The sequence below is a fragment of the Chryseobacterium ureilyticum genome (assembly GCF_900156735.1).
Taxonomy (GTDB): Bacteria; Bacteroidota; Bacteroidia; order Flavobacteriales; family Weeksellaceae; genus Chryseobacterium; species Chryseobacterium ureilyticum.
The window spans coordinates 57,672-243,553 of sequence record NZ_FTOL01000008.1 but is presented as its reverse complement, the minus strand read 5'-3'; the positions used below and the strand labels follow the sequence as shown (position 1 = coordinate 243,553).

183 protein-coding genes and 2 tRNA genes (1 of these 185 only partly in view) are annotated in these 185,882 nt (G+C 36.7%); 72 read left to right on the top strand and 113 right to left on the bottom strand.

The features are described 5' to 3' along the window. On the top strand, window positions 1-228 hold a 228-nt coding region (locus BW983_RS24185), incomplete at its 5' end, for an XRE family transcriptional regulator (protein ID WP_167370013.1). 52 nt (window positions 229-280) lie between these two features. Here BW983_RS24185 and BW983_RS19560 read toward each other — a convergent pair. The 20 genes from BW983_RS19560 to BW983_RS19470 all read right to left on the bottom strand — a co-directional run bounded on the left by BW983_RS19560 (window position 281) and on the right by BW983_RS19470 (window position 23,066). Beyond that, the gene (locus tag BW983_RS19560) at window positions 281-709 is read right to left on the bottom strand and encodes a DUF5958 family protein (protein ID WP_076553479.1); all 429 of its coding nucleotides are present in this window, start codon (window positions 707-709) and stop codon (window positions 281-283) included. 4 nt (window positions 710-713) lie between these two features. Continuing rightward, a complete protein-coding gene (locus BW983_RS19555) occupies window positions 714-4,193 on the bottom strand; it encodes a DUF6443 domain-containing protein (protein WP_084184591.1) in 3,480 nt (1,159 codons plus the stop codon). 3 nt (window positions 4,194-4,196) lie between these two features. Beyond that, window positions 4,197-7,586, bottom strand: a complete 3,390-nt coding sequence (locus BW983_RS19550; protein ID WP_076553477.1) for a hypothetical protein — start codon at window positions 7,584-7,586, stop codon at window positions 4,197-4,199. Window positions 7,587-7,588: 2 nt separating this feature from the next. Continuing rightward, complete coding sequence (locus tag BW983_RS24400; protein ID WP_228409044.1) at window positions 7,589-7,840, bottom strand: T9SS type A sorting domain-containing protein; 252 nt, start codon at window positions 7,838-7,840, stop codon at window positions 7,589-7,591. Continuing rightward, on the bottom strand, window positions 7,764-8,786 hold the full coding sequence (locus tag BW983_RS19545) for a hypothetical protein (protein ID WP_228409043.1): 1,023 nt from the start codon (window positions 8,784-8,786) through the stop codon (window positions 7,764-7,766). Before BW983_RS19545 ends, BW983_RS24400 begins: the two co-directional genes overlap by 77 nt. A gap of 473 nt (window positions 8,787-9,259) precedes the next feature. Next, complete coding sequence (hisIE, locus tag BW983_RS19540) at window positions 9,260-9,847, bottom strand: bifunctional phosphoribosyl-AMP cyclohydrolase/phosphoribosyl-ATP diphosphatase HisIE (RefSeq protein WP_076553476.1); 588 nt, start codon at window positions 9,845-9,847, stop codon at window positions 9,260-9,262. Continuing rightward, window positions 9,844-10,596 carry an imidazole glycerol phosphate synthase subunit HisF gene (gene hisF / locus BW983_RS19535; protein ID WP_076553475.1) on the bottom strand — a complete coding sequence of 251 codons (753 nt, stop codon included), beginning with the start codon at window positions 10,594-10,596 and terminating at the stop codon, window positions 9,844-9,846. Before hisF ends, hisIE begins: the two co-directional genes overlap by 4 nt. Continuing rightward, window positions 10,589-11,311 carry a 1-(5-phosphoribosyl)-5-[(5-phosphoribosylamino)methylideneamino]imidazole-4-carboxamide isomerase gene (gene hisA / locus BW983_RS19530; RefSeq protein WP_076553474.1) on the bottom strand — a complete coding sequence of 241 codons (723 nt, stop codon included), beginning with the start codon at window positions 11,309-11,311 and terminating at the stop codon, window positions 10,589-10,591. The genes hisF and hisA overlap by 8 nt, the downstream gene beginning before the upstream one ends. Next, complete coding sequence (gene hisH, locus BW983_RS19525; protein ID WP_076553473.1) at window positions 11,308-11,892, bottom strand: imidazole glycerol phosphate synthase subunit HisH; 585 nt, start codon at window positions 11,890-11,892, stop codon at window positions 11,308-11,310. Before hisH ends, hisA begins: the two co-directional genes overlap by 4 nt. A 44-nt stretch (window positions 11,893-11,936) precedes the next feature. After that, window positions 11,937-13,031 carry a bifunctional histidinol-phosphatase/imidazoleglycerol-phosphate dehydratase HisB gene (gene hisB, locus BW983_RS19520; protein ID WP_076553472.1) on the bottom strand — a complete coding sequence of 365 codons (1,095 nt, stop codon included), beginning with the start codon at window positions 13,029-13,031 and terminating at the stop codon, window positions 11,937-11,939. Then, entirely contained in the window at window positions 13,028-14,077 is a 1,050-nt protein-coding gene (gene hisC, locus BW983_RS19515) for a histidinol-phosphate transaminase (protein ID WP_228409042.1), read from the bottom strand. The genes hisB and hisC overlap by 4 nt, the downstream gene beginning before the upstream one ends. Before the next feature lie 33 nt (window positions 14,078-14,110). Beyond that, window positions 14,111-15,388, bottom strand: coding sequence for a histidinol dehydrogenase (gene hisD / locus BW983_RS19510; RefSeq protein WP_076553471.1), 1,278 nt, complete (start codon window positions 15,386-15,388; stop codon window positions 14,111-14,113). A gap of 15 nt (window positions 15,389-15,403) precedes the next feature. Beyond that, entirely contained in the window at window positions 15,404-16,261 is an 858-nt protein-coding gene (gene hisG / locus BW983_RS19505) for an ATP phosphoribosyltransferase (protein WP_076553470.1), read from the bottom strand. A gap of 248 nt (window positions 16,262-16,509) precedes the next feature. Continuing rightward, entirely contained in the window at window positions 16,510-17,607 is a 1,098-nt protein-coding gene (locus tag BW983_RS19500) for a glycosyltransferase family 4 protein (RefSeq protein WP_076553469.1), read from the bottom strand. Next, the gene (locus tag BW983_RS19495; RefSeq protein ID WP_076553468.1) at window positions 17,604-18,380 is read right to left on the bottom strand and encodes a polysaccharide deacetylase family protein; all 777 of its coding nucleotides are present in this window, start codon (window positions 18,378-18,380) and stop codon (window positions 17,604-17,606) included. The genes BW983_RS19500 and BW983_RS19495 overlap by 4 nt, the downstream gene beginning before the upstream one ends. A gap of 1 nt (window position 18,381) precedes the next feature. Next, a complete protein-coding gene (locus BW983_RS19490; RefSeq protein ID WP_076553467.1) occupies window positions 18,382-19,311 on the bottom strand; it encodes a glycosyltransferase family 2 protein in 930 nt (309 codons plus the stop codon). 5 nt (window positions 19,312-19,316) lie between these two features. Beyond that, entirely contained in the window at window positions 19,317-20,486 is a 1,170-nt protein-coding gene (locus BW983_RS19485) for a glycosyltransferase family 87 protein (protein WP_076553466.1), read from the bottom strand. A 29-nt stretch (window positions 20,487-20,515) separates the two neighbouring features. Then, window positions 20,516-21,328 (bottom strand): 2,3,4,5-tetrahydropyridine-2,6-dicarboxylate N-succinyltransferase, encoded by an 813-nt coding sequence (locus BW983_RS19480; protein WP_076553465.1) that lies wholly within the window; start codon window positions 21,326-21,328, stop codon window positions 20,516-20,518. 83 nt (window positions 21,329-21,411) lie between these two features. Beyond that, on the bottom strand, window positions 21,412-22,023 hold the full coding sequence (locus BW983_RS19475; protein WP_076553464.1) for a methyltransferase family protein: 612 nt from the start codon (window positions 22,021-22,023) through the stop codon (window positions 21,412-21,414). Window positions 22,024-22,217: 194 nt separating this feature from the next. After that, window positions 22,218-23,066, bottom strand: coding sequence for an AraC family transcriptional regulator (locus tag BW983_RS19470; RefSeq protein WP_076553500.1), 849 nt, complete (start codon window positions 23,064-23,066; stop codon window positions 22,218-22,220). Window positions 23,067-23,154: 88 nt separating this feature from the next. Here BW983_RS19470 and BW983_RS19465 point away from each other — a divergent pair, with 88 nt between their 5' ends. Next, window positions 23,155-24,345: an MFS transporter gene (locus tag BW983_RS19465; RefSeq protein ID WP_076553463.1), complete on the top strand. Its 1,191-nt coding sequence runs from the start codon at window positions 23,155-23,157 to the stop codon at window positions 24,343-24,345. A gap of 208 nt (window positions 24,346-24,553) precedes the next feature. Here BW983_RS19465 and BW983_RS19460 read toward each other — a convergent pair whose 3' ends face one another. The 3 genes from BW983_RS19460 to BW983_RS19450 all read right to left on the bottom strand — a co-directional run bounded on the left by BW983_RS19460 (window position 24,554) and on the right by BW983_RS19450 (window position 25,995). After that, window positions 24,554-24,955 carry a DUF2255 family protein gene (locus tag BW983_RS19460; RefSeq protein ID WP_076553462.1) on the bottom strand — a complete coding sequence of 134 codons (402 nt, stop codon included), beginning with the start codon at window positions 24,953-24,955 and terminating at the stop codon, window positions 24,554-24,556. Between the two features lie 107 nt (window positions 24,956-25,062). Beyond that, window positions 25,063-25,389 carry a LytR/AlgR family response regulator transcription factor gene (locus BW983_RS19455; protein WP_076553461.1) on the bottom strand — a complete coding sequence of 109 codons (327 nt, stop codon included), beginning with the start codon at window positions 25,387-25,389 and terminating at the stop codon, window positions 25,063-25,065. A 33-nt stretch (window positions 25,390-25,422) separates the two neighbouring features. Beyond that, window positions 25,423-25,995, bottom strand: coding sequence for a C40 family peptidase (locus BW983_RS19450; RefSeq protein WP_139329320.1), 573 nt, complete (start codon window positions 25,993-25,995; stop codon window positions 25,423-25,425). Window positions 25,996-26,147: 152 nt separating this feature from the next. Here BW983_RS19450 and BW983_RS19445 point away from each other — a divergent pair, with 152 nt between their 5' ends. Further along, the gene (locus tag BW983_RS19445) at window positions 26,148-26,783 is read left to right on the top strand and encodes a hypothetical protein (protein WP_076553460.1); all 636 of its coding nucleotides are present in this window, start codon (window positions 26,148-26,150) and stop codon (window positions 26,781-26,783) included. Window positions 26,784-26,819: 36 nt separating this feature from the next. Here BW983_RS19445 and BW983_RS19440 read toward each other — a convergent pair whose 3' ends face one another. Next, entirely contained in the window at window positions 26,820-27,188 is a 369-nt protein-coding gene (locus tag BW983_RS19440) for a hypothetical protein (RefSeq protein ID WP_076553459.1), read from the bottom strand. Between the two features lie 367 nt (window positions 27,189-27,555). Between BW983_RS19440 and BW983_RS19435 the strand changes: the two genes are divergently transcribed. After that, window positions 27,556-28,239, top strand: a complete 684-nt coding sequence (locus BW983_RS19435; protein ID WP_139329319.1) for a hypothetical protein — start codon at window positions 27,556-27,558, stop codon at window positions 28,237-28,239. A 59-nt stretch (window positions 28,240-28,298) separates the two neighbouring features. Here BW983_RS19435 and BW983_RS19430 read toward each other — a convergent pair whose 3' ends face one another. The 3 genes from BW983_RS19430 to BW983_RS23895 form a co-directional block, all read right to left on the bottom strand. After that, window positions 28,299-29,177 carry a hypothetical protein gene (locus tag BW983_RS19430; RefSeq protein WP_139329318.1) on the bottom strand — a complete coding sequence of 293 codons (879 nt, stop codon included), beginning with the start codon at window positions 29,175-29,177 and terminating at the stop codon, window positions 28,299-28,301. Next, window positions 29,174-29,620 (bottom strand): hypothetical protein, encoded by a 447-nt coding sequence (locus BW983_RS19425; protein WP_076553456.1) that lies wholly within the window; start codon window positions 29,618-29,620, stop codon window positions 29,174-29,176. Before BW983_RS19425 ends, BW983_RS19430 begins: the two co-directional genes overlap by 4 nt. 395 nt (window positions 29,621-30,015) lie before the next feature. Continuing rightward, window positions 30,016-30,192, bottom strand: a complete 177-nt coding sequence (locus BW983_RS23895) for a YodC family protein (protein WP_139329317.1) — start codon at window positions 30,190-30,192, stop codon at window positions 30,016-30,018. A 145-nt stretch (window positions 30,193-30,337) separates the two neighbouring features. Between BW983_RS23895 and BW983_RS19420 the strand changes: the two genes are divergently transcribed. Then, window positions 30,338-30,414 (top strand) — tRNA-Ala (locus tag BW983_RS19420). Window positions 30,415-30,501: 87 nt separating this feature from the next. Continuing rightward, window positions 30,502-30,732: a hypothetical protein gene (locus BW983_RS19415; RefSeq protein ID WP_076553455.1), complete on the top strand. Its 231-nt coding sequence runs from the start codon at window positions 30,502-30,504 to the stop codon at window positions 30,730-30,732. 52 nt (window positions 30,733-30,784) lie between these two features. Here BW983_RS19415 and BW983_RS19410 read toward each other — a convergent pair whose 3' ends face one another. Further along, window positions 30,785-32,191: a hypothetical protein gene (locus tag BW983_RS19410; protein WP_076553454.1), complete on the bottom strand. Its 1,407-nt coding sequence runs from the start codon at window positions 32,189-32,191 to the stop codon at window positions 30,785-30,787. A 738-nt stretch (window positions 32,192-32,929) separates the two neighbouring features. Between BW983_RS19410 and BW983_RS24180 the strand changes: the two genes are divergently transcribed. Then, window positions 32,930-33,103: a hypothetical protein gene (locus tag BW983_RS24180; RefSeq protein ID WP_167370012.1), complete on the top strand. Its 174-nt coding sequence runs from the start codon at window positions 32,930-32,932 to the stop codon at window positions 33,101-33,103. A gap of 223 nt (window positions 33,104-33,326) precedes the next feature. On the opposite strand, the gene BW983_RS19405 is transcribed toward BW983_RS24180, so the two are convergent. The 6 genes from BW983_RS19405 to BW983_RS19380 form a co-directional block, all read right to left on the bottom strand. Then, window positions 33,327-33,764, bottom strand: a complete 438-nt coding sequence (locus BW983_RS19405) for a hypothetical protein (RefSeq protein ID WP_076553453.1) — start codon at window positions 33,762-33,764, stop codon at window positions 33,327-33,329. 143 nt (window positions 33,765-33,907) lie between these two features. Then, window positions 33,908-34,351: a hypothetical protein gene (locus tag BW983_RS19400; RefSeq protein ID WP_076553452.1), complete on the bottom strand. Its 444-nt coding sequence runs from the start codon at window positions 34,349-34,351 to the stop codon at window positions 33,908-33,910. 11 nt (window positions 34,352-34,362) lie between these two features. Then, on the bottom strand, window positions 34,363-36,048 hold the full coding sequence (locus tag BW983_RS19395) for a Hint domain-containing protein (protein WP_084184590.1): 1,686 nt from the start codon (window positions 36,046-36,048) through the stop codon (window positions 34,363-34,365). A gap of 4 nt (window positions 36,049-36,052) precedes the next feature. Then, window positions 36,053-36,859 (bottom strand): hypothetical protein, encoded by an 807-nt coding sequence (locus BW983_RS19390; protein ID WP_076553451.1) that lies wholly within the window; start codon window positions 36,857-36,859, stop codon window positions 36,053-36,055. Between the two features lie 4 nt (window positions 36,860-36,863). Beyond that, window positions 36,864-38,984: a type VI secretion system Vgr family protein gene (locus BW983_RS19385; RefSeq protein WP_084184589.1), complete on the bottom strand. Its 2,121-nt coding sequence runs from the start codon at window positions 38,982-38,984 to the stop codon at window positions 36,864-36,866. Window positions 38,985-39,408: 424 nt separating this feature from the next. Then, window positions 39,409-39,482, bottom strand: a tRNA-Ala gene (locus BW983_RS19380). A gap of 156 nt (window positions 39,483-39,638) precedes the next feature. Here BW983_RS19380 and BW983_RS19375 point away from each other — a divergent pair. Next, window positions 39,639-40,229, top strand: coding sequence for a hypothetical protein (locus BW983_RS19375; RefSeq protein WP_076553450.1), 591 nt, complete (start codon window positions 39,639-39,641; stop codon window positions 40,227-40,229). 17 nt (window positions 40,230-40,246) lie between these two features. Here the strand turns inward: BW983_RS19375 and BW983_RS19370 are convergent, their stop codons facing one another. The 3 genes from BW983_RS19370 to BW983_RS19360 all read right to left on the bottom strand — a co-directional run bounded on the left by BW983_RS19370 (window position 40,247) and on the right by BW983_RS19360 (window position 42,792). Further along, the gene (locus tag BW983_RS19370; RefSeq protein ID WP_228409041.1) at window positions 40,247-41,614 is read right to left on the bottom strand and encodes a serine hydrolase domain-containing protein; all 1,368 of its coding nucleotides are present in this window, start codon (window positions 41,612-41,614) and stop codon (window positions 40,247-40,249) included. Then, on the bottom strand, window positions 41,614-42,312 hold the full coding sequence (locus tag BW983_RS19365; RefSeq protein WP_076553449.1) for a Z-ring associated ZapG family protein: 699 nt from the start codon (window positions 42,310-42,312) through the stop codon (window positions 41,614-41,616). Before BW983_RS19365 ends, BW983_RS19370 begins: the two co-directional genes overlap by 1 nt. A gap of 66 nt (window positions 42,313-42,378) precedes the next feature. Beyond that, window positions 42,379-42,792, bottom strand: a complete 414-nt coding sequence (locus BW983_RS19360) for a S41 family peptidase (RefSeq protein WP_076553448.1) — start codon at window positions 42,790-42,792, stop codon at window positions 42,379-42,381. A 393-nt stretch (window positions 42,793-43,185) separates the two neighbouring features. Between BW983_RS19360 and BW983_RS19355 the strand changes: the two genes are divergently transcribed. The 6 genes from BW983_RS19355 to BW983_RS19330 all read left to right on the top strand — a co-directional run bounded on the left by BW983_RS19355 (window position 43,186) and on the right by BW983_RS19330 (window position 49,465). Then, window positions 43,186-44,031 carry an RteC domain-containing protein gene (locus BW983_RS19355; protein ID WP_072997319.1) on the top strand — a complete coding sequence of 282 codons (846 nt, stop codon included), beginning with the start codon at window positions 43,186-43,188 and terminating at the stop codon, window positions 44,029-44,031. Between the two features lie 260 nt (window positions 44,032-44,291). Continuing rightward, entirely contained in the window at window positions 44,292-44,645 is a 354-nt protein-coding gene (locus BW983_RS19350; RefSeq protein WP_072997318.1) for a helix-turn-helix domain-containing protein, read from the top strand. Window positions 44,646-44,656: 11 nt separating this feature from the next. Further along, the gene (locus tag BW983_RS19345) at window positions 44,657-44,950 is read left to right on the top strand and encodes a helix-turn-helix domain-containing protein (RefSeq protein WP_072997317.1); all 294 of its coding nucleotides are present in this window, start codon (window positions 44,657-44,659) and stop codon (window positions 44,948-44,950) included. Between the two features lie 99 nt (window positions 44,951-45,049). Next, complete coding sequence (locus BW983_RS19340) at window positions 45,050-46,501, top strand: DUF3945 domain-containing protein (RefSeq protein ID WP_072997316.1); 1,452 nt, start codon at window positions 45,050-45,052, stop codon at window positions 46,499-46,501. Between the two features lie 2 nt (window positions 46,502-46,503). After that, on the top strand, window positions 46,504-48,597 hold the full coding sequence (locus BW983_RS19335; RefSeq protein ID WP_072997315.1) for a type IA DNA topoisomerase: 2,094 nt from the start codon (window positions 46,504-46,506) through the stop codon (window positions 48,595-48,597). Further along, a complete protein-coding gene (locus tag BW983_RS19330; protein ID WP_072997314.1) occupies window positions 48,587-49,465 on the top strand; it encodes an ORF6N domain-containing protein in 879 nt (292 codons plus the stop codon). Before BW983_RS19335 ends, BW983_RS19330 begins: the two co-directional genes overlap by 11 nt. Before the next feature lie 31 nt (window positions 49,466-49,496). On the opposite strand, the gene BW983_RS19325 is transcribed toward BW983_RS19330, so the two are convergent. Next, window positions 49,497-49,673 (bottom strand): histone H1, encoded by a 177-nt coding sequence (locus BW983_RS19325; RefSeq protein ID WP_072997313.1) that lies wholly within the window; start codon window positions 49,671-49,673, stop codon window positions 49,497-49,499. Between the two features lie 173 nt (window positions 49,674-49,846). Between BW983_RS19325 and BW983_RS19320 the strand changes: the two genes are divergently transcribed. Both BW983_RS19320 and BW983_RS19315 read left to right on the top strand, forming a co-directional pair. After that, window positions 49,847-50,284: a DUF1896 domain-containing protein gene (locus BW983_RS19320; RefSeq protein WP_072997312.1), complete on the top strand. Its 438-nt coding sequence runs from the start codon at window positions 49,847-49,849 to the stop codon at window positions 50,282-50,284. Next, complete coding sequence (locus BW983_RS19315) at window positions 50,271-55,715, top strand: helicase-related protein (protein ID WP_072997311.1); 5,445 nt, start codon at window positions 50,271-50,273, stop codon at window positions 55,713-55,715. Before BW983_RS19320 ends, BW983_RS19315 begins: the two co-directional genes overlap by 14 nt. A 38-nt stretch (window positions 55,716-55,753) precedes the next feature. On the opposite strand, the gene BW983_RS19310 is transcribed toward BW983_RS19315, so the two are convergent. From BW983_RS19310 to mobA, 17 genes are all read right to left on the bottom strand, one after another. After that, window positions 55,754-56,158, bottom strand: a complete 405-nt coding sequence (locus tag BW983_RS19310) for a VOC family protein (RefSeq protein WP_072997310.1) — start codon at window positions 56,156-56,158, stop codon at window positions 55,754-55,756. Window positions 56,159-56,217: 59 nt separating this feature from the next. Continuing rightward, window positions 56,218-56,946, bottom strand: a complete 729-nt coding sequence (locus tag BW983_RS19305) for a helix-turn-helix transcriptional regulator (protein ID WP_072997309.1) — start codon at window positions 56,944-56,946, stop codon at window positions 56,218-56,220. A gap of 158 nt (window positions 56,947-57,104) precedes the next feature. After that, window positions 57,105-57,929: an RteC domain-containing protein gene (locus BW983_RS19300; protein WP_072997308.1), complete on the bottom strand. Its 825-nt coding sequence runs from the start codon at window positions 57,927-57,929 to the stop codon at window positions 57,105-57,107. A gap of 63 nt (window positions 57,930-57,992) precedes the next feature. After that, window positions 57,993-59,009, bottom strand: a complete 1,017-nt coding sequence (locus tag BW983_RS19295) for a BamA/TamA family outer membrane protein (protein WP_072997307.1) — start codon at window positions 59,007-59,009, stop codon at window positions 57,993-57,995. A 37-nt stretch (window positions 59,010-59,046) separates the two neighbouring features. Next, window positions 59,047-59,211 carry a hypothetical protein gene (locus BW983_RS24175; protein WP_167370011.1) on the bottom strand — a complete coding sequence of 55 codons (165 nt, stop codon included), beginning with the start codon at window positions 59,209-59,211 and terminating at the stop codon, window positions 59,047-59,049. A 93-nt stretch (window positions 59,212-59,304) separates the two neighbouring features. Next, window positions 59,305-60,462 carry an acyloxyacyl hydrolase gene (locus BW983_RS19285; protein ID WP_221405655.1) on the bottom strand — a complete coding sequence of 386 codons (1,158 nt, stop codon included), beginning with the start codon at window positions 60,460-60,462 and terminating at the stop codon, window positions 59,305-59,307. Window positions 60,463-60,497: 35 nt separating this feature from the next. Next, complete coding sequence (locus BW983_RS19280) at window positions 60,498-61,256, bottom strand: LytR/AlgR family response regulator transcription factor (protein ID WP_072997304.1); 759 nt, start codon at window positions 61,254-61,256, stop codon at window positions 60,498-60,500. Continuing rightward, entirely contained in the window at window positions 61,253-62,122 is an 870-nt protein-coding gene (locus BW983_RS19275; protein ID WP_167370010.1) for a sensor histidine kinase, read from the bottom strand. Before BW983_RS19275 ends, BW983_RS19280 begins: the two co-directional genes overlap by 4 nt. Before the next feature lie 223 nt (window positions 62,123-62,345). Further along, window positions 62,346-62,756, bottom strand: coding sequence for a DUF2147 domain-containing protein (locus tag BW983_RS19270; RefSeq protein ID WP_072997302.1), 411 nt, complete (start codon window positions 62,754-62,756; stop codon window positions 62,346-62,348). Window positions 62,757-62,778: 22 nt separating this feature from the next. Beyond that, on the bottom strand, window positions 62,779-63,288 hold the full coding sequence (locus BW983_RS19265) for a hypothetical protein (protein ID WP_072997301.1): 510 nt from the start codon (window positions 63,286-63,288) through the stop codon (window positions 62,779-62,781). Between the two features lie 43 nt (window positions 63,289-63,331). Beyond that, on the bottom strand, window positions 63,332-67,795 hold the full coding sequence (locus BW983_RS19260; protein WP_072997300.1) for an efflux RND transporter permease subunit: 4,464 nt from the start codon (window positions 67,793-67,795) through the stop codon (window positions 63,332-63,334). Between the two features lie 14 nt (window positions 67,796-67,809). Beyond that, the gene (locus BW983_RS19255) at window positions 67,810-68,898 is read right to left on the bottom strand and encodes an efflux RND transporter periplasmic adaptor subunit (protein ID WP_072997299.1); all 1,089 of its coding nucleotides are present in this window, start codon (window positions 68,896-68,898) and stop codon (window positions 67,810-67,812) included. A gap of 322 nt (window positions 68,899-69,220) precedes the next feature. Next, a complete protein-coding gene (locus BW983_RS19250; RefSeq protein ID WP_072997298.1) occupies window positions 69,221-69,832 on the bottom strand; it encodes a GNAT family N-acetyltransferase in 612 nt (203 codons plus the stop codon). 248 nt (window positions 69,833-70,080) lie between these two features. Beyond that, window positions 70,081-72,078 carry a conjugal transfer protein MobC gene (gene mobC, locus BW983_RS19245; protein ID WP_072997297.1) on the bottom strand — a complete coding sequence of 666 codons (1,998 nt, stop codon included), beginning with the start codon at window positions 72,076-72,078 and terminating at the stop codon, window positions 70,081-70,083. A gap of 148 nt (window positions 72,079-72,226) precedes the next feature. Then, a complete protein-coding gene (locus BW983_RS19240; RefSeq protein ID WP_072997296.1) occupies window positions 72,227-73,285 on the bottom strand; it encodes a 3-oxoacyl-ACP synthase III family protein in 1,059 nt (352 codons plus the stop codon). A gap of 278 nt (window positions 73,286-73,563) precedes the next feature. Next, complete coding sequence (gene mobB, locus BW983_RS19235; protein WP_072997295.1) at window positions 73,564-74,850, bottom strand: conjugal transfer protein MobB; 1,287 nt, start codon at window positions 74,848-74,850, stop codon at window positions 73,564-73,566. Continuing rightward, window positions 74,822-75,289 (bottom strand): conjugal transfer protein MobA, encoded by a 468-nt coding sequence (gene mobA / locus BW983_RS19230; RefSeq protein WP_072997294.1) that lies wholly within the window; start codon window positions 75,287-75,289, stop codon window positions 74,822-74,824. Before mobA ends, mobB begins: the two co-directional genes overlap by 29 nt. A gap of 699 nt (window positions 75,290-75,988) precedes the next feature. Here mobA and BW983_RS19220 point away from each other — a divergent pair. From BW983_RS19220 to BW983_RS19170, 11 genes are all read left to right on the top strand, one after another. Then, the gene (locus tag BW983_RS19220) at window positions 75,989-76,756 is read left to right on the top strand and encodes a ParA family protein (protein WP_055133997.1); all 768 of its coding nucleotides are present in this window, start codon (window positions 75,989-75,991) and stop codon (window positions 76,754-76,756) included. Window positions 76,757-76,769: 13 nt separating this feature from the next. Beyond that, window positions 76,770-77,174 (top strand): DUF3408 domain-containing protein, encoded by a 405-nt coding sequence (locus BW983_RS19215; protein WP_055133998.1) that lies wholly within the window; start codon window positions 76,770-76,772, stop codon window positions 77,172-77,174. Then, entirely contained in the window at window positions 77,174-77,479 is a 306-nt protein-coding gene (locus BW983_RS19210; protein WP_055133999.1) for a DUF3408 domain-containing protein, read from the top strand. The genes BW983_RS19215 and BW983_RS19210 overlap by 1 nt, the downstream gene beginning before the upstream one ends. A 12-nt stretch (window positions 77,480-77,491) precedes the next feature. Beyond that, window positions 77,492-78,127 (top strand): hypothetical protein, encoded by a 636-nt coding sequence (locus tag BW983_RS19205; protein WP_055134000.1) that lies wholly within the window; start codon window positions 77,492-77,494, stop codon window positions 78,125-78,127. Between the two features lie 30 nt (window positions 78,128-78,157). After that, window positions 78,158-79,510 carry a hypothetical protein gene (locus tag BW983_RS23745; protein WP_055134001.1) on the top strand — a complete coding sequence of 451 codons (1,353 nt, stop codon included), beginning with the start codon at window positions 78,158-78,160 and terminating at the stop codon, window positions 79,508-79,510. A 370-nt stretch (window positions 79,511-79,880) separates the two neighbouring features. Beyond that, the gene (locus BW983_RS19195; RefSeq protein ID WP_228409040.1) at window positions 79,881-81,023 is read left to right on the top strand and encodes an AAA family ATPase; all 1,143 of its coding nucleotides are present in this window, start codon (window positions 79,881-79,883) and stop codon (window positions 81,021-81,023) included. A 3-nt stretch (window positions 81,024-81,026) separates the two neighbouring features. After that, on the top strand, window positions 81,027-83,507 hold the full coding sequence (locus tag BW983_RS19190; RefSeq protein ID WP_076553446.1) for a S8 family peptidase: 2,481 nt from the start codon (window positions 81,027-81,029) through the stop codon (window positions 83,505-83,507). Between the two features lie 27 nt (window positions 83,508-83,534). Continuing rightward, window positions 83,535-83,780 carry a DUF2188 domain-containing protein gene (locus BW983_RS19185; protein ID WP_076553445.1) on the top strand — a complete coding sequence of 82 codons (246 nt, stop codon included), beginning with the start codon at window positions 83,535-83,537 and terminating at the stop codon, window positions 83,778-83,780. Window positions 83,781-84,095: 315 nt separating this feature from the next. Next, window positions 84,096-84,797, top strand: coding sequence for a multiubiquitin domain-containing protein (locus BW983_RS19180; RefSeq protein WP_055134005.1), 702 nt, complete (start codon window positions 84,096-84,098; stop codon window positions 84,795-84,797). After that, complete coding sequence (locus BW983_RS19175) at window positions 84,772-85,950, top strand: ThiF family adenylyltransferase (protein ID WP_055134006.1); 1,179 nt, start codon at window positions 84,772-84,774, stop codon at window positions 85,948-85,950. The genes BW983_RS19180 and BW983_RS19175 overlap by 26 nt, the downstream gene beginning before the upstream one ends. Next, a complete protein-coding gene (locus BW983_RS19170) occupies window positions 85,937-86,353 on the top strand; it encodes a ubiquitination-like system serine protease family protein (protein WP_228409039.1) in 417 nt (138 codons plus the stop codon). The genes BW983_RS19175 and BW983_RS19170 overlap by 14 nt, the downstream gene beginning before the upstream one ends. Window positions 86,354-86,439: 86 nt before the next feature. Here the strand turns inward: BW983_RS19170 and BW983_RS19165 are convergent, their stop codons facing one another. Beyond that, window positions 86,440-87,576 carry a DUF3800 domain-containing protein gene (locus tag BW983_RS19165; protein ID WP_055134008.1) on the bottom strand — a complete coding sequence of 379 codons (1,137 nt, stop codon included), beginning with the start codon at window positions 87,574-87,576 and terminating at the stop codon, window positions 86,440-86,442. A gap of 182 nt (window positions 87,577-87,758) precedes the next feature. Here BW983_RS19165 and BW983_RS19160 point away from each other — a divergent pair, with 182 nt between their 5' ends. From BW983_RS19160 to BW983_RS19105, 12 genes are read left to right on the top strand one after another with little or no spacing between them, the layout of a single operon-like run. Continuing rightward, window positions 87,759-88,064, top strand: a complete 306-nt coding sequence (locus BW983_RS19160; protein ID WP_026706465.1) for a DUF4134 domain-containing protein — start codon at window positions 87,759-87,761, stop codon at window positions 88,062-88,064. A gap of 11 nt (window positions 88,065-88,075) precedes the next feature. Further along, window positions 88,076-88,408, top strand: coding sequence for a DUF4133 domain-containing protein (locus BW983_RS19155; protein WP_055134009.1), 333 nt, complete (start codon window positions 88,076-88,078; stop codon window positions 88,406-88,408). Beyond that, complete coding sequence (locus BW983_RS19150; protein WP_076553443.1) at window positions 88,405-90,909, top strand: TraG family conjugative transposon ATPase; 2,505 nt, start codon at window positions 88,405-88,407, stop codon at window positions 90,907-90,909. Before BW983_RS19155 ends, BW983_RS19150 begins: the two co-directional genes overlap by 4 nt. A 27-nt stretch (window positions 90,910-90,936) precedes the next feature. Continuing rightward, on the top strand, window positions 90,937-91,569 hold the full coding sequence (locus BW983_RS19145) for a DUF4141 domain-containing protein (protein ID WP_076553442.1): 633 nt from the start codon (window positions 90,937-90,939) through the stop codon (window positions 91,567-91,569). A 2-nt stretch (window positions 91,570-91,571) separates the two neighbouring features. Then, a complete protein-coding gene (gene traJ / locus BW983_RS19140) occupies window positions 91,572-92,567 on the top strand; it encodes a conjugative transposon protein TraJ (protein ID WP_076553441.1) in 996 nt (331 codons plus the stop codon). 20 nt (window positions 92,568-92,587) lie between these two features. Beyond that, a complete protein-coding gene (gene traK / locus BW983_RS19135; RefSeq protein WP_076553440.1) occupies window positions 92,588-93,211 on the top strand; it encodes a conjugative transposon protein TraK in 624 nt (207 codons plus the stop codon). A gap of 11 nt (window positions 93,212-93,222) precedes the next feature. After that, complete coding sequence (locus BW983_RS19130; protein ID WP_076553439.1) at window positions 93,223-93,651, top strand: hypothetical protein; 429 nt, start codon at window positions 93,223-93,225, stop codon at window positions 93,649-93,651. Between the two features lie 13 nt (window positions 93,652-93,664). After that, a complete protein-coding gene (locus tag BW983_RS19125) occupies window positions 93,665-93,952 on the top strand; it encodes a nitrogen regulatory IIA protein (protein WP_076553495.1) in 288 nt (95 codons plus the stop codon). Then, window positions 93,939-95,285 carry a conjugative transposon protein TraM gene (gene traM / locus BW983_RS19120; protein ID WP_076553438.1) on the top strand — a complete coding sequence of 449 codons (1,347 nt, stop codon included), beginning with the start codon at window positions 93,939-93,941 and terminating at the stop codon, window positions 95,283-95,285. Before BW983_RS19125 ends, traM begins: the two co-directional genes overlap by 14 nt. 24 nt (window positions 95,286-95,309) lie before the next feature. After that, window positions 95,310-96,203, top strand: coding sequence for a conjugative transposon protein TraN (gene traN / locus BW983_RS19115; protein WP_076553437.1), 894 nt, complete (start codon window positions 95,310-95,312; stop codon window positions 96,201-96,203). A 20-nt stretch (window positions 96,204-96,223) separates the two neighbouring features. Further along, entirely contained in the window at window positions 96,224-96,784 is a 561-nt protein-coding gene (locus BW983_RS19110; RefSeq protein WP_076553436.1) for a conjugal transfer protein TraO, read from the top strand. A 12-nt stretch (window positions 96,785-96,796) separates the two neighbouring features. Then, window positions 96,797-97,246, top strand: coding sequence for a DUF3872 domain-containing protein (locus BW983_RS19105; protein WP_076553435.1), 450 nt, complete (start codon window positions 96,797-96,799; stop codon window positions 97,244-97,246). A 105-nt stretch (window positions 97,247-97,351) separates the two neighbouring features. Here the strand turns inward: BW983_RS19105 and BW983_RS19100 are convergent, their stop codons facing one another. From BW983_RS19100 to BW983_RS19085, 4 genes are all read right to left on the bottom strand, one after another. After that, entirely contained in the window at window positions 97,352-97,723 is a 372-nt protein-coding gene (locus BW983_RS19100; protein ID WP_055133645.1) for a DUF1801 domain-containing protein, read from the bottom strand. A gap of 5 nt (window positions 97,724-97,728) precedes the next feature. After that, a complete protein-coding gene (locus tag BW983_RS19095) occupies window positions 97,729-98,187 on the bottom strand; it encodes a GyrI-like domain-containing protein (RefSeq protein ID WP_055133646.1) in 459 nt (152 codons plus the stop codon). A 64-nt stretch (window positions 98,188-98,251) separates the two neighbouring features. Next, a complete protein-coding gene (locus BW983_RS19090) occupies window positions 98,252-98,962 on the bottom strand; it encodes a helix-turn-helix transcriptional regulator (RefSeq protein WP_055133782.1) in 711 nt (236 codons plus the stop codon). Between the two features lie 135 nt (window positions 98,963-99,097). After that, window positions 99,098-99,541: a GNAT family N-acetyltransferase gene (locus BW983_RS19085; RefSeq protein ID WP_055133647.1), complete on the bottom strand. Its 444-nt coding sequence runs from the start codon at window positions 99,539-99,541 to the stop codon at window positions 99,098-99,100. Window positions 99,542-99,701: 160 nt separating this feature from the next. Between BW983_RS19085 and BW983_RS19080 the strand changes: the two genes are divergently transcribed. Beyond that, on the top strand, window positions 99,702-100,013 hold the full coding sequence (locus BW983_RS19080; protein ID WP_034727230.1) for a helix-turn-helix domain-containing protein: 312 nt from the start codon (window positions 99,702-99,704) through the stop codon (window positions 100,011-100,013). Next, on the top strand, window positions 99,994-100,299 hold the full coding sequence (locus BW983_RS19075; RefSeq protein ID WP_034727231.1) for a helix-turn-helix domain-containing protein: 306 nt from the start codon (window positions 99,994-99,996) through the stop codon (window positions 100,297-100,299). Before BW983_RS19080 ends, BW983_RS19075 begins: the two co-directional genes overlap by 20 nt. Here BW983_RS19075 and BW983_RS19070 read toward each other — a convergent pair. Further along, complete coding sequence (locus BW983_RS19070; protein WP_034727234.1) at window positions 100,283-101,020, bottom strand: YoaK family protein; 738 nt, start codon at window positions 101,018-101,020, stop codon at window positions 100,283-100,285. The two genes, BW983_RS19075 and BW983_RS19070, sit on opposite strands and share 17 nt — an antisense overlap. A gap of 307 nt (window positions 101,021-101,327) precedes the next feature. Between BW983_RS19070 and BW983_RS19065 the strand changes: the two genes are divergently transcribed. Together BW983_RS19065 and nhaA are read left to right on the top strand one after the other, a co-directional pair. Next, complete coding sequence (locus BW983_RS19065) at window positions 101,328-101,789, top strand: response regulator (RefSeq protein ID WP_034727237.1); 462 nt, start codon at window positions 101,328-101,330, stop codon at window positions 101,787-101,789. Window positions 101,790-101,947: 158 nt separating this feature from the next. Next, window positions 101,948-103,135 (top strand): Na+/H+ antiporter NhaA, encoded by a 1,188-nt coding sequence (gene nhaA / locus BW983_RS19060; RefSeq protein ID WP_034727241.1) that lies wholly within the window; start codon window positions 101,948-101,950, stop codon window positions 103,133-103,135. 2 nt (window positions 103,136-103,137) lie between these two features. On the opposite strand, the gene arsB is transcribed toward nhaA, so the two are convergent. The 36 genes from arsB to amaB form a co-directional block, all read right to left on the bottom strand. After that, window positions 103,138-104,178: an ACR3 family arsenite efflux transporter gene (gene arsB, locus BW983_RS19055; protein ID WP_034727244.1), complete on the bottom strand. Its 1,041-nt coding sequence runs from the start codon at window positions 104,176-104,178 to the stop codon at window positions 103,138-103,140. Window positions 104,179-104,180: 2 nt separating this feature from the next. Further along, the gene (gene gcvH, locus BW983_RS19050; RefSeq protein ID WP_034727246.1) at window positions 104,181-104,558 is read right to left on the bottom strand and encodes a glycine cleavage system protein GcvH; all 378 of its coding nucleotides are present in this window, start codon (window positions 104,556-104,558) and stop codon (window positions 104,181-104,183) included. A gap of 16 nt (window positions 104,559-104,574) precedes the next feature. Next, window positions 104,575-105,348, bottom strand: coding sequence for a metallophosphoesterase family protein (locus BW983_RS19045; protein WP_034727251.1), 774 nt, complete (start codon window positions 105,346-105,348; stop codon window positions 104,575-104,577). 43 nt (window positions 105,349-105,391) lie between these two features. Beyond that, window positions 105,392-106,519 (bottom strand): chromate efflux transporter, encoded by a 1,128-nt coding sequence (chrA, locus tag BW983_RS19040; RefSeq protein WP_034727253.1) that lies wholly within the window; start codon window positions 106,517-106,519, stop codon window positions 105,392-105,394. After that, window positions 106,509-106,940 carry a DoxX family protein gene (locus BW983_RS19035; RefSeq protein ID WP_034727255.1) on the bottom strand — a complete coding sequence of 144 codons (432 nt, stop codon included), beginning with the start codon at window positions 106,938-106,940 and terminating at the stop codon, window positions 106,509-106,511. Before BW983_RS19035 ends, chrA begins: the two co-directional genes overlap by 11 nt. A 12-nt stretch (window positions 106,941-106,952) precedes the next feature. Next, window positions 106,953-107,426 (bottom strand): DUF6428 family protein, encoded by a 474-nt coding sequence (locus BW983_RS19030; RefSeq protein WP_034727258.1) that lies wholly within the window; start codon window positions 107,424-107,426, stop codon window positions 106,953-106,955. A 65-nt stretch (window positions 107,427-107,491) separates the two neighbouring features. Beyond that, window positions 107,492-107,821: an ArsR/SmtB family transcription factor gene (locus BW983_RS19025; protein WP_002978307.1), complete on the bottom strand. Its 330-nt coding sequence runs from the start codon at window positions 107,819-107,821 to the stop codon at window positions 107,492-107,494. Window positions 107,822-107,932: 111 nt separating this feature from the next. Further along, a complete protein-coding gene (locus BW983_RS19020) occupies window positions 107,933-109,468 on the bottom strand; it encodes a SulP family inorganic anion transporter (protein WP_034727262.1) in 1,536 nt (511 codons plus the stop codon). 470 nt (window positions 109,469-109,938) lie between these two features. Continuing rightward, window positions 109,939-110,745: a PRTRC system ThiF family protein gene (locus tag BW983_RS19015; protein WP_055133648.1), complete on the bottom strand. Its 807-nt coding sequence runs from the start codon at window positions 110,743-110,745 to the stop codon at window positions 109,939-109,941. Further along, the gene (locus BW983_RS19010) at window positions 110,745-111,464 is read right to left on the bottom strand and encodes a PRTRC system protein B (RefSeq protein ID WP_055133649.1); all 720 of its coding nucleotides are present in this window, start codon (window positions 111,462-111,464) and stop codon (window positions 110,745-110,747) included. Before BW983_RS19010 ends, BW983_RS19015 begins: the two co-directional genes overlap by 1 nt. Then, on the bottom strand, window positions 111,461-112,624 hold the full coding sequence (locus BW983_RS19005; RefSeq protein ID WP_076553434.1) for a hypothetical protein: 1,164 nt from the start codon (window positions 112,622-112,624) through the stop codon (window positions 111,461-111,463). Before BW983_RS19005 ends, BW983_RS19010 begins: the two co-directional genes overlap by 4 nt. A gap of 17 nt (window positions 112,625-112,641) precedes the next feature. Then, on the bottom strand, window positions 112,642-112,860 hold the full coding sequence (locus BW983_RS19000) for a PRTRC system protein C (protein ID WP_037438461.1): 219 nt from the start codon (window positions 112,858-112,860) through the stop codon (window positions 112,642-112,644). A 27-nt stretch (window positions 112,861-112,887) separates the two neighbouring features. Next, window positions 112,888-113,487, bottom strand: a complete 600-nt coding sequence (locus BW983_RS18995; protein WP_055133651.1) for a PRTRC system protein E — start codon at window positions 113,485-113,487, stop codon at window positions 112,888-112,890. A gap of 12 nt (window positions 113,488-113,499) precedes the next feature. Beyond that, entirely contained in the window at window positions 113,500-113,694 is a 195-nt protein-coding gene (locus BW983_RS18990; RefSeq protein WP_055133652.1) for a hypothetical protein, read from the bottom strand. Then, window positions 113,691-114,167, bottom strand: coding sequence for a DUF1281 family ferredoxin-like fold protein (locus BW983_RS18985; protein ID WP_055133653.1), 477 nt, complete (start codon window positions 114,165-114,167; stop codon window positions 113,691-113,693). Before BW983_RS18985 ends, BW983_RS18990 begins: the two co-directional genes overlap by 4 nt. Before the next feature lie 52 nt (window positions 114,168-114,219). Continuing rightward, window positions 114,220-115,293: a DUF932 domain-containing protein gene (locus BW983_RS18980; RefSeq protein WP_055133654.1), complete on the bottom strand. Its 1,074-nt coding sequence runs from the start codon at window positions 115,291-115,293 to the stop codon at window positions 114,220-114,222. A 43-nt stretch (window positions 115,294-115,336) separates the two neighbouring features. After that, window positions 115,337-115,714: a single-stranded DNA-binding protein gene (locus tag BW983_RS18975; RefSeq protein ID WP_055133655.1), complete on the bottom strand. Its 378-nt coding sequence runs from the start codon at window positions 115,712-115,714 to the stop codon at window positions 115,337-115,339. Between the two features lie 663 nt (window positions 115,715-116,377). Beyond that, window positions 116,378-116,698 carry a hypothetical protein gene (locus tag BW983_RS18970; RefSeq protein ID WP_055133656.1) on the bottom strand — a complete coding sequence of 107 codons (321 nt, stop codon included), beginning with the start codon at window positions 116,696-116,698 and terminating at the stop codon, window positions 116,378-116,380. Window positions 116,699-116,798: 100 nt separating this feature from the next. Beyond that, window positions 116,799-118,043, bottom strand: a complete 1,245-nt coding sequence (locus BW983_RS18965) for a site-specific integrase (protein WP_055133657.1) — start codon at window positions 118,041-118,043, stop codon at window positions 116,799-116,801. Window positions 118,044-118,304: 261 nt separating this feature from the next. Continuing rightward, entirely contained in the window at window positions 118,305-118,856 is a 552-nt protein-coding gene (locus BW983_RS18960) for a S41 family peptidase (RefSeq protein WP_076553433.1), read from the bottom strand. 13 nt (window positions 118,857-118,869) lie between these two features. After that, window positions 118,870-120,330, bottom strand: coding sequence for a serine hydrolase domain-containing protein (locus BW983_RS18955; protein WP_076553432.1), 1,461 nt, complete (start codon window positions 120,328-120,330; stop codon window positions 118,870-118,872). A gap of 54 nt (window positions 120,331-120,384) precedes the next feature. Further along, window positions 120,385-121,443, bottom strand: coding sequence for a serine hydrolase domain-containing protein (locus tag BW983_RS18950; RefSeq protein WP_076553431.1), 1,059 nt, complete (start codon window positions 121,441-121,443; stop codon window positions 120,385-120,387). A gap of 140 nt (window positions 121,444-121,583) precedes the next feature. Then, window positions 121,584-122,339 (bottom strand): helix-turn-helix domain-containing protein, encoded by a 756-nt coding sequence (locus BW983_RS18945; RefSeq protein WP_228409038.1) that lies wholly within the window; start codon window positions 122,337-122,339, stop codon window positions 121,584-121,586. Between the two features lie 682 nt (window positions 122,340-123,021). Beyond that, a complete protein-coding gene (locus tag BW983_RS24625; protein ID WP_449391809.1) occupies window positions 123,022-123,174 on the bottom strand; it encodes a bacteriocin-like protein in 153 nt (50 codons plus the stop codon). Window positions 123,175-123,285: 111 nt separating this feature from the next. Continuing rightward, on the bottom strand, window positions 123,286-123,438 hold the full coding sequence (locus BW983_RS24620; RefSeq protein WP_449391807.1) for a bacteriocin-like protein: 153 nt from the start codon (window positions 123,436-123,438) through the stop codon (window positions 123,286-123,288). A 156-nt stretch (window positions 123,439-123,594) separates the two neighbouring features. Continuing rightward, window positions 123,595-124,092, bottom strand: a complete 498-nt coding sequence (locus BW983_RS18935; RefSeq protein ID WP_228409037.1) for a GNAT family N-acetyltransferase — start codon at window positions 124,090-124,092, stop codon at window positions 123,595-123,597. 32 nt (window positions 124,093-124,124) lie between these two features. Continuing rightward, the gene (locus BW983_RS18930) at window positions 124,125-124,604 is read right to left on the bottom strand and encodes a MarR family winged helix-turn-helix transcriptional regulator (RefSeq protein WP_076553428.1); all 480 of its coding nucleotides are present in this window, start codon (window positions 124,602-124,604) and stop codon (window positions 124,125-124,127) included. A gap of 2 nt (window positions 124,605-124,606) precedes the next feature. Beyond that, on the bottom strand, window positions 124,607-125,095 hold the full coding sequence (locus BW983_RS18925; RefSeq protein WP_076553427.1) for a GNAT family N-acetyltransferase: 489 nt from the start codon (window positions 125,093-125,095) through the stop codon (window positions 124,607-124,609). Between the two features lie 176 nt (window positions 125,096-125,271). Continuing rightward, window positions 125,272-126,687, bottom strand: a complete 1,416-nt coding sequence (locus BW983_RS18920; RefSeq protein WP_076553426.1) for an efflux transporter outer membrane subunit — start codon at window positions 126,685-126,687, stop codon at window positions 125,272-125,274. A gap of 85 nt (window positions 126,688-126,772) precedes the next feature. After that, complete coding sequence (locus BW983_RS18915) at window positions 126,773-129,919, bottom strand: efflux RND transporter permease subunit (RefSeq protein ID WP_076553425.1); 3,147 nt, start codon at window positions 129,917-129,919, stop codon at window positions 126,773-126,775. Then, a complete protein-coding gene (locus BW983_RS18910; protein ID WP_076553424.1) occupies window positions 129,919-131,106 on the bottom strand; it encodes an efflux RND transporter periplasmic adaptor subunit in 1,188 nt (395 codons plus the stop codon). The genes BW983_RS18915 and BW983_RS18910 overlap by 1 nt, the downstream gene beginning before the upstream one ends. A gap of 1 nt (window position 131,107) precedes the next feature. After that, window positions 131,108-131,563: a P-loop NTPase family protein gene (locus tag BW983_RS18905; RefSeq protein ID WP_076553423.1), complete on the bottom strand. Its 456-nt coding sequence runs from the start codon at window positions 131,561-131,563 to the stop codon at window positions 131,108-131,110. 116 nt (window positions 131,564-131,679) lie between these two features. Beyond that, on the bottom strand, window positions 131,680-132,192 hold the full coding sequence (locus tag BW983_RS18900) for a GNAT family N-acetyltransferase (RefSeq protein WP_076553493.1): 513 nt from the start codon (window positions 132,190-132,192) through the stop codon (window positions 131,680-131,682). Between the two features lie 271 nt (window positions 132,193-132,463). Then, the gene (locus BW983_RS18895) at window positions 132,464-132,691 is read right to left on the bottom strand and encodes a DUF2007 domain-containing protein (RefSeq protein ID WP_065394573.1); all 228 of its coding nucleotides are present in this window, start codon (window positions 132,689-132,691) and stop codon (window positions 132,464-132,466) included. A gap of 61 nt (window positions 132,692-132,752) precedes the next feature. Continuing rightward, window positions 132,753-134,078 carry an L-lysine 6-transaminase gene (gene lat, locus BW983_RS18890; protein WP_076553422.1) on the bottom strand — a complete coding sequence of 442 codons (1,326 nt, stop codon included), beginning with the start codon at window positions 134,076-134,078 and terminating at the stop codon, window positions 132,753-132,755. Window positions 134,079-134,189: 111 nt separating this feature from the next. Continuing rightward, window positions 134,190-135,740 (bottom strand): L-piperidine-6-carboxylate dehydrogenase, encoded by a 1,551-nt coding sequence (gene amaB, locus BW983_RS18885; RefSeq protein WP_076553421.1) that lies wholly within the window; start codon window positions 135,738-135,740, stop codon window positions 134,190-134,192. 135 nt (window positions 135,741-135,875) lie between these two features. Between amaB and BW983_RS24170 the strand changes: the two genes are divergently transcribed. Then, complete coding sequence (locus tag BW983_RS24170; RefSeq protein ID WP_068943159.1) at window positions 135,876-136,025, top strand: histidine kinase; 150 nt, start codon at window positions 135,876-135,878, stop codon at window positions 136,023-136,025. Between the two features lie 190 nt (window positions 136,026-136,215). Here the strand turns inward: BW983_RS24170 and BW983_RS18875 are convergent, their stop codons facing one another. The 7 genes from BW983_RS18875 to BW983_RS18845 form a co-directional block, all read right to left on the bottom strand. Continuing rightward, window positions 136,216-136,404: a type II toxin-antitoxin system antitoxin gene (locus BW983_RS18875; RefSeq protein ID WP_076553492.1), complete on the bottom strand. Its 189-nt coding sequence runs from the start codon at window positions 136,402-136,404 to the stop codon at window positions 136,216-136,218. Window positions 136,405-136,488: 84 nt separating this feature from the next. After that, window positions 136,489-137,355, bottom strand: coding sequence for an SPFH domain-containing protein (locus BW983_RS18870; RefSeq protein WP_076553420.1), 867 nt, complete (start codon window positions 137,353-137,355; stop codon window positions 136,489-136,491). Window positions 137,356-137,787: 432 nt separating this feature from the next. Continuing rightward, complete coding sequence (gene ccsA, locus BW983_RS18865) at window positions 137,788-141,063, bottom strand: cytochrome c biogenesis protein CcsA (protein ID WP_076553419.1); 3,276 nt, start codon at window positions 141,061-141,063, stop codon at window positions 137,788-137,790. 535 nt (window positions 141,064-141,598) lie between these two features. Next, window positions 141,599-142,177 carry a Crp/Fnr family transcriptional regulator gene (locus tag BW983_RS18860; RefSeq protein ID WP_076553418.1) on the bottom strand — a complete coding sequence of 193 codons (579 nt, stop codon included), beginning with the start codon at window positions 142,175-142,177 and terminating at the stop codon, window positions 141,599-141,601. Between the two features lie 69 nt (window positions 142,178-142,246). Next, on the bottom strand, window positions 142,247-142,891 hold the full coding sequence (locus BW983_RS18855) for a cysteine hydrolase family protein (RefSeq protein ID WP_084184588.1): 645 nt from the start codon (window positions 142,889-142,891) through the stop codon (window positions 142,247-142,249). 115 nt (window positions 142,892-143,006) lie between these two features. Beyond that, window positions 143,007-143,507: a hypothetical protein gene (locus tag BW983_RS18850; protein WP_076553417.1), complete on the bottom strand. Its 501-nt coding sequence runs from the start codon at window positions 143,505-143,507 to the stop codon at window positions 143,007-143,009. A gap of 24 nt (window positions 143,508-143,531) precedes the next feature. Beyond that, window positions 143,532-145,220 carry a DUF8202 domain-containing protein gene (locus BW983_RS18845; RefSeq protein WP_139329316.1) on the bottom strand — a complete coding sequence of 563 codons (1,689 nt, stop codon included), beginning with the start codon at window positions 145,218-145,220 and terminating at the stop codon, window positions 143,532-143,534. A gap of 620 nt (window positions 145,221-145,840) precedes the next feature. On the opposite strand from BW983_RS18845, the gene BW983_RS18840 reads away from it, so the two are divergent. The 5 genes from BW983_RS18840 (at window position 145,841) to BW983_RS18820 (ending at window position 151,819) form a co-directional block, all read left to right on the top strand. Next, a complete protein-coding gene (locus BW983_RS18840) occupies window positions 145,841-148,429 on the top strand; it encodes an FtsK/SpoIIIE family DNA translocase (protein WP_076553415.1) in 2,589 nt (862 codons plus the stop codon). 96 nt (window positions 148,430-148,525) lie between these two features. Next, a complete protein-coding gene (locus BW983_RS18835) occupies window positions 148,526-148,987 on the top strand; it encodes a hypothetical protein (RefSeq protein WP_076553414.1) in 462 nt (153 codons plus the stop codon). Between the two features lie 28 nt (window positions 148,988-149,015). Beyond that, window positions 149,016-149,498: a hypothetical protein gene (locus BW983_RS18830; RefSeq protein WP_076553413.1), complete on the top strand. Its 483-nt coding sequence runs from the start codon at window positions 149,016-149,018 to the stop codon at window positions 149,496-149,498. Window positions 149,499-149,605: 107 nt separating this feature from the next. Beyond that, window positions 149,606-150,253, top strand: a complete 648-nt coding sequence (locus BW983_RS18825; protein WP_076553412.1) for an outer membrane lipoprotein periplasmic chaperone LolA1 — start codon at window positions 149,606-149,608, stop codon at window positions 150,251-150,253. 108 nt (window positions 150,254-150,361) lie between these two features. Next, window positions 150,362-151,819: an LptF/LptG family permease gene (locus BW983_RS18820; protein ID WP_076553411.1), complete on the top strand. Its 1,458-nt coding sequence runs from the start codon at window positions 150,362-150,364 to the stop codon at window positions 151,817-151,819. A 63-nt stretch (window positions 151,820-151,882) separates the two neighbouring features. Here BW983_RS18820 and BW983_RS18815 read toward each other — a convergent pair whose 3' ends face one another. The 3 genes from BW983_RS18815 to pyrH all read right to left on the bottom strand — a co-directional run bounded on the left by BW983_RS18815 (window position 151,883) and on the right by pyrH (window position 154,537). Continuing rightward, on the bottom strand, window positions 151,883-152,944 hold the full coding sequence (locus tag BW983_RS18815; RefSeq protein WP_076553410.1) for a 3-oxoacyl-ACP synthase III family protein: 1,062 nt from the start codon (window positions 152,942-152,944) through the stop codon (window positions 151,883-151,885). A 193-nt stretch (window positions 152,945-153,137) separates the two neighbouring features. Continuing rightward, window positions 153,138-153,692 carry a ribosome recycling factor gene (gene frr, locus BW983_RS18810; protein WP_076553409.1) on the bottom strand — a complete coding sequence of 185 codons (555 nt, stop codon included), beginning with the start codon at window positions 153,690-153,692 and terminating at the stop codon, window positions 153,138-153,140. A gap of 137 nt (window positions 153,693-153,829) precedes the next feature. Beyond that, window positions 153,830-154,537: a UMP kinase gene (gene pyrH / locus BW983_RS18805; RefSeq protein WP_068943145.1), complete on the bottom strand. Its 708-nt coding sequence runs from the start codon at window positions 154,535-154,537 to the stop codon at window positions 153,830-153,832. A 167-nt stretch (window positions 154,538-154,704) separates the two neighbouring features. Between pyrH and porQ the strand changes: the two genes are divergently transcribed. The 5 genes from porQ to BW983_RS18780 all read left to right on the top strand — a co-directional run bounded on the left by porQ (window position 154,705) and on the right by BW983_RS18780 (window position 157,782). Continuing rightward, window positions 154,705-155,697 (top strand): type IX secretion system protein PorQ, encoded by a 993-nt coding sequence (gene porQ / locus BW983_RS18800; protein ID WP_076553408.1) that lies wholly within the window; start codon window positions 154,705-154,707, stop codon window positions 155,695-155,697. 73 nt (window positions 155,698-155,770) lie between these two features. Beyond that, window positions 155,771-156,445 (top strand): (d)CMP kinase, encoded by a 675-nt coding sequence (gene cmk / locus BW983_RS18795; protein ID WP_076553407.1) that lies wholly within the window; start codon window positions 155,771-155,773, stop codon window positions 156,443-156,445. Window positions 156,446-156,541: 96 nt separating this feature from the next. Next, window positions 156,542-156,895, top strand: a complete 354-nt coding sequence (locus BW983_RS18790) for a YtxH domain-containing protein (protein WP_076553406.1) — start codon at window positions 156,542-156,544, stop codon at window positions 156,893-156,895. Between the two features lie 76 nt (window positions 156,896-156,971). Beyond that, window positions 156,972-157,292 carry a phage holin family protein gene (locus BW983_RS18785; protein WP_065394594.1) on the top strand — a complete coding sequence of 107 codons (321 nt, stop codon included), beginning with the start codon at window positions 156,972-156,974 and terminating at the stop codon, window positions 157,290-157,292. Beyond that, the gene (locus BW983_RS18780) at window positions 157,285-157,782 is read left to right on the top strand and encodes a phosphoribosyl-ATP pyrophosphatase (RefSeq protein WP_076553405.1); all 498 of its coding nucleotides are present in this window, start codon (window positions 157,285-157,287) and stop codon (window positions 157,780-157,782) included. Before BW983_RS18785 ends, BW983_RS18780 begins: the two co-directional genes overlap by 8 nt. A 72-nt stretch (window positions 157,783-157,854) precedes the next feature. On the opposite strand, the gene BW983_RS18775 is transcribed toward BW983_RS18780, so the two are convergent. Continuing rightward, window positions 157,855-158,580 (bottom strand): TrmH family RNA methyltransferase, encoded by a 726-nt coding sequence (locus BW983_RS18775; RefSeq protein ID WP_076553404.1) that lies wholly within the window; start codon window positions 158,578-158,580, stop codon window positions 157,855-157,857. Between BW983_RS18775 and tamL the strand changes: the two genes are divergently transcribed. Next, the gene (tamL, locus tag BW983_RS18770) at window positions 158,566-161,166 is read left to right on the top strand and encodes a translocation and assembly module lipoprotein TamL (RefSeq protein ID WP_076553403.1); all 2,601 of its coding nucleotides are present in this window, start codon (window positions 158,566-158,568) and stop codon (window positions 161,164-161,166) included. The two genes, BW983_RS18775 and tamL, sit on opposite strands and share 15 nt — an antisense overlap. Here the strand turns inward: tamL and BW983_RS18765 are convergent. After that, window positions 161,163-161,780: a SanA/YdcF family protein gene (locus BW983_RS18765; RefSeq protein ID WP_076553402.1), complete on the bottom strand. Its 618-nt coding sequence runs from the start codon at window positions 161,778-161,780 to the stop codon at window positions 161,163-161,165. The two genes, tamL and BW983_RS18765, sit on opposite strands and share 4 nt — an antisense overlap. Next, a complete protein-coding gene (locus BW983_RS18760) occupies window positions 161,777-162,901 on the bottom strand; it encodes a flavin reductase family protein (protein ID WP_076553401.1) in 1,125 nt (374 codons plus the stop codon). Before BW983_RS18760 ends, BW983_RS18765 begins: the two co-directional genes overlap by 4 nt. A gap of 32 nt (window positions 162,902-162,933) precedes the next feature. Between BW983_RS18760 and BW983_RS18755 the strand changes: the two genes are divergently transcribed. The 12 genes from BW983_RS18755 to BW983_RS18695 all read left to right on the top strand — a co-directional run bounded on the left by BW983_RS18755 (window position 162,934) and on the right by BW983_RS18695 (window position 176,042). Then, a complete protein-coding gene (locus BW983_RS18755; protein ID WP_076553400.1) occupies window positions 162,934-163,491 on the top strand; it encodes a TlpA family protein disulfide reductase in 558 nt (185 codons plus the stop codon). Between the two features lie 24 nt (window positions 163,492-163,515). After that, window positions 163,516-164,487 (top strand): iron ABC transporter permease, encoded by a 972-nt coding sequence (locus BW983_RS18750; protein WP_076553399.1) that lies wholly within the window; start codon window positions 163,516-163,518, stop codon window positions 164,485-164,487. 402 nt (window positions 164,488-164,889) lie between these two features. After that, window positions 164,890-165,813, top strand: coding sequence for an ABC transporter ATP-binding protein (locus tag BW983_RS18740; protein WP_076553397.1), 924 nt, complete (start codon window positions 164,890-164,892; stop codon window positions 165,811-165,813). Window positions 165,814-165,978: 165 nt separating this feature from the next. Then, entirely contained in the window at window positions 165,979-166,431 is a 453-nt protein-coding gene (locus BW983_RS18735; protein WP_076553490.1) for a MarR family winged helix-turn-helix transcriptional regulator, read from the top strand. 45 nt (window positions 166,432-166,476) lie between these two features. Further along, window positions 166,477-168,870 (top strand): 3-hydroxyacyl-CoA dehydrogenase/enoyl-CoA hydratase family protein, encoded by a 2,394-nt coding sequence (locus BW983_RS18730; RefSeq protein WP_076553396.1) that lies wholly within the window; start codon window positions 166,477-166,479, stop codon window positions 168,868-168,870. Between the two features lie 47 nt (window positions 168,871-168,917). Further along, window positions 168,918-169,382, top strand: coding sequence for an IS200/IS605 family transposase (tnpA, locus tag BW983_RS18725; RefSeq protein ID WP_076553395.1), 465 nt, complete (start codon window positions 168,918-168,920; stop codon window positions 169,380-169,382). 105 nt (window positions 169,383-169,487) lie between these two features. After that, window positions 169,488-170,666 (top strand): thiolase family protein, encoded by a 1,179-nt coding sequence (locus tag BW983_RS18720; RefSeq protein WP_076553394.1) that lies wholly within the window; start codon window positions 169,488-169,490, stop codon window positions 170,664-170,666. 35 nt (window positions 170,667-170,701) lie between these two features. Further along, window positions 170,702-171,058: a four helix bundle protein gene (locus BW983_RS18715; RefSeq protein ID WP_076553393.1), complete on the top strand. Its 357-nt coding sequence runs from the start codon at window positions 170,702-170,704 to the stop codon at window positions 171,056-171,058. Window positions 171,059-171,108: 50 nt separating this feature from the next. Beyond that, on the top strand, window positions 171,109-172,884 hold the full coding sequence (locus tag BW983_RS18710) for an acyl-CoA dehydrogenase family protein (RefSeq protein WP_076553392.1): 1,776 nt from the start codon (window positions 171,109-171,111) through the stop codon (window positions 172,882-172,884). A 234-nt stretch (window positions 172,885-173,118) separates the two neighbouring features. Beyond that, window positions 173,119-173,454 (top strand): YegP family protein, encoded by a 336-nt coding sequence (locus tag BW983_RS18705; protein ID WP_076553391.1) that lies wholly within the window; start codon window positions 173,119-173,121, stop codon window positions 173,452-173,454. 79 nt (window positions 173,455-173,533) lie between these two features. Then, the gene (locus BW983_RS18700; RefSeq protein WP_065394609.1) at window positions 173,534-173,980 is read left to right on the top strand and encodes a phosphohydrolase; all 447 of its coding nucleotides are present in this window, start codon (window positions 173,534-173,536) and stop codon (window positions 173,978-173,980) included. 10 nt (window positions 173,981-173,990) lie between these two features. Next, window positions 173,991-176,042: a M48 family metalloprotease gene (locus tag BW983_RS18695; RefSeq protein WP_076553390.1), complete on the top strand. Its 2,052-nt coding sequence runs from the start codon at window positions 173,991-173,993 to the stop codon at window positions 176,040-176,042. Here BW983_RS18695 and BW983_RS18690 read toward each other — a convergent pair. Together BW983_RS18690 and BW983_RS18685 are read right to left on the bottom strand one after the other, a co-directional pair. After that, entirely contained in the window at window positions 176,039-176,755 is a 717-nt protein-coding gene (locus tag BW983_RS18690) for a DUF2490 domain-containing protein (RefSeq protein WP_076553389.1), read from the bottom strand. The genes BW983_RS18695 and BW983_RS18690 overlap by 4 nt on opposite strands. A gap of 82 nt (window positions 176,756-176,837) precedes the next feature. Further along, window positions 176,838-178,649 carry a TonB-dependent receptor plug domain-containing protein gene (locus tag BW983_RS18685; RefSeq protein ID WP_076553388.1) on the bottom strand — a complete coding sequence of 604 codons (1,812 nt, stop codon included), beginning with the start codon at window positions 178,647-178,649 and terminating at the stop codon, window positions 176,838-176,840. A gap of 632 nt (window positions 178,650-179,281) precedes the next feature. On the opposite strand from BW983_RS18685, the gene uvrA reads away from it, so the two are divergent. The 3 genes from uvrA (at window position 179,282) to BW983_RS18670 (ending at window position 183,678) form a co-directional block, all read left to right on the top strand. Beyond that, window positions 179,282-182,074 carry an excinuclease ABC subunit UvrA gene (uvrA, locus tag BW983_RS18680; protein ID WP_076553489.1) on the top strand — a complete coding sequence of 931 codons (2,793 nt, stop codon included), beginning with the start codon at window positions 179,282-179,284 and terminating at the stop codon, window positions 182,072-182,074. A gap of 189 nt (window positions 182,075-182,263) precedes the next feature. Continuing rightward, window positions 182,264-183,037 carry an alpha/beta hydrolase family protein gene (locus BW983_RS18675; RefSeq protein WP_076553488.1) on the top strand — a complete coding sequence of 258 codons (774 nt, stop codon included), beginning with the start codon at window positions 182,264-182,266 and terminating at the stop codon, window positions 183,035-183,037. A gap of 404 nt (window positions 183,038-183,441) precedes the next feature. Continuing rightward, window positions 183,442-183,678, top strand: coding sequence for a hypothetical protein (locus BW983_RS18670; RefSeq protein WP_076553387.1), 237 nt, complete (start codon window positions 183,442-183,444; stop codon window positions 183,676-183,678). On the opposite strand, the gene BW983_RS18665 is transcribed toward BW983_RS18670, so the two are convergent. Continuing rightward, window positions 183,662-184,495 (bottom strand): helix-turn-helix domain-containing protein, encoded by an 834-nt coding sequence (locus tag BW983_RS18665; protein ID WP_076553386.1) that lies wholly within the window; start codon window positions 184,493-184,495, stop codon window positions 183,662-183,664. The genes BW983_RS18670 and BW983_RS18665 overlap by 17 nt on opposite strands. Window positions 184,496-184,579: 84 nt before the next feature. Here BW983_RS18665 and BW983_RS18660 point away from each other — a divergent pair, with 84 nt between their 5' ends. Together BW983_RS18660 and BW983_RS18655 are read left to right on the top strand one after the other, a co-directional pair. Continuing rightward, window positions 184,580-185,536 carry an alpha/beta hydrolase gene (locus BW983_RS18660; RefSeq protein WP_185116875.1) on the top strand — a complete coding sequence of 319 codons (957 nt, stop codon included), beginning with the start codon at window positions 184,580-184,582 and terminating at the stop codon, window positions 185,534-185,536. Beyond that, window positions 185,533-185,882, top strand: the 5' portion of a protein-coding gene (locus BW983_RS18655; RefSeq protein ID WP_076553385.1) for an NAD(P)H-dependent oxidoreductase. It continues 253 nt past the right edge of the window; 350 of the gene's 603 nt are visible here — the first part of the coding sequence; the start codon lies at window positions 185,533-185,535; its stop codon lies off the right edge, out of view. The genes BW983_RS18660 and BW983_RS18655 overlap by 4 nt, the downstream gene beginning before the upstream one ends.

The window sequence follows — 185,882 nt, the reverse complement described above, 5'->3', positions numbered from 1 at the left end:
GCAAAGCCGACAATGGAAGTAAGATGCTCTATTGAGGTAACCTCACAATTGGTAGAAACCCAAGAAGCGTCTCTGGATTATCTCGTAGGATCTACGGATATTCTACTGGATAAAAATATTATCTCTAAAATCCTCGATATCCAAAAACTAAAAGAGAACGATAGACAACACGTCTTCGCTCTCCTGGATGCATTTCTCAAACAAACTAAGCTGCAAAGCATTTTATAAAACAACAAAGCCACTCAAAAGAGTGGCTTTGGTATTTTTAGTTCAGATTAAATTAACTGTACAAACTATAAATTTTATTCTCAATATCTGGATTGGTTAAATCCCAATACCACCATTTATTTGGATGATTTTTTTCTATTTCAAATCGTCTTTGGTAGGCAATTTTATAAAGTTCAAGAAGTAATCTGAAGCTTTTAAATTTTTCATTTTCTGGTAATTGGATAATTTTTTTAAGATTATTATTATCAACTCCTTTTTTAAGTAGGGTACATGGTGTAAAAGTCGGTTTTAATCCGCTTCCTCCAATAGCTTTTTCTATATCTTCATTCAATGGCTTAGATTGCATTATAACAAACAAAAAGTCATTCATAAAACTATTTTGTTCAGAGGTATTCATTTCTATAAATAAGCTTACTAAAGGTTCATGAGTAATAATTCCCTGCCCATATTTATTAAGCATTATTTCTTGTTCAATTTTCATGATTTTATCGAGGGTTAATTGTTATATGTGGCTTGGATTTATTTACAGAGCCAGTAAAAATATCGATATTTCTTGGGGTATTATCTATCGTAGATTTTGCTCCTGGTATGGAATTCTTAATCTTAGACCAATTTCTACTATTTAAACCACCTTCTATCACATAATCCCAGTCAGAATAAGCACCAGCTGTACCATTTGCTCTACTACCAACTACAGTAATAGGTTTATTAATTCTTGTAGCTGCATTTTCAATTCTTAATGTTTCTCCTGCAGTTAATACCGAAGTTTCAGCAACTTTTTCAACAGTTTTTGCTCCTCTAAAAAACTTAGCTGCTATTAATTCTGGAGCAACAGCTAATGGCGCTTCCTGCATTGCTGTTAACATAGTAGAAGCTAATTGTGAGGCAGGATTAGCAAAAGCTCCCTCTGCAGTATTTAATGATGGTGTTTCTCTTATATAAGAACCGTCATTAGGAGTTCCAAAAGCTGCAACACTCATTGCTGATGCAGAATCTCCCGCTTGGATTAACGGATCTAAATTATTCATTACTCCCATTCCTCCTAACAAAGAATTATTAGTATAAGAGCGATCAGAATTTAATGCAGTTGTAGAACCATCCTGAGTTGTATATGTCCCAGATTTTCCAAGATAGGTTTCATTAGCTCCGGCTGTAGCCTGACTTGTAGCATCATTATTCCAATAAATCTGATTCGTCTCTCTGTTATGCACCCAGTCTGTTCCTTGTCTTCCATCCGGATCGATAAATCTAATAGGATTATTAAAAGCATAAGCATAAGTAGACCATCGCCTCGAGGTTTCACTTAAAGGATCTACCACGCCCCATCTTCCTAAATCCGCCATATACATCCTCGCGCCATAATCATACATTCCCGTCTCCTGCAGCTCCTTTCCATTGTACTTATAATTATAAGCACGACTTCCAGCTAAATTATTATACCCTTCATGCTTCAATCCAAAAGGATAATAATTATTTTCTTCTAGAACTTCTACTCCACTTCCATTATGGAAATAACTCAAACGGATACTTCCTAGATGATCTGTATAATTGTAAATATACTTATTTTTAACAAAATCAAAATACCCTTCTGAAGTAGGAACAAACTGTAACCTTGGTAAAGGTGGAGCACAATCAAAACAAATTATCCCAGAACCATCCAAGACATACTGAAATCCATTCAGATATTCAGTAACAGATTGTTTAAGGCTGGTATTTCCCATCCAGTCTCTCTGATAATATGAATATCCTTTTTTAAGTTTGGTTCCATCTGCACTGTATAAATAAGAACTGATACTCCCAAAAGGGCTTTTATTTCCATTCTTTGTTACAGAGAAAGGGAGATTCAGAAAATTATATTTAATTATATCAATTCCTTTATCTAAATGATTTATCATATTCCCATTGACATCATAACCAATTATATTACCACCCCCAGGATATCCTGAATAGTTCTGTTTAGCATCTGTTATGGTCAAAAGTTTGTTTCCATCATATGTATAATGCAACTCATCAATATGCTCAGCCAATCCAGAGGATATATTTCTACCATTTCGGGATAGTAAGGTAATATTTCCGTTCAGGTCGTATTCAAGATATTCACCATATAAATTGCTTTGAGGTACCGTTGCAAAAGGTTCTGAATAATGTCCAAACATCAATTTATTATGTGGATAATAGCTATAAGAATATCTTTTCAATATATTATCATTCGATGTTTTCCACTCAATCTCTGATATATTACCATTATATTGAGCAGGAGCATATCCTGTATTAATGGGATTATTATAACGCATAGCATATCCAAATAACTTTCCATTCAGATTAGCGGGGTCATTGATCTGCGTCATCCACCCTCTGATATTATACTGATAATTAATGGTCTGTAATGGTGATCCAAAACTGATTCCACCTACTTTTTTAGTAGTAAGCTGTGAGAGTTCATTATAATCATTCTGAGCAAGAATTTCTTCAGGATTGGAATCTATCTTGTGTTTATGCACCAAGAGCCTGTTCTGATGATCATAAGTAAAAGTCTCGGTGATCACTTTTTCAGTATCCGTAGTCAGCCTTTTGTGTTTTGTAACAACAATTTGAGGAACTGCTGCAAAATCAAGCTTGGATTCTGTTCGGGTATATCCTCCCAAGTGATTGATAGAATGGGTTCCGATGACTCTACCTTTCAAATCATAATAAGTATAATTCTTTGTCCAACTGTCATCCTCAATATTTTTAACAAAGCTCATGACAGGAAGACCTTTGGTACTTCTTCCCTCTGGTGATGGAGAACCTGTGAGAATTGGTTCCACTGGAAGAGAGGGATTAAAATCATAGTTGGGATAAGTATCATAATAATTGATACTTAAAATGGTTTCAATATCAACAAAATATCCATTACTATATTGAATCTGCATCCCGTTTTTAGTAAATCCTGAACCACTTCTTCCCTCTACGATGATAAGGTTTTCTGCCTGAGACTGCATACTTGTTCTGCTTCCTCCTCCAATAATCCCAGTATAAGCAACTCTTCCCAATGATTCATATTTAGTAATCAGCCATTTATTCTTCTCTCGCATATTAGCATCTTGAGTCATGATAAGTCTATCGGCTTTGTCATACACCATAAATTCCCAGCCTTTGCCCGGAAGCTTCTTTTCTACAAGTCTCCCTCTGCCATCATAACGATATTGGTAGGCTAATGCCTCCTGATCATCCCATTGCCAATGAACCTTCTTGGATAGCATAGGTGGAATTATCCATGCTAACTGGTCATATTCGTTATATACATAATAAGTATCTGCATTTTCTGTCCCGCTTAAAACTTTTCTTATAACAAGAACTTGCCCCTTTCCATTTTTGAATTCAATGGTTTTGTTGCCGTCTTCATCGGTAATGATGTTTTTATACAATTGTCCTGCTCCATACATTCCACCATATTCAATGGTTGATTTTGTAGCTCCATTTTCCCAGGTGGTAGTGGTGAACATTTTTATAACTTCTCCATCAATATTGGCATCATAGTCAAATTTAACAGGTTTTCCTGTCCAGTCATTTCCTACCTGAATCTGTTGCTGGATTCTGTCCAAAGGAGACTTCTCCAATGCTTTTTCAGAATAGATTTTCTCTCCACCATAGATAGAAGAAGCATTCCCCAGAGGTGAGGTATAAATTCCGCCTGACTGCGTTCCTGATTGAGGAATGGGAAGAAAATCTTTTACCTGTCTTCCAAACGGGTCGTATTCGATATGAGTCACAACATCTTTTCCTTGTGGAGAAGCTTTTACACCAATGACCTGCTTAGGTCTGCCGAGTCCGTCAAAATATTGAATCGTTTCAGAGGTTTTTGTAGCCCCACTTCCATTATAATCCAGATACATTTTTGTTTGAATATAGTTTTCTGTGTTGGATACCTGTGCTTTTACAGTCCCCAACATCAGAAATGCTATGGGAATTATGAGTTTTTTCATCGGTTATTGGTTTTTATAGTTGTACTTCATTTCCTTAAGCACTTTTCCATCCACATCCACTACTTTCTCAAGCCTGTTTGCGGAATCATAAAGATATAATTCTCTTATTCCTGATGGTGGGGTGATACTTCTTACACCTATCAGAGGATCATAGGTATAAGTTGTAACCTGATTACGGGACAGCCCGCTTCTGAATGTATTAAAAGCATTCAATAAATCCGTTTCATCATTATTTTTACCCGCCGAAGCATCAAGATTAGAAGCATTTACAAGAGCATTAATGAGTGATTGGGAAACATCTGAATATCTGATATTATCTATTTTGGCAATTGGATATGTACTATTATATCCCCAGATAATCACTGTAGAAATACCGTCTTTGGTAGTATACTGTTGAAGATTACCTTTATCATCATATTTGTCATAAGTGATTTCTGTTTTGGCAACATTTTGTAAATCAGTAGATACTATCGAAGTGGGTAATAATAGGACTTGGTCAGCATACTTTGTCTCTACTTTTGAAGTTATTTTCCCAGGAATATCATTGACATTTCTTCTTTCTGTTGTAGACGTTTCTAATGGAATTCCAACCATATTAGCATTGATTAACCTTTGATTTCCTTTTTCATGAGCGTACTGGTATCCGTTTTCTGTAATACTATTATCCAAATGGGTTACCTTTTTGGAAGTTTGCTGATAGTGAAGATTACTGTCATATGCATTTTCAGTAATTGTAGATTTCATTGGTTGATTATTTACATAGTCTGTAGTAGTAACACTTTTTAGGTATTTCTGGTATGAAATATTATTGTACTCGACAATGTCTAGGTTTTCTAAGGCTAAGGAATGTACAATCTGTTTTCCTAAAGGCTGCTGATAGCAAGGATTAGCAAAAGGTACTTCTTCATTATCTGCACCAAATGCTACACATTTCCAATTAGAAACGTTCATGAAATGTCGATGATCTGATTTACATTTCCAATAGAAACCATTATCTGGTCTTACAATATCTTCGCTGGTACAAGTATATACAGGATTTTTCGGATGATTAGGGCTGTAATTTTTTCGTACATAATATGATTTATTATCCGTTACATTCTTCTTTTCCCATAAATAATCATTTATCTTAAGTGTATTCCCTTGATTATCAAAAAATTTCTCAGTCTTCAGATATCCATTATTCCATCCAAAGTTTGTCCATGGTGCAGATCCGACATGCTCGGAACCAAAAATTTGATTTCCCCAATAATCTCTTTTCACTGTAAATTCTTTTTCAACCCCTCCTTTTTCAAAGTTATCACCCCCAAAGCTGGTTGTTACATATTTATAATAAACATTACTTCTTCCACTATTGAATAAAGGGTAAATACTTGATGACGTAATGATAGCCTCACGTAATGGAGGCATTAATCCTGTAGTACAAGGAGGCTCCCATTTTCTAAAATCTCTATAGAATGGTGTTAATCCTTTATCTCCTGAAGATTGATTTAGATTATTCTTGGGTCCATAATAATATCTTCTTATAGACTGTTGATTCCCATCAAAATCAATCATTTTGGCAACACGGTTCCCACCTACCACAATATTTTTTTGAACTTCCGTAGGAATCTGATTAACATATTTCAAAGATACACTACCATTGGTACATTGCCAGTTTGCAGACATCTTAAACTGATAGGTATGCCCAGCTTCAGCAAAAAAACTATAATAATTGGGATTTCCTCTTGAAAAATAAACACCAGTAAAGCTTCCAATGCCTGTTGTATTTCCATTAGAACCTGATGAAACCATACTAACAAGTCTATTGGTAGTAAGGTCTCTAATACTTAAATCTATCCTATGGCGGGTCCCCATATCTGGTTCACGACGACAATCAATAGAGTTAAATGTTCCATATCCTTGTATAACTATACTCTGATCAACTGCAGGCTGAATTTCAAATGTTTTAGAAAGTTCAAAATCATCACTTGTAAGAACAAGTCCTTCACGAACATCTATAGGATTTGGATATATCATCTCACTTCCATAATAAGTATTAGGTTCATATTCTATAGATGTCCATCCTTTGGTAGGATAAATTACTTTCTTTAAAACCCCATATACTGATGTAGACGGATCAGGATTTTTATCAGCTCCAGCATAATCATTACTAAAGGCATAATTTATGTTCTTAGGAATAATGTTTGAATTTGATTTACCGTTAAAATATCCCCAATGATCCTGAGAAAAAGATAATCTTGGAGGAAAAGCATTAGGTTGTATATATTCAAAACTATAATCTTTTCCTTTACTAAATGAACTTATAGATTTTAGAAATAGCCTTTCATTAGCTGTTTTGTCAAACTTAAAAGTAAGCTGCTCTATAATATTGGAGTTATCATAATGGGTTATTATTGATTCACCCATATTAGCACTAAATTCTATCTTTTCACTAGTTCTATTACTTATTATTCTTTTGAGTCTTTTTCCATCAATACTTATATTGTTATTTATAATAGGTCCTAATGCTGGTGGGCTGGTATAGTATCTTACACGAGTCATTCCATTTTCTGCATTCTCACAATAAGCTTGTGATGGGGGATCGGAATAAGATAATAATTGTGATTTTGACATAGTATAACTTGGTCCATCATCTTCATATTCAAATATGATCTGCTCTCCATTGGTATCTTCTGTTTTTGTCAAAAACCATCCTGTTACTGCTAATGTGGTTGCACCATGTACGCCTCCACCCACTGAGCTCGTAGAAGTTTTTTCAACTGCCGTAAAATAATAAGTAGTCCCTTTAGAATCCTTCATTATAAAATAAGGATTATGCTCTACATCATATTGTATATTAATTTTTATATCATCCTTAGTTAATAATTCAATTTCACCTTTCCTATTAATTACAAACTGTCCACTAATATTCCCTGCGCTAAAGGAAAAAAGATCTGCCTCAGTATCCTTTCCCGAGTTACCTGCATCATAGAAAAATTGTGCGACCCTAGGGTCAGAAGGTCCTCCATTCAGATTTTCGGGAGCTAATAATTGACGATCCATAAAATCATCCTTATTACGAACTATCCTGTTAATAACTCCACCTGTAACCAGTGTCCAGCCTAAGCCAAATTGTCCGTCCTTTTCATCTACTTTTATTCCACCTGAAGTATAAGATAATGATAAATCTGTACTTAATCCTTTGCCTTTAAATTGTAATAAGGGAATATTGATATTAGGAGTTCCTGTGAATTCTCCCACCTCCAGATTTCCAAAATTACCCAAAGAATAAGCATTTGGAGATGGTGGAGTCATATTCGGAAGATATTTATCATCACTTAGTTTATTTCCCAATTGGGCATAAAAAACCTGAGCAGCCAATAATGAAGCTACAAGTATTATATTCTTTCTCATGGTTATTTTTTGATCAGCTTCGCATTCGCTGTTTTGTTATCATTAGTTTTTATAGTAATCAGATAAGCTCCCTGAACCAAAGTCTGGGTATTAATCTTAGTCACTCTATTCTTCGTTTTCAGGTTTTGTAATTGTCTGCCGCCCATATCATACAGCATAATTTCACCTTCTTTAAAATCAAAACCGATTTCTACATAAGCATAATCTGTAACTGGATTTGGATAGATTTTGATGTCGGTCTGTTCCTTCTTCAATTCCTACTGTTTTGTTTCCTGATCTATCTGATCTGGATTCTCCACCGATAACATAACCATTGGAAGTTAAAGCAAGGGTTCTGAGGTGATCATCTTCTTTTCCACCATAGTTTTTTTCCCATTCTACTTTGCCGTTTTTGTCCAATTTTACGATCCAGTAATCTCCTTCCCCGAAATTGCTGCTGGCTTTTGGCATCTGGCTGATTTTGGAGGTAGCAGGATCACCTGTTTTGGAGCCTGAATCCTTAACCTCGGAACTTCTTGAGTAAATTCCCAATAAAGCTCCACCATCTCTGGTAGGAATCATTTTCTCTACTTCATCCAGACCTTTTCCGCCAAGAATAATTTGTGAGATTTCTTTACCGTCTTTATCAAGCTTAATAATCAATACATCTTTAGAACCATAACCTTTTGCTGAGTTTTGGACATTTCCTGCTACCATAAAGCCCTGATCCATAGTTTGGATAACCGCTCTCGCTTCTTCATCGGAAGAGCTTCCCAAGGTTTTCTGCCATAATTCATCCCCAAATTCATTGATTCTGATCAGCCAGATATCCGATCCGCCTTTTGCTTCATCTTTTTTATCCAGTCCTTTTCCTGAATAAGAAGTTCCTGCCAAAAGGAATCCTCCATCTTGCGTCGTGACGGTTGCTGATAAATAATCGTGGTTTTGTCCTGAGAAATACTTTTCCCATGCCTGCTCACCTTGTTGGTTCAGTTTAATCAAATGGAAATCGTAGCCGTTGTTCTGCTTATTGTCTGTAGCCTGCAACTTATCACTTTGTATAGAACTTCCTGTGATAAGATATTGCTGATCGATGGTTGTCGTTACCTGGCTTAAGAAATCCTGAGTAGAGGATTTGATATCTTTTTGCCAGAGAACTTCCTGAGCAGAAGTGCTCAGAATTGTGCATACAAGAAATGCACTCGTATAAAGTTTCTTCATGTTTATATTTTAAGTATTGGAAATTAGTAGTTTAAGAAAGTATCAGGCAATATGCTGACTACAATTGCTTAACATAGAACATAATATCATCTGTTTTATGAAACAAATTCAATATTAAGTACTAATTAGATGATTTAAATTCAAAAAAAATCAATATTATTCTTTATTTGTATAGAAATATCAAAAAATGAGAGGGTATATTGTACTAAAAGATAGGCATATGATATCCAGCGGATACCAAAATCATTTTTTATTTTCATGGTGGTTGTTTAATTTTAAAAATAGATTTACTAGTTTTTGCGAAAATAACCATTTAAACACGTACAATAATCACTAATACAAATAAAAATCAATCATTTTGCAACTTTAACCCAATCTTTCATTTAATTATCTGTAAAAATATCATAACAATACGACAAAACCTGACGCATCATTTTCTTGCACAAAAAAAACCTTTGAAAAATTTCAAAGGTTCATTTATTTCTGGTTTGAAGAATCTCTTCAATATTTTGAAGTGAAAATCCTTTTGTTTTCAGTAAAATCAAAAAGTGATAGAGTAAATCTGCAGCTTCATTTTTAAAAAGTTCATCATTATTATCTTTAGCTTCAATCACGAGTTCTACCGCTTCTTCTCCTACTTTTTGTGCTATTTTATTGATCCCGCGCTGATAGAGTGAATACGTATAGGATTCCTCTATTTTGTCATTTATCCTTTGAGAAATTTTCTCTTCCAATTCGTATAAGAAACCTTTGTCACTTTTTCCACCGAAGCAGCTGAAACTTCCTGTATGACAAACAACATTCTTTGGAATAACTTTAATTAAAACCGTATCCTGATCACAGTCTATATCTATACTTTTAACCGTAAGAAAATTACCCGATTCTTCTCCTTTTGTCCATAATCTGTTTTTGGAACGACTGAAAAAAGTTACTATTTCTTCTCGTTTTGTTTTCTCAAAAGCTTCTTCGTTCATATAACCCAACATGAGAATCTGCAACGTTCTGTTATCCTGAATTATTACAGGAACAAGCCCGTTATCTTTACTAAAATTAATTTTCATCGTACATTTATTTTTTGAGTTTTTAACTGTTGTTTTAAATCCTGAACACCAATTTCATTAAAATGGAAAACACTGGCTGCCAATGCACCTGTAGCTCTTGTTTCATTAAATACTTTAATAAAATCATTTACACTTCCTGCACCTCCGGAAGCAATGACCGGAATTGTAATATTATCTGACACCAATTTTGTAATTCTTAGATCAAAACCTTTTTTAGTCCCGTCTCCATCCATTGAAGTTAAAAGAATCTCACCGGCACCCAGTGCTTCTGCTTGTTTTGCCCATTCCACCGTAGTAAGTTCTGTGGCTTCTCTTCCGCCTTTGATGTGAACGAGGTCTACTTCTCCCACTTGTTTTGTATCAATCGCAACAACGACACACTGGCTTCCAAATTCATTGGCTAAGTCTGAAATCAATTTCGGATCTTTTACTGCGGAAGAATTGATGCTTATTTTATCTGCTCCTGCTTCCAGAAGTTTTCTGACATCTTCAATAGAGCTTATTCCACCTCCTACAGTAAATGGAATGCTGAGTTCTTTGGCAATATCTCTTACCAGTTCTACAAATGTCTTTCTGTTTTCCAGTGTTGCAGTAATATCAAGGAAAACCAGTTCATCAGCACCTTCCTGTTCATATTTCTTAGCCAGTTCTATAGGATCTCCGGCATTTTTAAGACCTTCAAAGTTGATTCCCTTTACCGTACTTCCATCTTTAATATCCAAACATGGAATAATTCTTTTTTTAAGCATTTTCAATAAAATTTTGAAGTTGTTGGAGGCTTATTTTCCCCTCATAAATTGCTTTCCCGATAATAGTCCCGGAACATCCGATATCTTTCATTTTATAGACGTCTTTGATCCCTGAGATTCCTCCACTTGCAATCAGTTGAACTGAAGTTTTAAATAAAATTTCAATATATAAACCCGTTGAAGGTCCTTCCAGCATTCCGTCTTTGGCAATATCTGTACAGATTGTTGTTTGAATACCGTTTTTTTGATAATCCAAAATAAAATCAATTACATCCCGATTACTTTCTTCCAGCCAGCCCGAAGTTTTAATCTTTCTATGATCACAGTCCGATCCCAGAATAATCTTTTCTGAACCGTATCTTTTAATTACCTCATAACAAAAATGAGGGTCCTGAACCGCAATACTTCCCAACGTAATCTGCTTTGCCCCAGAACTAAAAGCCGTTTCTATATCCTCCTGAGTCTTCAGCCCGCCTCCAAAATCAATATTCAACGAAGTGGATTGAGCAATATTCTCCAATACCTTCTGATTCACAATATGTTTTGATTTTGCCCCGTCAAGATCTACCAAATGAAGAAACTGAATTCCGTGATCCTCAAATTCTTTTGCAACTTCCACAGGATCTTCATTATATATTTTCTTTGTGCTGTAATCTCCTTTTGATAAACGCACACATTTACCCTCAATAATATCAATAGCCGGAATAATTTTCATGATGATAAGTTTATAAAATTGTTTAACATCTGACTTCCTATACGCCCCGACTTTTCCGGGTGAAACTGCATGGCATAAAAATTTTCCTTCTGCAAAGAGGCACTGAACGGCAAAATATAATCACATACAGAAGTTGTAAATTCTGATAACTCACAGTAATAACTATGCACAAAATACACATCATCATCAGGCTCAATACCTGAAAACATCAAATTTTTCTTTACTGAAACAGTATTCCAACCCATATGAGGAACAAGGTCTAAAGGAGGAAATTTTTTAACGTTAATATCAAAAATCCCCAATCCTTCTGTATTTCCTTCTTCGTTTCCTTTACACATCAGCTGCATTCCAAGGCATATTCCCAGCACAGGCTGTTTTAAAGTAGGAATAAGTACATCAAGCCCTTTTTTCTTTAAAAGTTTCATTGTAGAAGAAGCTTCGCCTACACCGGGAAAGATTACTTTTTCAGCGTTTAAGATCTGCTCCGGATCATCGGTAATCATAGACTTTACATTGAGTTTGTTCAGTGCATTTTGTGCTGAGTTCACATTACCGCCGTTATATTTTATTATGGCAATCATAAATTTTAAAAGTTGTTATAAATGGTTAAGAATTACCGATTTCCTTACAAGCTTCCTTTTGTTGAAGGTAAACTATAGTTCGCATCTGATTGATTAACTGCCATTTTAACAGCTTTTGCAAATGCTTTGAAAACAGACTCTATTTTGTGGTGCTCGTTATCACCTTCTGCTTTAATATTTACATTAGACTTTGAAGAATCTGTAAAGGATTTGAAAAAGTGAAAGAACATTTCCGTCGGCATATCTCCTATTTTCTCTCTTTTAAATTCAGCATCCCAAACCAGCCATGATCTTCCTCCAAAATCAATCGCAACCTGTGACAGACAATCGTCCATCGGGAGTAAAAAACCATATCTTTCAATTCCTTTTTTCTTTCCTAATGCTTTTACAATAGCTTCTCCCAATACAATTCCCGTATCTTCAATCGTGTGGTGCTCATCAACCTTAAGATCGCCATTTACTTTGACCTTCAAATCTATGTTTCCGTGTCTTGCAATCTGGTCCAGCATGTGATCAAAAAAGTGAAGTCCTGTTGAGATTTCGGATCTTCCTTTTCCATCAAGATTTACTTCAACTTCTATTTCTGTTTCGTTGGTCCTTCTGTAGACTTTTGCTGTTCTCATTCCGGCTTTTAGAAACTGGTAAATTTCATTCCAGCTGGTTGTTACAAGATCAGCTTCTTCATTAAAATTTTTGTTTAGAAAAATAGATTTAGTTCCCAAGTTTTTAGCAAGTTGAATATCTGTATCTCGATCTCCGATTACATACGAATTTTCCAGATCATAGTTCCCATACATATACTTTCCCATCATTCCTGTTCCCGGTTTTCTGGTAGATAAATTTTCATGTTCAAAGCTTTTATCAATCAAAATATTACTAAAAATGACACCTTCATTTTCAAACGCTTTAATCATTTTTTCATGAGGTTTGATAAAATCTTCAAAAGGAAAACTATCCGTTCCCAAACCATCCTGATTGGTCACCATAACCAGTTCATAATCCAGCTCATTTGCTATTTTTGAAAGATTTCCGAAGACTCCAGGATAAAACTCTAGCTTCTCCAATGAATCTACCTGAAAATCTGTAGGTGGCTCGATAATCAAAGTTCCGTCTCTGTCTATAAACAATACTTTTTTCATAGGATGACGTTTTGTAAAAGATTAACTAATTTTTCGTTTTCCTGACGGTTTCCAATATTGATTCTGATACAACCTGAAATAGCAGGGTCTCTTCTGCTTGTTAAGATTTCCTGTTTCAACATCTGCTCATATACATTGCTCACATTTTTCATTTTGATTAAAAAGAAATTAGCATCTGTTGGAAATACCTTCTCAATGCAATCAATCGTTTTAAGCTGATCCTGAAGCCATGCTCTTTCTGCTAAGATTTTGTTTACATTTTCTTCAAGTTTGTTTTCATTAAGACTGTTAAGAATCAGTTCTTGGCTTAATACATTCACATTATAAGGTGCCTTTACCGTATTAATCAGCTTAATAATTTCCTCAGAAGCATAAGCCATTCCTACTCTTGCTCCAGCAATTCCCCAAGCTTTTGAAAAGGTTTGAAGAACAATCAGATTAGGATACTGATCCAGAAGTTCTAAACTTGATTTTTTACCTGAAAACTCGATATAAGCTTCGTCTACTACTACAATTCCATTGAAGTTCTGCAAGTAAAACTCAATATCTTCCGTACTGTTTCCCGTAGGGTTATTGGGAGAACATAAAAAGAAGACTTTGGGTGAATTTTCCTGAGTAATCTTCAGGAAATCATCCTTTACAATCTCGAAATTTTCATCTAAATTTATTTGCAACACCTTGTTTTCATTGATGGTAGCATAAAATCCGTACATCGCAAAAGAAGGATTCATCATCAGGATAGAATCTTTTTTAGGCTCACAGAATATTTTAATGATCAAATCAATCAGCTCATCGCTTCCGTTTCCTACTGCAATCTGCTTGGGAGAGACATTTTTAAGGTCTGCTAGTTTGTTTTTAAGTATTTTCTGAGTAGAATCCGGGTAACGGTTACATTCACCGAAGGGACTTTCATTGGCGTCCAGAAATGTAGGTGTATTGAATTCATTGTGATCTCTGAAACTGATGTAAGGCTGTAATTTCAGGATATTTTCTCTTACTAAACTATTGATATTAATTGTTGTATTGTTCATTGTATTGATATTCATTTTAAATAATGTTTTCTTCTCAAGTGCCTGATTTTAAGATTTCAGGCGTATTGATACTGCATTTTTGTGAGCCAGCAGCCCTTCTGCTTCTGCCATGATTTCTATTGTTTTACCTAAATTCTCTAACCCTTCTTTTGATAAATGCTGGAATGTAATTTTCTTCACAAAACTGTCCAGAGAAACTCCGCTGTAATTTTTTGCATAAGCATTGGTAGGAAGTGTGTGATTGGTTCCGCTGGCATAATCTCCGGCACTCTCACAGGAATAATTTCCAAGGAAAACGGACCCTGCATTCTGAACCATCGGAATATATTTTTCAAAATCGCTGATCGCTAAAATAAGGTGTTCCGGAGCATACAGATTACTGAATTCTAAAGCTTCCTCAAGACTATTCAACAATATAAAATTGCTATTCCCAAGTGATTTCCCTGCCATTTCATTTCTAGGTAAGTCTTTGATTTGTTGTTCAACAGAACCAATCGTCTCATTAAGTACTTTAAGACTTGTGGTAAGAAACACAACCTGGCTATCACTTCCGTGTTCTGCCTGTGAAAGAAGATCTGCTGCACAGAATTCCGGGACGGCATTTTCATCAGCTATGACAAGAACTTCACTTGGTCCTGCAGGCATATCGATAGCAACTCCATAACGTTGAGCATATTCTTTTGCTGCCACCACAAACTGATTTCCCGGACCGAAAATTTTATAAACTCTTGGAACACTTTCTGTGCCTAAAGTCATGGCTGCGATGGCTTGAGCTCCACCAGTTTTAAATAGTTTCGTAATTCCGCAAAGTTTTGCTGTATACAAAATAGCTGGATTAATATTGCCGTCTTTATCCGGTGGTGTACAAAGAACAATCTCTTTACATCCTGCCAGATTTGCAGGTACAGTCAGCATTAATACTGTCGAAAATAAAGGAGCTGTTCCCCCGGGAATATAGATTCCCACACTTTCTACTGCACGGTTTTCTCTCCAGCAAACAACACCTTTTGTTGTTTCAATTTTAGAAATATCCGAAATCTGGGAACTGTGAAATTTGGAAATATTCTCTTTCGCTTTCTGAATTGCTTTTTTCAGATCATCACTAATTTGATTTTCAGCAATTTCAATTTCTGCTTCAGTAATTCTGATACTTTGAGTATCTGCTTTATCAAACTTTTTATTGAATTCTATTAAAGCCTGATCTCCATTAGATTGAACTTCTTTAAAAATCCCGGCAATCAATGCTGAAATTTCCTGTTGTTCTAACACTGGACGTTTTACAAGATCGAACCAAGTGTCTTTTGTGGGATATCTGTATATTTTCATTCTATTATTATTTTTCTAAATAACCATTTTATCGATTGGAATGATGAGAATATCCTGAGCACCGTTTTCCTTCAGTTCATCAATAACTTCCCAGAATCGCTCCTGATCAATCACAGAATGAATACTGCTCCAGCCTTCTTCTGCCAAAGGAATGACTGTAGGGCTTTTTAACACCGGAAGTACATTCGCTACTTTTTGAATCTTGTCATTGGGAACATTCATCAGTATATATTTTGAATTCTTTGCTTTCAGAACTGCTTTAATTCTAAAAAGAAATTTGTCAAGAATAGCTGCTTTTTCAGGGAACAATTGTGAATTTTGAGCAAGAACTGCTTCTGATTTCAGCAAGGTAACCGTTTCTCTTAATCCGTTTTTAAACAAGGTGCTCCCTGAGCTTACAATATCACAGATTCCGTCTGCTAACCCTATATTGGGAGCAATTTCCACAGAACCTGAAATAACGTGAATATCGGCTTCAATACCTTTTTGATTTAAGAAATTTCTAAGTGTATTTGGGTAGGAAGTCGCAATCTTTTTCCCTTGAAAATAAGCAGGATCATCGGTCTCAATTTCTTTTGGAACAGCGATGGATACGCGGCATTTTGAAAAGCCTAGCTTCTCAACAGTCTGAATATTTTTTTGTTTTTCGATTAAGAGATTTTCGCCGACAATGGCAACATCTACCACTCCATCTTCCAGATACTGAGGAATATCTGAATTTCTAAGGTACATGATTTCCATCGGAAAGTTGTCTACGGAAACTTTCAGTTGGTCTTTTCCATTATTGACCAATATTCCGCAATCTTTGAGAAGTTGTAAAGATTCTTCGTAAAGTCGTCCGCTTTTTTGAATCGCAATTTTTAATTTACTCATTTCGTCTTTTTTGAGCCCGAGTAAATAAAAACTGATCTATTGAAAATTCTGAGGTGAATTCAGGAAACAAAAAAACCGTCTATTTACTCAGACGGTTTTTAATTATTTTTGATTTTAGCACAAACTTATATCAATCAATTCCGCCTAACAGAGATGATGATAATAATGATGTAATGCTAAAAAAATTGGTTTCATTGTATTGAATTATGATGCAAATGTAGGATTTATTTTTAAAATGCAAAGTTTTTTCAGATAATTTTTTGATAAAGATTCATCAATTCTTTGGCTATCGGTTCATCATTAAACTTCTGAACAAACTCGAAACCCTTTTCCTCACGGCGTTTTCTCTCGGATTCATTTTCCCAAAGAAATTTGATCTTAGCTCTGATATCAAGCTCATTTTTCGGGTCGATATAAACTGAATCTTTTCCTCCTGCTTCCGGCAGACAGCTTGTATTGCTGGTAATCACTACAGTTTTCGAGAAAAGTGCTTCAATAATAGGAATTCCGAAGCCTTCAAAGAAGCTTGGATACACAAAAATATCAGCCTGTTTATAGATGGCAGCCAGTTCATCCATGGAAACTCCTTCCAAAAAGAGCACTTGCTTTTCTATCTTATTTTTTTTCAGGAAACTTTCTATTTTTTGGTAATATTTGGTTTTTCTTCCTACTACCACCAAAGGAATATTTGTTCCGTTGATTGCCTTTACAACGTTCAAAAGATTCTTACGATCTTCAATGGTTCCGACATTCAGAATAAATCTTTCCGGAAGATTGAATTTCTCTTTAGTTTCCTTAATCAATTCTTGAGACTGCTCTTCTTTAAAAGCCTTGTGACAACCTTGATAAATAACTTCAATCTTAGTTTCAGGAACTTTTAAATAGTCAATAATATCTCTTTTGGTCTGTTCTGAAATAGCGATAATTTTATCTGCCATATCAGCTGCTTTTTTAAACTTCCAAAAGTGTATTTTTCTGTCAAAAAAAGAATAATACTGCGGATATCTGACAAAGATCAGATCGTGGATGGTAACGATCTTTTTAATAGGTTTTTTGTCCCATTTTAAAGGTAATTCACCGGATAAACCATGGAAAATATCTGCATTTTGCTTCTGAGCATCTTTTCCCATCTTAAACTGACGGGAGAACTTTCCTTTTGAAGTCGGAATAAATTTAACATTGGGGCGGTCAAGAATATCTTTACCACGCTCAGATTTGTTCTTATTAAGCAACAGATATTCATTCTCCGGTTCATACTCGGAAAGAATTCTTACAAGGTCTCTTGAATAATTGCCCAGTCCGGATGTATTATGGAAAAAACGTTTTGCATCAAAGGCTATCTTCATGGTTGTATCTGTTTTTGAAATTCCTGGAATGTCCCAAATACATGTCCTTTACTTTTCAGCCAGCCTACAAATGAATCAAATCTTTCCACCATATCTTTTCCTGAGTTTTTTACAGTAAAACCAGGTAATTTGAATGCTTCGTCTTTGATCTCTGCAAATTCCCAGGGATGGAAATAGATATTAAGATATTTATCCTTTTTCAGGACATCGGAAGTCAATTTTTTATAGATTGATAAGGGGAAATTATGAAAACTTAACCAGAATAAAGGGACTCTGAAATTCGGAGACACAGATGCCGGTATTTGCGTTACATTTCCTTCTTTAAAATAGGTTCTCGATACTTTTAAATTATTATATCTTCCCGGTAAAAATGTAGGATTGATGGATGAATTGTAAGAATAGCCTGCTTTTTCAACTTCTTTTTCGTTGACGGGCATCATTCTTGGCATTCTCAATCCGGTCACTTTGGTGGAAAATAATTCTTCCAGTTTTTCTCTTGATTCTTTCAGGTGTTTTTCTTCAAATTCTGAATGAAACCAAGTGTGAGAAGCCAGCTCATGCCCCTCATTTAACAGCCTTTCAATAAGGTGTTTGCTGTTTTCTGCAAAAATTACTGTTGAAAAAAAGGTAGCTTTTGCGCTATGTTTTTTAAGGATATCAAGAATTCTCTCTAATCCTGTCTGTGAAATTGAAATTTGCTTTTCAAAGGGGATTTCACCCTTATATTCTAATGGCATATCAAATTCTTCAATGTCAAAACTCAATAAAACCATTCTAAAAATTTTTGTTTTTAATAATATAATTAGGTCTGTCTTTCACCTGTTTAAATATTTTACCTAAATAGATTCCCATGATCCCTAAAATGATCAGTTGTAATCCTCCAAAGAATACAATGGTCATAATTAACGATGCCCAACCTGAGATCTCAGTTTTTGCAATAAATGAATGGATAACATACGTGCCATATCCTACTATTGAAAGTGCTGAGAATAAAAACCCCAGATAAGCCGCTAAATATAGAGGTTTCACACTGAATGCTGTAATTCCTGTAAAGGCAAAGGTAAACATCTTTTTAAGGTTATAGCTGCTTTGTCCGGACATTCTTTCTGCGGCAGTGAAATCAATTCCTATCTGTTTGAATCCCATCCAGCTTGTTAAGCCTCTCAGAAATAGGTCATCTTCATTGAATTTACGCATAACTTCAACAGCATTGGCATCCATTAATCTAAAGTCTGAGCCTCCTCCTTTTGTTAGGTTTACATCGGATAAGCTTGATAAAAGCTGATAGAAAAGGTCTGAGGTTTTTCTTTTAAAGTAAGAGATTTCTTTTGGATATGTTCTTACTGTAAATACGACATCATACCCTTCTTCCCATTTTTTTATCATTTCGGGAATAAGTTTTGGTGGATGCTGAAGATCGCCATCCATAGAGATGACAGCATTTCCTCCAGCACTATCGATTCCTGCTTTTACAGCGGGCTGATGTCCAAAATTTCTTGAGAATTCGATGAATTTTACTTCATCATAGGTATTGGAAAGTTCTTCTAATTTTTGTTGTGTATTGTCTCGGCTACCGTCATTCACAAATATGATTTCAAAGTCATAGTTACTTAATCCGTCAAAAACCTCTTTGATTTTCTGATGGATCATGGCAACGTTTCCTTCTTCGTTATAGGCGGGAATTACGATTGAAATTTTTTTCATATTTATTATTTCAGGCTGTAATTTTTTTCAAAATCTTTGGTTAAAAGCTCGTATGTTACCCTAAACCAAATTACAATGCAAGGGACTGCTTTTAAAGAATATTTGATAATATAGTTCTCTTTTACAAATTTCGGGAATAAATCCGAGGTTGAAAAACATGTGAAGATAATCACGAAAACCAACAATCCGATAATGAAAGGTGTTCTTTTCTTTTGCAGGAAAAACCAGATCAGAACTCCTACAACAGCAATGATATACGTTGGAGATTCTGAACTTGAACTGAACAATACTAAAAATAATAGTGTTGATGCCAAAATCATCAATTGGAAAGCATAATGTTTGTACTGCTTAATTCTTACATAAGGCAAGGCGAACAATGGTAATCCAAATGCTAAAAACACAAGGTTGGAAATAGAAGCATCTCCTAAAATTCTTCTTACAAAGCCCATTAATGAAATATCCTGCATGTTTCCAAGCACCTGATTTTCATTATTTTTTTCTACGATAGACTGAAACCAATCTGAGTAACACTGAATAACAAATTTCGGACTTGAATACGCCATTGGAAGCGCAAAAAATACGGCAGCAATAACGATTCCTGAAAGAATGAATTTTGTTTTGTTTTTGATAAAGAAAAACTGTGTAAGACCTACAATTCCATAGATTTTAACAAATATTCCGATTAAGATTGCCGTTACTGACTTTACTTCTTTTCTTTCATAAATATATACGGCTGATAAGAGTAAAAGCCCTGTAAGTGCCACATTAAATTGCAAACTCAATGCTGCTGTGATGTATTCCTGAAGGCACAGCAATCCAAAAATGGCTTTCTTGGAATCTGAAAAAGGGAGTTTGTAAATTCCGTAAATAAAAATAAAGGTATTGGCAACATTCCAAAGGGAAATCCCTAACCAGTCAGGCATCATGGCAAATGGAGCAATCAATGCACTGAAAAATACTCCGTAATGATTTAAATCAAAATAGAGATCTGGATAATGGATAAACAGGTTTTTCTGATCGATGGTATTAAAGAATACGTTTTTAAAGATCAGATAATTATTGATCGCGTAATCTCCTCTCAGGTATTTGGAAATAGCGGTAACAACCGATATAATAAGATAAACCCCAAATATATATTTAGGGTTTAATAGTATTTTAAGAAATTTTTCTTTCAAGATTGTGGTATTAGCTTAAAAATTTAATCTTAAACAGCTACATTATTATCTCTCAAAGCATCATTCAGAGAAGTTTTCTTATCTGTAGATTCTTTTCTCTGCCCGATAATCAATGCACATGGAACCTGGTATTCTCCAGCTGGGTAATGTTTTGTATAGCTTCCCGGAATTACCACAGAACGTGCAGGAACTCTGCCTTTAATTTCGATAGGTTCAGAACCTGTTACATCAATAATTTTTGTAGAAGCAGTTAAAACAACATTCGCCCCTAATACAGCTTCTTTTTCTACGTGAACTCCTTCTACTACGATACATCTTGAACCGATGAAACAATCGTCTTCAATGATTACCGGAGCAGCCTGTAATGGCTCCAATACTCCACCGATCCCAACACCACCACTCAGGTGAACGTTTTTACCGATCTGTGCACAGCTTCCTACTGTAGCCCAAGTATCTACCATTGTTCCAGAATCTACGTAAGCACCGATGTTTACATAAGAAGGCATCAAAATAACACCTGAAGCTACGAAAGAACCTTCTCTTGCAATAGCATGAGGGACTACTCTAACTCCTTTTTCCGCATAATTTTTCTTTAAAGGAATCTTGTCATGAAATTCAAATGGACCTACCTCAATAGTTTCCATCTTCTGGATTGGGAAATACATTACTACTGCTTTCTTCACCCATTCATTTACCTGCCATCCGTTTTCTGTAGGTTCAGCTACACGAAGTTCTCCGGAATCTAATAAAGATACTACCTCTCTAATCGCTTTCTGGCTGTCTTCATTTTGTAATAGTTCTCTATTATCCCAAATGTTTTCAATAGTTTGTTGTAACGACATGTTTCTTATTTAAATTAGTTTGAAAAATTATACCCGCCAAAGATACAAAAAAGTTCAGCAAAAAGATTTTTAAGTTTATGCTTTTAATAAAGGCTTAGCATACGTCCAACCCTCTTTTTATAAGTCAGATAGACAGAACCATGTTGCTTCAGTAAATGCTCTTCTTCAAGACGGATCTGAATCTGCATCAGAATACTTCCGATTAATGAAAAAAAGAAAGCAATAATGGTAGGAAAAGTAAGGGAAAAACCTATCAAACTAACGGTCATACCCAGAAATATAGGATTTCTTGAAAATTGAAACAACCCCGAAGTGATCAAGCTGGTTTTCATTACATTATCTATTCCTATCCGCCATGAATTCTTCATTTGAATCTGGGCTATTACCACAAAAATAAAAGCCAGCATCATAAGAGTAATTCCAATATATTTCAAAGGATTACGATCTAATATATCGATTCTGAAAGCAATGGGAACGGTAGCAGGAAACAGCAATGGCAGCATTGTATAAATAAACAAAGCTGCTAAAATTATTTTAAAATAGCTTCCAATTAATGCATAAGCGGAACCATCTCTCGGCAACACGTTTGGGTTTTTACCAATCTTTTTAGCTACTGCCAGACTCACTCCAAGAAATGAAACAGTGAAGAAAAGTATAAAATAAATAGGAATAAAGAACCTGATGAAATCTGTCATGATGTAATTGTTTTTTTGACAAATTTCAGATATTTTGAAATGCAACGTTATTGCAATGTTCTTTCTCTTTATTAGGTTTTAGCAAAAACCAACAGTAGTTGTGTTTATTTTGTAAACAGGCAAAATCCCGTTTCTATTAAATGCATCAATTAATAAATATTAAATATTGATTATAAATAACATGTATATTTTATTTAAACTTTAGATTTAATACTTCCTTTTGCTTTTTTAAATTCTGTCAGACTCATTTTATGCTGTTTTTTAAAGAACTTATTCAGGTGACTTTCATCTGAAAATCCAAATTCTGTGACAATCTCATTGATCCTCATATCACTGAAAAGAAGCCGATGTTCAATAAGTCTCATTTTATAATTCAAGATGTAATGGGTAATCGTTTCACCAGACTGATTTTTGAAATAGCTTCCAAGGTAGGTTTCAGAAAGCCCGAATTTTTGAGAAATCACAGAAACTTTTAACAAAGCCGGATCATGGATATTTCCCTGAATGTAATTGATGATTTCCAGTATTCTTTTATCAGTATTGGAAGCAATATTCTCTGTTCTCATCTTTGAAATGTTTCGTGCAGCGATGACAATCAAAGCGTTCACATAATGCAGAGTTAGCTCTTCCTGATAAAGATCCGGATGATTGATACCGTGTAAAAGTGAATTTACAATAGAATCAACTAAAACAACATCAGGCTTATTCTGCAGTATACAACCGGAAAGATAAGATGCTCCATACAATAAACATCCTATGGAATTAATGCTGTTCCATTTATAATCTTTAATATACCGTTCACTGAACTTCACAAGCAAGAGCTCTGTCTTTTCTTTAATTTCCAAAAAATGCTGATCATTCGGTGTTAATAGAATAAGACTGCCTTTACCATAAGTAGCGAGATTATCATTTATCGTAAAAGATCCTTTTCCCGAAATAACATATACGATCTGAAAAAAGGATAACTGACTACCTTTTAACGGACATTTATCCGCCTGATGATATTCAACCTTTACCAATTGATCTATATTCTCTCTTTTCATAGGGTAAAAATACTTAATTATCATTAAAATATACTGATTTTTTACATTTTTTCTGTTCAAATTTGCTACATCAAAATTTTTAGAATCAATGAAAAGATCAATCTATGTACTGGCGTTGGGTGCGTTTGGTATTATTACTACTGAATTTGGAGTTGTGGGGATTCTTCCTACCATCAGTCGCCAATTCGGGGTATCTATCGATACTGCAGGATGGCTGTTGAGTGCTTTTGCAATAACAGTGGCTGTTTCTTCACCCTTTATTACGTCATTTACCTCCAAAATAAACCGTAAGTTACTGCTGTGTCTTGTGATGAGCATATTTGTACTTTCAAATCTTATATCTGCTTTTTCTACGAACTTCACTATGCTGATGATAGCCCGTATATTGCCAGCAATATTGCATCCGCTGTTCTGGAATATTTCCATTGCCATTGCATTTAAAGAAAAAGGAGCAAAAGGAGTATCTACTGTAATGCTGGGACTAAGTATTGCTACCGTTCTCGGTATTCCAATGACGACCTATGCGGCTGATTTTTTTCATGATTGGAAAGCATCCTTTTTTCTGAGCAGCGCCATCAGTTTAATTGCATTTATGGGATTATTGTTTTTCATTCCCTCTATCCCTGCAGAAAAAGAAAAATCTGAGCAAAGCCAGCTAACCATATTGAAAAACCCTCTTTTGTGGATTAACCTGATTTCTACCATTGGGACATTGGCTGCCATGTTCTCCAGCTATACGTATCTTACTGCTTATCTTGAAGAAATTACCAGAATGGATGGCGCTCAAATCAGTATTATGCTTCTTCTTTTCGGAGGCATGGGAACTCTTGGGAATTGGCTGATGGGAATTGCCTTAAATCGAAATGTAAAACTAACAACACGACTGTTTTTACTATTATTAATTACAGTACAAATTCTAGCTTACTTACTGGGAGGAGCTTTTATTCCTATGGTCATTATTGTATCTTTTTGGGGAATGATTCATACAGGTGGTTTTTTGGTATCAAATATCAGAACTACACAAAACATTCCTCATCATGCACTGGAGTTTGTAAACAGCTTGCTTACATCATCTTTTAATATTGGAATTTCATTAGGTGCATTTCTTGGCGGAATTGTAAGTTCCTATTATGGAGTACAGCATATTCTTTCTGTAAGTGTTTTGCTCCTTATCGCTACTTTTGTTCTGAGTTTCTTTTCTTTTCCAAAAAGTATTGCAGCTAATAAAGAAAATGACGATGAAAAAGAACTTGCAGTACCTGCTTGTGGGCACATTTAATCAATACATTATATAGCAATTATATTTTAAATGAAAACAATCCATCCCATAAAGATGGATTGCTTTGTTTGGCTATTATTAATTATGTTTTGGCTAAAGCCAATGGAATGTTTGATCTTTTTTGTCAACGGGCTAAAGCCCGTTGCTATTGAATACAATATTGAAGCGTTTTCAAATAGAGATAAAAATACGATTTTATGTATTGTGATTATCCATGAAAAGAATTTGAGTCATTAGCGTTTACATCAATAACGAATTCCATTGTTTTATCGATATGCTTTTCCTCGATAATACCTATTGCATACTTACTGTTATCGCCAAAGTTATATTTTTTAAGATATGCTTTATTGATTTCATCAGTGATTTGATTTAGATCATCAGGAACCAATGCTTCTATTTTATAAATAGTACTTCCACACTGGATTTGTCCTTCTGAGTTCTCCAAAAAGGTGTTATACCAGCTCTTTTCCGCAAGTCCCCATGATCGGGCAAAAATTCTGTTTTCTACAACTACCATCCAGATGTTCAGGAAGTGTGGTCTTTGTAGTCCAGCTTTTATTCCGATGAGGTTATTTTCTTTGATATAGTCTAATGCATTATTTATATTCATTCTGATAAGTTTTAGGTAAAACTAAAACAAGAAAAACTGAATGAAAACTTTTTTATACAGATGATCAGAAATAATATGCAGATGGATATTTTGTGAATGCGGATGATCTAAAGCATCATTTTACCAAGACTTTCCAGAAGGCAATCTTTATAACTCTTAGCAACCGTTATTTTTAAATCACCACATAAAAGCTGATTATCTTCAAAGGATTGAATATTGGTCAGGTTGATAATATACGAGTTGTGAACCCGCATAAATTCTTCAGGCAGGGTTTCAATCAAATCTTTGAGTGTTTTGTAGTAAATATATCTTTTCTGATCTGTGGTATGAACTTCCACATAATTTCCAAGCCCTTTGATGAAATTGATGTCTTTAAAGAAAATTTTCACCAATTTTTTGTCTGTTTTAATAAAAGCAAATGTTCTGTTCTCCATCAGACTTTAAATCATGGGTTGGTTATTGTTTATTTATAAAACTCTTTGAGCGTGAAGATAGGCTTTATTCCAGTATTTTTCGTTTAATGAGGAAATAATAACACCTTTGGATGTAGAGGCGTGGATAAATTTCACTTCTCCATCCGGACCGATATCATGTACAATTCCTACATGAGAAACTCTACTTCCTCCTGCCGTTGCAAAGAATAATAAGTCTCCTGGTTTTACTTCCCTGATATCAATATTTTTCCCGGCACCAGCCTGATCGGAAGATCTTCTGGGAAGGTCAAGTGAATTTTCTTCAAATACTTTTACTGTAAATCCGGAACAATCGAAACCTGATGAGGTGTTTCCTCCGAATTTATAAGGTGTGCCCAGGTATTTTTCTGCATCTTTTAAAATATCATTGATTGATCTTGAAACATTTCCATCAAATCTAGAATCAAGCTTTCTGAGGTTTTCAGATTTTGTCACCGTCTTACCTCCAGTTTTTTTGTTGGATGAAACCTTTTTTGACGTTCCGCAAGACACTACAAAAGCAGATGCAATCAGTAAAACAGACAGCCGCTTTATACTTATTTTATTTTTCAACAATCCCGATCTCATATTCCTCTGATTTTTACCTTATTAACGATTGATGCACAAATATACATTTTATATTTTAATTATAATAAAACTATACTACAACTATATGATAAATATATGTTAAAATTTTGATTTACATTATTTATTGCTATATTTGACTTCAATTTTGCAATATGGCAACATATGAAAGTATAATTAAGATCAAAGGGGCTGTAGGTGACCTTGTTTTTTATAATCTGAATGGAAAAAATGTTGTTCGGAAGAAAAGCGGGTTCAATAAAACAGCTTTTAAAAAGAATCCTTCCTATGAAAAAGTAAGGCAAAACAGTTCGGAATTCGGGCATTGTTCTAAAGTGGGGAAAATTATACGAGCTAGTCTTTCCACCTATATTAAAGAAGCTGGTGATCCTCTACTCTATCAGAAATTTGCAAAACTGATGACTGAGATAAAGGATTTGGATACTATTTCTGAACGGGGAAAACGAACAGTTGAAAGTGGGTTGCGAACTGAAAGCGGAAAAAAACTTCTCAGAGAATTTCAATTTGGAGTAATTAAAAATCTGGCAAATGATATTGAAGTTCAAGATCAGAGTCTTTGGATAAAAAACGCTAATATCGCAGATAATGCTGTTCTTTCTACGGTAAAACTGGATGGGGAGGGTTATAATGCCGAATGCGTTGAAGAGGAAATCATTTTGAATCAGGAATATACTCCTTTTGAAAAACAATTTACAAACGAAGATTTTCTATTGTATTTTGCGGTATTAAAGGATAATAAAAATGAAATTACCCACATGGGGTTTGTATAAATAAAAAAGTCTGCAATTCTGCAGACTTTTCTTTTTTTATTTCTTTGTACCTTTCCAGGTGCCATATTGAGCAGGTGTGGGAAGTGAATTGGACCAGCTTCCGTTTCCTTTTTTATCTGGATTCAATTTTCCTTTGAACTCTCCTTTTGAAGGTAATCCTACTGTTCCGTTAAGATCTCCTGTATTATTTAAGGTTCCGGAAATATTATAATTTTCATTACTAACTTCGGAATGCATTGTTCCTGACACTTTACCTGTATTGTCTACCACAAAGTTCCAGACTCCTTTATCAGCACCTTCATATGTTCCTGACCATGTTCCTATATAATCATAAATAGTTTCATCATCAGAGCTGCAACCGATAAATAAAAATCCTGTTAATAAAAGTAAAAAAAGTTTCTTCATAGTTTCAGTAGTTTTATAACCAAAAATCCTGTTATCTCCTGTTACAGAGAAAGAGTTTAATAATGTATTTATTTTTTGTTCCGTGCAAATCTACTAATTTTTTAATTCAAATTATCTGAATTTTAATCAGTCGTCAATATATTTATTAAAAACAAACATATTCCGACTAAAATACAAATATTTCCCAAACAAATTCATGAATTTAAAAGCAGTCATAAAACATTAAAAGGTTTAATGTAAAATTTTCGTTATTTAATTCAATTTACAATATTAATAAACTGAATTAAGTATATTTAACACTGATATTTTCCGCTATCAACAATATTTCTTACCTTAGTGAAAAATTAATCGTATTCAAAATTTCACCATGAAAACAAAGACTTTTTTGTTATCAGCGCTTACTTTTTGTAGTTGTGTAAGCGCACAAGTGGGGATTAACACCACCACTCCTACTAAAACCTTAGATGTAAATGGCTCTGTAAGAGTAAGAGACTTATCAAACCCTGATAAAATGATTGTTGTAGCAGATACACAAGGGGAACTCTCATTAATCTCACCTTCTGAAGTTTTATCTCCAAAAGCAATATTAAACAATTCTTTATCTGCTGCCGAGCAAAGAGCTGTAATATATGAAGGTAAATGTTTCCAGCCTGGCGATAATTCTTCTTCTTGCACGGTTTCTCTGAATCATTATACTTCATGTACAAACTTCGAAACTCCTATCCATACACAAATTGTAATAGGACAGGAAATTCTTTCAGGGAATGGTAATTTCTCCGGTACATGGAGAGCTAATTATATTGATAATAAAGGATATACGAATACAACCCCTATTCTTAATCAGGTTGCACCTAGCTATCCTATCATTCATCATCCAAGCCCTAATTTAGCACGTTACCAGGGAAGTGGAGACTTTGCAGGACAATGTACCACTGATCTTGTAACTACCATTACTCCAGCCACAGGTAATGTAAAGATAGAATCTGTAAAACGCAGTATGTATTCGCACTTAGTGTATCTACTTTCAGTTGCACGATCAAGAAGTTTATAATAAAAACTTATAAAAAATAGCCATGCAATATACATGGCTATTTTTATTGAAAACTTTTTTTACTTTTTCTTACCGATATTCAAACTTACCAACCAGAATTGTTGCTCCGCTAACCCTTTCATTGGATCTGAACCATAATTGAAACTACCTCCTATGGAAATATTTACAGGCTCATTAACAATAAAAATATCAGCTCCTGCTTTGAAAAGATCTGTATAATCTTCTTTATATTCTGAAGTATTTACAGCATCTACCCTCCCTGTATAATCTAAACTCAGACGGATAAAAGGTTTACCGGACTCATTCATAAATTGGTACTGTGCTCCCAGTACATAAAGGGGTCTTATAATAAAGCCCTTCGCATCTTTATCTTTTGCATTGAAAATCCCCTGAATTTGTGTACCTCCATAAAGCGTCAACATCAATTCTCTTTTTCCTTTATTGAATCTTGTTTCAGTATTCAAATTCAGTCCTTTTTCTCCTCTTTTATACCAACTGAAAAGTACCGTTGATGCTAATGAATTTTTTGTTCCTACAGCATCATAAACATATCTTCCATCAGCATTGATATATAAAGCACTGCTTGCATTTGGTGTTAGCTTTTCTACCAACCCATACCCTACCTGAAGATTATCCTGTTTTTTCTCAGTTAAAGTATTTTTATGATATTCTAACATAATCTTTGAGATTCCTGTTTCTGAAGAGTCCCATTTATAGCCTACTCCCAGATTGATCAACCATGATGATGGTGCATTTTTAGGAAACGTAAGCATAAACTGAGCTGGTTTCTCTTTCTTTTCAGCTGTTTCCATTGATTCACTGATTAGGATATGCTTCCAAAATGCAGATTCACTTGTTTTTTTCTCTTCTGGTTCTTCCTGTGCCTGTAATGAATTGCAAAGCATCAGTACAAATATTGTAAGGGGTAACTTTTTCATTTCACATTGACTTTAGTAGGTGAAACATCACTGACTTTTCTTACAAGCTCAACGCAGTTTTTTACTTTCACACATGCTCTTACTTCTTTCCGCAACAGTTTACGGGCAGATGGATTTTGACTTTTTGCAATTTTGTTAAAGGAGGCGGTAAGATCATTATAATTCTCAGGATCACTAAAGCCATAAGTAGACATATTAATGTTATCATCAATTGTCAATGGATCTGTATCTCTATCTCCATATACCAACAGAATAGCTCTTTTTACCTGATAAGCAATGGTTGCTGTACTATTCTGATAATCGGAAACCTCAACCAGAAATTTACTCAGTTTCATATTCTTGACCTTTATGGCTGGATTGGTCTTTTCAAATTTCTTGACCGCTTTCATGAGATTATCAAATGACTGCGGATGTACTTTGATGAATTGATTTTTTCTGCTCATGATTTTTGTTTTTATGGTTAATGAAATAACAAAATTTACTCTGCGAATAAGGAAATACAATCCTGATCAATATCCAAATGAGTTGATACAACTAAAAAAGTACGAAACCATTTTAGTCGTTTATTTCCGTGACTATAATATTGATATGAAAAAGATGGGGTAATATAACAAGGTGTAAGACTATATCGTACACTCTGTATTTATCTGGTGTTGACATAATTCGGTTACTAGTTTTGGACGCCTACTCTATTCAATACGGTTTTCGGCATTCCCGATGTAGAAAAAATTGAAGTTAATTCTATCTAATAAATCTACGATTTTTTTCTATGTTGATAGGAAAGTTTTAATAATTATTTCTAAAATAAAACTGCCCCGATAACGGGACAGTTTTTATATTAATCTCTATCGTATCTTACTAAAGTATCTCTATGAAATTCACCTATTTGCAAAATTTCTTGAGAAAACCAAATACATTCTAAATATTCGGGACCTCTCATTCCGATGTCATTGATTGTCATTATGGTTCTTGCATCTGATTTTAAGTAGACCGTATCTCCTATTTTTAATTCCATTCGTATTGAGTTTAAAAGTTAATATCAAATATAGGAAAATTGAGATATATTTTATGATCAATTGTATATAAAACTACTTAAAATAAAATTTAAACAAAACATTTGCATATATCATATAAATACTTACTTTTGTACCGCTTCACACGGGGGATTGGCGCAGTTGGCTAGCGCGTTTGACTGGCAGTCAAAAGGTCACGGGTTCGAATCCCGTATTCTCCACCACTGCAAACCACGCCCCAATAAAGAGTTTGCTATATATTTCAATTCTTGTAATTGTATTAATCGTGTACCAAATAATTAATACAATATATGTTCAAAAATCAAATGCCGAACGGATGCAGTTATTCTGATCTGTTCATTTACACGAATCCGGAAAACATTTCAACTAAGAAAGTTCTTTCTGAAAAAGACATTTTAGCAAAAAAATTACCATTCAAGAAGCAATGGCTAAAGATCACCTTAACGGAACTTCTTACACCCTTCCAAAATAAAACCCCTGAATTAACAAGGGTTTGTTTTATTATTTACAAATGGGATTAGGTAATGTCAAAATCTGCCGCCTTTTTCTTTTAAATTATATATTTCTTCTTTTCTAATTCATAGGGCTGGCAAATAAATAATTCTCCCCATTATTTCCAACATTAGCTCCTGGAGGAGTTCCTGTGCTATCAATAGCTCTAAACCATGAATATATTGTAGTGGGTGTATTAACCTGTATGGGAATAACTCCCGTTAAAAAGGAATATCCAGTTCCGCTTGCTGCACTTGGAGACAACCACCCCGCTACCAGATTACTGGCTAAAAAAGAAAAAGTTGTATTAGCTAAAACAGTATTACTGCTACTCAGCGTAATACGAACCCATGAGTTGTTAGCAGCGTTGGCAGCACTTGAGCTATACAATAATTGCCCTATATAAACCAACCATCTTCCTGCAGGTAGGGTTAAACTTGATCCAATGAGCGTATTTGCAGCCACTGGTTTTACTGTAGTATTCATAGTTCCAAGTACTGTTGCTATAGTACTTGAGCTAGTGACCCATGTTGCTCTACCAGTATTATCGCTCGCTAAAACCTTATTAATTCCTTCATTTCCATCCTGAAGCTGAAATGCTGTATAGGGCGCAGTACCTACTGTGTGCAGTTTTACATTTGGTGTAGTAGTGCCTATTCCTACATTTCCTGATGATTTGACCGTTAATCTTGGAGCATAATCTGTAGCATTTCGGGTATAAAACTGCAACCCAGCATAATTATTATTGATATCTCTGTCTATTCCTCTTATCGCAGCCCCTGATGGCGAGGTTGCGGTAAGACCTGGAATAAAATCTAATGTAGCAAACTGTGTTGCCCATTGTTGATCATTATACATCGTAATATTCCGGATTTCTGGGTTTCCACAAGGAATCCCACAATTCCTTGCCCCTGCCGCAATAACATCTATTGATGCCTCATTTGTCACTGGAAGAACATTCAACGTTACTGCAGGAGTAGATGTACCAATTCCTATCCGATGATTTGCTGCATCTGCTGATAGTGTAGTTCCATCTACCGAAAAAGCATTTACCGAAGTTCCTGTAAATGCTAAGGTATTAGTACCTTGAGTTACAACTCTGTTTCCTGTTAGAGCTCCATCAGCTGTATAAATATTATTAGTTACAGAACTTGTATTAGAGGGATTATGAAGTTTTACCCAAACAGACCCATTATAATAATAGTAACCTACTGTATCTATATTTACAGCTGCTCCACCTTGTGTACCTGTTGCAATATTGTTAACATACACCAGAGTAGAAACGGCAGTTCCAGTCATCACCTGAGCTCTTTGCCTATCTATTCTGGGAACCAATAATCCATCAGGAGAAGTAGAATTCCCAGTAGCATTCTTGGCAACAACATCTAAAGTTGTTTGTGGTGTGGGTGTATTGATCCCTATTTGTCCATAAACAATATAACCGGCTGATAAAAAAATTGCAGAACAACAAATTTTAAAAGGTTTCATAATATATATTTTAAATGATTTTCATTAAAGCAGAAATCTTTACTAGTTATATAGTAAAGTATCATAAAAGGGAGGGTACAATCATTTAAAAGTTATTAAAACAGATATATAAATTATTTCATTGGTAAGTGATATGTAAAATAATTTATTGGAAACCCTTTATTCATGACACTTACAAACAAAAACACCTCTCAAAAAGATAGGCATGCACAGACTTATTAGTTCATAAATAAACCACAAACGAGACGAAAATAAAAAAAACTTCATAAAAAAATGAAGTTTTGATTGTGTGATTAAGTATAGATAAATGATGTGGTGTTGTAGGTTGTATTTATTCAAACTAGTATTAACACAAACAATACACATACCATTATCATTACTTTTTAATGAAAAGTTGATTTTTGTGGTATCTTTTTAATAAAAATATTCTGAAACACAAACAAGTATATAAATAATCCTTTTGAAAATTATGATCTGTTGTAGCAATAAAAAACGCCTGTAGGACGTTCTTCTGTAAAATCAGTAGATACTTGAATAATTCAAGTATCCAAATATAAAGAAGGACTTATACCCCAGAACACGTTAAAGTGGTAAAATCAGCAATCAATAGGTTTAAATTAAACATTGAAAAACTGGAATTAGAATTTTGACTACTGTTTTTCTTAGGGCTTGATATAAAGTGTTAAGACAACCTGTATAATTATTTGGTTTTGTCAAAAAAAATCACTAAATTGAATTATGAAAAAAAGTAATATTCAGGACAATATAACACATGCGGGCAAAGTTAACGAACGTACTAAAGCCCTAGAAATACTTGAAAAAGCAAAGAAAGTACAAGGTAAAATAACATTCCTTAGACAAGGTGTAGGTAGAAATTTCAAACCGAAAAATGAGGAAGAGTTGAAGGATTAAAATTTATTTCCCCTGTATCTTTAAGCCGTGGAAATAATATAGGTAAACACGCAAATGTTGCTGTAAAAGCTTTAAGTGGTTTTCATAAAGCACAATACCTTTGCTGTAGTTTAGATTATAACGAATTGAAAAATAATAGTTTTCATTATCCTCAATATCAAAATTATAAACTTTTTCGTAATAAGATAAAAAAATTAGACTGTCTGTTATGACAGTCTAATTTTTATAATATTTTTTCTTTTTCTACAGGAGTGTTGGACTTTATTAAATTACCTGTTTCATCATAAAAATTATAACGTTCAAACTGACAATCTTCTAATTTATATTTTTCTCCATTAAGTATAGAAAAATATTTTCCATCCTTAATTTCCCCTATATTTAGATCAAGTATTACTATCCCTTTTTCAATCTGCTGCCTCCATCCAATTAAATCTTTTGAATAGGATAACCCATAAAAGTGCTTGTTATCTGGGGTAATTATAATAAAATTCTCACTTAAAACACCTCCTTTTTTGGGGATTAAAGGTGAATTGGCAGATGCAATTATATTAACAAAATTATCTTTTGTAATTTTTCCATTACCACTTTGAATATAAATGTATCTGTACTCTCTAAGATCAAATTCTTCTTTTCCTGGAAGAATCATATTTTCTATTTTCATAATAATTAAGGTGTTCTATAATTTTATAATTCTTGAGTAAATAAAAAAGCTGCTTGTTCTCAAAGCAGCCTAAAAGTATTATTAATATATTTTTATTATTTCGAACAATTTTATAAATCCGGTAAAGATTTCACGGATTCAATTTATTCATTAATAGGAATCGCCATATCTTCCATATTATTCTTTAAAATAGTACTGATATAATTTCCTTTTTTTCTTGGGATGGAAGCTGTTGCAAAAGTTCTTGGAGCTTTATATACTTCCCCTTTATAATCAGGGCTTGTAAGAACTGGCATCATATAATAAGCATTATCCTGATCTTCAGTATCCATAACCCATTTGCCTCCTAAATGTTTTCTAAATGTTTCTCCAATATAAATGGTAAGAAGGTCTAACATTTTAGGGTCTTCCTTTAAATTGTTGATAGATGAATAATTATTGATAATCCATTTCTCTAATTCATCTAGTGATTTGATACTATAATCTAAATTAATGTTATTCTCTTTTGCAAAGTCTTCTGTAAAGGAGTCCATTTTTTCTCCAATGAAAAAAATCCACTCCTGAAAGTTTTCTTGTGTATATGACATAAACTATAAAATTATTTAATATGAGTAACTTTGATTCCTGCTGCTTTTAGTTCGTCTATTAATGGCTGGCTTGCTCCTCCTTCAATTCTCCATTCAATATCCCATCCATCTTTTACGAGCTGTTTATCTCTTAATATTTCGTATTTAATATCATCAGTTCTGGAAAAATAATTTCCTGATTTTACTTCAACCCCCATTTTAGCATCTACATCTGCAATATCTAACCGTCGATTAACTTCTTCTCCATCAATTTTCACTTTAACAGTTTGCTCTCGAGATCCCCAACCTATTTCATTATGATAACTATCTGCTGCTGCGTTCCCTTTGTTAGCATTTTGCATATTAGCATCATAAGTTTTATCCCATCTATCTTTACTCCATTCTCCACCTCGTTCTTGATAGTCCTCCCACGCTTGAGCTCTATGTTCAGGACTTCCAGCTTCCGGTTTATACCCATTATGCACCAGAATTCCATCCTCGGTAACATAATAGTTCTCATTATCCTCAATATCAAAATTATAAACTTTTTCGTAATGAGGCAAGACTTCTATGCTGATAACAGTTGTATAATCTCCACCTTTTAAATGTAATAGATCTCCAGCTTTAAGGCTTCCGGCTTCTATCCATTCATCATTACAGAAAAACCTATGTTCAGGAGTCACGCGTACGAATTCTCCAGTGGGTAGCTCCAAAGAAAGCATTTGCTGGGTAAACCTTTCGTGCTTTGTAAAGATAGGTTTATATTCCTGCTGTTTGGTAGTTTCGTTATACGTTAAGACAAGGTCACCTTCATAAAGATCTTCAATGTTCTGCATTCCATTTGGTGTGTGAACTTTTGTTCCTGCAGGAAAACAAACCAATGTGGCTCCTTTTGCTGCAAAAATACCTAATACAAGACTTACGCCACTGTCTTTTAACTTTTCAAGAACATCTTTATCACTGCTCCAGATATTGTATTGTTCATAATAAGCCCCTCCAATTCCCAGTCCACGCATGGTTTTACAGAACAATGATGCATTTTTAAACCCTTTAAAAGTAAACTGCTCTATTAATTCTTTTCGTGCCGTATTGGCAAACTGACGGGTAAATTCACGGCCAAAAGTAACGGCAGTCTGTCGTGCACCGGTTACTCCCGCAGCGGTAGTCGCTCCTGCAGCACCACCCACCATGCCTACTGCTCCACGACCGGCAAGAAATCCAAAAGCAAAATTGGCAACATGCCCCAGATTGGTAAGGGCGGCACTTCCCCACGCTTCCCAAACTGTTTCTTTGGCTGTAATAGTTCCGCCTTCTGCAGGGCAAACCATAATAGAAGAAAGGGTAAGTGTTTTATGGTCCTGTATAGAGAACTTTTGAGAAGTATTGGTCCAGATTCTCTGGGAAGCTGCAGCTTTACATTTTATAAGCCCAATAGCTACTGCAGCCAAAATGGCGGCAGCAATAATGGCAGCAACCAGCCAACCAGGTCCTGGAATCATAGCACATATCCCTACAGCAATTCCAGCCACGGCACCTGCCATAAAAGCTACACTGCCAAGACATACAAAGTTATTTCCTTTTAAGGTATCCAGCTCTGTAGCAGCTTTATCTCCGCTGAAGGTTACAAAATCCTGACTGGTTACCTTCATTTGCTTCGGAGCTACTCCTTTGTCACAAACCAGGTAATGTTTTTCGGTAAGGTACTGTTCTTCTTCCATAATGTTACAATTCTAAATGAGTATCCATATAACAGTGATAATAGAAAAACTCCCCCAGTTTCTCGGTAATGGTAAAATCTGATTTTAACAATATCCGGTCATCATACAGGTATTTTCCTTTTACTTGATATTCGGGATGCATAAAATTGTCTTTTGCAAATTCCCGTAGCCTTCGGATCATTTTTTCATCACGGATCATCTTTCCTTCTGCATTCCATTCATTAAATCCCTGTTCTGTTTCTCTCTCCGATACAGAAAGGTTAATAGGAATAACAACTCCGGCTCCGAACCGGTCCATATCTTCTCTTTTAAGGTAGCTTTTAGATCCTTCCAGCATCGGCTCCTTTCCGAAAATATAGAAGAACTGGTAGATAAAATGGATGTAGCGTATGCTTTTTATTTCCATTTCTTCATTGGTCAGTTCATATTCTTTAGCACGAATTATCTCATAAGCTTCAATGGGATGAGCGTTGGTAAGCCATTCTTTTACGCCTTTCCATTTTTCACGGATCATATCCCCGTTATAGATTTTGGCAATCTCTCCTTTTTTATTGATCCCTAATTCCAGCGTATTGTAAATGCTGCAAACTTTATTGGTCATTTCAGTAATCTGAACAATTAAAGGATCTTCATACATTTCTAATTCATAATCTGTTTCCGTGATTTCAAAAATGTGATAGTCTTCATCGGGATCTTTTCCTTTATAAATTACAGAGGTTTTAATGTTAATCTTATAATTGCTGTCTAGACTGTGTACTTTAGTTCTTCCTGTAATAGCAGTGTTATACATATATTCTTTTCCAATCTCCATTCTCCTACTTATTAATATTTACTTTTTTACTGTTAATCTGCACATCATCACCTCCTGTTATCCCCACATTTTTACCTCCTATTTTGGTACTGTCTTTTCCTGAAAGATCCAGACTTTCTTTTGCATCTACTTTAATTTCTTTTCCATTGATGGTAATTTTCCCTTCTTTATCGATAATTACAGTACTTGCTCCTACCACAATTTTAAATTCAGTATTCGCTGTAAGGGAAACTTTTCCGTTTTTATCCATTTGAAGAACAGAAGCATCTCCTACATTAATCATATTGGTATTTCCTGCTCTTACTGTATTATCATTCCCTACATTTACTTCTTTGTTCTTATTGGCGTTAGTGGTTGCATTTCCAGCTCCGTCAAAGAACATGCTTGCGCCCCCTTGATCTTTAAGATTCATAGAGCCTGCTCCATTGTCATATTTAAGTTCTGCGCCGCTTCTTCCACTAAAACTCATGATATTATTTCCTGTTCCACCACCGGAACCAATACCACCATGGTACATTCCGCCCATCACAAAAGGTCTGTCAGGATGAAGATGAACAAAATTGACAATCACCTGATCTCCAACCTCGGGAACAGACATAAATCCTCTGTTTTTGCCTACTTTTTCACTACTTCCAGCATCGGGAGACATTACACGGATAAATTCTGTAGTATCCTGCCCACCTTGCCAGTCAAGCTGAACCTGCACTCGTCCCTGATTTTCCGGATCTGTATTGGAAATTACTTTTCCGAATTGAGGTTCTGCCACCGGAATCACAAACTCAGGTCTTGGAATAAATCCTGTATCGGACGCAATTGCATGAAAAGAGCCATCATAATATCCTCTGGCATCTACTTCATGAGTTACCTCTATCAGCATGAGTTTAGTGAAATATTCGGTCTCATTAGTATCTGTTTTCCGCATTTCTATATCAGCAATACAACCCGGATAAAGAAATGGAACTGTTGTATTCCCTGATGTAATGAAAACTTGTGATGCGTTACTTCCTGCCGTTCCTTTTTGGGAAGCATCAATATCCATGAATGATGATGCTTTGATAGGTGCTATTCTTAATGATGGGGTTTGAAAAGTTTTTTCTGAAATTTCATAAGCACGTTTGGCTATATCAGAGGTATGATTAATCTTTGGGCTTCCGCCTTTAAATTTTTCATTTTTACTACTATTGTACCCATAAAATGAGGGGCTAACGTGTTGTGCCTTCATTTTGATTTTAACATCAGTAAGGTTACTTCCATAAGTTAACATTATCGGTTTCTCCTGTGGTGGTAGTTGTCCAAAATGCAAAACTTCTCCATCGTAAAAGAATTGTTCACCATAGGCTTCAGCCATTCTGGCAAGATAATTATAGTGCGTTTCTTCATATTGGCAACTGTAGGAAACATTTCCGTGTCTTGCATCAACTCTGAAATCAAATTTACCTTGTCCTAATCCTTCTTTAATGACTTCTGAAGCAATACTGTTTAAGCTCATAGGCTGCCCTCCACCAAAACTCTGAATATGGGGAGCAGCATCTAATAAAACCGTTGGACTACACCCCGAAAGTACAAGATTTCCAAGACTTCCTTTTTCCTGACTGAAACCCACTTCAGTAATTACTCCTACAAAGTTTCGTTCAGGACCTTCTTCCACATCTTTATATTTAAAAACAACGGTAATTCTTTTACCCAAGAAATTCTGTATCGTTTCAAGATTATGGTTTTCTGCCTTTCCTAAAGTATCATGAGCTAGTACAAGATCAAATTCATGGTGTTTCGTTGCACTTTGTTTGAGCTTAAAATGTTTAAAATACTTTATTGGGGTACCTTCAACATGAATATCCAGCTTCACAACACGATTGATTCCAGCAATAGCATTTGACGGAATCGTTTCTGCTTTATAAATTTTTGAAGTAGGTTGCTTTGACCAAACTTTTTCTTTGACAATAGCAGATTCATTGGGCAATAATGGCTGATTGAGGATTTGTTTACCTGTATTCGTTATATTTTTAACCTGTGAAGTAGCATTTTGAACATCCGGAATGTTCACTTTTTCTTTAATCGTATTTACAAAATCTGGTTTATCTGAATGTATTCCCGTTTTGGGAAGTTTTTTATCATCTTTAAACATGACATAATTTTTTCAGTTGTGTAATAATATGGTATTGGTTGAGACCAGCTGGCTCAAGTAACAGACAATAGTTTACCGGTCTCATTGGCAATACTAATAATTAACTGTTATGAGCAAGACACTATTAAATTTCTCTAAGAAAGAAATTATGCATTAAGTACAAGAATGTACTTCTTCAGAAGTTGTGTTCTGTTTTTTTTCATAAGTTTTTTTAGTGATTTGGTATTTGCAATATATATCGTTTAGAATTCACGACAAAATGAAATAGACATTATTTTAAAAAGTGTCGTAGTTCTACGACTCTAAGTTTAAAAATAAAACAAACAACTACTTATCAATCACTTATACAGCCGAAAATCATTATAATGATAGAATAAATAAAAAGACTTGTAATACAGTATTACAAGTCTTTTTATTTTTTAAGTGGAGAATACGGGATTCGAACCCGTGACCTTTTGACTGCCAGTCAAACGCGCTAGCCAACTGCGCCAATCCCCCGTGTGAAGCGGTACAAAAGTAAGTATTTATATGATATATTTACATCTTTAATGAAAAACTCAGCTTTAAAATGGTTATAATATAAAATGTGCTTAATGTTATTTCAAAGGTTTCTATTTATATTTATTATGCAATTTTTTCTTAGATTTAAAGATTATGAGAGTATATTTATTATTACTTGGCTTTTTTGGGATGGTTTCATGTGATTCACAGAAAAATGACCTTCTATCCATACCGTTTGGTCAGCCAGTTACAGAACTTATTCACACCAATAAACTACAAGAAACTCAGGATGTAAATTATGGGGTATATTCCTATCAAACTGATCAATTGGATAAATTCAGAATAGGTAATATAAACTTGAAAACTTATGCTTATCCAAATAGTGCAGCAGCAGATTATAACAATCTTCAAATGTATGTGGACAATCGTAAATCTCAAAGGTATCTTGGCTTCCGGTATACCACAGTAAAACAGGATGAGATAACAGCATTACTTGAACAGCTTAAAAAGCAATATCCTGAATTTGAACGCAGAAAAGATTCTCCGGGAGATGCTTACTTCTGGGATCTTAAATCATTAAATGCCTGGTTATTCTACTACCCTAGCTTTTCCAGAGATAAAAATGATAAGAACTTTTTACATTCCAATTTTCTATTTGTAAAGAAAGGCACTCGTGTAGAGAATTCAAAAGATACTTCTGTTTTTACAATCTGGCAACTGATGGAACTTCAATACCCTAAATAAAAGGTCATAATATTGTATTATTTCTTTCGTAATTCCACTACCCCAGCCTTACTTATTTTAATAGCAGAATATTTTCCATTGGCGTCTTTAATAAATTCCACGGTTCTGTTATCATCATCCGACCTGAAAAATTTGTTGTCTGATTCCGGAAATAATTCAATATCCATGTCATTATAATAAAGCTTTCCATTGTTTTCAAAAATTTTAATATCTCCATAATTTCCTGTAAAGGACTTGTAAAGTGAAATATTGTTTTTAAAAATCTTATGATGATACGGAAGTTCTACTTCTTTACCAAAGCATATTGCAGCCAATCCATAAGCAATCATATAAGACGGTGACTGATTATTAGAAAGAACAGTAATTGACAAATTATCATCTACATATCGATTAAAAGAAGTCATTGCGCCAAAGAAACCTCCATCATGTGCAATCAATGTATGTCCCTGATTGTAAAAAGGATTAACCAAAAAACCATAGCCAAAATTCTGGTCATTATAAGATGTGAACATCAATTGCTTCATCTTTTCACTTAAAATGGCTGTACCATATAATGCTTTATCCCATTTCAAAAGGTCATTAACTGTTGAGTAAATTCCATCATGTCCAATATTGAACGACCAGTTAATATATGGATTTTTAGTATAATCTTTTCCATTTTTGGTATATCTGTCAGCCATATTCGCGACTAATTCATCATTGGTCATTACTCCAGTTTCATTCATTTTTAGTGGAGTAAAAATATTTTCTTTTAAGTACTCGGAATAGCTTTTGCCGCTTACTTTTTCTATAATCCGAGCCAGTAAATAATAACCAATATTACTATATGCCGTCTGTTTTCCAGGTGTAAATAAGAATTCTTTTTGAATAATATGCTTCAATACCTGATCCTGAGTTAAAGCAACCTGATTCAGATATAGTTCATCAAAATCCATCTGAAGTCCAGACATATGGGAAAGCAGCATGTGAAGAGTGATCTGATCACCTTTTGGAAAGCCCGGAAAATATTTATTTAATTGATCGTCAACAGACAAAAGGTTATGCTCTGCCAATTGGAGAATTGCTAATGCGGTAAACTGCTTGCTTACAGAAGCCAGACTATATTTTGCATTGGTGGTTGTTTTTATTTTCCATTCATAATTTGCATAGCCATAAGCCTCTCTCAAAAGCACTGAATCTTTTCTGGCAATCAGAACCGTACCACTGAATCCATTCACGTCAGTCTGAGCTTTCATATATTGAGATAGTTTATCCGAAAGGCTGATTCTGCTCTTTGTTAAGTTGCGGTCCCCTGCAATCACTTTAGCTTGTGAAAGACTTTTGATAGGGAGCAAGCTAACTCCTAAAAAAAATAGTAATCCTAAACTTTTCATACTTTTAATCATTAAGACATTTTTAAATTAGAGAATTTATCCTGCAAAATTTTCACAAATCTCTCTCCAACTACCTGGTATTTTGCTCTTGATTCTAATTGTTTTTTTAAGTTAAGCATATCTCCGGGATCAACTGCATAGTGAAGTCTATCGTGAATTTCAAGAGCTAGCGAATTTCCATCAATATCAAAAGTGATAATATACGTTTGAGGTAAATATTCTTCTGATGATTTTGCATAAACTCCTAACTGTGACTTCAAGATCCCTCCATATTGAAGACTGGCTGTTTCAATTCTGAAATTATCAAATACTATATTTTCATCTAACTCGCCAATAGTATTGGTACTGAAAAAGTGTAAATTGTTACCACTTAAAACCCAAAAACAATGTGTTTCGATTCGTTTCAGCTTTATGCCTATTGCAGATAAGGCTATATTCTTTATCCCATCAGTTATAATTTCCTGTACTTTATTGGCTGTGGATTGGGGAACAGACGCAGAAGTAAAAGCATCGATGGGTTTACCATTCATCCATTGGGTTAATTTTGAAAAATCCTGAGCTAAAAGTTCCTCTTTGTATTGGTTATATTTAGTTCTTTCAGCATCTAAATCAATTTCTGATTTCGCTGTTTTGTGTTTCTTATTCATGAAAATCATAAAGGCTACACCTGCAATGATTACTACGACTGGAATTAAAAATAATGGATTCATTCTATTATGGTTTAAGTTTTAATATCTAATTATATAGTTGCTGGAATTATTTTTTAGTTTATAATTTCAGGAATTTGATTTTAATTTTTGAATGAGATTTTCTATTTCAGATGAGGTTAATTCTGTTTTTGTCCCTGTTGCTAGTATATTTTTCAATAGTTTTATATGAGCAACTTTTAAAGCATCTTTGGCTTTTACTTCCTGATCTGGAATTACACCAACATGGTTCCAGTTTTTTTGATTGACCAATGAGCTTACTTTTCCGGAAGGAACAAGGAGTAAATATTGATTTTGAACTATAAAATGATCTACGGGATTAGCGGCTCCGCCTGTTTTTTCACCTATCACTTCAGCCACTTTATGCTGTTGTAAAAAGTAAGCAAGTGCTTCTGATGCAGAAAAACTGTCTTTGCTGGTAAGAATATATACTTTTTTGTGAAGATATTTTGCCCCGGAAACCTCAGACTGTGTGCTGTTCATTATAGTTTTATCTTCATGTCTGACATAGGTGGTATAAAGGTCTTTTTTTTATTAAAAAAGATTAATAAGGCTAAAAGTTGTTTATAAAGAGTAGTTTACAAGATTTGAAAACCGTATCGGTAACGATTTAGTCATGGTGCTTGTTGCACTCACTTTCACTTGATTACCTTGTAAATCATTAGTGCAAATTTAATAAAATAAGGGTAAAGTAACACTAAATACTTTGCCCTTTTTTATCTTTTCACAGCTACTAAAGTACATCCGTTAATGAAAATCTTTCCCAATATGGGGGAATCTGTGGAAAAAGTTTCAATATTATTTTCAAATTTTGCCATACCGACAATAGATATAGCTCCGAAACAAATAGTGTCAAACACTTAAAAAGTCTATGCTATGGAAATTACGTTGAGCAAAATATTATTGCAAATTCGGCATCAGGAAGACAAAGTATCTTCTCAAATGATGCGAACATCGGAAGAGGCTTATGAAATGACCATATTCCTAAGAGAAATGCTGTGTTCTGTAAAATCTTCAGTCTTACAAACTGGATTTAAGGATGAACAACAGGAGGTTGACTTTTTCAAGAATATCAAACCAGAGATATTAGGAAAGCTCATTTATTATAACAAGGTATTCCGTATTGAAACGACCTGCCCTGTCAGCAACGGCAAAATGTATTATGCCTATTTTGAAAATGAATTAAAAAATCTCAAATCCGAATACAAGGATAGTATCTGTAATACGGATTTTTACAAGTATTACCGTGCAGGGAGAACAGACCGTGACCATACTTATTTCAGGCTCGGACAAATCAACTACCACGATGGGTTAAATAGCGGTGTCTTTGAAATTGACCTTAATTTCTCAACGTATTATGACAATCGGGTTGCCCATATTATTGCAAATGAATTACTGTATAATTATCTACTTACTAAAATCAATCCCGAAGAAAATCCCGAAATGGTTTTGATAAGTGGAGATGCCAACATGGATATTTCTTGGACGAACTCGCAAAACGCACTTATTGAGCTTATATACGCTATCTATGCCTCAAATTCTGTTAGCTACGGAAAAATCGGTATCAAAAAATTAGCCTTGATATTTCAGGTTTTATTCCAAACACCGCTAAACGATATACATCACGCTTTCCACAGAATGAAAACCCGAAGCGGTTCCCGAACTGCATTTTTAGACCAGCTCAAAAACTCATTGGAAGAATATATGGATAAAGACCTTTAGTTTATGATCGTCTTATTTTCAAAGCAGTACATTACCGTGTACTGCTTTTTTGTTTGTATCATTTGCCAATATACACCAATTGGCGAACGGTGGTTGAATCCGTTGACGAAACATTTAAAATCCCTTAAAACCCTTATCTGATAAGTTTTTTTTTCAATTGTAAAAATTTTCAAAAAATGCCCAAACCAATTGGCGAAGGTTGGCGGACAAACACTGCCACCTTTGGCAATTTTGCATAGTGAACTTTAAAAAGCTATGCAATGAAAATCATAACTATAGAAGAAGAAGCGTGGAAAAATCTAAATAGCCGTATCAACGCTATTGCTGATTATCTGAAAAGATTGGAAGACACAAGCTATGACGATCTGTGGCTCAATAACCACGAGGTATGCCAATATCTGCACATCAGCGAAAAGACTTTGTGGCGTATGCGTAATAAAAGCGAGATAGCGTATTCAAAAATCTATGGACAATATTTCTATACCATCGGAGCAATTAAGGATATGCTCAATGCCAATGCCATACAGAGTAGTGACGAGTATGTACAACAACTTATGGAAAAGGGCAAAAGCTATATCGAAAAAGGTAGAAAAATAAAATCCGACAAACTTTAAAACTTATCCTTATGAATATTGATAGAATGGAATTTTTGTCGTGGATGGAACGTATAATGGACAGGTTCGATATGCTGAGCGACAATATAGACGACTTGCAAAAGAAACGAAACAGCATTGATGGCGAAGAATTGCTGGATAATCAAGACTTACTGCAAATGCTGAAAATAAGCAACCGCTCTCTACAACGGTATCGCTCCATTGGAAAGCTACCCTATTACACAATAAGCGGAAAGCTGTATTACAAGCTGTCCGATGTGCATCAGTTCATCAGGGAGAGCTTTAACCCTCCTGCGAACAAATAGAAAGCCAATGAGCGACAAATACTGCCTTTGAGTGCCACATCGGGCAAGTCAGTGAACGCTTCCTTTACTTTCGGCGATGAACTTTAAATTTTTATGATTATGAGCGAAGAAATAACAAACAAGCAGGAAATGCCCGAACAGTTATCGGACATATTGTTAGTGCTGGATAAAGAAAAAATGAAAATCCAAGCCGTAAAGAGCATTGACGAAAACGGAAAAATGGAAACCGTAGACCCCACGAAAAAGAATCAAAATCAATTTATGCGTGTGGATAAGCATGGCGATTTCTTCTCTAATTTCTTCTCTAACTTTTTCAGTCAACTGAAAAATCCAACCAACTTTTCATTTTTTAAAGTTGCTGAACCCGAAGCTATTGAAAAGGCAAAGGAAATGCAGAAGCAGGTTGACAAGCCCACTCCGGAGGGCGAAAAGATGATGAAAGAACACGAAGTAAAAACCGACATACAAGAGAATAATAAACAAGAAAATAAAAATGATATGGCAACAGCACAAACAACACCGGAAACAAGCGAATACCGCTACAAGCCGGAGCAGATCGATTGGGATACAATGAAAAATATCGGATTGAGTAAGGAATATCTTGAAAAAAGAAACCTGCTCGATCCTTTGCTAAGAGGTTATAAAACCAACGAACTTGTGCCAATAGGCATCAATCTCGGCGGTTCCATCCTCCGCACAGATGCCCGCCTGTCTTTACAGCAAGGCGAAGACGGAAATGCTATCGTGGCAATACACGGTATCAAAAAAGAACCTAATCTGCATTTTGAGTTCTTCGGACACAAGTTTACAGATGAGGATAAGAAAAACCTGCTCGAAACAGGTAACATGGGGCGTGTGGTTAATCTAATCAATTCTAAAACAGGCGAACTAATGCCGTCTATTATCAGTATTGACAGGCTTACCAATGATGTAATTGCCCTGCGAACAGATTTCATTAAAATTCCCGATGAAATTAAGGGGGTAAAACTGAACGATGAGCAAAAGCAAACCTTAATGGAGGGCAAACCGCTCAAATTGGAGGGGATGATTTCCACAAAAGGAACGGAGTTCTCGGCAACCGTACAGTACAATGCTGATAAACGCTATACTGAATTTTTGTTTGACCGTAGTAACTCCAACGGACAAAAGCAAAATAACCAACAAAACAATCAGCAAAGCCAACCACAGGAAGCCCCAAAAACATTTCGGGGTAAGGAACTGACCGATGAGCAGTATAAGGATTTCAAAGCGGGTCAAACCGTGTATATGGCAGGTCTGGTCGATAAGAAAGGGCAAACGTATAACGGTTACATCACGTTCAACAAAGACACCGGAAAAACTGGCTTTGAGTTTCCAAATCAATATAAAGAAAGAATGCAACCTACCGAAGCCCACAAAACGCAAACTGCCGTCAATTCGCAGGGTAAAACCAACGAAGCGACCAAAAACATCAAAGAGCCTTTGAAGTCCGGGCAACAAAGACCTAAAAATGAAAAACAGCAGGAGCAACAAAACAAGCCTGCAAAATCAAGAGGTAGAAAAGTTAGTTAGTTATGAAAACAGTTATAGCAGAAAAACCAAGCGTAGCAAAAGAAATAGCCAGCCTGTTGGGAGCATCCGAAAAAAAGGACGGCTACCTTATAGGGAATGGCTATTTTGTTACGTGGGCATTCGGACATTTGGTCGGATTGGGAATGCCCGAAGATTACGGAATTTCGGGGTTTGATCAGGCATCATTGCCGATACTCCCCAATCCGTTTATTTTGACTGTCCGAAAAGTCAAAAAGAACAAAGGCTATACAGCCGATACAGGAGCATTGAAACAACTAAAAGTTATCGAACAACTTTTTCAACGTAGTGATAGCATTGTCGTTGCGACCGATGCAGGGCGTGAGGGCGAACTTATTTTTAGATACATTTATGAACACCTGAAATGCCGTAAACCCTTTGAACGGCTGTGGATAAGCTCGCTTACCGAAAGAGCCATCAAACAAGGCTTTGAGAAACTGAAAGACGGAAAAGAATTTGACGGATTGTATCAGGCAGCACAAGGCAGAAGCCGTGCCGATTGGTTGGTAGGTATCAATGCCACACAAGCATTGAGCATAGCCGCAGGCAACGGCATTTATTCACTCGGCAGAGTGCAGACACCTACATTGGCGTTAATTTGTAAACGCTATTTGGAAAACAAGAATTTTACGGTAAAGAAATATTGGCAAATACAGTTGTTGCACCGAAAAGAGGATATAGATTTTAAAAGCATTTCTAAAACCAAATGGGAAGACCAAAAGCTCGCAAATGATACATTGCGGTTAATCGGAAGACACGGCACTGCTACGGTTGTAGCTGTGGAAAGCAAAAACGCAACGGAGCAACCACCTTTGCTTTTTGACCTTACAGGCTTGCAAAAGGAAGCAAACAAAAAGCTGAACCTGTCTGCCGAACAAACCCTGAACATCGCTCAAAGCCTTTATGAAAAGAAATTCATCACCTACCCACGTACAGGAAGCAAATACATCCCTGAAGATATGTGGAGTGAGATTCCCAATCTCGTAAGAGCCTTGCAGGACAACGAAAATTTTAAACAAGCCATAGCCAAAATGAAATGGGGTCGTTTCAATAAACGGATTGTAAATGATCTCCGTGTTACTGACCATCATGGATTGTTGATTACTGATAAAATCCCGTCCGCACTCAACGCAGACGAAACAAAAGTCTATAACATGATTGCCTTTCGCTTGCTCGAAGCCATTTCGCAAGCCTGTGTCAAAGAGATAACCGATATAGCATTGGAAGTTTCACACTATGATTTTACGCTGAAAGGATGTAAGATCCTGGATGCAGGTTGGCGTTCCATAAAAGGCAATTTTATGGATGAAGACACCGAACCGATACAGGATTTGCCCGAACTTAAAAAGGGCGATGAACTAAAAATAAAAGAAGCCTCCGTTTTGGAGAAGAAAACCAAACCACCTGTGCTTTATACCGAAGCCGGACTTTTGTCAGCTATGGAAACCGCTGGTAAGGAAATAGAAAATGAAGAAGAACGGAAAGCCCTGCAAAATATCGGCATCGGTACGCCTGCGACAAGAGCCGCAATAATCGAAACCTTGTTTACCCGCAATTATATCCAAAGGGAAAAGAAATCTTTAATCCCGACCGAAAAAGGATTACAGGTTTATGAATTGGTCAAAGACCGTAAAATTGCAGATGTAGCGATGACTGCCGAATGGGAATTAGCATTACAGAAAATTGAAAACAACGAAGTAGATGCAAGGGTATTTCAGAGGGAGATGGAAACTTATGCCAAATCCATCACGGATGAATTGTTACAAACCTCCATTGCCAACGGGAACCTACCCCAACTTGCCTGCCCGAAATGTAAAACCCGGCAACTCATTATCCGTGACAAGATTGTCAAATGTCCTGACGAAAATTGTAGCTGGGTGCAGTTCCGCAATGTATGTGGAGTGCAAATCGGGATAGATGATATAACGAGCCTTGTCAATAAAGGCAAAACCTCGTTAATCAAAGGAATGAAAAGCAAAGCCGGAAAGAAATTCGATGCTTACATCGTGCTAAAAGAAAATGCCGAGAGTTCGTTTGAGTTTGAGAACAAGAAAAGCAATAAACGAAATGGAAAATAAACAGACTATTGTACCTAAAGAAATCAAAAATCTGATTTATACCATACGTGACAAGCAAGTGATGTTGGACAGCGATCTCGCTTCTTTATACCAAGTGGAAACAAAGAACCTCAACAAAGCCGTAAAAAGAAATATTGAGCGGTTTCCTGCTTCTTTTTGTTTTCAACTGACCGATAAGGAAGTTGAAGACTTGAGGTTCCAAATTGGAACCTCAAGTTTGAGTTACGGTGGACGGCGTTACCTGCCCTATGTTTTTACCGAACAAGGGGTTGCAATGGCTTCTGCTATACTTCGTTCTGATGTTGCTGTCAAAGTCAGTGTAGAAATTATGGAAGCATTTGTAGAAATGCGTAGAATGCTTATTAGCAATGCTTCTTTATTCCATCGTTTGGATAATATTGAATTAAAGCAATTAGAAGCCGATCAAAAATTTGAAGAAATCTTTAAGGCTTTGGAAAGTGACAAGCTCCATAGCGAAAAAGGTATCTTTTACAATGGACAGGTCTTTGATGCCTATACCTTTGTATCAGACATTATCCGAAGTGCCGATAAATCAATTATCCTGCTCGATAATTACACAGATGATACAGTGCTGACCTTGTTGGGCAAACGTAAGGATAACGTAACAGCAAAAATCTACACCAAAAATATCAGCAATCAGTTAAGGCTGGACTTACAACGATACAACAGCCAATATCCCCCGATTGAAATTGAGATTTTCTCCGATGCCCATGACCGATTTTTGATCATAGACCAGACGCAACTGTATCATATTGGAGCTTCGCTAAAAGACCTGGGCAAAAAATGGTTTGCTTTTTCCAGAATGGATATAGAAGTCGGCAGGATGCTTCAACTTCTGAACGAATAATAAACCCTCTGAAATTTCAGAGGGTTTTATTTTAGTTTTTTGATGCTTCCAACGAAACTTTTCTAAACTCTTTTAAAAGTTTCTCCAATTCAAGAGAAGCCTTACGGGCTCTTGTTCCTGCGGCTTTGTTCCCTTTTTCTGCCTGTAATTCCGCATCAGCTTTGAATGCTTCAATGCTTGCGTTGATTTTTTCGATTAGTTCATTCATTATGATAATGGATTAAAATTTATAACAAACAAAAGTACATTTTTAAGCCCTTACATCAACTACGTTTTACGACAAATCCTGCCTCTCAAAGCCAAACCCTGCCACATCTTCAAAGGCTCTTGATCTCTACTCTAATTTTAGGCTTTACGCAAAATTTCTAAACAAAAATTATTATGAGTACACAGCAAAAAGACTTGTCGTATTTCCGTTTACGACTGCAAGAGCATCTTAATTCGAGCTTTCCCGAAAAAGCCAACGATCAAAAATTTATCGACCAGCGTTCCTCGTGGGCAGCGAATGCTTATGAGGGAGCGTTCCGCTCCGGCAACGCTATCGACCAATGCAATGAGATAGCCAATTACATTCTGTTTGAAAACCTGCATTTCTCCAAATTCGATACCATTTTTCAAGTGGTCTGCAATGAGTTTGATACCCTTATGGCAGACGAGGAACTGCGACCGTTCGCCTTCAAAATGTTTCCCGTCTGTGAGCCTGTTTTTGCCAAATATAAACTGACAGATGATTTCGCTTACGGTTATGAGTTTGATGTCCTCTATACCGAACTGACGGGAACTATCGCAATATGGATAGAGGAAAATGGGCTTCAGTAAAAGGCAACACCTCCAGCACAACATCGAAGCCCTGCGGATTGCTTTTACATTAGAAAAGGAAAGACGACAAGCCACCGCAGAGGAAAGACTGCTAATGAAGCGTTACAGCGGATTTGGCGGTCTTAAATTCGTGTTGAATCCCATAGCGAATGAAATAGACATCAATCATTGGCGAAAAACCGAACATGATCTTTTTCCGATAACACAGGAACTCCATAAACTGCTCAAAGAAAATTCCGAAGACGATAAGCAATACCGTCGGTATGTAGATAGTATGAAAAGCTCGGTACTGACTGCTTTTTATACACCACCACAGGTCATAGATACGATTGCTTCGACATTGAGGAATAGCGGTCTTAATATTGATACATTCCTCGAACCCTCCGCAGGTATCGGCTCCTTTATACAATCATTTGCAGAGAACCGGGAGGCTAAAGTTACTGCTTATGAAAAGGATTTGCTCACAGGCAAAATATTAAAGCACCTTTATCCTGAAAGCACTATCCGCATTAGCGGATTTGAAGAGATACCTGAAAAAGAGCAAGGCTCGTATGCTGTAATTGCAAGCAATATCCCTTTTGGGGATACTTCGGTATTTGATCTGTCGTTTTCCCGAAGCAAAGACCCCGCAAAAGTACAGGCTGCCCGCAGCATCCACAATTATTTCTTCTTAAAAGGAAATGACATGCTTCGTGAGGGCGGTTTACAGGTGTTTATTACTTCTCAGGGTATTCTGAACAGTCCAAAGAATGAGCCAATACGCAGGGCGTTAATGGAAAACAACAATCTGGTTTCGGCTATTCGATTGCCGAATAACCTGTTTACGGATTATGCAGGTACAGAGGTTGGAAGTGATTTAATCATATTACAAAAAGATATACAAAAACAAAAAAATTCCTGGAGAGAAAATAAGTTCTGCGGCACATACATAACAGCGGAAAACTTCTCAACTAACGTATTATTGGGAGATCTCGACAGGGTGGTTCATACCGACAAAAAAATAGACACCGATCCTTACGGACAACCTGCTCTCATCTATACTCACAAAGGGGGTATTGAGGGCATAGCAAAAGACCTCAATCAAATGCTTTCCGATGATTTTGGAAAATATTTGGATTTAGGTTTATACAAAGGCAAACGGAACGATGACCCCATCACACCAATACCAATTACCCCGACAGTCGCACCTCCGGTTGCCGAACCTTTAACAGTTCAGACGGAACCACCTAAACAACGAAATATTCCACCTGCAACCGTTCAGGAAAGTCCACAGGAATTAAAGCAACTGAGCATTTTCGATTTGTTTGAGAATGCAGGGGAACCCGTAGCGGTTCTTGCTCCACCAAAGAAAACTACCCAGAGTAAAAGAAAGACAGTAAAAAGCAGGCGTGCTCCTATGGGTCGGCAAACCGACCTGTTCAGCGGTACAATGCAACAATCTTACACGCCTCCTGCTTCAAACGGTACAGTAAAGAGAAACACTCGACCGAACAACACCGGACAGGAAATAATCGGCGACTTGTTTTCACAAGTTGGCGGGAATGGCCACGCTGATAAGCCAGCCGATCCCGACATAGCAATCAACACCATCCCCGAACCTGCTCCGTACAGTGGCGAACTGCAAGCATTCCACCGAAACGACTGCCTTGTCGTGGATAATGGCTGGGTGGGTCATCTGCAAGAAGTAGAGGCAAAAGACGGTACGGCTGTTTTCCACCCCTTGCAATTGCCGCCTTTACAGAAAGCAAGAGCCGAAGCGTATATCGGGGTGCGTGATGTTTATCAACTGCTATACACCAAAGAAGCAGAACAACAGATCGAGCATAAAAAAGAAAGGGAAACTCTTAACCGTCTTTACGATGCCTTTGTGAAGCGGTACGGGAACCTTAACAATGCCGATAACATCAAGTTGATAAAAACAGATAGTGCCGGAAAGGAAATACCTTATTTGGAGCGTGTAAAAGGCGGTATTATTCATAAATCGGATATTTTCAGTCGTCCTGTAAGTTTCTCAACTGTAACCATAACAACCGACAATCCCGAAGAAGCGTTATCCGCTTCGCTGAACAAATACGGGAGCGTGGATCTGGGCTATATGTCCGAAATCAGCAATATGCCTGCTGATGCTTTGAGGGAAGCCCTGCACGGTCGTATTTATTACAATCCGCTCGAAAAGGAATATGAAATTGCTGAACGTTGGGTTGCGGGCAACGTTGTGGAGAAAGCACAAGAGGTCAGAGCCCACCTCGAAAACAATCCCGATGATGCCCAAGCCAAAGAAAGCCTTACCGTATTAGAGGAAGCAAGACCAAGACGTATCGAATTTGAGGAACTCGATTTTAATCTCGGCGAACGCTGGATACCCGCAGGCATTTATGCCCGGTTTGCATCGCACCTTTTCGATACAGAAGTCCGTATCCATTACTCCGATAGTGCCGACGATTTCTCCGTAACCTGTAAGCAAAAGAACGTACACATTTGGGATAAATATGCGGTCAAAGCCAAAAGCCGGACGTATGACGGAATTGCCCTGCTCAAACACGCCCTCATCAATACCACGCCCGATATTTCTAAAACAGTACAGGTAGATGGCAAAGATGTTAAGGTAAGGGATATGGAAGCCATACAAATGGCGAATACCAGGATTGACGAAATCCGAACTGCCTTTACCGATTGGCTTCACGCCCAAAACGATGTGTTCAAAAAAAGGCTGACCGACCAATACAACGACACCTTTAACTGTTTTGTCCGCCCGAACTACGACGGCTCACATCAGGAGTTTCCGGGATTAGACCGAAAGGGATTGGAGATTGACGACCTGTATTCGAGCCAAAAGGATGCGGTCTGGATGATAAAGCTCAACAACGGTGCTATCTGCGACCACGAAGTAGGTGCAGGAAAGACGTTGATAATGTGTACGGGAGCACAGGAAATGAAGCGTTTGGGCTTGGCACACAAACCGATGATTATCGGACTGAAAGCCAATGTACCCGAAATTGCCGAAGCCTACCGCACCGCTTATCCCCACGCCAAAATCCTCTATCCGGGCATTGATGACTTTACGCCCGAAAAACGTCTGCGGATTTTCGGTGATATTAAAAACAACGAGTGGGATTGTGTGATACTCACACACGACCAATTCGGGATGATACCGCAATCACCCGAAATACAAAAGGAAATCCTGCAAATCGAATTAGACAGCGTAGAAGAAAATCTTGATGTTTTGCGTAGTCAAGGAGATGAAGTAACCAGAGGTATGCTTGCCGGAGCGGAAAAACAAAAGGAAAACCTCGAAGTAAAGCTCAAAACGCTGCAACACGATATTGAAAACCGCAAAGATGACATTGTAGATTTCAAAATGATGGGTATAGACCATTTGTTTGTAGACGAAAGCCACCAATTCAAAAACCTGATGTTCAACACAAGGCATTCGAGGGTTGCGGGATTGGGCAATCAACAGGGAAGCCAAAAGGCACTGAACCTGCTGTTTGCTATCCGTACCATACAGGAGCGTATTGATGCGGATATGGGGGCAACTTTCCTGTCGGGAACTACCATAAGCAATTCGCTTACCGAACTGTACCTGCTCTTTAAATACCTGCGACCAAGAGCATTGGCAAAACAGGGTATTAACTCCTTTGATGCGTGGGCAGCGATTTATGCAAAGAAAACGACCGATTATGAATTTTCGGTAGCTAATAATATCGTGGCAAAAGAGCGTTTCCGATACTTTATCAAAGTACCGGAACTGGCTCAATTCTATTCCGAAATCACGGATTACCGTACTGCGGAAATGATTGGTATTGACCGCCCAGAAAAGAACGAGGTGTTTTATAACATACCGCCTACGCCAGACCAGGAGCAATTTATCGAAAAGCTGATGGAGTTTGCCAAAACAGGCAAAGGCGAATTATTGGGCAGAGAACCTTTATCTAAAAAAGAGGAAAAAGCAAAAATGCTCATCGCTACGGATTACGCCCGTAAGATGTCTTTGGATATGCGGATGGTAAGCCCTCATTACCAAGACCACCCCGACAACAAGGCTACGCATTGTGCGAATAATATCGCTAAGTATTACCACAAATTCAATGCACAGAAAGGAACGCAATTCGTGTTTTCGGATTTGGGAACATACAAACCGAACCAATGGAATATCTACTCCGAAATCAAACGCAAGTTGGCGGAAGACCACGGCATACCTGCACACGAAATCCGCTTTATACAGGAAGCGAAAAATGACAAGCAACGCAAAGAACTTATACAAGGAATGAACAGCGGTAAAATCCGTGTGTTGTTCGGTTCTACGAGTATGCTCGGTACAGGTGTCAATGCACAGAAAAGAGCCGTTGCCGTACATCATCTGGATACGCCTTGGCGACCGTCCGACCTTGCCCAAAGGGATGGTCGGGCTATCCGAAAAGGCAATGAAATAGCCAAACATTTTAACAACAATAAAGTGGATGTCATTATTTATGCAGTAGAAAAATCGTTGGACAGTTACAAGTTCAACCTGCTGTACAACAAACAGCTATTTATCGACCAGTTAAAATCCAATAATCTCGGCAAACGGACGATTGACGAGGGCAGTATGGACGAAAAATCGGGCATGAACTTCTCAGAATACGTGGCTATTCTTATGGGCAATACCGACCTGTTGGACAAAGCTAAAATAGAAAAACAGATTGCCGGACTGGAAAGCGAAAGGCAATCGTTCAACCGTTCAAAATCGAGTGCCAAATATAAATTGGAAGACTATACGGCAGAACTCGACAGAACCCAATCCCGATTTGACCGTATGAGCCTTGACTGGAATAACCTGCAAGGGCGTATTCAAAAACTGTCGGATGGTACTGTTGCTAACCTTATTAAGCTGGACGGCTTGTCGCCAAATGCGGATACAAAACAAATCGGTACAAAGCTCAATCAGCTTGCGGACAAATCCCGTACAGGGGGGGATTATGAGGAAATCGGAAGCCTCTACGGTTTTCAGCTTTTGGTAAAAACGGAAATGTCGCAAAAGGACGGTGCGGATATTCGGGTAAACCGATTTTTGATACAGGGCGAGGGAAATATCAAATATACCTACAACAACGGTATCCTTGCCAAAGATGAGAAGCTGGCATCTATGAATTTCCTTAATGCACTGGAAAAACTACCTTCCTACATTGAACAGGAACAAAAGAGAATAGCCGAAATTAAAAAGGATTTACCTGTTCTTCATGAAGTGTTGAACGGTACGTGGAGTAAAGAGAACCGATTGAACGAACTTAAAACCGAGCTGGCTTCTGTTGAGCGGAAAATACAGTTATCTATCAAGCCCAAAACACACGACGAACCCGAAGAACAAACTGAAAAACAGCAAGAAACACCAAAGGTTTCGGAAAGTATTGTGCGAACAAAAGGCATTCATTTACCAAGAGGGGTATTATAAAAGGGGCTTTTTATAAGCTCCCTTTTTCTTGGCAGACGTTATTTTACATAGTTCAGATACCAATGTACCCCAAACTTATCTATGACACACACCAGGTTGGTGTCAATCGTTGTTTGGAAAAAATCAAATGTTACATTTCCGTCAATTTTCAATTTCTCAAAAACTGATTTTTGTTCATCAGGATTATCAAAATTTACTGTCATTCCAATACCGTTTCCAAAACTGATTTCTTCCTTTTCAAAACCGTCAGAAATATAGAAATGAACGTTTTCCGCTTTAAATTCAGCGTGGGCAATTTTGTTCTTATAGGCTTCCGATACCTGATAAGGTGTTTCTGAATACCGTTGTACAAAAATTGTCTGTCCTCCAAAACAATCTTCATAGAATTTCAAGGCTTCTTCTGTTCTGCCTTTAATCGTAAAATAAGCAACTAATGTTTTCATATTCAATTATTTTTAGGCAAAGATTGTTATTAACCCTGCCATAAAATTGAACGGAGTTGCTATTTTACGCTTTGAGAGGGCAATATGCCGAATGCCTTATAATATGTTCGTGTAAAATGTGCTTGGTCTGAAAAACCACCTAAATAAGAAGAGTGTGTAAGGCTCTGTTTTTGATAAACTGCTTTTAGGGATTTGACTAATTTCGTATATAAAACAAACTCTCTAAAAGATATTCCTGTTTGCTGTTTGAAAAGATGAGAAAACCGATACATTGATAAATGGCTGTGTTCAGAAATCTGTTTGAGCGTTATGTCTTCTGTTTTTCGGATTTTATCTATTGCTTTTCTAATTCTTTTGTCTATCGCAATACCAGAAGTATAGCCAATTTCGGAAATAATTTTGTCAATTATTTTTTTGGTCAAGCTCTCGTCATTCTGCTCATCTGAAAGCCATTTTTCTAAACGTTTGGTTATATTTTTTACCTGAATAAGCGATAATTGTTTGAAGGGCTCTTTTCTGTCGGTTAGTTTTAAGCCTTGTTCAGAGAAAGGCTCGATATGGATAAAAGCAATGTAGCTGTTATCAGGATTGACAAGTTTTCGGATAGTGTTAGCCTGCATAATTACTCCCTTGCAGGAAACCTTTTGCCGCTCACACCAATAATCAATTTCATCTGAAAACGATACAGCAACGGTAATAGCGTGATGCAGATGTTCGCTGGTCTGGATGTCTTTACCGATATAAATCCCGCCAATGTCCGAAAACCCTATTTTTATGTGTTTTTTCACGATTTTTTATTGTCTTACAGACTTAGATATTGTCCTGGTTATTTACTCATTATCTTAGATGGTTTCCTTTCCGTTTCATCCTGCAAAGTTATCAAATTCAAATAAGCAAATGTTTATATCTTATGGATAAACTACATTGCGGGTATTATCAAACAAAACTACTTATCATCGTACTCATCCATTTTTCTAATCAGTGCATCACGTAAGTTGTCAAGGAATTTCGTTCGGTTTATTTTTCGGGCTTTCAGTTCCAAAAATGTATGATAAAAATCTCCTAAGTCAATATTAAATGTGCTTTCAAATGTTTTGGCAATAACCTTGATGTCGGCATTTCCATTGTCAAATATGCCGTGTGCATATAGAGCATATATCAACTCCGTTAATGCTGTTTTGCTACCTGTCCAGTTCAGTACAGGCTTTTCAGAAGTCTTATTTTGATGCGTGTTATGAAGCTGATCTTCAAGATAAACCCGTATCAGGTCATTAGCTATAATCTTCGCCGCTTTGTAATCATGAGACGTGGAAAATCTGTGGTCGGTTTCAAAATAAACAGTATCCAGACTCAATTTTATATCATATTTACCTCTGATAAAGAGCTTGTCATCAATGAAAGAATTATTAGTCCGGTAGTATTTATAAAATTCGAGATTGTTGTCAAAATACTTTTTGAGTTTTCTCAATTCTTCATTTAGATATTTTTTTATAGCCTTACTATTGTTTGGCTTTTTGGTTTCAATTTTATAAATGGCATTGTAGTAAACGAGCTTTGCCACAATTGCAGGCTTCTGATACTTGAAAAAACGGATTTCTTCATCTGTATTCTTAAAACCTCTTTTTAGAACATATTCTTTTACTTCAGACAGACAGTTTACAATGAGGTGAATAATGGTTTCTATACGTTGTATGGAATAATCGGTTTCCAACTCACATTCATGAATTGTGGTTTCCAGACTATGGAGTTTTTCATTCAAAAATTTATTCATTCAGCTTTATTTTAGTGTTTTTGGTTTAAAAGGAAAAGTCTATACAGGCGTAGCCACAGAAGATTAAAAATATTCCCCCAATGTTATGTAAAAGCCGTGGTAGCCACGGCTGAAACCATAATCCAACGATATATTTGTGCCGGATAATTTATCGACCTTAATCCTTAGCCCACCACCGACGCCTAAACTCCATTTAGAGAACAGCGGATTTTTATAGTCCTCTGTGCTATTGAGGTTTGAAAACAGTGTAAATCCGAGCAGTCCATCACGTGTGATGTCCTTTCTATATTCCGCTTCCAGATAAAACAGGGATTTCGCACGAAACCTGCTCTGCTGAAAACCACGACCCGAAGTATTGAAATCATCCCATCCAATGGATGGCAGATCAAAATAAGGAGCATTGGAATTAAATGTTGTCCAGTAATAGCTCCATAATGCGATCAGGTTCTGCCGTTCAGGAGACTTGGTCAATCTGTAATATTTTTTGGCATCCACATACAAAGAATGCCAATAACGATCACTACCCATAAATTCGGGATTCATCCTGTACGTAATATTTAAGTAGCTTCCCTTTGATGCATTTATCGAACTACCCCTCGTATCATATAGTAAATCGAAGCTGATACCGGAGGAGGTGCTGGTTGTTCCGTTCGTGGTTCCATAATTGTATCCGGAAAATTGTGTAAGTGTTGGGTCTTGGGAGTTTGTTTTAATCTTTGAATTGACATCAAGATGATATCCAACCCCTAACAACAGTCCGGGAGAAACCTGTCTGAATATTTGCTGGTAAACACGCAGATATGACCTATCGACTAATAACTTGTCATCATCAGTTTTTAGCTTTCCTAATCCGTAGGTGTATTCCGGGTATTTCAAAATCCGCATATCGCCTCGTAAAGCCCATTTGTTACGATCCAGCCAGATGTAGGAACGTACAGGGAGTCCATACCTGCCCTCAAAATCGAAATAGGGAACAAACCAGACTTCGGATAAATTCGTGTTTTTTCGGCTTCCGAGATAAAAACTTCCTGTTACCGTGGTGACCAAAGCCCTGCCACCTCCGGGAACATCTGTAGTCAATGGCAGTACGGAAAAGCTGAATGGCTTATCCGTGGTGTCACGAGGTTCCGGAGGTATGTATATTAAACATCTTTTCGATGACATCAAACAGATCCTTCTGCTTAATGGTATCCTGTTTGGCTTCAATGCCAGTAGAATCTGTGGGAGTCTGAGCATGAAGTGCCAGAGGGAGGAAACTGAGGCACAGTACTGTCCACTGCATCCCTGCTCTTATCCGCATGGGCCATTGGGGACACTCATTACTGAATGTTAAGCATTCTTTTTTATTTTTCACTACTTTCATGATTTTATGAAATTATCTATTGATGGTATAACCCACTGTCCATTCGACAAAATCAGCCTTGCCCATATGTGCTTTGATGGATACCCCGGCATTGATATTTTTATACACGTAATACCGAGCTCCAGCCCTTAGGAAAAAGGGATTTACCTCACCGTTGAACTCCTGCCTGTGCAGGTAATAGCCGATATTTCCGTTTAGCACAAGGCGTTCATCCAGGATATGTACGATATACAGGGTCGGCCCTCCCGAAAACTGGGAGCCAAAGGCTCCTGCCTTTCTGCCCGCCACTTTGCTATCGTTCCCAGAACCAGAATAATAAAAGTCCACTCCGGCTCCCAGACGCCATTTGTGGGATACGTGCCTGCTGGCATAGATCCCGATAGTCGCTTTGAGGTAGCTGTCGTCCGAGTCGGGACTGAGCTGTTTGACACCCGTCCCGAGATTGATGTGGTACAGCCATTTTTTTGGAAATGGTGCGATAGGGGCATCGTGCCTTATCATAGCTTCCGGATGTGGCTGATAGCTGACCGAAAGTGACAGTGGCACCAGATTGATACCTCGGTTAGGCAGTGCCATGGCTCCGTTTGAAAAATGGTGGAACGACACGCCGATCCCTGCCTTCCATTTTGCATGGAGGCGGTACTGTGCACGAAGGCCAAAATCGATAAAAACGTTGTTCCGGGAGCCAATTGCCAGGTTCAATGGATTGTCAACCTTGTCATAGGGTTTGAAGTTACCTGTCAGACCCAGTGCGATCCGGTAGTCAAACGACCATCTGCGGTCACTTTCCGGGGAAAAGGGAACCTGCACGAAGCCGTACACGGCGAACGGATTTCCTATAATGTCGTTGTTAAAGGTACCCGAATAGATCCCCACGCCATAGATGGGGTTATTGTAGAGTGCATTATAGGCATACCGCTTACTGTTCTGTTTCCAGCCGATCCTCAGGTTGGCTCCCTGATAGTAGGCATCCTTATAGGTCATATCCCTCAGTTCCTTTTGTTTCAGGATTCCACCGTTTTCCAGATCGAACTCAATGACCAGCGGATTACGGGCAGGAGCCTGTCGGAGGGAATCTTCCTGAGCCATGCTGAACAGTGGAAAAAAGGCAATAAAAAAAGGCAATAGGGATTCATGCCGGCATGCCGGCCAGAAAAATAGTAATCTCATTTGTATTCTTTTTTAAAACGATAGGACGGGCTGGATCAACTATCCAGCCAGGCTTTAAAGTCAGGTACACGGTCTCTGCTCACAATGACATCTTCATCAGGCTGAGGGGAAAGCACGAGCTTAAGACGGTTGCCAAAATAAATATGTATCTGCCGTATACATTTTCTTGAAACGATGAACTGACGGTTTATCCGAAAAAAGGTATAAGGGTCAACCTCTTTTTCCAGCAAGTCTAACGTGGAGGAAAGCACATGGGGCTTATTATCCAGCGTAACCAGATGCGTTAATTTATTGGAGAGCTGAAAATAGGCGACCTCATCTTTAGAGATCGTCAGTAACCTGTCTCTCCACTCTATCAGAAAATTGTTCTTAAACCTCGTTGGGTTCGCTGAAATATCTTTAAGGAGAAGTTGAAGATCGGGGATAGCAGTTACCGGATTCAACTGACGATACCTCATCAGGCTTTGCTTAATATCTTCTATCGCTACGGGTTTTAGCAAATAATCGATGCCATTTGCTTTGAATGCCTTGATCGCATATTCGTCGTAAGCCGTGGTAAAAATGACGGGCTTCTGAATATCAAATTCGGAAAAAATGTCAAAGCTGAGACCATCCGACAACTGAATGTCCATGAAATACAGATCCGGCTCATCGTTAGCGGAGAGCCATTCCAGCGTTTCCTTAACCGTGTGTAATATAGCCACGATTTCAATGTCTTCCCGAACCTTTGAAATAAGCCGTTTCAGTCGGTTGGCTGTCAACAGTTCATCCTCAATTATTATTGCTTTTATCATCGCTTAAGTTCTAAAAATGGAACCCTCACCCAAAAGAAATCATCATCGTGCTTTATCGAAACCACTTCGTTTCCGAGAAGCTGATACCTTTCTGTTATATTTTTCAAACCAATGCCTTTGCTGGCTCTTTGGGTAGTCACAGGGTTAATGTTGTTCTTTATTACGATACCGTCCTGGTCAGCAAGTATTTCTATTTTTAAAGGGCTTTGCCTGCTGATCGAATTGTGTTTGATAGCATTTTCAACCAATAACTGCATGGTTGCCGTGGCAATGCCTTTGTTCATAAGGCTGTCCGGTATATCAATTTTCACCATCAGACTTTCCTGATACCTTGCTTCGTACAGAAACAGATAAGAACGTATAAATTCCAGTTCCTCTTTCAGCGGAACTACATGGTGTTCTTTGTCTTTCAGTACGTGCCTGTAGATATTTGAAAGTTGCTGTACATATTCAACCGCCAACTGTGAATCCTCTTCTATCAGGGAAGTAAGCGTACTGAAATTATTAAAGAGAAAATGAGGATCTATCTGCATTTTCAAAAATTCCAGTTCTGCCTTAGCCACTTTTTCTTCATACTTCGCCAGCGTGACCGTCGCCGTATTCCATTGGATGAAGAACGAAGCAGCCGTAAATACCGCAGAAAAAAGTATGCACATAACTGTTCCGGTTACAAATACCTGCCGAACCGTTGTTTCATCATAGTATGCATCGGGGATCAACAGCCGTGAAAGAAACAGTACGGAACTGACGATAACCATCAATATACCGATCTGAATAAAAATCCTTTTGGTAAGTGCAGAACGCCACGGGAAATGTTTATCCAGCTTTTTGCTGACCCAAAAACTGCTTTCCATTATGGTCAACACACCGATGAAAGTCACCGCCAGATCACGGAGCACTTCGAGCACGAACTCTTTTGTGAGCGGATAATCCCACGGGTTTATCAGGAGCAGCATTCCATAGAACACTACTCCGATGATAAAGTAACCGATAAACTTAAATCCCTTTTTTTGAAATGTCATAACAGTACGAATTTAAACATTATCGTTGAGCTGACCGTGATATGCATTAGCAATTAACATTCACCTGCTATTTTCGTGTCCACGTTTGTGTCTGGTAGAACATGCCGACATAGCCCCGCACCTTTAGCTTGCCATTTTCAAGCCACATGGTACATTTATAGGTCTTTCCTTCCGATGGATCATAGATTTTGCCACCTTCCCATTTTCCGTTGTTCTGCTTAAAGTCCGTTAACATAAGCAGTCCGATAAGAGGTTTGCTACGTTTGGACTTGTCCGGGTTTTCCTGATCGGTCAATGGTTTGCCCTGTGCATCATTGGCATCTTTCAGCCATACGATCTTACCATTGAACTTGTCTCCCGACTGATAAATTTCTACAATGGCTTCACCGTCGTCTGTCAGCCATTTTCCTTTTATTTCCTGTGCATAGGTGAACGATGCTATAAGCAGCAGTGCAAAACTTAAAAATAGATTTTTCATGTTTTATTATTTTTGTTATAAATTATTTCAAGAGTTTTATTTCATTTAAACGGACGTTTCCCTTTTCCGACTTGGCAATAATCACCGCAAGATTCGGTCTTGTTGTATGGGTCTGTTTTTCGCCCACCTTTACCCCATAGGTCAGCAGGATTTCGCCGTTTTCATCTCTCTGTAAACTTACAGGGTATATTTTCGTCTCCCTGTCCGTTTCCGGAAGCACAACCGCCAATACATTTTGTTTGGAAAAATCAATAACGGTAGGCTTTCCATCATTTCCCATGTGAGCCGCCATTCCAAAAATTTCATTAAACTGTTCCTGTGTTTCAATTCTGGGATGCTCCAGTTTTGTTACTGTATTATTTACAAAATAGTTTTTAGCTAATGTGAAAGCAATGTCTGCTGTATTTAACACCGTGTCCGTTGTATTTACAGCATCTTTCAAAGCATTCTCGTTGTCCGGTTTCTTATTGTTTTGACACGCCGTAAAAGCCAGCCCTGCAAGTGTTAACAGCATTACGATTCTTTTTGTCATATTTTAAATGTTATCGTTTTTTATCGTATTAATGAGTCCGGTTCTATTGTATAGTGCCGATTGCTTTTTTCAGTGCAGCCGAAGCAATGAAAGCATCATATACTGCCTTATTGTAGCTGTTATTTGCCTGTATCAGACTGAACTGACCATCAAGTACGTCCTGATAACGTCCAACTCCCTTTCGGTAACGGGCATCTATCAGTTCCAGGCTCTTTTCTGATGCCTGTACAATATCTTTTGCAACGTTGATCCGTGACATGGCTTCTTGCAGGTCTCCCTGAGCTTTACGGTATTCCAACAGTGCCTTACTGTTAAGCTGTTCGCCTGCTATTTTCAGTTCCTGCAATGCAATAGTGGACTGCTTTGCCTTGTGATCGTTCCTGAAACCGCTGAATATAGGAATGTTGAGCTGTAGCCCCACATAGAAACTGTTCGGCCAGGTATATTGGTTCAACCTGAAATGGTCATGTTGAGCCTGAATCTGGTACTGGCTGATAAAATCCAGTGTGGGAAGCCTACGGCTTTTATCCAGATCAATCTGTTTTTTAGCCAGAGCCTGTTGTGATATATTCTGCCTGATGTCAGGTCTGCCTTCAAAAACAGGAGAGCCGTTCTGCTCTGTAAACAACAGGCTTGTAAGGGTTTCTTCAGAAATGCTTTCCTGCAACAAAACCGTACTCTCAAAAGGCAGTCCTATAAGCTCTTTCAGGTAATCCGTCGCCTGTACAATCTGATTTTCTGCCATGTAGAGGTTCGGTTTCTGATTCTGCACATTGATATACACATTCAAGGTATCCGATACAAGTGCCAGATCATTTTTATAAAGGACACGGGTATCGTGCATGGTCTGTTCTGCCCGTTCTATTGCCTTATGGACAAGTTCCCTGTTAAGGATCGCTAAGCGGATATTATAATAAGCCCTGCGTATCTCATCAGCCAGTTCCCATTTGGTCATTTCCCGCTCCGCTTCCGATAACGCTGTGTTCAGTTTGGACAACCGGATTCCTTCACGAAGCTGGGGATTAAATATCGGTAACTGTAAATCCACCAAACCGCTGAAATGATTCTTTGCCGATCCGTTTACAGGCATCATTCTTGAATTGTCAATCGTCAAATCTCCCGTTGGTGAAACACCGATACCGGGGAAAAAGAAAACGGTCGGCTTGATGTTACGTATGTAGGTGGTCGATGCGTTGATCTGCGGATAGCGGTTTGCCTCGATTTCCTTTGTCGCATACTGTGATTTCAAGGTCGAAAGTTCTCCTGCCTTGACCATTCTGTTGTTTTGAAGCCCAAGCCCGACCGCTTGCTCCACGGTCAGCCTGTACACGGAATCAGCGGGAATCGGCTGGGTCTGTGCGGACAGTTGCAGTCCACCTATCAGTAGCAGAACAGTCGCTATACCGGACTTGTTTACTTTGAGTGCCTTGCGTTGTTTTGATCGTTCCATCAAACGGGTAATACCATAATGAACGACAGGAACCAATAGCAAGGTCAGGAACATCGAACTGGTAAGCCCGCCTATAAGTACCCATGCCAGACTGCTGATCATTTCCGAAGATGCCCCTTTTGACAATGCCAGTGGTAGCATGCCAATTACCATTGCCAGCGTGGTCATCAGGATCGGTCTCAACCTTGTACGTCCGGCATCCAAAAGTGCCGCTCTGAGAGAATCTCCCTCGGCAAGTCGTTCGTTTGCCCTGTCGACCAACAAGATGGCATTCTTCGCCACAAGCCCCATCATCATGATCAATCCGAATATGGAAAAGATATTCAGTGAATTTCCAGCTAAAGCTAAAGCGACCACGGAACCTCCGACACCTACCGGAATGGAGAACAATACGACAAACGGGTATGCCCAGTTGTTATACAATGCGACCATGATCAGGTAGATCAGGCAGAGTGACATAACCAGTGCCACGGCAAGGCTTCCGAAAGCATCATCCTGCAAATCGAGGTCGCCCTCATAACGAAGCGTAACGGATGCAGGTAGCGGATTTTTAGCTACGATAGCCTTGATGTCCTCGCCGATATCTCCGGTAGGTCTGCCGGTTACCTTTGCCATCAGCATCACTGCGGACTGTTTATTTCTTCTTTCGAGCATAGATGGTGCGGTGGCTAAACGGACATCCGCAAACTGTTTGAGGTATATCATCTGACCCTGAGCGTTAACGAACGGGAAATTTTCAATATTGCTTGTGGTCGCTTTGTCCTGTTCACGCAGGGAGATACGCATATCGATCTCTGTACCGTCCTTTGTATATTTCATATCTTCGTAACCGTTCACGGCTATACGCAGTGCCGTACTGATCCCCTCTACGGTCAGACCGAGGTCACCGAGTTTTTTACGGTCTATATTTACCTGTAACGACGGTTTCTCATCCTCTACAGAGAGCTTTGGAGCAACGATACCGTCCACTTTCCTGATATCTTCCAAAAGTCGTCTTGCGGTTGCAAATACAGTATCTCTGTTCTCTCCGTGCAACAGTAGCTGTATCGGAGCGGCATTGGTTCCGAAGAGACCTACAGTGGAAACATCGACTTTCACACCCGCTTCCAGCAAGGCGATTTTTTTAAGTTCCCGTCCTATTTCTGAAATGGATTTACTTCTGTCTTTAGCTTCAACGAGCGATATGTTTATACTTGCCACGTTACCGCCACGGTTCTCCCCTGAGCCATCACTTTGATAACCGACAAGCGTAAACTGATTAGTAACTTCCGGCACTTCATTCACTCTCTGTTCAATAGATTTGACAATGCGATCCATTTCCTGGATACGTGTACCCGGAGGGGCTGTGACCATCAGCGAAAGCTCACCCTTATCCGTAGCGGGAACAAACTCGCTACCTACATGCCCTGTGAACAGCAGGCTTAGTGAAGCGATCAGGAAAGCAGCGGAAATACCGACAGTTTTCCATTTATTAACAAGTGACCATGCCAGTATCCTTTCGTAAAGATCGGTCAGCTTCGCAATCTGTTTCTCAAAGAACATCGCAAAACGGGAGAAGATAGTCTTTCCGTCCAGATGGGTAAGTTTCGCAAAACGTGACGATATCATCGGTGTCAAAGTGAAAGACACCATTAAGCTGGACAGTGTGGAAACCACGATGACTAAAGCGAATTCTTTAACAAGGCTACCTACAAGCCCCGGCACAAAAGCAAGGGGCAGGAATACCACTACGTCCACCAGTGTAATGGACATCGCAGCAAAACCAATCTCTGTACGACCGTCAAGGGATGCTTTCACTCTTTCAGATCCCATTTCCATGTGACGGTAGATATTTTCCAGCACCACAATGGAGTCGTCCACCAGAATCCCGATCACAAGAGACATAGCGAGAAGCGTCATCAGGTTCAGGGAGTAATCCATAGCGAACATCATGATGAAAGCAACCAACAGGGAGGTTGGAATAGCGATCAGTACGGTGATTGCATTTCGCAGACTGTGCAGGAACACCAGCATAACAAGTGCCACGAGCAATACCGCCAAAAAGAAATCAAAGTACACGGAATTAGCCGCTTTGAGTGTAAATTCCGATGAATCGGAAATAACAGAAAACTTAAGCCCGATGTTGCTGTGCAGGGATTCCAGTTCTGTCAGATGTTCCCGTACCAGTTTTGCGGCTTCCACGGCATTTGCCCCGGTCTGCTTGTTGACCAGCAGGGCGATGGAGTTCTTGCCGTTTACACGGTTCATGACCGTAGCCTCCTTTTGTCCTTCTGTTATATTGGCGACATCTTTTACGAATATGGTACTGCCATCCGGCTGGACACGTACGGGTTGCATACGAAGTTGCTCGAAGTCCGTTGCTTTACCTGTGGTACGCACGTCAAATTCGCCGTCTTTTGATTTTACCGCACCAATGGGTATCTCGACATTACTGCTTTGGATAGCCTGTGCAAGCTCATCCATGCCAATGCCATAGGCCCTCAGCTTTTCAAGGTCTGCGGCAACTTTAACTTCCCTTGGAGAACCACCAAGAAGCGTAACACGCCCTACATTGTTGATCTGTGAAATACCCTGTCTGATCTGCTTATCCAGCATCTCGTACAACTGTGCTTCAGGAATATTCGCAGTAGTTCCTATTCTTAGTACAGGCTCATCGTTGATACTGTAACTTTCAATAGTGGGTGATTTTACGGCAGCAGGGAGTTCAGGGAGTACTTTGTTTATCGCCCGCTGTACATCCTGAATCGCTTTTTCGGGATCAGCATCGGCAACAAACTCAATGGATACGACCGCAGAGTTTTCGGCAGAATAAGTGCTGACCCTTTTTATCTTGTTTACGCCGGATATGGCGTCTTCCAATTTTTTGGATACCGTGTTTTCTATTTCACTCGGTGCTCCTCCCGGATATACGGCTGTTACCGTAACGACGGGGGTTGCCAGTTCGGGCAATAGTTCATAGCGGAGTTTGCTATATCCCAATATACCCAGACCTGCTATGATCAGGTAAAAGACAATAAATAATATGGGGCGTTTGATCGCCAGTTCTGTTAACTTCATTTCTTTTGGGTTTATTAGTTGATATCTGCTTTGCTTTCAGTAATCTTTACCGATGTAAGGTCTATTCCTTCGGTAATATTGGACTGTCCTTTGGTCACCACGATATCACCGGGCTTCAGACCGGATATGACTTCGATATAATCTTCCAGTTCCCTGCCTTTTTGGAACGGACGGCGAACGGCTTTTTTGCCTTCACCGACCAACCAGACATAAGGGGCATTGAAATCACCTCTTACCGCCGTGCGTGGGATAACCAGTGTAGAAATTTTTTCCGATGCGTCCATATCCACATTCACCGTCATTCCGCCCATCAATGTGATGCCGTGCTGGTTGTTGTTCACCTTGGCAAGTACAGGAAATGTTTTCGCCTGATTAGCGTTGGGAATGATCGCTGAAACCACACCCTCAAAATGGTGTGTCGGATAGGCGTCTACGGTAAAACGAACTGGTTTGCCCTGTTTGATCTTGGAAATTTCCTTTTCGGGAACCTGAAAACGTACTTCAAGCTGGTTTAAAGGAATAATAACAGCGACAGGGCTTCCGGGTGACAGGTAGTCACCTACACTTGCGGATTTGGTAGCAATAACGCCACTGATCGGAGCAATGACCGTTGTACGGCTAAGTTCAGACTGGGAGATTTTCAGTTGCTTTTCTGCCATGTTCAAGGCGTGTCGGGCAGTTTCCAGTTCTACGCCTGTCGCATTGTTCTGTTTATGTAATTCGGCATACCGCTGATAGTCTACCTTTGCTTTTTCGTACTCGATCTGGTGTATCTGATGGGATGGCTGTTTCATTGGGTTTTCAAGGACAGCGATGACCTGACCTTTACTGACCTTACTACCGTTCTGGATGTTTAGTTTTACAACCTTACCATCCGTTTCCGCAACTAAATTTACCATCCCTGTGGTTTCCAGTTGTCCGGGATAAGAAAAAGAATCGTCAAACTGCTCTTCGGTAACAGCAATAGCTTCTATTGCGAACGGAACTGCTTCCTGTTCTGCACGAATCTCTTTATCCACCTTTTTTTGGTTGCTTGAAAGTTTGAACCATACCAGCCCAACGACCAGTAAAACACCGACAATTAAAAATATTTTATTACGCATGATCACTTATTTTTTTGCCAAAGGTAGCCTGGGCATTAAAGCGTATGCTTGAAAAAGAAACCGAACGGTAAATATTCACCGTTCAATTGTGTTATATCCGTTTAAGTCGTTTGCTGAGAATTTGGTTGGACACAGTTTGAAAGTCAGTAGTAGCAACTACCTATGATATAGGAATTTGGTGAGTTATTTTTTGCTTGGGAGCAAGCCGATAAAAGAAAATTAAGCATTGTTTTTTACAGGTAGTAAAAAGCCCGGTACGAAACCATGTAGCGTAGGTATATAAGCCCCTACCAATAAAAAAGCCTTGAATTTTTCAAGGCTTTTAAAATCGTTTACTGAATATATAACAGGTCAATGCGACCTCTTTTCCGTGTATCTCCATCGTGATATCCCGTTTACCCGACATAGTGAAACCCCGCCTTTCGTAAAACTGGTAGGTAGATCCGGAATCGGTATACAGGTAGATCATTTTATCTTTTTCATCCTTTTCCAATCGGTCAAGCAGGAGTGTTCCGATCCCCTTGCCCTTGATGGTAGGGTCAACAGCGAAAAAATTCAGTTCACCGTCAATTTCGTTTGTCCTTTTCAGTTCATTGAGCATCTCTACATTGGTATCGTCATATATACTGGATGCTTTCCAGTAAAAGAGATTGATAAAAAAAGAAATAGTTTTGACAAAGGCTCTGTAATAAAAGGAGGTAAAAATTTTTGGTTTACCCTTTATGTCTGCTAAGAGTACGCCCACCAATTTATTATCCATATAGGCTCCGTATGCCCGTGTTGCTTTGGTAATTTCCAAGTACCAGAAATATTTGCTGTAGATATAGAGTTCTAACTTGTTGGTTGCGTACCATGATAAGTGCATGCCTTCGACAGCAAACTTTCTTGCCATATCGAAATCCTTATCTCTGAGATTTTTTATTACTACTTCCATTTTATCTGCCTTTTTTTTCAATCAGATAGCAACCGCATATTGCTATTTTTCATACAGTTGATTCTGTTTACAAAATTATCCAATCAAAGATACCAATAGTCAAAAAAAATAATTGAATAGGGTAAATTGACTTATGAACTGTTCTATACTCATCTAAACCGGGAAATTGGTTGATGTAAAGTGTTTGGATCGTCATTCGTGTGGCAGAATTTATATTTTTTTCAATCATCTCTTAGCATAAGTCTTGGCTATTGTTGTACCAAATGTTGTAGATCAGGGTCATTCTTGATGCGTTCCATTTCACTCTCCACGATATGAACAATGTCTAATTTTATCTGACGGTAATTGTTATCAATATCCCGTTTCATATTATCTACTCCGTTTTCATCGACAAAGGATAAAATTTCGGGTATCTTCTGATACGCTTTGGTTTCGGTAGCAACCTTTTCATTATCAACCACGATTTCCGCATGAAATATTTTTTGCTCTATACGTTCGTCGAAGTTATCGGAAACAGCACCCACGAACATACCTTGTGTAAGGGTACTGATTTTTGAAGCCGGAATAAGGCTGTCTAATTGGGTTGAAATGGAAGTAGATTTATCATTACGATTAATCGTCATACTCTGCCGTTTTTGTAAAACTTTTCCGAAACGTTCTGATAAATTTTTCGCTGTTTCGCCTACGACCTGACCGCTAAAAATATTACCAACTGTGTTCTGAATTACCTTACTTTCTTTGTCGCCATAATCACGTATTAATTGACTAAAATCTTGAAAACCAAGGCATACAGATACGAAATTACTTCTCGCAGTTGCGATGAGTTGGTCAAGTCCCCTGAAATAAATTGTGGGCAATTCGTCTATGATAACCGAGCTTTTAAGCTGTCCTTTTTTATTGATTAATTTTACAATTCGGGAGTTATATAAACCCAAAGCTGCTGAGTAAATATTTTGTCTATCGGGGTTGTTTCCGACACACAAAATTTTAGGCTCTTTTGGGTTGTTGATGTCTAAAGAAAAATCGTCGCCTGTCATAACCCAATAGAGTTGTGGCGAAATCATTCTCGACAAAGGGATTTTGGCAGAAGCAATCTGACCTTGTAATTGATCTTGTGCTCCGCCTTGCCAGGCATCCATGAAGGGCGACAAATAATTTTCCAATTCGGGATAAGAGGTCAGAATGGTAAATACATCAGCGTATTTCTTATTCAGCAACTCAATAGCATGGGGAAAGGTACAGAACTTACCATTTTCGTAGATTTTAAGAAACCAGATAATGGCTGCCAACAATATAATTGGCGACTCGACGAAAAAATCCCCTTGCTTCTGTATCCACGACCTGTTAAGGTTTAGCATGATCGTATATGCCGCTTCGTAGGCATCGGATATGTCCGTCATAAAGCCGGGATTAAGCGGATTGCAACGGTGGCTCTTGCGTGGGTCGTCAAAATTTATCACATAAAATTTGGGCTGTACTTTGTACTTATCCCTGTTCTTCAATAAGTGGTTGTAGGCAATGGTAGAAAGGTCATCGAATTTGAAGTCATAGATGTACATGGAGAACCCTTTCTCAATCTGTTGCTTGATGTAGTTGTTTACGATTGCATACGATTTACCGGAACCCGGAGTTCCTAACACGATCGTTGCCCGAAAGGGATTCACAATGTTAATCCAGCCGTTGTTCCACTTGCCTTTGTAATAGAACTTCGTGGGAAGATTGACAGAATATTCGTTTTCCATCAGCTTGGTTTCCTGCTGAAAACTCTCATTTTCATTATTGAAAACGTCGTCCATCAGGTTGTTGTTGAGTAAACGGTGCATCCACACACCCGCCATCAATAAGGCAATATAACCGCCCGCCATCGTAAGGATATAAAGGAATGTTCCGGCAACTGGCGACAGCTTTAAGAGTGGCGTATTGAGAAAGAATAACACAAATCCAATACCCAACGCCACATAAATTTTAGACCATGTTATTTTTTCATTTTTTACGCCTTTTGTTCCCAGACAGCTTAAAGCCAACAATACCAAAGCGAACACTTTGGTATATAACGTATGTTCAAAAAGTCCTGCCGTCCGGTTGAAATTCCCTAATATCTTATTGATGATTTCTAATGTCCAGCCACGTTCTAAAAAGAAAGTGTAGCAAAACCAATAAAGGTGCATCAGTACCAAAAGGATACTTACTGCCCGCATAAAAGCCATTATCTTGGCTAAGCCTCTTAAATCGTCTTCTCCCTGCATTTGAAAAATTTTAAATGTTCGGGCGTGAATTTATAGGCTGTATAGCGTGTCTATAAGAATATGGCACTCAATGGCGGTGCGTGGCGGTGTTTGGCTGAATAGTACAGTTTACAATCAATCGAAATTATTATCCTGAGTTCTGTTTATTTTATGCCTTATAAACAAACGCATTGATATTCATTCCCGCACCTACCGAAGCAAACAAAACTATATCTCCTTTTTTAATAGAATGTTCAGGTAACTCTCCTCTTTTAATCATCGCAAGTAGAGAGGGAATTGTTGCTACACTGCTGTTTCCGAGCTTCTGAATAACCATAGGCATTATGTCTTTGGGAACTGCTGCATCGTATAACCTGTAAAACCGTTTAAGAATAGCTTCGTCCATTTTTTTATTAGCCTGATGAATAATGATTTTATCCAATTGGTTAATGGAAAATCCGCTGCTATCAAGGCATTCTTTCATAGCAATAGGAACACGCAAAATGGCAAATTCATAGATTTTTCTGCCGTTCATCTTGATGTATCGTATATCAGGACAACTCTCATTAGAGTACGATTTACCAAAGTGCAGATAGTCTTTTTCTTCTGAGGTAAACGAACCCGATATGTGCGATTGGATTCCCGATTCATCATTGCTGATTTCCAATATGGCAGCACCTGCTCCGTCTGCATAAATCATGCTATCCCTGTCATGGATATCTACTACTCGGGAAAGGGTTTCTGCTCCGATAATCAGGCATCGTTTAGCAATACCCGATTTAATAAAAGCATTAGCTTGTATCATTCCCTCAATCCACCCTGGGCATCCGAACACTATATCGTAAGCAACACAAAAATTGTTTTTTATCTTCAAAAGATGCTTGACCCTCGAAGCGAGGCTCGGAACCATATCGGACTGCACCGTTCCGAAACGCACATCGCCAAAATTATGGGCAAAAATGATGTAATCCAAAGTTTCAGGATCAATCCCCGAGTCCTTAATTGCGGATTTCGCAGCGAAAAAGCCCAGGTCAGAAGCTACCTGTTCTTTTGTAGCATAACGCCTTTCTTCAATGCCTGTAATTTCTTTCAGCTTATTGATAATTGTTGCGTTGTCATGTGTTAGAGCCAGTCCGTTTTCGTCAAGGAAATGATGTTTATCAAAAAACAGGTTGGTAATCGTTTGTGAAGGTACATAATTACCCGCACCAATAATTTTACTCTTCATTGTTATTTCTTCTTGTGATGCACTTCCTCATCCCTTTTTTTCCAACATTTGCAATCATTACATATTCTTGGCAAAATTAGTTTGGGCAGTAAAGTGTATCGCAGTAAAAGAAGCTGAATAGCGGATATCTGCTGTTCAATCGTAATATATCAGTTTAAACGGTTTTTTGGATATTACTCTTTTTAAATCCAATCCCCAGAGTGAGCGATAGCGGTATAAATGACCTCTTATAAAATGGAGGTCTTGGTATTATCCATATTTATATTGTGGTGTATGAGTTATTGCATTCTCCTTTTTTTTCTTTTCTTCATTCTATTAGCAAACTGTTGTTCCTCATGATCCTCGCCCTGGGCTTCAGGAATAAGCAAACCGCCAAAGGCTTCGATTAAACCGTCTTCATGTTTTTCCTTAGTATCCAGAAAGTCGAACAAATGATGCGGTTCTTCCGTGGGTAGATCCTCATCCTTTAAATGGGATATCTTTGCCTGTGGTTCATCATGTTCTTTTATTTCCGGTCTGATGTTGTTGTTCCAGTAGTCATTAAATGTATTGGCAGAAAGCTCCTTACCCAAGCGAGAACCATTCCAGACCGTTTTGGAATTGTGATCGATGAATGTAATACCGTAGATCCGTCCTACATCATTACGCCGTACCATTACCTGAATGCCCTGCTCGGCTAAGTTTTTTTTAAATTTCGATTCATCAACCGTTGTTTTTAGGGCAATGTTAATGGCGGCTTTGAGTGTCTGTTTGGTGGGATGGTCTTTCAATGCCAATTTGCATTTCGCAAAATGCAATTCCAAAGCGGGTAACCCTGCGTTTTTTCCGAACAGGGAAGCCTTGAACGGATGCCCGGCTCTTTCTCCCTTTTCATTCAACGGGATGTACAATAACCCCTGTTTCATTTTTCCCTGCAATTCGCCCTCCACTTTCTCCGTAGTAATATGGAAGAGGGATAGCAAGGCATTATACTCTCCCAAAGTTTGATATTGATAGTAATTGGGCAGGTGTCGGACAACCGAAGCGATCTGGCTTTTTACATCGCCAGCCCGATAATCCACCGGACGAAACACCTTATCATTTTGCTGATGCTCTTTGTTTGTTGCGGGTACTAAATGGTGTTGCTTTTCGAGTTCACGGCACACTTTCATTGATCGCATTTTCTCGAATTTGTCCGAAATCTTTACACCGTTTTCGTCCACGCATACCGATACGATATGGATATGGCTACGGTCAATATCTGTGTGTTTGAATACCACAAAAGGCTGTTCGCCGTACCCCATTTCACGCATATACTGTTCCGCAATTTCCCTGAACTTGTCATCGCTTACCTTATCCTTTGGGTCGGGATTGAGCGAGATATGCAGGGTATGATATTCCGTATTGCGATTTGCGATTAAGTAGGGTTCAAAAGATTGGGTCAACTGTGCTACGGTATATTCTCCGTTTGGTGTCTCAATTATCTTATGGGCAAGGAGAATTTGCCCATTTTCCTTTTCCACTTTGAGGTTATTGTATGACAATGCACCATATAAATTACTGCTTCTTCCGATTTTTGCGATCATTGTTTATGCTGTTTTTCAGATATTTTGCTTCAAATTCTTCGGTCAACTCCATAATTTTTTGGCATAAAATGACCATTTCCAATGTCTGTTTTTCTAATTTGTAAAGGAAAGCGGCAGCTTTTTTCTCCGAAAAATTGCGGTACAACAGCTTTACGATCTGGTTATAATTCACACCTATGGAGCGGAACTGACTGTGAAACGAGGTCAATCGCATATAGTAATCAACTGTTCCTTTGTCAATCTGAACCGACTTCATTTCATTTCCGAATAGTTGCGAAATGATAAATTTTGCCTTATTGGGCATTCCCGATGCTTCAAAAAGCGATAATAATTTAGCGTTTTCCTCGTCTGTCAAACGGAAAACGTGGCGGTGGGTGCTGGGATTGAGCTTTGGCTTACGACCGCCCTTATGCTGTTTCTGTTTGTTGTTCTCGTTCATCACAAATCCATTTTTAATTCATACGAAAAGCCGACTTCGGAGGTCTTTTTCTGCTCCCTGCAAGGGCAAGTTGTTTTGAGGCACTAAACTCGGTTTCGAGTGCCTCAAAACACAACTTGCCGTGTTCTGTCGAACACAAAAATCCGCCCTGCGGGACGGATTAAATGTAACAGGGAAAAGCGGCTCGATGCCGTTCCTATTACCCTCCGATTTGTCAAAAGACTTTTGCATAAATCCATTAATAAAAATCATTGTACAAAGTAAAGCCCTGTTTACGAAAGCAGTGTATTGTATAGCAGTGCCAAACACTGCCTTTGAATGCCAAACACTGCCACAGCTCAATCAGCGGTTAAATCAATCGCTTTATTTGCCGTATAATTTTAGTGCAGGTAGTAAAAAAAGTATTTCAACAAAGAAGAAAATCAGGTTTGCAAACAGGCAGTTTGGAATAAAAGCATAAGGTTTTAAAAGCATAAAACAATAAAAGTGTAAAAGCATAAAAGCGGTAAAGCAATTTACCTGTTGCAAGTTTTGCCACTTGCCAAAGAATGTACCTGACAAGGCAAAAATGAAAGCAAATACCTGTGCAGGAAATTACCCAAAAGGGAATGCAGGAATATAGGAATGAGGTAATAATCAGATAAACCAATATTCAATCCTGCAAAACAAATAAAGTGTGTAACAATAAATTTTTAAATAATGGAAACAACAAAGAAAACTTTAAAAATCAGCTTCTCCACCCAAAAGGGCGGTGTGGGAAAATCTACGATGACAACCCTGCTGGCGAGTGTGCTTCACTACCGTTTAGGTTTTAATGTGCTGGTATTGGATTGCGACTTTCCGCAATACAGCCTGAACAACATGCGTGAACGGGATAAGAGAACCATAATGCAGAACGACTACCATAAAAAAGCGGCAATGAAGCAGTTTCAAGCCATCAACAAAAAAGCGTACCCGATTATTAAATGCAAAGCTGAAACGGCTCTGGAGAAAGCTTCGGAATATAGAAGCCAGTCGGCGGTTGTACCAGATGTGATTTTCTTCGACCTGCCGGGAACAGCCAACACCAAAGGCGTTCTGACCACCTTAAAAAAAATGGACTTTATCTTTTCGCCCATTACTGCCGACCGTTTGGTAGTGGAAAGTACATTGGGCTTTACCAAAGCCTTTCTCGGACTTCCCCAAACGGACGAGGGCAATCCCGAACAAGAGATGTGGCTGTTTTGGAACCAAGTGGACGGCAGGGAAAAAACAGGTTTGTATGATGCGTATCAAAGTGTCATCAAAGAACTCAACCTGCCCATAATGGAAACAAGAATAATGGATAGCAAGCGTTTCCGAAAGGAAACAGACGACACAGGCAGTTATGTATTCCGGTCAAGTTTGCTGCCTGCCGAACCACAGTTAATGAAAGCAACCAAAATGGATTTATTTGTCGAGGAGTTTTTAAAAATCACTCATCTATAAAAAATAGTAAAGTATGGCTTCAGACAACAAAAATAACGATTTTGAAAAGCCCAATGTTGATGAGGAATATCTTATGAACATTATAAGTGGCGATGAGCCTGTTGCTACACCAAGCAATAATAAACAGCAGGATGTACCAAAGGAAACAAAGACCAGGGAAAAAGCCCGTAACAGTTCATCAAAGAAAGCGGATTATGAGGAAACCTTTTTGGTCAATCGATTTCCATCGGGGCGTAACGGAAAGGTGGTTTACATACGCCCTGAATACCACGAAAGATTGCTCCGCATCGTTCAGCTGACAAGGGAAGAAAGAACTACGCTCTACTCTTACATTGACAACATTCTTGAAAATCATTTCAGGGAGTACGGGGACGATATTACCAATTATTTCAACGAACATTTTAAACCCATTCTATAATGAAGAAAGATAAAAAGAACAGGAATGCTATTGTATCCGGCAACAGCTCCGATACAGTTAGCAATACGACTAAAACAACCTATGAAAACGCATTTATGCAAATGAATAAAATGCAGAAAAGAGGCAATAAAAGTATATACCTAAGTCCTGAACATCACGAACGTTTAACCCGCATTGTACAGATTATAGGCGATGATAAAATACCCTTGTTTGCCTATCTCAATAATATTCTTGAACATCATTTTAAAGTGTTTGAAGATATGATTACAAAGGAGTTCAACGAAAAATACAAAGGCTTATTTTAAAAACCCTACGTTATGGAAATAGTAATTGTGATATGCCTGCTGATAGTCATTGTCCTGCTTTTGCAGGATAAGATTGTCATTCATAAAAGGTCAAAGCAAGAACCTTCGCAGAAGAAAGTCAATCCGAACCTGCCCGATATTATGGGACAACCTAAACCCGTAGAACGCCTTTCAGTGCCAAACACTGCCAATGAACGCCAAATTGAGGAACCGGAGATAAACCCTGCTAATTTAGACATTGAATACGACGAAAATGAAAACGTCGGCATTCAAATCCGCAAGGAAGAGCTGGACGAAGTTTTCAGAAATATGCCTGATTTGGAGGAAGAGGAAGAAGAATGGAACAGGTACGGAATATTTGGTGGCGATAACAGTCTTGCCCAAGGGGTTACCTTTGAAGAACTAAGCTCCGTAGGTGCATTGCTCCAAAAAGAGAATTTGGAACAATCACAAAAGGAAACAGCGGTAGATATAGTTCAAAGATTACAGGGGACTGAATTATTCAGCCTGCTGGAAAATTCCATCGAGGGTGCCTCCCTAAAAATTGCCGAGCTTTTGGATAGCACACTCTCATCTGAAACGGAAGCCGGTTCTTCCACTTTGCGGAAAAATGATTTGAATGATTTTGACATTGGGGAGTTTGTATAGACTTCCCTTTGTCTTTTAAAATAAGAAAATATGGAAAATGGATTGCCAAATACTAATATAGAACCGGGCAGTTTGCTTGACCTGCGTTTGAATAAAGGCATACTACCTACACTTGATATTGCAGGTCATACATTCTATGTGGATTTACGCATGAACAAACTACGGCCAAAGGACGACTTTATATCCAAAGGCATAGACTTTACTGAAATAAAAGACTACTATGATCGTGACAGACGGGCATTTGTTATTCCTTATAATCCAACAAAACGCGAATTTCAGCAGGACGATGTTTCTAAAATGACCGAACTGCCTACTGATATTATCATAGTGCAGTTTCCCAATCAGTATGAATTGGATATAGTGGGATGGAATAGAAAGCATGGTAATAGCCTAACTGATCAGGATGTGAAACAAATGCACTTTGAAGCGCGTACCCTGCCGTGGGTAGACACCAATGTGATTGAACATATAAAACGTAATGTTGCCGAACAGCTACAACCAAAAGAAGAATATATTGTCAACCAACTAAAGGACAATCTGTATAAGATACCCACCGACACACAAAGGGTACTTCCGACATATAAAGTATTCGGAACAGAATTTATCGTCGATGTCAATCAGTTGGAACTCCGTCAAAAAGCCAATCCGAAAAATGTAATTTCTCTATCCGATATGGAAGAAAAAGCAGTACAGGGCTACAGATTTTGGTACAGCCCAAATACAAAGGGCTTGACAACATACGCCGAACCAGGAGCAAAATTAGCAGAGATACCCGACTTTGTAAAACTCGACCCAACTGGGATGTCAAAGAAACATAATATTTCCGAAGATATTATGGCGGGAATGGACGATTTCAAACTGATGGTTGATCAGGATGCGTTCGATAAAATTGCTTACAAAGGTATTATCCCAACGATAGATATTGCGGGACACACTTTTCATATTGACTTATTTAATGACAAATTGCACCCTAAAGATGATATCTGGTCACGGGGCATCATCTTTACCGAACTCAAACATTATTACTCGCACAAAGACAACATTTATACCATTCCTTACAATCAAAAGACGCATACCTTTCAGGAAGTGAGCCTAAATGTCAAGGAGATTCCTAAAGACCTCATTGTTGTACAAATTCCCGGCAAGCGTACCCTTGACCCAATTGGTCAAAACAAAGCGGGTGACTTAAATAGTTCAGACTATTTAAAAAAACATGGAGTGCAACTGAAATTTGACGCCAAAGTAATACCGTGGCATCAGACCCGTTTTGCGGAAACCGTAAAGCAAAACAATGGACAAGAAGTAAAGGTAGGACAAAAAAAATCCACTAGTCCAAAGCCAGAGGAAAGTGAATTCAGCAAAAGAAAAGGTCGCAGAATGTGAATTCAGCATGCTAAAAAGCTAGCTATTGGGCAGTTACCTTTTCTTTGAAACTGAAGTTTATTCTTTTGTTTTGTGGAAAATGATTTTGGAGAATTTTGACATTGGGAGTTTGTTTGATAGCAAACTCCCTTTTCTATTTGCAATGCTCTCCATTTATTAATATTCATGAAACATACTCACTTTCATGTCGTTAAACTTGTCTTTAACATAAAATAGAAACTAAAATCTTTTTTTTGGAAATTTATATCAAAAAATGGAAATAAAAATCTTGTTTTGGAAATTTATTACTATATTTGCATTTATAACTTAAGAAACAAATAAGCAAATGCTCAAATATTTCAGTATAGTACAAGCTCTAAGCAGGTCCGCATTGGCAACGCCGAATGAAGCTGTCACGCATCAAATTAGAAGATTAAAAGAAAGTCTGGAAAAAGATGGGTTTACTAAAGAGGCAAAGTCATTGGAGGCTTTGTTGACTGCTTCTGAATCATCGCTTGACATGTCTCCAAGTAAAATCCAGAGATCTTTCGTTGTTTTAAAAGGCGAGGAAGTAACTCCTAAGACATCGATCCCTGTAGATAAGGAGACATCAACACCATTGGCAGAGATTTTTTTCCCTGATGATCTACCAGAAAAAGCCCCAATGTTTGATGGTAATATCCAGCTTGCTATTCACTCAATTGTAAATGAATGGAGTAAATTCGATCAACTTTTAGAAATTAATGCTACCCCTGCTAGCTCCTGCTTAATTTATGGTGCGCCAGGAACTGGTAAAACACATTTAGCAAAATGGATTGCAAAACAAATTGGATTACCTGTAGTACTGGCAAGGTTAGAAGGGCTTATGTCTTCGTATTTAGGAACTACATCTCGAAATATTGGTAATCTGTTCGCTTTTGCTAATAGGTATAAATGCATCTTACTTCTTGATGAGTTTGATGCAATTGCTAAACTCCGTAACGATCCACAGGAGGTTGGTGAAGTAAAAAGAGTAGTCAATACGTTGTTGCAAAGTCTAGATTCACGTCATGAAAAAGGTTTTACCATTGGTGTAACCAACCATGAAAGTCTCCTTGATCCCGCTATTTGGAGAAGGTTTGATATACAGGTTGAAATTCCTAAACCTTCTCCCGAAGTAATGATTCAATTACTCAAGAATTTTATTACGCCTTTAGAATTTAACGAAAGTGAGATTAAATTTTTAGCATGGTGCCTTGATGGTTCATCAGGTGCTGATGCAGAAATGCTTTCGAAATGGCTAAAGAGAGCTTTTGTGTTAGAAAAGAAAAGCAATATCGTAGAAGTAATGAAGCAATTTGCTGTGCTCAACTCTGGAAGGGTAGACACAAAAAAGAGAAATGTTATGGTTCACAGTGATGAAGATTTTATAAACATGCTGTTAAACGATAAGGTTTACTCTTTTAAACAGAAAGATCTAGCATCATTGTTCGGAATGACCCCGTCAACTTTGAGTAAGCAGCTATCGAAATTTAAAGATTCTGAAAAAATATAAGTTATGGCAAATAGTCCTGTTCAAATAGTATTAAATAGCGATGCTTTTATCGAGGCATTAGAAAATAATGGAGGCGGTGGTTCTAAAGACTTTTTTGCCGGAAATGATACCGAATTCATCGAGCATCGAGATAATATTCAAAATCAGCTTAGTGAGATAAAGAGCATGCAATTGGTAAATAGTTTTGCTAAGGTTTCTTATGCGAAAGTTACATTAAAGCAAACGGCATTAGCAAAAAGTCATCGTCCAACTTCACAAGTTTTTAAAAGGGATGTTGCTCCTATAATTGGAGCTGGAGATTTGGGAGAATTATTTGTCGAACTGACGCCAGAAAGTATTGATAAAATAAATACTAAAGTTGGACAGGCTGAACCCGAAACAAGATATAAAGAAAAGAATGGGAAGAATGAACCTAATCCTTCAAGATTAAGAAGTGAAGTCGGTGCAATTGAAGGAATTAGCCCATATACTGCAAGTGACAAAAGGAATTTTTCTGTTAAAGAAGCCGTAAAATGGCTATCTAATGCTCAAACTGGCGGTTCGTATATGGTAGAATTGTTTGAAGCTCCTCCGGCGAGGCAAGATTGGGATTTACTAAGTAAATACAAATTCGATTTGTTTGATAGCTTTTTTGGAGGGCTAACCATTTTAGGCACAGGCTTATTTGTGTCAAGAATTACTACCGGTCAAGGCTCATCTGTTGTGTTTGGTGTCAAATTAGAAAAAACCGATTCAACTCCCGTAATACAGCTTTACTCATCATCAACAGCAGGCAAATCAGGAGAGAAAAAATCTATTGACCTAAACTTGGAGAGACATAACGAATTATTAGAATATTTGGGAAATCATCCATTGGTAAAAAAAGTTACTCTTCCTCCCATCATTACACAAAGCTCAACTGTCAAGTCTCAGGTCAAAGGTGAAAACTTTACTGTTCTTGCTCCTGATCATAAAGGATCATATCCAAAAATATGCGTTGTAGACGGAGGTGTTTCAGATGTTTATGGCGACTGGATAGAAGATCGTTGGGGATTAATTAGCAGCATGGACAAAGACGAAAATCACGGTACTTTTATAGCTGGATTAGCAATATTTGGCCAACAATTAAATGGGAAGGCTATTTGCCGGGAAATTGATGGTTGTAAAATTATAGATCTTGATATATTACCTCGTGCTGATAGATATAGCTCGTACTATTCAAAACCTCTAGAATTTTTTAATGAACTTGAAACTGCTGTTCAGGAATTAAAAGCTAGAACTGGAGTTCGAATATTTAATTTCAGCCTGAATATAGAAGAGCATGCATCAACTACAGGCTATAGCGTTCCTGCACAAATTTTGGACAAAATTGCAGAAGAAAACGATGTCGTTTTTGTTATTTCGGCGGGTAATACGCATCCTAGAGATATTAGAAAAGAATGGCCTGTGGATCATTTCGATGCATTAAAAATATTAGCTTCTTCGAGAAATGACGCTATTAAAAAACCAGCTGAAAGCTGTCGCAATATTAGTGTTTCAGCTTTAAACCCTCCGCATCTTGAAGGTGTTGTTCCTTATGCTCTAAGCAGTTACAGTTGTCGTGGACCTGGACTACGAGTAGGACTCAAACCTGATTTTGCTCATATTGGTGGTTCTGGGACTAGTCACCCAACTTTAGGACATGGTCTTCTATCTTTAGACCCAACGAGTAATATTGTAGATGGTTGCGGAACTAGTTACGCAGCTCCTAATGTAGCAAAGACTTTAGCAAGTCTTGATCATTCGATTGAAGGTATAGTTTCAAGGGAAACACTAATCGCTCTTGGAATCCATCATGCTGTATTGCCAGAGTCCCTCAACGACAAAAATTTGAGAAATGTCTCCAAACACTTGGTTGGATTCGGTATGCCGGATGGTTCTGAAGACATTTTGAACGGAAATTCATCTGCAATAACATTAGTATTTGCAAACCGAGCCATAAGTGGCCATAAAATGAGTTTTAAATTTTCATGGCCGTCAAGCTTAGTAAGGGATGGTAAATGCTTTGGGCACGCAAAACTCACCATTGTAAGCACTCCAAGATTTGATTACAGATTTGGATCTGAGTTTGTCAGAATAAATATCGACGCAGCTCTGAGACAGCTACAAAATAATGGTAACTATAAAGGAAGGTTGAATGCAATTTATACGCCAGAAGATGGTGACGGAAGTTTATATGAGAAAGATCAGATTGAACATTCTTTCAAATGGAGTCCAGTGAAAGTTTATGAAAAAACTTTCCCCCGAGGAGTTGGACCATCGACAGAATGGAAACTAGATGTAGAGTACTTGTCAAGAGATGGTGTAACTATACCAGCTGCGGGTGTACCATTTACAGCAATACTAACAATTTCAGATCCTAATAGTGAGAAACCAGTATTTAATGACATGCGACAAATGCTACAGTCTCTTGGAGTCCAGGCAGTTGACATCAAAACTGCAGCTCGAATTGTACCAAGAGTTTAATTTAATAATTTAAAAAAACATATAATTATGGCAAATTACCATGTAACACAAAAGAAAGGGCAAGACGGATGGAATGTCCAGAAGGAAGGCGGCAAGAAAGCTTCAGCAGTTGCCAGTACTCAAAAGCAAGCTGAACAACTAGCAAAACAGTTTTCATCAAATAATGGCGGAGGAGAAGTTAGAATACATCGCCCAAATGGTGGGCCAATTAGAGATAGTGACACTGTTAAACCCGGAAACGATCCAAAATCAGTAAAAGACACAAAATTTTAATGAGAAAGAGACGGTAAGAAAATAAAAAACCAGGCGAAAATCACCTGGCTTGATTCCTTAAAGGAAACAAAAGCCCTTGCAAGGCTCTTGGTAGTAATGTTTTTGCACTTCAAAACTACCTCCTTTATTTGAAATAAACAAGCTTTTCGTGATTTTAAACCTCCTGCCGGTACAATTCAGGTAGTGGGGCTTGGTATTAATAGTATAAAATTTCAATTGCATCAGAATTAAACTATCGCAGGGTACGCCCTATTTATTGCCGAAATGATAAGCAATAAGCAATTAAATATTAATTAATATCAATTTAAATTCAAGATGAATTCAAATAAACATGAAGGGGAATCACATTCCCAAAATCCAAAAGTACCTCTAACATTTGTAATAGAAGGTAAAGAGTATGAAGCCTTTGACCAGTACAAAACAGGAGCAGAATTAAAACAGCTTGCTGGGATACCTTTAGATACCGAGTTGTTTTTGTCAATTAGCAAACCTTATCAGGATGAGCTTATTGAAAATGAGAAACAAGTTAACTTGGCTCGACCTGAAACCGAGTATTTCTTTGTAAAGAAAAAGCTTCAGTTTTTCATTAATGACAAGCCCTTTACCTGGTATAAGCAATACATCAGAGGTGCTCAAATCAGAGAACTGGGTAATATACCTGTTGAAGATGATATCTTCCTTGACATCAAGGAAGGTTGGCAAGACGATCAAATATTAGATGATGAAGTCGTTGATTTAGCTCGTCCGGGTAAAGAGAAGTTTTTCTCTAAGCCTAGACCAACGGAGTTTACAATCATTGTGAATGCTCGTCCACATATTTGGAAAGAAGCACACATCTCTTTTGAGCAGTTGGTTGTGTTGGCTTTCGGATCATACGATAATAACCCAAACAAGGGTTATACGGTTACTTATAGCAGAGGTTGGGAACCAAAACCGGAAGGCACTATGATTAAAGGTTCGATTGTTCGTGTAAAAAATAAAATGATCTTCGATGTCACAGCAACTGATAAATCATAGTCCTGACCTTAAACGTCTAAGAGACGAAGGTTATGAGATCGAGGTACGTGGTGGATATTTACTTATCCACCATATACCCTTTGTAGATCAAAACAATCAAATCCAATATGGAATATTGGTAACTACGCTTACACTAAGTTGTAATGAACGAACGGGAACTCCGGATAACCATGTTATACATTTTATTGGGGATAACCCCTGTGAAATTGATGGTACAGTCATTACAGCAATCCAGCATAGCAATACTACTTCTGTACTAAACCATCAGGTTACGGTAAACAGATCTTTTTCAAATAAGCCTGCTGCCGGATATCCGAACTACTATGAAAAAGTCAAGAGGTATGCAGACATCATTTCCGCACCTGCGAAATATCTGGACCCTTCAGTTACGGAAAAGACTTTTAAGGTCATACCGGACAGTGGTAATGAAACAGTATTTGAATATATTGACACCAATTCCAGCCGCGCAAACATCGAAATGATTAATGCAAAGTTAGAAAGGCAGAAAATAGCAATTATTGGGCTGGGCGGTACTGGAGCATATATTCTGGATTTGGTAGCTAAAACTCCGGTAAAAGAAATCCATATATACGATGGGGACACCTTTGACCAGCACAATGCTTTCCGTTCTCCCGGTGCAGCGTCAATGAATGATCTGTACGAAAACCCGAGAAAGGTGTCTTATTATCAAAAGTTGTATTCAAACATGCGCAAGTATATCCATGGGCATGACTACTATGTAAAGAAAGAGAACTTACAAGAGTTGGATCAAATGGATTATGTATTTGTATGTGTAGACAAGAATGCCGTAAGGAAGATAATAACGGATTATTTGGTAAGTGTAGATGTCGCTTTTTCCGATGTAGGTCTAGGGGTTAATGTAGTTGATGATAAACTTACAGGTGCTGTAAGGGTTACTTCTGCTTCTCGTGACAAAAATGATCATCTGCCCCTCCGTATTTTTTCGGAAGACTCTGATAATAATGAATACGCTACCAACATTCAGGTAGCTGAACTGAATGCATTAAATGCTGTTTTTGCTATCCTGAAATGGAAGAAGTTATCTGGAATTTATGTTGATCTGGAAAATGAATATCACAGCTCATATTCCATTAGTGTGTCTAAAATTTTCAATGAGGATGTTACACCATAAATTTGTTGAGTTCATTCCTGAAAAGGTTGAGGAGGGCGTTTTGTATGTCTCAATAGAATGCTGTACTGCAATACACAAATGTGTATGCGGATGCGGTAATGAAGTGGTGACCCCGTTATCTCCGACAGATTGGAAACTGACTTTTAATGGTAAAGCAGTTACGCTTCACCCCTCTATAGGCAATTGGAATTTTGAATGTCAGTCCCACTACTGGATAAGGAACAATAAAATTGAGTTTGCTGGTCGTTGGACAGAAAGAGAAATCCACTTAGGTAGAGAAAATGATCTAAAACATAAAGAAGAATATTTTGAAATGCCAGATATTCCAAAAGAAGAACCTGTTGTTCAAGAAATCCCTAAACCTACTATTTGGCAGAAAATCTCCAAACTCTTCCGATTGTAGAACTTTAATTTTATCTCTATAAAGCCGAGGGTAATTCTTCGGCTTTATTTATATAATTGTCTTTAGGTTATCTGATACTAATTAGGTTATTTTCCAGCAATAATCTCGCATAGCTCCCCAAATTTCATTACCTCTTCGTAACTATCTGTTGCGTGTAGAAAGGCGGGGTTTTTATGGTCTGATTTATTAATAATATCAATAAATAACTTCATGTTTTCTAATTGCAAAGCTGAGAACGAGTCGATATCTGCTTTAATTTCTTCCATATTGTGTGTATTCCTGTAATTGGTGTATTTACCCATGAAACCAACGAAAACATCAGATAGTTGTGTCAAATGGCTATCCTGAGAATCAACAAAAGAATAGTTTTTAAACTCTACTCCTTTATCTAGCATTCTATACTCGTTCAAAGCCTCTCGGATGGAATCCTCATTATCGAATATATGAGTTGAATTCTTGAAAGTGTAGATGGGTCTAAGATAAAAATGTGTCAAATCTGCCAGCAAAACATAATCTTTTTCATCCATAACAAAAGCTAGTTCGCCTTTCTTTTTAGACTCTTTCAGTATCTGCCGTAACGATTCCAACCCAAAGTGAAATTCTGGTATCGGAAGATATGCCTCAAAAAGGTTGCTCAATGCCTCTATAAAATCACCAATTTTTTCAGGTTTAACATTAGGATATTCAAAAGCATAAAAAAGTTTGATAACGGCGTCTATTTCAAGACGGCAGAGTTTATAGAGGTCGTTCTTTAGTCGGTTGTCAAATCCAGGGCCTAATCTCATAGCCACATCAGAGTTCATGATAGCAGAATCTACAATGTCCACAACCGACCAATAGAGAATATTAAGACTTGAATAATGCACATAAAGATCACTATCCTTTAAAAAGTGCAAGAACAGGTTTAACTTCTGGGATTTGAGGCAATCAAGAAAATCCCCGAATGCTATATGTTTGAATTTAACTTCCTTAGCTGTTTTTTGCAATTTAAAGCTATCTATCAATGGCTGTACGTCTGGTACTTCTCCCTGATGTAGAAGTCCACCCAAAACGAAGTTTGCTGTAAATGTATAATTGAAATCATTTTCTCTTACATAGAATGTTTTGATGTTATTGGTTTCATCATAATAGAATATGTACGGTGTCGCAAAATCTACCCTTGGATTCAATAATCGGGCAAATTGATTAGCATCTTCTATTTCTGCTATTTCAAAATCTATCATAGTATTAACTTATTAAAAATAATAAGTGACTAAGTTATAAAAAAATCCCCCTTAGACCGCCACCCACCGCCAAACAATTCCTTTGACTGCCACTTTGTTATAACGCCCTGATTTCTGAAACACCTTTGTCCCGAAAGTCCGCAAGGTGCGGGAAAGTAGTAACAAAATAATACGTTTCAATTATGGAAAAACAAAGAAAAAAAGTTTTGCTGGCAGCCGTGGCTATGCTGTCAGGAATTGGTGCTTTCGCACAGGGAAACGGTACAGCAGGTATCAACGAGGCTACCCAAATGGTAACGTCTTATTTCGACCCAGCAACCCAATTAATCTACGCCATCGGTGCGGTCGTCGGGTTAATCGGAGGTGTTAAGGTGTACAATAAATTCAGCTCAGGCGACCCCGACACATCAAAGACTGCGGCAAGCTGGTTCGGTGCGTGTATCTTCTTAATCGTAGCGGCTACCATCCTGCGTTCATTCTTCCTTTAATCCTTTGCTTTATGAACAATTACAACATAAACAAAGGCATCGGAAGAACGGTGGAATTTAAAGGTTTGAAAGCACAATACCTTTTCATTTTCGCAGGTGGGCTGCTCGGTACGCTCATCTTCGTGATGATACTGTATATGGCAGGCGTAAACTCTTACATCTGCCTGTTTCTCGGTGCTGGTGGTGCTTCGCTGATTGTATGGCAGACCTTTTCGCTGAACAGAAAATATGGCGAACACGGATTAATGAAGATAGCGGCTAATAAAAGGCATCCCCGCTACATCATCTGTCGCAAGCCTGTACACCGCTATTTAAAATTCACTCCTAAACAGAATGCCGTATGAGAAATGTATCAAAGACTACCACACTGGAAAGCAAGTTTCCGTTACTGGCAGTAGAAAACAACTGCATTCTTTCCAAAGATGCAGACATTACCGCCTGTTTTGAAGTGCGTTTGCCGGAACTGTTTACTGTAGCTTCTGCGGAATATGAAGCCATACATTCCGCTTGGCACAAAGCTATCAAGACTTTGCCGGATTTTACAGTAATCCACAAACAGGATTGGTACATTAAAGAAAGTTATGCGCCCAATTTGGCAGCCGACAACCAGAGTTTTTTGGCAAAATCCTATCAACGCCATTTTAACGAGCGACCGTTCCTAAACCATTATTGCTACCTCTTTTTAACTAAGACAACCAAAGAGCGTATGCGTATGCAAAGCAACTTCAGTTCTCTTTGCAAAGGTTCGCTGATCCCGAAAGAAATAAGGGATAAGGAAGCTATACACCGCTTTATTGAAACCGTGGCACAGTTTGAGCGTATTGTGAACGATAGCGGTTTTGTAAGTCTGCGACGTTTGACCGAAGAAGACATTATTGGTATAGACGGGAAACAGGGATTGCTGGAACAGTACCTTACACTATCAAGGGAACCTGGAACACCGATGCAGGACATCGCACTCGGAACAGAGGAAGTTCGTATCGGGAACAAAAGGTTAAGCCTGCACACGCTTTCGGACACGGATGATCTACCCGGAACAGTATCTGCCGATACCCGTTTTGAAAAACTATCTACAGACCGGAGCGACTGTCGTTTATCATTCGCTGCTCCTGTGGGATTACTCCTTAGCTGTAACCATATCTACAACCAATACTTGTTTTTGGATAACAGCGAAGCCAACCTACAAAAGTTTGAGAAGTCCGCAAGGAATATGCACTCACTGGCAAGGTATAGCCGTGCCAACCAGATCAACAAAGAGTGGATAGAAAAATACCTGAATGAAGCACATTCGTTCGGTCTTTCTTCCGTAAGAGCACACTTCAACATTATGGCGTGGTCGGAAGACCCTGCGGAACTGAAACAGCTAAAAAATGATTGTGGTAGTGCTTTAGCATTGATGGAATGTAAACCCAGACACAACACTACGGATGTAGCAACATTGTACTGGGCAGGAATGCCGGGTAATGCAGGTGATTTTCCCGCAGAGGAAAGTTTTTACACGTTTATTGAGCCTGCATTGTGCTTTTTTACGGAAGAAACCAATTACCACAATTCGCCATCACCATTTGGTATCAAGATGGCTGACCGCCTGACTGGAAAACCTATCCATTTGGATATTTCGGACTTGCCGATGAAACGTGGAATTATTACCAACCGTAACAAGTTTATACTTGGTCCCTCGGGAAGTGGTAAATCGTTTTTCACAAACCACATGGTAAGGCAATACTACGAACAGGGCGCTCACGTATTGCTCGTAGATACCGGAAATTCCTATCAGGGTTTATGTGAACTCATTAAGGGAAAGACGAAAGGTGAAGACGGTGTGTACTTCACTTATACAGAAGACAATCCCATTGCCTTTAACCCTTTCTATACCGATGACGGCGTTTTCGACATTGAAAAGAGAGAAAGTGTCAAGACTTTGATACTCACACTCTGGAAACGTGATGATGAACCGCCAACCCGTTCAGAAGAAGTGGCTTTATCAAATGCAGTAAGCGGATATATCGAAAGAATAAAATCGGACGATGTTTACCCATCATTCAACGGCTTCTATGAGTATGTAAAAGGCGATTACCGCAAGGTATTGGAGGAAAAGCAGGTAAGGGAAAAGGACTTTGATATTGCCAATTTTCTCAACGTACTCGAACCTTACTACAAAGGTGGTGAGTACGATTATTTGCTGAACTCCGATAAGCAGTTAGATCTGCTTTCTAAACGCTTTATCGTATTTGAAATTGATGCGATTAAAGACCACAAAATCCTCTTTCCCATAGTTACTATCATTATTATGGAAGTTTTCATCAACAAGATGCGTAGGCTGAAAGGTATCCGTAAGCTCATACTGATTGAAGAAGCGTGGAAGGCAATTGCCAAAGAAGGAATGGCAGAATACATCAAGTATTTGTTTAAAACCGTACGTAAGTTTTTCGGAGAAGCGATTGTCGTAACGCAAGAGGTCGATGATATTATCCAATCACCCATCGTCAAAGAAAGTATCATCAATAATTCTGATTGCAAAATCCTCTTAGACCAACGCAAGTATATGAACAAGTTCGATGATATACAGGCAATGTTGGGGCTTACCGACAAAGAAAAAGGACAGGTACTTTCCATCAATATGAACAACGATGCAAGCCGACTTTACAAAGAGGTTTGGATTGGCTTAGGTGGTACGCACTCGGCAGTCTATGCCACCGAAGTTAGTTTGGAGGAATACCTCGCATACACCACCGAAGAAACCGAAAAAATGGAAGTGATGCAGCTTGCTTCCGAATTGGACGGTAACGTAGAACTCGCCATTAAGCATATCGCAATGCAAAGGCGTGACAAAGTAAATCAATAGTCATTAACATTTTAAAATTCAGAAACAATGAAAAAAGTATTGTATCTGGTGTGTACGGCATTAATGCTCGCCGTTGCACCATCAGCGAAAGCCCAATTTGTAGTAACTGACCCTGCAAACCTGGCTTCAGGGATTATTAACAGTGCGAACGAAATCATACAGACTTCTTCCACCGTGAGCAATGTCGTAAAGAACTTCAACGAAGTGAAGAAAGTGTACGACCAGGGCAAGGAATATTACGACAAGCTGAAAGCTATTAACAACCTTGTGAAAGATGCCCGTAAGGTGCAGCAAACCGTACTCTTAGTAGGCGATGTTTCCGAAATGTACGTGCAGAATTTTGGTAAGATGATGAACGACCCAAATTTCACACCACAGGAATTGGTTGCTATTGGCAATGGTTATTCGGCACTACTCAATGAAAGTACTGAACTGCTGAAAGAATTGAAGCAGATTATAACCTCTTCAAGCCTTTCGCTAAACGACAAAGAGCGTATGGATATTATTGATCGTGTGTACAAAGAGGTAAAGGATTACCACAGCCTTGTACGCTATTACACCAATAAGAATATTTCTGTAAGCTACCTAAGAGCGAAAAAGAAAAACGATGCCAAAAGAGTGCTTGAACTATACGGAACCTCTAATCAAAAATACTGGTAAAAATGGAATGGGATAATCTTCACGAACTCCTGCGTTCGCTTTACGACGATATGATGCCGCTTGCAGGCGATATGGCAGCAGTGGCGAAGGGATTGGCTGGATTGGGTGCGTTGTTCTATGTGGCATTAAAGGTTTGGCAGGCTTTAAGCCGAGCAGAACCTATTGATGTGTTTCCGTTGTTGCGTCCGTTCGCTTTGGGACTTTGCATAATGTTCTTCCCAACCTTTGTGTTGGGAACCATTAATGCAGTATTAAGCCCGGTGGTTACAGGAACCCACGCCATACTCGAAGACCAGGTGCTTGATCTCAACAAACTGCAACAGCAGAAAGACCAATTGGAATACGAAGCAATGGTCAGAAATCCCGAAACCGCCTATATGGCATCAGACGAAGAGTTTGATAAAAAGCTGGATGAATTGGGTTGGTCGCCATCGGACGTTGGTACAATGGCGGGAATGTATATGGACAGGCAAGCCTACAAGATAGAGAAAGCAATAAAGGATTGGTTTCGCAATTTACTGGAAATACTCTTTCAGGCTGCGGCTTTGGTTATTGATACCATACGCACATTTTTCCTGATAGTCCTTTCCATACTCGGACCAATAGCTTTTGCTATTTCTGTTTGGGACGGATTTCAGTCCACGCTCACACAGTGGATCACGAGGTATGTCAGCGTATATCTCTGGCTTCCTGTTTCGGATTTATTCAGTTCGATGCTGGCAAGAATACAATCCCTCATACTGGAAAGGGATATAGCAATGCTTGCCGATCCGACCTACATACCTGACACCAGCAATACGGTGTATATCATTTTTATGATTATCGGCATTATCGGATACTTCACAATTCCGACAGTAACAGGTTGGGTAATCCAAGCCGGAGGCGCAGGAAACTTTACCCGCAACGTGAACCAAGCTGCAATGAAAACAGGGAACATCGCCGGAGCCGGAGCAGGTTCCACAGTTGGAAACATTGGCGGTAAACTGATGAATAAATAAACAATTAATCATTCTAAAAAATGGAATTTAAAACGCTAAGAAATATCGAAAACAGCTTTAGGCAGATAAGATTATATGCCATTGTGTTTGCGGTTCTCTGCATTGGCGTGGTAGGATATGCCGTATGGCAGTCCTACCGCTTTGCAGAAGAACAACGCCAAAAAATCTATGTACTGGATAACGGCAAATCTTTGATGCTTGCCTTATCACAAGATGCGGGCATCAACCGACCTGTGGAAGCTAGGGAACACGTCAGACGTTTTCACGAGCTGTTCTTTACACTCGCTCCAGATAAAAATGCTATCGAAAGCAATATGAGCAGGGCATTTAACCTTGCGGATAAAAGTGCTTTTGACTATTACAAAGACTTATCTGAAAAGGGTTATTACAACAGAATTATTTCAGGGAATGTTCAGCAACGTATCGAGGTCGATAGCGTGGTCTGCAATTTCGACACCCATCCTTATGCGGTGCGTACCTATGCCAAGCAGTTCATTATCCGTTCTAGCAATGTAACCAGGCGCAACCTGATTACTTCCTGCTATCTCGTAAACTCCGTCCGTTCCGACAACAATCCGCAGGGCTTCAACATTGAAAAGTTTGCGGTGGTTGAAAACAGGGATATAGAAGTTATCGAACGCTAAAAAACAATCTTATGGAAACATTATCAGATTTAAACACGTTTGCAAAAATCCTTACCGACAAAGGATATAACGGCTATTTCCATACGCAAGGTGCGTATGCCGGAAAGTTGAAAGAAAGTATCAGCGATTACCTCGAAAGCTGCCAAAAAGGTAAAGATAGTTTGTCCAAGCAGGATTTATTGCTGACAGGCTACCTGCAATGGTCGGGCGATGACAAGCCCCGTGTAGAATGCAGTATGTGGGTAAAATACCTGAACGGGAAATTCTCTCTCAATAAAATGGAGGTGGCAAGGAAAGACCAATTCGGACAACTGCTGAAAAAATCGGAACTGACAAACCTGTCTGTAATATCTGCACCCAAAGCGGCTGAGGTAGTCGCTTTGGTCAATGATGAACAAAAACAAAAGGCAGGTAAAAGCCCTAAGCGTTTCAAGCTCTAAAACAGAAAAAGGTATGAAAAAATTAAGAGCAAATATGGACAGATATTTTGACAAGCTGGACGAACGCTGGCGGGAGTTACCCCTACGAAAACAGCATCAATATACGCTGTACTTCTTTGTAGGTTACCTGCTGCTTACCATGGCAGTGATTGGCAAAGTAATGTACGATACCTCAAAATCCGGTAACGATATAATTATTGAGCATATCGAAAACCCTGTCCTCAAAAAAAGTGAAAGCCCTGCAAGATTACAGGACACATTATCAACAATTCTAAAAAATAAGATTTATGAAAGAAAATGAGAACAAAAAATCGGTTGTTCGGGTAACGGAGGGGAACCCGACAGCAACCACTGATGTGTTGCAAGACGGCACACAGAATAATAAGGAGAAGCTCAAAAAGCCCTTAATCTTCGGTTTAATGGCGATTGTCTTCGTGGGTTGTATGTACCTCATATTTAAACCGTCCGAAGATAAAAAAGCGATTGAAAACATTGGGCTGAACGATGCAGTACCAGAAGCTACCGGAGCCGGAATGCCTGCCGACAAAGGCAAGGCGTATGAGCAGGAAATGCTGGAAAGCAAAGAACAGGAAAAGCGGAATGCTTTAACTACGCTTTCTGACTATTGGAATACCGAAGACAGAGAAGAGCCGATTGATGAACAACTTCCTGAAGAAGATCAAAGCAACAGCTATGGAGGTGGCAGAAGCTCGGGAAGAAACGGCAATCCTGCATTGAGCAGTTACCGCAATGCACAAAGCACATTAGGTTCATTTTATCAGGATAACAACTCGGAAACAATGGAACTTCGTAGGCAATTGGACGAAATGAAAGAAAAGCTGGCTGAAAAAGATGTGCCACCTGTTGCCACCGTAGATGACCAACTTAAACTAATGGAGAAATCCTATGAAATGGCAGCAAAGTATCTACCGAAAAATACGACTACTGAAAATGCAACACCTGCTAATGGTGCTGTTCCGGGTGCTGTTAGTGCTGCGGGTACTAACCAAAAAGAGCATTTTGTATCGTTTACGCCTGCAAGAAAGAATACCGTATCAGCCCTGTACCGTGAGCCTACGGACAGTGCTTTTTTAGCCGATTGGAGCCAAACAAAGAACCGTGGTTTTTATACCGCCGGTTCTGTGGAGCAGGTGATACAGCCTAAAAATAGTATAAAAGCCTGCATACACGATGCTCAAACAGTAGTTGGCGAAACGGGTGTGCGTTTACGATTGTTAGAGCCTGCCCAAACGCCACAACGAGCCATTCCAAAAGGAACGATTGTAACGGCAAATGCCAAATTTCAGGGAGGTCGATTACAGCTAAAAATTACCTCCATAGAACTGGAGGGAAACATCATTCCGGTTGATATTACTATTTACGATTTGGACGGACAGCAAGGTTTGTACGTTCCGTATTCGCCCGAAATGAACGCTCTTACTGAAATGGCGGGCAATATGAGCCAGACTTCGGGAACAAGCATAATGCTCACGCAGAATGCCGGACAACAGGTTGCTGCTGATTTAAGCCGTGGCGTGGTGCAGGGTATTTCGGGCTATTTCGCTAAAAAAGTACGCACACCCAAAGTTGCCCTAAAAGCAGGGCATCAGGTCTTCCTTGTATCTAAAAAATAATGTTGAACTCAAATAAATAAAACAATGAAAAATCATTTAAAAACCTTTTGGGCAATTGCCCTGATACTCGGCTTTGCCGTACAATCTTATGCACAGGATAGCATCAGAACTCCGCTTGCGTTGGGCAAGATAGAACCGTATAAAATGGAAGTGACCTACAATAAGACATCACACCTGATTTTCCCCACTGCTATACGCTATGTGGATTTGGGTAGCGAATACCTGATTGCAGGGAAAGCGGAAGATGCGGAAAACGTGTTGCGTGTAAAAGCAACGGTAAGGGATTTTGAACCTGAAACCAATTTTTCAGTCATTACGAATGACGGACGTTTTTACAGTTTCAATGTGTATTACAGTTCCTATCCCGAAGCATTGAGCTATGACTTGCTCACAATGCAAAAGGCAGTGGATAAAGCCAACGGTAACGATGTGCTTTTTGAGGAATTGGGCAACAATTCGCCATCGCTGGCAGGCTTGTTATTGGAAACCATTTACAAAAAGGACAAACGCATTGTAAAGCATATCGGGGCTAAGAGTTTCGGTATTCAGTTTATCCTCAAAGGTATCTACATACACAACGGCAAATACTATTTCCACACGGAATTGAGAAACCGTACCAATGTGCCGTTTCAGATTGATTTTGTGAATTTCAAAGTGGTGGATAAAAAGGTGGCAAAACGTACCGTAGTTCAGGAACGCCCGATAATACCGCTTAGAACTTACAAACCTTTGGACGAGATTGGCGGAAAACTAACCGAACAAAACGTTTTTCTGTTAGACCAATTTACCATTGCCGATGATAAGATACTGCTGATTGAGATTTTTGAGAAAAACGGGGGCAGGCATCAAACACTTCAGATAGAAAACTGCGATTTAATCAAGGCTCGTTTGATTAACGATATGCACCTGAAATTTTAATAACCCTTTAAAGCAATTTTATGAAAAAATATATCTATACCCTGATGCTCATCTTTATGGCCATCACGGTTACACAGGCACAAAGAATGCTTCCAAAACAGAAAGGACTGGAAGTAAGTGCAGGTGTATTATCTGATGATAAAATCGGCAATGATTATTATATCAATATCGGTATGACCGTAAACAGCAAGAATGGTAACTATCAGCTTTGGGCATTGGAATACACGCACCAATACCACGATTACAAAGACCTTCGCATACCACAGGAAACTTATACTGCCGAGGGCGGTTACAGTTTCTTCCTCTTGGGCGATGCCCGTAAAAACATTACGCTGAACTTCGGAATAACAGGCGTAGTCGGTTACGAAAGTATCAATCGTGGCGAAACGATGTTATATGACGGGGCAAAGATTTTGAGCGAGGATAATTTCATCTACGGAGCAGGCGGTCGCCTCACATTTGAAACACACCTGTCCGACCGATTTGTGTTAGTCCTGCAAGGACGTACAAAGGTTTTGTGGGGTACGGATTTGCAACGGTTCCGACCATCCGCAGGTGTGGGATTAAGGTTTAATTTTTAAAACGTAAAAACAATGATAGCAATCTTCAATAAATTCAGAATAGGATTACTGCCGATATATGTAATGCTGGCAATCCTCACAGCTTCGGTTTCTTTGGTATCTTGTAGCAAAGATGATGAACTCGAAATACAGAACAATTTTCCTTTTGAGGTAAACGTGATGCCAGTTCCAAAAGATGTAGCCAATGGGCAGACGGTAGAAATACGCATTACTATACAGCGTACAGGCAATTACAGCAACACGCAGTATTTTCTCCGTTACTTTCAGTTTGACGGACAAGGAACCTTGCAATACTACGATGAGCAACCGTATTTACCGAACGATTTATACCCATTGCCCACAGAGCAGTTTCGCTTGTATTACACTTCAACATCTGCCGTGTCACAATCTTTTGAGGTTTGGATTTCGGACAGCTTTGGAAATGAAAAGCAATTGAGCTTTGAGTTTAACAGTAGCGATTAATATTACTTATATAAAAGCAAAACCGACTGTTACAGGTCGGTTTTTTGCTTTCTGACAAAGTGTTCTTCTGTTCAAATTAAATAATTAGGTCAGCTTTTCTATTGGTCAATCTTTTAATTTTATTATGCCTGTTCTATATAAGTCCAATGCTTTTTGTAAAATGCCCTCAATTGTTCCTATGGGTAAGTCTTTATTAGGATTAACTCTAAAAATTTTCATTCGGGAACGATTACCTTCTTCCAATTCGGGATGACTAAGATATTTTCCTTCAACCATCAAAATATAGGGTTCTTCAGTCTTTTTATCTATCCACAAATAGCAAAACATTTTTTTCTTATAGCAGAAGCAAGGCATTCCCCATTTCCTGGTTTCATCAATAGCTGTATCCTGATTAAGAATAATGTCCCTTAACGCAAGTAAGCAACTCTTGTTGGGTTCTTCTTTATCCAAGTAAAAACTGTGAAGCTTTTCAACCATTTTATTTATTTTATTGCAATTAAAATATCTATCTCTGCATCTGCTGGGTTTTGTGCTTTCTCACCAAATACTTCAAAGTCTGCCGTGAACAGTCTATTTAGATCCATTTCCCAAATTTCAAACCATTTATTTATGACTAAGTCTTTCATTAAATCTCCTTTGGTTGAGAATTTAACATAGTTTCCACCCTTAATTGATTTACCTACCATTCCGACAGGAATAGTGTCTAAATTTTTCACTTTGCAACCCAGTATGGTCGTATAAGGCTTAGTATGGTCACTTTCATAATCCGTATAAATGGAATATATAGTATTGTCAATTTTGTTCGGAATTGCTTCCAGAACTTTATCATTTATAAATCTACCCCACAAATCCCCAATATCTTTTGCGACCTGATTGTTTTTATTTGTGGTTCTTACCGAAATACCGATTACTTTAAAAGACTCAATAGTTAATTTTTCCATTTCTTGAAATATTTTAGTTCAACCACAAAAATAAAATGGGGTTGCGACAACCTTATGTCAAGGGTCACGAAGAATATTTTTTCTTACAGATTTCAAAATATTCCTGCAAGGTCATTTTATGGGGTTCAAACTGTTCGTTGAGTGTTGTAAGGTGTTGAATTCTATCAAGTCGAAAGGCTCTGAAATCATTTCGCAACAAGCAAAAAGCAATAAGTATCCAGTTGTCTTGTGTACTGTAAATAGCAAAAGGCTCAATGGTTCTTTCCGTTGTTTGATTTGTATCCGGTGAATGATATTTAATCTTTACAAGATTGAAATTTGTTAAGGCCAATTGTAAGGTCGATAGAAAATTGCTTGTTCGGTTAACGCCTGTATTTTGCCTGCATACAACTCGGTCGGAGAGCAAGTTTGCTTTGTCTTTGGTATTGGTACGTAAAACGGATTTGATCTTATTGATGGCTTCCGAATAATCTTTTACAAATGAAGCATCTTTGTTTTTATTTATAAGCTTTTGGGCAGTTATTAACGCATTGGCTTCGCTTTCGGTAAACATTACGGGCGGAATTCTGTAACCTTCCATCAAGGTATAGCCTTTTCCTTCCTCTGTCAGAATAGGAACTCCCGCTTGTTCCAATGCTTTTATATCTCTATAGATAGTTCTGGTGCTAACCGAAAATTTTTCGGCTAATTGATTAGCTGTAATTAGTCGCTTTGTCTGTAATTGGGTTAGAATTGCAGTCAGTCTGGAAAGTCGTTTTGTATCGTTATCATTCATTGGAACTATTGTTAGTTCTTTTTTGCAGGTTATATGCTTCGTAAACAAGTATTTTCTGTTACTAAATTTCTTGTGGAAAGCAAACGTCAATTTACCACATAATTCATAATCTTGCACAATGGGTATTAACAGTAGTTAATTTTTTAATACCATATGTAAAGTGGGATACGGTTTTCCCGATGAATCCAATTCCGAACGACTTTTTGTTTCAAACCCACATTTTTTATAAAAACCTACTGCTTGTTCGTTTTGTTCATTCACATCCACTTTTTTTACATTCATTTTTTCAATTGAATAATTCAATAATATTTTTCCAATCTGCTTACCTCTATAGTCTGGATGAATGAATAACATTTCCAAATTTTGATCAGCTACTCCAAGAAAACCAGTTATTCGACCTTCCTCATTTTTTACACACTTCAATTCAACAGCATCTAGATAAATATTTAAGATAAGTGGTTTAAAATATTGAATATCCTCTTCTTTCAAAAAGTGATGTGTTGCTCGAACAGATGCTTCCCAAATATCGACCACTTCCTTATATTCTGTTTTTTTAATATTATCTATTTTGTATTTCATGTTATCTTAATTACTACTAACACGCAAATTTACGAAATAAAGCCTACGGCAAATATAGCTTTATGCCAAATACTGCCTTTCAAAGCCAATCAATACCACATTTTCCAAGCCTTTACAAATCCTTGATAAATTCGACTTCCACAGCAAAATTGAGCAAATAATGGAAGTTATCGCAATACAAAAGTCCGTATTGGACGGGATGAAAATGGAACTGAAAGCACTTTTGGAATTGACCGAAAATGCCACTCGGAAATATGTACCGATTTTCAACAAAGAAAAGTGGCTGGATAACCAGGAAGTGTGCCTGATGATGGGTATTACCAAACGGACATTGCAGACCTATAAAGACAAAGGATTGTTGCCTTATTCCAAACTGAACCGCAAGAATTATTACAAACTCTCGGATGTACAGGCTTTACTCGGAGTCGGACAACCGTATAATATCAAATACAATGGATTTACTGACGAATGAAGCTGAAGAAGTAATCGAACAACAGCAAATGATAATGCTGTTGAGAAACCGTATTGAAGAAATATTGAAAAACTATCGTCCTGTAATGAATGGAGAAATCTACTTGTCGGGCGAAGATGTGTGTAGGCTACTCCATATCAGCAAAAGGACTTTACAGCAATATCGTGATGATAATATCCTGCCATTTATACAAATTGGGGGTAAGATAATCTATAATGAAACAGATCTGGTAAGGATACTGGAAGAGAACTATACCGGGAAGAATACGGTCAATGATGGTTTCTGAACTTTCTTTTCAGATAATAGTACCGAAACAATAACCGGTCATACCATAAAGCGAAAATTAACAATCCTACCGGAAGCAAAAGAGTTCTTAATTCAAGATATGAATAAGTAAAGCCACCTATTATACAACCCAAAAAGAAACAACAGATGATTGCCAGCTTTAAGAATATACTTTTATTCAACTGTATCCGTTCTGGCCGATCTCTGTAAAAGAACAGCTGTGACAGTTCTATTCCCAGATCCGTGAACAAACCCGTTAGGTGGGTAGTTCTTACCACCGATTGGGATACCCTCGTTACCAATGCATTCTGTAATCCCATAGAAAAAAGTAGAGCTGACGATAATAGAATTGAAAACCTGGCATATTCATTCGGTAGTAAAAATGCTGAAAAACTCACCGCCAATAATATGATTATTTCAAGGAATATGGGTATAATATAAGGTGTTTGTGGTTTGTATTTTGAAACCCACTCCATAAGAAGACTTGAAACAAACGCTCCAAACAGAAAAAACAAAATGTAAAATAAATATGCAAAAGCCATTCTGTAATTTCTTAAAACAAGTTCCTCAGAAAAAAAAGCAAAATGACCTGTTACATTAGTAGTTAGCGTATGTAATTCTAAAACACCGGTAATGTTTACGACACCTGCTACACCGGATAATATTGAGGCTAATTTTAGGTTGTGCGTATAAGTACGACCTTTGCCTTTATGTCTAAACATTTGCTTCCTTTTGTTGTAAATTTACAAAATTGCTGTTGCCCCTTGTTCATAATTGTATATAATCTGTAACATTCGTACATTTGCTTTATTAAATATAGAAATACTTAAAGTGTTTTTGCTTTAAGTCCCACATTGAAAACTGGTAATTTTTAGACAACGGGACAATAAGGAAGAACGCTCATGCCATAGGCGTGGGCGCTCGCTTATTCGTTGTCGGGTATACCAGTACCTCAATGTGCGGTAAGTGTAGTTGCCTGCGCTTTCTTTTTGTGCAGGAAACTCCATTAACTCAAAATCTGACAATATTATGGAAACTGGTACAGCACAACAAAAAATCACTCTCGCATTTATCAACGACAAAAGCCCTATTTTAGATGGTATCTGCCAAGACCTTGTCGCTTCAGGAACTGAAGTCTTATTTCGTTCGGAAAGCATTGAAGATGGACTATCGCAATTATCAGAATTAAATGAACCTCCCAATGTTAGTATTATTGACCTTGATTTTTACGACAGGAATGTGCTGGCACAGATTCAAGAATTAAGGACAGAATATCCAACAATAAAGCTTATTGCTCATAGTGATATTGATGCTGAAAAAGTCGTAAAACCTCTTTTTGAAATTGGTTTTACAGGTTATTTGCTCATTGGTAGCGATGCAGACGATTTCAAGAAAGCCATTGAAGTTGTTATCAATGGCGGAAGATATTTTAGTGTGGGAGTAGCAAATATTGCACAGGAATATTTTAATAATGATTTTCATAGTGAATAAAGTAATTCATTCTACTAACTTATTAATAAGTTTTATTTCAGCCATATTCTTCATAATAGGAAAAGATTTATTCTGTAATTTAAGCAGTAATTATCCCTTTTGCTAGCTCATTCGCAACATTATTGGTATATTGCGATATTTAATTTTTACAGATAAATATGCCGAAAAAAATCAATCTAAAGGTTTTTAAAGACTTTGTACAATCAAGCAATTTTGGAGGTTTTCTCCTTTTTTTATGCGTAGTGATTTCATTGATAGTAGCAAATACATCACTTGCTCTCCCATTACAAAATTTATTGGATACAAAACTGGGTTATGAAAATGAAGCCATACACCTCAATTATTCCGTAAGTATGTGGATCAATGACGGATTGATGGCAATCTTTTTTCTGTTGGTAGGTCTGGAAATTAAAAGAGAAATTGTTGAAGGAGAACTTTCTTCTCCCAAGAAAGCTATTTTGCCTATCCTTGCTGCTATCGGTGGAGCAGTAATACCCGCATTGATTTATGTAAGTTTTAATTCCGGTAGTGAAACAGCTTCCGGCTGGGGTATTCCTATGGCTACGGATATTGCTTTTGCATTGGCCGTAATTTCGCTGTTAGACAAAAGAGTACCAACCAGTTTAAAAATATTTTTAGCGGCTTTAGCGATTGTGGATGACTTGATTGCAATTTTAGTCATTGCAATTTTCTATTCATCCGGAATTGAGTTAGGCTATCTAGGCTATGCCGGAATTGGAATGCTAGTACTGATTTTGATGAACCGTTTTAATGTTAAAAATCCCTATCTATATCTAATACCAGGAGTCTTTATATGGTATTTTGTGCATCATTCTGGCATTCATGCCACTATAGCAGGTGTACTGGTAGCTATGACCTTGCCAACCAATGATACAGAAGTTGAATCTCCGTTAGAGAAACTAGAACATGCACTTGTAAAACCGGTAAATTTTCTAATTATTCCCATTTTTGCATTCGCCAATACAAATATTACAATTCATCAGGAAATGATAGAAGGACTGACTTCCCCGTTAGGTTTAGGTATTTCACTGGGATTAATTTTTGGTAAGCCCATTGGCATTGTTGCAACCTCTTTGATATGTTCTAAGTTAGGGATAGGTCAACTTCCTGCAAACAGTAACCTTATTCACATTATTGGCTTAGGATTATTAGCTGGAATAGGTTTTACAATGTCCATATTTATATCTATGCTTTCATTTGACAATCAGGTTTTCATTGAAGAGGCCAAGCTATCTGTTTTAATAACATCACTCATTGCGGGTATCTTAGGATATGTAATTTTGAATTTATCAAGTAGAAGAAAGGGTAAAAAGACTGAAATTTAAATTCAGTCTTTTTTACTATAATATTTCTCCTTTAACCATAAACTTGCCCTTACCAATAATATGAGTACAGGAACTTCTACCAGTGGGCCGATAACACCCACAAATGCCTGTGGCGAATGAATGCCGAAAATCGATATTGCTACGGCTATTGCCAATTCAAAATTGTTTCCTGTGGCTGTAAATGCGATGGATGCGTTTTTGTCGTAAGGAACTTTAAGAGATTTATTGATAAAGAAGCTCACGAAAAACATCAACACAAAATAGATGATTAGCGGTATGGCTACTTTTACTACATCCATTGGTAATTCCAGTATTTTATCGCCTTTCAAGCTGAACATTAATACTATCGTAAACAATAAAGCGTATAAGGTAATTGGCGATATTGCGGGGACGAATTTTCGGTTATACCATTCTATACCTTTTGATTTTACAAGGAAGTAACGGCTTAAAAAACCTGCCAGGAATGGAATACCTAAATATATCAATACGCTTTCGGTAACATCTTTCATGGATACGCTTACATTGAAATTGGCTAATCCTAATTTTGCAGGTAATACGTTGATGAATAACCAAACTAAAAAGCTGTAAGTAAATATCTGGAAGATGCTATTTAATGCAACTAACATAGCTGTATATTCTCTGTTTGCTTTAGCTAAGTCACTCCAGACGATGACCATGGCAATACATCTTGCCAAACCTATAAGAATTAAGCCTGTCATATAATCGGGTTCGTGACGTAAAAACAAAACCGCTAATCCAAACATCAATACCGTGCCGATTACCCAATTGAGCAATAAGGATATGCCAATTACTTTTTTATCTCTAAATGCCTTGGGCAATAAGGAATAATCAACCTTTGCCAAGGGGGGATACATCATCAATATCAATCCTATTGCCAATGGAATATTGGTAGTACCAACAGATAAGCTGTTGGTTACATTGGAGATATTGGGAAAGAAATGCCCCAAACCCACGCCAATTGCCATTGCAAGGAATATCCATAAAGTAAGGTATCTGTCTAAGAATTTTAATTTTGGTTGCATGGCTAATTTGTAAGTTCTTTATATTGGTTTGATGTCAATAAATCTTCTAATTCTGTAATGTCTTTTATTTCAATTTTAATCAGCCAACCGTCTTTATAAGGATTGTCGTTTATGAGTGTGGGTGCTTTCAAAAGTAGTTCGTTCGTTTCAGTGATTTTACCCGAAACAGGCATAAATAAATCACTGACCGTTTTAACTGCTTCAACAGAGCCGAATACTTCGTCCTGCTGAAAACTATATCCAACGTTTGGTAAATCCGCATATACGATTTCGCCCAATTCACTTTGCGCAAATTCTGTAATGCCTATTGTACCTGTGTTGTCCTGTATGCTTATCCAGGTATGTTCTTTTGAATACTTTCTATCGGTTGGAAATTCCATTTTTATAAATTTTAGATTAGTAACCTCTTCTTAAATTTTCTGCGTATTCGTTTGGTAAAATGCTTTCTTCAACTGCTTTTGCAGCCCTTTCAATATCATAATCAAAGCGTATAAATTCTACACTGATACTATCTTTATCCAACACAGAACTGTTTTCATTAATCGTAAGCATTACATAACCGCCTCTTACATCGCTGTCCTTCGGTTTACCAACCGAACCGATATTAATGGCGTGTCGGAAATGATTTTGACCGTCAATACCCGAATTTAAAACTCTGTGATAAGGTTTGTGTGTGTGTCCGAAGCACATAATGTCTGCATCGGCTTGCTCCATAATGCGAAGCATACTTTTTTCCTCACGGTCTTCAAAAAGATATTCGTTTATTTTTCTCGGACTTCCGTGTACCAACAGCAAATTCAATTTATCTTCATTCAGTTGAAATTCTACTTTGATATGGGCTGGAAGTGTACGCAAATACGCTCTTTCTTCATCTTTCATCAAAGAATTTGTGAATGAAATAGAAATATTTCCGTTATCTTTTTCACTGTCTGTTTTGTAGGCACAACCGCATTCGTTGCTCATTCTGCCAATGCCAAAATCGTAATTTCCGGCAATGGTTGGTATTCTCCTTTTACGGATTTCGTTTACCACTTCGTTTGGCCAAATATTATAGCCCACCAAATCGCCCAAACAATAAATACTGTCTGGTTTTCTTTTTTCAACATCTTCAAAAAATGCTTCTAATGCAGGTAAATTGGCGTGAATATCACTGAATAATGCTATTTTCATTTTGTCTAATTTTTATTGTTTAAATATTTTGTTTAAGATAACTTTAGATAAGATTAAATAAATACCCTAATAATGCTCCTCCAATAACCACAAAGGCACTATTTATTTTTTTGAATTTGAAAACTACGATCGCACTTATCATTGCAATTAATATCGTCCGCCAATCAGTAATAGTTTCTTTGCCAATTGTAAGACAAATAGCGGCTATGATTGCAACAGATGCCACATTGACCGCATCGAGAAAAATGGACAGTCCTTTAGATTGGCGCATTTTTTTCATCAAGGGATTTAGCAATGCTACTAAAATAAACGACGGCAGAAAAATAGCAATCGTAGAAATAACTGCTCCGGATAGTCCGTTGATTTGATAGCCAATAAACGTAACTGAAGAAAAAACAGGACCTGGGGTAAACTGTCCAACAGCAATAGCATCCATTAATTGCTGCCGGGTGAGTAAGCCCGTTGCAACTAATTCCGTATCTAAAAAGGCGAAAAGAACATAACCGCTTCCGTAGAGGATAGCACCAATTTTCAGGAATATCCAAAATAATTTGGTATTTGTTTCAGACAGTAAGGGGCTTTGTGCGATTTGTAAGAATGCGAGCGGGATAAAACTTTGGAGCGTATTTTTTGTATCCTGAAGGTAATACAAGGCCATTGCCAGCAATCCCGCTCCAAACATCAAATAGATTTCACTAATGCCGAATAATGACAGTACCAAAACAAGAATACCTACAACCGCCAAGAATGTGGACTTGACAGATTTCTTTGCTAATGGAAAAACAGCTCCTATGATAATAGCGATGATTGCAGGTTTGATACCGTAAATAAAGGGCTGTACTTCGGGCAATTGTCCGTATTGCTGATACAACCATGCAAATATCCCGGTAATGAAAACCGCAGGTAAAATAAAGCATAACCCTGCAAAGATTAATCCTTTCCAACCGCCTTTGTCATAGCCGATGTGTATCGCCATTTCTGTACTGTTGGGGCCAGGAATGAGATTAGTAGCTCCCAACAAATCCAAAAAATGCTGTTCGCTCATCCATTTCTTTTTGACAACAACTTCCTGCTGCATCATAGCAATATGAACCGCGGGACCTCCAAAACCAATAAAACCGAGCTTGAGAAAGAGCTTGGCAATTTCCTTTATTTGAATATCACGCTCCATTTCTCATTACGATTTTATCAATAGACCAATTACCTCCACCTTTGATTAACAAAAACATACTTCCCAAAAGCATCGCCCAATCCGTACGGCTGCCGTGCAGCAATTCCCAAATACCCTCATTAGCCAAAATAGATGTTTTGGTCGTGGCAATGGCAACAAGCATAATGATGATGAGCGGAATACTTGCTAACCTTGTAAGCAACCCGAGCAAAATAAGTGCTCCGCAAAGGATTTCAAATATGCCTACAAAACTTCCAAGAAATTCAGGAGATGGCAAGCCAATTTTTTCAAACCGCCCGGCTCCCCGAAAAGCAGGAAACAGCAATTTTTGAATGCCCTCCGATAAAAAAACACCTCCAACAATCAGTCGGATTATGATTGTTGTCTTTGAATTATCTGTATGAATGATTTTTGAAAACATAAAAATTCAATTTTAACAACATCCGCCACCTGGAGTACAAGCATTAGCATTATTTACAGGCAGTTCCGCCAAATTTTTCTTTACTTTTTCGGAAGGAATACCGCAGGCATCTTGAGCCAAACAAGCTGTTGTTTTATTTTTCAGTACAAATGTCTCTCCGTTGAAATCCAAATCATACTTACCAATCGTTTCGCTTTGGTATTCCACTTCAATTTCCGCATCTTCTATGCCCAATTTTTCTTCGGATAGCTTGATGATGTTTAATAGCTTAGCTGGCTTTAATTTGTGCTCGAAATCGTCTGCATTCCATAATTGGAAGTTTACAACTTTTTCCGAACGGATTACGCCACCACAGTCTATAAAGTTTTTAGTAATTTGTCCCACTTCGGTAACGTGGAAATGTTCTGGAACTAAGGTTCCGTTTTCTAATTGAAATCCAACATTTACTAATGTTGGCAGGATTTCTTTAATTTTTGATAGCTTCATATTTCTGATATTAACTCAATAAATGTTATATTGCAATGTTACGATGATTTGGTGTTAAAAAAAGCTTAACAGCATTCTTTACTATTTACATTCTCGACAAAAAAGCTATTGAGTTCCTTCTTAATCTCATTCCAGACTGTTTCATTAATACAGTAACATACACTAGTTCCTTCTATATTTCCTTTAATGATACCAATATTTTTCAGCTCTTTCAAGTGTTGTGAAATTGTCGCTTGTGCCAATCCCAATTCTTCTACAAGATCATTACAGATGCAGGCATTTTGTTTAATGATATGTTGCAGTATAGCTATACGGGCAGGATGAGCCAGTGCCTTTAAAATACTAGCTAAATGGTTCTGCTGTTCTGTAAAAATTTCGGTTTTTGTGACACCCATCAGTTTTATAAAAATAAATATATCGCAATATTACGATAATAAATTTAAACAGCAATAATTTTAAAAAAAATTATTGCTGTAGTTGTAATATTAAACTTGGGTATTCCGATGCTATTTATTAGTCATTACTTTGTAGGTAGGATCTTCAATAATATTCACATCAATAACTGTTTCTGCATTTTTAAGTAATTGCCTGCAATCTTGGCTTAAATGACGTAAATGTAGTTTTTTACCTTCCTTGTGATACTTCTCCGTAATTTTATTTAAAGCTTCAATAGCAGACATATCAACTACTTTACTTTCCTTAAAATCAATTACAACTTCATTCGGGTCATTTAGTAAGTCAAATTTTTCAATAAATGCGGCAGTAGAACCAAAGAAGAGCGGCCCAAAAATTTCGTAATGCTTTACACCATCTTCATCTACATATTTTCTTGCACGTATTCTTTTAGCACTCTCCCAGGCAAATACTAGAGCCGAAATGACTACACCAATCAAAACCGCTAAAGCTAAGTTGTGCAATACTATGGTTATAACTGCTACCAACATACCAATAAAAATATCGTGACGAGGCATTTTATTAATAATTCGAAAGCTGACCCACTCAAATGTGCCTATAGCTACCATCATCATCACCCCGACTAATGCCGCCATTGGAATTTGCTCGATTACAGGACCTGCAACCAGAATGATTAATAAAATTGCTATAGCTGCAACTATTGCAGAAAGTCTGGCTCTTCCTCCAGCTCCGATATTCACTAAAGTTTGGGCAACCATTGCACATCCACCCATTCCGCCGAAGAAACCGTTGGTGATATTGGCTATACCTTGCGCCGCAGTCTCACGGTTAGATTGTCCTTTTGTGCTGGTTATTTCATCAACCATATTAAGCGTTAACAGACTTTCAATCAATCCAACCCCTGCCATTACCAAGGCATAAGGGAAAATAATTTCCAATGTTTCCAGACTAAAAGGAATAGCAGGGATATGAAATGAAGGTAAAGAACCTCCTACAGAGGCGATATCAATTACTTTTTTAGTATCGATGCCGAAAAAATATACAATACCAAAGACAACTATTATTGCTACTAAAGATGCAGGAACTGCCTTTGTAAATTTTGGCAATATAAATACGATGGCTATAGTTAGTAATGTCAGTCCAGCCATTAGATAAAGCGCCGGCCCCTGCATCCAACCTTCTATCCCGTTTTCTACAACTTTAAATTGAGCTACCTGTGCCATGAAAATGATTACTGCAAGACCGTTTAAAAAACCATACATTACTGGTTGTGGGATCAGGCGGACAAATTTACCCAGTTTAAAAATTCCTACTGAAAATTGCAGTACACCTGCTAATATAACCGCAGCAAATAGATATTCCACACCGTGTGATGCTGCCAATGCGATAAGTACTACTACCGTTGCTCCGGCTCCCCCAGAAACCATTCCGGGTCTGCCTCCCAAAATTGCAGTAACAATACCCATTAAAAAAGCTGCATAAAGCCCTGTCAAAGGCGAAAGCCCTGCCAGAATAGCAAAGGATAAAGACTCAGGTATCATGGTCATAGCCACCGCAAGACCCGCAAGAATTTCGTTTTTGTAATTAATTTTCTGTTTGAAATCAAACAAATTGATAATTTTCTGCATAAAAATTTATGTTTAAAGTGGTAAAAATGTAAATAGAAAAGTTTGTACACGAAAGCAAAACCTTCGGGTACGACAGAGAAGCCAATAAATTAAAATTGGGAAATATAACAGTTAGCCTAAGATCAAGGCGGAGTAACTTGGGATGATATTTGTACTGTTCTTTTCATTGAGTGGTGCAAAAGTACAATTTATAGTTATTGTACACAATTTAACACCAAAAAAACTAAAAAAAATTGTTTTACAACACAGAATCTTTTCTTTGATGGCTATGTGAAAAGAAATCGTTACTAAATACAACAAATGGGATAATGAATATCCCACGCAAAAACTCGCAACCTGTTTGGTAAAATGTAAGGAAAGGTAATTGTGAAATGGTACATTTTAACAAAGGGGTTGCATCCGCTTTAAACCGCAAAAATGCGTTTCCGACCGAAGCGAGGAATTGCATTTTTGCCCGCCGATTTAGGCTTTTAGGCAACTTTTATCGGGTGGGTGCGGAAATCTTTCAGATTGTGAAAAAATCCTTTGTATTCGGTCATTCCCCTGCGAAACAAGTTCCATAGCAAAGAACAACCCATTTGGGTCAATGATGAATTGATAAACAAATCTTGGTGTTCCAATGCTTCGGCAAGTGAGCAACTTGGCGTGTTATCCTCTTGTTCGGATTGCTTCAGCAATTCGCCAAACTCATCAGTAACAAATGGCAGGCTTGCCACTGTTTGGTATTTCTCTGAATTGGGTTGCTTTATCTCTCCGATAGTAGATAGTATTACTTGTCCTGTATCTTGGCTATTGCCAAAATCCAACCAATATTTTGGCACATCTTGATAGTATCTGCGATAGCTTATTTCTTTAAGAATTTCAGCAACGCCAAACCTCGCCTGTACATTATCCACGCACGTAATAGTAATGATTGCCCTTGCGTCTTCGGGCAATCTGCCGAACTTATCTTTTTCAAATTTTACTGTTTTAGCTTTCCAATTTGTACCTGCCCAACGGTTGCAACGATTGATTAAAGCAACGGATTTGTATAATCCTGTTTCACTTTCTGCAAAACGCTGTCTGCCCAAATTGGCACTCGTGATAACATCATCATCCCAAAGGCGGACTTGCAACCCTGCGTGTCCTAATGCTATCAAACTTTCGTTTATTTCCATTAAGGCGGTCAATACTTTTGAGCCTGTACCACCTCCTCCGATAAGGTTTACCGAAATCGGATTGGTAGGATTGAGTAAATAGTTGTCCGTAAAATGAACTGCTGTTTTTGTCGTATTCATCACAATAGATTTTTAAGGGTTTTGTTATTCTTTTTTAATACTTCTTTCGGAAAGGGTTTATCTGTGCTGATAAGGTCTTTCCAAAGGGTTACAATGTTTTTTTTCGTTAAGTTTTCGCATAATGAATGACTGAAATAAGAATTGAAAAAATAATGTTCCCACGCCTGTATAAATTCCTCAACCGAAGCCGAATTTTTAATGTCAATACTCACAGTACCCATACATACATTGCCCTTTTCGTAGATATTGAAGAAAGGTGCATAATACAATGGCGTTTTCTCGGTGGGTCTTCTGTCGTTTGCTAAAGCAAATACCGTAAGACTGCTTTTATTGGCAAACCATAGCATTGGCGGTACTTGTGCCTTGCCGTTGGAAATACCTAAACTATCCACAAAATATATCTGCCTTTGCTGTGTTTTGGTGTACCATAGCACTGTACCTTTTTCGCTCGGATTAATATGCAGAATGTTGGTCGGCAAAATTCCCTTTGGCTTTAAAAAGGCTTTGCTATTTTCTTCATCGGTCTTTAGAGCCTTTGCCAATACATTGGCTTCTTTTACTGTCAATGGGTGAGCATTGATAGGCGTTCCGTTGCTATCCATATCAAAATACTCCACATACACATCGGTATTTGTGCCTATGGTTTCGTAAAAAACCAAAGCAGATTTCGGATGGTACAATGTGCCAAAATTTTCGGTGATGTCGTTTACGATGTTCATTTTTCTGTTGTTTTATAGTCGTCTAATATTGTGCAGAGGTCATCCAATAAGGCAAACAGGCGGTTCTCAAAATCGAGATTTGTTGTTGGTATTTCACTTACGTCAAATCGCTTGGAAATGGTTGGTTCTTCCATTGCTCCGTACTCGCTAAATTCATTGTTGATGGTATCGGAAAGGCTTCCGTATAACCAACCTTTGATATCTGCAATAAATGAAATGTACTTTTCCATTCCGATTATTTCATTCTCGTCATTATCATAAGGGTCTTTTTCGGGCAATGTTGCGTTTCTGAAAATATTTTCGCTTGGATATTCAGTATAAAGGGCAAACGCATTGCGAGCAATTTTCCAACATTCGCTATCGAACGTATCAACACTTTTAAATCGGTTCAAACGCTTTTCAAATACCTTTAGATTGATGTGGTTGAATAGCTTTTGTTCTATTTTATCGCCAATGTATTCGGCATTTCTCAACTCACGTTTGTTGGTTTCGGTTTCTGCCGTTTCCTCGTCCTGTTCCACCCAATCATTCATCGTTTCGTAAAGCCAATACAAATAACTTTCTTCCTGCCTGTAATAGGGAATTAGGACGATGTGGTACAGATAACTGCATACCGACAGTAAAAGTTGTGCGGTCTTTTTACGCTTCGGGTCTTTGAGCATTTTAAACAGTGGCTTAATGGGAATATAGTACAAAGTTGTACCTGTATTGTATCGTTCCTCACTCACAAAATAGGTTTTACCGCTATTCTGTATCAATTTGAAACCATCCCAATTGATATTGGTACGCTTCAATTTAGTTTCCATATCCCACATAGACAATGTTATATTGTAGGGAAACTCAAAATCTTGGGTTTGCATTGGCTCAATGCTGTAATGCTCGGCAAGTCGGGAAAGGGACTTGTAAAAATCCCTCTCCGTTTTCTGACAAGCCTGTACGGATTGTGCTGTTTTCAGTTTAGGCAGAAATGTACATTTTAGAATAGCATTGGCAACATTGCTATCGGTACGGATTTCTGTTTGTCTTTCTGCACTTTGTTGGCGTCCTTTGGTCTTTGCATCCAATTGGCGAACTCGCCCAACTGTCGGTGTAACTGCTGTTGTCGTTTCTGTTCGGGTATGCTGATAACTCCCGATATGATGTTGCGCTGCATAATTCATCGTTTTAAAATTTTGGTTTAACCTTTCGTACCCATTACGCTCTCAAATTTGTACTCGACTGCATCGTCTTTTATTTGTGGTGCTGATACTTTTGCGGTTGTCAAAATCGGGTACATATTGGCGTAAAAATTCATTACGGCTTCCACGCTCCAACGTGGTTCGGGGTCGGTCAGTCTGATGTCCTGTCCTTTATCTTTGAGTATGAAAACTCGCTCTAATTGCGTTGCTAATAACATAACTTTCTGATTCTGGGGTTAACACTTTTATTCTTCTTCGTCCGCTTCATCAATAGGATAATCGGCAGTAACTGCTTCCTCTGGCGATTCATGTGGTGCTTCTTCCGTTGCTCCGAAAAGGCTCGGTGTTGCAAACTTGTCGGACAATGATATTTTGCGTTTGCGTATCTCGTCCGCTTTTTCGGGAAACTCCGTTATATCGGGAACTTTTATCCACGCTTCACGGAATTTGCCCTCTTTTTCCAACTCGTCCGCCTTTGCCATTGCATCTTTAAACTTCTTGTCTTTGGCTTCTTTTTCTTTTTTCTCTTTTTCGGTTTTTGCTTTCTCGATTGCCGATTGTGCTTTGGCTTCATCAAGTTGCTTTTGAAATTTTTCCATATCCACCATTAAGCCCGATACCTTTTGTATCGGTGTTGTTATCTGCTCAAAAAATCCCTCGTCAAACTCTTGGGGTGTGGCGTTGAATGTCAATGGGGGAATACCGTTTTTGGCACTATCTCCGCATTGTTCGTTGTTAAGCAATACTGTTACAATTAGGTTGCTTTCTATTCCTTTTGAAATGTTCAGTTGCAATACTCCTGTAAAGTCTAACTGCTGTATCTGATTGAAAAAATTTGTGTTCATCGTTCTAAAATTTTAAAGTGTTGTTACTTGTTCTTTGATTGCTGTCAGTTTCTCATACATATCCCTCCAATAGGCTTTTTGCCTTTTGTCGAACTCCGAAAAACGTTTGTCTTCATGGTGGTATTCTTTGTAATCTGCTGTTATTCGGATAGCTTCGTCAAGGTCTGTTACTTCGATTTGGAAACCGTTTAAATCAATTATTTTCATAGTGTTGTAATTTTACGTTCCAAAAGAGTTTCCAATATCTCGTAATCGCTTTCGTATTCTTCGCCCTCAAAGTGATAGAGGTCTGTTTCTTCGTCCTGCTCGTAGGTTTCAAAATCATCACCGCCCAAAAATATATCGCTGAGTATGCCATCCCGATAAGTTGCTCTCCCGTAAACAAGGTTTCCCATTTCTTCATAGTCCTGTACAAAATCCACTTGGTAGTATTCTGATATCTTTTGAATAATTTCAATATTGGGCGACCATTTTGTTTCATATTGAAATTGCCCTTCATCGCCCTCGTTCCAATAGATATTGAAGAAATACCCACCGTTGGTATCTTCCATAAATTCGGGTAGCTGCCCTTCTTCGGTTTTTTCTTCCTTTTCCTTCATTGATTGGAAAAGTTCTTGTATTGCTGTGATTGCTTCGGGTTTCCCCTCGAATACAACCGTATTACTGCACCAATTTGCCATAACTTTTGTTTTTAGTAGGCTACCACCGATTAAAGCGGTAGCCTGTAGTTAGTTAATTAAGATTTAGGATTTCCGCACCGTCTAAAGCAAATTCGTTACACAAGTCAAATGCTTTCTGTGATTTGAGTTGGGCAGTACCACCCAATACAATGCTTTGTAATTTGGCTTCGTCATTCTTGTAATTTCTCACGTTCTGATAGTAGCCTGTAACAGCGTTGTATGCTCCGAACAAAGTGCCTTTTGTCGTGTCCATTTGCTGTGTATCGCTTATCATTGCGTATGCAAATGCGTCCTCAACGGTATTTTTGAATACGGTGGAAATTTCATCCATAGCACCTTTTTTCAGCAAATCAAAGGTTTCCTTATTCGGGCAAAGTGCCAATTGGATTAGCTTTTTAACCTCTTGGTCTGTTACCTTTACTTTTGCCCACTCATTAAAAATGCCCTCTAATTGGTTGCTAAATGTATTGGCAAGTCCCATAATCTTATGGGCATTCTCAACACGTTGTTTTGCTCCCGAAGTGTGTTTGATGCGGACAACATTAGTCATACTGCGTAATGAAGCGTTTAAGGTATTTTGACAAACAATTCTGATAGGCGTGAATGCGGCTGTGATACTTCCGCTACCATCGTGCGAAGTGGTTAGGAAAATGTACTTTTCCGTTACATCGTCGCCATTGCCTACACGGATATAATCGGGCAATTTGGCTGTGATAAATATGCGTTCTCCGTTGCCTAATGCTCCTGCGGTTTCGTACAGAATACCATCGCCACCACCTACAATAGCATCAAAGAAATTAAAGGCTTCACGGTTTTGTACAATGTGGTAATCCTTACCGACTACTCCCAACACTGCATTGTTATCGGTGCGTATGTTGGCAAAATAGTTAGGAACTTCTAATTCACTACTGCCTATCTCTATGCCGTTAGCTGTTTCGATAATGCCCGAACCTTTGGTAAATAGTGGGGATTTTACGACTTCGTAATCTAATCCTGCGTGTTTGATAGCTTCCTCGCTTGTCGGGTACTGTTCTACGATTTGCCCCAAGTTGTGCCACGCTTTTTGCTGAACGCTGAAAAATGAATAACGTCCTGTTCTCTCGTTGAAATTGATATTATGTGCCATAATGTTAAAAATTTGATGTTAAAAAATGATTGAATACTTGTTGTTAAAATGGGAGGTCGTCCTCTGCTTTATTGTTGTTTGTGTTTGTGGTAGCTTGTGCCGTTTCCGATTTTTTGCCACCGCCGTGCAATTTGATTTGTGAGGTATGGAAATTCAGTCCTGCTCTTGGTTCTCCATCATTACCTGTCCACGCTCTTGTGCTTACTCGTCCTGATAGTTCTACCAAAGTGCCTTTTGTGAGTAGCTTGGCTACATTCGGGGTTATCCAATAGGAGCAGTCGAAATAGGTTGTTTGCTCTATGCGTTCGCCCTGTTTGTTACGGTAGCTGTCGTTGGTCGCTACTGAAAAATTTACTACTTGTTTGTCCTGTGACGTTGTGCGTACTTCCGCATCTCTTGTCAGTCTTCCTGTAATGGTCATGATTTCTACTTTTTTGCGTTATTAATTTTGTTCTGATTTTTCCCTTGATTTATTCGGCAATGAGAGGAGGTGCTGAAGTTTCGTTTCACTCTTTTGCCATTTCCAATGCTGTATTTTTTCATTTATGACATTTTTTTTATTCGTCTAAAGAGCCGGAGTATGCTTTGTTTCGTTTCACGAGCATAAAAAGGTTAGTGTTTAGCAGGAACAAGGTTTTGTCAAGAAAATACGACCCGAATGGGTGGAGATTTTTTTGCAAACCAGGAAGGCACGACCTTGTTCCTGCGTTAAGAACACGGAAATACCTTTGCTCTTGAAATGGAACAAAAAAGCATATCGGTTCTTGAATAAAAAATCATGTGGAAGCACTTGAAAAAGGCATTGAGGAAATGGCCTTATGATTACAAAACCTGCAATTACATTTAGCAGAATTTATTTTAGTATCTCAAAGTATTGTGGCTTTGGAAGCCACGTAAACGGTACTGAAAATACTTGTTGAGGGATAAGATTGGATAGTTTTCAGTATGGTTTATTAAGTCATCCTACCAAAGCTCTTTTATTGCATGGGATGGATGCTGGAGGAATAAATGTGCTTTTGAGGATTAAGTATGGGCATAAAAAAAGCAGGATTTTTAAATCCTGCTTTTGAAAATGTGTTAATTTCTAAATTACTTCTAATTTTGAAAAATGTTCTCTAAAATGAACCATTAAGATTTCTACAAACCTTCCGATAATATAGCCTTTAGTTGCTTCATCAGGTGCTGGATTTTTAGACCAATAGGTGGTAACTATCTTAAGTCCGTTAGTATGATCTTTAGGTTGTAGCAAAACTTTCTCAGACCATTGGTCTGGAGTGTGATTATAAAGAACCTCTTTATCCTTATTTAATTTAATCTCCCAGGTTTTTAACTCACCTTTTCTAATTTTTGCATTGATAGCTTTGAATAAAGCATCATTATCTTTTGTGTGTATAATTATTTGCATACTATAAATTGATTTAAGTAGTTAATTACCTGACAAATAGAATACCACCATTTAAAAAACAACAAAAAGTCTTGCTTTTTTAGAATATAACGACAACCTGTCATGGTATAAACGCATCTTCCATCGCTTTGAACCTATGTGAGACCGAATCCATATCTTGACTAATTTTCTGACTTGTGATTTTAGCGTAAATCTGTGTAGTTGAAATGTTTTTATGTCCCATCATTTTGCTAAGACTTTCTAGAGGCACGCCCTCTGTTAAAAACATTGTTCCAAATGTGTGCCTTGCTGTATGGAAAGTAACTTTTTGTTCAGTAACAATCTCTAATTCCTGAACAAGTTTGTCTATATAGCTATTACAAATTTTATTAGTTGGAACAGGAAAAATAAAATCATTTCGGGTAGTACCTTTATATTTTTCAATAATACGTTTGGGTATTTCCATAAGCCTAACATTAGAGGCAACATCAGATTTTTGTCTTCGGCTTATAATCCAATCGTGACCATCAAAAAAGGATTGTATGTTAGTACTTTTAAGTTGTTTAATATCTATATAAGATAGTCCTGTAAAACAGCTGAATACAAAAAGATCCTTTACAATTTCATAATTTTGTTTTGAAGGATTGTGTAATAACAGGGATTCAACGTTTTCCTTAAGTAAATAGCTACGGTCATTTTCCTTCATCGATATTTCATAATCTTCAAAAGGATTTTTCCTGATAAGACCGTTTTTGACAGCTATTTCCGCAACACGATAGAGTGGCATCGTATATACCCAAACAGTATTGTGTGTGCACTTTTTGTCTATTCTAAGGAAGAAATCAAACTCTCTGATAAAATCACACGTCAATTCCCTGAACGCCATGTCATCACGATGATACCTGCTTTTAATAAATTCAGCAACATGGTTATAGACAATTTTGTACTTATAGTAGGTACTTTCGGAGCGTTCTCCTTGTACTACCATTTTTCCAAAATCATCATTATTCTTTTTAAATACTTTCAGCAAGGAATCTTCCATTACACCAACACCTAGAAATGCAAGTTTCAGCTTTTGTGCCGTTACAAAACCCTCGTGTTTCATCATATCTTCATAAAGGGTATCGATACGTGCCCGTATATTATCCAATTTTTGATTAATACCTAGTGCTTTTGCACTCTTGCCTTCAACTCTTCCGTACTTTAAATCCCAATTATTGAGGTTGATTTCTAACTTAGTTCCCAAAGTCTTAGGTGTCCCATCAATGGTAATGCGTGCCATAATAGGAGCATTACCATTCTTTTTCGGCTCGTTCTTTTTTAAGTAGAAAAGTAGCTTGAACGTGGATTTTTTTGTCTGTTCCATAACTCAAATGTTTAATGTTTAAAATTAAATTACATTGATTTACAAGGGAATATGAAAAATAGCGCAAAACACTGAAATATAATCAGTTATGCTGAAAGGTTACTTTATAAATCGGTAATGAATTAGTAACCTATCTTTGTATTTTTAAGACCAAAACCTATCAGACACCGAGTTCCAAACTAAGACTACTGTTTTATAAAGCATTGTATATAAACGGTTTTAACCGTTTTGCTTATTTTTGCTTTTTACTAATCTTTTTTATTAAAAAAAATAACTACAGAATAACATAAGTGTATCGTTATCTCCGCCTCCATTTTCTCTAAGATCAATAATCAGGGAGTTGGTATTGGCAACAAAGTTCATAGCCGCTGCCAATGTATTAGCACTCGATTTAAGGGAAGCAAAGCCTTTATAATTAATATACCCAATATTCCCTTCCAATCTACGCACTGTTTCAAAACCGAAATTTTCAAAACTATTATGAAGATCTATTAATTTCTCTTTTTCTTTTTCATCCTCTAGTTTTTCAGGGTTATAGTTGTCAAGATATTTAAAGAAAAAATGTTCATCTTTAATCTCTGTTCTTAACTTCTGTGTGACAAGTGCTGCAAAATCTTTTTTATTCAGATTATTGAATGTCCCTTTTTTAAGTTCAGTCTGAAATAACGATTCTACTTTTTTATAAGTATCTTTATCAACATAGTATTTCTTTACTTTTTCTGTAATATCAGAAAGTGCTGTTGTTTTGTCATCTTGTTGCGAATATGCAAAGAGAGCATGGAATAGTGCAATTCCGGTCAGTAATTTTTTCATGAGAAATCTGTATTTATTTTTTTGTAATTTGAACTTCTGTTTTCATAGAACCTCTTGTTAAAGCAACAGCGTTTACCTTCCCATTGCTAAAATCAAATTTTAGTACATTTGGATAATCTACGATTTTGAAGGTTCCGTTTTTCAGATACAGTAATTCATTCTCATTTTTTCCTTTAAGGAAATCCAAAAGCATAGATTCTACATAAAGACGATTGTTCTTTTCTACTATTTTGGTTTCCATACCTTGTCCATATAAGAAGTCGTTATAAGTCCCTACTAGCTTTTCTTTTAAATCTGCTGGTATTGGCTGAATGTCTTCTTGAGTTGCCTTATCCCAATTCATCAATGTAAGAACCTTTACTCTTGTATTATTCATCACAGGAAAACGATTTGGTTTTTCACCATTGGCAAGATATACCATCCCATTACCATCTGTCATAGAAGCTAAAACATTCCCTCCAACTCCAGTATTAGACCCGTTACATGAGAACCAATCATAATTGTTATACCCAAAAGACTTTTGCCATCCATAGCTCCATCCGCCCACAGCATTTTTCAAAGTAGTTACTTCAGTTATTTTTTTAGCTACATTATGAGAAATCACTTTGTTGTTTTTATTTCGCAAGGCATTTTGGATCTCGATAGAAAGTTTAGCCAAATCAGTTGGTGTGGACCACATTCCGGAAGCCCCTACCTGTGGTGTTATTGGTAATCCTGTTCTAATCACTTTTCCGTCTTTGTCATGAACCAGAGCTGTATTTGATGGAAAACCTTTTTCATTCGGCTGTATCATTGTAGTATTCTTCATGCCAAGGGGAGAAAAAATATATTCCTGTGCCAGTTCTGCAATAGATTTATTCAGAGTATCTTCTAATGCCATCTGCACAATTACATATCCGCCACCACTGTATTCAAAGTTGGTTCCCGGTGTGAACAGGAATTCAATTTCCTTATCATATCTTGGGATCTGTCCTAGAAGGCTTTGTTTTATAGTTGGAATTGTTTCTCCTTCGTAATGGTCTTCAAAACCTCCCTGACTTGTACCAGCCGTATGATTAAAAAACTGTTTCCAGGTTGGGCTATTGTTTTCAGTAAACTTACTTTTTGGTAAATGCCAACGTTTTAAATACTTATCTATTGGCTCATTCAGATTAATTAATCCTTTTTCTTCGAGGATATGACAAAGAAGTGCTGTTATTGGTTTTGAAATAGATGCAGTGGAAAAGGCTGTATTTTCATCTATATTTTCTTTAGAACCCATTGATTTTACGCCCCATTGATCTGAGTACACAATCTTATAATTTTCAAAAACAACAAAGCTAAATCCAGGAAGCTTATTCTTTTCTAATTGTTTTTCAATATGCAAACTATCTTTAAGAAAACTATATTCTCTTTTTGAGGTTACTGCATTATTTCTTGTATGACAACTCAGGATGATGAGAGTAGCAAGTAGTAAATAAAAGGTATTTTTCATGGTATTATATTATTTTAGGGTAAAAGTTTTTTTCTTTGGCTAAGTATTTTTTATTTATTTCAGGACCGTATCATAAATTTTATTCAATAGATCCTGTCTCATTTTTGAATTTCTATAGTCAAGAAGTATGATAATTCCCCATTTTTTATTCCTGTTGTAGCAAATGATGGAAGACTGTCCCATAGAATCTCCGGATTTCATATAAATGGTGTTTTTATCATCAGTTACGATATTCAATCCTAATCCCATTTCTCTTTTTTCATCTTTATACACAATTTTTTCTGTGATGATCGCCGCCTTGCCTATTGTAGTTTCTTTATTCAGAACTGCTTTTAAAAAAGTAACCATATCGGATGCATTGGATTTTACCAATCCTGCAGATGCTGTAATATTCCATTTGAAGAACTCCTGAATACCACCATTTGGATTGTGGGCAGTCGTTATGTTTTTTACATTAAAGTCTGTCGTTAATGTATGAGTAAGGTGCAATGGTTTTATCATTTTAGCTCTGATAATTTCATCATAGCTTTTCCCATACACTTTCTCTAATATTTGTCCCAGTAAAGTATATCCAATCGTAGAATATCTGTATTTACCATAATCTTTCAGTTCACTGCAGTTATTAATTATAGAAGTTAATGTACTTTGTGTCACATTGCTTACGGGCTGTTGTGGGTCCAACTCTATCAATTTGGCAAAGTCTATATCCGGCAAACCAGACTGATGTGATGCCAGATCTGAAATCTTAATTTTGTTTCTAAGATTTTGCTGCAATACATATTCTTTGGGAAGAAATCCGTCTATATAATCATCTAACTTAAGTTTATGTTCCAAAACTGCCTGAGCAATTAAATTAGAAGTCAGAATTTTGGTAATGGATGCAATTTCGAATATGGAGTTTTTATCAATTTTCACTTGACTTTCTGCATTCAAATTGCCATAAGCCGTATAATATTCTTCATTGTTATTAATAAAGCCAACACTAATTCCTACCTCAGGATTTTTTTTATAATTATCGCTGATGATAGAATCAATTTTTTTAGTAATATTTTGCCCAAAAGAAAAGCTGCTCATGAATAACAGTGCTGCTAAAATTTTTGATGAAGTTTTCATTGTATCGTTTTTTTTGTGTTAAAAAATTATTTCGATACAAAGATGTGCGAGAAAACAGAAATAGGCGACCGAATAAAAGTATTCAATCTCTTTTGTTCAAAAAAATAAGTACGAATAGTTACAAGAAAGAGTACGAATAATTACAAACTACTGATTTTTAAATTTTTACGATAATCAGTTGGCGTACTGCCAGTATGTTTTTTAAAGGCTGTATTAAAAGAAGATTTTGAATTAAAACCCACTTCATATAGAATTTCAAGAATAGTTACCTTGCTTTTTGTAGTATCTTTTAAAATATCCTTAGCATTTTCTATACGGTATGTATTTACAAAATCGTAGAAATGCTGCCCTATCTGATGATTGATTAAAAGAGACAAATCCCGAACCGGAATTTCAATATCGCGGGAAACATCCTGAATGGTAAGTGAAGAGTTGAGAAAGGGTTTTTTCTCCGCCATATATTTTTTTAGCTTCAAAAGATCTTCATTATATTCTCGTTCATCTGTTACTGACTGCCCTTTGTTTTTTTCTTCGGAAACAAGCTCAGAAACAAGCTTTAGTTTGGAATCTATATTTCTGAAAAGCTCAGGGTTATCCAATACTTTAAACAGATACCAACAGAAAATAAAAAGAGACGATACTAAAAGTCCAATTTTAATACCCTCAGAAATGTGCGGATAATCAGAAAATTTAAGAATATTTTTTAAAAGAGCTACCATGTATATAACAGTCAGTACAATCGTAAACTGAAATAGCCAATTATAGGAAGCAATATTTTTTCCTGCATAATTTTCAAGATAAAGTTTCTTTGATTTCCTCAGCACTCGAAATACAGCAATAATGTATATAATAATCTGAATATGTATTAAAATATGATTGAATTGAAACTCTATCATACTTTGGCGATTCTGAATAAAACTTATTTTCGATGCAGTATCTACGCCATAAAAACGTGGCAGTAAAGCCAAATTAGCAATTATAAATGGGAGTAGATGGAGTAAATATACTGGCTTAAGTTTAAAATCAGAGTAACAAACTGATATGATATAGAGGTAGAAAACCGGTATTTGGAGGAAAGCAAAAGAGGCTCTAAACATCCCCAGGTTGGAGGGACCATCAACCATCATGTTGAACAAAGGTTCACTGATGTCTATTGCATTTACTATCAGAAAAGCTGCAAATAAACAATTACTGATCTTGTACCTTGTTTTTACTGTAACCAGAAATAAAGCAAGAAGCAATGAAATAAGTAAAGAAATTATAGATACAATGATTAACAAATTAACTTTATCCATTTCTTATTTTTCTTGGTTTATGATTATTTTATTTTTAAAGTTCCATTGGACTTTTATTAATATTTTCATATTTAAAATCCAACATGTGCAAATATAAAAATTACATTCACGTTTTTTGATTTTTTTAATACAAAGTATATTCACATCAATAATCTGTTGGCTATTACTTATGGCAACAACCTGATATTGAGCAGGAACTTTAAAACAAAATATTTTTATAATCTTATAATCAACACTATAATTACATAAAAAATCCCTCAATATGAGGGATTTTTTTCATTATTTAAGATCTACAATCTAATGTATTGTGATGAAAATAGCATTGTGGGACTCGATTATCGGGGCAATAAGCAACATTCATTCCTTTAGGGCATTCATTGATCCCTCCATTAATGCTTTTTAATTTCTCTTTTGAGATCTTCTTTAAATTTTTCATGGTTATTAGTTTTTGTTACACTACAAATATAGAAACTATTCTACAATTGTAGAGTTTTTTTTCAAAAAAAAATTTACCTATTAAAAAATCCCTCGAATAGAGGGATCATTTTTATAAGTCTGGACAAGCCATTTGATTATCATGTGGTATACATACTTTATCATCGCCCCATGGCATAGGGCAATCACGAAAGCCTGGAGGGCATCCTCTTCCTCCATTGATGCTTTTTAATCTCTCCTTAGAAATTCTCTTTAAATTTTTCATGGTTTTAAATTTAGTTTTGTTGTCTGCCAAATATAACAAATATTCTCCAAAAAGGGATTTAACATAAAATAATAATCATAAATATCAATTATTATTAAATGATAATAGCTTTTTCAATCCGCATCTATTAAATATTTCAAAACCTTTAAAATAATTCTATTTCACTGCTTTTTCATAACAATTAAATATCCCTTTACGAAAACGGACTGTCCCTACAAGTTCATATCCTTTTTTAGTATAAACAATATTAGCTGTATCATTCAAAGAAAAAGCATCAAACCTGATCGATTGATACTGATTTTGGATTGCAAACTCCTCAGCAAAGCGAATCATTTTACTAGATATTCCTTTTCCTTGCGCCGTAGGTTTTACATATAAACGATGGAGCACAATAAATGGTGGGGATGTTTTCCAATTCAAATCATTGTATTCCTCATCACACAATTCATTGAGTGCCATATAAGCCAATACTTTCCCATCTTCTTCATACACAAACCCTTCTCCTTTTTCGGTATCTTCTGTAAGAACCTTTATATTAGGATATTCCTGATCCCACTGATCAATTCCCTGATTCAACATGTCTGTTTTTACTTCTTCAAGTACCTGAGCCGCCTGAAGTACATCATCATGAACAGCCTTTCTAATCATTGCCATTGTTTAATAGTTTTGTTATATAATACAGTTATTTACTTTGAGTTTTTAAGTTGTAAAGCTCTTTGATAGAATGATTGATTCATAATCTTCTCTTCTGTTTCATTAATCGCTTCCAGAAGATTATTCTGATTGTTGACGAGATCTCCCAGAACCTGATACATCAGTTCCCAAACCGGTTTCATTTTTTCTATAAGTTCCTTACCTTTAGGAGTAAGCTGAAACATTCGTTTGCGCTCATCTTGTTTATCTTTTTTCCATTCTACCAATTCCAGTTTTTCCAATTCTTTGAGTAAAGTGATCGTTGAAGGATGGGTATACCCTATTTCATTGGCAATTTCCACTACGCTTACCAATTCTTTTTTATAAATGGTAAAAATGACGGGAAACCATTTAAGCTCAAAATCAATTCCAAAAGCTTTATAGATCATGGCACCATCTTTTCTCAGCTGTTCACTGAGACGGTGCATTCTTGTAGATATAGCAAGGATTCCTGCTTCGTTGATTACATTCATATTCAGTCAATATGTAGGTGGTAAAAAATATCATCAGCACTCATTAATGGAAAAAGTGCTGGAAGGTTCTCTTTTTTGATTTTTATAAAATTATTTCTTTCATAAAAACGTTGTGCAGCCTTTAAAACGCTTACTGTTCCCAAATACAGATCATCAATTCTCTTTTCCCGGCAGAAAGAGATTAATATTTCAAGCAGGATCTGGGCAATATTCAATTCTTTTCCTCTGAATTCTTTTTTTACAAACATTTTTCTGACCGCCCCTGCCTTTTCATCAAACTTTACTAAAGCAATAGATCCTACCAGTTCTCCATCAATAAAAGCTCCCCAAAAATTACCTCCGGCTTCATGATAAAAGCTTTCAATCTGCAACAGATCCGGCTGGTCTTCTATGGTAATAGGAACATTAAATTCCTTTTGTTGAATAGTCAGAATCAGATCAATTGCCTGTGCTGAATGTGAGTTGTCTAAAGATTGAATTTGTAGTTTCATCGTTTTTAATTTTTAAACATTTCATTTATTAAAGTATAAGACTACGTAGTTAAATACATATATACAAATTATCAATTCTTTTTTTTGAATTTTAACAGAAATTAAAAAGATGATTCCAAATAAAAAAACCGCGCATCATTACTGATACACGGTTTTATTTTTATTCTAAAATACGGTTACTTCCAGCCTCCGCCTAAAGCCTGATAAAGCTCAACGGCAGCTTTCATTTTACTGTATTGTGCATTGGAAATATTAAGTTCTGCATTCAATGAATTCACACTTGCATTCAATACTTCAAGATAGTTTGCCATCCCATAGTTTACCAATTCCTGAGAATAGTCAACTGATTTTTTGTAGGCATCCAGCTCTTTTTGTTTTAATTCAATAAATGAATCCTGAACGGAGAAAACTCTGATGGCATCAGAAACTTCTTTTCCTGCTGTAAGAACAGTTTTTCTAAAGTTTAAATAAGCTGTTTCCTGATTGGCAAGACTTACATCGTAGTTCGTCTTGATTGTTCTTTTGTTTAAAATAGGTTGTGCCAATCCTGCCACTACGTTCGCAAATAATGAATTTACGCTGAATAAATGATCAATATCCACAGACTGAAGTCCTCCTGTTCCGGTAAGCTTCAAAGTAGGATAAAACTGAGCTTTTGCTGCATTGGTTAATTCAAAAGCATTCATAAGGTTGTATTCAGCTCTCATTACGTCCGGACGGTTGGCAAGTAATTGAGTAGGATAACCTAATCTAAGATCAATCGGAAGTTTCTGTCCTCCTAACGTAGATCTTTCGATGGTGTGTGATGATTCCCCCATCAAAAGGCTCATTGTATTTTCAAGCAATTGAATCTGGGTATCAATATCAATCAATAAAGATTTTGCATTGAAAACAAGGGCTTCACTTTGTTGTACCGCAACTTCGGTTAGAGTTCCTGAAGCTTTTAATGCTTTTGTGGTTTCTAAGTTTTTTTCACGTACGGCAATAGTTTCTGTAATGATCTTTTTCTGAGCATCAAATGTCAGCAATTGATAATAAGCAGAAGCGATGGATGCAACAAGACTGCTTTTTACCGCTTTATGAGCTGCAACAGTTCCAAGATAAGTAGCAAGCTGTGCTTTTTCCTGAGCTCTTAATTTACCCCAGATATCAGCTTCCCAGGTAATACTTCCTGTAATGTCAAACTGATTCACATATCGTCTTTCTCCAATGATCTGACCAAACTGAGTATTGATAGACTGGGTTTGGAAAGTATAGTTAGGACCGATGGAAAGTGTCGGCTGATAGGCTGCTTTACTTTGTTTCAGATAAGCTTCTGCAGAATTAATGCTTTCTAATGCGATTCTGATATCAAGGTTGTTTTCCAAAGCCTTAGAAATATGCCCCTGAAGTATTGGATCTGTGAAGATCTCTTTCCAGGAAACATTTGCAATAGTAGCACTGTCTGAAGGAAGCATATCGGTACGGAAAAGCTTTTCGTCAACAACGTTCTTTGGTCTTTCATATTCTTTTCTTGCCATACAAGATGTAATGGCTCCCAATATGATTGCTGAGAAAGTTATTCCTTTTATGATGTTTAATAAACTCTTCATTGTTTAAAATTAGAAGTTAGAAATTTGAGGTTGGAAGCTGAACAACAAATGATCACCCAACTTCCATTCCTCGAATTTTTAATTTTTACTCGGCTAAATTGATTTCTTCTTTTTTAATAGGCTTGATCTTTTCCTGTATGGTTTCAAAAATCACATACAATACCGGAATTACAAAAAGTCCTAAGATGGTTCCTATCAATAATCCAATAGCGGCACCGGTTGCAATTGATCTGTTACCTACCGCTCCAATTCCACTGGCAAGTACCAATGGTAATAGACCGAAGATAAAGGCAAATGATGTCATCAGGATAGGTCTCACCCTTGCTTTAGCAGCATTGATAGCGGACATTACAATCGTTTCACCATGATGCCTTCTCTGAACAGCAAATTCTACAATAAGAATCGCATTTTTCGCCAATAGTCCTACCAACATGATCAGAGCAATCTGGAAATAAATATTATTTTCCAAGCCCATCACTTTTTGTCCTAAGTAAGCTCCCATTACCCCTAAAGGAAGGGAAATTACAACAACTAATGGCAGGATATAACTTTCATACTGTGCGGAAAGAATAAAGTATACAAAGATCAAACTTAATGCAAAGATCAAAAGCGTCTGAGATCCTGAATTTAATTCTTCTCTTGTTAACCCGGTAAATTCTACTGCATAGTTTTGATTCAGCGTTTCACTCGCTACCTGCTGTACAGCGGTAATGGCATCCCCGGAACTGTATCCTTCAGAGTTTGCTCCTGTTACTTTCACAGAGGTAAACAAGTTATAACGGCTTACAGATTGTGGTCCGTATGCTTTTGTCAATGTTACAAACTGTGAAATCGGTGACATGATACCCGAACCTGTTCTTATGTAAAGTTCGTTTAGGTTTTCAATATTTTTTCTGTTCTCAGGAAGAGCCTGAACCATAACCCTGAACTGTTTACCGTACTTGGTAAAGTCGGCAGTATAAATACCACCAATATACCCTTGCATAGTAGCTAAAATATCATTTACAGAAACCCCAAGCTGTTTAGCTAACGGCACATTAATTTCCATCTGATACTGAGGATATCTTGTATTGAATGATGTTTGTGCAAATTGAATTTCCGGTCTCTGCATCAGCTTACCGATAAATTCATTTGTTTTATTATCCAGATCAGCATAGTCTCCACCTGATTTGTCCAGCAATACCATTTCAAAACCTGCACTACTACCAAAACCTGGTACACTTGGAGGCTGGAAGAATACTACTTTTGCATCCGGAACAGCTCCTACAATTCCAAATAATTTCTTTGTAATATCTTCAGAAGTTTGTCCACTTGCTTTTCTTTCTTCAAACGGTTTCAGTTTAACGAAAGCAAGACCGTTGTTACTACCATTTCCGGATAAGAAACCTCTACCTGTAGAAATAGTAACATTTTGTACTCCCGGAACTTTCATAGCTTTAGCCTGAAGAGTTTTCAAAGCATTATAGGTTCTTTCCATAGAAGCACCTGGAGGAAGCTGAACATCTGTAAAGATAATCCCTCTATCTTCTGTAGGTACAAAACCTTTCTTCATACTGCTGCTTGCCCAGAATAAAATACCTCCGGTAACTGCAAAAATAATCAACGTTACCCATTTATGTCTTAAAAGAAAAACAAATCCTCTTCCGTAACGTTCAGTAGTTGTTTTAAAAGCAATATTGAACTTATAGAAAAACTTCTGTAGAATGTTTAAGTTCTGGTATTCTGCATGATGCTCTGCGTGAGGTTTTAAGAATAATGAACATAAAACCGGGCTCAACGTTAATGCATTAATCGCAGAAATAATGATGGCAATGATCAATGTAATACCAAACTGTTGGTAGAATACCCCTGTAGGACCTGTAATGAAGGTTACTGGGATAAATACAGCCGCCATTACCAAAGTAATAGAAATAATAGCCCCTGTAATCTCATCCATCGCTTCTACCGTTGCTTTTTTCGCATCAGAAATACCATGCTCCATCTTCGCATGGACTGCTTCGACAACTACAATGGCGTCATCCACCACAATACCAATGGCAAGTACTAATGCAAATAGCGTTAAGAGGTTCAATGAATATCCGAAGAGATTCAGGAAGAAGAAGGCTCCTACAATAGATACCGGAACTGCGATAGCTGGAATAAGAGTAGATCTGAAATCCTGAAGGAAAATATATACTACAATAAATACCAGAATAAAGGCTTCAATCAGGGTATGTACTACCTTTTCAATAGATGCCTCAAGGAATTCATTGGTATCAAAGTTAAAAGTATACTTGATTCCCTGTGGAAAAGTACCCTCTGCTGATTTCAGATAAGTTTTGATATTTTTAATAATCTCCTGTGCGTTGGATCCCGGAGTCTGGAAGATCCCCATACTGATGGAAGGGCTATTTCCGTTTTCCCCGATACCTGTGTAAGACTGACCGGCAAGTTCTACTTTGGCAACATCTTTCAGCATCAGGTTTTGTCCGTTTGCCAGAGCTTTGATGATAATATTATCGTACTGCTCTTTATCGTTAAATTTACCTACATATTTGATAATATATTCAAAAGAACTACCACTGTTTTGTCCGATAGAACCAGCTGCAGCTTCTCTACTTTGCTCATTAATAGCATTGGTAACGTCAGTAGGAGTTACACTGTAGGCAGCCATTTTGGCAGGATCTAGCCAGATTCTCATGGAATAGTTTTTACCTCCGAAAACGTTGGCATCCCCTACACCATTTACCCTTTTAAGGTTTGGAATAATGTTGATATTCAAAAAGTTCTGAAGGTATACATCATCAAGATCTTTATTTTCAGAATAGAAAGACATATACATCAGGGCACTGGTCTGCTGCTTCTGGGTTACAACCCCTGAACGCGTTACTTCAGAAGGCAGAAGAGGTGTTGCTCTTGCTACACGGTTCTGTACGTTTACCGCAGCAATATCCGGGTCTATTCCTTGTTTGAAGAAAACCTGAATCTGAGCAGATCCGTCGTTTCCGGCACTGGAAGTAATATAATCCATACCTTCCACCCCGTTGATCTGTTCTTCCAAAGGTACTACTACACTCTTCATCACCGTTTCAGCATTGGCTCCCGTATAGTTTGCGGAAACACTCACTGTAGGCGGTGCAATATCCGGATACTGTGTAACCGGTAACGAGATCAGCCCTAACACACCGAGAATCACAATCAAAATTGAGATTACGGTAGATAAAACCGGTCTGTTAATAAAGTTTTTTATCATTAGAATTTCGGTTTTATAGATTGAACAAGACTATCCATTTTAATTGGCTTCGGTTTTACTGCTGTTCCAGGTTTAAGACCTCCGATACCAGCTGCAATTACTGTTTCCCCTTTATTAACTCCTGATTTGATAAGAGCCATATTGTCAATTCTGTCAATAACATTTACAACAACATTTCTCGCAGTATCTCCTTTTTCCACTTTGTATACGTAAACAATACCTTGCTGTTCGTAAGTAGCACTTTCCGGAACTACCAATACATTGTCATAATGCTGAGGGAATCTGATGGTTCCACTGTTACCATTACTTAATAATTTTTGAGCATTAGGGAATGCTACTCTGAACTGAATAGTTCCCGTTGTAGGATCAATCTGACCTGTAATCGCTTCAATTCTTCCTTTTTCAGGATAAAGGCTTCCGTTGGCTAACTGAAGCTCTACCATTGGTAAGTTTTTGATTTTCTCAGGCATAGAAGCTCCCGGAGCTTTTTCAAGGAAATTGAAATATTCTTTTTCATTCATGGCAAAGTAGGCAAAGATCTCAGAAGTATCCGAAATCGTTGTCAGTGGTGTCTGATCAGACGGTCCCACCAAACTTCCTACCTTTAATGGAAGTCTTCCAATCACCCCAGAAATAGGAGCACGAATGATAGAATACTCAATATTCGCTTCTACTCCTTTATAATTGGCTTCAGCTTGTCTTTTTGCAGCATGTGCCTGTTGTAATTGAGCCTGAGCCTGAGCTAACTGAGCTTGAGCAGACTGTAACTGTACGTTACTGATAATGTTTTTCTGAACCAGGGGTTTCAGTTTATTTACTTCTACCTGGGCAGCATTTACTGATGCCTGTGCAGCGGCAATACTGGATTCAGCAGCTCCGATTCCGGCTTTGGAAGCGGCAGCATTTTCAGTAAGGATATTGGTTTCCAATCGGAACAATGGCTGTCCCTTGGTAACATATTGTCCTTCATCTACCAACAGCTGGGTGATATATCCCTGTATTTTAGCACGTACATCATTGTTTACCCTACCTTGAATGGTAGCCGGAAAAGTCTGATAACCTACTATATTTTTTGACTCCACAGAAACAACAGGATATGGCTTGGCACCATCCTGTTTCGGAGCTTCTTTTTTGCAGGCTGTGAGTGAGAGCCCTGCAATCGAAAGTATAACTAGCTTATTATTCATTTTATAGTTTATTAAGAGATTCCTGAATATTTTCTATGTTTTTATTTAAAAGAGCTTTGTAAACTTCTATTCTTTCATTGTATCCATCGTCTTTACTTTTTTTAAAATTGTTTAAATCATCTAATAATTTTAATTCGTCCTTCATTTTCTGGACAATCTTCTCAAATCGAATTTTCTTGTATTCATCATTGATGAAAAAATACCGTTTCCGCTCATCCATTTTGTTGTGATCTACGATAAGCTGTGCATTGAGCAATAATGAAATACTTGTGGAAACAGAACTTTTGCTCGCAGAGAGCACTTCAACAAACTCATCAAAAGTAATTCCTACTTTCTCATAATCAAAAAGAAGGTAGGAATAGATTTTTGAGGCTAATGGAGGTAAGCTGAACACGGTGCCATAGAATTTTACGGCATCTTGAAAAATTTTTTCATCAATTTCTATACTTTGGTGCATAATATAAAAATTTAAACAAATGTAAAAATTAGTTCAGAACCAAACGAACAAAGCTGATAGACATTATAAATACACGGCGTTTTAAAAATTCAATGAAAGTTGATTTAACTTTTTGCCTAAATAATAATCTTCTCAAAAGCCTTTCTCATTCCGTCTTTCAAAAGAACTTCTCCACAATAGGAATATCCTTTCCCTTCTAGAATCTTCAGCATAGCGATATTGTCGTGGTTGGTATCTACCTTTACACTCTGAATTCCATGCGATTTAGTGAAGTCTTCAATGTGATCAAATAGTTTTTTCACCATTCCCTGTCCGGCAAATTTTTCATCTATAGCGACTCTGTGAACAACTACAAACTCACCATTACTCAACCATGCGCCTTCAATTTTACTGTAAGCCGGTTCATCGTTAAGAATCAAAGCTGCATACACGGCAATATCCCCGTCTACTGTAAGCACATATCCGAAACCTTTAGCAATATCGCTTTCTACCGTATCAAGATTAGGATAACCATTCTGCCATTGTGTACTTCCATCTTGTCTTCTTCTTTCAATGGATTGCTGGATGATTGCCCAAATAATGTCTCTGTCTTCAATTTCCGATTTTCTTAATTTGATTTCTGGATTCATGTTGTTGATTTTGATTAAAAAACATAAAGTTAAAAAGCTAAAATTCTGAACTGTTTCTCTTTGATTATCCGAACTGAAGTCCGTTTTTGTCAAATTTAAATCTGACCAATACAAACTTCTGGTTCTGATATAGAATAATAGTTCTTCAATTCATCTTTTAAATATTTATTTTTTTAATATTTTAATAATTAATTTAATTAAAAAACCGAAAACTAATTAAAATTAATTTTCGGTTCGAAGTAGTAAAATTTAAAATTATGAAATTGTTTTATTAATTTTCATTTTGTTGAAGATATGCATCAATAATTTCAAATGCTTTCTTCTCATCTTCCAAATCCACCATTACCTTTAGCGATGTCGCAGTAGGTGTAGTTGTAAATGTCAGATAGTTATTTTCAACGGTATTTGTAATTTGTGCATCATCCAATTTAGACTTAACCAACTGAATTTCTGAAGGGTTATCACTTTCATATACTGATACTCTCGTACTTCTTTCCATATTCTAATTGTTTGAGTATCTAAATTTACAATGTTTTTTTGAAAATTACAAATCTTTGGTTTTAAATTTTATTAATATTATTTTCGATCTTATCTAATGCCAGCTGAATTTCTTCTCTGGTAACGTTCAGGTGTGGTCTGAAACGTAAAGACTGATCTCCACATGGAAGAATGATCAACCCATCATTGAATAATTCTGTCATCATCTTATTTCTATCTGTACCTGATGGCAGGTCCACAGCACACATCAATCCTCTACCTCTTGCATTTGAAAGTTTCTCAGGATATTTTTCAGCAAGTGCCTTTAAACTTTCTAATAAGAAATCTCCCACTACTCTTGCATTTTCAACAAGGTTTTCTTTTTCGATTACTTCCATTACCAATTGGAAACGAAGCATATCGATAAAGTTTCCTCCGAATGTAGAATTGATTCTTGAGCTTTCTCTGAAAACGTTGTTCGGAACTTCGTCAAATTTCTCTTTATTGGCTAATACACCGCAAACCTGTGCTTTTTTACCGAAAGAAATAATATCCGGTTTAGCTGTAAAGTGTTGGAACGCCCACATTTTTCCAGTAATAGCGATCCCGGTCTGAACTTCGTCAAAAATTAGTAAGATTTCATTGTCGTCACAGATTTTTCTTAATCCTAATAGGAATTCATCTCTGAAATGGTTGTCACCACCTTCTGCCTGAATAGGTTCAATGATGATACAAGCTACTTTATCAGGGTTCATTAAGATTGCTTCTTCAATCTGTACTAAAGCTAATTGCTCGTTTTTGATTGTTTCTGCAAGATTCTCTTCTGTAATCGGGAATGATAATTTCGGATTTAAAATTCTTGGCCATTTGAACATTGGGAAATATTGGTATTTCCTAGGGTCTGAAGTGTTTGTTAAACTTAAAGTATAACCGCTTCTTCCGTGGAAAGCCTGTTTGAAGTGAATACAGATTCCTGCTTCTGTCTCAATTCCTTTTTCAAAATTCTTGCGAGTTTTCCAGTCGAAGCAAGCTTTCATAGCATTTTCAACCCCTAAAGTTCCGCCTTCGATAAAGAAAGCATACTGTAATTCTTCAGGAATAACTACTCTTTCGAATACTTCTAAAAACTGAGCATATTCTTCTGAATAAACGTCAGCAAGCGTTGGCTTATTAACAGCCATTCTTCCCAACCATTCTGATCTTTCTAGAAGATACGGGTGGTTGTACCCGATGGAAGCTGATGCAAACATAGAGAACATATCCAGGTACTCTCTGTCTGTAAGTTTATCATAAAGCCATGATCCGTGAGATTTTTCAATATCCATCACGAAATCGAAACCGTCTGCTAACACGTGTTTTCCAACTGTTTCTTTTACTTTATTTGCTTGTATATCTAATGTGTGTTCCATAATAAATTGTTGTGTGATTTAATAAGTGAATGATTAAACGATCAAAAGCTGAGCATTCAATCATTCAGGTTATTAAGTTTTGTAGTTTTTTCAGTGCTTTAAGTAAAGCTTTTATAAATCAAATTTAATCCCTTGTGCTAAAGGAAGTTGTGCGGTGTAATTTATAGTATTGGTTTGTCTTCTCATATAATACTTCCAAGCATCTGATCCAGATTCTCTTCCGCCTCCGGTTTCTTTTTCACCTCCGAAAGCTCCTCCGATCTCAGCACCTGAAGTACCTATGTTTACGTTGGCAATACCACAATCTGAACCTGCATGAGAAAGGAATAATTCAGCTTCTCTTAGGTTTTGGGTCATGATTGCTGAAGAAAGTCCTTGAGGAACATCATTCTGAATAGCGATGGCTTCCTCCAACGTTTTGTATTTGATTAAATATAAGATAGGTGCAAATGTTTCATGCTGAACGATCTCATAAGAGTTCTTTACTTCTGCAACGCATGGTTTAACATAGCATCCTGATTCGTATTCTTTTCCAGTTAAAACTCCACCTTCAACAACGAATTTTCCACCTTCTTTTTTACATTTTTTGATAGATTCTTCATATTGGTTTACAGCATCTACATCGATAAGTGGTCCTACGTGGTTGGTTTCATCCAAAGGATTTCCGATCTTTAATTGTCCGTAAGCTTTTACTAATCTTGACTTCACTTCATCATAAACATCTTCGTGAATGATCAATCTTCTTGTAGAAGTACATCTTTGTCCTGCAGTTCCTACCGCTCCGAAAACAGCTCCGATGATAGACATATTAAGATCTGCCTCTTTTGTAATGATGATTGCGTTGTTTCCTCCTAATTCAAGGATTGATTTTCCGAATCTTTCTGCTACTTTAGAAGAAACCATTCTTCCTACTCTTGTAGAACCTGTGAAAGATACCAATGCTACTCTCTTATCATCTACTAGTTTTTGTCCGATCTCGTGATCTGCAACCAATACACTTGAAATTCCTTCTGAAAGGTTATTTTCTTTCAAAACTTCATTCATAATATTCTGACATGCAATCGCACAAAGCGGAGTTTTCTCTGATGGCTTCCAAATGGTAACGTTACCACAGATCCAAGCTAAAGCTGTATTCCAAGACCATACTGCTACCGGGAAGTTGAACGCTGTAATAATACCTACCACTCCAAGCGGGTGATACTGTTCGTACATTCTGTGACCAGGTCTTTCCGAGTGCATTGTATATCCCTGAAGTTGTCTGGAAAGTCCAACTGCAAAATCGCAGATATCGATCATTTCCTGAACTTCTCCAAGACCTTCCTGTAATGATTTACCCATTTCGTAAGAAACAAGTTTTCCAAGATCGTCTTTATATTCTCTTAATTTTAAGCCAAGCTGCCTTACAATTTCTCCTCTTTTAGGAGCCGGGATCAGCCTGAATTCCTGAAATGCCTTTTGAGCAGTTTCAATTACTTTGTCATAATCACTTTCTCCGGAAGTCTTTACTTTTGCGATTAGCTTTCCGTCCACAGGAGAGATACTTTCTATCGTCTTTCCTGAAGCGAAATATTTACCGCCCACTGAAGAACCTTTATTCTCTTCTTTAATACCAAGGTTTTTGAGTGTCTTTTCGATTCCGAAATCCTTTACTTTTTTTGACATAAAATCTTACTTTTCGTTCTCTCTAAAGATAAAAATATTATGCGAACCTCAAAACTTTAATTTTTATCTTGTTTTTTATTTGGACTAATTATAAACATGCTTATCTTTGTAGGGTAATCTTTTTGACATTCGCCAATGGAAAATTCACAAGAAAATAACTCAAAGTTTAAAAAATGGTTCAAGCGTGTAGGATGGGCAGGGTTTGCTTTCTTTACCATTAAAGGCTTGATTTGGCTCGTAATATTCTACTTTGGGGCAGATTCGCTTCAGAGTTGTATGAAATAAAAAAGCAGAGAAAAATTTCTCTGCTTTCTTTTTTTTGGTAAGATTAATTGAATTGTTATTTCTTCATTGAAGCGTTCAAAAACCACTTCTTTTTTGCATTTTTTATAATTTGAAATTTGATGAAAACAAATTATTTTAATGTCTGAATCTTCCGAAAACGCCTTATAATCCTTAAAATTTGTCTTCTTAATTACTCTTTCTTTTTTCTTCCTGAATTCACAAGGCTCTGATGCAACAGGTATTCAATCTGACCATTCACACTTCTGAATTCATCATTTGCCCATTTTTCAATGAGTTTATAAGTAGACTCATCTATCCTTATGACAAAGGATTTTTTGCCTTTGTTTTCCGAAGTGTTCTGAGCTTTTTCTGATTTCATTATTCTTGTTTTTGATGCAAGATGCATTGGGTTATCTTCCAGATTTATAACTTCGAAAAAACCTGAAATTATTGATTGTTATGATTAATTATACAGCGTTCCTGCATTCAATATGGGTGTTGCCGCTTTTTCGCCACAAAGAACCACCATTAAATTGCTTACCATTGCTGCTTTTCTTTCATCATCAAGCTCAACGATATTCTCTTCAGAAAGTTTTTTAAGTGCAAGATCTACCATCCCAACAGCTCCTTCCACAATCTTTGTTCTCGCAGCTACAATTGCAGTAGCCTGTTGTCTCTGAAGCATTGCTCCGGCAATCTCTGATGCGTATGCCAAGTGAGAAATTCTTGCTTCCTGGATAACAATTCCTGCTTTAGAAAGGCGGTCTGTAAGTTCCTGTTCCAAAATAGAATTGATCTTATCACCACCTTCTCTCAAAGTAATTGGAGCATGATCATCTTCCAGGTTATCATAAGGGAAACTCATAGCCAAATGACGTACAGCAGCTTCACTCTGCATTCTAACAAAATCGGAATAGCGCTCTACATCAAAAGCAGCTTTATAAGTATCTCCTACTTTCCATACCATTACTACGGCAATTTCGATAGGATTCCCCATCTTATCATTTACCTTCAAAGTTTGTCCCTGTAAGTTCTCCGAACGTAATGACATTTTCTGAGATGAATATAATGGATTGATAAAAAATAATCCGTTATCTTTTACTGTTCCTACATACTTTCCAAAGAAGTTCAATACTCTTGAATGATTAGGCTGAATAATCATTAAGCCTTTTAAGAAGAAGCATGAAAGTAAAAAGCAAAGCATAGCTAATACAACAAACGTAACGCTTTGGTCTACTCCTGAAATAAAGAAGTACACTGCAGCAACAAAGAGAATCAGGCAAATTACTAAGGTAAGATAACCTGACATAGGTTTTAATGTTTTTTCCATGATTGAATTTTTAATTTGATATTATTTTGATATCATAAAGATAGTAGTAAAATTTGGATTTCGAATGATATATTTGGATTTTTTTGATGAGTCTGGATTTTGGAATTTATGCAACAAGGTCTGTGGTTGTAAATTTTTACAGTAATGATGAGTTGAGATTAAAAGCTATAAACGCTATGTTTGCTAAGAATGTATGAATTATAATGAAAAGATCGCTGAGGCGTTTCACTCAGCTAAGAAGAATACACATTGCTGAACGAAAATTAAAAGCTTATTATTTCATTTTCCTTGCGAATCTAGCGTTAAAAATAACCTCAGAAATACACCTTGATTATTCCATTATTCTCTCTACTGATATAAATAACCTTTCACTTTAGACAAAAAAATCCCGGAAGTGAATTCCGGGATCTAATAAATAATATGTTTAAAAGGTTATTTCTTCGTTAAGGTTTTAAACTTGAAATAAGAAACTGCTGCTAACGTAATCATTGTAGCAATTCCGATGTATACCCAAGCTGGTACTGGTACCGGATCTCCTGCTGCATAAGAGTGAAGTCCGCTCAGGTAATAGTTTACCCCAAAATAGGTCATTACCATTGAACAGAAAGCAAACATTGTTGCTACGTGGAACGCCCATCTGCTTCTTAATCCTGGAACTAATCTCATGTGTAAAACAAAAGCGTATACCATAATAGAGATGAAAGCCCAAGTTTCTTTTGGATCCCAGCTCCAATATCTACCCCAAGATTCGTTTGCCCAGATACCTCCAAGGAAGTTACCTACCGTTAAGGCAAAAAGACCGATTGTTAAAGACATTTCAGAAACAATAACTAATTCCTTCAATGTAGTATCGTGGTGAATTTTATAAGTATCCTTGTTGGAAATAATATAGAACACTAATGACAATACAGCAATAATCATTGATAACGCAAAGAATCCATAACTTGATGTAATAATCGCTACGTGAACAATTAACCAGTAAGATTTCAATACAGGAACAAGCGGCGTAATCTGTGGATCAAGCGCTGAACCTCCGTGTGCAAATCCCATCATAATAACAGCTACCATAAATCCTGATGCAGGAATCAATGCGTTTGAGTTTTTATAAAGAACCAAACCTGCTGTAATACCTACCCAAGAGATAAAGATAATCGCTTCATAACCGTTACTCCAAGGAGCATGTCCTGAAATATACCATCTTGCTACAAGACCCAGGAAGTGGAATAAATATCCTACTAAACCAATTGCAATAATTACTTTAATAGCTTTATTTAATGCTTTTTTCGGTTTGAACAATTCTACAAAACCTAAAAGTAAAATAAGTCCTCCGATAATAGTATAGAAAATCAATAATTTAAAATTGATATCCGCCTTATTCATGAATACTTCAAGATCTATTTTAGATTGATCAGGAACTACTGCTTTCCCCCATTTTCTCTGATAGTCTGAAAGCTTTGCCAATTCAGCATCAGCTTTACTCCAATCACCAGATCTTTGTGCACCGATAACATTGGCAAAATAAGGTCCCATTACTTGCTGAGATTCCATGTCCGGTTCAAATTTCTGATCCAGCCAAGAGTGCCAAGTGTGGTTTGCATCATTTTTCACAGGAACAATTCTTAAGAACTGACCGCTGAAAAATTCATTGAAAATCTGAACTCTCTCATTCAGTTTAATTACCTGTTTGTCATACTCAGACTGGTCTGCAGGTTTTTTAGCAAAAGCAGCATTATAATCTCTTTCCAGAACATAAGTTAACATTCCTGTTTTTTTATCAACCGGGAAAAGGTTTAATAAAGATGTATAACCATCTTCGTCAGCTTTAGTTTTTTCTAGAAGTGCTTTCCCTCCTTTTTCTCCAACGCTGATTAAAGGAACTGATGTCCAGCTCTCCGTATCTGTATTGATAGAAAGGAACCATTGGTTAGCATCCAGAGATTTTCCGTCTGTACCTTTGAAACGGTCATGCTTGTAAAGTTTTCTTAGAACCTCTAACGCCTGCGTATTCATTGGAACAATTCTTCCTTCGAAGTTTTGAACTAAAAGATAACCAAATTTCTCTGCGTGTTCCTTGCTAATTTTATTTTTTGCAATGATTTCATCTGGTGAAATCATTCTCATTTTCCCCATTGGAGAAGCTAATGAGTTCTGTCTTATCTCACTGTCCTGATTTGTCTGAGCTGCAGGAGCCGGTGCTGCATGAGTATGCCCGTCACCTTCTACATGTACATGCTCTCTGCTTCCGTCTGTTGTTCCGTGAGTTTCAATTTTTTGTGCATTTAAACCTAAGCTTAAAAATACTAAAAGTACTGCCGCCACTTTCTTTTTGTTAGCGTCTTTCAGCATTTTATTTAACTTCCAGAAGTGTGTTCCTTTCCAGAAGAAAATAACAAACATTCCTAAGAATAATAATCCGTATCCGATATAAGAGATCAAAGTTCCCCAATAGTCATGGTTTACAGACAATACTGTTCCCATTCTGTCCGGATCAAAGCTAGACTGGAAGAAACGGTATCCTTTATAGTTTAGAACGTGGTTCATATAGATTTTATAAGGAGTTTCTTTTCCTTCGTCAACGATTTTCACGTGACTTTCATAAGCACTTGGAGAGTTACTTCCCGGATAAGTTTCCATAACGAAATCATCCAGTTTTAATGCAAATGGTGTATTGTAAACCTTTGGTCCGTATCCAACCATAATGTTCAATCCGTCCATCGTGATTTGCTTGTAAGCATTTGGATTTCCTCTTTCAACAGAAAGATCAACCAATTGTTTTGTTTTTGGACCCTGTAACTCAATCTGAAGCATATCCGGCACGTTAGCGTCTTTCTTTCTGTCGCCTTCAATTGCCATTAATTTACCCTTCTTAAGTCCTTCAGGAATTACAAGCTTTAATTCATTGATTGTATATAAACTTCTCAATGCTAAAGGTTGGAATTCATCTTTTACAGTACTTCCCGTAGCCTGAGTTGCCATGGTCATGTAACTTGCGTCTACCGGAGTTTTGATGAATAGTTTACCCCCTTCGTTTTTAAATTCAACAGCACCATCAATAGCTCTGTTGAAAGTTACCAAAGTTCCGTTGATTGATTTTGTCTCTCCGGCTTTGATGTAAATGTTTTGTCTTCCAGTTTTTCCTGTTGAAACCAGGTGAAGATATTCAGTTCCGTTAGGCTCAGTCAATAAGCTGTCTTTCTTTCTCTGAATATATTCCTTTGCGAGAACTTTCACTTCTTTTCCATGAAAGTCATAGGTAGCATTCAGGTCTTTATGCAACGGAGACATTAGATAAGGAATATCCTGATAATTAAGAACATCACCTTTTTCTTCGATCTGAATTTTAAGATAATTTTTATCAGTTACGATCTCGTTAGACGTCTCACCCTCTCTGATATGCATCTGTCCTTCAAAACTGATGTATCTTGTGATGGCACCACCGATAAAAATAAAAATAAAGGCAAGGTGAAAAACTAAAACTGGCCACTTTTCTTTTTTCCAAAGTCTATATCTTCCGATATTTCCTATGAAGTTGATAATAAGCAGCACCATGATGAGTTCAAACCATTTTGCCTCATAAATTAATGCTTTTGCTGTAGGAGTTCCGTAGTCGTTTTCTAAGAACGTTGCATAAGCCATTGCAAATGCGTACACCAGCAACAATACAGCCATTGTCCTGGTTGAGATAATAATATCTTGGAGCTTCTTCATGATATGATATATACTTGACATGCAAAAATAAGGATGATAAACCACAAAGTGCTGAAAAAAAGCTGTTTTTTGTCATTTTGAAGCCTGTTTTAGTTATTTTGAATCATTCTTAATAACATTAGAGTTATTAAGGAAAATTCAATTTTTAAAACAAGTTAAATACAGATTTATAATACCTATATTCGTGATTGAGAACTTCTATTTAGTAAAACTAATTTAATAATAAATATATTGAAAATCAAATAATTAAAAACAACTGTTTAATTTTGAACAGAAAAAATATTCAACTCTTTTTTCTCTATTTTGAAAAAAAACAACTTTTTGGTAGTTTAAGTTTTCAATCAACAGCATTTTATTGATTGAAAAAAGAAGGTATATAGGGTTAATTTAATCCTGTAAATTTCATTCATCAATAGAAATTAACGTACAAATTCAATCGTAAAACTCTATTTCATAAACATTTTACTTTAAAACAATTCTAATTTAAACTATTAAGAGCGTAAAATTTGAATCAAAATGTGTAAAAATCAACCTATTATTCCAACGAAATCTTTTTCCTTATCTTACTTAAAAACTCATGAGTAATCCCAAGGTAAGAAGCAACCTGTTGTTGGGTGAGTTTCTGTTCTAATCCGGGATATTTCTGAAGAAACTCCAGATAACGTTTATCAGCTGTTTTTCCCGTCAAGGACAAGATTCTTCTCTGCAAGGCGACAGATGATTGCTGATTCATAATTCTGAAAAGCTTTTCAATCTGTGGCATTGTTTCATACAGGCATTCTTTGTCTTTTTTTGAAATCATTAATACATTACTGTCATAAAGCGCTTCAATATTTAATATGCTTGGAACATGATTGATGAGACTGTCAATATCCGTGATCCACCACCCTTCAACAGCGAAATAAAGAGTTTGTTCGAAACCACTTTCGTTAAGATAATAAATTTTAAAACATCCATTCAGAACAAAGCCTTCAAAAAGACAATAATCTCCTTCTTTAAGAACAACGTCTCTTTTTTTAAAGCTTTTCAACTGAAACGGAGCAGTAAACTTTCTGAACTCTTCCTCTGAAAGATTAATATATCTGCTGATATTTTTGTGAAGTAGATCAAACATGATTTCATTTAACAAAATAAAGATACCAATATTACTGATATCTTTATTTATTACAATTTTGTATTAGTATTATTTCTTGCTTAAAAATTCAGAGGCATTTATAATATTTGCGTACAGATTTCCCAGTGCTGATATTCCTGCTAAAAACGATTTTTGTACATCAGCAGCTTTCACAATTTTCCCGTCAAGCTCTCTGTCTCTGGTAGCAGTAGCATCTCCGATAATCGTATTACTGAAACCGAAATCAAAAGCTGCTCTTGTCGTAGATTCTACACAAACATCAGTCATCATCCCTGTAATAATAAGATTTTTGATATTCTTAGACTGAAGATACTCTAAAAGCTCAGTTTCCCTGAAACTATTGGGGAAATGTTTTACAATAACTTTTTCATCTCCAGATGGCGAAACTAAAGGATGAATTTCCGCTCCTGAAGTTCCCGGTAAAAAGAAAGTTGCTCCTTCATTGGTTGAAATATGTTTGATATGAACAACAGGTAGATTATTTTTTCTGAAATATTCCAATACCTGTTGAATATTTTTACCTGCTTTTTCAGATCCTTCCAATGTCATTTTTCCTCCCGGGAAATAATCATTTTGTACATCAATAATTAATAGTGCTGTGTTTTCCATTGTCTTTTTTTGTTGTGCGTTGATTTGTACCATTGATAGTAAAATAAGACCTAAAGTGAAGATGTTTTTTAATATATTTTTCATTGATTAAACTTTATGAGACAAAGTTATAAAGCATCTAATTCTTAACCTTTGAACTAGTTCAAAAAATAAACATCAACAAAAAACCGAAGGTATTTCCTTCGGTTCAATCTTTATACTATTTCCAGTAACTCCATTTTAATCCATCAAATACAGCCATCGTTTTGCTTACTGTATCATAGCACATCATTCCAGGATATGGGCTTTTAACATTGATATGAGGAGCTGCTACTTTTGGCAATATTAAAGCTTTATTCGCTGATTCCAGTACTAACACACCAGGAACTGTTGTGGCAGGATTTCCGATAATGACTCTATTAGGACCAGATACTTCAGCATTGGTATTGAAAGTAACATTATCAATAGAACCTGCATCACTCAGCGCTACCCAGCCAGAATTATCTTTCATTTTTATCATCTTATCATTTTTATCCATCAGAATAGTTCCGGCTACAGCATCATTAGGCAAAGCCTCTACAATGGGAAGCATAATACCATTAGTGCTATTAGGTGCAAAATCAAGAATTCCATCTCCATCTATAGATTCTTTTCCGATGCCAACTTGCGCGAATACAAATCCAGATGACAAAAATCCTATAAGTACTACTATATTTTTCATTGTATTATTTTTAAATGTGAATAGTTATTCATTGCAAGATCTTACAATGCAGTTCCATGAAGTTCCATTATAGAGTTTGATGCAATTATCGGCAGTATCAAAAATCAACATTCCTTCTACAGGAACCGCTATATTGGCTGTTGTAGTTCTGGTGATGACAAAGCCTTTATTGGTAGATTCAAGAGCAATAAATCCGTTCGGAATGATAGCGGGCCAGTTTGCCTGAAATCCTGTATGACCTGTAATCCCAAATTTTGTCGCACTGTTTGGGGTTCCTATAGCCGGATCTTTTGTACAATAAGCTTGAAGATTGGTTCCGAAGGTAATATATTTATTAGAAGGAAATGTATAATTGAACACGGCTTTACCATTTACAAAACTTGTTGCAGAAATCATCTGTATATTTTGAGTAAATGCGGAATCGTCCGCTACCATCATAAATATTTTATCCGTAGGTAATATTTCGGTATATCCTGAAAGATCGGCTTGCAACCATAATGAAGCTGTATCATTTGTTTTCTGAGCGAACCAGATACGTTGAATAATCTTTCCTGAAGTAGTTCCAAAATTCACCAAAGGAATTGCCTGCTCATTATTATCTCCCATTACCAGAAAGGTTTTATCCTGAGCAAAAGGAGTTCTGCCAGCATCAGCATTAGGTGAAATGAAATTATTAGTTGTAGCCAGTGTAAGCATAATATTATTTTCATCATTAATACTATTGCTTACTTTTTGGTTTAAAACCGACATATCATCTCTTGCTATTCCAAAGATGTTATTATTAAAAGTAGTATTCAGACTGGAGTTCCATGTAGTAATCTGATCTGAATTCAGGTAGTTTTGCGGTTGTTGTAAAGTAATTCCATACTTAATTGCCAGATAAGAATTCACTCGCTGCCGTTCCACAGGAGTCTGTGTTTCCGAATATAGAATAAACTCTCCTATTCTGTCTCCAGCCAGAGAAGTAGAACCCGATCCACCGTCATTATCCATCAAAAGAACCATTCCCGGATAATTATTAAGGGAAGACACATTATTCGAAGGACCGCCATAAACAAGACCATTATTATCAAAAAAATATTTCACATCAGTACCCACTATAGAGTTATAATATGACTGAATACTGGGAACATTACTTTCTACGCTATTAATGACATCCGTCCCAAAAAAAACATCCCCAAATTCTTTTTCATTATAAAATTCAGGGCGATTTGTTCTCGTTCCAAAAAAAGGAGATTGCCATACCCCTGCAATATCAGTAGGATTAGAGCTCTGAGCAGTTCCGTTCATCACAAAAACAGTTCTATAGGTAGCGGATGCTGTTCTGGTAAGATGAGTGTATGAGGTAAGTGACTTTGTAACATTATCAGGAAAACCTGAAGGAAATTTATATCCAGATCTATATCCGTTCGTACTTACGATTTCTATAGCAGGATTAAAATTAAAACTGGGAATGGATGTTGCAGAACGATAAACAGGTTTTGCACCGACTCCTGGATCGGCGTAGTAACCCGGCATCCCCTGGTTGGCAATTCCGTTTATCCCACCAGTTTTTTGATTCTCCCATATCGAGACCTGTATATTGTCTGTTGAAGTACCTGTACCCGCATCAGCTTTTACCCATATCTGCAGATTATTGGAAACACCACCCGGAGATTGTGCCCATAGTGTACAATTACCCAACAAGAACACAAAGAATAATTGCTTTCTCATTGATGTATTTTTAATGTTTGTAGTCTGCTTCAAATTGACAAATCCAGATAATGAAAAGCCAATCATGAAGAAAAGTGGAATATGGAAATTGATTAAAAAAGTAAAATGTATAAAGTTCTTTCCATATGATGTACAATATCAGCCAAAACGGTAGAATAGTATAACAAAAAACGATATTCATTCTATATGAATTACAAAGATATAATATATTTATTAAATTTAATCACTAGAATACATTCAATAGCATTAATATTTTTCACATATTATATGAAAAACCAACTTAATTATCAACAATAAATAAATTCAAATTTTATAGTATCAACCTCAATACCTAATAAAGTTATTTTCTTTCTTTTTTATATATTTTAAACTAAAAAATATTCATCTTCCTGAACTTTACATTAAAAAAAAATAAAAGCCAATTAATATAATTTAACAGCACGGTATTTGGATAAACAAAAAAAATAACCTTATTTTTATTTCAGCCAATATTATAACACAAAATATTTTTAATCACTATTAAATAATTGCAGTAAAAAGCGGCGATTACAAAATGTTTTTTGAAGAAAAAAGATTCTTTTTGGTATCGAAAAAACATTAAATTTGCCACATTGATATTTATGGATAAAAAGACACAAAAAAAAACGACTGAATCACCTGAAAAAGGTAGAATTTTATCTAAGCCACGCATATTTTTCGGGCTTACTTTAATACTTTTCTCTGCTGTACTTGCCTTATCTTTTATTTCCTATTTAATGAATTGGAAAGCTGATCAAAGCCAGGCAGGAACTATGCTGGATAAGACTATCAAATCCTCAAACATTTTCGGTAAAGCCGGAGACTGGTTTGGGAATATCTTCATATTCGAAAGCATTGGTATAGCCTCATTTATTATTGCATTTCTGTTTTTAGTAGTAGGAACTCTGGTTCTTAAGAAGAAAACCTTCAAACCATGGAAAACAATTGGACATTCCCTGTTTTTCATTTGCTGGCTTCCTATTTTCATGGGCGCTCTTACAAAAGGACAAGGTGTACTTGGAGGAGTTTACGGATATCAAATCATGGATTACCTTAATGCTATTATTGGAACAGCAGGTTTATGGACGGTATTAGCAGCAAGTATCCTTTTATATTTCATTCTTGAATTTAACCTTCGCCCAAGCTCTATCAAGGCAAAATTGAATAAAATCAATGAAAACACTATTGGAAAAGTAAAATCTATGATGCCGGATTCTGATGAAGATTTCGAAGCTGATGAAGAATTAAAAGAAGAAGCAGAAGAAACGGAAACAGAGGATGAAACTATTCCTAATGTTACCGTAAGTGAAGTTACCAACACCCCTTCCAATACTACAATTAATAAAGTTAAAGAACCTGAAGCTGTAAATATCCCAAAAGGATTCCCTGAAGTACAGCCATCAAGCAATATAGAAACAATTACAACGCCTAATCATACATCTTTTGATGATGAGCCCAAAGAAGTTTCTCAGCCTGTAAGCCTTAATCTTTCAACAAAACCAATTGTTCCGGTTTCTACTCCTGAAGAAGCATTCGACATTAGACCTTCCACTCCGGCTCCCATAGCTCCGGCAACATCCGTGAAGGAAGAAATCAAATTTAATGTGGAAGTAGCTCCGATAATTGACATTTTAGATGATTCTGACAGAAAGTCTCAGGAATTGATTGAAAAACATGGTTTATATGATCATAAATTAGACCTTGCCAATTTCCAGATGCCACCTGTTGAGCTTCTTAAAGATTACGGTAGTGAAGAAATTTCTATTAACAAGGAAGAATTAGAAGAAAATAAAAACAAAATCGTTGGACTACTAAAGAATTTCAACGTAGGAATTGCAGAGATCAAAGCAACTATTGGTCCTACAGTTACTTTATACGAAATTGTTCCGGAAGCAGGAATCAGAGTGGCTGCCATCAAAAAATTACAGGATGACATTGCATTGAACCTTTCGGCTTTAGGAATCAGAATTATTGCTCCAATGCCAGGGAAAGGAACCATCGGTATTGAAGTTCCGAGAAAAAATCCTACCATGGTTTCTATGCGTTCTGTGATTGCTTCTCAGAAATTCCAGAATACGGATATGGATCTTCCGGTAGTTTTCGGAAAAACAATTTCCAATGAAATCTTCATGGCAGACCTTTCAAAAATGCCTCACTTACTGATGGCAGGGGCTACAGGACAAGGTAAATCTGTAGGTATTAATGCCATCCTTACTTCCCTACTCTATAAGAAACACCCAAGCGAATTGAAATTCGTAATGGTAGATCCTAAAAAAGTAGAACTTTCTTTATATTCAAAAATTGAAAGACATTATTTAGCGAAACTGCCAGATGCGGAAGAAGCAATCATCACAGATACCAACAAAGTAATCAATACGCTGAACTCATTGTGTATTGAGATGGACACCAGATATGACCTTCTTAAAAATGCATTCTGTAAAAACCTGAAAGAATACAATAAAAAATTTACAGAAAGAAAATTAAATCCGGAAAACGGACACCGTTTCCTTCCTTATATTGTATTGGTGGTAGACGAGTTTGCCGATTTGATCATGACAGCAGGAAAAGAAGTAGAGTTACCAATTGCCAGATTGGCACAGCTTGCAAGAGCCGTAGGAATTCACCTTATTGTTGCTACACAGAGACCTTCAGTAAACGTAATTACAGGTATGATTAAAGCCAACTTCCCTGCAAGAGCAGCCTTTAGAGTAATCTCAAGTGTAGACTCAAGAACAATTCTTGATTCTCCAGGAGCAGATCAGCTAATTGGTAAAGGAGACATGCTTTATTTCAACGGAAATGAAATATTAAGACTTCAGTGTGCATTCGTAGATACTCCGGAAGTGGAAAGACTTGCAGAATTCATCGGAGAGCAAAAAGGATATTCTTCAGCTTTCATCCTACCGGAATATGTTTCTGAAGATGCCAACAGTTCTTCTGTAGGTGCTTTTGATCCTAATGAAAAGGATGCGTTATTTGAAGACGCTGCAAGAATTATTGTTTCTACACAACAGGGATCTACTTCAATGCTTCAGAGACAGTTGAAATTAGGATACAACAGAGCTGGAAGAATCATGGATCAGCTGGAAGCAAGTGGTATTGTGGGAGGATTTAATGGTGCTAAAGCAAGAGAGGTACTGATCAGTGACCTGCATTCTTTGGAACAGTTTCTTGAAGATTTAAGAAGCTAATCTGGCTTAAAAAATTATTAATATAAAAAAATCTCGGGCATATTTCTTCAAATATGCCCGAGTAATATAAATCATCTTCAATTCTAAAAAATAATCATGAAAATTTCAATACGACAAACCATTAAACTGGGACTTTTTGCATGTATACTTACATTATCTTCATGTGCCTTAAGATCCGTTCCTAGCGACTATACTTCAGTAAAACTAGATGTTATTGACAATAATACTTTAGGAAATGGGAAAGTGCTTATTTATAATGGTGCCGGAGTTCTTCATAAGATGGACAATACAGCAAGATTAAATATTGGGCTTGACGGTAAATCTTTGGGACAAATAAGACCAAGAGAATATGTAATTGTTAATTTAGAAAATGGAAAGCATGAGCTTTCGGCTCTTCATATAGATATGGTGAATATGAGAAGTAAACATCCGGTTGAAATTAATGAGCATACTAAAGTTATTAAAATTGAGCCTACCATCACTTCTAATAAACTAACCATAACTAATATTCTTCCAGAGAACTTTGATAAGTATATTGAAAGACCGGAAATAAGATAATTCATAAAAAAAAAACATAAAAACTTACATGAGAAAATTATTATTGGGGTTATTCCTCACTTCAGTTACTGTTTGCCTCTCAGCTCAGAGTTCCTCTTCGAAAAGTATTAATAAGGACTATTATAAAGATAAAACACTAATTTTCAATTATAATACCTCAAGTGTTGAAAATTTTAATGTAGAAGGTCCTCATGCAGGAATGTTTATTCAACCTGATGTAAAAAAAACATTTGAAGAAGCAGTTTCTGAAATGGCAAAAGAAACCAAAATCAATTTAATTAATAGTGTTGATTCAGGTTCAGATCATATAGATTCAAAAATACTGGATATTACATGGCAGTTTCAACTTTTTAGTGCAGAGCTAACCACAAAAGTAAATTTTAATGTCAATAACCAGAATTATATGAGTACCGGAAGTTTTAAAAACATGGGTGGAGGCTCTGAAAGAAAAAATCTCAAGAAAGCTTTAAAAAATTCAATTTATAATTTTTTAATTGAGTATCAAAAATAAGGTTTTTTTTGGAACAGTTTTTGGAAGAACAGCATTAATAAAGGGAAAAGTTCTATTGCTTTAACCTTGAAAGTTTAAAATTATCTAAAGATTATTAAATAAGAAAAATGAAAAATATTATTTCAAAAGTTATATTAGGAAGTTTTGTTGTAGGGGCAATAGGAATGACAAGTGCGCAGAAGATAGATGCAAAAGCGAAAAAAATATTGGATGATATTACCGCTAACTACAAATCCAAAAAGAATTCCTACTTCAAATTTTCTTTTGGAAGCGGGCTGAACGGACAGGTAAACAAGACAGAACCTGGTATTTATTACACTGCAGGAGAAAAGTATAAACTAAAGATCATGGATACGGAACAGATCTTTGACGGTAGTAAAATATACAACATTAACGCTGATGATATGGAGGTGACTGTTGCAAAACCAAATGGAAGCACCACCATGTTCTCCCCTATCAACTATCTTTCCACTTACAGAAACGAGTATAACGTAACTTATAATGGTAAGAAAACTGTAAATGGTGTAAATGCTGATTTCATTAAATTGACTCCGGTAAAAGCAAACGGAATACAGTATGTTTATATTTTTGTGGATTCTGCGAAGAAAAAAATGGTAAAGCTTGAGCAGCATGGAAGTAATAAAGATGTTGCCGTAATTGCTATTAAAGAATACAAAGAAAACCAGGACTTAGATCCTAATATGTTTGTTTTTGATAAAAATAAGTTTAAAAACTACGTAATTACTGAACTTTAAAAGCTGTAAATCAAAAAGGTAAATCTGCCTTTCTATGATTTCGCTTCAGAATAAAAATAACAAAATATAAAAGCCGCAAGTTTGCGGCTTTTTGATTAATTTTGGCGCATGTTAAAAATACTAGACCGATATATCATAAAAACCTTCTTTGGACCGTTTTTCTTTATATTCAGCGTATTGTTTTTCATTTTTATTGTAAACATTATCTGGGTTCAAATGGGGCAGTTTATGGGAAAAGGATTGAGCTATTGGCAAATCCTTAAACTTCTTTTTTACCTTGGGGTAAATGTTATCAGTATGGTTCTCCCGCTTACGATCCTTTTGGCGAGCATTATGTCATTCGGAGAATTCGGAGAACGTTATGAACTCGCAGCAATGAAAGCAGCGGGTATTCCTTTGACCAGAGTAATGACTCCTTTATTAGGAATTGCTACAGCACTTGCTATCATGTTGTTTTTCTTCTCCAATAATATCATCCCGGACTTTCAGAAAAAGGCAAAGAACATGCTATTCAACATTGCCCAGACGAAGCCGGCAATTAACTTTACTCCAGGACAGTTCATCGACCAGATTCCAGGATATATGGTAAAGTTTGATAAAATTTATGGAGAAAACGGTGAAAATATTGAAGGAGTATTTGTTCACAGAAAAGCCAGCATCTATGAAAATCAGCGAACTGTTGTAGCTGAAAAAGGAAAATTCGTACCTGCTGCCAACAAGAACTTTCTTAAGCTTGTTTTACATAATGGTTATGTATTTGAAGATGCTATTGAAGGTAAAGGTGATAATGTAAGACAAAAACAACCTGACCAGTCTATTAAATTTGATACTTTGGTAAATCACTTTGACATCAGTGAAATCATTAATAAAGCCATCGAAAAGGAACAGATTACGGATGACTTCCGTTTTGAAACCTATAATCAGCTAAATAAAACGATTGACAGAAGTAAAAAAGAAAACGAGCTCTTTTTTAAAAATGTTGGAAACGAAGTTTTAAGTCAAACAAGTTCTACCATTCCTTATATGGATACACCTAACAAGCCTAAGGTAGCAGCAAAACAGCAGATAAAACTGGATACTGTAAAAGGTGAAAAAAAACTGGAACTTATTTACAATTCTTACAACAGGCTGGAGACTATGAAAAGTACGTTGGAATCTAAAAAGAATGAGTTCAGTTCTAATGTAAAGTATTTCAGTAAAGTTGTTATTCACCAGCAGAGAATGATATCCTATTCTGTAACCTGTATTATTTTCTTCCTGATCGGAGCAAGCTTAGGTTCCATCATCAGAAAAGGAGGAATGGGGCTTCCGGTAATTATAGCAATCGTTATTTTCATCATCTTCTATGTAATGAATGTAGCAGTAGAAAACATGTCATGGAGCGGAAAAATGAACCCTTATCTGGCAGCATGGGCACCTAACTTCATTCTCTTCCCTTTTGGAATATGGATGACGTATAAAGCGCTTACAGACTCACAATTGTTTGATGCAGAAAAGTACAAAACACTATTCAAACCTATTACAAAAAGATTCTCAAAAAGTAAGGAACATAAGAGATATCAATAATTACACAATAAAGAAAGCCTCCAAATTTGGAGGCTTTTTATTTTTATTTAAATTGAATAATGACTAGAATTTATAAACAAAAGCATTGATATTCATCCCGGCACCTACAGAAGCAAACAGAACGATATCACCCTTATCAATTTTATGATGTTCCAATTCACCTTTTAAAATCATGGCTAATAAAGTAGGAATAGTGGCAACACTGCTGTTACCAAGCTTATGAATTACCATAGGCATAATATTCTCAGGAACCGGAGTATTATACAGCTGATAAAACCTATTGACAATCGCTTCGTCCATTTTTTCGTTTGCCTGATGAATGATGATTTTATTCAATTCACCGATAGAATAGCCGCTATTATCCAAACATTTTTTCATAGCTACGGGAACATTAAGTAAAGCAAACTCATAGATCTTTCTTCCATCCATTTTAATGTATCGGGTATCCGGACATCTTTCATTATTATAGGATTTTCCAAAATATAAATAATCTTTTTCTTCGAATGTATAGGAAGCAGATAAATGAGATTTTATGCCGGATCCATCATCAGTATTTACTTCCAGAACAGCCGCTCCAGCTCCATCCGCATAGATCATACTATCTCTGTCATGAATATCCACAACACGCGAAAGTGTTTCTGCACCTACGACCAAACAACGCTTAGCAATACCGGATTTGATAAATGCATTCGCCTGTATTACCCCTTCAATCCAGCCGGGACATCCAAATAAGACATCGTATGCCACACAAAAATTATTACGTATTCCCAATAAGTGCTTTACTCTTGCCGCAAGACTGGGAACTGTATCTGACTGAACCGTCCCAAAGCGAACATCACCAAAATTGTGAGCAAATATAATATAGTCCAGCGTTTCAGGATCTATGCCTGCATTTTCTATTGCTGCCTGAGCTGCAATGAGTCCCAAATCTGAAGTAACCTGTGTATTCTGAGCATATCTTCTCTCTTCAATACCTGTTATTTTTTTTAACTTTTCTGTAATAGAAGCATTATTTTCTTTTAATAGAACCCCTTCTTCATTAAGGAAAATATGTTGATCAAAAAATAAATTTGTTATCGTTTCTGACGGGATGTAGTTCCCTACACCAATAATTTTAGTTATCATTATTATGCTTTTCTCCTGTTCTTAAATTCCGCAGGAATAATTGATAAATATAACGATAATACACATCAATATATTATAACAAACAGACTTAATACGGTAAATTTTTAAACAATTTCTCAAATTTATCTTTTATACAAAAAAAAGAGGAGTCCAAAATAGGAATCCTCTTTAAAATATTTTCAAAAACTGAAAATTATACTTTCATAATTTCAGCCTCTTTTGTCTTAAGATGCTCATCACAAAGCTTTACATACTTATCTGTATAAGTCTGGATTTCGTCTTCCACACCCTTTACGATATCTTCAGAAACTCCGTCAAGTTTTTTAAGCTCTTTCAAACCATCTTGTCTCGCGTTTCTTACTACGATTTTAGTTTGTTCAGTTTCGCTTTTAGCTTGTTTTGCTAAATCTCTTCTTCTTTCCTCTGTTAAAGGTGGTACATTAAGAATAATGTTTTCACCATTATTAGAAGGTGCAAAACCTAAGTTTGAGTTGATGATCGCTTTTTCAATAGCATTAATCGCTGTTCTGTCCCAAGGTTGAATAGAGATGGTCATTGCATCTGGAATAGAAACGTTCGCAACCTGATTAATAGGAGTCATCGCTCCGTAGTATTCAACCATTACATCCTGAACCATTGATGTAGAGGCACGCCCTGCTCTGATTCTTTGAAATGCATGATCAAGGTGCTTTACAGCTGCGTCCATGTCCTGTTTTACAGATTCTAATATTAAATCTAATTCTTCCATTATTATAGTATAGTTTGATAAATTACACATTAGTTATAAATGATGATTGATAAACAATAAATGATGAGTAATCAATAATAAGCAACAAGTAGTATTAAACTCTTTTCAGCCATTATATTCTACTTATCATCGATGATCTATAAATCAACTAGAGTACCTACATTTTCTCCTTCTACGATTTTCACTAAATTCCCGTCTTTATTCATATCGAATACAATAATCGGTAATTTATTCTCGTGGCTCAAAGTAAATGCGGTCATATCCATTACCTTAAGGTTTTTCTCAAATACTTCATCGAAAGATAACGAATTGTATTTTACTGCATCAGCATTCTTTTCCGGATCACTGTCATAGATTCCGTCTACTCTTGTTCCTTTAAGGATCACATCTGCCCCGATTTCGATTGCTCTAAGTGTAGCAGCCGTATCTGTAGTAAAATAAGGGTTTCCTGTACCCGCTCCGAAGATCACTACTCTACCTTTTTCAAGATGTCTTACCGCTCTTCTTTTGATAAATGGCTCAGCCACCTTATCCATTTCGATTGCAGACTGAAGTCTTGTTTTGATCCCTGCATCTTCCAATGCTCCTTGCAACGCCATACCATTGATTACAGTTGCTAACATTCCCATGTAATCTCCCTGCACTCTGTCCATACCTTTTGCAGCACCAGCAACACCACGGAAAATATTTCCTCCTCCAATGACGATCGCTACTTCACAGCCTTTTTCAACTACTTTCTTGATCTCAGCAGCATATTCCTGCAGTCTTTCGTTGTCAATACCGTATTGTCTGTTCCCCATTAAGGCCTCACCGCTTAGTTTCAGAAGGATTCTTTTATATTTCATCTTTTATTTTTAATAACTTTTTAATAGAGTTGGATTCTCAAAAATTTGATTTTGCAAATATAATCATTAAAAATATTGATATGAGAAAAATATTTAATTACAAATAATGTCAGAAATATTTTGAAAAGTACGAAAAAGGATTATTTTTGCATTAATTATAAATTGAGTTGAAGAAAATTATCATTTTTTCATTATTTCTATCAGGAATTGTTTCTTATGCGCAAACAGGAACAAATGTGTATCCGTTCTTAAATGTACCTGTATCTGCAAGACAGGCTGCTTTGGGTGGAGATGCAATTTCGATAAGAGATTATGATGTTTCCTTTGCTATTGCAAACCCAGCCCTGTTAAATAAAGATTCAGACAAACAGCTTTCTGTAAATGCTACTGCTTATCTTGCCGATTCCAAATACGGAACCATTGCGTATGCCAAAGACTTTGATAATGGTCACATGGCAACAATCAATGCCAGGTATATGAGCTATGGAAGTATTCCTAGAACAGATGAAAGCGGTTTTCAGGATGGAGAGTTTAAAGCATCAGATGTTGCTATTGGTGCCGGATATGCCTATCAGTTTGAAGAAGACTGGACGATTGGTGGAGGATTAAACTTCGTTACCTCAAAAATAGATAACTATACATCTTCCGCAATCTCAGGAACTGCGGGGATCACTTACCATAATAAAAAGAATAAAGAAGTTCTTTCCCTTGTATTAAGAAACTTTGGCTTTCAGTTGAAATCGTTCAACGGAACCCGTGAAAATCTTCCTTTCAGAGTTGATGTGGGATATACCAAAATTTTAAAGAACTTCCCTCTTGCTATTACCATTACTGCGCATGACCTTCAGCAATTCAATATTTCCTCAGAATATAATACGGAAGGACAAAAAGTAAATGCAGGAAGAAAAATTGCAGACCACTTCTCTTTAGGAGCAGAATTATTCCCCGAAAAAAACTTTAATATCAGATTAGGATATAACGTAAAAAGAGGAAATGATATGGCTGTAGCAGATCAAAGAAACTTTTCAGGACTTTCCGGAGGATTTGGAATTAAGGTCTCAAGATTCCGTATAGATTATGCTCACATAAGATATCACAACTCTTCGAATGTCAACCAGATAGGAGTTTCTATGGATCTTTCGAGTCACAGAGGAGAATAAGTAAAATCTTAAATCCCTCTTAAAATTTCTTATTATTCCTTGATTTTCTAAAAAAAATCTTGAAATTTGCAGTATGAAAAAACCTGTAATAGCTATCGATGGGTACTCGTCTACCGGAAAAAGTTCTATCTCTAAAATCATTGCTGATAAGTTAGGACTTATTCATATGGATACAGGAGCGCTTTACAGAGGAGCTACCTGGTATGCCTTACAGCACTGTTTGAATAATGACGGCGAGATTGATTTGAATACCCTGTTCTCATCTTTTGATCAGATTCATCTTGAATTTAAAAATAATAACGGAACTTTAGTTCTTTATCTTAATAGTACTGATATTTCAAAAGAAATTCGCACCAATGCAGTTTCCGAGAATGTAAGTCTTGTTGCCAAGCAAAAGGAAGTGAGAGACTTTTTATTACAGTCTCAGCGCTCTTTGGCAGAAAAAGGAGGTGTCATTATGGACGGACGTGACATTGGGACAGTAGTTCTGCCAAATGCGGACTATAAATTCTTCCTTACAGCAAGTATTGATGAAAGAACGAATAGAAGATTCCTGGAATTAAAAGGTCTGGGAATAGAAGCAGACAAAGAACAGGTAAAACAAAACCTTATTGAAAGAGATAAGGTCGACAGTGAGCGTGAAATAGCCCCTTTAAAAAAAGCTGACGACGCTACTGTTATTGATAATTCTAACCTGACCAAAGAAGAAACTATAGAACTTATTCTTTCTTACATCGAAAAGATTTAACAATTTTTAATAGGCATACAGCCTCCTTTGGTATACAAATTGTAAGTTTTATTAGTGTAAAAAACTAATCTATTATTAACTATTAAAAAACTTAAAATGTCTAAAAACGGAAAAAATACAGCAGGTATATTGGCGGGACTTCTTGCAGGTGCTGCAGCAGGTGTAATCTTAGGAATGTTATATGCACCTGAAGAAGGAAAAGAAACTAGAAAAAAAATCAAGAATAAAGCTAACGATCTTAAAGATCAAGCGAAAAACAAATACGGAGAAGTTTCTGAAAAAGTAAAAGACCAATATGGCAATATTTCTTCTACTTTTAAAGAAACGGCTAACAACGTAGCACATACTATGAAAGACGGGTATGACAAATACAAAGATCAGATTGTTTCTAAAACTGCAGATGTAGTAAAAGATGTAGAGGCAGAACTGAACGATCTAAAAAATAAGTAATTTATCTTTTTTAAGTAAATTACAGAAAGGAACTTTTGTGCGAAAGTTCCTTTTTTTGTAACTTTAAAAAAAAACAATGATAGAAACTATTAAAGAATACGCATCAAAGAGAATAGATCTTCTGAAAATTGAAGCTACTGAAAAGTCGTCTCTTTCTGCCGGGCTCATTACCTACTTTGTAGTACTGCTTGTTGCTTTTGCTTTTTTTATTATCCTTTTCAATTTTGGAATCGCTTTCCTTATTGGTAAAGCCCTGGATAATTATTCCTACGGGTTCTTAATTGTTGCTGCATTTTATGCTTTAGTAATGGCTTTTGTCATTGCCTTCAAGCATAAGATTGTAAATACTGTTGCAGACCAGGTTATTAAATTTTTAAATCATTCAAGCCATGAGTAGAAGATATGAAAGCATAGAAGAATTAAGAAGAAAGAAAAAACTGCTTCAGGGAGAAATAAACGATCTGGAAAACCTTCTTACTTTTAAAAATACAAAAGAGAGCTTAAGTGCTTTTACCAATGGTTTAAGTGATCAGTATCTTCAGGAAAAAGTAGATGAAGACGGTGATGAAAAAGTTGTTCTGAGAAAAGATGTCATTGCCAAACAGCTTACCTCTGAGGTAAAAGATCTTCTTATCAGTAAAAATACAGCTGTGGGATTTGCAAGTTCTGCATTTAAAGGAAATATTACAGACAGCCTGGTAAAACTGGGAGTTACAGCCATCGTTGGAAATTATGCCAAGAAGAATATGAAAAGTTCTAATTGGAAAAATAAACTTGTAGGGGCAGCGCTGATCTACCTCGCTCCTATTGCACTGAAATATGTCAGAAAAAAGCTGGAAGTATACCAGAAGAATAAAAGTGTCTCCAGTATGGAGCAATTGATATAAGTAATAAAGGCTTAGAATGTGAAAAATAGTTTTATTTTCACATTCTAAGCCTTTATTTTTTATACAGTCTTTTTATTTTGAAAATAGCTGCCCTAAAATAATCCCTGCTGCCATCGATACATTAAGACTTTCCGTTGACTGGGATTTTCCGAACCTTGGAATAGTAATGCATTTCTGCAGAAGCTTTTCTGTTTCCGGTCTCATTCCGTTTCCTTCGTTTCCAAGTATTAAATTGATTTTTTCAGGCTTATCAAAAGTATAGATATTCTCTCCATCCATATCTGTTCCGATATTTACATTTCCCGTTTGTGAAAGATATTCTACAAGATCGGTATAAACGACGTTTACTCTTGTAAAAGACCCCATCGTAGCCTGAATCACCTTAGGATTATAAAAATCAACAGTATCTTCACTACAGATGATCTGTTCTATTCCAAACCAATCTGCCAATCGGATAATTGTACCCAAATTCCCGGGATCCTGAATTCCATCCAAAACCAGCTGGATATTTTTATCCTCCATCTTTTCTTCATCTGCCAGATAGCATACGGCAACGGAATCTTTTGGTGTTTTAAGGAAACTGATTTTTTTCAACTCATTTTCAGAGATATGAGTCACAGGGATATCAGTACGGTCCAATTTTTGCGGATCGGTTGATAATATTTCTTTAACTTTAAAGTTAGAATTGGAAAGTTCACAAATGATTTTATTACCTTCAACCAAAAACAAATTGTATTTTTGTCTGAACTTCTTTTTATCTAAAGATTGTAAAACTTTTATTGTATGAGCTGTAAGCATTATAAGAATTCTCCTCAAAAATATTATAAAATTATTTCATTTGCAACATTTGTTGGTCTCCTTTATGCTTGTAGTACAACAAAAAAAGTTCCGGAAGGCGAATATCTCCTTACCAGAAACAGCTTTGAGTTTGAGGATAAGAAAGAATTCTTCGATGAAGAACTGAAAGAATACGTTCAGCAAAAACCTAACAAAAAACAGGTTCTCTTTATGCCTTTGGGACTTATGTTCTATAATATGGCAAATCCAAAATACGACACCATTCTTAATGAGTATATGACCTATCCCGGTGAAATGAGAAATCAAAAGCTGAGAGATTCATTATTCATTAAATATAATATGAAAAATAGTGTCGGGAAAAATCTTTTCTTTGACCGTTTATTGCATAGCTGGGGATCACCACCTGTAATTCTGGATCAGACAAGGAGTGAAAAAAGTACGGAGTCTATCAATAAAAGACTTACTTATAGAGGTTTTTGGGATGCAGAAGTAAAATACAAACATGATATTGATTCTGCTTCAAAAAAAGCCGCAGTAAAGTATTTTATCAAGCATAACGAGCCTACCTATATTAAAGATTATTTTTATAATATCCCAGATCCCGGAATTAAAGGATATTATGCTTACAACCTTAATAAAACACTTGTAAGATCCGGGCAGATTCTTGATCAAACCGTCCTTGAAAAAGAGGTTGCAAGAATTACTGACCTGATGAGAGAGTTTGGATATTATAAATTTAATGCCTCTAACGATGAAGTTTACTTTGTCGCTGACTCTCTGAAAAGCAAAAAAAATGTTCCTTTAACCTTAGAAATCCATAAAGATTCTCTTGATACCCGTTATAAAGTGGCTACTTTTGGGAATATTGACGTAGCTATTGTAGACGAACCTGGAGATTATCCTAAAAATACCAAGAAAGACAGCTTAAGAAGAATCCGTTTCCATAAGATGAATGAAAAATATAAATCATCATCCATATGGAGAACCATTATTGCAGACAGTAAGCAGGTTTTTGATCAGAAAAAGTTAGACGTGACAAAAAGAAATATTTTGTCTATGAACAACTTTAGTATCGTAAAAGCCAGAGACTCTCTGAGACAAGGTGGAATGTCTTCTCCTAATGACAGTATTGTAGATGTTTTGTATGTATTAAAACCCCTTCCTAAGTATGAGCTTAAAGTAGGTACTGATATTAATTATTCTCAGGTATTAAACCTTGGGGTTTCTCCTTCCGTGGACCTTACAACAAGAAATCTTTTTAGAGGTGCAGAAAACCTTTTTACAAGTATTTCAGGAACATTCGGGTCTATCAGAAGTACGAAGGATATTGATAAAAGAACAACAGCCTATGAGATTTCTGCTCAGGCATCTCTGAACTTCCCAAGATTGCTATTACCTTTTAATTATTATAAATTCTTGCCTAAAAGATACACTCCTACTTCATCTATTTTATTAGGAGCTTCCATACAGAATAATATAGGTTTGGGGAGAGTCAACTTCAATACGGGATTGAATTATCAAGCTAATATTAATGATCAGGTATATCATAAATTAACATTATTCAATACACAGGTCAGCTTAACGAAAAATAAGGATGCTTATTATTCTTATTTCCCTAATGATGAAAAAATCAGGGACGATATTTTCACTGATTATTTTCTTTCACATTCTCAACTTGGGCAAGACTTTAGAGATGGTAAAGTAGATATTGACTATGTTTCCAGAAAAATTGTAGAAGATGAAACCTACAGACAATCGCTTAATCAAAGTGGAACAGACCTTTTAACAGCATTCAGGGGAGCATTGGTAAATAAAGACCGACAAACTCAAGACGTTTTGATTTCTTCCATGATCTATAACTTTGTTTATAATGAAATTGGAAAAAAAGAATATCCTAACGCTTTCTATTTTAACGGAAAGGTTGAACTTGCGGGTAATATATTAAGCTTATTCAATAAAAAAGATGATGGCGGTGGAATTTTAGCATCTCCTCAAAGAACAATTTTTGGAATTCCTTATGCACAGTTTGTAAAGTTTGATATTGATACAAGAAAATATTTTAAATTCAATGGGAATCAAACTTTAGTTCTTCGCCAGTTCATTGGTGTTGGTATTCCTTATGGAAATTCTGAAGACATGCCAATTATCAAATCTTACTTTAATGGAGGTTCTAATGATATCAGAGCCTGGGTAGCATTTGGTGGGCTAGGTCCTGCAGATTCTCAGGTAGATGAAAGAGTGCGTACTTATATGACCGATAATATAAAACTTACCACCAATATTGAATACAGAATTCCTTTTAATAAAATGTATGAAGGAGCCTTATTTACAGATATTGGTAATACGTGGAGCCTCCGTGATCATAATGATGGTTATGGTGATGAATTTAAATTCAATAAATTCTTAGGGCAAGTGGGTGTTGGTAGTGGATTCGGATTAAGAGTAAATATTGCCTATATCACGTTGAGACTAGACCTTGCGTATAAAATCTATGATCCAAACAAACCGGAAGGAGACAGATGGAGATTCAAAACGTTCCAGCCTTTCAAACCTACTGTGAACTTTGCATTCGGATATCCTTTCTAATCTGGGGAAACTCCTAAAATAAAATATACTACAGCTATAACACGGGCGAGGACTTCTCTCGCCTGATTTCTGTAGAAACTTTCAGGTTTTGTGACATCCTGCGCATCAAAACCCAATGCATTCATATCATTGTTTCTTGCAAAAAATAAAGCACGGAGGTTATGATATCCCTGAGAAACAATAATTACATTTTTCTTCTTATAAACATCTTTACAACGAAGAATACTTTTGTAGGTATTAAAGCCTTTGGGATCTTCAATAATAATATCTTCAGGAACGCCTTCCTGATACACCAGATAATTCTTCATAGCAGCAGGTTCATTATACCCTTTACTCTTCTCACCACTTACCAGAATTTTTTTAATTTTCCCGTGATGATAAAGAAGAGCTGCCGCATCCATTCTTTTGGTAAAATAAGGATTGGAAAGCCCTGATCTCATCTTGGGAGATGTCCCGAGTACCAATGCAATCTCTCTTGGTGGAATTTTAGAAATTTTAGTATAGGTACGTCCATTCGTAAGTCCGAAAACCCAGACATTACAAAAACAGATCATTAAAATTCCTAATTCTAATGATACAAACCCCAGATTAAATATGTTCTTAATAATTCTCAACTAAGATCAAAGTTAAGCTTTATTTTTTTACTTTTCACTATTGACATGCATGCTAATATATGTCCCTGACTTTCTTCTTTTTCGGTAAGATATTCATTTTCAATCAAATCTACTTCTCCTTCTTCTAATGAACATTCACAGCTTCCGCAGATTCCAGACTTGCATGAGTAAGGTACAGGAAACTTTTGAATCAAAAGCTGTTGCAATATTTTATCCTTATTATCAGGAAGTTGAGTACTGTATTTTTTGCCAAGCATGGTAAATTCCACCTCTATATTTTCAATAAGTGGAAATTCTTTTTCTACAGGATAAATATCATCATTAAATTCTTCAAAAAGTTCAAAGTGAATATTTCTTTTCGGAATTCCGTGGTGATAGCAAGCATTGGCAAGTGTTTTAATCATTTCACCTTTTCCACAGATAAGAACTTCATCCACCGCATCCCAGATGGTAGATTCTTCATCAGTATCATCAAGGTGAAGAATTTGATTAATGATTAAGTTTAATTTCTTCTCATCCAATCTGCCATAGAAAAACTGATCGACTGTTTTTTCCTGTGAAAAGAAGTAAAAAATCTGAAGCCTGTCACCACAAGTTCTGGCAAGATTATCCAATTGATCCCGATACACAAGTTCGTCCGAGCTTTTATTTCCAAAAAACAAAAACAATCTTGTTCTTGGCTCATTGTAAAGGATATTTTTGAAGTGGCTTAAAATCGGAGTAATTCCTATTCCGGCTGCAAAAGCTACAATCGTTCTGAATTCACTGGGCTTGGATACCAGCGTAAACCTGCCAGCGGGTTCACTGATCCAAAGTTCATCACCTTCATTATAGTTTTGAAATAACTGAGCAGTAGCTCCTTCAGAAGAATTTACTTTTATTCCCAAACATATTCTACCTTCATAAGGTGCAGAAGTCATTGAATAATCATTAATAACCTCTTTACCATGGGATTGAAATTTCACACTTACATATTGCCCAGCTTCAAACTTAAAATTTGCTTTCAGATTCTCGGGAATATCGAACTCCAGAGAAAAAGTATTTTTGGTCAGCTGTTCCTTTTTCGCTATTTTTAACGGATGAAACTTTATAAGTTTCCCTTTATAGATTTGTTGTTCCATACTTCAATTCAAAAATAGATAAAAAATAATTTATGAAGAAGATAATTTTATCAACCTTACTACTTACTGCGCTTTACAGTTGCAAAAAAGAAGGTCAGAAAACTGAAAATACGACTTCAGATTCCCTTTCTGTAACTCAAAATACAACAGTACAAGGAAGTACATATGTTCCTAAAGAACTTTCTCCTGAGAATGTAGGTCAGCATCTTGCTAAAAATAATGATACTCTATATATCACTAACTTTTTTGCAACATGGTGTGGTCCATGTATAAAAGAAATCCCAAGCTTTAAAAACAAAATGCAGGAATTAAAAGGTAAGCCAGTAAAATTTACCTTTGTAAATCTTGATGACAAAGCAGATTGGGATGGTGCTGTAAAAGATTTTGTTGTAGAAAACAATCTTGGTGAAAACGTTATTTTATTGGATGGGCAAAAACTGGATCAGAATTTCTTTTCCAATAACTTCAAGCAGTGGGATGGTGGTTCAATTCCGTTTACTTTCATGAGAAAAGGTAATCAGACTGATGAATATCTTGGAATGATGACGGAAGAAGTATTGAATTCAAAAATCGAATCTTTCGTAAAGTAAAACATACAGAACTCTTTCTGAATAATGTCAAAAAGATTTAAAATCCTGTGTTTATTATTAACGATTGCAATTATTGCAGGCGCTATCGTTAATCTGAACACAGGATTTTTGAGTTTAAACCTGCAGGACTTTTTCCAGGATACTGCTCAAAGTCAGATTGCGGAAATTCGTATCAATCGCGTATTGGTTATGTTATTGGCTGGAATCTCTATTCCTACTTCCGGATTTCTGATGCAGGAATATTTTCAAAACCCCTTAGCCGGTCCTGATATCCTCGGAATTACATCGGTAGCCAGCTTATCCGTAGCCTTTTACATCTTCTTTTCGCATAACATTCTGCTCCCTGAATTTCTGCAAAACAGTTTTCTCAGTTTATCAGCAATCGGAGGAAGCTTATTTCTGATGTTGATTTTATTATCAATGTCCAATAGATTTCAGGACAAATCATACCTTATTATTTTTGGTTTTTTAGTATCAGCATTTGCAGGAGCAATTGTTTCCTTATTACAGTTTTATGCTGAAAATCAAAGCTTAAAAAACTATATCCTCTGGTCTTTTGGAGCTAACAATATGGTTACCCGAAATCAGATCTATGTTTTGTCAGGATTATTATTAATCGGATTATTTTTCTGTTTCAAATCTATAAAACCACTAATAGGAAACTCTTTAGGAACATCCTATGCACAGAGTTTAGGAGTTAATTTAAAGCATCTCAAACTTTTAATTATAGTATCTTCTTCCCTACTTTCTGCATCCATAACAGCATTTTTAGGACCTATTCTATTTATTGGAATTATTGTTCCTCATTTCTGCAGATTGGTTTACAATCCGTCCAAATTATGGCAGCAGTGGATCTTAAATATGTTTCTGGGAATGTTGGTGATGTTGTTTTTCTCTGTCATTGCTGAAAAAACACAGATTCCATTGAATGTAATAAGTTCTGTTTTTGGAATTCCAGTTATCCTCGTAATGCTTTTAAAACAGAATAAAGTATAGTTTTTTCTGTTGGAAAACGCAAAGACGTATTTTTGTATTTGCTCAACTTTATACTTATACATTTTTTTGCAGATTGAACAGATATTTACTAATAATTTTATAACTTTCAATTATTTATAATAGGATAAAACAAAAACAATTGATTGTTGCACACATTGCATTGTTTGCAACAAGTTTTGCTTTTTTAGAATATTCTAAAATGTTTAGAATGAATAAAGAATTACATTGGATTTATTCCTGGGGGCATAACTGGTGGCTGATGATTGCTTTTCCTTGCCTTTTTTGGGGTTCTCTTATTTTAGGAGGATATAGTCTATGGAAGGTTAATAAAAATAAATTTCTATATCTCATATTTAGCACTATCCCTCTAATTATTTTTTTAATTTTTACTTTTATCTAATCATGCACCTACAAATCAAACAAGCCAATATCGGATATAACAAAACATTAATTTCAAATACCAATGCAGATTTGAATCTTGGAGATGTTTGCTTATTGATTGGAAATAATGGTGTAGGGAAAACTACCTTAATCAAATCTATACTTCATCAGATTCCTTTATTAAATGGTGAAATATTGATCAATGGTAAAAATGTAAAAAATCTTTCTGTAAAAGAAATTGCCGAGAATATTGCTATTGTCTTTTCAAAATCGGTAATTCCACAACATTATACGGTTGAAGATCTTATTTCACTGGGAAAATATATTTACTATCCTTTTTATTTTGAACTAAAAAAAGAAGACCGTGAAGAAGTAGCGCATATCATTGAAGAACTGGATTTAAATCAATACAGATATACCCTTCTCAAAAATCTTTCGGACGGAAATCTTCAAAAAGCTTTTATTGGTCGTGCTATAACCCAGAATTCTCCTATTATTATTCTGGATGAGCCCACAACCCATCTGGATGAGAAAAATAAGATCATTATCCTTAAAACATTAAGAAGACTTGCCAAAGAACAGAATAAGCTGATTCTATTTTCTTCACATGACTGGCGGCTTGCCAAGGAATTCGCTGATAAAATATGGTATGTCAAAAATACACAACTGCATACAGGAATTGTGGAGGATATTTTACTTCAGCATGATGAACTTACCAATGCTTCTTTATTTCAGATGCATGAAAATTTTGTTCCGCCTCATATTTCTGCGCCTCCAGTTCAGAAAGAAATGTTGTATTCTTTACTACAAAAAAACTTCTCAAAAGACCTTTCCAACCTTAATTTTGAGTTTCAAAACAACTTTTGGGTAATTTCTAACGATTCCACAAAATACAAATGTGAATCTTTTGAAGAAATCATCAAATCACTCGTAAACATTTATTAATCTGCTATTTTCTTTGATTATTCCATATACTATGCATGCATAGTATTATGCAAATCATACAATTTAATCCGTTTATTTTCAAGGTATTAACAAAATTTAACTTTAATAAATACTATGCATGCATAATATTTACTAAATTTGGGTAAAACCATTAGCGCAAAAATGATGGATAATAATAAGGAAAAAATAGAAAACGTAGACTTAATTTTAAAACAGACCTGGTTGGCTGTTTCTAAAATGTACACAGAATTGGCTCAGGAGCATGACTCTACAGCTGTACAAGCCCTCACCCTTCTGAAAATAGATCCAAAAGAAGGAACAAGAAGTACAAATCTTGGACCTAAAATGGCTATAGAGCCCACTTCCCTAACGAGAATCATCAAACTTCTGGAAGATAACGGATATATCTATAAAGAGAAAACCACTACTGATAAAAGAGAAGTAATCATCAAACTTACAGATAAAGGATTAAACTCCAGAAATATGTCTAAAGAAGTCGTGGTTAACTTTAATAAGAAGGTAATGGAAAAGATTTCTCAGGAAAAGATGGAAACATTTAAGGATGTGATGACAGAGATCATGAAAATCGCCAACGAACTTTTAAATAACAGGAAATAACCGTAAGGTTACATACACAATCTTTCAAATAATTAAAATTTACATATGAAAAGAAGAATCAAACATGTAACGGTTCTTGGTTCAGGAATTATGGGTAGCGGTATCGCGGCTCACTTCGCCAATATTGGTGTGGAAGTGTCACTTTTAGATATTGTACCTTTTGAACTGACTGAAGCTGAACAGAAAAAAGGTTTGACCAAAGAAGATAAGGCAGTAAGAAACAGAATTGCTACCGAAAACTTTGAAAAACTTAAAAAAGCAAGCCCTGCACTTCTTTACACACCAAAGTTTGCAGACAGAATCAAAGTCGGAAATTTCGATGATGATTTACAGAAAATAAAAAATACAGACTGGATCATTGAAGTAGTAGTAGAAAGACTTGACATTAAAAAGTCCGTATACGAAAAAATTGAACAGTTCAGAAAACCGGGAACATTAATTTCTTCTAATACATCCGGTATCCCAATCCATTTATTGACAGAAGGAAGAAGCGAAGATTTCAAAAAATACTTTGCAGGAACTCACTTCTTCAATCCGGTAAGATACCTTCCTCTTCTTGAGATCATTCCAACTAAAGATACAGATCCTGAGATCGTAGATTTCTATATGAATTATGGGGCTAAATTCTTAGGCAAAACTACCGTTTTAGCAAAAGACACTCCTGCTTTCATCGCAAACAGAATTGGGGTATTTTCTATGATGGATCTTCTTCATAATGTACAGAAATTAGGACTTACAGTTTCTGAGGTTGATAAATTAACAGGTCCTGTTATCGGTCGTCCAAAATCTGCTACATTCAGAACAGCTGATGTTGTAGGTCTTGATACCTTGGTAATGGTGGCTAACGGAGTTCGTCAAAGCGGTGCTGAAGCGAATGACTTTAATGATGTATTTGCTCTTCCTGACTATATCCAAAAAATGATGGATAATAAATGGTTAGGTTCAAAAACAGAGCAAGGATTCTACAAAAAAGTAAAAAATGCGGAAGGAAAATCTGAAATTCACGGATTGAATCTTGACACATTAGAATATGAGCTTCAAGGAAAATCTTCGTTCCCTACTCTTGAATTAACTAAAGCTATTGATAAGCCGATTGACAGATTCAAAGTATTAATCGGAGGTAAAGATAAAGCAGGTGAACTATATAGAAAATCATTAGGAGCATTATTCGCTTATGTTTCTCATAAAGTTCCTGAAATTTCTGACGAGGTTTACAAAATTGACGATGCCATGAGAGCTGGTTTCGGATGGGAAAATGGACCGTTTGAAATCTGGGATGCTGTAGGTGTTCAGAAAGGTATCGAATTGGCTAAAGATGCCGGTTATGAAGTTTCAGAATGGGTGAAAAATGTAGAGACTTTTTATAAAGTTAATGATGAAGGACAAAGCATTTACGTTGATAAAAACTCAGGAGAATACAACAAAATCCCTGGACAGGATGCTTTCATTATTCTTGATAATATCAGAAAAAATAAAACACTTTGGAGCAATTCAGGTGCTGCAATTCTTGATTTAGGTGATGGTATCATCAACTTCGAGATTCGTTCAAAAATGAATTCTCTTGGAGGCGAAGTTCTTGACGGATTAAACAGAGCAATTGATTTAGCTGAAAAAGAATATGACGGACTAGTAGTAGGAAACCAAGGAGCTAACTTCTCTGTAGGAGCTAACCTTGCAATGATCCTTATGATGGCTATTGAGCAGGATTGGGATGATTTGAATATGGCTATTGCCTACTTCCAGAAATCTATGATGAGAGTTCGTTACTCTTCTATTCCTGTAGTAGTTGCTCCACACGGAATGACTTTAGGTGGTGGTTGCGAAATGACAATGCACGCAGACAGAGTGGTTGCAGCAGCAGAAACTTATATCGGATTGGTTGAAACCGGAGTGGGTGTAATCCCTGGTGGTGGTGGAACTAAAGAACTTACATTAAGAACTTCCAGAGAATTCCACAGCGATGATGTTAAAAATAATAGACTTCGTGATGCTTTCATGAACATCGCAATGGGTAAAGTAGCTACTTCAGCTTATGAAGCTTACGATATGGGAATCCTTGAAAAAGGTAAAGACATCGTTTCTGTAAGCAAAAACAGACAGATTGCAGAAGCTAAAAAAGTAGCAAAACTATTGGCAGAGCAAGGATATACTCAACCTATCGAGCAAAAAGTAAAAGTTCTTGGTAAAGATGCATTAGGAATGTTCTATGTAGGAACAGACCAAATGCTTACCGGAAACTATATTTCAGCACACGATAAAAAGATTGCAGACAAATTAGCCAACGTAATGGTAGGTGGAAATCTATCTGAGCCAACAGTGGTTACCGAGCAATACTTATTGAATCTTGAAAGAGAAACATTCCTTCAGCTTTGTGGTGAAAGAAAAACTTTGGAGAGAATTCAGTACATGTTACAGAATGGTAAACCATTGAGAAACTAGCAGAGAGCTCCGTAGGAGCGAACTGTTAATAGACGATCATGTTTTTTATGGCAAACACCTATACACAGATTTATATTCAAATTGTTTTCGCGGTAAAAGGAAGACAAAATCTGATTTCAAAAGAAAACAGAGAAGAATTACATAAATTGATTACAGGTATAGTTTCCAATAGAAAACAAAAATTATTTGCGGTTTTTGCAATGCCTGACCATGTGCACATTCTCATAAGTATGAATCCGACATTGTCCGTTTCAGATTTAGTAAGAGATATTAAAGCAGGTTCTTCGAAATTCATCAATGAAAAAGGATGGATCAATGGAAAGTTCAATTGGCAGGAAGGATATGGAGCTTTTTCTTATTCTAAAAGCAGTGTTGATTCGGTTGTAAAATATATTTTAAAACAGGAAGAACATCATAAAAAGAAAACTTTTAGAGAAGAATATCTGGATCTTCTTTCAAAATTTGAAATAGAATATGATTCAAAATATTTATTTGAATGGATTGAAGATTAACAGGTCGCTCCTACGGAGCTCCGCAAAAAAGCATAAACAAACAGCTATGAACAGTTTACCTCTCTGAGGCAAAATCTTTCAAAAACAATTTAATTAAACAAAAAAATGAAAACAGCATATATTGTAAAAGGATTCAGATCAGCCGTAGGAAAAGCACCAAAAGGTTCCCTACGCTTCACTCGTCCTGACGTGATGGCAGCTACAGTGATTGAAAAATTAATGGCTGAGCTTCCGCAATTAGACAAAAACAGAATTGATGACCTTATTGTAGGAAATGCGATGCCTGAGGCTGAGCAAGGGTTGAACGTAGCACGTTTGATTTCCTTAATGGGTTTAAATACAGATAAAGTTCCAGGAGTAACCGTAAACAGATATTGTGCTTCAGGAAGTGAGGCAATTGCTATTGCTTCAGCAAAAATTCAGGCTGGAATGGCAGATTGTATCATCGCTGGAGGTACAGAATCCATGTCTTATATTCCGATGGGTGGCTATAAGCCGGTTCCTGAAACAGAGATTGCAAAGACAAATCCTGATTACTATTGGGGAATGGGTTACACTGCAGAAGAAGTAGCCAAACAATACAATATTACCAGAGAGGAGCAGGATCAGTTTGCCTTTGAATCTCACATGAAAGCTTTAAAAGCAAATCAGGAAGGTAAATTTGCGAACCAGATTGTTCCAATTCCTGTGGAATATAACTTCCTTGATGAAAATCAAAAGCTTCAGACTAAGAAATTTGACTTCTCAGTAGATGAAGGTCCGAGAGCCGATACTTCTCTAGCTGGATTATCCAAACTTAGACCAGTATTTGCCAACGGAGGAAGCGTAACTGCCGGAAACTCTTCTCAAATGAGTGACGGAGCTGCTTTCGTAATGGTAATGAGCGAAGAAATGGTAAAAGAATTAGGACTTGAGCCGGAAGCAAGATTAGTAGCGTATGCTGCTGCAGGACTTGAACCAAGAATTATGGGAATGGGACCAGTCTATGCTATTCCAAAAGCTTTAAAGCAAGCAAGACTTGAATTAAAAGACATCGACTTAATCGAACTTAATGAAGCTTTCGCATCTCAATCTGTTGCAATTAAGAAAGAATTAGGTTTAAATCCAGATATCTTAAACGTAAACGGAGGAGCCATTGCTCTTGGTCACCCGCTTGGATGTACCGGAACCAAACTTACCGTTCAGCTTCTTGATGAAATGAGAAGACGTGGTAACAAATATGGAATGGTTTCTATGTGTGTGGGAACAGGACAGGGAGCGGCGAGTATTTTTGAATTATTATAGACTAAAAGAGAAAAGAATAAAGAGCAAAGACTATAATGAAACATAACTTCAAACATCTTAACATCTGGAAACTTTCCATTGAACTAGCCGATGAAATTTATGTTATTACAGATAGTTTTCCAAAAAATGAAGAATTTGGACTTAAGTCTCAAATTAGAAGATGTACAGTTTCTGTAGCTTCAAATATTGCAGAAGGTTCAAGCAGAAGTTCAAATAAAGATTTCAATCGTTTTTTAGAAATAAGTCTTGGCTCTCTTTATGAATTACAAACTCAAATTATTATTTCAAACAACAGAAATTATCTTGAAATTTCTAAAACTGAAAAAATAGAAAATAAAATCACAGAACTACAGAGAATGATTTCTGGCTTTCAAAAAAATTTAACGTTGTAAGTCTTTATTCTTTTCTCTTTGTTCTTTAATCTAAAAAAATAAAATAATATATGGCTACATTAAAAGGCGGGGAATTCTTAATCAAACAAATTCCTGCAAACGAAATTTTCAGTGTTGAAGAACTGAATGAAGAACAAAAAATGCTTCGTGATTCTGCGAAGGAATTTATAGATAGAGAGGTTGTCCCTCAAAGAGAGCGTTTCGAAAAGAAAGATTATGCATTCACTGAAGAGACAATGCGTAAACTTGGTGATATGGGGATGCTTGGAATCGCAGTTCCTGAGGAGTACGGAGGTCTTGGAATGGGCTTTGTAACAACGATGTTAGCTTGTGATTACCTTTCGGGAACTACAGGTTCATTGGCAACAGCTTATGGAGCACACACCGGAATCGGAACTTTACCAATCGTTCTCTACGGAACAGAAGAGCAAAAGAAAAAATATCTTCCGGACCTGGCAACAGGTACAAAATTCGGAGCTTACTGCTTAACGGAGCCGGATGCAGGTTCTGATGCTAACTCTGGAAAAACAAGAGCTAAACTTTCCGAAGACGGAAAACATTATATCATCAATGGTCAGAAAATGTGGATCTCTAACGCTGGATTTGCTGATACATTCACTTTATTTGCTAAAATTGATGACGATAAAAACATTACAGGTTTCGTAATCAACAGATCTGAACTTGAAAATCCTGAAAGCTTAACTTTCGGTGAGGAAGAGCATAAATTAGGTATCCGTGCCTCTTCTACGCGCCAGGTTTTCTTCAATGATATGAAAGTTCCTGTAGAGAACCTTTTAGGAGAAAGAAACAATGGTTTCAAAATCGCTTTAAATGCATTGAACGTAGGTCGTATCAAATTAGCAGCAGCTTGTTTAGATGCACAGAGAAGAATCCTAAACCACTCTATCCAGTATTCCAACGAAAGAAAACAGTTTGGTGTTTCTATTGCTACTTTCGGGGCAATCAGAAAGAAAATTGCTGAAATGGCAACCGGAGTTTTCGTAAGTGAGGCAGGTTCTTACAGAGCAGCTAAAAACGTTCAGGATAAAATTGACGAATTAGTAGCTGAAGGAATGGATCATCAGGCTGCAGAATTGAAAGGTGTTGAAGAATTCGCTGTAGAATGTTCAATCCTTAAAGTATTCGTTTCTGACCTTGCTCAGCACACCGCTGATGAAGGAATCCAGGTGTACGGAGGAATGGGATTCTCTGAAGATACTCCAATGGAAGCTGCATGGAGAGATTCTAGAATCTCAAGAATTTATGAAGGTACCAACGAAATCAACAGATTATTAGCGGTAGGAATGCTTATTAAGAGAGCGATGAAAGGTGAATTGGATCTTCTATCTCCTGCAATGGCTATCAGCAAAGAATTGATGGGTATTCCTTCTTTTGAAGTTCCTGATTATTCTGAATTCATGAGCGAAGAGAAAGCTATTATCGCTAACCTTAAGAAAGTATTCTTAATGGTTTCAGGAGCTGCTCTTCAAAAATACATGATGGATATTGAAAAGCAACAACATTTATTGTTAAACGCTTCTGAAATCCTTAACCAGATCTATATGGCAGAATCTGCTGTATTAAGAGCTGAGAAACATTTCTCTCCTGATTCTGTAGAAGCTGCAATGGCTCAATTAAACCTTTACAAAGCTGTTGAAAAAATCACGGTAGCTGCTAAAGAAGGAATTATTTCTTTCGCTGAAGGTGATGAGCAGAGAATGATGCTTTCAGGATTAAGAAGATTTACAAAGTATACCAACAACCCAAATGTAGTAGCATTAACTGAAAAAGTTGCTGCTCATTATATTGAAAAAGGAACTTATTAGTCTTTTAATAACATAAATTTGATTCAAAGGCACCCCACAATGGGGTGTTTTTTTATGTCCTTAATTTTTAAACCAATACAGCATTAAAGAGTTTTAGATTTAAATATTTTTTCTTAATTTTATTATATCTAAAAACTTTTAACTTAAAAGGTATTTCAAACAAACTATTCACAAAAGTATAACGAAGGCAAGACCTTAAAATAATAACCAAAAAACAATCTAAGACTATTTACTATGGGAAAATTTGTTATTTCAAAAAGAACAAACGGTGATTTTCAATTCAATCTTAAAGCTGCAAACGGACAGGTAATCCTGACAAGTCAGGGATACAGCACAAAACCCTCTTGTGAAAACGGAATCAGTTCAGTAAAAACCAATGCTCAGGAAGATTCAAAATTTGAAAGAAACACAGCTAAAGATGGCAGATGTTACTTTAACCTTAAAGCTGGAAACGGACAAATCGTAGGAACCAGCCAAATGTACGAATCTGATAATGGCATGGAAAACGGAATCGAATCTGTAAAAAACAATGCTCCGAATGCTTCTGTAGAGGATGAAACAAATATGTAAAATCTTCTAAAATAATCTTGATAAAAATGCCTTATTTTTTAAGGCATTTTTTATTTTTGTACTCTATTTTCTTAGAAAAATGACAAAAGAAGAATTACTGAATAAAGCAATCAAAATCGCTGATAAGGCGCATAAAGGGCAAACAGATAAATATCATGCTCCATACATAGGACACGTAATGCGTGTGATGGAATATGGTAAAACAATTGATGAAAAGATTGTTGGTGTCTTACATGATGTCGTAGAAGATCATCCTTTGGAATTCAGTCTGGATTATTTAAGGTCTGAAGGTTTTCCTGAATATATGATTTTTGCGATCAGCTGCCTCACAAAATTCGATCCGGAAGAAGACTATGATGATTTTATCAAAAGAACAGAAAGATCTCTCCTGTCTGTTGCTGTAAAAATCAATGATCTTCGTGATAATATGGATCTTAGGAGAGTAAACAGAGAGCTTACTCCCAAAGACATTAAAAGGTTTAATAAATATCTTAAAGCCTATCGCTATCTAGTAGAAAAATATTAATAAAAACACAATGACTAATAACCTGCCCAAAATTTCAAAAGCTTATCAATCTAAGCTTATTTCCGCTATTGTATCAGTATCAGTTTTCTTTCTGATCTACTTAATACTTATTATAGCTTCTCTTTTCATGGTCTTTCTGCTGGGCTATGGCGCTATAAAGCTATTGAGTATTAATACGAATTACCTTACTCTGTTCGGTGCGGCAGGATTATTTAGTGTGGGTGTTTTTGTGTTTATATTCCTTGTTAAGTTTATTTTCAGGAAAAATAATTACAGTACACGTCATTTGATAGAAGTGACACGTGCCCATCAACCGCAACTCTTTACTATGATTGATGAAATTGTAGCAGAAACAAAGGTACAACCTCCTAAAAAGGTATTTCTTTCCCCTGATGTAAATGCTAGTGTCAGTTATAATTCCGTATTCTGGAGTATGTTTTTACCAGTAAAAAAGAATCTAACCATCGGAATGGGACTAATCAACACAACCAGTGTTGGAGAACTGAGAACCATTCTTGCTCATGAGTTTGGACATTTCTCACAAAGAAGTATGAAAATAGGAGGCTACGTAAATCAGGCGGAAAAAATTATTTTTGAAACGGTTTACAACAATAAAGAATATGAAAATTTTATCATGGAATTTGCCGGAGGAAATCTTATTTTTAAATTTTTCGGTCATATTTCGGTAGGCTTTATCAGTGCATTTCAATCTATTCTAAAGGGAGTTTCAAGTTTTCTTTTCAGAAATCACGCTTCTCTTCAAAGGGAAATGGAATATAATGCTGATGCTATTGCTACTTTCGTTACCAACCCTGAAGAACAAGCATCATCATTACTAAGACTGGAATTAAGTGATGCTGCCTTGAACTATTCCATCAATTTTTACATTGAAAGCAATCAAAAATATCAACCTAAAAACCTTTATCAGAATCAGGATTCACTGATGAAAATTTTCAACGAAAGAAATAATCACCCTTACATAAACGGGCTTCCTAAAATAGATCTGGAGGATATTACCCGTTATAATAAATCAAGGATAGAAATTGAAGATCAATGGGCATCTCACCCGGATATCGCTAAAAGAATTGAAAAAATAAAAACAAACCCAACTAAAAATGCAGCTCCTGATCACAGACTTTCAAGAGAAATTATTCAAGGATTCGACAGTATCTCGGCAATCATGACAAAAAAATATCTGACGCTGTTACAAATAAAAAATGTTGGAGAGTTTATTGATAATGAAAGTTTTGTTCAATATTATCTGAGCCAAAATTCCTATCATGATTTAAATTCAAATTTCAATGGATATTATGACAGATACAACCCTGTTTTAGAGAATATTGACGATATTGCTCTAGTCACCGACCCTTATGATAAAACTGCTCTTTTCAGCGATAAAAAAGTTTCATTAGTTTATGAAAAAGTGGGAATAGAAAATGATTTGCAAACTTTAAACTATCTGATGTCTCATCCAAACGAAATAAAGACATTCAGATTCGATGGCAGTTTATACCGATCAAAAGATGCTAAAAATCTTATTCCTAAACTTGAAGAAGAGCTGAAAAAAGTAAAGGATGAACTGAATGAAAACGACAAAGCCATATTTCAGCATTATTACAGAGAATCGGATGAAAACAACAAGGCAGATCTTATCAATAAATATAAAAAATTCGCTGCTATAGACAAGGAGTTTGATGATTTTCAGAATAGTCTTAATGAATTTATACCTTATGTACAGTTCATGACCGTAACTCTACCTTTTGAAGAAATTCGTATACACAGAGCTAAATTACTGAAAGCAGAAAAGCCTTTTAAACAAAAAATAAGAAATCTTCTGGAAAATTCAGTTTATGGAGAATCTTTAACAACTGAAGACCGAACTCTTTTTCAGCAGTATGCAGATGCCGAATACATTTATTTTAATAATGACCACTATCTTGAAAATGAAGTCAAGGTTCTTTCATCTATTATTGAAAGATACCAGGCATTATTGAACGAATACTATTTAAGTTCTAAACAGGAATTATTAAATCTACAGGTAATAGTGGATAAAGTTTCTTAATCCGCCCCAGGGAAATCATACGTCTTCACATGATGGTCTGTACCATCGATATTGATGTTTAAAGCAAGATAAATGAAATGTAAGTTCTTGTTTCCTTTGGCTTCAAACTCGCGCTGCCAAAGGTAACCGCTCACAATACCGAAATAATCATCGATCTGATAGCCGAAACCGCCATATACTCTGTTTCTGGCAAAAGTAGGCTTCATCGGGGTTACAAGAAAAATTTCGTCGTAAGCATTCGCGAAGATAGTTCCTTTCTGAATGGTTTTTGAGTTCAGAGGAACACTCACATTCAAACGATAACGGTAACGCATTCTTTGGGAAGTCTTGTCTATTTGAGGTTCATAAAACCAGCTTTTCTCTGCACGGAAACGGTTTTCAAATTTTACGATTCCTTTTTTAATATCAATAACATCCTGAAGCCATACCCTGAACTCTTCTCTGCTTAATTTGTGGTCTTTATAATTCACATACCTCCCTAGACCTACAAAAGGTTTATGATTCTTGGTAAGATTATATCCCAAACCTCCCTTTATCTCATAATAATCTGGATATGTGTAATCTTCATTACCTCTTAATTGACCTTCTCCATAAATGAAAAATTTTGGATGAAACTTGTAAGTTAAAGTCACGGCATTGAAGCTGGAAATGTGCTCTTGTGCTTTAAATAAAGATAAACTTAAAAGTAGACTTATTCCTAAAAGACGTTTCATACAAAATTTTTGCAAATGTAGATTTTTTAATGATTTTTTAATATTTTTTTAATATTAACTTTCGTTAATATCAAATTAACGATTACTTAATATCAATATTGTAAGAAAACCCTATATGAAACCATCTTTGAGGCATTTGAACGCCAAATGCTTCCGTATATTTTGTATTGGTAATATTATTAATCAAAACATAGACAGAATAATCTTTCTTAGCAAAGCTCAACTTCTCATCCACCAGCTGATAAGTTCCTAAATTTACTCTTTCATTATATCTGTATGCAACTTCATTGGTAAAGTGTTTAAGAAACTTAACTTCAAGTTTTGTAATAAACTGGTGTCTCAGATTATCCAGAATATACCTTGAAACAGATTCACTCGGCTCGTTATATTTACTGTCGATATAAGTATAACCAACCGTATATTTCAGCCAATCCAGTACTCTGTGATTAACTTCAGCTTCTACTCCTTTCACCTTGATATCTCCTACATTTCCTGCAAACCAGGTATTATCATTAATATCTTTTTTAATCCAGTCAATAGAGTTTTTTGAATCTCTTAAAAACCCACTCACTTTCGCTAACAGGTTTTTATTCTGATATTGATATCCTATTTCTGAAGAGATTGCATTCTCAGGTCGTAAATTCGGATTTCCGTGCTCTGTTGGGCTTATATAATAAAGTTCTGTAAAGGTAGGAACACGGTGCACTTTGGCTATATTTCCGTAGATTTTACTATTAGGAGTAAAGTTGTATCCTACATCAAGCCCCGGATAGAAAAAGTTTCCTTCTTTGGAATAATTTGCCCACGAAATCCCTGGGCTGATGTTTAATTTTTTATCAAATAATGAGAAATGATGCTCGAAGAAAACCTGCGATACAAAACGGTTAGGGTTTCCAAGATTGCTGCTCACTAAAAGTTCTTTTCTCAGTTCCACACCTACTCCGGTTGTTCCCAATCCCCATTGATAACTTGAGTTCACTTCTCCACCTACATTATTTCCGATGTGCATATTTCTATACCCATTAGGGTTTTGTCTGGTATAAAGGTACATATCCTGCCCTCTTCTCCAGTACACATTGGAATTAAGCTTTAGCTTCCCAAAAGTCTGCTGATGCGCCACACTCACAATGGAAGCTTGCATTTCCTCATATTGGTCTCTTGCCTTACTTGATGCATAAAAACCATTCGCTCCGAATTTCTTCTCAGAAAAACCTGCCTGGATTCTAACATCACCATCTTTAATGTTCAGCTTTCCCTGGTAGAATACATTTCTGATCTCATAATCTGTATTATACATATATCCCTGTGACGCAGAAGAATTTGCCTGAAGCGTATTAGAGAACTTTTCATTTCCCATCTGCGCATTGAAGCCTAATCCGTACGAACCGTTATCACCACCTTCAGCAGTTATTTTTACACGTTTTCCGATGTGTGTTCTTGTAATAACATTGATTACACCGGCATAGGCATTCTGTCCGAAACGTCGTGCTGCAGGACCTTTTATAATCTCAATTCGTTCCACATCTTCAAGATCTACAGGAAGATTCATGGAATTGTGCCCTGTCTGGGAATCATTCATTCGAACCCCGTTCAGTAGTAATAAAACCTGTTCAAAAGAACTTCCGCGGAATCCGATATCACTCTGTACACCATTCGCTCCTCTCCTTCTGATATCCATTCCCGGTACCTGCTGAAGAATTTCATCAATACTTTTGGAAGGAGAATTTGCAATTTCTTCTTTAGTAATTACCGTAATATTCTGATTGGCGCTTTTATATGGTGTAGAAATAAATTTCCCCTGAAATTCAATGCTTTCTATATCTGTAGTCTTTTCCTGTGCATTTACCCAAAGTAAAGATCCCAGAAAAAAAGCACTTCCTATCTTTTTGATCATAATCGTTTCCGTAGTTTTCTTTTAACAGGATTCAAAAGTAAGGGAGTTCGCCAAGACAGGCAAATGATAGTTGTCATAAAAAAAGACACAGCATGAATGCTGTGTCTATGTTTTTTTGAGGGTAGTTCTATCTTTTTCTCATTAAATGTGTAACTAGATCTCTGAATAATTTTCTCATTTCTATATTACATATTTATGAATGCAATTTTAAATAATTTTAAAACACAAAACAATACCTCAATAAAAAAACATAATGACATCCCCTGCGCCATTTATAATAAGAGCAATTAACAAAATAAGTCCACGAAATTCAATTATATTTTGCTTTTTCAAGGATGATAATTTACACTTGACATCTTATTTTTCTATTCAACATATATAATTTTAGAAATATCAAAAGCATAAAATTTTCGCTAAAATTTTCGTAATTTTGTGGGTCTTAATTTTACGATGAAAACATTCTTTTTCAATTGTATTTTTGGACAACTATTTTTAAATATGTTGTCTTTAATCAGGTGATTCAGAAATTAATTTACAAGTTTAATTGATGACATGCTCTGATATTCCAGGGCAAAACACCATTAAACTGACAGCAATATTGCTGCACAGTTACTTTTATGAACAAACAAAATATGGCTAATACTACAGAAATAGACATAAAAAAACAGATTTTCGTTAAGAATGCTCACCTTAACAATCTGAAACATATAGATGTACTGATTCCTAAAAATAAACTGATTGTTATTACAGGAGTTTCAGGAAGTGGTAAATCATCTCTTGCCTTTGATACGATTTATGCAGAAGGACAAAGAAGATATGTTGAAAGTTTGAGCTCCTATGCCCGTCAGTTCTTAGGTAAATTAGAAAAGCCTAAAGTTGATGACATTAAAGGTCTTGCTCCGTCCATTGCGATCCAACAAAAAGTAATTTCATCCAATCCTCGTTCTACGGTGGGAACGTCTACCGAGATTTATGATTATATGAAACTTTTGTTTGCAAGAATCGGAAAGACATTTTCGCCGGTTTCTGGAGAAGAAGTTAAGAAAGATTCAGTTTCTGATGTGGTTGACTTTATCAAGGCTTCCAAAAAGGATACTTCTTTTTTATTGACGGCACCATTGGAATATGATGTTGATAATTTTAAAGAAAACTTAAACATTCTTAAGCTTGCCGGTTTTACAAGACTTGAAATCAATGGAAATGTAGCCGGAATTGAAGACCTTGAGAGCTTCGGATTTACTCCGGAGAAAGGGATGATAATCAATCTTGTTATTGACCGTTTTTCCTATGAAGAAGATGAGAGCTTCTTACAACGACTTGCTGACTCTATTCAGATGGCATTTTATGAAGGACGTGGCTATTGTTCTTTAAAAAATACAGACACTGAAAAAGTAAAAGAATTCTCCAATAAGTTTGAACTTGATGGAATTGAATTTCTTGAACCGAATGTTCATTTTTTCAGTTTCAATAATCCTTACGGAGCTTGTCCGGCTTGTGAAGGTTACGGAAAAGTAATAGGAATTGATGAAGATCTTGTGATTCCCAATAAAACTTTATCTATTTATGAAGATGCCGTTGTATCCTGGAGAGGTGAAACGATGAGTGAATGGAAAAAAGACTTTATTAAAAAAGCTGGAGACTTCCCTATTCATAAACCTTACCACCAATTAACCAAAGAACAAAAGAATTTCCTTTGGAAAGGTGACGGTAAAAGCACTTTCCCAAGCATCAATAATTTCTTCAAAATGCTTGAAGAAAACCTTTATAAAATTCAGTACAGAGTAATGCTTTCCCGTTACAGAGGAAAAACTCTTTGCCCTACGTGTGAAGGGTTAAGATTACGTGAAGAAACAAGCTGGGTAAAAGTTGACGGACATAACATTCAATCCATGATTGAACTTCCGTTGGATGAACTGGCTCCAATGATTAACAGCTTACAATTATCCGATCATGATAAAGAAGTTGCGAAAAGGCTTTTATACGAAATCACAACCCGTCTCGAATTTTTATTAAAGGTTGGTTTAGGATATTTAACATTAAACAGAACATCCAACACCCTTTCCGGAGGAGAAAGCCAAAGAATCAACCTGGCAACAAGCTTAGGAAGTTCTTTAGTAGGTTCCATTTATATATTAGATGAGCCTTCCATCGGACTACACTCTAAAGATACTGAGAACCTCATCGGAGTCCTTAAAAACCTTCGAGACCTTGGAAATACAGTTATCGTGGTAGAACATGATGAAGATGTGATGCATGCCGCTGATTATATCATCGACATCGGTCCTGAAGCTGGTTATCTTGGGGGTGAACTGGTATTTGCCGGAGATTATAATGATCTGAAAAAAGCAAATACTTTAACATCAGAATATCTTACGGGAAGATTGGAAATAGAAGTTCCGAAGAAACGTAGGAAAGCAAAAGAATGGATTCATATTAAAGGTGCTCGTCAGAATAACCTTAAAAACATAGATGTAGATGTTCCTTTAGAAAGTCTGACAGTGATTTCCGGAGTTTCAGGAAGTGGAAAATCTACTTTGATGAAAGAAATCCTTACCAATGATATTCAGATTCAATTGGGAATGGGAGGTAAAAAAGGAGACTACGATTCTGTAGAGTTCCCTAAAAAACTCATCAAAAATATTGAACTGATTGACCAGAACCCTATTGGAAAATCTTCCCGTTCCAATCCTGTAACCTATCTGAAAGCTTATGATGACATCCGTGATCTTTTTGCGAAACAGAAAGTTGCCAAAATGATGGGTTATAAGCCAAAACACTTCTCTTTCAACGTAGATGGCGGAAGATGTGATGAATGTAAAGGTGAAGGAGTCATCAATGTTTCGATGCAGTTCATGGCTGATATTGAGCTTGAATGTGAGGTTTGCAAAGGAACACGATTCAAAAGTGAAATCCTTGAAGTGAAATTTGATGAGAAAAGCATCTCTGATATCCTTCATATGACCGTGGATGAAGCATTGGCATTCTTTAAAGATAATAATGAAGAAAAGATTGTTACCAAACTGAGACCTTTACAGGAAGTTGGTTTAGGATATTTACAGTTAGGACAAAGCTCTTCTACCCTTTCCGGCGGTGAAGCACAGCGTGTAAAACTTGCTTCATTCTTGGTAAAAGGAGTAACGACGGATAAAACATTATTTATCTTTGATGAACCTTCTACAGGTCTACATTTCCATGATATTCAGAAATTACTGAAGTCGTTGCAGGCATTGATTGATCTTGGACATTCCGTGATTGTTATTGAACATCAGCCTGACATCATTAAATGTGCGGACTATATCATTGATATTGGTCCGGAAGCAGGAAAATACGGTGGTGAAGTTGTTTTTGCAGGAACACCTGAGGATTTAACGAAAAATAAAAAGTCTTACACCGCAAAATACATCAAGGAAAAACTTGAAAAATAAATACAGACAGGGAGCCAATGAGCTCTCTGTTTTCATTTTAGCCAAACTGATTTAATTTTTATTTTTTTACCACGAAGGCACGAATATCTTTTATTAGTGGTGTATTTGTGACGATGAATACAATAATAAAGTTTGTATATTAGGATCAAATTAAAACCTATCTTGGTACAACTTATAACCAGTGTAAATATGAGATATATCCAAACACTCATTCCATTTTCCTCTCTTTTATTTCTCATCAATTGCTCCGTAAAGAAAAATATCAGCTCAGATAAAGATTATGAAGTTAAACGAGACACCTTAACCTTATTTGACCAAAGCAGAAATAGGAAGATTCCCGTTGCTTATTATTTACCTAAAACCAGTAAGAAAATCCAGAATCAACAGATTATTATCTTTAATCATGGTTATGGATTCAACAAAGGCGGAGATTATTTTGTCTATTCTTATCTGACAGAAAAACTAGCTTCAAAAGGATATTTTACCGTAAGTATTCAGCATGAGCTGACCACTGATCAACTTTTACCAACGGAAGGAAACCTGCAAATTGTAAGAAGACCTTTCTGGCAAAACGGTTCTGATAATATACTTTTTGTATTGAACGAACTCAAGAAATCAAACCCGGAAATTGATTATAAGCATCTAACTTTGATTGGACATTCTAATGGTGGTGATATGATAGCTTTATTTGGAAATCAGCACCCTAATTTAGTTTACAAAATTATTACAATGGATAACCGGAGAATGTTTCTTCAGAGAACCACTGTTCCTAAGATATATTCTTTACGTTCCAATGATTATCCTGCCGATGAAGGAGTTCTTCCGACTCAAACTGAACAGGAAAAATACAAAATGATCATACAGCCTACCTCGATCAATCATAGTCATATGGATAATAAAGGAAATGATGAGGAAAAGAAAGTATTAAATGAATTTATCTTGAAATATATTGATGAACGATAATATTTAAATTGATCGCTCAAAGAAGTGGATCATAGAATAAATTAAGAGTTATATAAAAAAGTACAAAAACTTGTAAATTTTAACATTAAATTCATATTCCGTATTAAAAATATCACTACATTTACTATGTAATAAACATCGAATTGGAAACTTTATTTGCTTTTCTTACTACTATTGAAATTGCAATTAAATTTGAAATAAAAATTTAAGCACAGCATTGTCGGCTGTGCTTTTTTATTGTTGTCTAATTAAAAAAATGAGATGTCTTATCTACTGAATTCGCTCCTAAAGAGCGAATTCTTTTATTTTAATCATCTTGTTTGTTCGGAAATTTCTAAAGTAATATTAAACTTAGAATAAGATTCACGATCTTTGCCCGAAATTAATGTACAGAAGCCTTAAGAATGGAAGAATTTGAATTACCTGTAACTTATAAAGGGAAAGATTTGCTTTTCAACGTAAGACTAGCCACATTCACCTATGGTTATAAATTCTATGTAGAAATAGAGGATAATGAAGTGGTTTTTGAACGGGATGATGAAGGAAATCTAAGAGCTATCGTTCCTGAGACAACATCAGGAACTGTTATAGAAAAAGGACTTATTGAAGCTATTATTGAGGTTTTCAGCAACTCATTGTAAGCCTGAAAGTTTTAAGACTTTTGCCTTTATGTCTTTTAAAAAATTTATTGATGTGGCTTTCATCAGCAAACCCAAATTCATCAGCAATCTCATGCACTCTTTTATCACTGAACCTTAATCTATGCTCAATCAATCGTATTCTGTAAGAAGAAATATACTGCTGAATAGATTCATTACATTGTTTACGGAAGTAGCTACCAAGATAAGTTGGGGATAACCCAAACTTTTGGGCAATAATTTCGACCTTCAAAAGACCGGGAGTACGGATATTTTCCTGAATATAATCCAGAATTTGTAATATACGAATATCTGCAACAGCAATGAGATTCTGAGGTTTGACAACTGCAATATTCCTTGCTGCAATTACAATAACGGCATTTACAAGATGGCGGATAAGGTCTTCATTGTACACAGATTGGTGTTTCAGTGTTTCTTGCAGGTTTTGCATCAGTAGATCAACCATTCTCTTATCATCATTATTTACAAGAACTGAACCTGACAGATGGGATGCATAATATAAAAGACATTCAATATGATCTATGCTCTTCCATTGATATTCGCGAATATAGTTTTCACCGAAGCGGATCACCATAAATTCACACATTCCATTCAGATAAAAACCATGAGAATCATTGGGAGTGATAAGAAATAGATCACCCGGATAATAGGCAATTCTATTTCCGTTCACCATATGCTCACCATCTCCGGATAATACATACACCATTTCAAAGAAGTTAAATTGCCTGTCACCTAGCGGGCATTCATCAATCTTTTCATAAAAAACTTCAAGGGACTGATGTATATTTTCTCTTGCCATACTTCAAAGATACCTAAATAGCCTTAAAATATACCTGTTTTCATCACTTTTATCAGTCTATTTTTGCTGTATAAATTCAGAATTATGACAGAGAAAATAGATCCGGAACTTTGGCAAAGCATCATCAACAGTCCATATAATCAAATTAATTATGAAAATCTTTTGATTCATGATCCTTCAAAAATCAGAGAAGAAGAAATGAATGTATCATTAAAGGAAGATCCTTTACCTATTCCCACTTTGCTATCTGTAGAGAATATTCACATTCCATCTTCTGATCCATTACGAAATATCAGATTGAGAATATATAAACCCAAAGGACAAAATGATTTACCAATACTCCTTTATTTTCATGGTGGAGCATTTATATATGGGACTCCTGAACAATACGACTTTATATTCTTTCGCTTAGCCCTGGATGTAAATATGATGATTGTTTCGGTGGATTACCGTTTGGCTCCTAAACATCCTTTTCCTGCAGCGATTGAAGATGGATACGATGCTTTATTATGGCTTTCCGAAAATGCAAACCAATTACATGGAAATAAAAATAATATCATGATTGGCGGAAGCAGTGCCGGAGCTACCATTGCAGCTTCTATTACTCATTGGATAAGGGATACAAAATCTGTTGAAATTCAACATCAGTATTTACTTTATCCTCCAATGGATCATCATTTAATAACCTCATCAATGAATAAATTAGCAAATGCGCCTATGCAAACCAAAGTCTCAGCTCAATGGATGTGGAAACATTATCTTAACAATCAATTGGAACAGCCTCCTCAATATTCTGTTCCACTAATGGAAAAGAACTTTAATAATCTGCCTGATGCCACCATTATTGTATGTGAATTCGATCCATTGAAAGATGAAGGAAAAGCATACGCGAAAAGGCTACAGCAAGCAGGTACTCCGACACATCTGATAGAGATTGAAAACTCAGTCCATACTTTTGATTTTTTCTCATGTTCATTATCAGAAAGATTCTATACAAAACAAGTTGAATTGTTCAAACATATATTAAATAAGAAAAAATGAAGAAAATAGTAGTGATCAACGGGCATCCTGATAAAGAAAGTTTTAATGCAGCTTTGGCTCATGCTTATATCAGTTCTGCAGTAAATTCAGGGGCTGAGGTACGATATATTGCAATTGGGGAATTGAATTTTAATCCTAATCTACAGTTTGGGTATCGTCAGAGAATGGAACTGGAGCCGGATCTTTTAAAAGCACTGGAAGATATTCTCTGGAGTGAGCATCAGGTATGGATACATCCGATTTGGTGGCTTGGCATGCCAGCTGTAATGAAAGGTTTCTTTGACAGGGCTTTCCTCCCGGGAATAACTTTTAAAAGGAATAAAAAAGGAGAAAGTGAAGGATTACT

Excerpts from the sequence above, each read along its gene's own strand:
- BW983_RS19560 (WP_076553479.1), bottom strand. The coding sequence starts at position 709 with ATGAAAATTGAACAAGAAATAATGCTTAATAAATATGGGCAGGGAATT.
- BW983_RS19555 (WP_084184591.1), bottom strand. The coding sequence starts at position 4,193 with ATGAAAAAACTCATAATTCCCATAGCATTTCTGATGTTGGGGACTGTA.
- BW983_RS19550 (WP_076553477.1), bottom strand. The coding sequence starts at position 7,586 with ATGAGAAAGAATATAATACTTGTAGCTTCATTATTGGCTGCTCAGGTT.
- BW983_RS19545 (WP_228409043.1), bottom strand. The coding sequence starts at position 8,786 with ATGAAGAAACTTTATACGAGTGCATTTCTTGTATGCACAATTCTGAGC.
- hisIE (WP_076553476.1), bottom strand. The coding sequence starts at position 9,847 with ATGAAAATTAATTTTAGTAAAGATAACGGGCTTGTTCCTGTAATAATT.
- hisF (WP_076553475.1), bottom strand. The coding sequence starts at position 10,596 with ATGCTTAAAAAAAGAATTATTCCATGTTTGGATATTAAAGATGGAAGT.
- hisA (WP_076553474.1), bottom strand. The coding sequence starts at position 11,311 with ATGAAAATTATTCCGGCTATTGATATTATTGAGGGTAAATGTGTGCGT.
- hisH (WP_076553473.1), bottom strand. The coding sequence starts at position 11,892 with ATGATTGCCATAATAAAATATAACGGCGGTAATGTGAACTCAGCACAA.
- hisB (WP_076553472.1), bottom strand. The coding sequence starts at position 13,031 with ATGAAAAAAGTATTGTTTATAGACAGAGACGGAACTTTGATTATCGAG.
- hisC (WP_228409042.1), bottom strand. The coding sequence starts at position 14,077 with ATGAATATCAATACAATGAACAATACAACAATTAATATCAATAGTTTA.
- hisD (WP_076553471.1), bottom strand. The coding sequence starts at position 15,388 with ATGAAAATATACAGATATCCCACAAAAGACACTTGGTTCGATCTTGTA.
- hisG (WP_076553470.1), bottom strand. The coding sequence starts at position 16,261 with ATGAGTAAATTAAAAATTGCGATTCAAAAAAGCGGACGACTTTACGAA.
- BW983_RS19500 (WP_076553469.1), bottom strand. The coding sequence starts at position 17,607 with ATGAAGATAGCCTTTGATGCAAAACGTTTTTTCCATAATACATCCGGA.
- BW983_RS19495 (WP_076553468.1), bottom strand. The coding sequence starts at position 18,380 with ATGGTTTTATTGAGTTTTGACATTGAAGAATTTGATATGCCATTAGAA.
- BW983_RS19490 (WP_076553467.1), bottom strand. The coding sequence starts at position 19,311 with ATGAAAAAAATTTCAATCGTAATTCCCGCCTATAACGAAGAAGGAAAC.
- BW983_RS19480 (WP_076553465.1), bottom strand. The coding sequence starts at position 21,328 with ATGTCGTTACAACAAACTATTGAAAACATTTGGGATAATAGAGAACTA.
- BW983_RS19475 (WP_076553464.1), bottom strand. The coding sequence starts at position 22,023 with ATGACAGATTTCATCAGGTTCTTTATTCCTATTTATTTTATACTTTTC.
- BW983_RS19470 (WP_076553500.1), bottom strand. The coding sequence starts at position 23,066 with ATGAAAAGAGAGAATATAGATCAATTGGTAAAGGTTGAATATCATCAG.
- BW983_RS19465 (WP_076553463.1), top strand. The coding sequence starts at position 23,155 with ATGAAAAGATCAATCTATGTACTGGCGTTGGGTGCGTTTGGTATTATT.
- BW983_RS19460 (WP_076553462.1), bottom strand. The coding sequence starts at position 24,955 with ATGAATATAAATAATGCATTAGACTATATCAAAGAAAATAACCTCATC.
- BW983_RS19455 (WP_076553461.1), bottom strand. The coding sequence starts at position 25,389 with ATGGAGAACAGAACATTTGCTTTTATTAAAACAGACAAAAAATTGGTG.
- BW983_RS19450 (WP_139329320.1), bottom strand. The coding sequence starts at position 25,995 with ATGAGATCGGGATTGTTGAAAAATAAAATAAGTATAAAGCGGCTGTCT.
- BW983_RS19445 (WP_076553460.1), top strand. The coding sequence starts at position 26,148 with ATGGCAACATATGAAAGTATAATTAAGATCAAAGGGGCTGTAGGTGAC.
- BW983_RS19440 (WP_076553459.1), bottom strand. The coding sequence starts at position 27,188 with ATGAAGAAACTTTTTTTACTTTTATTAACAGGATTTTTATTTATCGGT.
- BW983_RS19435 (WP_139329319.1), top strand. The coding sequence starts at position 27,556 with ATGAAAACAAAGACTTTTTTGTTATCAGCGCTTACTTTTTGTAGTTGT.
- BW983_RS19430 (WP_139329318.1), bottom strand. The coding sequence starts at position 29,177 with ATGAAAAAGTTACCCCTTACAATATTTGTACTGATGCTTTGCAATTCA.
- BW983_RS19425 (WP_076553456.1), bottom strand. The coding sequence starts at position 29,620 with ATGAGCAGAAAAAATCAATTCATCAAAGTACATCCGCAGTCATTTGAT.
- BW983_RS23895 (WP_139329317.1), bottom strand. The coding sequence starts at position 30,192 with ATGGAATTAAAAATAGGAGATACGGTCTACTTAAAATCAGATGCAAGA.
- BW983_RS19415 (WP_076553455.1), top strand. The coding sequence starts at position 30,502 with ATGTTCAAAAATCAAATGCCGAACGGATGCAGTTATTCTGATCTGTTC.
- BW983_RS19410 (WP_076553454.1), bottom strand. The coding sequence starts at position 32,191 with ATGAAACCTTTTAAAATTTGTTGTTCTGCAATTTTTTTATCAGCCGGT.
- BW983_RS24180 (WP_167370012.1), top strand. The coding sequence starts at position 32,930 with ATGAAAAAAAGTAATATTCAGGACAATATAACACATGCGGGCAAAGTT.
- BW983_RS19405 (WP_076553453.1), bottom strand. The coding sequence starts at position 33,764 with ATGAAAATAGAAAATATGATTCTTCCAGGAAAAGAAGAATTTGATCTT.
- BW983_RS19400 (WP_076553452.1), bottom strand. The coding sequence starts at position 34,351 with ATGTCATATACACAAGAAAACTTTCAGGAGTGGATTTTTTTCATTGGA.
- BW983_RS19395 (WP_084184590.1), bottom strand. The coding sequence starts at position 36,048 with ATGGAAGAAGAACAGTACCTTACCGAAAAACATTACCTGGTTTGTGAC.
- BW983_RS19390 (WP_076553451.1), bottom strand. The coding sequence starts at position 36,859 with ATGGAGATTGGAAAAGAATATATGTATAACACTGCTATTACAGGAAGA.
- BW983_RS19385 (WP_084184589.1), bottom strand. The coding sequence starts at position 38,984 with ATGTTTAAAGATGATAAAAAACTTCCCAAAACGGGAATACATTCAGAT.
- BW983_RS19375 (WP_076553450.1), top strand. The coding sequence starts at position 39,639 with ATGAGAGTATATTTATTATTACTTGGCTTTTTTGGGATGGTTTCATGT.
- BW983_RS19370 (WP_228409041.1), bottom strand. The coding sequence starts at position 41,614 with ATGATTAAAAGTATGAAAAGTTTAGGATTACTATTTTTTTTAGGAGTT.
- BW983_RS19365 (WP_076553449.1), bottom strand. The coding sequence starts at position 42,312 with ATGAATCCATTATTTTTAATTCCAGTCGTAGTAATCATTGCAGGTGTA.
- BW983_RS19360 (WP_076553448.1), bottom strand. The coding sequence starts at position 42,792 with ATGAACAGCACACAGTCTGAGGTTTCCGGGGCAAAATATCTTCACAAA.
- BW983_RS19355 (WP_072997319.1), top strand. The coding sequence starts at position 43,186 with ATGGAAATTACGTTGAGCAAAATATTATTGCAAATTCGGCATCAGGAA.
- BW983_RS19350 (WP_072997318.1), top strand. The coding sequence starts at position 44,292 with ATGAAAATCATAACTATAGAAGAAGAAGCGTGGAAAAATCTAAATAGC.
- BW983_RS19345 (WP_072997317.1), top strand. The coding sequence starts at position 44,657 with ATGAATATTGATAGAATGGAATTTTTGTCGTGGATGGAACGTATAATG.
- BW983_RS19340 (WP_072997316.1), top strand. The coding sequence starts at position 45,050 with ATGAGCGAAGAAATAACAAACAAGCAGGAAATGCCCGAACAGTTATCG.
- BW983_RS19335 (WP_072997315.1), top strand. The coding sequence starts at position 46,504 with ATGAAAACAGTTATAGCAGAAAAACCAAGCGTAGCAAAAGAAATAGCC.
- BW983_RS19330 (WP_072997314.1), top strand. The coding sequence starts at position 48,587 with ATGGAAAATAAACAGACTATTGTACCTAAAGAAATCAAAAATCTGATT.
- BW983_RS19325 (WP_072997313.1), bottom strand. The coding sequence starts at position 49,673 with ATGAATGAACTAATCGAAAAAATCAACGCAAGCATTGAAGCATTCAAA.
- BW983_RS19320 (WP_072997312.1), top strand. The coding sequence starts at position 49,847 with ATGAGTACACAGCAAAAAGACTTGTCGTATTTCCGTTTACGACTGCAA.
- BW983_RS19315 (WP_072997311.1), top strand. The coding sequence starts at position 50,271 with ATGGGCTTCAGTAAAAGGCAACACCTCCAGCACAACATCGAAGCCCTG.
- BW983_RS19310 (WP_072997310.1), bottom strand. The coding sequence starts at position 56,158 with ATGAAAACATTAGTTGCTTATTTTACGATTAAAGGCAGAACAGAAGAA.
- BW983_RS19300 (WP_072997308.1), bottom strand. The coding sequence starts at position 57,929 with ATGAATAAATTTTTGAATGAAAAACTCCATAGTCTGGAAACCACAATT.
- BW983_RS24175 (WP_167370011.1), bottom strand. The coding sequence starts at position 59,211 with ATGCAGTGGACAGTACTGTGCCTCAGTTTCCTCCCTCTGGCACTTCAT.
- BW983_RS19285 (WP_221405655.1), bottom strand. The coding sequence starts at position 60,462 with ATGAGATTACTATTTTTCTGGCCGGCATGCCGGCATGAATCCCTATTG.
- BW983_RS19280 (WP_072997304.1), bottom strand. The coding sequence starts at position 61,256 with ATGATAAAAGCAATAATAATTGAGGATGAACTGTTGACAGCCAACCGA.
- BW983_RS19270 (WP_072997302.1), bottom strand. The coding sequence starts at position 62,756 with ATGAAAAATCTATTTTTAAGTTTTGCACTGCTGCTTATAGCATCGTTC.
- BW983_RS19265 (WP_072997301.1), bottom strand. The coding sequence starts at position 63,288 with ATGACAAAAAGAATCGTAATGCTGTTAACACTTGCAGGGCTGGCTTTT.
- BW983_RS19260 (WP_072997300.1), bottom strand. The coding sequence starts at position 67,795 with ATGAAGTTAACAGAACTGGCGATCAAACGCCCCATATTATTTATTGTC.
- BW983_RS19255 (WP_072997299.1), bottom strand. The coding sequence starts at position 68,898 with ATGCGTAATAAAATATTTTTAATTGTCGGTGTTTTACTGGTCGTTGGG.
- BW983_RS19250 (WP_072997298.1), bottom strand. The coding sequence starts at position 69,832 with ATGGAAGTAGTAATAAAAAATCTCAGAGATAAGGATTTCGATATGGCA.
- mobC (WP_072997297.1), bottom strand. The coding sequence starts at position 72,078 with ATGCAGGGAGAAGACGATTTAAGAGGCTTAGCCAAGATAATGGCTTTT.
- BW983_RS19240 (WP_072997296.1), bottom strand. The coding sequence starts at position 73,285 with ATGAAGAGTAAAATTATTGGTGCGGGTAATTATGTACCTTCACAAACG.
- mobB (WP_072997295.1), bottom strand. The coding sequence starts at position 74,850 with ATGATCGCAAAAATCGGAAGAAGCAGTAATTTATATGGTGCATTGTCA.
- mobA (WP_072997294.1), bottom strand. The coding sequence starts at position 75,289 with ATGAACGAGAACAACAAACAGAAACAGCATAAGGGCGGTCGTAAGCCA.
- BW983_RS19220 (WP_055133997.1), top strand. The coding sequence starts at position 75,989 with ATGGAAACAACAAAGAAAACTTTAAAAATCAGCTTCTCCACCCAAAAG.
- BW983_RS19215 (WP_055133998.1), top strand. The coding sequence starts at position 76,770 with ATGGCTTCAGACAACAAAAATAACGATTTTGAAAAGCCCAATGTTGAT.
- BW983_RS19210 (WP_055133999.1), top strand. The coding sequence starts at position 77,174 with ATGAAGAAAGATAAAAAGAACAGGAATGCTATTGTATCCGGCAACAGC.
- BW983_RS19205 (WP_055134000.1), top strand. The coding sequence starts at position 77,492 with ATGGAAATAGTAATTGTGATATGCCTGCTGATAGTCATTGTCCTGCTT.
- BW983_RS23745 (WP_055134001.1), top strand. The coding sequence starts at position 78,158 with ATGGAAAATGGATTGCCAAATACTAATATAGAACCGGGCAGTTTGCTT.
- BW983_RS19190 (WP_076553446.1), top strand. The coding sequence starts at position 81,027 with ATGGCAAATAGTCCTGTTCAAATAGTATTAAATAGCGATGCTTTTATC.
- BW983_RS19185 (WP_076553445.1), top strand. The coding sequence starts at position 83,535 with ATGGCAAATTACCATGTAACACAAAAGAAAGGGCAAGACGGATGGAAT.
- BW983_RS19180 (WP_055134005.1), top strand. The coding sequence starts at position 84,096 with ATGAATTCAAATAAACATGAAGGGGAATCACATTCCCAAAATCCAAAA.
- BW983_RS19175 (WP_055134006.1), top strand. The coding sequence starts at position 84,772 with ATGTCACAGCAACTGATAAATCATAGTCCTGACCTTAAACGTCTAAGA.
- BW983_RS19170 (WP_228409039.1), top strand. The coding sequence starts at position 85,937 with ATGTTACACCATAAATTTGTTGAGTTCATTCCTGAAAAGGTTGAGGAG.
- BW983_RS19165 (WP_055134008.1), bottom strand. The coding sequence starts at position 87,576 with ATGATAGATTTTGAAATAGCAGAAATAGAAGATGCTAATCAATTTGCC.
- BW983_RS19160 (WP_026706465.1), top strand. The coding sequence starts at position 87,759 with ATGGAAAAACAAAGAAAAAAAGTTTTGCTGGCAGCCGTGGCTATGCTG.
- BW983_RS19155 (WP_055134009.1), top strand. The coding sequence starts at position 88,076 with ATGAACAATTACAACATAAACAAAGGCATCGGAAGAACGGTGGAATTT.
- BW983_RS19150 (WP_076553443.1), top strand. The coding sequence starts at position 88,405 with ATGAGAAATGTATCAAAGACTACCACACTGGAAAGCAAGTTTCCGTTA.
- BW983_RS19145 (WP_076553442.1), top strand. The coding sequence starts at position 90,937 with ATGAAAAAAGTATTGTATCTGGTGTGTACGGCATTAATGCTCGCCGTT.
- traJ (WP_076553441.1), top strand. The coding sequence starts at position 91,572 with ATGGAATGGGATAATCTTCACGAACTCCTGCGTTCGCTTTACGACGAT.
- traK (WP_076553440.1), top strand. The coding sequence starts at position 92,588 with ATGGAATTTAAAACGCTAAGAAATATCGAAAACAGCTTTAGGCAGATA.
- BW983_RS19130 (WP_076553439.1), top strand. The coding sequence starts at position 93,223 with ATGGAAACATTATCAGATTTAAACACGTTTGCAAAAATCCTTACCGAC.
- BW983_RS19125 (WP_076553495.1), top strand. The coding sequence starts at position 93,665 with ATGAAAAAATTAAGAGCAAATATGGACAGATATTTTGACAAGCTGGAC.
- traM (WP_076553438.1), top strand. The coding sequence starts at position 93,939 with ATGAAAGAAAATGAGAACAAAAAATCGGTTGTTCGGGTAACGGAGGGG.
- traN (WP_076553437.1), top strand. The coding sequence starts at position 95,310 with ATGAAAAATCATTTAAAAACCTTTTGGGCAATTGCCCTGATACTCGGC.
- BW983_RS19110 (WP_076553436.1), top strand. The coding sequence starts at position 96,224 with ATGAAAAAATATATCTATACCCTGATGCTCATCTTTATGGCCATCACG.
- BW983_RS19105 (WP_076553435.1), top strand. The coding sequence starts at position 96,797 with ATGATAGCAATCTTCAATAAATTCAGAATAGGATTACTGCCGATATAT.
- BW983_RS19100 (WP_055133645.1), bottom strand. The coding sequence starts at position 97,723 with ATGGTTGAAAAGCTTCACAGTTTTTACTTGGATAAAGAAGAACCCAAC.
- BW983_RS19095 (WP_055133646.1), bottom strand. The coding sequence starts at position 98,187 with ATGGAAAAATTAACTATTGAGTCTTTTAAAGTAATCGGTATTTCGGTA.
- BW983_RS19090 (WP_055133782.1), bottom strand. The coding sequence starts at position 98,962 with ATGAATGATAACGATACAAAACGACTTTCCAGACTGACTGCAATTCTA.
- BW983_RS19085 (WP_055133647.1), bottom strand. The coding sequence starts at position 99,541 with ATGAAATACAAAATAGATAATATTAAAAAAACAGAATATAAGGAAGTG.
- BW983_RS19080 (WP_034727230.1), top strand. The coding sequence starts at position 99,702 with ATGGAAGTTATCGCAATACAAAAGTCCGTATTGGACGGGATGAAAATG.
- BW983_RS19075 (WP_034727231.1), top strand. The coding sequence starts at position 99,994 with ATGGATTTACTGACGAATGAAGCTGAAGAAGTAATCGAACAACAGCAA.
- BW983_RS19070 (WP_034727234.1), bottom strand. The coding sequence starts at position 101,020 with ATGTTTAGACATAAAGGCAAAGGTCGTACTTATACGCACAACCTAAAA.
- BW983_RS19065 (WP_034727237.1), top strand. The coding sequence starts at position 101,328 with ATGGAAACTGGTACAGCACAACAAAAAATCACTCTCGCATTTATCAAC.
- nhaA (WP_034727241.1), top strand. The coding sequence starts at position 101,948 with ATGCCGAAAAAAATCAATCTAAAGGTTTTTAAAGACTTTGTACAATCA.
- arsB (WP_034727244.1), bottom strand. The coding sequence starts at position 104,178 with ATGCAACCAAAATTAAAATTCTTAGACAGATACCTTACTTTATGGATA.
- gcvH (WP_034727246.1), bottom strand. The coding sequence starts at position 104,558 with ATGGAATTTCCAACCGATAGAAAGTATTCAAAAGAACATACCTGGATA.
- BW983_RS19045 (WP_034727251.1), bottom strand. The coding sequence starts at position 105,348 with ATGAAAATAGCATTATTCAGTGATATTCACGCCAATTTACCTGCATTA.
- chrA (WP_034727253.1), bottom strand. The coding sequence starts at position 106,519 with ATGGAGCGTGATATTCAAATAAAGGAAATTGCCAAGCTCTTTCTCAAG.
- BW983_RS19035 (WP_034727255.1), bottom strand. The coding sequence starts at position 106,940 with ATGTTTTCAAAAATCATTCATACAGATAATTCAAAGACAACAATCATA.
- BW983_RS19030 (WP_034727258.1), bottom strand. The coding sequence starts at position 107,426 with ATGAAGCTATCAAAAATTAAAGAAATCCTGCCAACATTAGTAAATGTT.
- BW983_RS19025 (WP_002978307.1), bottom strand. The coding sequence starts at position 107,821 with ATGGGTGTCACAAAAACCGAAATTTTTACAGAACAGCAGAACCATTTA.
- BW983_RS19020 (WP_034727262.1), bottom strand. The coding sequence starts at position 109,468 with ATGCAGAAAATTATCAATTTGTTTGATTTCAAACAGAAAATTAATTAC.
- BW983_RS19015 (WP_055133648.1), bottom strand. The coding sequence starts at position 110,745 with ATGAATACGACAAAAACAGCAGTTCATTTTACGGACAACTATTTACTC.
- BW983_RS19010 (WP_055133649.1), bottom strand. The coding sequence starts at position 111,464 with ATGAACATCGTAAACGACATCACCGAAAATTTTGGCACATTGTACCAT.
- BW983_RS19005 (WP_076553434.1), bottom strand. The coding sequence starts at position 112,624 with ATGAATTATGCAGCGCAACATCATATCGGGAGTTATCAGCATACCCGA.
- BW983_RS19000 (WP_037438461.1), bottom strand. The coding sequence starts at position 112,860 with ATGTTATTAGCAACGCAATTAGAGCGAGTTTTCATACTCAAAGATAAA.
- BW983_RS18995 (WP_055133651.1), bottom strand. The coding sequence starts at position 113,487 with ATGAACACAAATTTTTTCAATCAGATACAGCAGTTAGACTTTACAGGA.
- BW983_RS18990 (WP_055133652.1), bottom strand. The coding sequence starts at position 113,694 with ATGAAAATAATTGATTTAAACGGTTTCCAAATCGAAGTAACAGACCTT.
- BW983_RS18985 (WP_055133653.1), bottom strand. The coding sequence starts at position 114,167 with ATGGCAAATTGGTGCAGTAATACGGTTGTATTCGAGGGGAAACCCGAA.
- BW983_RS18980 (WP_055133654.1), bottom strand. The coding sequence starts at position 115,293 with ATGGCACATAATATCAATTTCAACGAGAGAACAGGACGTTATTCATTT.
- BW983_RS18975 (WP_055133655.1), bottom strand. The coding sequence starts at position 115,714 with ATGACCATTACAGGAAGACTGACAAGAGATGCGGAAGTACGCACAACG.
- BW983_RS18970 (WP_055133656.1), bottom strand. The coding sequence starts at position 116,698 with ATGCAAATAATTATACACACAAAAGATAATGATGCTTTATTCAAAGCT.
- BW983_RS18965 (WP_055133657.1), bottom strand. The coding sequence starts at position 118,043 with ATGGAACAGACAAAAAAATCCACGTTCAAGCTACTTTTCTACTTAAAA.
- BW983_RS18960 (WP_076553433.1), bottom strand. The coding sequence starts at position 118,856 with ATGAAAAAATTACTGACCGGAATTGCACTATTCCATGCTCTCTTTGCA.
- BW983_RS18955 (WP_076553432.1), bottom strand. The coding sequence starts at position 120,330 with ATGAAAAATACCTTTTATTTACTACTTGCTACTCTCATCATCCTGAGT.
- BW983_RS18950 (WP_076553431.1), bottom strand. The coding sequence starts at position 121,443 with ATGAAAACTTCATCAAAAATTTTAGCAGCACTGTTATTCATGAGCAGC.
- BW983_RS18945 (WP_228409038.1), bottom strand. The coding sequence starts at position 122,339 with ATGATAGAGTTTCAATTCAATCATATTTTAATACATATTCAGATTATT.
- BW983_RS24625 (WP_449391809.1), bottom strand. The coding sequence starts at position 123,174 with ATGAAAAATTTAAAGAAGATCTCAAAAGAGAAATTAAAAAGCATTAAT.
- BW983_RS24620 (WP_449391807.1), bottom strand. The coding sequence starts at position 123,438 with ATGAAAAATTTAAAGAGAATTTCTAAGGAGAGATTAAAAAGCATCAAT.
- BW983_RS18935 (WP_228409037.1), bottom strand. The coding sequence starts at position 124,092 with ATGGCAATGATTAGAAAGGCTGTTCATGATGATGTACTTCAGGCGGCT.
- BW983_RS18930 (WP_076553428.1), bottom strand. The coding sequence starts at position 124,604 with ATGAATGTAATCAACGAAGCAGGAATCCTTGCTATATCTACAAGAATG.
- BW983_RS18925 (WP_076553427.1), bottom strand. The coding sequence starts at position 125,095 with ATGAAACTACAAATTCAATCTTTAGACAACTCACATTCAGCACAGGCA.
- BW983_RS18920 (WP_076553426.1), bottom strand. The coding sequence starts at position 126,687 with ATGAAGAGTTTATTAAACATCATAAAAGGAATAACTTTCTCAGCAATC.
- BW983_RS18915 (WP_076553425.1), bottom strand. The coding sequence starts at position 129,919 with ATGATAAAAAACTTTATTAACAGACCGGTTTTATCTACCGTAATCTCA.
- BW983_RS18910 (WP_076553424.1), bottom strand. The coding sequence starts at position 131,106 with ATGAATAATAAGCTAGTTATACTTTCGATTGCAGGGCTCTCACTCACA.
- BW983_RS18905 (WP_076553423.1), bottom strand. The coding sequence starts at position 131,563 with ATGCACCAAAGTATAGAAATTGATGAAAAAATTTTTCAAGATGCCGTA.
- BW983_RS18900 (WP_076553493.1), bottom strand. The coding sequence starts at position 132,192 with ATGAATCCAGAAATCAAATTAAGAAAATCGGAAATTGAAGACAGAGAC.
- BW983_RS18895 (WP_065394573.1), bottom strand. The coding sequence starts at position 132,691 with ATGGAAAGAAGTACGAGAGTATCAGTATATGAAAGTGATAACCCTTCA.
- lat (WP_076553422.1), bottom strand. The coding sequence starts at position 134,078 with ATGGAACACACATTAGATATACAAGCAAATAAAGTAAAAGAAACAGTT.
- amaB (WP_076553421.1), bottom strand. The coding sequence starts at position 135,740 with ATGTCAAAAAAAGTAAAGGATTTCGGAATCGAAAAGACACTCAAAAAC.
- BW983_RS24170 (WP_068943159.1), top strand. The coding sequence starts at position 135,876 with ATGGAAAATTCACAAGAAAATAACTCAAAGTTTAAAAAATGGTTCAAG.
- BW983_RS18875 (WP_076553492.1), bottom strand. The coding sequence starts at position 136,404 with ATGAAATCAGAAAAAGCTCAGAACACTTCGGAAAACAAAGGCAAAAAA.
- BW983_RS18870 (WP_076553420.1), bottom strand. The coding sequence starts at position 137,355 with ATGGAAAAAACATTAAAACCTATGTCAGGTTATCTTACCTTAGTAATT.
- ccsA (WP_076553419.1), bottom strand. The coding sequence starts at position 141,063 with ATGAAGAAGCTCCAAGATATTATTATCTCAACCAGGACAATGGCTGTA.
- BW983_RS18860 (WP_076553418.1), bottom strand. The coding sequence starts at position 142,177 with ATGTTTGATCTACTTCACAAAAATATCAGCAGATATATTAATCTTTCA.
- BW983_RS18855 (WP_084184588.1), bottom strand. The coding sequence starts at position 142,891 with ATGAAAAATATATTAAAAAACATCTTCACTTTAGGTCTTATTTTACTA.
- BW983_RS18850 (WP_076553417.1), bottom strand. The coding sequence starts at position 143,507 with ATGAAAAATATAGTAGTACTTATAGGATTTTTGTCATCTGGATTTGTA.
- BW983_RS18845 (WP_139329316.1), bottom strand. The coding sequence starts at position 145,220 with ATGAGAAAGCAATTATTCTTTGTGTTCTTGTTGGGTAATTGTACACTA.
- BW983_RS18840 (WP_076553415.1), top strand. The coding sequence starts at position 145,841 with ATGGATAAAAAGACACAAAAAAAAACGACTGAATCACCTGAAAAAGGT.
- BW983_RS18835 (WP_076553414.1), top strand. The coding sequence starts at position 148,526 with ATGAAAATTTCAATACGACAAACCATTAAACTGGGACTTTTTGCATGT.
- BW983_RS18830 (WP_076553413.1), top strand. The coding sequence starts at position 149,016 with ATGAGAAAATTATTATTGGGGTTATTCCTCACTTCAGTTACTGTTTGC.
- BW983_RS18825 (WP_076553412.1), top strand. The coding sequence starts at position 149,606 with ATGAAAAATATTATTTCAAAAGTTATATTAGGAAGTTTTGTTGTAGGG.
- BW983_RS18820 (WP_076553411.1), top strand. The coding sequence starts at position 150,362 with ATGTTAAAAATACTAGACCGATATATCATAAAAACCTTCTTTGGACCG.
- BW983_RS18815 (WP_076553410.1), bottom strand. The coding sequence starts at position 152,944 with ATGATAACTAAAATTATTGGTGTAGGGAACTACATCCCGTCAGAAACG.
- frr (WP_076553409.1), bottom strand. The coding sequence starts at position 153,692 with ATGGAAGAATTAGATTTAATATTAGAATCTGTAAAACAGGACATGGAC.
- pyrH (WP_068943145.1), bottom strand. The coding sequence starts at position 154,537 with ATGAAATATAAAAGAATCCTTCTGAAACTAAGCGGTGAGGCCTTAATG.
- cmk (WP_076553407.1), top strand. The coding sequence starts at position 155,771 with ATGAAAAAACCTGTAATAGCTATCGATGGGTACTCGTCTACCGGAAAA.
- BW983_RS18790 (WP_076553406.1), top strand. The coding sequence starts at position 156,542 with ATGTCTAAAAACGGAAAAAATACAGCAGGTATATTGGCGGGACTTCTT.
- BW983_RS18785 (WP_065394594.1), top strand. The coding sequence starts at position 156,972 with ATGATAGAAACTATTAAAGAATACGCATCAAAGAGAATAGATCTTCTG.
- BW983_RS18780 (WP_076553405.1), top strand. The coding sequence starts at position 157,285 with ATGAGTAGAAGATATGAAAGCATAGAAGAATTAAGAAGAAAGAAAAAA.
- tamL (WP_076553403.1), top strand. The coding sequence starts at position 158,566 with ATGAGCTGTAAGCATTATAAGAATTCTCCTCAAAAATATTATAAAATT.
- BW983_RS18775 (WP_076553404.1), bottom strand. The coding sequence starts at position 158,580 with ATGCTTACAGCTCATACAATAAAAGTTTTACAATCTTTAGATAAAAAG.
- BW983_RS18760 (WP_076553401.1), bottom strand. The coding sequence starts at position 162,901 with ATGGAACAACAAATCTATAAAGGGAAACTTATAAAGTTTCATCCGTTA.
- BW983_RS18755 (WP_076553400.1), top strand. The coding sequence starts at position 162,934 with ATGAAGAAGATAATTTTATCAACCTTACTACTTACTGCGCTTTACAGT.
- BW983_RS18750 (WP_076553399.1), top strand. The coding sequence starts at position 163,516 with ATGTCAAAAAGATTTAAAATCCTGTGTTTATTATTAACGATTGCAATT.
- BW983_RS18740 (WP_076553397.1), top strand. The coding sequence starts at position 164,890 with ATGCACCTACAAATCAAACAAGCCAATATCGGATATAACAAAACATTA.
- BW983_RS18735 (WP_076553490.1), top strand. The coding sequence starts at position 165,979 with ATGGATAATAATAAGGAAAAAATAGAAAACGTAGACTTAATTTTAAAA.
- BW983_RS18730 (WP_076553396.1), top strand. The coding sequence starts at position 166,477 with ATGAAAAGAAGAATCAAACATGTAACGGTTCTTGGTTCAGGAATTATG.
- tnpA (WP_076553395.1), top strand. The coding sequence starts at position 168,918 with ATGGCAAACACCTATACACAGATTTATATTCAAATTGTTTTCGCGGTA.
- BW983_RS18720 (WP_076553394.1), top strand. The coding sequence starts at position 169,488 with ATGAAAACAGCATATATTGTAAAAGGATTCAGATCAGCCGTAGGAAAA.
- BW983_RS18715 (WP_076553393.1), top strand. The coding sequence starts at position 170,702 with ATGAAACATAACTTCAAACATCTTAACATCTGGAAACTTTCCATTGAA.
- BW983_RS18710 (WP_076553392.1), top strand. The coding sequence starts at position 171,109 with ATGGCTACATTAAAAGGCGGGGAATTCTTAATCAAACAAATTCCTGCA.
- BW983_RS18705 (WP_076553391.1), top strand. The coding sequence starts at position 173,119 with ATGGGAAAATTTGTTATTTCAAAAAGAACAAACGGTGATTTTCAATTC.
- BW983_RS18700 (WP_065394609.1), top strand. The coding sequence starts at position 173,534 with ATGACAAAAGAAGAATTACTGAATAAAGCAATCAAAATCGCTGATAAG.
- BW983_RS18695 (WP_076553390.1), top strand. The coding sequence starts at position 173,991 with ATGACTAATAACCTGCCCAAAATTTCAAAAGCTTATCAATCTAAGCTT.
- BW983_RS18690 (WP_076553389.1), bottom strand. The coding sequence starts at position 176,755 with ATGAAACGTCTTTTAGGAATAAGTCTACTTTTAAGTTTATCTTTATTT.
- BW983_RS18685 (WP_076553388.1), bottom strand. The coding sequence starts at position 178,649 with ATGATCAAAAAGATAGGAAGTGCTTTTTTTCTGGGATCTTTACTTTGG.
- uvrA (WP_076553489.1), top strand. The coding sequence starts at position 179,282 with ATGGCTAATACTACAGAAATAGACATAAAAAAACAGATTTTCGTTAAG.
- BW983_RS18675 (WP_076553488.1), top strand. The coding sequence starts at position 182,264 with ATGAGATATATCCAAACACTCATTCCATTTTCCTCTCTTTTATTTCTC.
- BW983_RS18670 (WP_076553387.1), top strand. The coding sequence starts at position 183,442 with ATGGAAGAATTTGAATTACCTGTAACTTATAAAGGGAAAGATTTGCTT.
- BW983_RS18665 (WP_076553386.1), bottom strand. The coding sequence starts at position 184,495 with ATGGCAAGAGAAAATATACATCAGTCCCTTGAAGTTTTTTATGAAAAG.
- BW983_RS18660 (WP_185116875.1), top strand. The coding sequence starts at position 184,580 with ATGACAGAGAAAATAGATCCGGAACTTTGGCAAAGCATCATCAACAGT.